Below are 221,294 nucleotides of genomic sequence, written 5' to 3'. Positions count from 1 at the left end.
CGTGGAAGTTCGAGTCTTCTCCTGGGCACCATCTTCAAGACAAACAGCCGAGCATCGCTCGGCTTTTTGTTGTCCGCGATTTTTCCCTTCGAGCCACGCCACCTCCCCCCGCTCGCCGCGGCGCCGACCCCGGAAATGAAAACGGGCCGCATGCGCAGCCCGTTCCGTCATCGCCCCGCTATCCGCCTCAGGCGAATGGATGGCGCAGGATGATGGTTTCGTTGCGGTCCGGACCGGTGGAGATGATATCGATCGGCGCACCCACCAGTTCTTCCACGCGCTTGATGTAGGCGCGGGCGTTGGCCGGCAACTCTTCCAGGGTCTTCGCACCCACGGTCGACTCGCTCCAGCCGGGCATTTCCTCGTAGACCGGCTGCAGGCCGATGTAGCTGTCGGCATCGGTCGGCGCTTCCAGCACATCGCCATCGGCATTCTTGTAGCCGACGCACAGGCGCACCACGTCCAGACCATCGAGCACGTCGAGCTTGGTCAGGCACAGGCCGGAGATGCTGTTGATCTCGATGGCGCGGCGCAGGATCACGGCATCGAACCAGCCGCAGCGACGAGCGCGACCGGTGGTGGCACCGAACTCGTGGCCGCGCTTGGCAAGGTAGGCGCCGACGTCGTCGAACAGCTCGGTCGGGAACGGACCGGAGCCGACGCGAGTGGTATAGGCCTTGGTGATACCCAGTACGTAGTCCAGGTACAGCGGGCCGAAGCCGGAACCGGTGGCGGTACCGCCAGCGGTGGTGTTGGAACTGGTCACGTAGGGATAGGTGCCATGGTCGATGTCCAGCAGCGATCCCTGGGCGCCTTCGAACATGATGTCCTTGCCGTGCTTGCGCAGGTCGTGCAGGGTCGCAGCGACATCGGCCATCATCGGCTTGAGCAGCTCGGCATACTCCATCGCCTCGTCCAGGGTCTTCTGGAAGTCGATGGCCGGCTCCTTGTAGTAGTGCTGCAGGACGAAGTTATGGTAGTCCAGCAGCTCGCCCAGCTTGGCGGCGAAGCGCTCGCGGTGGAACAGGTCGCCGACGCGCAGGCCGCGACGCGCCACCTTGTCCTCGTATGCCGGGCCGATGCCACGACCGGTGGTGCCGATCTTGGCTTCGCCGCGGGCCTTCTCGCGCGCCTGGTCGAGGGCGACGTGATAGGACAGGATCAGCGGACAGGAAGGACTGATGCGCAGGCGCTCGCGCACCGGCACGCCCTTCTCTTCCAGCTTGGTGATTTCGCGCAGCAGCGCATCCGGCGCCAGCACCACGCCATTGCCGATCAGGCACTGCACGCCTTCGCGCAGGATGCCCGATGGAATCAGGTGCAGGACGGTTTTCTCGCCATCGATCACCAGGGTGTGGCCAGCGTTGTGACCACCCTGGTAGCGAACTACGGCAGCCGCCTGCTCGGTGAGCAGGTCGACGATCTTGCCCTTGCCCTCATCACCCCATTGGGTGCCCAGGACTACGACATTCTTACCCATAACACTTGTCCCCATCGTGGAAGTTCGATGCCGGCCGCGGCCGGCGGAATCTCAGGACGCCAGCGGCGCCACCTGCCAATTGCCATCGCGCAGCGCCAGCTGCCGGTCGCAGCCCGCCTCGCGCGCAGAAGCCGCATCCTGCCCGGGCAGAGCCTGGACGACACGCTGCCCGTCGCGGCGCAGTCGTTGCACCGCCTGCCAGAGCCCGGCCCCTTCGGCCGGCGCCCAGATACCCGATACAGCCTGGTCCAACCGGGCCTGGCCGAGAGTGACCAGGCTTTTCAGATCGGTGGAGAAACCGGTGGCCGGGCGGGCGCGCCCGAAATCGGCACCGATATCATCATAGCGACCGCCCTGGGCGATGGACTGGCCAACGCCGGGCACGAAGGCCGCAAACACCACGCCGGTGTGATAGTGATAGCCACGCAGCTCGCCGAGGTCGAAATACAGCGGCAAGCCGGGGAAACGTCCAGCCAGCGAATCGGCGATCTCGATCAGCTCGTTCAGCGCCACCTGGACATCGGCCGGCGCCGCCGCCAGACGGGCACGGCCCTGCTCCAGCGCATCGCGGCCGCCGCATAGCTCGGCCAGCGCACGCAACATGCCGCGCAGCTCGGCAGGCAGGTCGGCAGTCAGCGCCTCGACCTCGTCCACCGCCTTGCGCTGCAAGGCATCGAACAACTGCTGCTCGACTTCGCCGGACAGCCCTGCCGCGCGCGCCAGGCCGCGGTAGATACCGACATGGCCGAGGTCCATGTGCACGTCCGGCACTTCCGCCATCTCGAGCATTTCCAGCATCAGGCTGATCACCTCGACATCGCTGGCAGGGCTCGGATCGCCGTACAGCTCGGCGCCCAGCTGGATCGGACTACGCGAAGTGGACAGCGCGCGCGGCTGCGCATGCAGCACACTGCCGGCATAGCACAGGCGGCTCGGTCCCTCGCGGCGCAGGCTGTGCGCATCCATCCGCGCCACTTGCGGCGTAATGTCGGCACGGAAACCCATGAGCCGGCCGGACGCCGGGTCGGTCACCTTGAAGGTGCGCAGGTCAAGATCCTGTCCCGCACCGGTGAGCAGCGACTCCAGGTATTCGATATGCGGGGTCACGACGAACTCGTAACCCCAGCGGTGGAACAGATCCAGCACCTGACGGCGGGCTGCTTCGATGCGCGCCGCCTCCGGGGGCAGCACCTCTTCGATCCCATCTGGCAGCAGCCAGCGGTCTACCGTTGCCATTTCGCCTCTCCCCTTTCAGCCGGGCGGCACATCATCAGTGAATCCAGTAAAGAAGCAGGGTGCCGAGCAGCATGCTGCCCAGCCCCACGAGACGCAGGTGACGGTCGCTCAGCCGGCCGATGCCGGTGACCGCCTCGCGCCATTGTCGCGGACACAGGAACGGCAGGATGCCTTCCAGCACCAGCACGAGACAAAAAGCGATGCCGAATTCCTGCCACATGATTCTCGCGGACGCAAAAAAGCCGGGATTTCCCGGCTGGCTCATCATAACACGATTTCTCCGGCGGGCGCTGCCGCCCGCCGGAGAGCCGAGTATTACTTGTTGGCCTTGTTCAGATAGCGGAAGAACTCGCTGCTCGGATCGAGCACCAGTACGTCGCGCTTCTCGGCGAAGCTTTCGCGATACGCCTTCAGGCTACGGTAGAAGGAATAGAACTCCGGATCCTGGTTGTAGGCCTTGGCGTAGATCGCGGCAGCCTTGGAGTCGCCGTCACCGCGGGTCTCTTCCGACTCGCGGTAGGCTTCGGCAACGATTACCCGGCGCTGGCGATCGGCGTCGGCACGAATGCCTTCGGCCAGTTCGCGACCCTTGGCGCGGTGCTCGCGGGCCTCGCGCTCACGCTCGGTGCTCATCCGCTCGAAGACGCTGCGGTTGACTTCCTTCGGCAGGTCGATGGCCTTGACCCGCACGTCGATCACCTCGATACCCAGCTCCTTCTGCGCCATGCGGTTCAGCGAAGCGGTGATGTCGCCCATCAGCGCGTCGCGCTCGCCCGATACCACTTCATGCAGGGTACGCTTGCCGAACTGGTCGCGCAGACCCGCTTCGAGACGCCGCGACAGGCGCTCGTCGGCGATCTGCTTGAGGCCCGAGGTAGCGGTATAGAAGCGCTCGGCATCCGCCACCCGCCACTTGGCATAGGCATCCACCATCACCGCTTTCTTTTCCAGGGTCAGGAAGCGCTGGGTCGGGGCATCCAGGGTCAGCAGGCGAGCGTCGAACTTGCGCACCTGGTTGACGTACGGGATCTTGAAGTGCAGGCCCGGCTTGACGTCGGACTCGACCACCCGGCCGAAGCGCAACATGACCGCGCGCTCGGTCTGCTGGACTACGTAGACGCTGTTCCACAGGACGATGGCGGCGACGACACCGACGATCAGAGCGATCAAAGACTTGTTGCCCATCAGCGGCTCTCCCTCGTACGCGCGTCTTGCTGGCGCAGGTCGTTGACGATCCGCGACCCCAGGTCGGAAGCGCTGGCGCTGCCACCACCGGCGGAAGCACCGGCACCCGTAGCGGGCGCGGCGTTACGACCATCGATCATCTTGTCCAGCGGCAGGTAGAGCAGGTTGTTCTGCCCCTGCTGACCGGTCACCAGCACCTTGCTGGTCTGGCTGAAGACTTCCTGCATGGTGTCCAGGTACAGACGCTCGCGCGTCACTTCCGGAGCCTTGCGATATTCCACCAGCAGCTTGGAGAAGCGATCCGCCTCACCCTGGGCGCGCGAAATCACCTCGTCGCGGTAACCGTTGGCTTCTTCGATGATGCGCTGGGCCTGGCCACGCGCCTCCGGCACCACGCCGTTGGCATAGGCTTCGGCCTGGTTCTTCTCGCGCTGCTCGTCCTCGCGGGCCCGGATCACGTCGTCGAACGCTTCCTGCACCTCACGCGGGGCCTGGGCGCTCTGGATGTTCACCTGGGTCACGGTGATACCGGTCCTGTAGGTATCCAGGAAGCGTTGCAGGCGCTCGCGCACCTCGGTCGCCATCTGCTCGCGGCCTTCGGTGAGGATCCGGTCCATGGTGGTGGAGCCGGCGACATGCCGCAGCGCGCTCTCGGTCGCCTGCTGCAGGCTGACCTCGGGCTGGTCGACGTTGAGCACGAAGTCCTGCAGGTTGCTGATCTTGTACTGCACGGTCAGCGGCACTTCGACGATGTTCTCGTCCTCGGTGAGCATCTGCCCCTGCTTGCTGTACGCACGCTCGCGGGTGACGTTCTCCTGGAAGCGCTTGTCGATCGGCGGGAAGTAGAAGTTCAGGCCGGGACCGACCGTCTCGTAATACTTGCCGAAGCGCAGGATGACCGCCTGCTCCTGCTCGTCCACCACATAGATGGCGTTGTACAGCCAGAGCACGGCGAGGATCGCCAGGCCGATGCCGAACAGGCCCAGGCCACCGCCCTTGCCGCCGGAACCGGAGCCGGAACCGTTGCCACTGCGTTTTTTTCCACCGAACAGCCCGTTCAGGCTGTCCTGAAGCTTGCGGAAAGCCTCATCCAGGTCGGGCGGCCCCTTGCGGTCACCACCGCCGCCACCACCACCGCGGCGGCCTCCCCACGGGTCTCGATCGTTGTTGTTCGAGTTGTCACCCGGCTCGTTCCAAGCCATAGCGCTCTCCATCTAGTAACGCGAAACGCGCCTGCGGCGCGGCCACCCATGCTACCGAATGCCCTGCCCGCTGCCAAAAGCAGCGATACGGGCTTTATTGCAAAGTGTGTTGCGCAACGAACTCCGCCGGCTGCCAGCCAGCGCGGCTCGCCAGGCGGTTCAACTCGGCCCGCGGCAGGCGCACCTGCAGCAGGGTACAACCTTCCTCATCGTGCGCCTCGGACTGCACCGCGCCCAGTTCGAACAACTGGGCGCGCAGGCGCCCGAGCCGCTGGGGCAGGCGCAAGGTCCCGACGAAGAGGTCCTCGCCGAGCAGCTCGGCGATGGCCTGGCGCAACAGGTCGAGGCCTTCGCCGGTCTGCGCCGACAGCCAGACGCGCACCGGCTTGCCGGAGTCGTCGCGCTGGATGTGCGGCTCGACCGAGGGTAGCAGGTCGACCTTGTTATAGACCTCGAGCATCGGCAATTCGTTGGCGCCGATCTCGCCGAGCACCGCCAGCACCTGCTCGACCTGCGCATCCCGTTCGGGCTCGTAGGCGTCGATCACGTGCAGCAGGAGGTCGGCGTTGCTCGACTCTTCCAGCGTAGCGCGGAAGGCCTCCACCAGCTTGTGCGGCAGGTGACGGATGAAGCCCACCGTGTCGGCCAGCACCACCGGCCCGAGATCGTCCAGTTGCAGGCGACGCAGGGTGGGGTCGAGGGTGGCGAACAACTGGTTGGCGGCATACACCTCGGAGGCGGTGAGCGCATTGAACAGGGTCGATTTGCCGGCGTTGGTATAGCCGACCAGGGAGACCGCCGGGATATCCGCGCGCTTGCGCCCGCGTCGAGCCTGCTCGCGCTGGCTGCGGACCTTCTCCAGGCGCTGCTTGATCTGGCGGATGCGCACGCGCAGCAGGCGTCGGTCGGTTTCCAGCTGGGTCTCGCCCGGACCGCGCAGGCCGATACCGCCTTTCTGCCGTTCGAGGTGGGTCCAGCCGCGTACCAGCCGCGTGCTCATGTGCTCCAGTTGCGCCAGTTCCACCTGCAACTTGCCTTCGTGGGTACGTGCGCGCTGGGCGAAGATGTCGAGGATCAGCCCGGTCCGGTCGAGTACGCGGCACTCGAACGCTCGCTCGAGGTTGCGCTCCTGGCTGGGCGTCAAGGTGTGGTTGAAAATCACCAGCTCGACGTTTTCGGCCTTGACCAGGTCGTGCAACTCCTCGACCTTGCCACTGCCGATAAGATATTTGGCGCTCGGCTGGTGGCGGGAGACGCTGACGAATGCCACCGTTTCCGCGCCGGCCGAACGCACCAGCTCCTGGAACTCCTGCGGGTCTTCACGCGCCTCGGGGTTCTGCCCTTCCAGATGCACCAGAACAGCCTGTTCCCCACCACCTGGGCGCTCAAAGAACAAAGCGGACTCCCGTCAAGCGTTGCCCGGCTCGGCCGGCTGGTCACCGCTCGGCAGACGCACCGGACGGCTCGGTACCACGGTGGAGATCGCGTGCTTGTAAACCATCTGGCTGACGGTGTTCTTCAGCAGGATGACAAACTGGTCGAAGGACTCGATCTGGCCTTGCAGCTTGATGCCGTTGACCAGATAGATGGAAACCGGGACGCGTTCTTTCCGCAGGGTATTGAGGTAAGGGTCTTGTAGCGAATGCCCTTTTGACATGTGCCGCACTCCTTTAAGGATCGTAGTTTGAAGTAGTCGAATAGGGTGACTTGGCGCCGTCCAAACTCCGGTCTCGCTCCGGAAACAGACGGACAAATTAAGGTCTCAGGCCAATATGGAGACCGTTTTCAGGTATTTCAAGGCACGCGGCAGATTGTCACCTGCTAGGCTGTCCATCCAGTGTAGATGGCTCCAGCTTCGCAGCCAGGTGAACTGGCGCTTGGCCAACTGGCGGGTAGCGATGATGCCGCGTTCGGTCATTTCAGCGTAGGACAGCTTGCCATCCAGGTAATCCCACACCTGACGGTAACCCACGGCTCTAATAGACGGTAATCCTGCATGCAAGTCACTTCTGGCATGCAGTGCTTCGACCTCGGCGATGAAACCCTGTTCCAGCATCTGGCGAAAACGCTGCGCAATCCGCGCGTGCAACACCTGGCGCTGCTCGGGAGCAATCGCCAGCTGAGCGACAGTATACGGCAATTGATTCCTGCCTGACGCGTCAAAATCCGCCTTTTCAGCGCTTTGCCGGCGACGCAGGTCGCTCATCGACACCCCGCCGAGGCGATACACCTCGAGCGCCCGCATCAGTCGCTGCGGGTCGTTGGGGTGGATGCGCGCAGCCGACTCCGGGTCGACCTCGGCGAGTTGCCGGTGCAGCGCCTCCCAACCTTCGGCCAGGGCCTCGGCCTCGATCGCCGCGCGCACCTCGGGATCGGCGCCGGGCATGTCGGCCAGGCCCTCGAGCAACGCCTTGTAATAGAGCATGGTGCCCCCCACCAGCAGGGGAATCCTGCCGCGCGCGGTGGCCTCGGCCATCGCCGCCAGGGCGTCGGCGCGGAATTCCGCGGCCGAATAGCTCTCCGCCGGGTCGCGGATATCGATCAGGCGGTGCGGATAGCGCGCCAGCAGCTCCCGGGAAGGCTTGGCCGTACCGATATCCATGCCGCGGTAGATCAGCGCCGAGTCGACGCTGATCAGCTCGCAGGGCAGCGCATCGGCCAGCGCCATCGCCAGGTCGGTCTTGCCGGCGGCGGTCGGCCCCATGAGAAAGATGGCGGGAGGCAGGGAAGACATCGGAAAGCTCTTGGACAAAGCGCATAGCTTCGGGCTTTGCGCCCGAAGCTGCAAGGCTCAGCGTCCGCGCAGGAAGAGCTTGTCCAGCTCGTCCAGGCCCAACTGGGTCCAGGTCGGACGCCCATGGTTGCACTGGCCGCTGCGTTCGGTGATTTCCATGTCGCGCAACAGGGCGTTCATTTCCGGCAGGGTCAGGCGCCGGTTGGCGCGCACCGCGCCATGGCAGGCCATGGTGCCGAGCAACTCGTTCAGGTGTGCCTGGATACGGTCGCTGGTGCCGTACTCCAGCAGGTCGGCGATGACATCGCGCACCAACTGGGTCGCCTCCGCCTGCTTGAGCAGCGCAGGGATCTGCCGGATCGCCAGGCTTTCCGGCCCCAGGCGCTGCAGCTCGAAGCCCAGGCGCTGGAACCAGCTGGAATGCTCTTCCGCGCAATCCGCCTCGCGCTCGCTGACCGCGATCGACTCCGGCACCAGCAACGGCTGCCCACGCAAGCCTTCGCTGGCCATCGCCACCTTGAGGCGCTCGTAGGTGATCCGTTCGTGGGCCGCGTGCATGTCCACCAGCACCAGGCCGTGGGCGTTCTCGGCGAGGATGTAGATGCCCTTGAGCTGCGCCAGGGCGTAACCCAGCGGCGGGATGTCCTGGGCGCTCTCGGGCAACGCGGCTGGCGCCTCGCCCGCGGGCAACGGCGCGAAGTAGGCCTTGTAGGCGCCACCGGCCTCGGCCAGAGAAGGCGGCGCCTCCGGCCGGGTGTAGGCGGAATAGCCGGAGGAGCCGCCGGAGACCGACGAGCCGCCACTCCAGCCCACCCGTGCCGCCGGACTCTCCAGCACGCTCTCGGCCAGGCGCATCTCGCCCTGCGGGCCGAACTCGCCGGCGGCAGCGCCGGTCGGTCGCGGCTCGGTCAAGCTGGTCGCCCCGGGCGGCGCGAGCTGGTCGTCGGGACGGACCTCGCCCAGCGCACGATGCAAGGTGCCATAGAGGAAGTCATGGACCATCCGGCTGTCACGGAAGCGAACTTCGTGCTTGGTCGGGTGCACGTTGACGTCCACCACCGCCGGATCGACTTCGAAGAACAGCACGAAGGTCGGATGCCGGCCGTTGTACAGCACGTCGCGATAAGCCTGGCGCACCGCGTGGGCGACCAGCTTGTCGCGCACCATGCGCCCGTTCACATAGAAGTACTGCAGGTCCGGCTGGCTGCGGGAGAAGGTCGGCAAGCCGACCCAGCCCCACAGGTGCAGGCCGTTGCGCTCGACCTCGATCGGCAGCGCCTGCTCGAGGAATGCCTGGCCGCACACCGCGCCGACCCGGCGCGCGCGGGCCAGCTCGTCTCGCGCCTCGTGCAGGGCGAAGATGGTCTTGCCGTTGTGGCGCAGGTGGAAAGCCACGTCGAAACGGGCCAGCGCCAGGCGCTTGATGACTTCCTGCAGATGGTCGAACTCGGTCTTCTCGGCGCGCAGGAACTTGCGCCGCGCCGGGGTGTTGAAGAACAGGTCGCGAACCTCGACGCTGGTCCCCACCGGGTGCGCCGCCGGCTGTACCCGCGGCTGCATGTCGCGGCCCTCGGTTTCCACCTGCCAGGCTTCGCCCGCGTCGGCGGTACGCGAGGTCATGGTCAGGCGCGCTACCGAGCTGATCGAGGCCAGCGCCTCGCCACGGAAGCCGAGGCTCATCACCCGCTCCAGGTCTTCCAGCTCGCGGATCTTGCTGGTGGCGTGGCGAGCCAGGGCCAGCGGCAGGTCGTCGGCGGGGATGCCGCGACCGTCGTCGCGCACTCGCAGCAACTTGATGCCGCCCTGCTCGACCTCCACGTCGATGCGCCGGGAACCGGCGTCAAGGCTGTTTTCCAGGAGTTCCTTGGCCACCGAGGCGGGACGTTCGACCACCTCACCGGCGGCGATCTGGTTCGCCAGCCGCGGACTCAGCAGCTGGATACGCGGTGTTTCACTCATCACTGGGCCGCCAGGGCGGTGCTCGGGATCGACAGGGCCTGGCCGACTTTCAGGTTGTCGCTGGACAGGCTGTTGCTGCTGCGCAGCGCGGCCATGCTCACTTCATAGCGCTGGGCGATCATCGCCAGGGTCTCTCCGGGCCGCACCACGTGCTCGCGCGGCCCCATGGAGAGCTTGCCCTGGGCGCGCAAAGAGGCGATGTAGGTGCCGGGCGGCGGGCTCTGCTGGAAATACTGGCGGATGCCGCTGGTGATCGAACGCGCCAAGGCCTGCTGATGGCTGGCGCTGGCCAGCTTGCGCGACTCGTTGACGTTCGAGATGAAGCCGGTTTCCACCAGGATCGACGGGATGTCCGGCGACTTCAACACCATGAACCCGGCCTGCTCGACACGACGCTTGTGCAGCGAAGTGATGCGGCCGACATTGGTCAGCACCTTGTGGCCGACGTCCAGGCTCGACGAGAGGGTGGCGGTCATCGACAGGTCGAGCAGCACGCCGGCGAGCATCTGGTCCTTGTCGCCGAGGCTGACGCTGCCATCGCCGCCGATCAGGTCGGAACGGTTCTCGCTGTCGGCCAGCCAGCGCGCGGTTTCCGAAGTGGCGCCGCGGTCGGACAGGGCGAACACCGAGGCACCGAAGGCGCTGCGGCTCGGCGCGGCGTCGGCATGGATCGAGACGAACAGGTCGGCGCCCTTCTTGCGGGCGATCTCGGTGCGCTTGCGCAGTGGGATGAAGTAGTCGCCGGTACGGGTCAGCTCGGCCCGGTAACCGCGCACCTGGTTGATCTGGCGTTGCAGCTCGCGAGCGATCGACAGGGTGATGTTCTTCTCGTGCAGCCCGCCCGGGCCAAGGGCGCCAGGGTCTTCACCGCCGTGGCCGGCGTCGATGGCGATGACGATATCGCGGGTACCGCCCTTGGTCGGCAGCGGCAGCTTGGCCACCGGCTGGGTCGGCGTCACCGGAGTGACCGGCACGCTCGGGGTCGGCGTCGCGGGTACGTCCGGGGTCAGGTCGGCGCCCTGGTCGTAGAGATCGACCACCAGGCGGTTGCCGTATTGCTGGTTGGGCGGCAGGACGAAACTTTTCGGGGTGACCTGCGCCGACAGGTCGAGGACCATGCGCAGGTCGTTGGGCGTGCGCTGGGCGGAGCGCACCGCGGTGATCGGGGTGTTGCCGAGCTTGAGACCGTTGAGCTGGGTCGCCAGCTGGGCGCCGCTGACGTCGATGACGATACGGTTGGGCGCGGCCAGGGTGAACAGGCTGTGCTGCACCGGACCGGAGAGATCGAAGACCAGACGGGTGTTGTCCGGAGCGCGCCAGATCCGCACGCTCTTGATTTGCGCGGCGGCCAGAACCTCGCCGACCTGGCAGGCCAGCAGAATCATCACCCCAGTCAACAACGTCCGCAGACGCAAGCCCCAACCCATCGTTTTTCTCATGCTCCCATGGTCAGGGTGGCACACCAGGCTTCGCCCCGCGCACCGTGCGGTACCAGGCGCAGTGTCCGTCCACCCGCTTGGGCAGTAATGGTAATGTCCAGATCGGCGGTTGGCAAAACGCCCGCACCGCGCTCGGGCCACTCGATCAGACAGAGTGCGCTGCCGTCGAAATAGTCGCGGATGCCGAAGAACTCCAATTCCTCCGCATCGGCGAGCCGGTACAGGTCGAAATGGTAGGCGCGCAGCTCGCCGATTTCGTAAGGCTCGACCAGGGTAAAGGTCGGGCTTTTCACCGAGCCGGCATGGCCGAGGCCGCGCAGGATGCCGCGCGAGAGGGTGGTCTTGCCGGCGCCAAGGTCGCCATGCAGGTAGATCACCCCCTGCCCCCCGCTGACCCGGGCGATGCGCCCGCCCAGTTCGAGCATCGCGTCTTCCCCTTCGGCGGACAGGATCACTTCAGACACGGACTGCACTCCTCGAGCAACTGACGAACGGTAGGTATGAGATCGGTCGCCGCCAGCCCGCGACCCTGGGCGCCGAGCCGCTCACCGGCGGCGGCATGCAGCCAGACCGCCAGGCAGGCCGCCTCGAACGCCTCCACGCGCTGGGCCAGCAAGGCACCGGTGATGCCCGACAGCACGTCACCCAGGCCGGCGCCGGCCATCGCCGGATGCCCCTGGGAACAGACGGCGAGTCGTCCGTCGGGCGCGGCGACCAGGCTGCCGGCGCCCTTCAGCACCACCACCGCCTGGTAGCGACGCGCCAGTTCCAGCGCCGCCGCCGGACGATCCGCCTGCACCTCGGCGATCGAGCGACCCAACAGGCGCGCGGCCTCGCCAGGATGCGGCGTCAGAATCCATGTCTGCGGCCCTGCTCCGACCGGTTCCAGGGCCAGCAGGTTCAACGCGTCGGCATCCCAGACCTGCGGCAACGGTCGCGACCGGACAGCGCTCAGCAGGCTGCGACCCCAGGCGCGCTGGCCAAGCCCGGGACCGAGCACCAGCACGCTGGCGCGTTCGGCAAGGGCCAGCAGTTGGTTCGCCGACGCCACGCCATGGGCCATGACCTCGGGACAACGGCCCAGCAACGCCGGCACATGTTCGACGCGGGTCGCCGCCGAGACCAGCCCGGCGCCGCAGCGCAGGGCGCTTTCCGCGGCCAGTAGCACGGCCCCGCCCATGCCGGTGTCGCCGCCGACCACCAGCAGGTGGCCGAACAGCCCCTTGTGTGCGGTCCGCGGCCGCGCTGCCAGCCTCGGCAGGGCATTTCGCGCCAGGCGGCGAGCCCGGGGCTGGAGCGCTTGCAGCACGACGGCGTCGCTACCGAGTTCGTCGAACACCAGCTCGCCGACCCGTGCCGGCGCCTCGCCAGTGAACAGCCCGATCTTCAGGCCGATGAAAGTCACTGTCAGATCCGCCCTGATCGCTTCCCCCAATACCGCGCCGGTGTCGGCGCTCAAGCCGGAAGGAATATCCACCGCCAGCACCGGCAGGTCGGCGGCGTTGGCCAGGCGGATGGCCTGCGCAAAGGGCTCGCGCACGGCACCTGCCAGGCCGGTGCCGAGCAATGCATCCACTACTACGCCCTCGAGCACGGCGCACTCGCTCCAGGGCTCCACCACGACCCCGGTCGCCAGCGCGGCGGCATGCGCCTGCGCCGCGTCGCCGGCAAGCCGCTGCGGCGCCGCGACCGCCAGCACCCGCACTCGCCAACCCGCACGTTGCGCCAGCGCCGCGATCAGGTAGCCGTCGCCGGCATTGTTGCCGTGTCCGGCGAGCACCGTCAGCGCCGCGGCCTCCGGCCAACGGCGGCGCAAGGCACGCCAGGCGGCGTGGGCGGCGCGCTGCATGAGTTCGAAGCCCGGCGTGCCGGCAGCGATCAGGCGCGCATCCAGGTCGCGCACCTGGGCGGCGGAATAGAGGGCGAGTGGCAGGTCGTCGTGCTGGAAGGTCATGGTCATCGGATCGATTCGGCGTCAGGCGCGCAGTCTGGCAGAATTATACCTATCCCATTTCGCTTTCCCTCGTCTTCGTTGCCTCCCATGACTCCCCAACCTCTGGCCGACAACCTTTCCCCGCCGGACCCCGCCCGCCTCGCCCAGTCCATCAAGGACTGGGGCCGCGAGCTGGGGTTCCAGCAGGTCGGTATCAGCGACGTCGAGCTGGGCGAGCACGAAGCGCACCTGCAGCGCTGGCTGGAGGCCGGCTACCACGGCGAGATGGACTACATGGCGGCGCACGGCAGCAAGCGCTCGCGACCTGCCGAGCTGGTTCCCGGCACGCTGCGGGTGATATCCCTGCGCATGGATTACCTGCCCGGCGACACGCGCATGGCGCAGGTCCTCGCGACACCGGAAAAAGCCTACGTCTCGCGCTACGCCCTCGGCCGCGACTACCACAAGCTGATCCGCAAGCGTCTGCAACAACTGGCCGAGCGCATCCAGGCCGAAGTCGGCCCGTTCGGTTTCCGCGCCTTCGTCGACAGCGCGCCGGTGCTGGAAAAGGCCATCGCCGAACAGGCCGGCCTCGGCTGGATCGGCAAGAACACGCTGGTGCTCAACCGCAAGGCCGGCAGCTACTTCTTCCTCGGCGAGCTGTTCGTCGACATGCCGCTACCCGTCGACCCGGCGATGGACAGCGAGCATTGCGGACGCTGCTCGGCCTGCCTGGACATCTGCCCGACCGCGGCCTTCGTCGGCCCCTACCGGCTGGACGCGCGACGCTGCATCTCCTACCTGACCATCGAGTACAAGGGCGCGATTCCGCTGGAGCTGCGGCCACTGATCGGCAACCGGGTATTCGGCTGCGACGACTGCCAGATCGTCTGCCCATGGAATCGCTTCGCCCGCCCCACCGGGCAGGGCGACTTCCAGCCGCGCCACAGCCTGGACAACGCCGAACTCGCCGAACTGTTCCTCTGGAGCGAGGAGGAGTTCCTCGGCCGCACCGAGGGTTCGCCGCTGCGCCGCGCCGGCTACGAACGTTGGTTGCGCAACCTGGCGGTGGGGCTGGGCAACGCGCCCTCGACCATCCCGGTGCTGGAGGCGCTGAAGGCGCGCCGCGGGTTCCCTTCGGAGCTGGTCCGCGAGCACGTGGAATGGGCCCTGCGGCGCCACGGGGAAACCTAGCCCAGCCGGCGCCTGCCGCCCGGCCCGGACGGATCAGAGCTTGATGAAGTGGTCGCGATAGTGGCGCAGCTCGGCGATCGACTCGCGGATATCGTCCAGCGCCAGGTGGGTGTTGCCCTTCTTGAAGCTCTCGCGGACCTGCGGCGCCCAGCGCGCAGCCAGCTCCTTGAGGGTGGAGACGTCGAGGTTGCGGTAGTGGAAGTAGCCTTCCAGCCTGGGCATGTGCCTATAGAGGAAGCGGCGGTCCTGGCAGATGCTGTTGCCGCAGATCGGCGAGCTGCGCTTGGGCACCCACTGCTCGAGGAAGGCCAGGGTCTGCGCCTCGGCCTCGGCCATGCTCACGGTACTTTCCCGAACCCTCTGCATCAGGCCGGATTGGCCGTGCTGGCGGGTATTCCACTCGTCCATGCCGGCGAGGATTTCCTCTGGCTGGTGGATGGCGATCACCGGTCCTTCGGCCAGAGTGTTGAGGTCACTGTCGGTGACGATGGTGGCCATCTCGATGATGACGTCCCGGTCCGGATCGAGGCCGGTCATCTCCAGGTCGATCCAGATAAGGTTCTGCGGGTTCTGCATGGGGAGTCGCTCCAGTCGCTATGCCGTGCATTCTAGCGTGGAACGCCGCCGCGCGAATGATGGCGGCGCGCCCATGTTAAACTCGCCGCCGATTTTTCATGCGGACGCATCATGGCCAAACGCCACTTGACCCGCCGGCAGAGCTGGCGCATCGAAAAGATCCAGGAAGAACGCGCGGCCCGGGCGGCCCGTCGCGAGTCGCGTGCCGTGGAAGAGCTGGAGGGCGGCGACCTGGGACCGGAGCAGACCGGCCAGGTGATCGCTCATTTCGGGGTTCAGGTAGAGGTCGAGTCCGCCGACGGCCAGGTTTCCCGCTGTCACCTGCGCGCCAACCTGCCGGCACTGGTGACCGGCGACCAGGTGGTCTGGCGTGCCGGCAACCAGGGCATCGGCGTGATCGTCGCGCAATTGCCACGTCGCTCCGAGCTGTGCCGCCCGGACATGCGCGGGCTGCTCAAGCCGGTAGCGGCCAACGTCGACCGCATCGTCATCGTCTTCGCCCCGCGTCCCGAACCGCACGCCAACCTGATCGACCGCTACCTGATCGCCGCCGAACATGCCGGCATCCAGCCGCTGCTGCTGCTGAACAAGGCCGACCTGGTCGACGAGAGCAATGCCGAAGGCATCGATGCGCTGCTGAATGTCTACCGCACCCTGGGTTATCCGCTGATCGAGGTATCGGCCTTCAATGGCCTGGCGATGGACGAACTGCGCGGCGCGCTGGACGCTCACGTGAGCGTCTTCGTCGGGCAGTCCGGGGTGGGCAAGTCGTCGCTGGTGAATGCCTTGTTGCCAGGTGTCGACACCCGTGTCGGCGACCTCTCCACGGTGACCGGCAAGGGCACCCATACCACCACCACCGCGCGACTGTTCCATTTTCCCGGCGGCGGCGACCTGATCGACTCGCCCGGCATCCGTGAGTTCGGCCTGGGGCACGTGTCGCGAGACGACGTCGAGGCCGGCTTCATCGAGTTCCGCGACCTGCTCGGGCATTGCCGCTTCCGCGACTGCAAGCACGACCGCGAACCAGGTTGCGCCCTGCTCCAGGCCTTGGAGGACGGGCGCATCATGCCGCAACGCATGGCCAGCTACCGGCACATTCTGGCAAGCATGCCGGAAACGGACTACTGAACCTCAGTCGCCCTTGATCTGCTCCAGCTTCAGGCTGCCGCCGTCGTCGAACAGGTTGAGCTTCTTCTGCACCTCGTCCGCCGGTAGCGAAGGTTGCGCGCCCGCCGCCGGTGCCTCGGCAGCCGGCTTCGGCTGCTCGCCCGGGGCAGCCGCGGGGGCGCCGGTCTCGCCTTCGATGGCCTTCTGCGCCTTGCGGGTCAGGACCACGATGTCGATCCGCCGGTTCACCGGGTTCAGCGGGTCCTTGTCGTCGAACAGGCGTGCCGAGGCATATCCGACAACCTGGGCGATCTGCCCTTCCGGATAGCCGCCGGCGACCAGCGCACGGCGCGCGGCGTTGGCGCGATTGGCCGATAGCTCCCAGTTGCCGAAGTCACCGTTGCCGGCATAGGGCTTGGCGTCGGTGTGGCCGCTGATGCTGATCTTGTTCGGCACCTGGCGGATGGTCTCGGCCATGGCCAGCAGGATGTCCTCGAAATACGGCTGCAGGCGCGCGCTGCCGAGGTCGAACATCGGCCGGTTGGCGGCGTCGACGATCTGGATGCGCAGGCCGTCGCGGGTGATCTCGAAGTGGATCTGGTCCTTGAAGTCCTTGAGCATCGGATTTTCGTCGACCTTGTTCTGCAACTCCTGCAGCAGCAGCGCCAGGCGCTCTCGCTCAACCTGCTCGGCGAGGTTCTCGGCCTGGTCGGCGTTGACCTGGTGGTCCTGCTCGGGGCTGATCCGGCTTTCGTTGGAGTCCGGCTGGGCCTGGACCTGCGGATTGAGGGTCTTGTCCGGCGCCGGCGTCGGCGTGCCGCCGAGGTCGATGACGTAGGGGCTGGCGCTTTCGCTGAAACCGATGGGGTCCTGGAAGTATCCGGAAATCGCCTTCTTCTGCTCCGGGGTGGCCGAAGACAGCAGCCAGAGCACCAGGAAGAACGCCATCATCGCCGTCGCGAAGTCGGCGAAGGCGATCTTCCACGAGCCGCCGTGGTGGCCGGCGGCATAGCGCTTGACGCGCTTGACGATGATCGGCTGGTTATTGTCCATCTATCGACAGTGCCTCCACTCAGCGGCCACGCACGGCCTGCTCGAGCTCGGCGAAGGTCGGCCGATGGGCGGGCAGCAGCACCTTGCGGCCGAACTCGACGGCCAGCGAAGGCGGCATGCCGGAAGCGGAAGCGACCAGGCAGGCCTTGATCGCTTCGAACATGTTCAACTCTTCCTTGGCATCGTGCTCCAGCGCGACGGCCAGCGGGCCGACGAAGCCGTAGGCGGCGAGAATCCCGAGGAAGGTACCCACCAGGGCGGCGGCGACGTGGTGGCCGATCTCCGCCTGGCTGCCTTCGCCAAGCAACGCCATGGTGATGACGATGCCGAGTACCGCGGCGACGATACCGAAGCCCGGCAGGGCGTCGGCGACCTTGGTCACCGCGTGGGACGGATGCTCCAGGTCCTCCTTGAGACTGGACAGCTCCATGTCGAACAGGCCTTCCAGCTCGTGCGGCGCCATGTTGCCGGAGGACATGATGCGCAGGTAGTCGCAGACATAGGCGGTCATCCGTTCGTCCTTCAGCACGCCGGGGTACTTGCTGAAGATGGGACTGGCCGCGGGGTCCTCGATGTCCGCCTCGATCGCCATCATCCCTTCGCGCCGGCTCTTGTTGAGGATCTCGTAGAGCATGCCCAGCACCTCGAGGTAGTAGGTCTGGGTAAAGCGGTTGCTGAACATCTTCGGCGCTTTCTTCAGCACCACCATGAACGTGCTGCCCGGGTTGGCCTGGAGGAACGCCCCCAGTGCCGCACCGCCGATGATCAGGACCTCGAAGGGCTGGATGATGGCGCCGATCTTGCCGCCGGAGAGCAGGAAGCCCCCGAGGACACTGGCGAAAACGACGATGATGCCGATGATTTTTGACATGAGGACCGGACGTGCGAAATGAACAGGATAAGGAGGGGGACTGCTAGGCTCCCTCTTGTTATCGGTTGCTAGCCGCAAGACTATAGTCCGAATACTCGAAAAGCCAGTTCGCCGCCTCGCCGACACCGAGCCCGACACCCATGACAGACCGCCTCGCCGCCTGGCTCGAAGAGCTCGACCGGCAACCCCTGCCGATCCCCGCCAGCCACTATGCCGGCCTGCACGCCGCGCTGAGCGACAGCCGCCGCTCGCTGCGCGAGATCGCCGACCAGTTGCAGGGCAGCCCGACGCTGGCGTTGTCCATCCTGCGCGAGGCCAATCGCGCCGAGAGCGCCCGCGACAACCCCGCGGAAAGCCTGGAGGTGGCCCTCAGCCGCCTCGGCCTGGCGCGCGCGAGCCAACTTCTGAAGACCCTGCCGAGTATCCAGGATGCGGAGATGCCCAGGGTCCTCGGGCAGATGCTGCTGATCAGCCAGCACGCCATGCAGCAGGCCAGCGGCCTGTTCGGCGCGCGCCTGGCCAGGCTCTGGCAGGAAATCCACTGGGGCAGCCTGCTGACCATGGCTCCGGTCTGGGCGCTGGCCAACGCCCGCCCGCAGCTGCTGGAGCAATGGCAGCAACGCGTGCTGGTACAGGGCGAACCGACCCTGCGAGTGGAGCGCGAACTGCTCGGCATGCGCCTGCTGCCGATCTGCCTGGCGCTGGCCGAACGCTGGCGGCTACCGCAGTGGGTCATCCAGGGCTATCGCCTGCTCGCCTGCGACCGTCGCCTGCTGGTTCGAGCCTTGCGTATCGCCCGCGACCATCAGTCGCCCCTGCTCCAGCAACAGCAACTCGATGCCCAGCCCGATCTCGCCCGCTGGCTGACCCAGCCGGCCAACTGCACTCTCCTCGCCAATGGCCTGGCCATCGCCGCGCACCAGAGCTGGGACGGGCCGCACATGCTGCGCTGGCAGCGCCTGACCGGCCTGTACCTGGGCCAGCCGCTGACCGAAGTCCAGCAGCAGGTGCACATGCTCGCCGCGCAAAGCGCGCGCCTGCACGCCCGGCCGCCGCTGTGGCATCCGGCGGTGGCCTTGATCTGGCCCTGGCAGGCCAGCCGCTGGCGTGCCGAAGCGGCGCCCCCGCCGCCGCCCTCGGCGGAAGCCCTGGCCGAGTGGCGGCAGCATTGCGCCGAGTTGCTCCGCGAGCCCAGCCCGTTCAGCAACGTCGTGCAGCTCACCGCCTGTGCCCGCGATGCGCTGCGCGCCTGCGGCCTGCAAAGGATGCTGCTGCTGGTGGCCGATCGCACCCAGGTACACGTGCTGGCGCAGCAGAGCGCCGGACTCGAACCGGGCCAGGAGAAATTGCAACTGGAGATTGCCAGCAGCCCGCTGCTGAAGAAACTGTTCCAGCAGCCTGCCCTGCTGCGCATCGGCCCGAACAACCAGGACCAGTTGCTGCCGGCCCTCGGCGAACCCTTGCGCCAACTGTTCCCCGGACCTCACCTGCTGCTGCGCTCGCTGGGCAACGGCTCGCGGGTGGTGATGCTGGTCCTGGCCGACCTCGGCGGCCAGCCGTTCAGCGACCTGCATGCCCAGGCCTTCGCCAAGACCGCCCAGTGCACCGAGCGCGCGATCCAGCAGTTCGGCCGCCAGCGCCGCACGGAATGAGGGACACGCCCGGCACACTGGTCGGGCGCGCTTTCCGTTAAACTGCTGCCCTTCTTCAACCCGGGGGTACTCGCATGTCCGTCTTCTCCGACCTGCCATTGGTGATCGAGCCCAGCGATCTCGCGCCGCGCCTGGGCGCGCCCGAGCTGATCCTGGTCGACCTGACCAGTGCCGCCCGCTACGCCGAAGGGCATATCCCCGGCGCGCGTTTCGTCGACCCCAAACGCACCCAGTGGGGACAACCCCCGGCACCCGGCCTGCTACCGGCCAAGGCCGACCTGGAAGCCCTGTTCGGCGAGCTGGGCCACCGCCCGGAGGCGACCTACGTGGTCTACGACGACGAAGGCGGCGGCTGGGCGGGCCGCTTCATCTGGCTGCTGGACGTGATCGGCCACCACCGCTACCACTATCTCAACGGCGGCCTGCCGGCCTGGATCGCCGACGCCCAGGTGCTCGACCGCGAGGTCCCGGCGCCTGTCGGCGGCCCGCTGCCGCTGACGTTGCACGACGAGCCCAGCGCGACCCGCGAATACCTGCAAAGCCGCCTCGGCGCCGCCGACCTGGCGGTATGGGATGCGCGCAACCCCAGCGAATACGCCGGTACCAAGGTGCTCGCCGCGAAGGCCGGGCATGTGCCCGGCGCGATCAATTTCGAATGGACCGCCGGCATGGACCCGGCTCGCGCCCTGCGCATCCGCGCGGATATCGCCGAAGTCCTGGAGGCCCTCGGCATTACGCCGGACAAGGAAGTGATCACCCACTGCCAGACCCACCATCGCTCCGGCTTCACCTACCTGGTGGCCAAGGCGCTGGGCTACCCGCGGGTCAAAGGCTACGCCGGCTCCTGGTCGGAATGGGGCAACCACCCCGATACCCCTGTAGAGGTTTGAGGAATGTCGTTCAAAGATCGTCTGTTCATCTGCAGCCAGTACCTGCTGCCGCACCACCTGCTGTCCCGGCTGATCGGCTTCGCCGCCGACTGCCGGGCGACCTGGTTCAAGGACCGCCTGATCGCCTGGTTCGCCCGGCGCTACCAGGTCGACATGCGCGAAGCGCAGGTCGAGGACCTGCAGGCCTATGAACATTTCAATGCCTTCTTCACCCGCGCCCTGAAGGATGGCGCCCGCCCGCTGGCCCAGGAGCCCGGCGCGGTGCTCTGCCCGGCCGATGGCGCGATCAGCCAGCTCGGCCCGATCGAGCACGGGCGGATCTTCCAGGCCAAAGGCCACAGCTACAGCCTGGCCGAACTGCTCGGCGGCGACGCCGAACTGGCCGCGCCCTTCATGGGTGGCGACTTCGCCACCGTCTACCTGTCCCCCCGGGACTACCACCGCGTGCACATGCCGCTGGCCGGCACCCTGCGCGAGATGGTCTACGTTCCCGGCCGGCTGTTCTCGGTGAACCAGACCACCGCGGAAAACGTTCCCGAGCTGTTCGCCCGCAACGAGCGGGTGGTCTGCCTGTTCGACACCGAGCGCGGTCCGATGGCCGTGGTGCTGGTGGGCGCGATGATCGTGGCCTCCATCGAAACCGTCTGGGCCGGCCTGGTTACGCCGCCGAAGCGCGAACTGAAGACCTTCCGCTACGACGAAGCCGCCCGTGCGCCGATCCGCCTGGAAAAAGGCGCCGAGCTCGGTCGCTTCAAGCTGGGCTCCACCGCCATCGTCCTGTTCGGCCCGCAGCAGGTCGCGTTCAACGACGGCCTCGGGGCAGCGAGCCCGGTGCGCATGGGCGAATGCCTGGCCCTGCCGAAACAGTCCTGACCTCGCCGGGACGGAGCGCCCCGAGCGTCTCCGTCCCATCTCTCCCCGCCGCCGGGACCTCCCGGCGGGATCGTGGCGTCCGAAGGCTGCGGGTCCATTTCGATGCTGCTAGAGTTCGGAAAGGTCCTATCGAGCCTGTGCCGACCCCCTCGGTCAGGAAAGCGGACTGCCGCACAGTTCCTGTCCTGGCCACGACGATGAACCCGCCTCCCGTGTTAAGAAAGAGGAGGCGCAGCCGCGGCGATCGGAAGTCCGGCACCTCTCCGGGGCTTCAACCCCCCGTAGAGCCTTTTCAGTAGCGGAGCCGTCTAACCCCCCATGGAAAACCAGAGCCCCCACCTCTCGTTGCGCGTCCCCACTCCGACGCAGCAGAACCTGAGCTTCTGCGACGCCACCCCGAAGGACATCAAGTACTGGCTGGCGCACCTGCCCAAGGCCAACCTCGGGGAAACCGCGCGCCAGCTCTACCAGGGCCTGATCGAACTCAACCAGTTGGTGCTGCCCGTCGAGGCCCGCCTGCAACTGCTCGAACTGTTCCGTCCAGAGGTGCATTTCGTCTGCGCCCACCTGGAACGGCACTTCCTCAACCAGGCCATCGTCCTCGACGAACGGCCGCGCAAGATCGCCAACCTCTGCCAGGCCCTGCAGAACCACCTGGCCATCGGCTACAAGCTGATCGTGGTCCAGGAAGCGCCGCGCAACAGCCGCGACCGCGCGCAGTTGCTCGCGGTCGGTATCCAGCGGGCGATCCGCAGCCTGTGCGGCCCGCTGATCCGTGCCAGCCAGTTGTACTGCCCGGTCCCCGAGGGGCTTTGGCTGGAACTCCACCAGCTGTACCAGTTGGCCAGCCAGCGCGGTGTGCATCGTCTCGCGGTGCGCGACGAACTGGCCAAGCACACCCCCGGCCTGAGCGTCGAGCAGGCCTACCTGATACCGCTGCTGCTCGGCTGCGCGCGCTGCAACCAGATGCGCCAGAACAACATTGCACGGCTCGCCGAGGTGCTCGAACCCTGGAGCCAATTGCTGTCGATACAGAGCGCGGCGCTGCCCGGCTCGCTGTTCATCGCCGTGCCGCAGATCGACGGCCCGCCGCGCTACCGCTCGCTGTACCCGGAGACCCAACTGGCCAATGCCCTGGGCATCGACACCCAGCCGCTGGTCGAACTGATCCGCGAATACCTGCTGCAGCCCGAGGCCGAGCGCGCGAAGGCGCGCCTGCCGCTGATCGAAGGGGTGACCCTGGACCTGCTGCAACATCTCTCCTCGGCCTGAGGTGACATCGCCGAACGTACCTTCCAGCGCACCCAGGGCCAGGGCCAGTTGACCCTGTGCATCGGCATGAGCGCCCTGCACTACTTCCTCGCCGGGCGCCGCCCGTTCAACGAGGTCCTGCAGATCCAGGAAGCGCCCGAGGCGCCTCGCTTCAAGGCCGACGTCCAGGACGCCTGGGCCGGCGCCTTCGATGCGCAGAAGGTCACCGACTGGCAGCCCGGCATGCCGCTGGAGGAAATCGAGTACCGGCCGCACCAGTCGCCCCGCGGTGGGCAGCCCGATCACCCGCAGGCCCACGCACAGACTGACGCCACCGAGGACTATCCGACCTACGCCCTGCCCATCGTCAACCACAGCCCCGGCGGTTATTGCCTGAGCTGGCCAAAGGAGGTGCCCGCCCAACTGCAGGCGGGCGAACTGGTCGGCCTGCAGGACCTTCCCGGCCAGGCGTGGAGCATCGCGGTGGTGCGCTGGATCCGCCAGGTGCGCAATGGCGGCACGCAGATGGGCATCGAGATGATCGCCCCGGCGGCGCAGCCCTGCGGCCTGCAACTGCTGCGCAAGACCGAGCAGAGCAGCCACTACCTGCGCGCCCTGCTGCTGCCGGAAATCGCCGCGATCTCGCGGCCGGCGACGGTGATCACCCCGCGCCTGCCGTTCCAGGAGGGCAGCCGGGTGCAGATCAACCTGCACGGCGAGGAGCGGCGCGCGGTGCTGAATCGCCGGCAGGCCTCGACCGGCAGCTTCAGCCAGTTCGAATACCGCTCGGCGGAACCGGTGAACACCCCGAGCGATAAGCCGGTCACAGCGCCAGTGGCCCGGCCGCCTGCGGGGGAGGAAGATTTTGACTCGCTCTGGAAGTCTCTGTAGATTGCCCCGACACCTCCATTCGCCGTCTTTTCGCGCCCGCCCGGACGCGGACTGAGCCCTTTCCATGGCCATCGAAAAGAAAACCATCCGCCTGCTGATTCTGGAAGACTCGCAGAACGAAGCCGAACGCCTGGTCAGTCTGTTCCGCAATGCCGGCCACGCGACCCGCGTACATCGACTGACCTCTCCCGAGGACCTCGCCGAGACCCTCCAGCAAAGCTGGGACCTGCTGATCGCCGCGCCGACCAGCGAGTGTCTCGAGCCCGGCGAGGCGCTCGCCACCTTGCGCCGCCAGTCGCGCGACATCCCGTTCATCCAGCTGGTGGCCGACAACAGCTCCGACGCCATCACCGACGCCTTGATGCTCGGCGCCCAGGACGCCCTGCCGCAAGGCGAGGACGAGCGCCTGGTGCTGGTCGCCAACCGCGAGCTGGCCGGCCTCGCCGAACGCCGCGCGCGCCGCGCCGCCGAACTGGCCCTGCGCGAGGCGGAAAAACGCTGCCAGTTGCTGCTCGACAGCTCGGTCGACGCCATCACCTACGTCCACGACGGCATGCACATCTACGCCAACCGCTCCTACATGGCGCTGTTCGGCTACGAGGACGCCGAGGAACTGGAAGGCCTGCCAGTCATCGACCTGATCGCCTCCTGCGACCAGGGCGCCTTCAAGGATTTCCTCAAGGGTTACCAGAACGACCAGCGCCAGACCGAACTGGTTTGCACCGGGGTCAAGCTCGACGGCCAGGAATTCAAGGCGCGCATCAGCCTCTCCGCCGCCACCTACGACGGCGAACCCTGCATCCAGGTGGTGATCCGCGGCGAGGTCGACAACGCCGAACTGGAAGAAAAGCTCCGCGAAGTCAGCAGCCAGGACCCGGTCACCGGACTCTACAACCGCAGCCACTTCCTCGACCTGATGGATGCCGCCGTGCAGCAGGCGGTGACCGCCCGCAAGCCGTCGACCCTGGCCTATATCCATCTCAACGGCTACCCCTCGCTCCAGGCCGACCACGGGCTTTCCGGGATCGACCTGCTGCTCGGCCAGTTGGCCGGACTGATGCGCGAACAGTTCGGCGAAGAAGCCGACCTGGCGCGTTTCGGCGATTCGATCTTCGCCGCCCTGTTCAAGGGCAAGACTCCCGAGCAGGCGCAAGCGGCACTGCAACGACTGCTGAAGAAGGTCGAGAACCACCTTTTCGAGCTGAACGGCCGCAGCGCTCAGGCCACCCTCAGCATCGGCGTCGCCGGTCTCGACGAGAAGACCGCCAAGGCCCAGGACGTGATGAACCGTGCGCATCGCTGCGCCGATGACGCGGCACGCAAGGGCGGGTCGCAGATCAAGCAGTACAACCCGGCGGAAGAGCTTGCCGCCGCCGCCCAGCGCGGCGACGTCATCGCGATCCTCCAGCAGGCGCTGGAGACCAACAGCTTCCGCCTGCTGTTCCAGCCAGTCATCAGCCTGCGCGGCGACAGCCACGAGAACTACGAGGTGCTCCTGCGCCTGCTCAATCCGCAGGGCCAGGAAGTGCCGCCGGCGGAGTTCCTGCATGCCGCCAAGGAAGCCGGGCTGGCGGAGAAGATCGACCGCTGGGTGATCCTCAACTCGATCAAGCTGCTCGCCGAGCATCGCGCCAAGGGGCACCAGACCAAGCTGTTCGTCCACCTGTCCAGCGCCAGTCTGCAAGACCCCGGCCTGCTGCCCTGGCTCGGGGTGGCGCTGAAGGCCGCGCGCCTGCCGCCGGAGTCGCTGGTGTTCCAGATCAGCGAAGCCGACGCCACCAGCTATCTGAAGCAGGCCAAGCAACTGACCCAGGGCCTGGCCACCCTGCATTGCCAGGCGGCGATCAGCCAGTTCGGCTGCTCGCTGAATCCGTTCAACGCGCTGAAGCACCTGACCGTGCAATTCATCAAGATCGATGGCTCCTTCGTCCAGGACCTCAACCAGGTGGAAAACCAGGAGATCCTCAAGGGCCTGATCGCCGAACTGCACGAACAGCAGAAGCTCAGCATCGTCCCCTTCGTCGAGAGCGCCAGCGTCCTCGCCACCCTGTGGCAAGCCGGCGCCACCTACATCCAGGGCTACTACCTGCAGGGGCCGAGCCAGGCGATGGACTACGACTTCTCCTCGGGAGACGAATGAAGAACGGGCGCCCTGGGCGCCCGTTGCTTTTCCGCTCTACCGACCTGGTTCGTGGCTGCCGGGCCGGCAAGAGGCGCCCGCCGGCCTCAGGCTCGCCCTTCGCGGTCGCGGTAGCCGAGCAGGTAGAGGATGCCGTCCAGGCCCAGGGTCGAGATCGCCTGCTTGGCCGACTGCTTGACCAGCGGCTTGGCGCGGAACGCCACGCCCAGGCCGGCCAGGCCGAGCATCGGCAGGTCGTTGGCGCCGTCGCCGACGGCGATGGTCTGCTCCAGGCTCAGACCTTCCTTCGCCGCCAGTTCGCGCAGCAGGTCGGCCTTGCGCTGGGCATCGACGATCGGCTCGACCGCCACCCCGGTGACCTTGCCGTCGACGATCTGCAACTCGTTGGCGAACACGTAGTCGATCCCCAGCTTCGCCTGCAATTGACGGGCGAAATAGGTGAAGCCGCCGGACAGGATGGCGGTCTTGTAACCCAGGCGCTTGAGTTCGGCGAACAGGGTTTCAGCACCCTCGGTCAGACGCAGCGAGGCGCCGATCTCCTCCAGTACGTCTTCCGACAGTCCCTGCAGCAGCGCCAGGCGCTCCTTGAAGCTGGCGCGGAAGTCCAGTTCACCGCGCATCGCCCGTTCGGTGATCGCGGCGACCTTCTCGCCGACGCCGGCGGCCTTGGCCAGTTCGTCGATGACTTCCGCCTCGATCAGCGTCGAATCCATGTCGAACACCGCCAGCCGGCGATTGCGGCGGAACACGCTGTCCTGCTGGAAAGCGATGTCGACGTTCAATTCCTGGGCGACGCTGAGGAATTCCGCACGCAGCGCCGCCGGATCGGCCGGTTCGCCGCGTACCGAGAACTCGATGCAGCCCTTGCCCTGGTCGGCGGGCATGTCCAGCGGCATGCGCCCGGAGAGACGGTCGATGTGGTCGATGTTCAGCGCGTACTTGGCGGTGATCGAGCTGACCCTCTGCAGTTGCTCGGCAGTCACCCGGCGGGTGAGCAGGGTCACGATGTGCCGCGCCTTGCCCTGGCCGTCGACCCATTGCCGGTAGTCCTCTTCCGAGACCGGGGTGAAGCGCACCTGCTGGTCCAGCTTGTAGGCGGTGAACAGCACGTCCTTGAGGACCGAGGAACCGGCTTCGGTATCCGGGATTTCCACCAGGATGCCGAACGACAGGGTGTCGTGGATCACCGCCTGGCCGATGTCGAGGATGTTCACCCCGCCCTGGGCCAGTACGCCGGTGATGGCCGCGGTGAGACCGGGGCGGTCTTCCCCGGTGATGTTGATCAGGACAATTTCGCGCAAGGCGTAAGCTCCGCCAGGTAAAAGACGCCATTCTACCCGCTTTCCCGCACACCCGAGAGACGCAGAGCCGGGCATTTGCCATCACCACCGGTCGGAACCGGCCGGGAAAACCCGCGAAACCGCCGCGCGGCGGCCTGGAAAGCGCGTCAACGGCCCTTTGCCCCTCGGGGGGCGCTGGTTATACTGCGCGATACCTCTATTTCAGAAGACCGAGCCCCCTGTGACCCGGCCCACGTCCGTCAAGCCCGACAATTTCTTCCTCCTGCTGTTTCGTGCCTTGCGCCAGCGCCGCGTCCCGATCGCCCTGCGGCTCGCCAGCCATAGCCTGATCCTGGTGGCCCTGGCCCTGCTGATCTACGCCTGGGTCATGGGCATGCAGTTTCGCCAGGCCATGCAGCAGCAGGCCGATGCCCTGGGCCAGAGCCTGATCACCCAGACCGCCGCGTCCGCCACCGAGTTGCTGGTGTCCAACGACATCCTCAGCCTCAACGTGCTGCTGAACAACCTGGTGAAGAACCCGCTGGTGGCCCATGCGGCGATCTACAGCGTCGACCAGCGCATCCTCGCCGAGGCCGGCAGCCGTCCGAAGCAGAGCCTGCTCGGCGCCACCGAAGGCCTGTACTCGACGCCGATCACCTTCCAGGAAGTGATCGCCGGGCACCTGCGCATCAGCCTGGACATGCAGCAGTTCCAGCAGCCGATGATGATCAGCCTGCAGAGCATGGGCCTGATCAGCCTGATCCTGCTGATCCTCGCCCTGTATTTCAGCCTGCGCCTGGGGCGGCAGATTTCCACACCCTTGTTGCAATTGCGTGTCTGGTTGCGCGATCCGGACAATCCGGCCCCCGGCGCCGAACTGCAGAACGAGCTGGGCGACCTGGCGCGCGACCTGGAAGAGCGCCTGGTGCCGGAGAAGCCGCCGGCGCCGGAGCCGGAAGAAGCACCGCTGCCGCAGAACTTCGACGACATCCTGCTGGAAGACGACGAAGCCGACCTGCGCAGCCGCAAGGTCGAGGCCTCGGCCTTCGAGGAAGACGACATTCCGCTGGGCGACGCCCTGCTGGACGAGACCAAGCCGGTGGAATTCACCTCCATCGACGAAGACCCGCTGGACCAGGACGCCTTCGACGAGAACGGAGCCGAAGCCGGGGACCAGCCCGCGGCGCCCGCCGCTGCGCGCGAACCGCAACACAGTGCGGTGCTGGCGATCCAGCTCGGCGCCCAGGAACAGTTGCGCCGGTTGCCGCGCAGCCGCCTGGTGGACCTCCTGCAACGCTATCGCGACTGCCTGGAACAGGCCGCCCGCCAGTACAAGGGCAGCCTGCACACGCTCAGCGACGGCGGCAGCCTGATTCTCTTCCACAGCCGCGACAACCGCGCCGACTACCTGACCAACGCGCTCTGCTGCGGTGAACTGATGCGCGCGCTCGGCCATGCCCTACAGATCGAGGTCGCCGACAGCGGCATCACCTTGCAGTTGCAACTGGGCCTGAGCCTCGGCGAAGACCTCAGCGAACAGACCCAGGCCGACCTGCTGCTCAACGAAACCGTGCAGAACGCCCTCGCCCTCAACCAGCACAGCCGCAACCTGCTGCTGGTCGAACGCAGCATCGCCGACGACGCGGTGGTCCGCGAGCGCGCCCGTATCCGCGCCATCGCCAGTCCGGAAGGAGCCTGCTGCGTCGAGCGTCTGCTGGAGCCGTATCCGTCGATGCTCGAGCGCCAACTGGCGCGCATGCACGACCGCGCCCGCCCGTGACCACCCTGATCACCCACCCGCTGCCGGTCCTGGCGGTGGGACTGGCCCTTGGCAGCCGGGTGATCCCGCCACGCCTGCTGCTGGCAGGCATGCTCGCCGCCTGCCTGCCGGACTTCGACGTAGTCGCCTTCAAGCTCGGCATCGCCTATCACGATGCCTTCGGCCATCGCGGCTTCAGCCATTCGCTATTGTTCGCCGCGATCCTCGGCGCGCTCGCCGCCCTCGCCTGCCGGCCGCTGCATAGCGGACCGCTGAAAGCCGGGCTGTGGGTGGCGCTGGCCACCGCCTCGCACAGCCTGCTGGACGCGATGACCAATGGCGGGCTGGGCGTCGCCTGGTTCTGGCCCTGGAGCGACGCCCGCTACTTCATGCCCTTCCATCCGATCGCCGTGTCGCCGATCGGTCTGTCGCGCTTCCTCAGCGAACGCGGATTGCTGGTGCTGCAATCGGAGGCGCGCTGGGTCTGGCTGCCCTGCCTGCTGCTGGCGCTCGCCGGCATGGCCCTGCGCTTCCTGTTGCGCCGCTCACGCTGACGCCGAAACGAAAAAGCCCCGCTTCGGCGGGGCTTGTTCCTGGTCGGCTCTCGACAATCAGAACCGATAGACCTCGGCATCGGTGCGAATCGGCACCACCAGCGGCATTTTCGGACCTTCCTCTTCCTTGGCCTTCGGCTTGGCCACCGGCTTGCGCGCGGTCGCCGGCGGCGGCGCCTCGGCCGCCACGGCGATCGGCTTGACGTCCTTGGCCAACTGCGCCGCCAGGCGCTTGAGCAGGTCGCTCTGGGCACGGATCTGGTCGCCGATGCTGCCCTGGTGCCGTTCTTCCTCGTGGAACACCCGGCTGTCCTTCAGGTCGCCCTTCTGGTCCAGCAGGCGCCAGCGCGCCTCGATCACCGCCGGCTGCTTGGGGCCGGAGTCGAGGCGACTGATGGTCAGCATCACCTGGACCTGGGGGGTGAAACCGGGTTTTTCCGGGAACAGCGCCAGGCGGCTGCTGCCCAGCTCGCTGGACATCTGCCGCAGCAGTTGCTGGCTGACATTGGTCTCCAGGTTACCGGCCCAGCGCGCGTCGGTGGACAGGCTGAGAATACCGTCGGCCTGCCGCTGCACCATCACATCGCGCTTGAGATAGTCGGCCAGTTGTACCGGGCCGAGCAGGACGGCCGCACCGCCATCCTTTTTCGGTACTGCGGCGGCACCGACGTCCAACTGGTAGAGCTGGGCCGGCGGATGGACCGCACAACCCGTCAGCCCGAGCAGGCTGACGAGGGAAAGACATGCGAAGACGCGCCACGCGCTCATCGAGAACCACCGTATTTCGCCGAAGATCGGCACTACTGATGCAAGACTTGAATTCTACTGGCCACCCGCCATCGGAAACGGCGGCCGAAGGGGCGTATCATCCCCTAACCAGCGCCATAGCTCCAGAGGCAGAGCGTATTCCGAAACCGGTTTCGGACCACCTGCGTCAGGGGAAAACCCGGCGGAACCCGCCAGGGAGACGACATTCCCCCGGAAAGCCGGCCTCGGAAGAGGCCGCTTTCGCCATTCCCTTGCGGATATGCGAGAGATCGGAGACCGGTAACGGCTCATTTCAATCCTGTGTCGGAATATCCACCAGCAGGCTGTCGACGCGCTGGAAACCGCGCGGCAGCTTGTTGCCTCGCCGGCCCCGCTCCCCCTTGTAGTGTTCCAGGTCGTCGCCCTTGAGCGACAGGGTACGCTTTCCAGCCTGCAGGACCAACGTCGCCCCGGCTGGCAGAACAGCCAGGTCGGTGAGGTACTCCTCGCGGCTGGCCACGCGTTCGCCGGGGATGCCGATGATCTTGTTGCCCTTGCCCTTGCCGAGCTGCGGCAGGTCGGAGACCTTGAACAATAGCAGACGGCCCTCGGTCGTCACGGCCGCCAGCCAATCCTGCTCCACATCGCGCACCGGGCGCGGCGCCACCACGGCGGAGCCGTTGGGCAGGCTGAGCAGGGCCTTGCCGGCCTTGTTCTTGGCTTGCAGGTCCTCGCCCTTGACCACGAAACCATAGCCGGCGTCGGAAGCGATCACGAACAGCGCATCGTCGTCCGGCAGCAGCACGCATTCGAAGCTGGCCCCCGGCGGAGGCGTCAGCCGGCCGCTGAGTGGCTCGCCCTGGCCTCGCGCGGACGGCAGGCTGTGGGCCGGCAGCGAGTAGCTGCGCCCGGTGGAGTCGATGAACACCGCATACTGGTTCGAGCGTCCCGGCGCGGCGGCCTTGAAGCCGTCGCCGGCCTTGTAGGAGAGGCCGGCGGCGTCGATGTCGTGGCCCTTGGCGCAACGCACCCAGCCTTTTTCCGAGAGCACCACGGTCACCGGTTCGGTGGGCATCAGCTCGGTTTCCGACAGCGCGCGGGCCTCGGCGCGGGCGACGATCGGCGAACGGCGGTCGTCGCCGTAGGTCTCGGCGTCCTTGATCAGCTCCTCGCGCACCAGCTTCTTCAGCTTGGCCTCGCTGCCGAGCAGGGTCTGCAGGCGCTTCTGCTCCTTCAGCAACTCTTCCTGCTCGCCGCGGATCTTCATCTCTTCCAGGCGTGCCAACTGGCGCAGGCGGGTGTCGAGGATGTAGTCGGCCTGCACCTCGCTGAGTTCGAAGCGCTCCATCAGCACCGCCTTGGGCTGATCCTCGGTGCGGATGATGTGGATCACCTCGTCGAGGTTGAGGAAGGCGATCAGCAAGCCATCCAGCAGATGCAGGCGGCGCTCGACCTTGTCCAGGCGGAACTGCAGGCGTCGACGCACGGTGCCGATGCGGAACTGCAGCCACTCCGAGAGCAACTGGCGCAGGTCCTTGACCTGCGGCTTGCCGTCGAGGCCGATGATGTTCAGGTTGACCCGGTAGCTGGTTTCCAGGTCGGTGGTGGCGAACAGATGGGTCATCAGCTCTTCGACATCGACCCGGTTCGAACGCGGGATGATGACGATGCGGGTCGGGTTCTCGTGGTCCGACTCGTCGCGCAGGTCGGCCACCATCGGCAGCTTCTTGGCCTGCATCTGCCCGGCGATCTGTTCCAGCACCTTGGAACCGGACACCTGGTGCGGCAGGGCGTGGATGACGATGTCGCCGTCCTCGACGCGGTACACCGCGCGCATGCGCACCGAACCGCGGCCGGTCTCGTAGACCTTCTGCAGGTCGGCGCGCGGGGTGATGATCTCGGCTTCGGTGGGGAAGTCCGGGCCCGGCACGTGTTCGCACAATTCGGCGACCGTCGCGCCCGGCTGGTCGAGCAGGCGCACGCAGGCCGACGCGACTTCCCGCAGGTTGTGCGGCGGCACGTCGGTGGCCATGCCCACCGCGATGCCGGTGGTGCCGTTGAGCAGCAGGTTGGGCAGGCGGGCCGGCAGCACGGCCGGCTCGTCGAGGGTGCCGTCGAAGTTCGGTACCCAGTCCACGGTACCCTGGCCCAGTTCGCTGAGCAGCACCTCGGAATAGCGCGACAGGCGCGCCTCGGTATAACGCATGGCGGCGAAGGACTTGGGATCGTCCGGCGCCCCCCAGTTGCCCTGGCCGTCCACCAGCGGATAGCGATAGGAGAACGGCTGCGCCATCAGCACCATGGCCTCGTAGCAGGCCAAGTCGCCGTGCGGGTGGAACTTGCCGAGCACGTCGCCGACGGTGCGCGCCGACTTCTTGTGCTTGGAATCGGCATCCAGCCCCAGTTCGCTCATGGCGTAGACGATGCGTCGCTGCACCGGCTTCAGGCCGTCGCCGATATGCGGCAGAGCGCGGTCCATGATCACGTACATGGAATAATTCAGATAGGCCTGCTCGGTGAACTCGGCCAACGACCGGCGTTCGACCCCTTCCAGGCTCAGATCGAGGGATTCGCTCATGCGTACCTCACGGAGAAGTGTTTTGGCGCAGCACCAGGGTGCCGTCGCGCTGGGTGAATTCGAGTTGTTTCAGGGCGCTCATGCCGAGTAGCACCTCATCGCCGTCCATGCCCGGCGCAATCAGCGCCGCGACCCCGGACAGGCGGATATCGCCGAGTTGCAGCTGGTCCAGCCGCGTGCGCCAGCCCGTGGCGCGGCCGTTGGCCGTGCTCAGGGTGATCGGCGCGCCGCGCTCCAGCGCGAGTCTTGCCGCCAGGGCTTCCGGCACCGCCACCTGGGTCGCCCCGGTATCGAGCAGGAAGGTCACGCCCTGGCCGTTGATCTGCCCGTTCAGCAGGTAATGGCCCTGCCGGCTGCTGGCCAGGCGCAACTCGACGTAGCCGTCGCCATGGATCGATTGCGGCGTCTGGTTCGGGTTGCGCTGTCGATCTTCCCAGACGCCGAAATAGCGCGTCGCCAGCGCCAGCCCGGCGATCCAGGCCAGCACCAGCATGATCCGTCCCAGCCGCTGACCGGGCGCCTGTTGCGTCACTTGTCCCCCAACCAGCCGCCGGCGGGCGCGGCGAAGCGCAGGACGAAGGGCCGCACGTCGCCATCGGCGCGCGCATGGTCGCCATTGTCGATGCCCAGCCAGGCGCCCTTGTCGTCCAGCGACAGGGCTTCCGCGACGCCATAAGGCAGCTCGTAGCGACGCTCCGGCGCCAGGACCGCCGAGGCGAACGACCAGCAGCGCTCGACCTTGGCCTGGGCCAGGTCGCGGCGGCAGATCTGATGCGCCAGGCGCTCCAGGGTGAACAGCTTGCCGCGGTAGAAGGCGAGGTCGGAGAAATCCTTCGGCAGCTTGCGCGCGCTGCCCAGTTCCGGCGGCGGCTCGATCTTGCCGCCCTCGGCGAGCAGTACGCAGCTGCCCTCGCAGCGCCAGGCACTGTTGTCGCGGTGGGCCACCAGCAGGCCGCGGCGCTCGCGCTCGGCAGCCAGCCAGAGGCGCTTGCCCTCGGGGTCGACGGCGATCCCTTCGAAGAGCGCGTTGAAATTCATCAGCATGCCGCTGGCCCGCGCTTGCGGCAGCAGGCCGGGCGGCAGGCGCAGCCAGTTCGGCGCGCCGCTCACCGGCAGTTGCAGGACCGCCGCGTGCGCCTCGCTGACCAGGTAGCGATTGCCGGCGGCATCGCAGGCGATGCCTTCGAAGTCGAGGTTGCCGCCGCGCACCAGGCCACTGAGCCAGACCCGCGTGCTCATGCCCCAGGGCAACCCGCTGTCCGGCGGGGTCGGAGTGATGAAACTCTCGGCCTCGGCCTGCCAGGGCTGGTCGGAGCCTTCGGCCGAGGGTTGCAGGCGATACAGGCGGTCGTCGTCGCGGTCGGAAACCGTCCACAGCGCGCCGCCACACCAGGCCAGCCCGGAGAGGTTGCCGCCGCGCATGCCCTCCACCGCATGTTCGGAGATGAAGCTCAAGGCTGCCGGAACCGGTGGCTCTGGCGGCGCCTCGGCCGCCTGGACCAGGCCCCCGAACAGGCCGAGGATGGCCAGCAGGCGGCGCATCAGACCAGCACCTCGGCCAGGTTGCCCTTGCTCTCCAGCCAGGACTTGCGGTCACCGGCGCGCTTCTTGGCCAGCAGCATGTCCATGATCTCCAGGGTACCGGTGGCGTCCTCCAGGGTGAGCTGGACCAGCCGCCGGGTATTCGGATCCATGGTGGTCTCGCGCAGTTGCAACGGATTCATTTCGCCAAGGCCCTTGAAGCGGGTGACCTGCGGCTTGCCGCGCTTCTTCTCGGCGGCCAGGCGCTCGAGGATGCCGTCGCGCTCGGCTTCGTCGAGGGCGTAGTAGATTTCCTTGCCGAGGTCGATGCGGTACAGCGGCGGCATCGCCACGTAGACGTGGCCGGCTTCCACCAGCGGGCGGAAATGGCGGACGAACAGCGCGCAGAGCAGCGTGGCGATGTGCAGCCCGTCGGAGTCGGCATCCGCGAGGATACAGATCTTGCCGTAGCGCAGCTGAGCCAGGTCGCTGGCGCCCGGATCGACGCCGATGGCTACCGCGATGTCGTGGACCTCCTGGCTGGCGAGCACCTCGCCGCCGTCCACTTCCCAGGTGTTCAGGATCTTTCCGCGCAGCGGCATGATCGCCTGGAATTCCTTGTCCCGCGCCTGCTTCGCCGAGCCGCCGGCGGAGTCGCCCTCGACCAGGAACAGTTCCGCGCGCATCGGTTCCTGTCCGGCGCAGTCGGCCAGTTTGCCGGGCAGCGCCGGCCCCTGGGTGATCTTCTTGCGCTCGACCTTCTTGCCCGCCTTGAGACGACGCCCGGCATTGCTGATCGCCAGTTCCGCCAACTGCAGGCCGATCTCGGCGTGCTCGTTGAGCCACAGGCTGAAGGCGTCCTTCACCACGCCCGAGACGAACGCCGCCGCCTCGCGGGACGACAGGCGCTCCTTGGTCTGCCCGGAGAACTGCGGCTCCTGCATCTTCATCGAGAGGACGAAGGCGATCCGCTCCCAGACGTCCTCGGGCGCCAGCTTGACGCCGCGCGGCAACAGGTTGCGGAACTCGCAGAATTCGCGCATGGCGTCGAGCAGGCCCTGGCGCAGGCCGTTCACATGGGTGCCGCCCTGGGCCGTGGGAATCAGGTTGACGTAGCTTTCCTGCACCGACTCACCGCCCTCGGGCAGCCACAGCAGGGCCCAGCTCACCGCTTCCTTGGAACCTTCGAGGTTGCCGCAGAAGGGTTCGTCGGGCAGGCGCGGCAGCTCGGCGACCGCGTCGGTCAGGTAGGAGCGCAGGCCGTCCTCGAAGTGCCACTCGACGCGCTCGCCGGTGTTCTTGTCCTCGAACACCACGCTCAGGCCCGGGCACAGCACCGCCTTGGCCTTGAGCACATGCTTGAGGCGGCTGACCGAGAACTTCGCCGAATCGAAATACTTCGGATCCGGCCAGAAATGCACGCTGGTACCGGTATTGCGCTTGCCGACCGTGCCGATGACTTCCAGGTCGCTGTCCTTGAAGCCGTCGGCGAAGGTCATCCGGTACTCGTTGGCGTCGCGCTTGACGCGTACCTCGACCCGGGTCGAGAGCGCGTTCACCACCGAGATGCCGACCCCGTGCAAGCCGCCGGAGAACTGGTAGTTCTTGTTCGAGAACTTGCCGCCGGCATGCAGCTTGGTAAGGATCAGCTCGACGCCCGGCACGCCCTCTTCCGGGTGGATGTCCACCGGCATGCCGCGGCCGTCGTCGATGACTTCCAGCGAGTTGTCCTGGTGCAGGATCACCTGCACGCTCTTCGCGTGGCCGGCCAGGGCTTCGTCGACGCTGTTGTCGATGACTTCCTGGGCCAGGTGGTTGGGGCGGGTGGTGTCGGTGTACATCCCCGGGCGCTTGCGCACCGGGTCGAGGCCGGAAAGGACTTCGATGGCGTCTGCGTTGTAAGTAGCCATGGGGTCTCTATTCAGTCAAAAGTCGAAAAATCGGTGTCGCGCCACAGCGCCGACGGGTAGCCGGCGAACGCCAGCAGCGCCGGCAGGTGCCGGGCGAAGCCCTGGAAGCCGTGGTCGCCGCCGGCCTGGATGCGTAGCGCGCAGGCTCGGTAGAAGGACTGCGCGGCGCGATAGTCGAGGGTTTCGTCGGCGGTCTGCAGCCATACCTGGTAGCGCTCGGGACGTTGCAGGCGCGTGACTTCCAGTTCGGCCAGCGCCGCCACGTGGTCCTCGGTGAGTTCCCAGGTCTCGCCGCTGTAGTGGTTGGTCTGCGCGCCCAGGTAGCCGTCGAAGGAGCGATGCGGGGCGACCGCCGGATTGACCAGGATCGCCGCCAGGCCATGGCGCTCCGCCAAATGGGTCGCATAGTAGCCACCCAGGGAGCTGCCGACCAGCACCGGTCGCCCGAGCTCGGCAATGGCCCGCTCCAACTGGGCGATGGCCTGCCGTGGGTGATGGTGCAGGGCCGGGACGCGCAGGCCTTCGGCCAGGCCCAAGTGGCCGAAAGCCGCCTGCAGCTGGCGCGCCTTGTGCGATTCGGGCGAACTGTTGAAGCCGTGGATATACAGCAGGGATGGGCTGGTCGCAGTCATCGGGAACGGGCTAATGGGCTTCAACTCGGTAGGGAAAGCCGAACGGTACCAGCTTCCAGGCTTCATCTTCCAGCCTGCGCGCCGATCGGCAACGACGCACGCGGCCGCGGCATCCCGCGACCGGGGGGCATGTCAGTATCCGGCGGTGTCGTAGTCCACTTCGAAGACGACGTCGTCGACCCGCGAGATCCCCGTCTCCAGGCGCCCGTCGTCGTGCAGGCGCAACCAGCGGTAGCCCGGCGCCAGGCGGTCGAGGGTGAAGTCGCTGCTGCCGGGGGCGAACTGTACGCAGGTGGACGGCGAGGCCAGCAGGCGCAGCGGGCCGCGCTGGCGGTCGAACTCCTGGTGAATGTGCCCCCACAGCAGGCAGCGCACCTGCGGATAGGGCGCCAGCAGGTCGAACAGCGCCTGCGGGTTGCGCAGGCCGATGGGGTCCATCCAGTCGCTGCCGATCGGCACCGGGTGGTGATGGAAGGAAACCAGCAGGAAGCGTTCGCCGGCGCTGTCGATGGCGCGCCGCAGCAGGTCGAGCTGGTCGTCCTCGAGATAGCCCGGCACCGCTCCGGGAATGCTCGAGTCGAGCAACACCACGCGCCAGTTGCCGACGTCGACGACCTGCTCCAGCAGGTCGCTGCCCTCGGACGCCCGCTGCATCGGCTCGCGTTCGTCGTGGTTACCGGCGAACCAGCGCAACGGCGCGGCCAGCGGCGCGCTCAACCTGCGGAAGCGTGTGTAGGAATCCAGGCTGCCGTCCTGGGAGACGTCGCCGGTGGCGAGGATCAGGTCGATCCGCGGTTGCTCCCGGGCGACCCGCTCGACCACCTTTTCCAGGCTATGGGCGGTATCCATGCCGAGCAGGCGCGCGCCGTCCTCGGCGAACAGGTGGCTGTCCGAAAGCTGCACCAGCAGTACGGAGGCGTCGGTGGCGGGAGTGTTCGAATGGCGTGACAAGGGGCCGTCTCCTGAAGGCGAGGCGTCCGCGGTGAATGGGGTGATTATGGTGACCGACGAAAGTGGCGGCAAACCCGGAAAGCGGAACAGATCACAGTTGCGAGGACTACTTTTGGCTTGATGCCATTCAACTGGCCTTTTGCCTGCAACCGCTCAGCGCTGGGCCACCGGCACCATATCGTGGCCGCAGGCCAGGCAGTGGGCGAGCCACTCGCCGAGGAACAGGTTGAGCTGGTTCTTCTCGTCGGGCTGGTGCATCGCCTGGTTCGGGTAGGGATAGATCGCCATCAGCCGCCGCGCCTGTTCGGCGCCGATCACCTCGGCCATCCGTGCATCGTGGTAGACCCGCACTTCCAGCCGCGGCGCCGGCAACCAGGGCAGGCCCAGTTCCTGGCGCACCTGCAGGGTGGTGGTGTACGGGCAGGCCTCGGTCACTTCCAGCGCCAGGACGCCGAGCAGCCGCTCCCCTTCGCTCAGCGCGACCCGGCGCGAGGCCTGCGTCTCGCGCATGTCCGGGAGCAGGCGCATGAGCCGCGCGTAGTTCGCTTCGCAGGTCGCCTGTAGGCTGGCCAGGTCGACCCGGTAGCGCTCGCGCAGCAGGTTCAGGCCCATAGCCCACGCACCTCGGCCCGGTTCAGGGCCAGCCACTGCAGGGCGATGATGCTCGCCGCGTTGTTGATCCGCCCGTCGCGCACGGCCTGCAGCGCATCTTCCAACGGCCAGACGTGGACGCGGATGTCCTCGCCCTCCTCCGGCAAGCCATGCACGCCGCCGACGCCTTCGCTGTCGCAACGGCCGACGAACAGGTGCACCACCTCGTCGGTGCCGCCCGGCGACGGCAGGTACTGGGTTATCGGCCAGAGCGCACCGAGGGTCAGCCCAGCCTCCTCCATCGCCTCGCGATGGGCCACTTCCTCCGGTTGCTCGTCCTTGTCGATCAGGCCGGCGACCAGCTCCAGCAGCCAGGGGTTGGCGAGCTTCTGCATCGCCCCGACGCGGAATTGCTCGATGAGCACCACGCAATCGCGCTGCGGGTCGTAGGGCAGCACGCAGACCGCGTCATGGCGGACGAACAGTTCCCGACTGATTTCCCGGCCCATGCTGCCGTCGAACTGGCGATGCCGCAGGCGCAGGCGATCGAGACGATAGAAGCCGCGGAAGCATTCCTCGCGCTGCACGAGCTCGACGTCACCGGGGGCGGGTTTGAAGGTTTCGGACATCCTCGACTCACTTCACTCGGGTATGTGGGTTTCGCGCCATCCTATCGCGGCCCGGCGCAGGGCGCAGCCACTTTCAGGACGGCTCGGGAAAACTTCGTGGCACTCGCCGCGCGGGCGTGTTTCCCGGCCACGGCTAAGCCATACTTGGGGTTTGCGCGGGCCGAACTCAAGCGCGGCGCCAGGGTCGAAACGGACTGGTCGACGCTTCGAGCCCGCCCATCCACCGCCGCAAAAGGAATCCCATGCGCCTTCTGAAATTCGCCGCCCTCGGCAGCCTGGTCGTTCTGCTGAGCGCCTGCCAGAGCTTCTTCAAGCCCGGCCTCGACGACCCGCTGCCCACCGAGCGCCTCGCCAGCGAGCACCTGAAGCCCGGCTGCCAGGGCGAACAGTGCCCCTTGGTAAACATCGACACCCTGAAGTTCCCCGACGAACCGCAGCTGGACCCGATCGTCGAGCGCGCCCTGCTGGAAATGACCCGGGAAAACAACGAAACGCCCCTGCCGGCATCGCTGGCGGCCTACGAGCGGCAGTTCCTGGACAGCGCCGAGCCGGGCTGGAGCAGCTACCTGCAAGCCAAGGTGCGCGAACAACATGACGGTCTGGTGATCATCGAGCTTTCCAGCTACCTGTTCACCGGCGGCGCCCACGGCATGCCCGGTCGCGGCTTCATCAACTACGACCGCAGGCAGCACAAGGTGCTGAGCCTGCAGGACATGCTGGTTCCCGGCCAGGAAGAAACCTTCTGGAAACAGGCCGAACTGGCGCACAAGGCCTGGCTGCTGGCCAACAAGCTCGACCAGGACGCCGATTTCCAGAAGACCTGGCCGTTCCAGCGCACCCCGCACGTGGCATTGACCTTCGGCGCGGTGACGCTGAAGTACGACGCCTACTCCATCGCGCCGTATTCCTATGCCCACCCCGAACTGAAGATCCCGTATCCGCGCCTGAACGGCATCGTCAAGCCGAACCTGTTCCCCGGCCGCGGCTGACGCTTCCGACACCCCGAATCCCCTCGCCGCGGCGAGGGGCCCGGTGGCGCGACCTACACCTGCCTGTAGATCACCGATCCTTCGTCCTTGAAGCGCGCCGCCTGCTCCTGGAAGCCGGCCTCGATGGCCTTGCTCTCGTCGGACAGGCCGTTCTCCTTGGCGTAGTCGCGGACTTCCTGGGTGATCTTCATCGAGCAGAACTTCGGTCCGCACATGGAGCAGAAGTGCGCGACCTTGGCCGAGTCCTTCGGCAGGGTCTCGTCATGGAACGCCCGCGCGGTATCCGGGTCCAGGCCAAGGTTGAACTGGTCCTCCCAACGGAACTCGAAGCGCGCCTTGGACAGCGCGTTGTCGCGGATCTGCGCGCCCGGGTGGCCCTTGGCGAGGTCGGCGGCATGGGCGGCGATCTTGTAGGTGATGATCCCGGTCTTCACGTCATCCTTGTTCGGCAGCCCCAGGTGCTCCTTGGGCGTGACGTAGCAGAGCATGGCGCAGCCGAACCAGCCGATCATCGCCGCGCCGATGCCGGAGGTGATGTGGTCGTAGCCGGGGGCGATGTCGGTGGTCAGCGGGCCGAGGGTATAGAACGGCGCCTCGTCGCAGCACTCCAGCTGCTTGTCCATGTTTTCCTTGATCAATTGCATCGGCACGTGGCCGGGGCCTTCGATCATCACCTGCACGTCGTGCTTCCAGGCGATCTTGGTCAGCTCGCCGAGGGTTTCCAGCTCGCCGAACTGGGCGGCGTCGTTGGCGTCGGCCACCGAGCCCGGACGCAGGCCATCGCCCAGCGAGAAGCTGACGTCGTAGGCCTTCATGATTTCGCAGATCTCTTCGAAATGCGTGTAGAGGAAGTTCTCCTGGTGGTGCGCCAGGCACCACTTGGCCATGATCGAGCCGCCGCGGGAAACGATACCGGTGACCCGCTTGGCGGTCAGCGGCACATAGCGCAGCAGCACGCCGGCGTGGATGGTGAAGTAGTCGACGCCCTGCTCGGCCTGTTCGATCAGGGTGTCGCGGAAGATTTCCCAGGTCAGGTCCTCGGCGACGCCGTTGACCTTCTCCAGCGCCTGGTAGATCGGTACGGTGCCGATCGGTACCGGGCTGTTGCGCAGGATCCACTCGCGGGTTTCATGGATGTGCTTGCCGGTGGACAGGTCCATCACCGTGTCGGCGCCCCAGCGGATGCCCCAGGTGAGCTTCTCCACTTCTTCCTCGATCGACGAGCCCAGCGCGCTGTTGCCGATGTTGCCGTTGATCTTCACCAGGAAATTGCGGCCGATGATCATCGGCTCAAGCTCGGTGTGGTTGATGTTCGCCGGAATGATCGCGCGGCCGCGGGCGACTTCCTCGCGGACGAACTCGGGGGTGATTTCCTTCGGGGTGTTGGCACCGAAGCTGTGCCCCGGGTGCTGCTGGTCGAGCAGGCCGGCGGCCCGGGCTTCCTGCAGCTTCATGTTCTCGCGGATGGCGATGTATTCCATCTCCGGGGTGATGATGCCCTTCTTCGCGTAGTGCATCTGCGAGACGTTGGCGCCCGGCTTGGCCCGGCGCGGCGTGCGCACGTGGGCGAAGCGCAGGGCGTCGAGGCTGGCGTCGGCCAGGCGGGCCTGGCCGAACTCGGAGGTCAGGCCGGGGAGGATCTCGGTGTCGCCGCGCTCGTCGATCCAACGCGAACGCACGTCAGGCAGGCCCTTGCGCAGATCGATGCGGACCTCGGGGTCGGTATACGGGCCGGAGGTGTCGTAGACGAACACCGGCGGGTTCTTTTCGCCGCCGAAGGCGGTGGGGGTGTCGGCGAGGGAGATTTCCCGCACCGGGACGCGGATGTCCGGGCGCGAGCCGGTCAGGTAGACCTTGCGCGAGTTCGGGAAAGGCTGCGTCGACTGGCGGTCGAGCTGCTCAAGGCGGGTGATGTTGTTCTTCTGCGTTGCGCTCATCGATGGCTCTCCTGGGTGATTGTCGGGAGAACCTGGCACGCGGGGCCACCGGGACTGGTGGCGAGAAGGACGCGCCGGCAAGGCAGGCATGGCGCGGACATCTTGTTCCCTACGCGGGTTGCTGCGGTCCGCGCGAGGCGGAACCGGACGCTAGCCCGATCAGGTTCAACGGGATCCGGAACTATCCGATCTCAGCCCCTCGTATAGGGCACCCCGACAAGAACCCCGGCAGTCTAATCAACACCGGCGGGATTCGCCAACGGGAAAACGCCCCACCCGACCGGCAGTCATGGTCCAGTCCGGCGCCCTCTCGCCAGGGAAGACGCAGATCCCCGCACGTTCGCCGGCACATCGATCCGGACTGGCTCTTCGATCAGTTGCCGCGCAGGTGCCTTGACCGCTACCGGTAGCGACCTTAGCCTTGCCCCACCTCGCATCTTTTCCAGGACGAACGAATGCTGCGCAGACTCTCCCTGGCGGCCGCCGTGGCCGCTGCTACCGGTGTCGCCTGGGCCGCCCAGCCGACCCCGCTGCCGACCAAGACCGACCTGATCAGCGTCTACAAGGAAGCCGTCGACAACAACGCCGACCTCGCCGCCGCCCAGGCCGACTACCTGGCGCGCAAGGAAGTGGTGCCCCAGGCCCGCGCCGGCCTGCTGCCGCAACTCGGCGCCGGCGGCCGTATCGGCGACTCACGGATCGCTCTCGACGAACCGGCCGCCACGGTCAAACGCAGCAGTCATGTGGTCCAGGCCAGCCTCAGCCAGCCGCTGTTCCGCGCCGACCGCTGGTTCCAGTGGCAGGCCGCCAAGGAAACCAGCGACCAGGCCAAGCTGGAATTCTCCGCGACCCAGCAGGACCTGATCCTGCGCAGCGCCGAGACCTACTTCACGGTGCTCCGCGCCCAGGACAACCTGGCCACCAGCAAGGCCGAGGAAGCCGCCTTCAAGCGTCAATTGGACCAGGCCAACGAGCGCTTCGACGTGGGCCTTTCCGACAAGACCGACGTACTCGAGGCCCAGGCCAGCTACGACACCGCCCGCGCCAACCGGCTGATCGCCGAACAGCGCGTGGACGATGCCTTCCAGGCCCTGGTGACCCTGACCAACCGCGACTACAGCGCCATCGAGGGCATGCGCCACACCCTGCCGGTGGTGCCGCCGGCGCCGAACGACGCCAAGGCCTGGGTCGACACCGCGGTGCAGCAGAACCTGCGCCTGCTGGCCAGCAACTACGCGGTCAACGCCGCCGAGGAAACCCTCCGCCAGCGCAAGGCCGGGCACCTGCCGACCCTCGATGCCGTGGCCCAGTACCAGAAGGGCGACAACGACGCCCTCGGCTTCGCCAACAGCGCCGCCAATCCGCTGGTGCACTACGGCAAGGATGTCGAGGAACGCACGATTGGCCTGGAACTGAACATCCCGATCTACAGCGGCGGCCTGACCTCCTCCCAGGTCCGCGAGTCCTACCAGCGCCTCAACCAGAGCGAGCAGTCCCGCGAAGGCCAGCGCCGCCAGGTGGTGCAGGACACCCGCAACCTGCACCGCGCGGTGAATACCGACGTCGAGCAGGTCCAGGCGCGGCGCCAGGCGATCATCTCCAACCAGAGTTCGCTGGAAGCCACCGAGATCGGCTACCAGGTCGGCACCCGCAACATCGTCGACGTGCTCAACGCCCAGCGCCAGTTGTACGCCGCCGTGCGCGACTACAACAACAGCCGCTACGACTACATCCTCGATACCCTGCGCCTGAAGCAGGCGGCCGGCACCCTCAGCCCGGCCGACCTGGAGGCGCTCAGCGCCTACCTGAAGCAGGACTACGATCCGGACAAGGACTTCCTCCCGCCGGACCTGGCCAAGGCCGCCGCCGAGCAGTTACAGAGCAAGCCGCGCCAGCAGTACTAGCACGAGCGAAGACGCCCCCGGTCGGGGGCGTCTTCGCTTGACTGGCCTGGCGCGCGTCGCCCGGGTCAGCGCGCCAGCGGCTGGAGCAGCGCGTCGAACTGCTCCAGCCGCGGGAACCGCAGGGGTACATCCTGCTCGAGATTTTCCAGCCGCGCCCGGTAGGCGCGCAGGAAGTTGTCGCGCGCTTCCTCGCTGATGTATGGCACGTGCCAGGCGACAAAGGGCTCCAGCACCTGCATGCCGACATAGGCCAGGGTGCCGCGCAGGATCGGCCGCAGCATGTCCTCCAGCGGTCCGTGGATGGCACCCTCGCCGAACATGTGCTGGCGCCCGCCCAGGGTCAGGCTGACCAGCGCCTTCTTGCCGGCCAGGCCACCCTGGTCGTAGAAGCGCTTGCCGCCATAGCAGACCCCGGACACCAGTACCCGGTCGAACCACCCCTTGAGGATCGCCGGCACCGAGAACCAGTAGATCGGAAAGTTGAGGATCAGCAGGTCGGCCCACAGCAGCTTGTCCAGCTCGGCCTGGATGTCGGCGGCCAGGCTCTGGCGCTTGACGCTCTCGCGCTGCTCCAGGGCGTAGACCAGGTAGTCGGGATCGGCGCGCTCGGCGAAGTCGGCGGCACTGGCCACCGGATTCCAGTTCATCGCGTAGAGATCCGAGACCTGCACCGCGTGGCCCTGGCCTGCCAGGGTCTCGCATGCCTGGTCACAGAGCGCGCGGGTGAAGGATTGCGGTTCGTTGTGGGCGTGGACGATCAGTACGTTCATCGTGGTTTCCGAATCGTGGTGACCGGCCGCATCGCTCGCGGCCGAGGGGTTCAGGCCTGGCCGAGCAACTCGGCGGCGCACAGCGCGATGCGCCGACAGGCTTCGCGCAGCGGTTCGGCGCCCAACACCAGGCCGAGGCGGATGTGACCGGCGGCGCTCGGGCCGAAGGCTTCGCCGGCGAGCACCGATACGCCATGGCGGTCCAGCAGGCGGTCGGCGAAGGCCTGGGCGGAAAGTCCGGTGGGACGGATGTCGACCATCACGAACATGCCGCCGTCCGGGCGCAGTGGACGCAGGCCGGGGCTGTCGGCCAGGCACTCGATTACCAGGTCGCGGCGGCGGCGGTAGGCCTCGCGCATCGCCTCCAACTCCGGCAGCGGCGCCTCCAGCGCGGTGCAGGCGGCATCCTGGATGAATTCCGGCGAGCCATAGAGCATGCACAGGGCGAGGTTCTCCAGGTGCGCGCAGAGCGCCGCGGGACCGACCACCCAGCCGACCCGCCAGCCGGTCATGGCGTGGGATTTCGACAGGCTGTTGAGGGTCGCGGTACGTTCGGCCATCCCCGGCAGGCTGGCCGGGCTGACGTGCTCGCCGTCGAACAGCAGTTCGCTGTAGACCTCGTCGGAGATCATCCACAGGTCATGGGCCGTGCACAGCTCGGCCAGGGCTTCCCAGGTGGCCCGCGGCAGGCTGGCGCCGGACGGGTTGTGCGGGCTGTTCAGCGCCATCGCGCGAGTGCGCGGGGTGATCAGTGCGGCGACCTCCTCGGCCTGCACGCGGAAGCCATTCTCGGAGCGCACCGGCACCGGCACCACCCGCGCGCCACAGGCGCCGAACACCGCTTCGTAGGTGACGTACATCGGCTCGGCGACTATCACCTCGTCGCCCGGATTCAGCAGGCACTGCACCACCGCGTACAGCGCGCACTGGGCGCCGGCCAGCACCACCACCTGCTCCGCGTCCACCGCCTGGCCGCTGCGCTGCCGGTGGCGTTCGGCGATGCGCTGGCGCAGGGCGCGCTTGCCGCGCACGTCGGCGTAGTGGGTGTTGCCGGCCAGCAGGCTGTCGATGGCCGACTGGACGATGGGCGCCGGGGTATCGAAGTCGGGGTCGCCGACCGACAGCAGGAGGATTTCCTCGCCCTGCTCGACCCGTGCCAGCGCGCGATAGTGGATGTCCCAGGCAGCGGCGCCGTCGCCGGCGATACGTTGGGTGAAGTCGGAATAGCGCATGGATGCTCTCCTTGTCCGGCGGTCAGCGCGCGCAGGCGTGCCGCAGTTCGATCAGGGTCACGCCGGGCTGCCCGAAGCCGGCGCGCAGGTCGCGCTCCAGTTCGTCCAGGTCCTGCGGCTGGCGCACCGCGCAACCGTAGGCGCGGCCCAGCAGTGCGAAGTCGGGGTTGCGCGGCAGCACGCCGACCGGCTCGATGTCCAGGCCGAGCATGTCGTCGCGGATCTGGCCGAGCGCGTCGTTGTTCCACAGTAGCACCACCAGCGGACTGTCCAGTTCCTCGCTGGCGGTGGCCAGTTCCTGCGCGGTGTAGAGGAAGCCGCCATCGCCGACCAGCACCAGGCCCGGGCGCTGCGGGGCGCCGAGCTTGGCGCCGATGCCGGCCGGCAGGCCGTAGCCGAGGGTGCCGTAGCCGGTGGGATGCAGCCAGCTGCGCGGCGCTCGACTGGCGAACGCGTAGTTGCCGGTATAGGCCAGCTGGGTCATGTCGGTGCTGACGAACGCATCGGCCGGCAGCGCAGCGGCGATCCGGTCGAGGATCGCCTGGTGCAGCGCCTGCAGCGGCGCGTGTGCCGCGCGGATCTCCGCGCGCAGGCGCGCCACCCTCGCGGCGGCCGGTGTGGCGTCGCGGGTCTCCTGCGGCAGGCGCGCCAGCAGCGCCTCCAGGGTCTGCCGGGCATCGCCCCTGAGCGCTACGGCAGAGGGATAGAAGTCGTTGAACTTGCGCGGGTCGATATCGACGCGGATCAGTTCGCCGGACAGCGGCAGGCGTTCGCGCCAGAAGTCGGTGTCGGCCATCTCGGTGCCCACCGCCAGCACCAGGTCGGCCTCGGCGATCATCTCCCAGCCCGGCGCTACGCACAGGCTGGCCCCGGCGTTGAGCGGCGCGTCCGGCGGCAGCAGACCCTTGCCGGCGACGCTGGTGAACAGCGGCGCGGCCAGGCGCTCGCTCAGCGCGGCAAGCGCCTCGCCGGCCGCCAGCGCGCCGCCGCCGGCGATGAGCATTGGTCGCCGGGCCGCAGCCAGGCGCTCCGCCGCCGCCCGCAATGCCTCGCTGCACGGCACACCACGACCAGGGCGGCGCGCCACGGCAGCGCTCCAGTCATGGGCCACCGGCGCGGCGAGCACGTCGAGCGGGATCGAGATATGCACCGGGCGCGGACGCTCGCTGTCGAACACCGCGTAGGCCCGGGCGATCAGTTCGGGCAGCTGTTCCGGGCTCAAGGCCAAGGCGGAGAAGGCAGTGATCGGCGCGGTCATGGCACGCTGGTCCTGGGTCTCGTGCAGGCAGCCCCAGCCCTTGCCCAGGCTGGCGCTGTGGTTGACGCTGGAAATCACCAGCAGCGGTACCGAGTCGGCGTAGGCCTGGCCGATGGCGGTGGCGACGTTGGTCACGCCCGGCCCAGTGATGACGAAGCACACTCCCGGCTTGCCGCTGACCCGCGCATAACCGTCGGCCATGAAGCCGGCGCCCTGCTCGTGGCGGGTCAGCACGTGGCGGATGCCGCTGCCCGGAAGTCCGCGGTACAGCTCGAGGGTGTGCACGCCGGGGATACCGAAAACGGTATCCACGCCGTAGTTGGCCAGCAAGCGGACCAGGGCCTGGCCGGCGGTGAGGGTCTTCTGTGGTTGCATGGGCAATATCCTCGTCCAGTTCGGCGACCATCGGAGTCGCCGCTCGCGCCGCAGCGCTCTTGCTCCCATTCCCACAAGCGGGAGGGGGAGCCGTCGTGTCCGCCCGGGCCTTCAGCCATTGGCCAGCCGGATCAACGCATCCACCGCCAGCGCTCCCTCGGCATCCGCCAGCAATGGGTTGACGTCCAGCTCCAGCAAGCGCTCGGCATGTTCGCAGGCGAATTCGGCGACCGCGCGGATCGCCGCCACCAGGGCCTCCATGGATACCGCCGGGCGACCGCGGAAGCCGCTGAGCAACGGCGCGCTGCGCAGGCTCAGCAGGGCATCGCGGATCGCCGCGTCGGTGGTCGGCAGGAGCAGGCTGCGACTGTCGCGCAGCAGCTCCACGAGTATCCCGCCGGCACCGATCACCAATGCCAGGCCGAAGCCCTCCTCGCGCTTGACCCCGACGATCAGCTCGGCCAGCGGCGCGCCTGCCATGCGCTCCAGCAACACACGCTCGAAGACCAGTTGCGGCGCGTGCCGGGCCAGGCTTTCGCGCATGTCGAACAATGCCGCCTCCAGCGCCGCCTCGTTGCGCAGGCCGAGCGCCACGCCGCCGGCCTCGGTCTTGTGCGGCAGCGCGGCGCTGACCGCCTTGAGCACCAGCGGGAAGCCGAGGTCGAGGGCCGCTTCGCGGGCCTGCCCGGGGGTGCTCAGCACCCCCGGGGGCAGTGGCAGGCCGAAGGATTTCAGCGCCTGCTTGGATTGCCACTCGTCGAGCAGGTAGCCGTCGCCCGCCAGCGGCCCTGGGCAGATCGGCACCAACGCCGCCTCGCCGCGCTCCAGCAGCGCCGCGCGGCGCTGGCGGTAGCGGGCGATCCGTCCCCAGGCGGCGAGACCATCCTCGACGCCTTGCAGCGCGGCGACGCCCTCGCCGTGCAACAGCTCGCGGGCCCGGGCCGGCAGCAGTTCCGGGAACGCCGAGGCGATGAAGCCGACTTTGCCGTGGCGCTTCAGCGCGGCGCAGTAGCGTTGCAGAAGCAGGTCGCACTGCGGCCGCTCGCCGGTTTCCTCGCCCGGATAGTCGAGCACCAGCAGGGCGGCGTCGGCAGGGCTGCGCAAAGCGCTGTCGAGCATTTCCTCCAGGGCCGCGGCATCGCCCCAGATGGCGGTGGTGAAGTCCAGCGGGTTGGCGATGTTGGCGTAGTCGGGCAGTACCCCGGCCAGTTCGTCGCGCTGTCCGGCGTCGAAAGACGGCAACCCCAGGCCGTTGCGCTCGGCGTAGTCAGCGATCAACCCGGCGTCGCCGCCGGAACAGGCCAGCGCGACCAGGCTCGGCCCGCCAGGCAGGTGGCCGCAGGCGGCGGCCTTGAGGGTTTCGACGAAGCTCACCGGGCCGCTCACACGGATTACCCCGAGGCGCTCGAACAGGCTGTCGTAGAGCGCGTCGGAACCGGCCAGGGAACTGGTGTGGCTGAGCGCGAGGGCCGCACCGATCTTCGACACTCCGGTCTTCAGGGCGATCACCGGCACGCCTTTCTGCAACGCCTTGTAGGCCGCGCGGGCGAACCCCGGGACGTTCTTCAGACCTTCCAGATGCAGGCCGATGGCAGTCACCCGCGGCTCGTCGAGCAGCACGTCCATCAGCTCGGCGATGCCCAGCTGCGCCTGGTTGCCCACCGATGCCATATAGGCCACCGGCAGCGAACGGTCGCTCATCGACAGGTTGTAGGCGAAGTTGCCGCTCTGCGTCAGCACCGCGACGCCCCGCTCCACCTGCCGACCGCCATGTGCCACCGGCCATAGCGCGGCGCCGTGCAGGTAGTCGAGCAAGCCGTAGCAGTTCGGGCCAAGCAGCGCCATTTCGCCGGCGGCGGCCAGCAGCCGGCGTTGCACGGCCAGGCCCTGTTCGCCGGTTTCGGCGAAGCCGGAGGCATAGCAGATCGCCCCGCCGGCGCCTTTGGCGGCGAGCGCGGCGACCGCGTCGAGGGTCAGTTCGCGGTTGGTGGCGACGAACGCCGCGTCCGGGCCGCACGGCAGGTCGGCGACGCTGGCCACGCAGGGTACGCCTTCGAGTTCGGCGTGCTGCGGATTGACCAGCCACAACTGGCCGGCGAAACCGCCTTCGGCACAGCGTTTCAGGGCACGCGCCATGCCACGGCCGCCAATGAAGGCGAGATGCCTGGGTGCCAGCAGACGCTTGAGGTTTTCACGATTCATGTCGGTTCTCGATTCGGAACATGGCAGCCTTCCCCTCTCCCCTGGAGGAAGAGGGGAGCCAGGACTCAACGCAGCAACGGCCGCAGCAGTTCGCGGGAAACGATGTGCCGCTGGATTTCCGAAGTGCCCTCCCAGATCCGTTCGATCCGCGCGTTGCGCCAGATGCGCTCGACCGGTCCTTCATCCATCAGGCCCATGCCGCCGAAGATCTGCACCGCTTCGTCGGCGACCTTGCCGAGGGTCTCGCTGGCGAACAGCTTGGCCATGCCGGCCTCGCCGTCGGTCATGGTGCCCTGGTCCATCTTCCAGGCGGTGTGCAGGGTCATCAGCTCGGCGGCGCGGATCTGCGTGGCCATGTCGGCGAGCTTGAAGGAAACGCCCTGGTAGCTGCCGATCGGCTGGCCGAACTGCTTGCGATCGGCCGCCCAGCGCAGCGACAGGTCGAGGGCGCGCTGGGCCTGGCCGACGCAGTTGGCGGCGACCATCACCCGTCCGGCGGTCAGCCAGGCGTTGGCCACTTCCCAGCCCTTGCCGACCTCGCCGAGTACCTTGGAGGCCGGCACCCGGCAATCGTCGAAGAAGATCTCGTAGGTGTGGTAGCCACGGTTGCTCACGCATTTCGGTCCGCGGCGCACGGTCATCCCGGGCGTGCCCTTGTCCACCAGGAAGGCGGTCACCGCGTTGCGCTTGCGGCCGTTGTGCTCGTAGCTGTCGGTGACGGCGAAGACGATGGCGAAGTCGGCGTGCCCGGCGTGGCTGATGAAGTGCTTGCTGCCGTTGATCACGAAGGCGTCGCCGTCGCGCACCGCGCGGGTCTTGATCGAATTGGCGTCGGAGCCGGCGCCCGGCTCGGTGAGGGCGAAGCAATCGGTCTTTTCGCCCTGCACGCAGGGCAACAGGTAGTCGCCGAGCTGTTCTCCGGTGCAGGCCATGAGGATCTTCGAGGGCCGCGCGACGAATACGTGGAGGGCCCAGGAGACCTTCGACAGCTCGCGTTCGACCAGCGCCTGGGACAGGTAGTCGAGGCCGCCGCCGCCCACTTCCTCGGGCATGTTGAAGGCATAGAAACCGGCGGCGAGGGCCTTGCCGCGAATCTGTGCGGCCAGCTCCGGCGACACCGCGTCGGCGCGGTCGACATCGTCCTCGTGGGGCAGCAGTTCCTTCTCGACGAAGCTGCGCACCGCCTCGACCAGCATGTCCTGTTCCTGGGTCAGCCTGAAATCCATGGGAATCACCTGCTCGGCGCCTAGCGCCCGCTGAATTGAGGGGAACGTTTCTCGGCCACGGCGCGCAGCGCCTCGGCGGCATCCTCGCTGCGCCCGCAGAGCAGCCCGGCGGCCTGCTCGGCCCGCAACTGCTCGGCCAGCGAGCGCCCGGCGCCGTCGCGCAGCAGGCGCTTGGTCTGGGCGAAGGCAAAGGTCGGACCGCTGGCGAGACGCGCAGCGAAGGCGCCGACCGCCTCAACCAGGCGCTCGTCGGCGACCACCTCGCCGACCAGTCCGGCGCCCAGGGCTCGCTCCGCGCTCCAGGCTTCGTCGAGGAACAGCAGGCGCTTGGCCGCCTCGCTGCCGAGCAGCCGTGGCAGATGCCAACTGGCGCCGGCGTCCGGGCAGTAGGCCATGCCGGTGTAGCCGGCCTTGAAGCGCGCCGAGGCGGCGGCGATGCGGAAATCGCAGCACAGCGCCAGGTCCATGCCAGCGCCCACGGCGCTGCCGTTGACGGCGGCGACTGTGGGTTTGTCGAGGGCGTGCAGGCGCCCCATCAGGGCGTGGGCGGCCTCGGTCCAGCCATAGCTTTCCAGCTCGCCACGGGCTTCAGCCGCCGCCCATTCGGCGAGATCGGCCCCGGCGCAGAAGCTGCGTCCGCTGCCGCCGAGCACCACAGCGCGCACTGCCGGGTCGCGCTCGCAGGCATCGAGTCGGACGTGCAGGGCCTCCAGGGTGGGGATATCCAGTGCATTGCGCTGTTGCGGACGATTCAGGACGAGCCAGGCGATCCCGGCTTCGACCCGCGTCTGCAATGGGGAAAGGTCAGTCATGCGGCCCTCGTTCTTATTGTTGGTTGATGGCGATCGCGGCTTTCAGGCAATACTAAACACTCGTTCAACAAGACCACAATCCACCCATTCGGGTGTATGTAACGGCCCTGCGGCAGGCGCAAAGCCACACGCCATGCGATCCGCCGAAAAGCGGCGGAGGCCCGCGCGAGCCGGCTGTTACAACTTCGAACAAACCAACCAGGCGAAAACGAAAACGCCCGCCGGATGCGGCGGGCGTCGGGTCCTGCGAATGGCCGTTCAGCCGGCCCGTCCCAGGGCGGGGTCGCCCAGTCCCTGCGGCTGCCGGCGACGAACCACGTAATAGGCCAGGTAGCAGGCGGCGATGAAGCCGAAGCCCCAGTACAAGGACGGCCGCTGGGTGGGATCGAGGGCGAGGAAGACGAACAGCGAGCAGCACACGGCGATGCAGGCCAGCGGCACCAGCGGGAACAGCGGCGCGGCATATTTCAGCTCGGCGACCGTGCCGCCGCTGGCCATGTGCTCGCGGCGGAAGCGGTATTGGGCGTAGGCGATGACGATCCAGGTGACGGTGCCGGACATCCCGCTCACCGCCATCAGCACCATGAACAGGGTGTCGGCTGCGACCACGCTGGTCAGCAACGAGAGCAGGGCGAAGCACAGGGTGATCAGCAACGCGTAGAGCGGCACGCCGCGCGCGCTGAGCTTCGACAGGCCGCGCGGGGCCATGCCGGTCCTGGACATCGCCCAGAGGATCCGCGTCGAGGCGTACAGGCCCGAGTTGCCTACCGAGAGGATGGCGGTGAGGATGACGAAGTTCATCAGGTCCGCCGCGTAGGGAATCCCGACCATGTCGAACACCTGCACGAACGGGCTTTCCACCAGCCCGGCCTGTTGCCAGGGAATGATGGCGGAAAGCACGACGATGGCCAGCACGTAGAAGATCAGTACGCGGAACACCACGTTGCGCACCGCCCGCGGGATGCTCTTCTCCGGTCGCTCGGTCTCGCCGGCGGCGACGCCCATGATCTCGCAACCCTGGAAGGCATAGACCACCGTCATCATCACCGCGAATACCGCCGACAGGCCGTTGGGGAACAGCCGCTCGCCGACCAGGTTGGAGAACATCGGCGCCGGCGCACCGCTCTTCAGTTCGATACCGCCGAAGATCACCAGCCCCCCGACCACGATGAACACCAGGATCGCCGCCACCTTGATCCCGGCGAACCAGTACTCGGCCTCGCCGAAGGCACGGGTCGCCAGGGCATTGAGGGAGAACAGCACGACCACGAAGAAACCCGACCATAGCCACACGGGCACCTCCGGGAACCAGCGGGTCATGAGCATCCCGGCCGCGGTGAATTCCAGGCCTACCGTGGAGGCCCAGCTCATCCAGTAGACCCAGCCGATCATGAAGCCAGTCGCCGGGCCGATGAAACGCGTCGCGTGGGCCTGGAACGAACCGGAGACCGGCATCTGCACCGACAGCTCGCCGAGGCAGACCATCACCAGGTACATCAGCACCCCGGCCACCAGGTAGGCCAGCACCGCGCCGGCCGGGCCGCCCTGGTTGATGGTCACGCCGGAGCCCATGAACAGCCCGGTGCCGATCACCCCGCCGAGGGACAGCATGAAGATGTGGCGGCTCGCCAGGGCCCGGGTGAGTTGCAGCCTTTCCTTGCCGTCAGCCATGGCGCACCTCCGGATGAGGGTACGCGCAGGGGTCTTCGAGATGGCTCATTATTCTTGTCTCCACTCTGTCAGAGGCCGTGTCTTGCGCACGGATGAGCGGATTATTGGCGGCGGATGTAAGACGCCGTTGAACGCGCGGATCGAAGATGTAAAAAGCTGTAAGGAAGTTGTTCGCCGCGCCGCTCAACCGGCCGCTGCGTCGGCTTCGCCGAGGAAGCCGGCGCGGCGCAGGGCTTCGGCGCCGTCGCGGCGCAGGCTACCCAGGCGTGCGCCCCAGGCTCGCGGGTCGACCCCGGCCGCGCCCAGGACCTCGCGCTCCAGCTCGCCCAGGCCGGCGCCGAGCGCCACCAGGCCCATGGAGTGGCAGCTTCCGGACAGGCGATGGGCGATGTTCGCCGCCTCGGCCAGGTCCGCCTGGTCCAGGGCTTCGGCCAGCAGCGGCAACTGCTCGTCCAGGCTTCCCAGCAGGTTGCCCAGCAGTCCGGCGAGCTTGTGCCGCCCCAGCAGGCGGCGGTGGGTCTCGAGCATCTGCCGGTCCAGCGCAGCGTCCGCCGCAAGCGCAGGCACGCTGGTGCCGACCTCGCCCAGCGCGCGACGCAGCTCGTCCATCCGCAGGGGCTTGCCGAGCACGCCCTGCATGCCCGCGGCGAAGTACCGACGCACCATGTCCGGCTGGATGCTGGCGGTGAAGGCGAAGATCGGCGTGGCGCGGTTCAGGCCGTCGAGCTGCCGGCGAATCCCGGCGCAAAGCTCGAGGCCAGCCATCCCCGGCAGGTGCATGTCCAGCAGGATCAGGTCGAAGCGCCGCTGCCGGCACAGCGCCAGGGCCGGCCCCGCGTCCTCGGCCAGCATCACCCGGTGGCCGTCCCGCTCGAGCAGGCCCTGGGCTACCTCGCGGTTGAGCGCCACGTCCTCCACCAGCAGCACCTCCAGCGCAGACACCGATGCCGCCGGCGGCGTCGCGCCGGACAAGCTCGCCAGCGCCAGCTCGATCTCGAACCAGAACGTACTGCCCTGGCCGACCCGGCTTTCCACGCCGATCCGCCCGCCCAGCGCTTCCACCAGCCGCTTGCTGATCGCCAGGCCCAGGCCGGTTCCGCCGTAACGGCGGGTCACGGCGTCGCCGCCCTGGGTGAAGCGTTCGAAGATGCGTTCGCGCATTTCCTCGGGAATGCCGATTCCATCGTCCGCGACGCTCAGCCGCAGGCGCTCGCTTCCTGCGCTGCGCGCCAGCCGCTCGACGCGAACGCGCACCTCGCCGGCCTCGGTGAACTTCACCGCGTTGCCCAGCAGGTTGGTCAACACCTGGCGCAGGAACTGCTCGGCGCCGCGATGGCCGTCATGAACCTGTGGGTCCAGCCACAGGTCCAGCCGTGTGGCGTTCTCCCGCGCCCGTGGTTCGAGCAGGGTGAGGACGTCCTCGAGCAGGCTCCGCAAGGAAAAGTCCACCGCTTCCGGCACATCCGCCGCTTCCTCCAGCCGGGCGAAGTGGAGGACCTCGTTGAGGATCGCCAGCAGTCCCTCCCCCGCTGTCGCCAGTGCCCGCAGGCGCTGGCGGTCACGCTCGCCGAGCGATGCCTCGCGCAGCAGCTCGGCCATGCCCAGGATGCCGTTCAGCGGGGTACGGATCTCATGGCTCATGGTCGCGAGAAAACGGCTCTTGGCGCGGTCGGCGGCTTCCGCCTGGTCCTTCGCCCGGCGCAGGCTGGCGGTGCGCCGCTCGACCTGCCGACGCAACTCGTCGCGGTCGGCGTCGCGCCGGCGGCGATCGGTGCGCAAGGCCTGGCGCATGTCCTCCAGGGCGGTGGCGACGGCGTCGATCTCGTCGCGTTCGCGGTCCGCCTTGTCCAGTCGCAGCGGCTGTTGCAGATCGCCTTCGGCGATATGCCCAGCGAACTCGGACATGCGCCACAGATGGCGAGTGACCAGGCTGTGGAACAGCCAACTGAGGGCCACCGCCAGGCCGCAAAGGAAACTGCCCATCCACAAGAGGCTGGCCAGGCCGCCGGAGGCCAGCCGGCGATAGACCGCCGCCAGGTCGATGGCGATCTCCAGCTCGCCCAGATGCCGACGCTCGCCCCCCGGCGGCTGGTAGCTCAAGGGAAAGCGCTCGACCCGCAGCAGGCCGCGTGGACGCTGGTCGCCCTGCAGCAGGTTGAAGTCGGCGCTTTGCAGACTGACACGGGCGATGTCGGGGAAATCCCCGAGGCCGCGCAACTGCACGTTCAACTGCTCCTGGTTGAGATCCCACAGGCTGCGCTCGAAGCTGGCCAGGTAGCCGCTGCGGATCAGTTCCAGGCGCGCCTCGATCTCACGCATTTCGCGGCGGTATTCGAAGAACAGCTGCACGGCGCCGGCGAGGACAGTGAAACACAGGCTGAACAGCAGCACCCGCCACAGCAGGCGCCGCGCCAACACTCCGCCGCGGCCGCTCACCAGGCGTCCGCGCGGTTGCCGGCGAGGCGCCGATAGTCGCGCACGCTGTCGTGCAGCCAACGCTGGATGCTGCCGTCGTCGCGATAGCCTCGCAGGGCCCGGTCGATCTCGTCCATCTTCGCTGCCAGCGGCGAGTGCCGCGAGACCGCCACCCGCAGGTAGTCCACCGTCAGCGGTTCGGGCAGCGCAAGGATGTTCTCGCCGCCGGCCAGGCGCTCGGCGAACAGCGTGCCGGTGCGGCGTTCGTGGGCAATGTAGTCGATGCGCTGGCGCACCAGCTTGCCGAAGTTCTGTCGGCTGTCGGAAACCCATTCGACGTTGCCGTGGCGGCCGACGAAGCGGTCGAAGTCCGCCCCGTAGCTTTCGCCGAACAACAGCCCGCCGCGATAGCCGGCGAGGTCGCCGAGGGATCGGATGCGCACCGGCCGCTGGCGGTTGTAGAAGATCGCCACCTCCTCGCGCAGCACCGGCTCGGCGGAAAACGCCAGGTCGCGATCGCGCGCGGGCGTGCGGTAGGCCAGTACCAGGTCGACCCGTCCGGCGGCGGCGTCCAGCAGGCAGCGCCGCCAGTTGCCCAGCACCACCACCTCGACCCGGTAGCCCAGCGCGCCGAACAGCCGCTTCACCAGCTCCGGCGCCAGCCCCCGGACCTGCTGGCCATCGCTCCAGGAGATCGGCGGGTATACCGGATAGTCGCAATAGCGGATGGTCTCCGCAGCCTGTGCCAGGCCGCCCAGCAGCCATCCGCAGAGCGCCAGCCAGCGGGCCTGCATGGCTCAGGCGTCGCTGGCCGCGGCGGTGAACAGGTAGCCGGCGCCGTGGATGGTGATGATCAGTTGCGGTTCGGCCGGGTCGTCGCGCAGCTTACGACGCAGGCGGCCGACCAGCACGTCGATGGAGCGATCGCTGGGCAGCCACTCGCGGTTGCGGATCTGGTCCATCAACTGGTCGCGGCTCAGGGTATGCCCGCTGTTGCGCAGGAAGGCGCCGAGCAATTGGAATTCGCCGTGGGTGAGCAGGGTCTCGTTGCCCGCGTGGTCGATCAGGCGGCGCCGGTCGGCGTCCAGCAGCCAGTCGCCGAACTGCCTGAGGGCCTGCCGGGCGGGGGCGGCGCTGGCCTGGGCATGGCGCACCCGGCGGATCAGGTTCTTCGCCCGCGACACCAGTTCGCGCGGGTTCAGCGGCTTGATCACGTAGTCGTCGGCGCCGCACTCCAGGCCGACGATGCGATCGATCTCGTCGTTGCGCCCGGTGATCAGGATGATCCCCACCTCGGAGCGCACCCGCAGCTCGCGGGTCAGGGTCAGGCCGTCCTTGCCGGGCAGGCGGATGTCCAGCAGCACCAGCTCGACCGGCTGGCCGAGATGGGCGCACTCGGCAAGGCAGGCTTCCGCCTGCTCGGCGTTGCCGGCGCAGAGGACGTCATAGCCCTCCTCGCCGAGATAGGCCTGGAGAAGCTCACGAATCACCGGGTCGTCGTCGACCACCAATACGCGCGGAACCATCGCCATCACCTTGCGCCTCCGGCGGGCCGGGGCGTTTCTTGTTCTGGGTTGTCGGACGGTGGGCGGAAGGGGCCGGGGCGCCTTCCGCTGCCAGCAGCAGCCTATCCACTACTGAACGGACGATCAACAAGCTTCCGTCGCACGCCGGAAGCGGCGATGGGCGCCCGCCTCCAGGCCATCCACCCAGGCCTCGCAGATCTGCACGCCCTGCCGCGGCGTGAAGGTCGCGGGATTCAGCCCAGACTCCAGCCACAGCCCGTCGAGCAGGGCGCTGAGGCTGATGGCCGCCAGTTCCGCGTCGAAGTCCGCCCAGCCGCCCTCCTCCGCCAGTTGCCGCAGCACGCCGACCAGCAGCGCCCGGTACTCGCCATAGGAATGGTCGTGGACCCGCCCGATCGCTTCGATGCTGCCCACCGCACCCCAGAACGCCAGCCAGGCGTCGAGCAATTGCGGATCGAGCAGCTCGGCGGAGAAGGATGCCTCGAAGAACGCCGAGAGCCGCGGGCGGGCGCCGCCCGGCGCGGTGTCGATGGCGCCGCGGAGCAGGCGCATGACGCGTCCGGTGACCGCCAGGTAGGCCTCGGCCACCAGCGCGTCCTTGCCATCGTAGTGGTGATTGATCAGGCCCACCGATACCCCGGCCTCGGCGCAGATCTTGCGCACCGAGGCGCCCTGGAAGCCATGCCGCTTCAGGCAGGCCAGGGTCGCCTCGATCAGCAGCGCCTTGCGCTGCTCTGGTTCCAGACGGGAAAAGCGCACTTCCTGGTTCATCCTTTCGCGGCTCCTGCTCGTCGCCCGCGACCACCGGCGGGCAGCCCCGATGATCGCAGGTTACGTGGCGCCCGTCTCACTGGCTGGCCCAGGCGTTGAAGCGCTCCTCCAGCTCCTCGCCATGCTCGACCCAGAATTCGTCGTCCATCGCCAGGCCCTGCTCCAGGTTCGCCGGCGCGGTCGGCACCCAGCTCGCCAGTTGCGCGGGCAGGCGCTGGGCGGCCTGGCGGTTGGTCGGCCCGTAGGGAATGTTCTCGACGTAGCGCACCTGGGCATCCGGGGCATTGGCGAAGGCGATGAAGCGACGCGCCTCGGCGCCGCGCTTCGAACCCTTGACCACCGCCCAGTAGTCCATGCCGTACAGGCTGCCCGGCCATACCAGGGCCAGGTTGCGCCCCGCGCGGTGGGCGTCGGCGATGCGCCCGGTGTAGGTGGACGTCATCACCACGTCGCCGGCGGCCAGCCACTGCGCCGGCTGCGCTCCCGCCTCCCACCACTGGATGTAGGGCTTGAGCTGGCCCAGCTTGGCGAAGGCACGGTCGGCACCGGCGCGGGTCGCCAGCAGCGGATAGACCTGCTCGCGTGGCACTCCGTCGGCGAGCAGGGCGAACTCCAGGTTGTAGATCGCCCGCTTGCGCAGGCCGCGCTTGCCGGGGAAGCGCTGGACGTCCCAGAAGTCGGCCCAGGACGCCGGCGGCTGTTGCAGCCGGTCGGCGTCGTAGCCGATCGCCACGCCCCAGACCAGCGCGGCGGAACCGCATTCCTGGGCGGCATTGGCGATCAACTGCTGCTTGCCGCCGATGGCCTGCCAGTCCAGACGCTCGAACAGGCCGTCGTCGCAACCGCGCGCCAGATCCGGCCCCTCGACCTGGACCAGGTCCCAGTCGGCGTGACCGGTGTCGGCCATCACCTTGATCCGGGCCATCTCGCCGTTGTACTCGCTCTGCACTACGGGAATCCCGGTCTGCTGCGTGAACGGCTGGAAGAACGCCACCTCCTGGGCCTTCTGTCCGGCGCCGCCGTAGCCGACCACCACCAGGCCATCATCGGCCTGGACCGGCGCGAGGCCGCCGAACGCCAGCAGGACGGCGCCGAGCAGGACGCGGCAAGGAAAAACCGGATGCGGACGGGCGCTGGCCGCGCGGCGCAATGGAAAGGAACGGTTCATGTGCGTCTCCTCTTGTTCTTGTTGTGGAGTGGATCGCAGCGAGCCGCCGGGAAGCGGCCACGGGACAGAAACTATCCAGTCGATTTTAAAAAAACAAGTTGATTTTTTACTGATGGTAAATTCATATCCTGTTTCTGAAGCGCGCCGCGAGAACAACAAGAAGGACGCCAACCGTGAATTTCCCGCACCTGTTCAGCCCCCTGGAAATCCGGGGCAAACGCCTGAAAAACCGCATCATGTCGAGCGGCCACGACACGTCGATGCCTACCGACAACCTGGTCAACGAGCCACTCGTCGCCTATCACCGCGCCCGGGCCCGCGGCGGCGCCGGACTGATCGTCATGCAGGTGGCGGGGGTCCACGACAGCGCGCGCTACACCTCGCACGTGCTGATGGCTACCGACGATGCCTGCATCCCCGGCTACCGGCGGGTCGCCGAGGCCTGCCACGCCGAAGGCTGCGTGGTGCTGTCGCAGATCTTCCATCCCGGGCGCGAGATCATGGAGTCCGCCGACGGCCTGCTGGCGGTGGCCTATTCCGCCTCGGCCTCGCCCAACGAACGGTTCCGGGTGATGCCGCGCGAACTCGACCAGCCGCTGATCGACGAGATCGTCGCCGGCTACGCCGCCGCCGCGCGCCGCCTGCACCAGGCAGGGCTGGACGGGGTGGAGGTGGTCGCCAGCCATGGCTACCTGCCGGCGCAATTCCTCAACCCGCGGGTGAACCGCCGCACGGATGGCTACAACGGCGACCTCGATGCCCGCCTGCGTTTCCTCCGCGAAGTGCTGGCGGCGGTGCGCGCGGCCACCTCCGAGGACTTCATCGTCGGCCTGCGCCTGTCCGCCGACGAGCGCGACCCCGAGGGTCTCAGCGAAAGCGAGTCGCTGCAGGCGGCCGAGGCGGTCCAGGGCGAGCTGGACTACCTGCACATCGTCGCCGGCACTTCGGCCTCCCTCGGCGGCGCCATCCATATCGTCCCGCCGATGGCCATCGAGCCGGCCTACCTGGCCCGCGAAGCCGGTACCTTCAAGGCGCGCCTGGCGATCCCGCTGTTCGTCACCGGGCGCATCAACCAGCCCCAGGAGGCCGAGGCCATCCTCGCCCGAGGCCAGGCCGACGTCTGCGGCATGACCCGCGCGCTGATCTGCGACCCGCAGATGCCGAACAAGGCCGAGGCCGGGCGCAGCGACGACGTGCGCGCCTGCATCGCCTGCAACCAGGCCTGCATCGGACATTTCCACCGAGGCTATCCGATCTCCTGCATCCAGCACCCGGAAACCGGCCGCGAGCTGACCTACGCAACGCCCAATCCGGCCTCGCGGCGCAAGCGCGTGCTGGTCGCCGGCGGCGGCCCGGCGGGGATGAAGGCGGCGGCGGTGGCGGCACAGCGCGGCCACGAGGTAGTGCTCTGCGAGGCCGGCGCCCAGCTCGGCGGCCAGGTCAACCTGGCGCAACTGCTGCCGCGCCGCGCCGAATTCGGCGGCGCCTCCACCAACCTGCAACGGGAGATGCAACTGGCCGGCGTCGAGGTACGCCGCAACACGCCGGTCGACCGCGCGCTGGTGGAGCGCGAGCGGCCGGACCTGGTGATCGTCGCTACCGGCGCCGAACCCTACTGGCCGCCTTTCGAGCGCGGCGGCGAGCTGCAGGTGGTGGATGCCTGGCAGGTGCTGCGCGGCGAGGTGCGGGTCGGTCGTTCGGTGCTGGTCACCGACTGGCGGGGCGACTGGATCGGCCCCGGTATCGCGGAAAATCTTGTACGCGAGGGCCACCAGGTGCGCCTGGCGGTGAACGGCACCCACTGCGGCGAGAGCCTGCCGCTGTACGTGCGCGACCAGTTGGCCGGCGAGCTGCACCGCCTGGGTATCCCGGTCACGCCCTACGCCCGCCTGTACGGCTGCGACGATACCACGGTGTACATGCAGCACAGCGCCAGCGGCGAGGCGATGCTGTTCGAGGAGGTCGATACCCTGGTGCTATGCCAGGGCCACCAGCCGGTGGACCGCCTGGCCGACAGCCTGCACGGCCTGGCGGAGGTGTTGCGGATCGGCGACTGCCTGGCCCCCCGCACCGCCGAGGAGGCGATCTACGAAGGGCTCAAGGCCGCCTGGAGCATCTGAGCGGCGCGGCCGCGGCTCCCTCGACGGGGCCCGGCCCAGCCCCTAGAATGCCGCAAACGCAGCCAGGACCCCGCCGCATGCCCCGCCCGTCACCGCCGGACGCCACCGACACGCCGCGCAGCGAAACGCACTTCCTCGGCACCCGCATCCGCGGCCTGCGCAAACGCCGCGGCCTGACCCTGGCCGAGCTGGCCGCACAGAGCGAACTCACCGCCGGCTACATCAGCCAACTGGAACGCAACCTGGCGTATCCGTCGATTCCGGCGCTGTTCAACATCGCCCGCAGCCTCGGCGTGACCATCCAGTGGTTCTTCGCCAGCGAGGCCGCGGTGGACCCGGCGGACGCCGGCTACGTGGTGCGGCGCAACACGCGCATGAGCGTGCATTACGAAGACGGCATCATCGACGAACTGCTCACCCCGCAGCCCAGCCGCCAGTTGGAGATCCTCCACTCGCGTTTCCCGCCGGGCACCTACAGCCAGCAGAGCTACAGCCATGAGGGCGAGGAAGCCGGCTACATCCTCAGCGGAATCTTCGAACTCTGGGTCGGCGACCGCCATTTCCAGCTCCGCGAGGGCGACAGCTTCAGCTACTCCAGCCAGGAACCGCATCGCTACGGCAACCCAGGCGACAGCGATACCCTGGTGCTCTGGGTGATCACCCCGCCGACGTTCTGAAACGCCCTGTCGCGATGCAGGGCCAGGGGAGCGCCGACGGGGCGGGCGCTACCCGCCGCGCTCGAGCAACCGCGCCAACCCCGCCAGCAGCCGCTCCAGGGCGCCCTGGTTGTTGCGCAGCACCTTCTCTCCGGCAGTGGCCATGGCCGTCGCGACCTCCGGCTGCGCCCACAGGCGCGTGAGGCCGTCGCACAGCTCGCCGGCATCCGTCACCTCGAGCAGCGCCCCGGCGTCGCGCAATTGCGCGGCGATGTCGAGGAAGTTGAACAGGTGCGGACCGGCGAACACAGGCTTGCCCAGGGCCGCCGGCTCCAGCAGGTTGTGCCCGCCGTTGGGCACCAGGCTGCCGCCGACGAAAGCGATGTCGGCCAGGGCATAGAGGAACAGCAGCTCGCCCATGGTATCGCCGAGCAGCACCTGGGTCGCGCGTGCCACCGGCTCGCCGCCGGAGCGCCGGACCGTGGCGAAGCCTTCGCGGCGGCATAGCTCGTGGACGCCGGCGAAGCGTTCCGGATGGCGCGGCACCAGGATCAGCAGCGCGTCGGGACGCGTTTCCAGCAGGCGCCGGTGGGCTGCCAGGACGATCTCGTCCTCGCCGGCATGGGTGCTGGCGGCGATCCACAGCGGTCGCGCCGTCGCGTTCCATTCCTCGCGCAGGGCGGCAGCGGCCAGCGGCAGCTGCGGGTCGATGCGCAGGTCGAACTTGATCGAGCCGGTCACGCTGACGCACTCAGGACGCGCGCCGAGACGACGGAAGCGCTCGGCCTCGGCCTCGGTCTGCACGGCGATCCAGGACAGCTCGGCGAGCATCGGCCGGGTCAGCCCGGCGAAGCGCGCGTAGCCACGCGCCGAGCGCTCGGACAGGCGCGCATTGGCCAGCGCCACCGGGATCCCGCGCGCGGCACAGGCATGGATATGGTTGGGCCACAGCTCGGTTTCCATGATCACCGCCAGGCGCGGCCGCACCCGGTCGAGGAAGCGCGCCGCCGCCCAGGGCAGGTCGTAGGGCAGATAGCAGTGCCGGACCTGCTCGCCGAACAATGCGCGGATGCGCTCCGAGCCGGTCGGGGTCATGCAGGTGACGGTGACCGGCAGCTGCGGATGGCGCTCCAGCAGCGCCCGCACCATCGGCGCGGCGGCGATGCTCTCGCCCACCGAGACGGCGTGCACCCAGATGCCGCCGGGCGGCACCTCGGGCAAGGACAGGGAAAAACGCTCGCCGATGCGTTTGGCGTAGGCCGGCGCCTGGCGCGCGCGCCACCACAGGCGCAACGCCACCAGCGGCAAGCCGAGGTGGAACAGCAGGGTATAGAGGGTACGGTTCATGGGCGCGCAGCTTAGCAAAACTCCCGCCGACCGGCTCAGCCGATGGCGCGCAGGTGGCGGGTGAAGGTTTCGCCGAGCCAGGCCGCCGCCGGGCCGAGCACCTCGTTGCGCCGCCAGACCAGTTCGACCACCAGCGACGGCGGCGTCCAGTCGCTGGTCAGCTCTACCATCAGCCGGTCGTAGGTGGGGTACTGCACCACGTGCCGCGGCAGCCAGGCCCAGCCGAGGTTGCGCATCAGCAACTCGGCCATGGAATAGAAGCTGTCCAGCCGCCACACCTGCGGGCTGATCTGCTCGCCGCCCGGATAGCCGCTCTGCTGGGGCACGATCAAAAGTTGCCGGTGCTGTGCCAGCTCGCGGCGACTGACCCGTTGCAGCCCGGCCAGCGGGTGGCCGGCGCCGCACACCGTGACCATCTCGACGCTGCCGAGGCGCCGCCGCTCCAGCGACTCAGGCATGCGCTCATGGTGGAACAGCAGGCCGAGGTCAGCCTGCTCCTCGAGCAAACGACGGGTCACGTCGCCCTGGCCGCCGCTGGACACCTGCACCTCCAGACTGGGAAAGCGCTGCGCCAGCGCTTCCAGGCTGTCCAGCACCGGCTGGTAAGGCATCGCCTCGTCCTGGGCCAGGCGCAGCCGCGGCTCCTCGCCGCGCGCCAGCCCCAGCGCGCGCCCCTGCAGGCGCTCGCACTGGCGCAGCACCTCGCGCGCCTCCGCCAGCAGCACCCGGCCCTCGTCGGTCAGGCGCGGCTGGCGTCCGCTGCTGCGTTCGAACAGGGTGACGCCGAGGTCCGCCTCCAGCAGCGCGATGCCGTTGCTCACCGCCGATTGCACCCGTTTCAGTTCGCGGGCGGCGGCAGAGAACGACTGGCGCTCGGCGACGCTGACGAACAGGCGGATCTGCTCCAGGTTCCACTGCATAACCTATCTCCAATACAGATAGGTAACGACTTTATCCCATCCGCCGGCTCCCTAGAATGGCCGCAGTTTCCGGAGGACGCCGCCATGACCAATTATCTCTACCTCGCCATCGCCATCGCCGCCGAAGTGGTCGCCACCACCTCGCTGAAAGCCGTCACCGGATTCAGCAAGCCACTGCCGCTGCTGCTGGTGGTGGGCGGCTACGTGCTCGCCTTCAGCATGCTCGTGCTGGTCATGCGCACCCTGCCGGTCGGCGTGGTCTACGCCATCTGGTCCGGGCTCGGCATCGTCCTGGTCAGCCTGGTGGCGATGTTCGTCTACGGCCAGCGCCTGGACCCCGCGGCCCTCCTCGGTATCGGCCTGATCATCGCCGGCGTGCTGGTGATCCAGTTGTTCTCCCGCGCTTCGGGGCACTGAACGACCGTCGCGGGCGCAGGTTGTATACTGCGCCCTTTCCGTTCCCGATAAGGCAGCCCCATGCCCCAAGCCCTTTCCACCGACATCCTCATCGTTGGCGGCGGTATCGCCGGCCTCTGGCTGAACGCCCGCTTGCGCCGGGCCGGCTACGCCACCGTGCTGGTGGAAAGCGCCAGCCTCGGCGGCGGACAGAGCGTGAAGTCGCAGGGGATCATCCACGGCGGCGCCAAGTACGCCCTGCATGGCGCCCTGACCGGCGCCTCCGAAGCCATCGCCGACATGCCGCGGCGCTGGCGCGCCTGTCTCGGCAGCGACGGCGAACTCGACCTGCGGGGCGTGCGCCTGCTTTCCGAGGCGCACTACCTGTGGTCTCCGGGCGGCCTGGCCGGCAGCCTTACCAGCTTCTTCGCCAGCAAGGCGGTGCGCAGCCGGGTCGAGCAGGCCAAGGGCGAGGATTTGCCTCCGGCGCTGCGCGACAAGGGGTTCAAGGGCAAGGCCTACCGCCTCACGGAAATCGTCTTCGACGTCCCCGACCTGATTCGTCGCCTGGCGGAACTGGCCGGCGACAGCCTGCTCGCCGGCGAGCGCATCGAACCGCTGCGCGAAGGCCGGGAACTGGCCGGCCTGTGCGTCGACGGCCGGGAGATCCGTGCACAGCGCGTGGTGCTCAGCGCCGGTGCCGGCAACGAGGCGCTGCTCCGCGAACTGGGCCTGGAACAACCGGCCATGCAGCGGCGGCCGCTGCACATGGTGATGGTCAAGGCGGCGACCCTGAAACCGCTGTACGCCCACTGCCTGGGGGCCGGGCCGAAGCCACGGATCACCGTGACCACCCATCCGACCCGCGACGGCCAGTCGGTCTGGTACCTCGGCGGCGACATCGCCGAAGCCGATGGCGTGGCCCGCGACGAAGCCGCGCAGATCGCCGAAGCACGCCGCGAACTGGCAAAGCTGCTGCCCTGGATCGACCTCGGCCAGGCGCAGTGGGCCACCTTGCGGGTGGATCGCGCCGAGCCGGCACAGTCCAACCTGTTGCGCCCGGACAACGCCTTCCTCGCCGAACAGGGACGCCTGCTGGTCGGCTGGCCGACCAAGCTGGCGCTGGCCCCTGACTTCGCCGACCGGGTCTGCGCCCGCCTGGAAGAAGACGGCATCCGCCCCAGCGAACATGCCGCGCTGCCGCAACTGCCGCGTCCGCCGCTCGCCGAACCGGCCTGGGAGGTAGCCTTCGCATGATCAGGGATACCCTCCACGACCTGCACCGCCCGCTGGGCGACACCGGCCTGGCCGTTTCGCCGCTGGGCCTGGGCACCGTCAAGTTCGGCCGCGACCAGGGAGTGAAGTACCCTTCCGGCTTCACCATCCCCGACGACCGCGAAGCCGCCGACCTGCTGGCCCTGGCCCGCGACCTCGGCATCAACCTGATCGACACCGCCCCGGCCTACGGCCGCAGCGAGGAACGCCTCGGCCCGCTGCTGCGCGGCCAGCGCGAGCATTGGGTGATCGTCAGCAAGGTCGGCGAAGAGTTCGTCGACGGCCAGTCAGTCTTCGACTTCTCCGCCACGCATACCCGGCGCTCCGTCGAACGCAGCCTGAAGCGCCTGGAGACCGAGCGGATCGAGCTGGTGCTGGTGCATTCCGATGGCAACGACCTGGATATCCTCGAGAACAGCGAGGTCTACCCGACTCTCGCCGCGCTCAAGCGCGAGGGCCTGATCGGCGCCTACGGACTCTCCGGCAAGACCGTCGAAGGTGGCCTGCGCGCCCTGCGCGAGGGCGATTGCGCGATGGTCACCTACAACCTGAACGAGCGCGCCGAGCGCCCGGTCATCGAGTACGCCGCGGCCCATGCCAAGGGCATCCTGGTGAAGAAGGCGCTGGCCAGCGGGCATGCCTGCCTGGGCGCCGGACAGGACCCGGTGCGCGCCAGCTTCGAACTGGTCTTCGACCAGCCGGGCGTCGCCGCCGCCATCGTCGGCACCATCAATCCGCTGCACCTGGCCCATAATGTCGCGATGGCCGCGCAAGCCCTGAAAAAGGCCTGAACCATACATCGGCTGCAACATCCGCGGGTTGACACCCGCGGTGCATTCCGCTGCCATGTTCCTCCCGAACGAGCCGTATCCTGCCTGCCGCCCTCGCCTCCGGTGGCCGGTGCATCGAACGTGAGCCTCCGTCCCGCCCCGGCGCGATGACCCGACAAGGAGCCCCGTATGCCCCGTATGCTCGCCCGCAAGGATCCGTCCGCCTTCAAGACCCTGCCGCTGCTGGTGGAGGCCTCCCCGGACGGGCTGGTCTACCAGGCCCTCGGCCTGCCGCTGAACTTCCAGCAGATGCTCGTACGCCGCCGCCGCATGGAGGTAGCCGACCCGCAGCGCTTCGTCGCCGAGCTGGCCAACCTGGGGGTCTCGGTGCGCTTGACCCTGAACTGGCAGGGCCGCGACTACTGGGTGCTGGTCCGTCAGCGCCGGCTGGACCGCGGCGATACCGTGCTCAAGCTGATCTCCGGCTACGTACCGGCCCACGAACTGAACCTGCCGCTGCTCACTGCGATCCAGGAAGTCGCCGAGGAATGCCTGGTGGAGACCGCCGGCGGCTGGCTCGGCGGGCGCTTCGGCGACACCTGGCTGCCGACGCCCTACCAGGGTTCGCTGCGCTACCGGGAGAACAGCCACTTCGTCCTCACCCCGCTGTCCGGCGCCGCCCGTCCGGTGCAAGCCGGCAGCCTGCGCTTGCTGGAGCGCCCACGCGCCTACGTACACCTGCCCACGGCCTCGCTGCAACTGGTCTACGACATGCGCCTGGAGCTGCCGCGCGATGCGCGCGAGCCGAGCCTCTACCATGTCGACGAGCGGCTCGAGAGCGGTCCGCTGGTGGCGCGTCTGGACCGTCGGCGCCCCGATCTCTACCTGCTGCCGCTGGACCAGGGGCGCCCCACCGGCGACCTGTTCACCCTGCGCAAGGGCCAGTTGCGCCCTGCGGCCACCCGCGGCCTGTGGTTGGCCGAGAGCTTTGCCGTACAGGACGGCTGGCTGGTGCATGAGGAACGCATCCGTTTCCGCGACTGGCTGGCACTGTGGCCATCCAGCAACGGCGACCAGGCCGGCGGTGGGCGCGACCGCGCCAGCGCCTGAACCGGGCGGGCTTTGCCGCCCTTTCTACTTCAACTGGCTGGAAGACTTGCCGAGCAGGCGGCGAGCGACGATGAGCAGCTGGATCTGCTGGGTGCCCTCGAAGATGTCGAGGATCTTCGAGTCCCGCGCCCACTTCTCCAACAGCTCATCCTCGGCGTAGCCGAGGGCGCCAGCCAGCTCCACGCACTTCAGGGTGATCTCGTTGGCCACCCGTCCAGCCTTGGCCTTGGCGATGGACGCTTCCTTCGAGTTGGGCAGCTTGTTGTCGGCCATCCATGCCGCCTTCAAGGTCAACAGGCGCGCTGCCTCCCACTCCGCCTCCAGGCGATAGAGAGTGGCCTCGGCGTGGCTGACGGTGAGCAGCGGTTTCCTGTAGTCGAACTTGCAGCCAGCCTTCTTCAGCAATTCGCGGGTCCGGTCCAGCGCCGCCTTGGCCACCCCGACGGCCATGCCGGCCACCAGCGGGCGGGTATTGTCGAAGGTCTCCATGACCCCGGCGAAACCCTTCTGCACGTCGACCTCGGCGTTGCCCAGCAGGTTCGCGGCCGGCACCCGGCAATCATTGAAACTGATCGAAGCGGTATCCGAAGCCTTGATCCCGAGCTTCTTCTCCAGGCGCGTCACGGTCATCCCCGGCGTGCCCTTCTCGACCACGAAGGACTTGATCGCCGCCCGCCCCAGGTTGCGGTTCAGGGTGGCCCAGACCACCACGGCATCGGCCCGCTCGCCGGAAGTGACGAAAATCTTCTCGCCGTTCAGTACATAGTGGTCGCCATCCTGGGTCGCGGTGGTGCGAATCGCCGCCGAGTCCGAGCCGCAGCCCGGCTCGGTGATCGCCATCGCCGCCCAGGTGCCGCCGAAGCGCTGCAACTGCTCCTCGTTGGCCACCGCGGCGATCGCCGCGTTGCCCAGCCCCTGGCGCGGCATGGCCAGGAGCAGGCCGACGTCGCCCCAGCACAGTTCCATCACGCCGAGCAATGCCGACAGGTTGCCGCCGTTCTTGATGCCCTCCTCTACCTGCTTGCCGGCGCGCTTGCTCGCCGAGGTCGCGCCGACAGCCTCGGGCGAGCCGCTGTTCATGCCGTCCAGCAAGGCCGCGAGCAGGTCCAGCTCCTTCGGATAGGCGTGTTCGGCCTTGTCGTACTTGCGCGAGATCGGCCGGAAATAGTTTTCCGCGACCTGATGCGCCTGGTTAGCCAGGCTGCGGAATTTCTTCGGGGTTTCCAGGTACATGTCGATTCCTCGTTCACTCGTCGCGGCGGACCGCGCACTCGCTCGGGTTCACAGGTGCAGGCCGCCGGCCATCAGCGCTACCGCGCGCAGGTCGCGGTACCAGCGCTCGGCCGGATGCTCCTTGGTGAAGCCGTGGCCGCCGAGCAGTTGCACGGCGTCGGTGCCGATCTTCATCGCCTTCTCGGCGCACAGCAGACGCGCCAGGTAAGCCTCGCGCTGGAACGGCTGGCCGCGCTCGGCCAGGGCGCAGGCGCGCCAGACCATCAGGCGCATGGCGTCCAGTTCGATGGCGATGTCGGCGACCATGAAGGCGACCCCCTGGCGATGGCTGATCGGCTCGCCGAAGGCCTCGCGCTCGTTGCAGTAGGCGATCACGTAGTCCAGCGCCGCCTGCCCGGTGCCCAGCGCCAGGGCACACCAGGCCAGGGCCGCGTGATCGAGGAAGGCCCGGTAGTCGAAATGCTCGGCGGCCAGGCGGTTGTCCGCCGGCACCTTGACGCTCTTCAGGCGCAACCGGGCGGTGCCGCCGGCCTTCAGTCCCATCGCCGGCTCGGCACGTCGCTCGACGCCCTTGGCGGAGGCTTCCACCAGGAACAGCGCAGGCCCCTCGTCGGTCTTCGCCGCGACGATCAGGCGGCTGGCCTCCAGGCCGCGCAGGACCAGGCATTTCTCTCCGGAAAGCAGGTAGTGACTGCCCTTGCGCCGGGCGCGGGTCGCCAGTTTCTGCGGGTCGAACAGCAGACTCGGCTCGTTGACCGCGATGGCGGTGAGCGGCGCCCCCTCTTCGCTGACGAACGCCGGCAGCCACTGCGCCTGCTGCGAGGGGCTGCCCCAGCGGCGGATGCAGTTGGCCGCCGACAACGGCACCAGCAGGGCCGCCGCCAGCGACAGATCGCCCTTGGCCAGGGCCTCGGCGATAAGGGCAGTGGTCACCGTGGTGCGCTCACCGGCCATGCCGCCGTGCACCTCGCCGACCCCATAGTGGGTCAGGCCCAGCTCCAGCGCCTGGTTGAGCAGTTCCGCCGGCAGGCTGGCCTCGGCATCCGCGTCATGAGCCAGCGGACGCAACACCTCCAGGGCGAAGCCTTCGAGCATGTCCACCAGCATCTGCTGGTCGTCGGAGAACGACAGGTCGAACAACCCGTCCGGATCGGCCTTGCGCGGTCCCTTCGCTTGCTTCGCCGAACGCTCGCTGGCCAGGCGGAAGCCGGTACGGCTGCCGCTGTAGAGCAGCTTCTCGAAGGGTTTGCGAAGATTGAAGCGATCCGGCCAGTCGGCCTGGGCGACACGGTTCAGTACAGCCAGGGCACGGCCCTGTACATCGGTGCTCATGGGCATCTTGCTCCACGCAGGATGGGATGCCCGGATCATGCGCCGCCGCATGGGCAGCGCCTATGACCGTCTCGCCGAAGGGAGTTGTCAGACCAGCCAGTCATCCGCCAGGGGCGACCGGCCGGGGAAAGGCTCAGCCTTTCTGGCGGATCTTCTCGACGATGGCGGTGGTGGAGCTGTTCTCCACCAGGCCGAGCACCCGTACCTCGCCGCCGTAAGCCTTGACGATCTGCGCGCCGACCACCTGCTCGACGCCGTAATCGCCGCCCTTGACCAGCACGTCCGGACGCACCTGCTCGAGCAGGCGCTCGGGAGTGTCTTCGGCGAAGCTCACCACCCAGTCCACCGCGCCGAGCCCGGCGAGTACCGCCATGCGCCGGTCCACCGAGTTGATCGGCCGGCCAACGCCCTTCAGGCGAGTGACCGAGGCGTCGTCGTTGACCCCGACGATCAGGCGGTCGCCCTGGGCGCGCGCCTGTTCGAGGTAGGTCACGTGGCCGGCGTGAAGGATGTCGAAGCAGCCATTGGTGAAGACGATCTTCTCGCCGTGGGCGCGGGCGTCTTCGATTGCCAGCAGCAGTTGCTCCAGGCCCAGCACGCCACGCTCGGAACCCTGCTCGCGCTGCACCGCGCGACGCAGTTCGGGCGCGCTGATCGCCGCGGTACCCAGCTTGCCGACCACGATGCCGGCGGCCAGGTTGGCCAGGCCCACCGCGGACGGCAGCTCCTCGCCGGCGGCAAGCGCCGCGGCCAGGGTGGAGATGACCGTATCGCCGGCACCGGTGACGTCGAACACTTCCCGCGCCCGCGCCGGCAGGTGCAGGGCCGGCTGGCCATGGCGGAGCAGGGTCATGCCATGCTCGCCGCGGGTCACCAGCAAGGCGCCGAGGTCGAGTTCGCTCATCAGCGCCTGGCCCTTGGCGACCAGTTCGGCTTCGTCGGCGCAACGGCCGACGATGGTCTCGAATTCGGACAGGTTCGGGGTGATCAGGCTGGCGCCGCGATAGATGGCGAAGTCCTTGCCCTTGGGATCGGCCAGTACCGGAATGTTGCGCGCCCGCGCCGCCTGGATCAGCACCTGGTGGTTCTGTAGCGCGCCCTTGCCGTAGTCGGACAGCACCAGCACCTTGACCTTGGCCAGCAGCGACTCGACGTCCACGGCCAGGGCCGCCGCGTCGGTGCGGAACGGTTCCTCGAAGTCGACCCGCAGCAGTTGCTGGTGACGACTCATGACCCGCAGCTTGACGATGGTCGGCTGGCTATCGATGCGCTGGAAGCGCGCGTCCACTCCAGCGGCCTTGAGGCTGTTGGCCAGGCTGTCGGCGGCCTCGTCGCGGCCGGTGACGCCGACCAGCAAGGCCTGTGCGCCCAGCGCGGCGATGTTCAGCGCGACGTTGGCGGCGCCGCCGGGGCGGTCCTCGTGCTGTTCGACGCGGACCACCGGCACCGGGGCCTCCGGCGAAATGCGCGAAGTCGCGCCATGCCAGTAGCGGTCAAGCATCACATCACCGACCACCAACACCGGGGCCTGGTCGAAACGGGGCATGGACAACTTCATGGGAACTCCAAACAACCTCTCGGGGCAGACGCCCAGTTTATCAGCCGACAGGCGCCGGCGCCTGCTCATCCAGTCCCATCGCGTGCAGCCGCGCATAGTGGCCGTTCTGCGCCAGCAGCTCGGCGTGGCTGCCGCGCTCGACGATCTGCCCCTGGTCCATCACCAGGATCAGGTCGGCCTTCTCGATGGTCGACAGGCGGTGGGCGATCACCAGGGTGGTGCGCCCTTTCATCACTTCGTCCAGCGCCGCCTGGATATGCCGCTCCGACTCGGTGTCCAGCGCCGAGGTCGCCTCGTCGAGGATCAGCAGGGGCGCGTCCTTGAGCAGCGCCCGGGCGATCGCCAGACGCTGGCGCTGGCCGCCGGAAAGCAGCACGCCATTCTCGCCGACCTCGGTGTCGAAGCCTTGCGGCAGGTTGTCGATGAATTCCTTGGCGTTGGCAGCCTTCGCCGCCCGCTCGATTTCCTCGCGCGGCGCGCCAGCCAGGTCGCCGTAGGCGATGTTGTTGGCCACGCTGTCGTTGAACAGCGTGACCTGCTGGGTCACCAGGGCGATGTGGCGGCGCAGGTTACGCAGGCGATAATCCTCGACCTCAACGCCATCAAGCATGATCTTGCCGTCATTGTGCTGATAAAAGCGCGGAACCAGGTTGGCCAGGGTCGACTTGCCGCTACCGGAACGGCCGACCAGGGCGATCATCTGCCCGGGTTCGGCGACGAAACTGATGTCATCCAGCACCTGCTTGTCGGTTCCGGGATAACGGAAGCTCAGGTTGCGCACTTCCAGGCGCCCGCTGACCCGCTCCTTCTCGACGCTCCCCTGGTCTTCCTCCGCCGCTTCGTCGAGCTGCTCGAAGATGCTCTCGGCGCCGGCGACGCCGCGCTGGACCGTGGAACTGACCTCGGAAAGCTGGCGGATCGGTTTGGGCAAAAGGCCCGCCGCGGTGATATAGGCCACCAGGTCGCCGGCCGAGGCGTCCCCGCGCAGCCACAGCACGAGGAACATCAGTATCGCCATGGCGACGTAGATCACCAATTGCAGCATCGGCGTGTAGACCGCGCCGGTCTTGGTCATCCGCAACTGCTTGTCGGTATTGCTCTGGCTGGCGTCGTGGAAGCGCTTCTCTTCATAGGCTTCGCCGCCGAAGCTGCGCACCACCCGGTAGCCCTGGATAGTTTCCGAGGCGACGTGGGTGACGTCGCCCATGGCCACCTGGATCTTCTTGCTCTGCTTGCGGAACTTGCGGCTGGCAGTAGTCACCATCACCGCGATGACCGGCAGGATCGCCAGCATCACCAGGGTCAGCTTCCAGTTCATCCACAGCAGGTAGAGGAACAGGAAGACCACGGTCAGGCCTTCACGGATCACCACCTTGATGGCATCCGTGGCCGCTCCGGTAACCATGGTCACGTTGAAGGTGATGCGCGAGATCAGGTGGCCGGAGCTGTGCGTGTCGAAATAGCGGTTCGGCAGCACCAGCAGCTTGTTGAACAGGGCGACCCGCAGGTCATGCACCAGCCCCAGGGAAACCTTGGCCAGGAAGAAGTTGCCGAGGAACGAGCCCAGCCCCTGCCAGGCAGCGATCAGGATGATCAGCAACGGCACCGCGTAGACCAGGTGCAGGTCGCGCAACCAGGGCCACTGCACATTCGGAAACAATGCCGCGTCAGGATTGGAGAGGCCGTCGACGAAATACTTGAGGATGCCCGCCAGCATCGGCTGGGTCGACGCGAAGATCAGGAAACCGACGATGCTGAGTAGGAACATTCCGATGTAGGGCTTCACGTAGCCCAACAGGCGGAAATAGATCTTGAGACTGGAAGGTCCGGGATTCTGAGGACTATCGCTCATGGTTTCTTACATGCTGAAAAGGTCCCGGAGTGTAGCACAGGACCTCCATCACTCTGCCTGGAAGGCGTGTTGGGGTAAGATGGCGGGCCGTTCGTTCAGGAGCTCGCATGCGAGTCATAGACTACCCCTCCTACTTGCAGTTGCGTGACAACGCAGAAGTGCTGGAAGCCGATGGTCATGGGGACAAGGTACTGCGTCTGCGCGACGGGTCCTTCCTCAAGCTGTTTCGCCGCAAGCGCCTGATTTCCTCCGCAGCCCTGTTCCCCTATGCGGAGCGCTTCGCCCGCAATGCCAGCGAACTGGCGCGGCGCGGCATCGTCTGCCCGAAGGTGCTGGACGTACTGCGGATCCCACATATCCAGCGCGACGCGGTGCACTACGAGCCGCTACCGGGGCAGACCCTCCGCCAACTCGACCGCAACGACCCGGAGTGCGGCGATACAGTCCGGACGCAACTGGGCGAGCTGATCGCCGCGCTGCACGCCAAGGGGGTGTACTTCCGCTCGCTGCACCTGGGCAACGTGGTGCGCACGCCGGAAGGCCGGATGGGCCTGATCGACATCGCCGACCTGCGGGTCCAGCGCTCGGCGCTCAGCGCCGCCCAACGCATTCGCAATTTCAAGCACCTGCTGCGCTACGAACAGGATCGAACCTGGTTCCTCGACGACAGCGAGCACCTGGTGCTCAAGGCCTATCTCCGCAGCAGCCAGGTCCACTGGACACTCGAGCAGCTCCTCAAGCAACTGCAACTGGATTGAGCAAGGAATGTTCGCAGCTACCCGACTGACCCGTCTTCGCCACGATACCAGCCGCATCCTCAGCCACTGGATCCTGCCGCTGGGCTGGCTGGCCCTGCTCACCGGAATGTTCTGGGTCGGCGACCGCTCCGACTACCATCGCCTTTTCTATATCCTCCTGGCGGCACCGACGCTACTGTACGTGATACTGCAACCGCGTCTGCTTCGCCCGCTAACGGGCTCGCCGCTGTTCATCGCCTTCCTCGCCTTCAGCAGCTACATGATGCTGAGCCTGTCCTGGTCGGCCCCCGAGAACTCCACCGGCTCGCTGCTCAAGCGCCCCCTGTACATCGCTCTCCTGTTCTTCTGCGCCGCCATCCTGGCGCTCGAAGCCCCCCTCCGCCTCAAGACCGCGACCTGGCTGGCAGCCCTTGGCGCGGTGATCTCCGCGGCAGCCACCTTGCTGCAATACTACTGGGACGCCAACCCGCTGCGCCTTACCGGTTATGGCGCTCTCTATAACCCATTACTGAGTGCCCATGTCTATGGCGCCTTCACGGCATTCTGGCTGGCTTATTGGATGCAGTCGCGCCCTATCCTGGCCCCCTTGCCACTGATTTCCCTGGCGCTGCTCGGTGGCCTTCTCATCGCGACCGGTTCGCGTACTCCCCTGGTAGGGCTCACAGCAGCCCTTATGTGGCTGGTCCTGGCCGGAGACAGGAAAAAGGCCCTCATCGCCCTGGCACTCGCCCTGGCTGGAGCGCTACTGGGCTACATCCTGTACCCGGAAGTGATCACCCAGAGAGGGGCATCGTTCCGCCCGGAAATCTGGGCCGACGCCCTACGCCAGATCAGCGAGCATCCATGGCTCGGACACGGCTACGATCATCCGATGCGAATCGTCCTGAGCAACGGCATGCTGCTCGCCGACCCGCACAACATCGAACTGGGTGTGCTTTTCGCTGGAGGGATCATCGGGCTCCTGCTGTGGGTGGCGATCTACGCCCTGGCCTTCGCCTTCTCCTGGAAAAACCGGAAGTCTCCAGCCGTTCTGCTAGCCTCGACCTGGCTGGTGTTCGGCCTGGCAGCCGGACTCACGGAGGGCAACGCCTTCCTGCCCCGTCCCAAGGAACACTGGTTCCTGATCTGGATTCCCATGGCGCTGCTGTATGCGCTGTGGATCCAGCAAAGGTTCGCCGCCAGCAGGCGCGGTGAAGATACCGCCGCGCCTTGAGCGCGGCGGTATCAGCGGTCAGGAGAAGAACAGCCGCGCAATGCCGCGGAAGGTCTTCTCGTTCCAGTACTTCAGCGGCAAGCCGGAGAGCAGCTCCCGGGCCAGCACCTTGTCCCGGTTCGAGCACTTGAGGAACATCGAATTGCGGAAGCGCATGATCACCTGCTCGTAATCGGGGTGATCGCTGAACTGGCTGTACGTCTTGAATACGTTGTCCACCATGAAACGGGCGTTCTTGTACGTATTGGTGGGATGCTTGCGGTACTGGGCGAGGACCTCGCCAAGAATGTCAATGACGTAGCCAGCCTTGGTCACCGCCAGTTCGATGTAGACATCTTCCAGGCGTATGTCCGGATCGAAACCGCCGACCTTCTCCAGGGCTTCCCGCCGGAACATCAGGGTGGGCGCCATCGGGCCCGGCTTGCGGTCCAGGAACAGGTCATCGAAGTCGAGACGGCGGAAAGGCAGGTCGCGTTTGCGCTGCTCCTTACCCGGCATGACCCGGCCATTGGAGTCGATGATCTCGATATTGCCCGCGCAGATACCTACCTCGGGCTTGTCCCACATGTGTGCCACCTGTTTCTCCAGGCGTTGCGGCAACATGATGTCGTCCGAACCGAAAGGCACGATGAGATTTCCCCTGGCCCTGGCGATCGCCTCGTTGAGCGTTTTCGACAGTCCCTGGTTCTGCTGGACCCTGAGGTCGAAGCCGTACTTCGCCTGGAGCCCGCGCAAAAGCTCGACGCTGCCATCGCTGGAACCATCGTCCACCACCAGCAGTTCCACGTTGCGGTATGTCTGCGCAGCCACGCTGGCGATGCTCGCTTCTATGTACTTTTCGTGGTTATAGGAAGCGATGATCACGGAAACCAATGGCTGCGAACCATCATCGACGAGCGCCATAACTACAACCTTACCTGTCCTTCACGTCCCCATTCAAAGCGCCAGACATGCATGAGCGATCCTGCGATCTTCATCGGTCCTACACCTCCCCCCAGCCCGGAAAAACAAGCTGAACAATAGCAAACACGCCTGAAGCCCCAGCTCTTTTCGGCTGCTACTCTCAGGTAAAAATACGTCGCCAGGTCTTCTCCAGCCATCCGGGACGCTCCGGCTCGCGCAACGCGGGCCGCATGGCCTCGACGATACTCTGACCGACAGCGGCGAAGCTGAATCGTTCGATGGCCAGCGCCTGGCCGCTTCGCGCGATCCGCTCGGCGAGGGCCGTATCGAGGCGCAGGATCGCGAGCTTTTCCTGGATGTCCGCCACCGAGCGATACAGCACGATATTCTCCATGTCCCGGAAACCCAAGGCCTCGTTTTCCCGCTCGCCCTGGTCGTAGGCCAGCAGTACGCAACCGCAGGCCATCGCCTCGAAATTCTTGATCATGTATTCGCCCATGCCGACATCCGCGCTGACGAAGAAACGGATGCGGTTGAGCGTGCGCAGGTACTCCTCGCCGGACTTGGTCTTGGTCACCAGCAGGTTCTCCACTCCGCCCAACTCGTCGAGCAGCGCCTTGCGTCCACTGTAGGCCACGCTGCCGGTACTGCCGACGAAGCCCAGCTCGATATCGCGCGCCAGGCCCAGGTCATGCAACAGGGTCTGGTCGTAGCCCTTGGGCACGAATACCGCGTCGAATCCCTCCTGGCGCAGGCGTTCGCTGACCGTATGGCCCGAACTGATCACCCGAGCCCAGGGCAGGCGCCGGTAATGGGCACTGAACTTGCCGGTGTACTTGCAGGGAATGTAGTTCTGGTAGGCATCGTGCTCGAGGATCACCAGGTTGGGCACGCTGCGAATGAAGCGGACCTGGCGCATTTCCTTCTTGAAGCGGAGGAAGAACAGGATGCGGTCGTAGCGCGAGACATCCACGTGCTTGCGGAAGTAGCCGCGCAGGTCGGCCTGCTCCTCGCTGCTCAGCCAGCGGGTATCGCACTCGCAATGGGCGGCGATGCCGTCGTACAGGCGATCCAGGATCGCTCGCTGCTCTTTCTGGACCAGAAACAGAACTTTCATCAGACCTTCATCCTCGCGGCTGCTCCGAAGCAGCATGGCGGCTCGAACCTTGCCGAACGCTCGACCCAAGCATCACGCCTCCCCATCCAGCGACTCCACCCAGAACAACTCGTGCCGACGCACCGCCTTGCGCATGAACTCGTCCTCGCCGTATGCCGGCCAGCGACGACCGGCGAGCCAGCCCTGCAGACGGCGGCGCAGACGGCGCTTGAACGGCGGCCTGGGTTGCAGGTCGTGCATCATGCCCAAGGCCATGGCCTTGTCCACCTGGCGCGTGCGCTCCAGCGCCAGCGTCCATGGCAGCAACGGCGAGCATTCTTCGGTCAGCGGCGGCAGGCTGACCCCCATGTGCGCATCGCCCATCGGCCAGCGATCGTTGTCGTGCAGGTGATTGGCATAGTGCAACAATGCCTGCGGCTGCCAGTCCAGACCCTGGAGCGCCTCGCGCACGGCCTCCTGGGCGCGGACATGGTCCGGGTGCGGATCGAAATGCGGATGAGGCAGGACGATAACCTCGGGACGTGCCAGCAGGATCAGCTCGCGGAGATCGGCCAGCAGATTGTTCCAGGTCGACAGGCCGTCGGTATCGCTGGCCAGGCGCAGACGGTTGAACTGGCGGAACGGACGGATATCGGCGAGATCGGCCTCACGGGACGGCACCACCTCGCCCGGGTTCGCCTGCATGGCAGGCAATTGCAGGCAGAAATAACCCAGTTGCACGCAGCGCTCGGCCGGCACCCCACCCCACGCCGGCACGGCCTGGCTATCCCAGGCGCGCAGGCGGCCCTTCAGGCGCGCCGCAGCTATTCCGTCGAGGCCCATGCGGCGGTAATGCTCGGTTTCGATCTCGCCGGCGGTCAGGGTCACGATCCAGGCCTCGCGTGCCTGGCTGTAGAGGCCGAAGGCGGCCAGCTCGGCGTCGTCGGCATGCGGAGCGATGACCATCACCCGCCGGTCACGGTAGTCGGGATGGCGCGCACGCCACAGGGTCGGTTCGCCGACCAGCCGGCAATGCCGGCCGCGCAGGCGAATCCGGCCCTCGCCCAGCGGCCCGGCCAGTCCCGTCAGGTTCAGGTAGCGCAAGCCGTTCACCCCACGTTCGAAAGCCTGGGCATCGGTCTCTGCGCCACCTTCCAGCAGCACCGAGGGTTCGAGGAAGCGCCCCAGCCAGCCAGCGCGCACGCCGATGCCAAGCACCAGCGTATCGCCTTCGCGCAGCTCGCCGTCGACTCGCAGACGGCCATCCGCCAGGCGTACCGGCAGCGACTCGACCCCTTCCGCGAAACGGTAGCGGTAGTCCTCGCCCGGCGAATAGAACAGGTGATCGGCGAACCAGGCTTCATGAGCGACCCACAGGGCCACGAGGAGGATCGGCAACAACCAGGGGCTGACCAGCAGACCGACGGCCAGCAATGCCAGCAGCGCAACCAGTAGGCCGATCCGCTTGTTGCGTCGATGACGCTTGAGCAACTGCTGCTTGCGTGCGCTCATGCTTCAGACCTGGAAGACCGGAGAAGGATGGCACCAGCGATCCTTGTATTCGCGGTCGGCGCGACCGAACGAATAGCGCAGGGGTTTGCCCAGCGCTCGCGCATCCTCCCAGGCGGCCTGGGTGTTCAGGTAACTGAGCACGCTGCCAGGGCTGAACTCGCGGGTCTGCGGATCGACGCCGCCGTTGATGTACTCGACGCTGAGCCAGCCCGGCGCTTCGGCGCGATACAGTACCTGGACCGCGATGGGCTGGTCGTTGAGCAGCAGGACCGAGCCGCGCAGCAATTCGCGCAGCCGCTCGAAGACCTCGGCCATGCGCTCCGCGCCGGTGGCCGGGAAACCCCAGCGACGCTGGAACAGTTCGAGATAGATGGCGGCGAACTCGGCCGGGGCGAAGCTGTCTGCCTGGCGCACCTGGCCACCGGCCTCCTCCACCAGGCGCACTTCGCGCCGCTGGTTGTAGCGGAACTTCTTGGAGAAATCCTCGGGGGCGCGAGCGAAAGCCAGTTGCTCGGCCTGCGGGCGCAGCGTGACGATGTTCCGCTCATGCAGCACCGACAGGTAGCGTCCCGCATGGCGGAGGGCGATGCGGGCATCGCCAGCCACCGGCAGGATCAGTTCGGCGTTGCCCAGGTCGTACAGGCCCTTCTTGCCGCGCCGCTTGAGCACGTCCTTGGACAACGCCAGGTGGCGGCCCCAGGTCGGGATCGCCGCAACCAGTTCGCCAGCGCTCTCCCAACCCAGGTAACGCACCGGGATTCCGGCCATTTCGGCGAGTTGCTCGACCACCAGCGGGTGGGTCGCGACGCTGCCGCCGAAACGCTGCCAGGCCTGGGCGTAGGTCAGCGCATCCACTTCGCGCCAACCGCGTTCGCGGAAGGCGCGCAACCTGTTCAGCATGCAGACTCCGAAGCGAAGCCGGCAATCGTCGGCAGGCGCCAGAATTCGCGGCGCACCGCGGCGTCGGAGAAGCGTGTCTCCAGGCGCTCGAGCATGAGTCGCGCACAGGCCTCGCGCTGGCGGCGGTCGAGCGCTGCCAGGTGGGTCAGACCCTCGGCCAGGGCCGTCTCGTCGCCCAGCGGGAAGAGGATGCCGACCCCCTCCACCACTTCGCGGGCGCCGCCACAGGCGGTGGCGATCAGCGGTACGCCGGCGACCATGGCCTCCAGCAGGACCATGCCGAACGGCTCGTGGTCGGAACTCAGGGCGAAGGCGTCGAACGCCTTGAAGTAGCGCCGTGCCTCTTCGACCTGGCCGAGGAACAGCACGCGCTCGCCGATGCCCAGTTCGCAGGCCAGGTCCTTGAGCTGCTCTTCCAGGCGGCCGCTGCCGAGGATCGCCAGCAGGCTGTTCTGTGGCAGGCGCGGCAGCGCGGCGGCGAAGCCGCGCAGCAGGGTAGCCTGGTCCTTGTCCGGATGCAGGCGGCCAACGTTGCCGACCACCCAGGCCTCGTCGGGCAGGCGCAGTTGCCGGCGCGCACTCAGGCGCTCGACCTGCTCGGCCTGCAGCGCAGCGACGTCGATGCGGTTGTAGAGCGTCTCGATCCGCTCCGCCGGCCACTTCGGCAGGCAACGGCGGATATCGTCGCGCACCGCGTCGGACACCGCCAGCAGGCTCAGGCGCTTGCTCATCAGGCCGGCGAAGACCTTGCGCGACAACCGCTGGTAATCGCCGAAGGCGTGGTGCACGCCAACGATCGGCAGACGAGTGGCCAGGCTGGCGATCCAGATCGGCTTGAAGCGGTGCGCGATGCAGAAGCGGAAGTCGCGCGAACGGGCGATCTCGCGCAAGTCGCGGATCGCCTTCAGCTTGAGGCCACGGATGTCCCTGGAGCCGTACTCGAGGAACAGTACCTCGTCGGAGGCGCAACGCGCCGCCACCTCAGGATCGGAACGCCCGGTGAGGAACACCGTGGTGACCTTGTACGGGGTTCCGGCGAACAGGCTGGCGTACTGACGGGCACAGTCGAGGAAAGGCCCGTCGTAGCCGTGACAGAACTGCAGGACGCGAGGTTCAGCCGACCGAGTCATACCAGTCCACGCCCTCCTTCACCACCAGGATGTCCTCCATGATCAGGTACTGCAGATCGGAGCCGAAGAACATGTTCAGGGCGTCGGTCGGCGAGCAGATCATCGGTTCGCCACGACGATTGAGCGAAGTGTTCAGGGCCACGCCGTTGCCGGTGAGGTTCTCCAGTTCCTTCATCAGGTCGTAGTAGCGCGGGTTGTACTCGCGCTTCAGCACCTGGGCGCGGGAGGTGCCGTCTTCGTGCACCACTTCCGGCACTCGCTCCTTCCACTCTTCGTTGACTTCGAAGGTGAAGGTCATGAACGGGGCCGGGTGGTCGATCTTGAACATCTGCGGGCCGACGGTATCCAGCATCGACGGGCAGAAGGGCCGCCAGCGCTCGCGGAACTTGATCTGCGCATTGATCCGGTCGGCCACGCCCGGCACGCTCGGGCAGCCGAGAATGGAGCGGCCACCGAGGGCACGCGGACCGAACTCCATGCGTCCCTGGAACCAGGCCACCGGGTTGCCGTCGGCAAGGATCCTGCCGATACGCCGGCTGCGGTTGTCGATCTTCTGCCACTGCGGCCTGGCCTCGTGACGGGCGCAGGCGGCGATGACGTCCTCGTTGGAATACTCCGGGCCGAGGTAGACGTGCTCCATCTTCTCCACCGGCACGCCGCGCTGGTGCGACACGTAGGCCGCCGCGCCGACCGCGGTGCCGGCATCGCTGGCCGCCGGCTGGACGAACAGCTCCTTCACTTCGGGGCGCGAGATGATCTTCTGGTTGAGCTTGACGTTCAGCGCGCAGCCGCCGGCGAAAGCGACCTTGCCGGTCTCGCGGATGATATCGCCGAGGTAGTAGTCCATCATCTCCAGCGCGAGCTTCTCGAACAGCGCCTGGATGCTCGCGGCGTAATGGATGTAGGGATCGTCGGCGATGTCGCCTTCGCGCTTGGGCCCCAGCCACTCGATCAGCTTGGGCGAGAAGTAGTAGCCCTTGCCTTTCTCCTTGTAGCGGCGGAAGCCGATGACGTTGGCATAGTCGGTGTTGATCACCAGTTCGCCGTTCTCGAACTTGGCGAGACGGGAGAAATCGTACTTGCTGGCGTCACCGTAGGGCGCCATGCCCATGACCTTGAACTCGCCGTCGAGCATGTCGAAGCCGAGGTACTCGGTGATCGCGCCGTACAGGCCGCCCAGCGAATCCGGATCGTAGAACTCCTTGATCTTGTGGATCCGACCGTTCTCGCCCCAGCCGAAGAAAGTGGTGGCGTACTCGCCCTTGCCGTCGATGCCGAGGATCGCGGTCTTTTCCTTGAACCCCGAGCAATGGTAGGCGCTGGAGGCATGGGCAAGGTGGTGCTCGACCGGCTGGATCTTGATTTTCTTCAGGTCGAAGCCGAGTTGCTGCAGGCACCACTCGATGCGCTTGTAGTAACGCTTGTAGCGGCGGTTGCCGAGCAGGATCGCATCCAGCGCGCGATCCGGCGCGTAGGCGTAGCGCTTGGCGTAGTGCCAGCGGGCCTTTTCCATGATGCTGATGGGAGCGAAGGGAATCGCCACCACGTCGACATCGGCCGGCTCGATCCCTGCCTGCTCCAGGCAGAACTTCGCCGATTCGTAGGGCATGCGGTTCTTCGCGTGCTTGTCGCGCACGAAGCGCTCTTCCTCGACGGCCGCGACCAGCTTGCCGTCGATGTACAGGGCGGCGGACGGGTCATGGCTTACGGCGCCAGACAGGCCTAGGACGGTCAATGCCACGGTAGAACCTCTTCAAAGCAGCTCGCGGTTGCGGAGTGGGACCGACAACCGCGGCTTTCGTTTAACTCGTCGACCGCCGCAGGCGGTGGTCGTCGCTTGTCGTTCAAGCCCCGGCGGCGTCGCCGAGGCGGGGAATCCGTTGCTCCAGCAGCCGGTAGAGGCCGCTGTCCTGCGGCCAGTTGCGCAGGAAGCGCGCGCGGTCGCGGGCGTAGGCGCGGGCAAAGGACGCCTGGCTGTGATGCTTGCGCATCGCGTCCAGGTCGATCAGCGCCCATTCGCCGCCTTGTTCATGGGCCTGCCAGAACAGGTTGTGTCCCTTCAGGTCGCCGTGGCTGATGCGTTCGCGGATCAGCGTCGAAAACAGCCGATCCAGTGCCGCCAACTCGGCTTCCGGTGGCGAAACGGCGCCATCGGGCATGTCCAGGCAAGGCTTAAAACGAGCGATTATATCCTGACCGCCGAGATAATCGGTAATCAGGTAGGCGCGCCCGCGCAGCCAGCACCAGCGCCGCTCCAGCATCGCCAGCGGACGGGCGGTGGCGATGCCGAGGAATTCCAGGCGGTTGCCTTCGCGCCAGGAGGCCCAGGCCCGGCTCGGCCGCCAGAAGCGCTTCAGCCAATGGACCCAGCCCTTGATGTTGTAGCGTTTGATGATCAGCGTGCGGCCATTCGCTTCGACCCGGGCGACGGTGGCCGCGCCGCCGTCCTTGTAGACGTGGCCGGCGGCGATCAGGCGGTCCGCGTCCGCCAGCAGCGGCGCCATCGTCTCGGCCTCGCTGCGGCGGGCGGCGAACAGGCGGAACGGACCGCGCACGACGCTGAACAGGCTACAGTCGCGACCGACCTTCCTCAGCAGGTCGCGCACCCGCCAACGGCGAACCTTGGCGATTTCCTTCTGCAAGGCTTCCAGCGGCAGCGCATGCTCGCCGTTGGCCAGCAGGTAATGCACCAGCAACTCTTCCAGGAAAGGATCGAGGACCGCCGGCAACTGGGCGAAGAACACCCCGAGGTTTTCCAGCACTTTCTGTCGCGACAGCGGCTGGCCGGGAGTTTCCGCACGCACGCCGCCACCGTCGATGAGATACAGGCGGCCGGCGTGGCGCAACAGGTTGTCCAGGTGCAGGTCGTCCTGCCAGAGGCCCTTGGCATGCAGCTCGCCAATGGCCGCCAGGGCTTCGCCGAGCACCGCTTGCTGGGCATCGCCCAGCGGCGCCTGGGCCTCCACCGCACGCCAGGCGTCACCGAGGCTCTGCGCCGCGTCGAGGTAGTCGAACAGCAGCCAGCCGCCCTCGCCCTCCTGCAGCCCGTCGGCCAGCAGCGCCGGGGTGGTCAGCCCCTGGGCCGCGAGCAGACGCGCCCCTTCCAGTTCGCGCTGGAAATGCCGTGCGGCCTTGCCGCCCACCAGCAGCTTGGCCAGCACCTTGCGCCCACGCCATTCGCCGGCACCGACGTAGCGCTGCCCGGGCAGCACCCGCAGCAGACTGTCCAGGCGCAATTCGGCAGCGCCAGCGCCATCCGCCAGGGTCACCCGCAATGGCAGTTGCGGGTGGCGGCCGGCGGCTTGCAGTTCGGCCAGTCTCATCGGCGCGACTCCTTGCGCCGGCGGCGCTGGTCGAGAAGGCGATACCACTGCTCGACCTCGGCCGAGTCGAGGGGTTCGTCGACATAGGCGGAGATGAATTCGTGCACGTCCGCTTCGCTCCAGTCCGGGGCACGGCGCAGCATCGGCTCCAGGTCCTTGACCTGGTCGCGGCGGCCGAACCAGATCGGCCGGGTCTTCTCCAGGTCAATCAGGCAGGCCTCGAAGACACCATCGGCCCCCTCGCGGAGGAATACATGCTTGGGATAGAAGCAACCATGCATCTGTCCGGCCGCGTGCAGCTGGCGCGCCAGCCTGCCAACCGCCCGGAGAATCGCCCGGCGCCGCTCTTCGGCCAGGTCGTGCCAGGACGCCAGCCAGGTGTCCAGGTCCTGCCAACCGTCCAGGGCACGGGTCAGGAGGATCGCCTGGCGCTCTCCGCCGACCGCCTGCTGGGCGAAGAACGCCGCCTGCAGGGCGGGAATGCCCAGCGCCCGGTAGCGCTCGATGTTGCGGAACTCGCGGGCGAAGGTCGGCTCGCCCAGCGGATGGCGCAGGCTGCGGGTCAGGTGGTTGCTCTGGCGCTTCAGGTAGTAGGCGGAGTCGCCCAGGTCGAGGCGGTAGACGCTGCTCCAGCCACCCCGTTCGGTATTCGGTTCGTCCACGGCGTCCAGCTGCAAGGCCCACAGGGCGTCGAAGCTGTCCAGACGGTTGCGCTGGAGCAGGTCGTGGTCCTGCGCGGCGATGAAAACGCTCATTCGCGCCCCTCGAAGAAAGCCACCACCTGGCGAATACGCTTCTTGTCGGATTCGTTCAGGTGCCGGCGACGGCGATATTGCAGGTAGAAGCGCAGGCGCTGGGTGCGCGACAGGTGGTACTTGGCCACCTTGTCCAGGCAGGCCAGGTCCTTGGTGATCCGGTAGCGCAGCATGAAGCTCCACCAGAACGCGCCGTTCGGGCAGTCGATGAAATACACCAGCGGCTGGCCGTCCACCAGCAGGTTGCGCCACTTCAGGTCGTTGTGGGTGAAATGCTGGTCGTGCATCAGGCGCGTAGCCTTGGCGATCTGCCGGCTGACGCCGTCCACCCAGCGCGGGTCCTTCAGGCGCGGATCCCGGTTGCAGGCGAGCACCGACAAGTCCTCGGTGCCCGGCAGCTCGCGGGTGATCATGGCGCCGCGCTGGAAGGCGCCGGCCTTGCGCTCCAGCCCCCAGGCGACCACTTCGGCGGTGGGAATGCCCCACTTCTCGAAGCGCTTGAGGTTCTGCCACTCAGCCTTGATCCGCGGTCGCGCCAGGTAGCGGCGCAGGCCCTTGCCGGCGCTGCGGTAGCGCTTGACGTAGTAACGCACGCCGTCGCGCTCGATGCGGATGACTTCGGACAACGGGTCGCGGGTCAGGCGCTCGCCCTCCAGGGCGAACACGCTATCGAGGCTACCGAAGTCGGCGGCCAGGTGACGGTAATCGGGTTCGAGGGTCCACCCCGCCATCAGAGCAGGTCTCCGTAACGCTGCTTGCGTTCGTAGAGTTTTTCCGCCTTGCGTTCCATCCAGGCCAGCAGGCCGGCCTCGTCGCGCAGTATCTCGCGCAACGGCCGGCGGAAATAGGTGCGCAGGAAGCGTAGCTTGTCGCGACGCGTCAGTCCGATGTCCAGCGCAGAGAAATACAATGCCGCCAGATCCTTGTTACGCCAGCGTTTCGGCGTGGCGTCGCGAGTCTGGGCACGGTGCAGGTCGATCACCGAGAGGCGGAAATCGTCCGCGCTCACCGGCTTGTCGGTGTGCAACAGGAAATGACAGATGTAGCAGTCGCGATGGTTGACTCCGGCACGGTGCATGTCGCCGACCATCCGCGCCACCGCCTCGACCAGCGCGCGCTTGAGCCGCGGCGGTGGAGGACGTTCGCGCCAGTCCTGGGAGAACACCTCGAGGTCCACGGTCGGCGCCAGTTCCTCGGTGACGATGAAGGAATGCTGCCGCGCCGGATCGCTGCCGCGCTCGCCGTAGGCGACCGCGGTCATGGTCGCTATGCCGGCCTCGTGCAGGCGCCGGATGGCCTGCCACTCCTGGCGCGCGCCGAGCACCGGGAGCTTGGCGGTGAGCAGGTTCTTGGCGATCTCGCCCCAGCCGATGCCACGGTGGATCTTGACGAAGTAGCCGCGCCCGTCGACCTCGGTGCGCAGGGTGCGGCGCCCCTCCAGTTCGCGGTAGACCTTGCCTTGCAGCGCCTCCACCGCCTCGAACGGGTCGCGCCCGCTCCACAGGCGCTTGAACGGCTCTTCCAGCACCAGCCTCATGAGGCCTCCCCGAGGATCAGGTCGGCGGCGCGCTGCGGCATGCTGTAGAGGTCGGCGTGATCGGCGTAGGCCAGGCCATTGCGCGACCAGGCGGCGCGCGCCGGAGCGTCCTCCAGCATTTCCGCGAGCAGGCGGTTGAGACTGTCCTGCTCGAAGGGACTCGGCAGCACCCGCCCGGCGTCGGCCTCGGCGATGTAGTGGGCATAGCCGCAGACATCGGTCACCAACACCGGCAGGCCGGAGACCAGCGCCTCCAGCAGCACCGTACCGGTGTTCTCGTTGTAGGCCGGGTGGATCAGCAGGTCGGCGCCGAGCAGGAAGCGCGGGATATCGCTGCGCCCCTTGAGGATCTGTACCTGGTCGTTGAGACCGAGGGCGGCGATCTGTAGCAGGAACGGCTTGGGATCGTCCTGGCCGATGGCGATCAGCCGGGTGCGCCTGCGCAACGCCTTGGGCAGCGCGGCCAGCGCCTTCAGGCTGCGATCCAGGCCCTTGGTCTTGAAGCCGGAACCGATCTGTACCAGCAGCAGGTCGTCCTCCTCCAGGCCGAACTCGCGGCGGAATTCCGCACGCACGTCCGCGGCGTTGGCCGGCGCCCGGCGATCCTGGCTGATCCCCGGCGGCAGCAGATGGAAACGCTCGGCCTGGGTGCCGTAGTGCTTGACGAAGAGCGGCTGCTGCACCTCGGAGATCATCAGGATCTCGGTCTTCGAGGCCGGGTCGAACACTGCCCGTTCGTAGCCGGCGAAGTGGCGGTAGCGGCCCCACTGGCGGTACAGCGGGTTGCGCAAGGTCTGGGCCTTTTCCTCGAAACAGGCGTCGGCGGCGTAGTAGACATCCAGTCCGGGCATCTTGTTGAAGCCGATCACCCGCTGCACCGGGCGCCTGGCCAGGTCGGCGCGGACCCACGCGGTGAACTTCTCGTTGCGCCGGTGGTTGAAGATCGAGCGCACCGGGGCCACCAGCACTTCGAAGCCGTCCGGCACGTCGCCCTCCCAGATCAGGGTATAGACGCGGATGTCGTGCCCGCGCCGCTGGCATTCCAGGGCGATGCGCATGAAGTCGCGCTGCAGGCCGCCGAAGGGGAAGTATTTGTAGAGGATGAACGCCAGGGTCATCGGAGGGTCTCCGGGGCCAGCAGCATGGCCTCCAGCTGGGTGGCCACGCGCTGGGGATTCAGCCGGGTGAAGCACAGCGGCTGCTCACGCTTGAGATCGAACAGTTTGCGGTCCTCTTCGGTCGGCTGGTAGGTACAGGTCTTCTTCAGGCACGGCGCACAGGGGAAGTCGCTGCCCAGGTGAACCTGGGAACGCCCGTAGGCGCCGGTGAAGCCAGGATTGGTCGGGCCGAACAGCGACAGCGTCGGCACGTCCAGCGCCGCCGCCAGGTGACCGAGGCCGGTATCCACCGCCACGCAGGCGCGCGCGCCGGCAAGCACCTTGGCCATGCCGGCCAGGGATAATCTGGGGAGTACCGCGGCATTTTCCAACCCCGCCGCCAGGCGCCCGGCCCGCTCCCGCTCGGCGGCGCTGCCCCAGGGCAGGCGCACCGACCAGCCGCGCTCGCACATGCGCTCGGCCAGTTCGCGCCAGTAGGCTTCCGGCCAATGCTTGGTGACCCAGGTAGTACCGTGCAGGAACACCAGGTACGGCGCGCCAGGGTCGGCGTCGGCCAACTGCTCGCGGTCCAGGCCATAGTCACCGACCGACTCGGGCAACGGGTAGTCCAGCGCCTGGGCGAACAACTGGCGCGTGCGCTCCACCGCATGCTGTCCCCAGGCGACCGGATAGGCACGGCGATAGAAGCGGCTGGCGAGCGGCTCGCGCGCCGAGTCACGATCGAGACCGGCGACCGGCGTCTTGCCCACGTAGCGGGTCAGCCAGGCACTCTTCAGCAGCCCCTGGGCGTCGATCACCAGGTCATAGTCGACTTCCTTCAGGCGCTGCTTGAAGCGCCGCCATTCGCCGTTGCGCAGGGTCTGCCAGAGATTCTTGCGCCAGCGCCGGATCGCCACCGGGATCACCCGCGCCACCGCCGGATGCCAGGCGGGAATCTCGGCGAAACCTTCCTCCACCACCCAGTCGAACTGGATGCCGGGAATCGCCCGGGCGGCGTCGGTAAGCGCCGGCAGGGTGTGGATCACGTCGCCGAGGGACGAGGTCTTGACCAGCAGCACCCTCATCCGGCGACCTCGGCAGGGTCGCCGACCAGCCGCTCCAGGGCTTGCAATACCAGGCCAGGCGGCAGCTCGCGGAGGCAATTGTAGTGGCCGAAGCGACAGGTGCGCTCGAAGCACGGGCTGCACTCGAGACCGAGGCGGACGATCTCCACCCGGTCCGCCAGCGGCGGGGTGAACTGCGGCGAGGTGGAGCCATAGACGCCCACCAGCGGGCGATCCAGCGCGGCCGCCACGTGCATCAGGCCGGAATCGTTGGACACCACCGCGCCAGCGCAGGACATCAGGTCGATGGCCTCGGCCAGCGAAGTCTCCCCGGCAAGATTGAAAGACTCCTCGCGCAACCCCGGAATCAGGCGCTGGCGAATCTCCTCTCCACCGGGATGGTCGTTCTTCGAGCCGAACAGCCAGACCTGCCAGCCGGCACGGATCTTCGCCTCGGCGACCGCGGCGTAGTGTTCCGCCGGCCAGCGCTTGGCCTCGCCGAACTCGGCGCCGGGACAGAGCGCCAGCACCGGGCGGTCCAGGCTCAGGGCGAACTTGTCGAGCGCCGCCTGGCGGCTGCCGTCGTCGATCCGCAGGCGCGGCTGCGGATAGGGCTTCGGCAACTCCACGCCCGGCTCGAAGGCCAGGGCCATGAAGCGTTCGATCATCAGCGGATAGCGCTGCTTGTCGAGCTTGCGGATGTCATTGAGCAGCCCGTAGCGCATCTCGCCGCGCCAGCCGGTGCGCTTCGGTATTCCGGCGAACCAGGGCACCAGCGCCGACTTCAGCGAGTTGGGCAGCAGGATCGCCTGCTCGTACTGACCGCGCAGGCCGCGTCCGATCCGGCGCCGGGTGGCGACGTCCATCACCCCGTGGCCGAGCGGGAAGCTCAGGGCCTGGCGCACCTCGGGCATGCGCTCGAGGATCGGTCGGCTCCACTCGGGCGCCAGCACGTCGATCACGCACTCGGGATGCCGCTGGCGCAGACACTGGAACAGGGTCTGCGCCATCACCATATCCCCCACCCAGGAGGGACCTACGATCAGAATTCTCATTCAGGCTCCGGAAATGATCAGGGAGGCTTTCGCCTCCCTGTCACACCCTTCTTCGGTGCTTACTTGACCAGGGTACGCCACTCGGCGTGGGCCTCGGTCTTGCCGCTGACCAGGTCGAAATAGGCTTTCTGCAGCTTTTCGGTGACCGGGCCACGGCGGCCGGCGCCGATCTTGCGACCGTCCACTTCGCGGATCGGCGTGACTTCCGCGGCAGTGCCGGTGAAGAAGGCCTCGTCGGCGATGTACACCTCGTCGCGGGTGATGCGCTTCTCGACCAGTTTAAAACCGTGTTCGGCGGCCAGGGTCAGGATAGTGTTACGAGTGATGCCGTTCAGGCAGGCGGTGACTTCCGGGGTGTAGATCACGCCATCCTTGATGATGAAGATGTTCTCGCCAGAGCCTTCGGCCACATAGCCTTCCGGATCGAGCATCATGGCCTCGTCGGCGCCGCCGGAGATCGCCTCCTGGAGGGCCAGCATCGAGTTGATGTAGGCACCGTTGGACTTGGCGCGGGTCATCGAGATGTTGACGTGGTGGCGGGTGAAGGAACTGGTGCGCACCTTGATGCCTTGCTGCAGGGCTTCCTCGCCCATGTAGGCGCCCCAGCTCCAGGCGGCGATGATCACATGGACCTTCAGGCCGCTGGCGCGCAGGCCCATGCCTTCGCTTCCGTAGAACACCATCGGGCGGATATAGGCGCTTTCCAGGTTGTTCTCGCGCACGGCGGCGCGGGTCGCCTCGTTGATCTCGTCGCGGCTGTACGGGATCTGCATGTTCATGATGTGCGCGGAGTCGAACAGCCGGTCAGTGTGCGCCTGCAGGCGGAAGATCGCCGTGCCCTGCGGGGTGTCGTAGGCGCGCACGCCCTCGAACACGCCCATTCCATAATGCAGGGTATGGGTCAGCACGTGCGTGGTCGCGTCGCGCCACTGCACCAGTTCACCGTCATACCAGATCACGCCATCACGATCGGCCATCGACATAGTTGCCAGCTCCTTCAGATATTCGTTACGTACTTGCGTTACGTGCCTGAGTGGATCAGCCGAGCCGCAGCTCGCGCCAGATCCTGATCACTTCTCGCCGCTCCGTCTGGAAGTGCTCGCCGCTCACGACCCCGGCCTCCTTCTGTAGTGCCAGGCGGTGTGCGGCTGCGCGATAGGCCTTGTAGGCCTCCTGCAGGAGACGGACGTCCTCGCTGGCGATCAGGCCAGCCCGTTCCAGTCCTTCCAGAATGCGGATGTTATCGGTGAATTCGAGCAGCGCCGGGTGTTCTCCGGACCAAGCTAGAACCGCATATTGCACCATAAATTCGATATCGACGATACCACCGGCATCGTGCTTGAGATCGAAGGCTGCCGTGGCCTCGAAGGCATTCGAGGCGGTGCCGGCGGCGGTCGCGCGGGTTCCCAGGTTGTCGCGCATCTTGGCGCGCATTTCGCTGACCTCGGTGCGCAACGCGTCGAGATCGCGCGGCCTCGCCAGCACCTCGGCACGTACCGCCTCGAAGCTCGCCTGCACCCGCCGGCAACCGGCCAGCACCCGGGCGCGGACCAACGCCTGGTGCTCCCAGGTCCAGGCCTCCTGCTCCTGGTAGCGCTGGAAGGCGCCCAGCGAACTCACCAGCAGGCCGGCCGCGCCGCTCGGACGCAGGCGCATGTCGACCTCGTAGAGGGTACCGGATGGCGTCTGCGCGGTGAGGAAATGGATGATCTTCTGCCCCAGGCGGGTAAAGAACTGCGCGCCATCGATGGATTTGCCGCCATCGGTCTCGCAGTGGGGGTCGCCGTCATGGATGAACACCAGGTCGAGGTCCGAGCCATGACCGAACTCCAGCCCGCCGACCTTGCCGTAGCCGACGATGACGAAGTCCGGATCGCACGGCGTGCCGTCGGCGCGCAACGGCCGGCCATGACGCTGCACCAACTGCCGCCAGGCCAGTTCGAGGACCTCGACGAGGATCGCCTCGGCCAGCCAGGTCAGGTAGTCGCTGACCTTCATCAACGGCAGCGTGCCGGCGATCTCCGAGGCCGCCACCCGCAGCCCGTGGGCCAGCTTGAAGTGACGAAGGGTCTCCATCTGCTGCTCGAGGTCGTCCTCGGGAATCCGCATCAGCCGTTCGCGCAGCTCGGCGGCCAGCTCGGCGGCCTGTGGAGGACGGAACAGGCGCCCCTCGTTGAGCAGTTCGTCGAGCAGGATCGGGAACCGCGCGATCTGCTCGGCAACCATCGGGCTGGCCGCGCAGAGGGTCAGCAGGCGCTCCAGCGCGCCGGGGTTCTCGGTCAGCAACACCAGGTAGGCGGAACGCCGCGCCACCGCTTCCACCAGCGGCAGAACCCGCTCCAGCACCAGGTCCGGCTGGGGGTTTTCCACGGTCATCGCCAGCAGGCGCGGAACGAAGGCATCCAGGCGTTCCCGGCCGAGACGCTGCATCGCTCGCACCTGGGGGCCGTGGCGCAGATCGCTGAGACGCTTCCAGGCCGCCTCGGCATCGACGAAGCCGGCGTCGGCCAGTTGCCGACTGGCCGACTCCTCGTCCAGCGCCTCCTCCCACAGCGGGATCCACTCGGCGCCGACGCTGCCGCAGGCCGCCTCGCCGCTTTCGTCCTCGTCCGGGTCGGCGATCACCTGGCGGAAGTGCCAGTCGATGCGCGCCCGCCAGTGGCTCAGGCGCTCGTGGAATGCGGCCCAACTGGCGAAGCCCATGATGAAGGCCACGCGGATGCGGTCGTATTCGTCACTGGGCAGCATTTGCGTCTGCCGGTCGGCCAGCGCCTGGATGGCATGCTCGGCGTAGCGCAGGAACTCGTAGCCGCCACGCAGCTCCTCGACCACCGCCGGCGGCAGGTAGCCCTGCCCCTCCAGGGTCGCCAGCACCTTCAGCAGCGGCCGTTGCTGCAAGCTCAGGTCGCGCCCGCCATGGATCAACTGGAAGGCCTGGGCGATGAACTCCACCTCGCGGATACCGCCTTCGCCCAGCTTGATGTTTTCCGACATCCCCTTGCGCCGGACCTCCTGCTGGATCAGCTGCTTCATGGTGCGCAGCGCCTCGATGGCGGAGAAGTCCAGGTAGCGCCGATAGACGAACGGCCGCAGCATGCCGAGCAGTTGCTCGCCTGCCTGCTGGTCGCCGCCGACCACCCGCGCCTTGATCATCGCGTAGCGCTCCCAGTCGCGCCCCTGGTCCTGGTAGTACTGCTCCAGCGCGGCGAAGCTGTAGACCAGCGGTCCGCTGGAGCCGTAGGGACGCAGGCGCATGTCGACGCGGAAGACGAAGCCGTCGACGGTGATCGCATCCAGCGCCTTGATCAGCTTCTGCCCCAGGCGGGTGAAGAACTCCTGGTTGTCCAGCGAACGCTTCGCCCCCTCGGTCTCGCCGCCCTCCGGGTAACCGAAGATCAGGTCGATGTCCGACGACAGGTTGAGCTCCACCGCGCCCAGCTTGCCCATGCCGAGGACCACCATCCGCTGCGGTTCGCCGGAGCGCCGGCCGATCGGCGTGCCGAACTGCTCGCACTGGCGCCGATGGAGCCACTCGCAAGCCAGGTCGATGCAGGCGTCGGCCAGGGCCGACAGGTCGCGACAGGTTTCCGCCAGCGCGGCGCGGCGGGTCAGGTCGCGCCAGATGATGCGCAGTTGCTGGCGTGTGCGGAAACGTCGCAGGCGCCGACCGAGTTCGTCCTCGTCGGCGCAATCCTCCAGCCGCGCCTGCAACTGGCTGCGCAATTCGCCGGGCGCGTGGGGGTTCTCCAGCTCGCCGCGTTCGGCCAGATCCAGCAGCATCGCCGGGTCGCGCACTGCCTGCTCGGCGACGAAATCGCTGGCCGCAGCGACCCGTCGGAAATCCTCCAGGCGCTCCTCGGGCCAGGCCTCCAGGCGGGCCAGGGCGGCGGCATCGAGGGCGGCGACAGCGGAGCGGAGGGCAGTCCCGGCGCGTTCGGCGGCGGGCAGCAGGGTGGCCGGCAGATTCGCCAGCGAAGGCAGGCTCATGGTCTATCCTGTTTGGGCTTCCGACCGAAGACCACAGGCTCGACGCACAACGTCGAAAAGGCTCTACATCGGGCCTTATAGCCTGACAGCAACAATCGAAATGTAGTTTTACTACTAAAAATTGTATCCAGAGGGCTGTTTCTCAGACTGATCTGTAGTAAAACTACAAGTCGCCGGGTACACCCCCGGAGAACATCCAAGAATTAGCTGCGGTCGCCCACGAGGCCGGCCGCTCACCTATGGCATCCGATTCTGGAAGCCTTTCCGCCCTGGAGCAAGCCATGCAAGACCTCGATCCCGTCGAAACCCAGGAATGGCTGGACGCCCTGGAGTCCGTACTCGACCGCGAAGGTGAAGACCGCGCTCATTACCTGATGACCCGCATGGGCGAGCTGGCCAGCCGTAGCGGCACCCAACTGCCCTACGCGATCACCACGCCCTACCGCAACACCATTCCGGTAACCCACGAAGCACGCATGCCCGGCGACCTGTTCATGGAACGCCGGATCCGCTCCCTGGTGCGCTGGAACGCCCTGGCGATGGTGATGCGGGCGAACAAGCACGACCCGGACCTGGGCGGCCACATCTCCACCTTCGCCTCCTCGGCGACCCTCTACGACATCGGCTTCAACTATTTCTTCCAGGCTCCCACCGACGAACATGGCGGCGACCTGGTGTTCTTCCAGGGCCACGCGTCCCCCGGCGTCTACGCCCGCGCCTTCCTCGAAGGCCGCATCAGCGAGGAACAACTGGAGAACTTCCGCCAGGAAGTGGACGGCAACGGCCTGTCCTCCTATCCGCACCCCTGGCTGATGCCGGACTTCTGGCAGTTCCCCACCGTATCCATGGGCCTTGGCCCGATCCAGGCGATCTACCAGGCACGCTTCATGAAGTACCTGGAAAGCCGCGGCTTCATCCCCGCCGGCAAGCAGAAGGTCTGGTGCTTCATGGGCGACGGCGAGTGCGACGAGCCGGAATCCCTCGGCGCGATCTCCCTGGCCGGCCGCGAGAAACTCGACAACCTGATCTTCGTCATCAACTGCAACCTGCAGCGCCTCGACGGCCCGGTCCGCGGCAACGCCAAGATCATCCAGGAACTGGAAGGCGTGTTCCGCGGCGCCGAGTGGAACGTCAACAAGGTCATCTGGGGTCGCTTCTGGGACCCGCTGTTCGCCAAGGACACCGCCGGCCTGCTGCAGCAGCGCATGGACGAGGTCATCGACGGCGAATACCAGAACTACAAGGCGAAAGACGGCGCCTACGTCCGCGAGCACTTCTTCGGCGCGCGTCCGGAACTGCTGGAAATGGTCAAGGACCTTTCCGACGAGGAAATCTGGAAGCTCAACCGCGGCGGCCACGACCCCTACAAGGTCTATGCGGCCTACCACCAGGCGGTCAACCACAAGGGCCAGCCGACCGTCATCCTGGCCAAGACCATCAAGGGCTACGGCACCGGCAGCGGCGAAGCGAAGAACATCGCGCACAACGTGAAGAAGGTCGACGTCGACAGCCTGCGCGCGTTCCGCGACAAGTTCGACATCCCGGTCAAGGACGCCGACCTGGAGAAGCTGCCGTTCTACAAGCCTGAAGAAGGCAGCGCCGAGGCCAAGTACCTGGCCGAGCGCCGCGCCGCGCTGGGCGGCTTCATGCCGGTGCGCCGGCAGAAGAGCATGAGCGTGCCGGTTCCGCCGCTGGAAACCCTGAAGGCCATGCTCGACGGCTCCGGCGATCGCGAGATCTCCACCACCATGGCCTTCGTGCGGATCATCTCGCAGCTGGTCAAGGACAAGGAACTCGGCCCGCGCATCGTCCCGATCGTCCCGGACGAGGCCCGTACCTTCGGCATGGAAGGCATGTTCCGCCAGCTCGGCATCTACTCCTCGGTCGGCCAGCTCTACGAGCCGGTGGACAAGGACCAGGTGATGTTCTACCGCGAGGACAAGAAGGGCCAGATCCTCGAGGAAGGCATCAACGAGGCCGGCGCCATGTCCAGCTGGATTGCCGCCGGTACCTCCTACAGCACCCACAACCAGCCGATGCTGCCGTTCTACATCTTCTATTCGATGTTCGGCTTCCAGCGCATCGGCGACCTGGCCTGGGCCGCCGGCGACAGCCGCGCGCACGGCTTCCTGATCGGCGGCACCGCCGGTCGCACCACGCTGAACGGCGAAGGCCTGCAGCACGAGGACGGCCACAGCCACCTGCTGGCCTCGACCATCCCGAACTGCCGCACCTACGATCCGACCTACGCCTACGAACTGGCGGTGATCATCCGCGAAGGCTCGCGGCAGATGATCGAAGAGCAGCAGGACATCTTCTACTACATCACCGTGATGAACGAGAACTACGTCCAGCCGGCCATGCCGAAGGGCGCAGAGGAAGGCATCATCAAGGGCATGTACCTCCTCGAGGAGGACAAGAAGGAAGCCGCTCACCACGTGCAACTGCTGGGCTCCGGCACCATCCTGCGCGAAGTCGAGGAAGCGGCCAAGCTGCTGCGCAACGACTTCGGTATCGGCGCCGACGTCTGGAGCGTGCCGAGCTTCAACGAGCTGCGTCGCGACGGCCTTGCCGTCGAGCGCTGGAACCGCCTGCATCCGGGCCAGAAGCCGAAGCAGAGCTACGTCGAGGAGTGCCTGGGCGGCCGTCGCGGCCCGGTGATCGCCTCCACCGACTACATGAAGCTCTACGCCGAGCAGATCCGCCAGTGGGTTCCCTCCAAGGAGTACAAGGTGCTCGGCACCGACGGCTTCGGCCGCAGCGACAGCCGCAAGAAGCTGCGCAACTTCTTCGAAGTGGATCGTCACTGGGTGGTGCTGGCCGCGCTCGAAGCGCTGGCCGATCGCGGCGATATCGAGCCGAAAGTGGTGGCCGAGGCCATCGCCAAGTACGGTATCGATCCGGAGAAGCGCAACCCGCTGGATTGCTAATTCGCTCCATACTCCCCTCGGCAGCGAGGGGTTTCGAGCACGCCGGCGCCGCCAACGGGCGGCGCCGGCTCACAACGAACCAAGGACCAAAAGTCTTTGTTTTGCGCGCCGCACAGCGGTGGTGGCACGTAAAAGGAGAGGAATGTGAGCGAACTCATTCGCGTACCCGACATCGGCAACGGTGAGGGTGAAGTCATCGAGCTGCTGGTCAAGCCCGGCGACAAGGTCGAGGCCGATCAGAGCCTGCTGACCCTGGAATCCGACAAGGCCAGCATGGAAATCCCCAGTCCCAAGGCCGGGGTAGTGAAAAGCATCAAGGCGAAGGTCGGCGACACCTTGAAAGAAGGTGACGAAATCCTCGAGCTGGAAGTGGAAGGCGGCGAACAGCCTGCCGAAGCCAAGGCCGAGGCAGCGCCCGCCCAACCGGAAGCGCCGAAAGCCGAAGCGCCTGCTCCCGCCCCGAGCGAGAGCAAGCCGGCCGCCCCCGCCGCAGCCAGTGTCCAGGACATCAAGGTCCCGGACATCGGCTCGGCCGGCAAGGCCAACGTCATCGAAGTGATGGTCAAGGCTGGCGACACGGTCGAGGCCGACCAGTCGCTGATCACCCTGGAATCCGACAAGGCCAGCATGGAGATCCCTTCGCCGGCCTCCGGCGTGGTGGAAAGCGTCTCGATCAAGGTCGGTGACGAAGTCGGCACCGGCGACCTGATCCTCAAGCTGAAGGTGGAAGGCGCCGCTCCGGCAGCCGAAGAGCAGCCGGCAGCCGCTCCGGCCCAGGCCGCGGCGCCCGCCGCCGAGCAGAAGCCCGCCGCGGCGGCCCCTGCGCCAGCCAAGGCCGATACCCCGGCTCCGGTCGGCGCACCCAGCCGCGACGGCGCCAAGGTCCACGCCGGCCCGGCGGTGCGCATGCTGGCGCGCGAGTTCGGCGTCGAGCTGAGCGAAGTGAAAGCCAGCGGTCCCAAGGGCCGCATCCTCAAGGAAGACGTCCAGGTCTTCGTCAAGGAGCAACTGCAGCGCGCCAAGTCCGGCGGTGCCGGCGCCACCGGCGGAGCCGGCATCCCGCCGATCCCGGAAGTCGACTTCAGCAAGTTCGGCGAAGTGGAAGAAGTGGCGATGACCCGCCTGATGCAGGTCGGCGCCGCCAACCTGCATCGCAGCTGGCTGAACGTGCCGCACGTGACCCAGTTCGACCAGTCGGACATCACCGACATGGAAGCCTTCCGCGTTGCCCAGAAGGCCGCGGCGGAGAAGGCCGGGGTCAAGCTGACCGTACTGCCGATCCTGCTCAAGGCCTGCGCCCACCTGCTCAAGGAACTGCCGGACTTCAACAGTTCGCTGGCCCCCAGCGGCAAGGCGCTGATTCGCAAGAAGTACGTACACATCGGCTTCGCCGTGGACACTCCGGACGGCCTGCTGGTCCCGGTGATCCGCGATGTCGACCGGAAGAGCCTCCTGCAACTGGCCGCCGAGGCCGCCGAGCTGGCCGACAAGGCCCGCAACAAGAAGCTCTCGGCCGATGCCATGCAGGGCGCCTGCTTCACCATCTCCAGTCTCGGCCACATCGGCGGCACCGGCTTCACGCCGATCGTCAACGCGCCGGAAGTGGCGATCCTCGGTGTGTCCAAGGCGACCATGCAGCCGGTATGGGACGGCAAGGCCTTCCAGCCGCGCCTGATGCTGCCGCTGTCGCTGTCCTACGACCATCGCGTGATCAACGGCGCCGCCGCGGCGCGCTTCACCAAGCGCCTGGGCGAACTGCTGGCGGACATCCGCACCCTGCTCCTGTAATACCTGCGCCGCTCCCCACGGAGCGGCCAGCCCCTCTCGCGAGCATGCCACGCTCGTCTCTCGGCCCCACCGGATGGTGGGGTTTTTTTTGCCCGCCTGACGGCTCGGCGAAACTGCGACCCGTCGTACCGCCAGCGCATGCCACAGGACCCGCAGGCGCGAGTTCGGCGCGCACGATGACAGGCGCTCGACGCCAACCCTCCCGGTGAAGCCAACCCTACGAAAAACAGGGCTTTTCCAGCGGCGCCGCAGACCTCCGACCGTCCAGCGGTTTTTTCCCGGATACGCTTAACTTGGGCCCTGCCGGGCCGATACAGAGTTACTTGTCAGACCAATCGGCATAATGCACCCTTTGCCTGCACCCCATCGAAACGGGTCGAGGCCTCCCCCTCGCTCAGTACCTGGAATCAGCCTCGCATGAAAAGTCATCCCGATGCCGCCAGCCGTTCGGCGGCCGAGGTTGTCACGCAGCTACCCGTGCCGTCGCGGCTCGGGCTGCTGCGTTTCGAGCGGCTGAACGAGCCGAGCTGGGCACTGCTGTTCCTCGATCCTGCCTGCGAGCGCCAGCTCGGGCTGCCGGCGACTACCCTCTGCGCACTGCTCGATGCGCCTTACGCCAGCCTGATGGAACCCGAGGCCCGCCACCGCCTGCACGAGCAGATCCAGCAGCAACTGGTGAAGCGCCCGCACTACCAGGTGAGCTACAAGCTGCACACACCCAACGGCGTGCTGACCATGCTGGAGTTCGGCGAAGCCTTCCAGCAGCATGGCCGCCAGTTGCTGCACGGCTACCTGATGGTCGAGGAGCGAGCGGAGAGCGCCGAGCGCAGCGAACAGTTGCTCGACCTGGAATCGCAGAACCTGCGCCTGAAGGCGTCCCTGGACCTCTACCAGCGCTCCCAGGACGACCACCTGCAACACCTGCTGCGCTCGCGCACCCAGCAGAACCTGATCGTCCGCCTGGCCCGCCATCGCTACCTGTCCAGCGACCCGCTGCTGGAAGCCGCGCAACTGATCACCCAGGCCGCCTGCGAAGCCTACGGCACCGCGCGCGCCGGCATCTGGCGCCTGCTCGACGACCAGCGCCTGGAAGCGGTGACCGTCTACCGCCGCGACCTCGACCAGTACGAGAAGCCCCAGAGCATCGACGCCAGCCGCTACCCCGCCTACCTCGAGGCGGTACACAGCGGGCGCGCCATCGACGCCCACAACGCCCAGCGCGACCCACGCACCCAGGAACTCTACAAGGACTACCTGAAGCCGCTGGGCGTCAACGCCCTGCTCGACGCCACCATCCGCATCGGCGGCGAGGTGGTCGGCGTGCTGTGCCTGGAACACGCCGGCGAGAACCGCATGTGGCAGAGCGACGAGATCGCCTTCGCCGGGGAACTCGCCGACCAGTACGCGCAGGTCCTGATGAACCACGAGCGACGCAATGTCTCCAGCGCCCTGCACTTGTTCCAGCGCGCGGTGGAACAGAGCGCCAGCGCCTTCCTGCTGATCGACCGCGACGGCGTGGTGGAATACGTCAATCCGAGCTTCACCTCGATCACCCAGTACAGCGCCGACGAAGTGCGTAACCGACGCCTGTCCGAGCTTCCGGCGCTGGAGAACCTCAGCGAGCTGCTGTTCGACGCGCGTTCCGCGCTGACCCAGCAGAACAGCTGGCAGGGCGAGTTCCGCAGCCGCCGCAAGAACCACGAGCCTTACTGGGGCCAGTTGTCGCTGTCGAAGGTCTACGACGATCTCGGCGAGCTGACCCACTACATCGGCATCTACGAAGACATCACGCAGAACAAGCTGGCCCAGCAGCACATCGAGAAACTCGCCTACCGCGACAACCTCACCGGCCTGGCCAACCGGCACTATTTCATCGGCGCCCTCGAGGAACGCCTGGAAAGCAGCGGCGACCGCCCGCTCAGCCTGCTGCTGGTGGACATCGACAACTTCAAGCGGATCAATGACAGCCTCGGCCACCAGACCGGCGACAAGCTGCTGGTCAGCCTGGCCCGGCGCTTGCGCAGTTGCCTCGGCGACGGCGCCACCCTGGCGCGCTTCGCCAGCAACGAGTTCGCCGTGCTGCTCGACGACACCGCGGTGGAAAAGGGCGAAAGCATTGCCGCGCAGGTCCTGCACATGCTCGACAAGCCGCTGTTCGTCGACAACCAGTTGATCAACATCACCGGCTCCATCGGCCTGGCCAGCGCCCCGCAGCACGGCTGCGACCCGCAGACCCTGATGAAGTACGCCGGCCTGGCGCTGCACAAGGCCAAGGCCAACGGCAAGCACCAGGTCCAGGTGTTCACCGAGGCGCTGACCGCCGAGGCCAGCTACAAGCTGTTCGTCGAGAGCAACCTGCGCCGCGCCCTGGCGCAGAACGAACTGGCGGTGCACTACCAGCCCAAGCTGTGCCTGCGCAGCGGCCAGTTGCTCGGCCTGGAAGCCCTGCTGCGCTGGCAGCATCCGGAAAAAGGCATGATCCGCCCGGACCGCTTCATCAGCGTGGCCGAGGAAACCGGGCTGATCGTGCCGATCGGCAAGTGGGTGATCCGCGAAGCCTGTCGCCAGGCCCGCGAGCTGGCCGAGGCCGGGCTGGGCGAGCTGCAGATCGCCATCAACCTGTCGCCCAAGCAGTTCACCGACCCGGACCTGGTCGGCTCGATCGCGGCGATCCTCCACGAAGAGAACATCCCGGCCAGCCAGCTGGAACTGGAGCTCACCGAAAGCCTGCTGCTGGACGCCACCGACGATACCCGCCAGCAACTCGAACGCCTGAAGAGCCTCGGCCTGACCCTGGCGATGGACGACTTCGGCACCGGCTACTCGTCACTGAGCTACCTGAAGAAATTCCCCATCGACGTGATCAAGATCGACCGCAGCTTCATCAAGGACATCCCGGACAGCCAGGACGACATGGAAATCACCTCGGCGGTGATCGCCATGGCCCACAACCTCAAGCTCAAGGTAGTCGCCGAAGGCGTGGAGAGCGCCGAGCAACTGGCCTTCCTCCGGCGCAACCGCTGCGACATCGGCCAGGGCTACCTGTTCGACCGGCCGATCCCCAGCGACCTGCTCAATACCAGCCTGCTGCGCTATCCCTGCCGCACCCTGCACTGATCGCCCAGGCCTCCCCCGCCGGCGCGGAAAGGCTGTACTCTCTGTGCTCATCCGCGAGTCATTCGCCTACCCCCTGAGCAGGAGACGAGAGCCATGGTTCTGCGTTCTGAAATCCTCACCAAGAAAAGCGAGCTGCCCACGCCGGACCAGGCCCTGCCGGGTCGCGAAAGCGCCATGCCGGTGCCCGAAGCGCACTTCGTCAACGGCCGACCGCTGACCGCGCCGTTCCCCGCCGGCCTGCAACAGGTGCTGTTCGGCATGGGCTGCTTCTGGGGCGCCGAGCGTCGCCTCTGGCAGCAACCGGGCGTCTGGGTGACCGCGGTGGGTTATGCCGGCGGCTACACGCCGAACCCGACCTACGACGAAGTCTGCTCCGGCCTGACCGGCCACAGCGAGGTCGTGCTGGTGGTCTACAACCCGCAGGAGACCAGCTTCGAACAGTTGCTCAAGGTATTCTGGGAAGCCCACGACCCGACCCAGGGCATGCGCCAGGGCGGCGACATCGGCACCCAGTACCGCTCGGTGATCTACACCTTCGACGCGGCCCAGAAGGCCGCGGCCATGGCCAGCCGGGAGAGCTTCCAGGCCGAACTGGCGAAAGCCGGCTACGATCGCATCACCACCGAGATCGCCGACGTCCCGCCCTTCTACTACGCCGAGGCCTACCACCAGCAGTACCTGGCGAAGAACCCCAACGGTTACTGCGGCCTGGGCGGCACCGGGGTGTGCCTGCCGGCCTGACGACTATTCCGCCACCATCCAGTCGAGACGCCAGCCGCCCTGGCTCTGGGCCATGACCTCGGCCAGCCAGGGCAGCAGGTCGCGCAGTTCGTCCTCCAGCGGCCACGGCGGATTGACGATGGCCAGCCCGGAGCCGTTGAAACGCTCGGCGTCGTCGATCGGATGCACGTGCAGCTCGGCACGCAGCAGCTTCGGCGCGACGCTACGTTCCAGGGCCTGGTAGAAACGCTTGAGCTGGCGCTCGTCCTTGATCGGATACCAGATCACCACCACCGTCTGGCGCATCCGCCCGATCGCCTCGTCGAGCGCAGCGACACAACGCTGCAATTCGTCGGCCTGCTCGAACGGCGGATCGATCAGCAGCACCGCGCGCTTTTCCGGCGCCGGCAGGAACGCCCGCGGCAGCAGCCAACCGTCGCCCTGGTGCACGGCGACCCGCCGTTCGCCAGCCATGTTGGCCTTGAGCAGGCGGCCGTCCTCGGGATGCAGTTCGTTGAGCAGCACGCGGTCCTGGGCGCGGGTCAGGCGCCGTGCCAGTTCCGGCGAGCCCGGGTAGTAGCGCAGGGAGCCGTCCGGGTTCAGGTGACGGATCACGTCCAGGTAATCGTCCAGTTGCTCAGGCAGGCCTTCGCGCTCCCACAGGCGGGCGATGCCCTGCTCCCACTCGCCGGTGCGGCTGGCCTCGTCACCCTGCAGGTCGTAGAGGCCGACCCCGGAATGGCTGTCCAGGTAGGCGTACGGCGTGTCCTTGCGCCCCAGCAGGGCGAAGATCCGCGCCAGCACCAGGTGCTTGAAGACATCGGCATGGTTGCCGGCGTGGTAAGCGTGACGATAGTTCATGATGACTGCTCCTTGGACAGCGCCAGGCAGCGCTGCTAGCCGGACCGCCCGGCCCCGGCGGATTCGCGCCGACCCCGCGTCGGCACAGGCCCTCGCCCATGGGCGAGGGGCGCGGATTCTACCAGCCTCCCGAGGCTTCGGCAGCGGTCTCGCCGTCGCAGGTTTGGCCCTTGTATCACGCATATCGATGTTGGTTGGCGACCTTCATTCACCAGCCTAGACTCGCTGGCACCCTGGCACCGCCTGCGACGGTCGATGCCTTCGCCGCGCCGCCCCACGATCCCCTTTCGCCGAGGTCGTCATGTCCGAAACCCTGCTCAGTTCCCGCAACCTGGCGTTCGAGCTGTACGAAGTCCTCGATGCCGAAGCCCTGACCCAGCGCCCGCGCTTCGCCGAACATAGCCGCGAAACCTTCGATGCCGCCCTCGGCACCGCGCGGAGCCTGGCGGAAAAGCTGTTCGCCCCGCACAACCGCAAGGGCGACGAACACGAGCCGCTCTATGAGAATGGCTCAGCCACGCTGATTCCGGAAGTGAAGCCGGCAGTGGATGCCTTCCTCGACGCCGGCTTCCTCAACGCCACCCGCAGCTTCGAGCAGGGCGGCATGCAGTTGCCGACCCTGCTGTCGCAGGCCTGCTTCGCCCACTTCCAGGCGGCCAACGTCGGTAGCTCGGCCTATCCGTTCCTGACCATGGGCGCCGCCAACCTGATCGAGAGCTTCGGCAGCGAGGAGCAGAAGCAGCGCTTCCTGCAACCGATGATCGAGGGCCGCTTCTTCGGCACCATGGCCCTCACCGAGCCGCACGCCGGCTCCTCCCTCTCCGACATCCGTACCCGTGCCGAACCGGCCGCCGACGGCAGCTATCGGATCAAGGGCAACAAGATCTTCATCTCCGGCGGCGACCACCCGCTCTCCGAGAACATCGTACACATGGTCCTGGCCAAACTGCCGGATGCCCCGCCGGGGGTGAAAGGCATCTCGCTGTTCATCGTGCCGAAGTTCCTGGTCAACGCCGACGGCAGCCTCGGGCCGCGCAACGACGTGATCCTCGCCGGCCTGTTCCACAAGATGGGTTATCGCGGCACCACCTCCACCGCGCTGAACTTCGGCGACAACGGCGCCTGCGTCGGCTACCTGGTGGGCAAGCCGCACCACGGCCTGGCCTACATGTTCCAGATGATGAACGAGGCGCGCATCGGCGTCGGCATGGGCGCGGTGATGCTTGGCTATGCCGGTTACCTCTATTCGCTGGAGTACGCCCGCGAACGCCCGCAGGGCCGCCTGCCGGACGGCAAGGACCCGAGCGCGCCACAGGTGGCGATCATCCGCCACGCCGACGTGCGGCGCATGCTGCTGACCCAGAAGGCCTATGTCGAAGGCGCCTTCGACCTGGGCCTGTACGCCGCGCGCCTGTTCGACGACAGCCAGACCCTGGAGGACGACGAACAGCGCCGCCAGGCCCACGAACTGCTCGACCTGCTGACCCCGATCGTCAAGTCCTGGCCCTCGGAGTTCTGCCTGAAGGCCAACGAGCTGGCGATCCAGATCCTCGGCGGCCACGGCTACACCCGCGAATACCCGGTGGAACAGTACTACCGCGACAATCGCCTGAACCCGATCCACGAAGGCACCCACGGCATCCAGTCCCTCGACCTGCTGGGACGCAAGGTCGGGCAGAACAACGGCGCCGGCCTGCGCCAGCTGACCCGCCTGATCCAGGACGCCTGCCGGCGCGCCGAAGCCCATCCATCCCTGGCCGCCCTGCGCCAGCCGCTGGAACGGCTGGTGGCGCGGCTGTCCGAGGTGACCCTGGCGCTGCTCGGCGACCTGATGCAGGGCCAGGTCAACCAGGGCCTGGCCAACTCGGCGCTGTACCTGAAGGTGTTCGGCCATGCGGTCATCGGCTGGCGCTGGCTGGAGCAGGCGATCCGCGCCGAGGAAGGGCTGGCTCGCGGCGACTGCGCCGACGCCGACTTCTATCGCGGCAAGTTGCAGGCCGCTCGCTACTTCCTGACCTGGGAAGTGCCTGGTTGCCACCACGAACTGGCGCTGCTGGAGGCCCGCGACGACGTGTGTTCGAGCATGCAGGAAGAATGGTTCTGATCCTGCCTGCCCTTTCCCGCCCCGGTCACGTCCGGGGCTTTTTTATGTCCGGGCATGAACGCCGGGTTGCCGTTGCCTGGCGGCCACGCCAGCGAGTTCGCGCGCACTCGCCCGGACAACGCGAAAGCCTCGGAATTCCTTCGAAAAAAACCGCCGACGCCCCTTTACAGTCCGCCAAATCCGCAGGTTAGAATCACTTGGCATGCGGCCTGCATCCTGTCTACGTAATTCCCCTACGTAAAACCGACCCGTAGCGTCGCCTTCCCCCTGTCCCGCCGCGAGGAGGCCGACCTTGGACGCCGTCACCGTCAATAATTTCTTCCTGATCGGGGCGGTGCTGGTCGGCATGAGCATCCTCGTCAGCTCGCTGTCCTCCCGCCTGGGCATCCCGATCCTGGTGATCTTCCTCGCCGTCGGCATGATCGCCGGCAACGATGGGGTCGGCGGCATCGTCTTCGACAACTATCCGGTGGCCTACCTGGTGGGCAACCTGGCGCTCGCCGTGATCCTCCTCGACGGCGGCCTGCGCACCCGCGTCTCCAGCTTCCGCGTGGCGCTCTGGCCGGCATTGTCGCTGGCCACCCTGGGCGTGCTGGTGACCACCGGCCTGACCGGCATCGCGGCGGCCTGGCTGTTCGACCTGCACTGGATGGAAGGCCTGCTGATCGGCGCCATCGTCGGCTCCACCGACGCCGCCGCGGTGTTCTCCCTGCTCGGCGGCAAAGGTCTCAACGAGCGGGTCACCGCGACCCTGGAGATCGAATCGGGCAGCAACGACCCGATGGCGGTATTCCTCACCGTGACCCTGATCGAGATGCTCGCCAGCGGCCAGACCGGCCTCAGCTGGGGCTTCGTCCTGCACCTGGTGCAGCAGTTCGGTCTCGGCGCCCTGCTCGGTCTCGGCGGCGGCTGGTTGCTGCTGCAACTGATCAACCGCATGCACCTGGCCGGCGGCCTCTACCCGCTGCTGGTGATCAGCGGCGGCCTGCTGGTGTTCGCCCTGGCCAACGCCGTCGGCGGCAGCGGCATCCTGGCCATCTACCTGTGCGGCCTGCTCCTCGGCAACCGGCCGATCCGCAGCCGCCACGGCATCCTGCACATGCTCGACGGCATGGCCTGGCTGGCGCAGATCGGCATGTTCCTGGTCCTCGGCCTGCTGGTCACCCCCCACGACCTGTGGCCGATCGCCCTGCCGGCGCTGGCCCTGGCGCTGTGGATGATCCTGGTGGCGCGGCCGCTGTCGGTGCTGATCGGATTGATCCCGTTCCGCGCCTTCCACGACCGCGAGAAAGCCTTCATCGCCTGGGTCGGCCTGCGCGGCGCGGTGCCGATCATCCTCGCGGTGTTCCCGCTGATGGCCGGCCTGCCGAACGCCCAGCTGTTCTTCAACGTGGCCTTCTTCATCGTCCTGGTCTCGCTGCTGGTGCAGGGCACCAGCCTGCCCTGGGCGGCCAGGCTGCTGCGGGTGGTGGTGCCGCCGGACCCGGCACCGATATCCCGCGCCGGCCTGGAGATCCACCCGACCAGCGAGTGGGAGCTGTTCGTCTACCACCTGAACAAGGAAAAGTGGTGCATCGGCGCCGCCCTGCGCGAGCTGAAGATGCCCGGCGGGACCCGGATCGCCGCGCTGTTCCGCGGCACCGAACTGCTCCACCCGTCGGGCAGCACCATCCTCGAGGCCGACGACATCCTCTGCGTGATCGGCCACGAACACGACCTGCCGGCCCTCGGCAAGCTGTTCAGCCAGGCGCCCGACCGCGGCCTCGGCGCGCGCTTCTTCGGCGACTTCGTGCTGGAAGGCGATGCCCAGCTGTCGGCGGTGGCCTCGCTCTACGGCCTGAAGCTCGACGGCATCGACGGCGAGCAAGCGCTGGGCCGCTTCATCGCCCACGAGATCGGCGGCGAAGCGGTGATCGGCGACCAGGTGGAGTGGAACGGCCTGACCTGGACCGTGGCCGCCCTGGAAGGCAACCGTATCCGCAAGGTCGGCGTGAAGTTTCCGGAAGGCCGCCCAGGGCCCGGACTTTTCCTCTGATTTCCTGTCGAATCCCCGTTCCGTGACGCCTTGCGGCGTCCCGGAGCCACCACTAACCTGCATTCACCCTTCTTCGAGTCTCTTCTCGACCATGCCTGCCCTCCGCTCCCTGATCGCTACTCTTTTCCTCGGCCTCTGCCTTGCCAGTCCGCCGCTCCTCGCCCAGTCCGAGCCGCCCTCGGCCGAAGCCGTCCAGCAAAGCCTCGACAAGCTGGCCGAACGCAAGCTCGCCGAAGCCGACCAGAAGGTCGTCAAGGCCAGACTCGAACAGACCCTCAAGTTCCTCGCCGCGCGCGACGAAGCGCTACAGAGCCTGGAAGACCTGAAAAAGCGCCTGAGCGACGCGCCCCGGCAGATCGAGGATAACCAGCGCGAACTGGAGCGCCTGAAGAAGACCCGCGAACGCCCGGTCAGCGAGCGCTACAGCGGCGAGAGCGTGGCCCGCCTGGAGATGCTGCTCAACGACCGCACCACCCAGCAGGCCGAGTGGCAGAAGGCCCTGGGCGAGGCCAACAGCCTGTCGATCACCGCCGAGACCCGCCCGGAACGAGCCCAGGCCGGCATCAGCAGCATGCAGGCACGAATCCTGGAGATCGGCTCGCTGCTCAAGGCCGGCAAGGAAAGCGGCAAGGCGATCAACGCCGACCGTCGCGGCGAGCTGCTCGCCGAGCAGGCCGCGCTGACCGTGCAGAGCCAGCTGTTGCGCCAGGAACTGGCCGGCAACAACCTGCTGCAGGACCTCGGCAAGAGCCAGCACGATCTGCTCACCGAGAAGATCTCGCGCCTGGAAAAGGAAACCCTCGACCTGCAGGCGTTGATCAGCGAGAAGCGCCGCGAGCAGTCGGAAAAGACCGTCGCCGAGCTGTCCAAGGAAGGCGCCCAGGGGGCCGGCACCGACAGCCTGCTGAGCCAGGAGAACGCCAAGAATCTGCGTCTCTCCGACTACCTGCTGCGCGCCACCGACCGCCTCAACGTGCTCACCCGGCGCAACCTCGAGACCAAGCAGCAACTGGACAACCTGACCCAGTCCAACCAGGCCCTCGAGGAACAGATCAACGTCCTGCGCGGCAGCCTGCTGCTGTCGCGCATCCTCTACAAGCAGAAACAGGCGCTGCCGAAGATCAAGACCGACCAGAGCCTGGCCGACGAGATCGCCGACCTGCGCCTCGGCCAGTTCGAACTGAACCAGGAACGCGACAAGCTGGCGACCCCGCAGCAATACCTGGACGACCTGCTCGCCCAGCAGCCCAGCGAGCAGGTCACGCCGGAACTGCGCAAGGATCTCGACACCCTGCTGGCAACCCGTTCCGAGCTGCTCGAACGGCTCAACCACGAACTCAACGCGCTGCTCAACGAAGCGATCACCTTGCAGTTGAACCAGAAGCAACTGCTTTCCACCAGCGAGAGCCTGCGCACCACCCTCGACGAGCAGATGTTCTGGATTCCCAGCAACCAGCCGCTCGACCTGTCCTGGTTCAAGATGACCCCGACCCTGCTGAAGAACCAGCTCACCGAGATCCCCTGGGGCTCCGGGGTGCGTGAACTGGGCGAAGGCCTGGTCGATCGGCCGCTGCTGTTCCTGCCGCTGTTCCTGCTGATCGCCGCTCTGCTGTGGAAACGCCGCTACCTGTACGACAAGCTGGCGGAGCTGAACGACGACATCGGCCACTTCAAGCGCGACAGCCAGCTGCATACCCCGCTGGCGATCCTGATCACCATCCTCCTCGCCCTGCCCGGCACCCTGACCTTCGCCGTCGCCGGCCTGGCCCTGCTGCTGGACGCCCGCGGCCAGAACGCCACCCTCGGCAGCGCCCTGCTGGAAATGGCCCAGGTCTGGCTGCTGTTCTACACCGCCCATCGCATCCTCACCCCGGGCGGCATCGCCGAGCGGCATTTCCACTGGAGCCGCGAACAGGTCGGCTTCCTCGACAGGCACCTGGTCCGCCTCGGCGTTGTGGTCCTGGCGCTGGTCGGCGTGGTGACGGTGGCCGAGCACCAGCCGGCGAGCCTGGCCGACGACGTGATCGGCATCGCCGTGGTCCTGCTCGGCTACGCGGCCATGGCCTGGCTGCTCAGCCGCCTGCTGTTCAGCAGCCCCGGCGACGAGCGTCCGTCGCTGATCAAGATGATCGTCGGCCTCCTCTTCACCGCGCTGCCGCTGGTGCTCTTCGTCGCGGTCTGCTTCGGCTACTACTACACCTCGCTGAAGCTCACCGACCGTCTCATCGATACCCTTTACCTGCTGCTGCTCTGGTTCGTCATCGAGGCCGCCTTCGTCCGCGGCCTGGGTGTGGCGGCCCGGCGCCTGGCCTACGCCCGGGCCCTGGCGAAACGGCAGAACGCGGCGAAGGAAGGCGTCGACGGCGAGACCAACGTCGAGGAGCCGACCCTCGGCATCGAGCAGATCAACCAGCAATCGCTGCGGCTGATCCGCCTGGCCCTGCTGATCGGCTTCATCGTCTGCCTGTACTGGGTCTGGGCCGACCTGATCAGCGTGATCTCCTACCTCGACAACGTCACCCTGTACCAGTACACCGCCGGCACCGGCGAAGCGGCCACCAGCGTGCCGATCAGCCTGCGCGACTTCCTCGCGGCGCTGGCCATCGCGGTGGTCACCGTGGCCCTGGCGCGCAACCTGCCCGGCCTGCTGGAGGTATTGGTGCTACAGCGCCTGACCCTGGCCCAGGGCAGCGCCTACGCCACCACCACCCTGCTTTCCTATGCCATCAGCGGCATCGGCATCGTCAGCGCCCTGTCCACCCTCGGGGTCAGCTGGGACAAGCTGCAATGGCTGGTGGCGGCGCTCTCGGTAGGCCTCGGTTTCGGCCTGCAGGCGATCTTCTCCAACTTCGTCTCCGGCCTGATCATCCTCTTCGAGCGTCCGGTACGAATCGGCGACGTGGTGACCATCGGCAACCTGTCCGGCACGGTCAGTCGGATCCGCATCCGCGCCACCACCATCACCGATTTCGACCGCAAGGAGATCATCGTCCCGAACCAGACCTTCATCACCGGGCAACTGGTGAACTGGTCGCTGAGCGATACCGTGACCCGGGTCACCATCAAGATCGGCCTGGCCTACGAGACCGACCTGCCGCTGGCGCGCAAGCTGATGATGCAGGCGGTCAAGGAAAACCCGCGGGTACTGCGCGACCCGGAGCCGCTGCTGTACTTCCTGACCATCAGCGCCAGCACCTTCGACTACGAGCTGCGCTTCCACGTCCGCGAACTGGGCGACCGCAACCCCTCTACCGACGAGATCCTGACGAAGATCGCTACCAGCTTCCGCGAACACAAGATCGACATGGCTTTCAACCAGGTCGATGTGTTCGTCAAGAACCTCCAGGGCCAGCAGGTCCAGCTGTTCGTCGGCGAGCCGCAGCACAGCGGCGTCGGCAATCCGCCCGCGCTCAAGGGCCAGGACGGTCCCGCCGAACCGACCCGCTGAACCTCCGGGCCTGGACGCCCTCCGGCAATTCCCAGCACAATGCTCGGGAATTGCTGGAGGCCTCTCTTGAAATCACTCGACGACCTCGACTTCGACAACCGCTTCGCCCGCCTGGGCGACGCCTTCTCCACCGAAGTCCTGCCCGCCCCCATCGCCGAGCCGCGCCTGGTGGTAGCCAGCCCCGCCGCCCTGGCGCTGCTCGACCTGCCAGCGGAAACCAGTGACGAAGCGCTGTTCGCCGAGCTGTTCGGCGGGCACAAGCTGTGGTCGGAGGCCGAGCCGCGGGCGATGGTGTATTCCGGCCACCAGTTCGGCTCCTATAACCCGCGCCTGGGCGACGGCCGCGGCCTGCTGCTCGGCGAGGTGATCAACCAGGCCGGCGAGCACTGGGACCTGCACCTCAAGGGCGCCGGCCAGACCCCCTACTCGCGGATGGGCGACGGGCGCGCCGTGCTGCGCTCGTCGATCCGCGAGTTCCTCGCCTCCGAAGCCCTTCCGGCACTGGGCATTCCCAGCAGCCGGGCGCTCTGCGTGATCGGTTCGAGCACGCCGGTCTGGCGCGAGAAGAAGGAAAGCGCGGCGACGCTGCTGCGCCTGGCGCCCAGCCACGTGCGCTTCGGTCACTTCGAATACTTCTACTACACCCGCCAGCACGACCAGTTGAAACAGTTGGCGGCGTTCGTCCTGGAACACCACTTCGCCGACTGCAACGCAGCCGAGCGGCCGTACGCGGCGATGTTCCGCCAGGTCGTCGAGCGCAACGCCGAACTCATCGCCCGCTGGCAGGCCTATGGCTTCTGCCACGGGGTGATGAACACCGACAACATGTCAATCCTCGGCATTACCTTCGACTACGGGCCCTACGCCTTCCTCGACGATTTCGACGCCAATCACATCTGCAATCACTCCGACGACGCCGGCCGCTACTCCTTCAGCAACCAGGTACCGATCGCCCATTGGAACCTGGCCGCCCTGGCCCAGGCGCTGACGCCACTGGTGGAAGTGGACGAACTGCGCGCCAGCCTCGACCTGTTCCTGCCCCTCTACCAGGCCCACTACCTCGACCTGATGCGCCGGCGCCTGGGTCTGGGCGTCGCCGCGGAGAACGACCAGGCCCTGGTCCAGGAACTGTTGCAGCGCATGCAGGGCAGCGCGGTGGATTACTCGCTGTTCTTCCGCCGACTCGGCGAAGAAACTCCGGAGCGGGCGCTGGCCAGCCTGCGCGACGACTTCGTCGACCGCGAGGCCTTCGACCGCTGGGCCGAAGCCTACCGTCGGCGCGTCGAGGAAGAAGGCGGAGACCAGGAGTCGCGGCGCCGGCGCATGCACGCGGTCAATCCGCTCTATGTGCTGCGCAACTACCTGGCACAGCAGGCTATCGAAGCGGCCGAGCAGGGCGACTACACGGAAGTCCGCTTGCTGCACCAGGTGCTGAGTCGCCCGTTCGAGGAACAGCCGGGCATGGAGCGCTTCACTCGGCGCCCACCGGACTGGGGGCGGCACCTGGAAATCAGTTGCTCCTCCTGACGGGATGCCCTGACAGAACGGCGGCCGATAATGCCGCAATGGAATAAATACCTTCGGAAAACTTCTTAGACGCACTAAGAAAAGCCGATTATCTTCGCCGCCACACTTATTCCAGCCTGTTCTACCACCTCCTGTCAGGCGCCTTGCCGCATGAAGATACGCGACCTCGATCTCAGCCAGAGTTCGATCAACACCGAACACCAGGCGCTAGGTCTGCCTCCTGTCGAAGATTTCGTCACCCATCCGGACGACCACCCGGTACTGCGCGCCGCCATGTGGGCGGCGGTGCTGATCCTGGTCGGCCTGCTCGCCTTCCTGGCCTGGCGCCTGTTCTTCGACAACGGCGGCAGCAACGGCTTCGAGATCATCGAGCAGGCCCTGACCAGCCGGGGTTTCTGGAGCGCGGTGGCGGTGGGCTTCTTCGCCCAGGTGATCGACGGTGCGCTGGGCATGGCCTATGGCATCACCGCGACTACCTTCCTGCTCAGCGCTGGTGCCACGCCGGCCGCTGCCAGCGCCAGCGTGCACATCGCCGAAGTGTTCACCACCGGCTTTTCCGGGATTTCCCACGTCAAGCTCGGCAACGTCAACAAGTCACTCTTCCTCCGCCTGCTGCTGCCGGGAATGATCGGCGCGGTGCTCGGCGCCGTGCTGATAACCCGCTTCGACGGCCACCAGCTCAAGCCCTTCATCTCCGCCTACCTGCTGCTGATGGGCCTGTACATCCTGAGCAAGGCCTACCGCCACGTGATCAAGCGCCGGGCACCGCGCCACGTGGCCAAGCTGGCACTCTTCGGCGGCTTCGTCGATGCTGCCGGCGGCGGCGGCTGGGGCCCGGTGGTCACCAGCAGCCTGATCGGCTCGGGTAGCGACCCGCGCACCACCATCGGCTCGGTGAACTTCGCCGAGTTCTTCCTGACCATCGCCAGCGCCACCTCCTTCATCCTCCTCGCTGGCCAGCCGGACACCTGGAAGATGGTCGCCGGACTGGTCTTCGGCGGCCTGTTCGCCGCGCCGTTCGCCGCCCTGCTGTGCAAGAAGCTTTCGCCGCGCACCCTGCTGGTCATCGTCGGCACCCTGATCACCCTGATCAGCGCCTACAACATCTACATCGGCCTGCGCTGACAGGCATAAGCGGCGAACACAACGGTCTAACCAGGCACGCTTTTCCTTGCCCGGGCGCATTGACCCGCTCGGCGCGCTTTCCCATGCTGCGTCCTTCCAATCTGCCCGAAGGAACGCTGCATGAAACTGGAAACCCTGGCCGTCCACGCCGGCTACAGCCCTGACCCGACCACCCGCGCGGTGGCGGTGCCGATCTACCAGACCACCTCCTACGCCTTCGACGACACCCAGCATGGCGCCGACCTGTTCGACCTGAAGGTACCGGGCAACATCTACACACGGATCATGAACCCCACCAACGACGTACTGGAACAGCGCGTCGCGGCGCTGGAAGGCGGGGTCGGGGCGCTGGCGGTGGCCTCGGGGATGGCGGCCATCACCTACGCGATCCAGACCGTCGCCGAGGCCGGCGACAACATCGTCTCGGTGGCCAAGCTCTACGGCGGCACCTACAACCTGCTGGCCCACACCCTGCCACGCATCGGCATCCAGGCGCGCTTCGCCGCCCACGACGACGTCGCCGCCCTGGAAGCGCTGATCGACGAGCGGACCAAGGCCGTGTTCTGCGAAACCATCGGCAACCCGGCGGGCAACATCATCGACCTGCAGGCACTGGCCGACGCCGCTCACCGCCACGGCGTGCCGCTGATCGTCGACAACACGGTAGCCACCCCGGTGCTCTGCCGGCCGTTCGAGCACGGCGCCGACATCGTCGTGCACTCGCTGACCAAGTACATGGGCGGCCACGGCACCAGCATCGGCGGGATCGTGGTCGACTCCGGCAGATTCGACTGGGCGGCGAACAAGTCGCGCTTCCCGCTGCTGAACACGCCCGATCCGTCCTACCACGGCGTCACCTACACCGAGGCCTTCGGACCCGCCGCCTTCATCGGCCGCTGCCGGGTGGTACCGCTGCGCAACATGGGCGCGGCGCTCTCGCCGTTCAACGCCTTCCTCATCCTCCAAGGCCTGGAGACCCTGGCGCTGCGCATGGAGCGCCACTGCGACAACGCCCTCGCCGTGGCCCGCTACCTGCAGCAGCATCCGCAGGTGGCCTGGGTGAAATACGCCGGCCTCGCCGACAACCCCGAGCACGCCCTGGCCCGGCGCTACCTGGGGGGCCGCCCGGCGGCGATCCTGTCTTTCGGCATCCAGGGCGGCAGCGCCGCCGGCGCGCGCTTCATCGACGCCTTGAAGCTGGTGGTGCGGCTGGTCAACATCGGCGACGCCAAGTCCCTGGCCTGCCACCCGGCGAGCACCACCCACCGCCAGTTGAACGCGGAGGAACTGGCCCGCGCCGGAGTCTCCGACGACATGGTGCGGCTGTCGATCGGCATCGAGCACATCGACGACATCCTCGCCGACCTCGACCAGGCCCTGGCCGCCGCCGCACGCTGAGCGGATCGGTCAGTCCGGGCGAGCGTTTCGGTCCTTGCCCGGCCTGGCCGGCCGGCTAGTCTGGCTGGGATCCCCGACATGGAGAGCGCCATGCCACTGCCCACCGAACTCGCCAGGCACCTGACCGAAGAAAAGATCGCCTTCGTCCAGCGCAGCGGACTCAGGGCGGAAGTCCTCGAACCCGGCTACGTGCGCCTGCGCATGCCGGGCGCCGGCAACGAGAACCACATCGGCAGCATGTACGCCGGGGCGCTCTTCACCCTCGCCGAACTTCCCGGTGGCGCGCTGTTCCTGACCAGCTTCGACAGCGCCCGCTTCTATCCCATCGTCAAGGAGATGACCTTGCGCTTCCGCCGTCCGGCCAAGGGCGACATACGCGTCGAGGCACGCCTGGATGCCGAGCGCATCCGCCAACTGGAAACCGAGGCCGGAGAGCGCGGCAAGGCCGAATACAGCCTCGAACTGCAACTCACCGACGAGCAGGGCGAGGTAGTGGCGGAAAGCGCCGCGCTGTACCAGCTACGCAGCCACGCGCGACCCTGACTGGCAGATTTCGCAGGGCCCGGCGAAGGTTTTTTCTGCCGTGGATCAAGGTCCGTAGCGAGCTGCGGCGCGACAGTGGGGAAGCCAGCGTAGCCATCCCACGGAGTCCGCCATGATCCGCCACCTCCTGGTCGCCCACGACCTCACCCCGGAAGCCGACGTCGCCCTCGCCCGCGCCGCCCAGTTGGCCCGCCAGCACGATGCGCGGGTCAGTCTGCTGCACGTGTACGACCCGGGGCTATCGGCGTCGGCGGTGAAGACCGTCAGCGCCATGCTGCAACTCAAGCGCAAGGAGGCCGGCCTCGACGAGGACAGCGCCATCCACCTGTTCAGGGGCCAGCCGATCGACGGCATCCTGCAGCAGACCCGGGCGCTCGAACCGGACCTGCTGCTGATGGGCGCACACCACCAGAAGACCTTCGAACGCTTCGGCAACACCACCCTCGACCAAGTGGTGCGGCGCAGCCGGGTGCCGGTGCTGCTCGCCGTGCGCGAGGCGGACGAACCCTACCGCCAGGCGCTCAGCGCCCTGGACTTTTCCCAGTGCGCCTGTACCGCGCTGCGCCAGGCCTACCGCCTGCTGCCGGTGGAAGCCGACCTGCACGCCCTGCACGTGTTCGAGTCCCCCGACGACGGCGTGCTCGGCCTGCCCCGGCAGAATGCCGCGCACCTGGCCACCCAGGCCGGGCTGATCGAACAATTGCTGAGCGACGAGCAGGAGCGCCTGCCGGGCGTCGGGCCGCAGCTGAGCCACGAAGTGGTTCCCGGCGTGCTGCCGTACAGCCTGGACGCCGCGTTGAAGCAGCGCCAGCCGGAGCTGCTCGCCCTCGGCCGGCACAGCCGCAACGCGCTGATGCAGGCGCTGCTCGGCAACCTGGCGCAACGTTACCTGCGCCAGCCGAGCTGCGACGTCCTGGTTACCTCGTAGAAGCGCTGCCGCAGAGGCTGCTCAGCTTTCGAGCAGCCCGTGCAACTCGACGAACTGCTGGGTCAACTTGTGCCGCGGTTCGAGGAAGATCAGCGGGGTGCAAGCCTGGTGCGACTCGCGCATCTTCACCGAGCTCATCAGGTACACCGGCAGCACCGGCAGTTCCTCCGCCACCAGCTCGTCGAGCAGTTGCTGCGGCAGGCTGGCGCGCGGCTGGAACTGGTTGACCACGATGCCCTCGACCTGCAGGTCTTCGTTGTGGTCGTCGCGCAGTTCCTCGATCTCCTGGAGAAGGCCATACAGCGCCTGGCGGGAGAAGCTGTCGCAATCGAAGGGAATCAGGCAGCGATCGGCAGCGATCAGCGCAGATACCGTGTAGAAATTCAGTGCCGGCGGGGTATCCAGGTAGATCCGGTCGTAGTCTTCGTCCAGTTCGTCCAGCAATTTGCGCAGCTTGTTGATCTTGTGCTTCGACTCCAGCTTCGGCTGCAGGTCGGCCAGTTCGGGGCTGGAGGTGACGATGTGCAGGTTGTCGAACGGCGTCTCGTAGATCTCGACCCTGCCCTTCTTGCTGAAGGGCCCGGAAGACAAGGTCTGCTTGAAGAAGTCGGCGATCCCCACCGGCAGGTCCTCGCCGGTCAGTCCGGTCAGGTAGTGCGTGGAGTTGGCCTGGGCGTCCAGGTCCACCAGCAGGGTGCGATAGCCCTCCGCCGCGCTGACCGCCGCCAGGTTGCAGGCGATGCTGGACTTGCCTACCCCGCCTTTCTGATTGAACACCACGCGCCGCATGGGAAATCTCCGTGAGCCGAGCCTGATCCCGGATGATAGGCAAAGCCGCGGGCAAGCGCGAGCGCCGTCTCGGTCCTGACATAGAGCGGTTCAGCGCCGGCGCAGGCTGGCCGCCTCGCGGGTCACCAGGTCGATGAAGGACAGCGCCAGCGGCGAGCCCTCGTTCTGCCGGCGGACCAGCCATACCGCAGTCGTCGCCTCGGGATCGCTCAGGGTGCGGTAGACCACGCCGTCGACCCGGGTGCGGCGGAACGACGCCGGCAGGATCGACACCCCCAGTCCGGCCGAGACCAGGCCGATGATGGTCATCGCCTCGCTGGCCTCCTGGGCGATGCGCGGGCTGAAGCCGGCCTGTCGGGTCAGGGCGATGACCTGGTCGTAGAGCCCGGTGCCGTAGCTGCGCGGGAAGAACACGAAGGGCTCCTCGGCCAGGGCGGCGATGGCCAGGCCATCCTCGCTGCCGGCCGCCAGCGGATGGTCGGCCCGCAGCACCGCCACCAGCGGTTCGCGGAACAACTCCACCCAATGCACCGCATCCGGCAGCGCCAGCGGGCGGATCACGCCCACCTGCAGGCTTTCCTCGAGCAGCGCCTTGAGTACCTGGCGGCTGCTCATTTCCTGCAGGTCGAGGTGTACGTCCGGATAGGCCTTGCGGAAGGCATGGATGCTGCTGGGTATGGTCGAGGTGAAGGGTGCCGAGGAAGTGAAACCGATCTTCAGCTCGCCCAGTTCCCCCAGGTGGGCGCGACGCGCCAGCAGCACCGCCTTGTCTACCTGGGCCAGCACCTGGCGGGACTCGTCGAGGAACAGCCGGCCGGCGTCGGTGAGTTCGACGCGGCGGTTGGTGCGCTCGAACAGGCGCGCACCGATTTCCTCCTCCAGCGCCTGGATCTGCTGGCTCAACGGCGGCTGGGAGATCCCCAGGCGCTCGGCGGCGCGGCCGAAGTGCAGCTCCTCGGCGACGGCGATGAAATAGCGCAGGTGCCTGAGTTCCACGCGGCCCCTCCAATTAGGTCTTTTTACATATCAATCGTGTCGATCAATATATTGGAAATCATATAAACCTATCTATATCCTTTGCCACATAACCTCCAACAACGACCCCTTGTCCCTGAAATCCAGGTGGCGCGGCCTCGTTGTGCCTGCTCGCCACCGTCCCCAGAGGTGCCCCGTGAGCAATCCGCAAGTCCGGCCACAGGCCGAAGAAGAACCCGCGTTAATCGAGGCGGCCCGCGAAGCAGCCAACGAGGTGCTGGAAGCCGCCACCGAAGTCGAACGCTATATCGAAAAAGGCACCCCGCAGTTCATGCGCACCTCCCTGGCGCTGTTCTCCGGCGGTTTCGCCACCTTTGCCCTGCTCTACTGCATCCAGCCGATGATGCCGGTGCTGTCCAAGGCGTTTTCCATCAGCGCCGCGGAAAGCAGCCTGGCATTGTCCGTCGCCACCGCCATGCTCGCCCTTGGCCTGCTGGTCACCGGCCCGATCTCCGACGCGATCGGCCGCAAGCCGGTGATGGTCGTCTCGCTGCTGGCCGCCGCGCTGTTCACCCTCGGCAGTGCGGTGATGCCCACCTGGCATGGCGTGCTGCTGATGCGCGCGCTGGTCGGGCTGTCCTTGAGCGGCCTGGCCGCGGTGGCGATGACCTATCTCAGCGAAGAGATCCATCCGCAGCACATCGGCTTGTCGATGGGCCTGTACATCGGCGGCAACGCCATCGGCGGGATGAGCGGACGCCTGATCAGCGGCGTCCTGGTCGATTTCATCTCCTGGCATGCCGCACTGGCGGTCCTCGGCAGCCTGGCCCTGGTCGCCGCGCTGGTGTTCTGGCGCGTGCTGCCCGAATCGAAACACTTCCGGCCAGCACCGCTGAAGCCGGCGACCCTGCTCAACGGCTACCGCTTGCACTTCCGCGACGCCGGACTGCCCTGGCTGTTCCTGATCGGCTTCCTGCTGATGGGCAGCTTCGTCACCCTGTTCAACTACATCGGCTACCGCCTGCTGGCCGAGCCCTACCACATGAGCCAGGCGGTGGTCGGCGTGCTCTCGGTGGTTTACCTCTCGGGCATCTACAGCTCGGCCTGGGTCGGTTCGCTGGCCGACAAGCTGGGGCGACGCAAGGTGCTCTGGGCGGTCATCCTGCTGATGCTCGGCGGCCTGCTGCTGACGCTGTTCGAGCCGATCCCGCTGATGCTCGCCGGCCTGCTGCTATTCACCTTCGGCTTCTTCGGCGCGCACTCGGTGGCGAGCAGCTGGATCGGGCGCCGCGCCCTGCGCGCCAAGGGCCAGGCCTCGTCGCTCTATCTGTTCAGCTACTACGTCGGCTCGAGCCTGGCCGGCACCCTCGGCGGGGTGTTCTGGCATTACTACGGCTGGAACGGCATCGGGCTGTTCATCGGCTCGCTGCTGGTGGTCGCGGTATTGGTCTCGCTGCACCTGGCGCGCCTGCCGGCCCTGCCTGGCAACACCCTGGCGCAGCCCGCCCACTGAGTTCGAGGCGCCGGTCTCCCGGCGCCTTCACTCCGACCAGAAGCGTACTCCGGTCAGTTCTTCCGATAGCGCCCACAGCCGCGCAGCCAGCCCCAGGTCGCGCGCATTCCGCGGAATCCGCGCCGCTGCCGGATAACCGCGGGTTTCCAGCCAGCGATCCGGGCCGACATAGGCGCCGCCATACCAGCGCTGTTCGGTCAGCGCGGAAAGTGCCGGCAACGCCCCCATCTCCGCCGATTGCGCGAACGCTCCGTTGGCCACCTTCATCGCCCAGCGTCCCAGGCGCGAACCGGACATCGCCGGTGCCACGTACTGCAGGTTGGTCGCCGCGTAGCCCGGATGCGCCGCCAGGCTCTGCAGAAGCACGCCCCGCTGGCCGGCGCGGCGCTGCAACTCCAGGCTGAACAGCAGATTGGCCTGCTTGCTGTGGCAATAGGCGAGATAGCGGTTGTAGCCGCGCTCGGCGTTGAGGTCGTCGAGCGGCAGCCGGCCGAACTGGTTGAAACCGCTGGTCATGCCCACCACCCTGGGCCGTGGAGCGGCCAGCAACGAGTCCAGCAGCAGTCCCGTAAGGGCGAAGTGGCCAAGGTGATTGGTGCCCATCTGCATCTCGAAACCGTCGCGGGTACGCCGCAGGGGCAGGAACATCACTCCGGCGTTGTTGAACAAGAGATCGAGGCGTGCGTGGCGCTGGCGGAAACCGGCGGCGCAGGCGCGGATCGAGGCGAGGTCGGCCAGGTCGAGATCGGCCAGCTCCAGGCGTGCCTGGGGATACTCGTCGAGGATCGCCCGCCGCGCCCGCTCCGCCTGTTCGCGATTGCGGCAGGCCATCACCACGGTTGCCCCTTTGCCGGCCAGCGTGCGCGCCGCCTGCCAACCCAGGCCGCTGTTGGCGCCGGTGACCAGCGCCAGGCGCCCGGCCAGTTGCGGAATGTTGCGTCGTGCCCAGGGATGCATCGCTCGTTCTCCGCTTGACTGCGTTGCCGGGCAGTATCGCGGCGCCAGCCAATGCAGCGGCAGACGCGCTCGCGCCAGACTGCCGATCATTTCGGGCCAGGACACGCCAGCATGAGCCGCCGCACGGACTCCGACGCACCGACCATCACCGCCGCCTATCCGCGCCTGCTGCTCGGCCTGCTGGAGGAACGCGGCCTGGACAGACGCGCGCTGCTGCGGGAAATCGGTCTGTCGACGCTGCGACTGGAAGAGCCGGAAGCACGCGTCACATCGCAGCAGTACCAGGCGATCGCCGCCGCGGCGCTCGCGCTGAGCGGCGACCCCGGCCTCGGCGCACAGCTCGCCTTGCGCACGCCTCCCACCGCCCATGGCAGCCTGGGCTACGCGATGATGGCCTCGGCGACGCTCGGCGATGCCTTGTGCCTGGCGCTGCGCTACATGCCGCTGCTGCAGGGCAACGTCGAAATCAGCCTGCTGCGCGAGGACGAGCAGGTGATCCTGCGCCTGCTGCCAGGCCCCGCGCTCCCGCCGGCGCTGCACCGGTACTTCAGCGAAGCCCTGCTGATCGGCCTGTATCGCTCCGGCGCCTGGCTGCTCGGCGAACCGGCCCTGGTCGGCAGGCTCGACTTCGACTATCCCGAACCTGCCGTGCCTGTGCCACTGCCGCAGTGCCGCTACGACCAGGCCCACGTCCAGCTGGTGTTCCCCGCCATCCTGCTCGCCCGCTCGCTACCGATGGCCGATCCGGCTGCATTGCGCCGCGCCCGCGAACACTGCGAACGCGAACTGGCGCTGCTCGATGCCGGCCGCCGGGACATCTGCGCCCGCGTGCGGCTGGAGCTGGAACGCCAGGAACAGCGTTTCCCCAACCTGGAGGAAGTAGCCGCGCGCCTGCACCTGTCCAGCCGCAGCCTCAAGCGGCATCTGCATGACGCCGGCACCAGCTTTCGCCAGTTGCTCGGCCAGGCTCGCCAGCGCCAGGCCTTGCGATTGCTGCGGCGTCCCGAGGTGTCGTTGCAGCGTATCGCCCTGTACCTGGGCTACAGCGATCCAACCAACTTCACCCGCGCCTTCAAGCGCTGGACCGGCGAGCCGCCGAGCGACACCCGCGCCCGCCTGCTGGGCGGGCAACCAGTTTCACGAACAAATGCCAAGCGCTCGACAAATCCCTCGCGTTTCCCTTGAGCGCGGCAAGCGCTGTCCTATGCTGCTGCGGCCGGCATCCGGCCGGCCTCGACAGCGATATGAAAGGGACTTTATGAAACCAGCGATCAAGCGCGCCTGCCTGCTCGGCACGGCACTGTTCTCCCTCTGCGCCAGCGCAGCCCAGGCGACCGGCGTTCTGGTAGGAACCTGGGACCTGCGGGGCAACGGCCAGCTCGCCGCGGTCTACCGCGACGGCGCCAACCTGCAGGTGGTGGAAGGCGGCAGCACCCGCAACTACAGCTTCGGCAACGTGGTCTGGTCGGTCTTCGGCGCCACCGATACCGACGGCCAGCCCGGCGCGGAAATCCTGGTCAAGGCCGGTCCCGACCTGGTGATCGTCTCCCACGCCAGCACCACCCAGCGCAAGTACCCGGTAGGCAACGTCTCCTGGGCGATCATGCGTGCCACCGACGTCGACAACGTCGCCGGCGACGAAGTCATCCTCAGCATCGGCAACGGCGTGCGCACCGTATTCGATCGCACCCGTACGCAACGCGACGCCACCTTCAGCTACAACGGCACCTGGGGCCTGTTCGACGTCGCCGACGTGGACGGCGCGCCGGGCAAGGAACTGGTGCTGAACATGGGCAACGGCGTCAAGGTCATCGACCCGCGCACCAGTGGCGCCAAGGACTTCACCTTCAGCGGCTACCACGCGCTCGCACAGATCGCCGACCTCGACGGCCAGCCCGGCGCGGAGATCATCGGCCGCACCAGCACCGGCATCTACGTGATCAGCAACGCCACTTCCCGCAAGGAATACAGCATCGGCGCCAGCGCCTGGGCACTCTATGGCGGCACCGCGGACACCGACGGCAAGCCGGGCAACGAGCTGATCGTGGTGATGCAGGGCAAGGTGCGGGTCATCCACCACGCCAGCGGCGCCAGCAGCGACTACCGCATCGGCGACGTCAACTACAGCATCGATTCGGTGGCCGACATGGATGGCCAGCCGGGCGCGGAAATCCTCGTGCGCGACGCCAACGGCAAGCTGTTCGTGATCAACGACCGCACCGGCAAGGTAAGCAGTTGAGCCGGGCGGGTTGCGTAGGGCGGGTACGCCACCGGCGCGACCCCGCCAACCAACGCGCCGGAGGGCCGTCGGCCCGCGCATGAAAAAGGGGAGCCTCGGCTCCCCTTCTTTCGTTCCGGCTCAGCCGTGGTACTGCGCCGACAGCTCGTGCACCGCCTCGAAGAAGGCGCCGGCATGGGCCGGGTCGACTTCCGGGGTGATGCCGTGGCCGAGATTGAACACATGCCCCGTACCCTCGCCGTAGGCCGCCAGGATCCGCGCGACTTCGGCGCGGATCGCCGCCGGATTGGCGTAGAGCACCGAGGGATCCATGTTGCCTTGCAGGGCTACACGCTCACCGACACGGGCCCGGGCGCTGCCGATGTCGCAGGTCCAGTCCAGGCCCAGCGCCTCGGCGCCGACCTCGGCCATCGACTCCAGCCACAGGCCGCCTCCCTTGGTGAAGAGGATCACCGGCACCCGGCGTCCGTCGTGCTCGCGGATCAATCCATCGACGATCTTGCGCATGTAGGCCAGGGAGAACTCCTGGTAGGCCGCCGCCGACAGGCTGCCGCCCCACGAGTCGAAGATCTGCACCGCCTGGGCGCCGGCGCGGATCTGCCCGTTGAGGTAGCTGGTCACCGATTGCGCCAGCTTGTCCAGCAGGGCGTGCATGGCCTTGGGGTTGTCGTAGAGCATCGCCTTGGATTTGCGGAAGTCCTTGCTCGAGCCGCCCTCGACCATGTAGGTGGCGAGGGTCCAGGGGCTGCCGGAGAAGCCGATCAGCGGTACGCGGCCGTTCAGCTCGCGGCGGATGGTGCGCACGGCGTCCATCACATAGCCCAGGTCCTGTTCCGGATCGGGAACCGGCAGTGCCTCGATGTCGGCCAGCGACGAGACCACCTTGCGGAAGCGCGGGCCTTCGCCGGTCTCGAAGTACAGGCCCTGGCCCATGGCATCGGGAATGGTCAGGATGTCGGAGAAGAGGATCGCGGCGTCCAGCTGCGGGTAACGGTCCAGCGGCTGCAGGGTCACTTCGCAGGCCAGCTCGGGGTTCATGCACAGGCTCATGAAATCGCCGGCCTTGGCACGGGTGGCACGGTATTCCGGCAGGTAACGACCGGCCTGGCGCATCATCCAGACGGGGGTGACATCGACGGGCTGCTTGAGCAGGGCGCGGAGGAAGCGGTCGTTCTTCAGGGCAGTCATAACGGCATCCGATCAAAGGCTGCTGGCTTCACGCGGGCGCGTGCGGAAGGGGGTTATCCACAGGCCGGCGGGCGAAAAGGGCCGCTATTGTCGCAAAGCACAAAACAAAAGGCACGGCGGGGGCCGTGCCTTTTGTCTATCGCGGTGATTTGTCGCAGCGCCGGTGGCGCCGCGGGTCAGACGCCAAGGTAGTCGAGAATGCCTTCGGCCGCGGTACGTCCTTCGAAGATCGCCGTCACCACCAGGTCGGAACCACGGACCATGTCGCCACCGGCGAAGATCTTCGGGTTGCTGGTCTGGTGCTTGAACTGCGCCTGCGCCGGAGCCACCACGCGGCCCTGGCTGTCGGTGGCGATCTCGAAGCGCTCGAACCACGGCGCCGGACTCGGCCGGAAGCCGAAGGCGATCAGCACGGCTTCCGCCGGGATGATCTCCTCGGAACCGGGGATCGGTTCGGGGCTGCGGCGTCCGCGGGCGTCCGGCTCGCCGAGACGGGTCTCGACCACCTTCACGCCTTCCACCCGGTCCTCGCCGACGATGGCGATGGGCTGGCGGTTGAAGAGGAACTTCACGCCCTCTTCCTTGGCGTTCTTCACTTCCTTGCGCGAGCCCGGCATGTTTTCTTCGTCACGGCGATAGGCACAGGTCACCGACTTGGCGCCCTGGCGGATCGAAGTGCGGTTGCAGTCCATCGCGGTGTCGCCGCCGCCCAGGACCACCACGCGCTTGCCCTTCATGTCGACGAAGTCCTCGGCCGACTTCTCGAAGCCGAGGTTGCGGTTCACGTTGGCGATCAGGAAGTCCAGGGCGTCGTGTACGCCCGGCAGGTCCTCGCCGGGGAAACCGCCCTTCATGTAGGTGTAGGTGCCCATCCCCATGAACACGGCATCGTACTCATCGAGCAACTGCTCCATGGTCACGTCCTTGCCGATCTCGGTGTTCAGGCGGAACTCGATGCCCATGCCGGTGAACACCTCGCGGCGACGGCTGAGGACGTGCTTCTCCAGCTTGAACTCGGGAATGCCGAAGGTCAGCAGGCCGCCGATCTCCGGGTTGCGGTCGAACACCACCGGGGTCACGCCGTTGCGCACCAGCACGTCGGCGCAGCCGAGGCCGGCCGGGCCGGCACCGATCACCGCGACGCGCCTGCCGGTCGGCTTGACCTTGGACAGGTCCGGGCGCCAGCCCATGGCGAAGGCCGTATCGGTGATGTATTTCTCCACCGAGCCGATGGTCACCGCGCCAAAGCCGTCGTTGAGGGTACAGGCACCCTCGCAGAGGCGGTCCTGCGGGCAGACCCGGCCGCAGACTTCCGGCAGGGTGTTGGTCTGGTGCGACAGTTCGGCGGCGGCCAGGATGTTGCCTTCGGAAACCAGCTTCAGCCAGTTCGGGATGAAGTTGTGCACCGGGCACTTCCACTCGCAGTAGGGGTTGCCGCAGCCCAGGCAGCGGTGGGCCTGGTCGGCGGCCTGCTGCGGCTTGAACAGGTCGTGGATCTCCACGAACTCGCGCTTGCGCTGGCGCAGCAGCTTCTTCTTCGGGTCCTTGCGCCCGACTTCGATGAACTGGAAGTCGTTGTTCAGGCGGTCGGAATTCAGACGTTCAGACATATCGAAACCTCATCACAACTTCGGGCGCTTATTGCGGGTTGGCACGGGTGCTGGTCAGCAGCGAACCGAGGCTGGCCGCCTTCGGTTTCACCAGCCAGAACCGACGCAGGTAGTCATCCAGGTTTTCCAGGATGTTCGCGCCCCACTCGCTTGCCGTTTCGTTCACGTACTCGACCAGGACCTTGCGCAGGTGGCTGCGATAGGCCTCCATCGCCTCGCCGCTGATCCGCTGGATTTCCACCAGCTCGTGGTTCACGCGGTCGACGAAAGTGTTGTCCATGTCGAGGACGTAGGCGAAGCCCCCGGTCATGCCGGAGCCGAAGTTGTAGCCGGTCTTGCCCAGCACGCAGACGAAACCGCCGGTCATGTATTCGCAGCAGTGGTCGCCGGTACCTTCCACCACCGCATGGGAACCGGAGTTGCGCACGGCGAAGCGCTCGCCGGCGGTTCCGGCGGCGAACAGCTTGCCGCCGGTGGCGCCGTACAGGCAGGTGTTGCCGACGATGGCCGATTCCTGGGTCTTGAACGGACTGCCCTTGGGCGGGGTGATCACCAGCTTGCCGCCGGTCATGCCCTTGCCTACGTAGTCGTTGGCGTCGCCTTCCAGGTACAGGTGCAGGCCACCGGCGTTCCACACGCCGAAGCTCTGTCCCGCGGTGCCCTTGAAACGGAACACCACCGGTGCCTTGGCCATGCCCTGGTTGCCGTGCAGGCGGGCGATCTCGCCGGATACCCGCGCGCCGATGGATCGGTCGCAGTTGCAGATGTCCAGCTCGTACTCGCCGCCGCTCAGGCCTTCGATGGCGGCCTTCGACAGCTCGACCATCTTCTCGGCCAGCAGGCCCTGGTCGAACGGCGGGTTTTTCTCCACCTCGCAGAACTGCGGCTTGTCGGCCGGGATCAGCTCACTGCCCAGCAACGGAGCGAGATCCAGGTTCTGCTGCTTGGCGGTCTCGCCGGGGAGGATCTCCAGCAGGTCGGTGCGGCCGATCAGCTCGCCCAGGCTGCGCACACCGAGGCGCGCCAGCCACTCGCGGGTTTCCGTGGCGATGAAGGTGAAGAAGTTGATCACCATCGCGGTGGTGCCGATGAAGTGGTCCTTGCGCAACTTGTCGTTCTGCGTCGCCACGCCGGTGGCGCAGTTGTTCAGGTGGCAGATGCGCAGGTACTTGCAGCCCAGGGCGATCATCGGCGCGGTGCCGAAGCCGAAGCTCTCGGCGCCGAGGATGGCCGCCTTGATCACGTCCAGGCCGGTCTTCAGGCCGCCATCGGTCTGCACCCGGACCTTGCCGCGCAGGTCGTTGCCGCGCAGGGTCTGGTGGGTTTCCGCCAGGCCCAGTTCCCAGGGCGAGCCGGCGTACTTGATCGAGGTGATCGGCGAGGCGCCGGTACCGCCGTCGTAGCCGGAGATGGTGATCAGGTCCGCATAGGCCTTGGCCACGCCGGCGGCGATGGTGCCGACGCCCGGCTCGGACACCAGCTTCACCGATACCAGCGCCTGCGGGTTGACCTGCTTGAGGTCGAAGATCAGCTGCGCCAGGTCTTCGATGGAGTAGATGTCGTGGTGCGGCGGCGGCGAGATCAGGGTCACGCCGGGCACCGCATAGCGCAGGCGGGCGATCAGGCCGTTGACCTTGCCGCCCGGCAACTGGCCGCCCTCGCCGGGCTTGGCGCCCTGGGCCACCTTGATCTGCAGGACCTCGGCGTTGACCAGGTATTCCGGGGTCACGCCGAAGCGGCCAGTAGCCACCTGCTTGATCTTCGAACTCTTCAGCGTGCCGTAGCGCGCCGGGTCCTCGCCGCCCTCGCCGGAGTTGGAGCGACCGCCCAGGGTGTTCATCGCCTCGGCCAGCGCCTCGTGGGCCTCCGGCGACAGCGCGCCGAGGGAAATCCCGGCGGCATCGAAGCGCTTGAAGATGGCTTCCAGCGGCTCCACCTCGTCGAGCGCCAGCGGCTGCGCGGCGGTCTTCACCTGCAACAGGTCGCGGATCATCGACACCGGGCGCTGGTCCACCAGCGCGGTGTATTCCTTGAACTTCTCGTAGTCGCCCTGCTGCACGGCAGCCTGCAGGGTATTCACCACATCCGGGTTGTAGGCGTGGTATTCGCCGCCATAGACGAACTTCAGCAAGCCGCCCTGCTGGATCGGCTTGCGGTTGCTCCAGGCCTCGGCGGCCAGGAGCTTCTGCTCGTTCTCGATATCGACGAAGCGCGCGCCCTGGATGCGGCTGGCGACTCCGGTGAAGCACAGGCCGGTGACCTCGTCGGACAGGCCCACCGCCTCGAACAGCTGCGCGCCACGGTAGGACGCGACGGTGGAGATGCCCATCTTCGAGAGAATCTTCATCAGGCCCTTGGAGATCCCCTTGCGGTAGTACTTGAACACCTCGTAGAGGTCGCCCAGCACTTCACCGGTGCGGATCAGGTCGGCCAGCACCTCGTAGGCGAGGAACGGATAGACCGCCGAGGCGCCGAAGCCGATCAGCACCGCGAAATGGTGCGGATCGCGGGCGGTGGCGGTCTCCACCAGGATGTTGGAGTCGCAGCGCAGCCCGGTCTGCACCAGGCGGTGGTGCACCGCGCCGACGGCCAGGGCAGCATGCACCGGCAGTTTGCCGGGAGCGATATGGCGGTCGCTGAGGATCAGCAGCACCTTGCCGCCGCGCACGGCTTCCTCGGCCTGGTCGGCGATGTTGCGCACCGCGGCCTCCAGGCCCATCGACTCGTCGTAGTTGAGGTCGATGAAGTGGCGGTCGAAGCCCGGGCGGTCCAGGGTCATGATGGTCCGCCACTTCGCCGGCGAGATCACCGGAGTGGTGAGGATCGCCTGGTTGGCATGGTGCGGGGCTTCCTCGAAGATGTTCTGCTCGACGCCCAGGCAGGTTTCCAGGGACATCACGATGGCTTCGCGCAGCGGGTCGATCGGCGGGTTGGTGACCTGGGCGAATTGCTGGCGGAAGTAATCGTACGGAGAGCGGATGCGCCGGGAGAGGATCGCCATCGGCGTATCGTCGCCCATGGAGCCCACCGCTTCCTGGCCCTGCTCGCCGAGCGGACGCAGCACCTGGTCACGCTCCTCGAAGGTGACCTGGAACATCTTCATGAATTGCTTGAGCTGGTCGGCGTCGTAGCTGGCCACGCCATGGTCGTCGTCCAGGGTCGCCTGGATGCGCAGGGCATTCTGCCGCAGCCATTGCTTGTAGGGATGGCGCGACTTCAGGCGGTTGTCGATGTCGTCGCTGTGCAGGACCTGGCCGGTCTCGGTGTCCACCGCGAGGATCTGCCCCGGACCGACGCGACCCTTGGCGATGACGTCCTCGGGCTTGTAGTCCCAGACGCCGATCTCCGAGGCCAGGGTGATGTAGCCGTTCTTCGTGGTGACCCAGCGCGACGGGCGCAGGCCATTGCGGTCGAGCAGGCAGACGGCATAGCGACCGTCGGTCAGCACGACGCCGGCGGGGCCATCCCAGGGCTCCATGTGCAGCGAGTTGTACTCGTAGAACGCGCGCAGGTCGGCGTCCATGGTCTCGACGTTCTGCCAGGCCGGCGGGATGATCATGCGCAGGCCGCGGAACAGGTCCATGCCGCCGGTGACCATCAGTTCGAGCATGTTGTCCATGCTCGACGAGTCGGAGCCGACGCGGTTCACCAGCGGGCCTAGCTCTTCCAGGTCGGGGATCAGTTCGTTGGTGAACTTGGTCCGCCGCGCCTGGGCCCAGTTGCGGTTGCCGGTGATGGTGTTGATCTCGCCGTTGTGGGCGAGGAAGCGGAAAGGCTGCGCCAGCGGCCATTTCGGCAGGGTGTTGGTGGAGAAGCGCTGGTGGAATACGCAGATCGCGGTCTGCAGGCGCTCGTCGCCAAGGTCCGGATAGAAGGCGGCCAGGTCGGCCGGCATCATCAGGCCCTTATAGATGATGGTCTTGTGCGAAAAGCTGCAGATGTAGTGGTCGCTGTCGGCGGCGTTGGCTACCGACGAGCGGCGCCGTGCGCTGAACAGCTTGATGGCGAAGTCCTGGTCGCTCAGGCCGGCGCCGCCGATGAACACCTGTTCGATCTGCGGCAGGCGCTCCAGCGCCAGGCGGCCGAGAACGCTGGTATCGATCGGCACCTTGCGCCAGCCGACCAGCTCCAGTCCGGCGGCGACGATCTCGCGATTCATGTTCTCGCGTGCCGCCTCGGCTTTCACCGGGTCCTGGTTGAAGAACACCATGCCCACCGCGTATTGCTCGGGCAGGTCGACAGAAAAGGCTTCCCTGGCGACGGCACGCAGGAACAGGTCGGGCTTCTGGATCAGCAGCCCGCAGCCGTCCCCGGTCTTGCCATCGGCATTGATCCCACCGCGGTGGGTCATGCAGGTCAGTGCTTCGATTGCGGTTTGCAGAAGTTGATGGCTCGGCTCGCCCTGCATATGGGCGATCAGGCCAAATCCGCAGTTATCCTTGAACGTTTCAGGATGGTACAGACCTGCTTTCATAAGGAACTCTCACCGGCAAAACTTTTTTAGTCATCTACTTCGCCTGTCACCCGCTCATGCGGCGAGTTTTCGACAGGCAAAGGGAGGCCATTGTACATAGGTGCACAAGGCCTCACAAATTTTGCGGCGAGAAAATGAAATTCAATGTCGCCAAAATGAAAGACGAAACCCGCCGGCCATGCTAACGACTAGCGAGTTTCGTCAAGAGGCGACGGCAGGTCGGATCAATGCGCCTGGCCGATCTCCTGCTGGATGCTGGCGAAGGTACGCGGCCACGGCTTGCCGGCCTGCACCTTGGACGGCAGTTTTTTCACTGCGGCCAGGGCGGCGGCACGATTCGGGAAGCTGCCATAGGTGACGACGTAGAACGGCTTGCCTTGCAGGGTTTTCTTGAAGTAGCGGAAATCGCCGCCGCCCTGCTGGCGAATGAACGCCTGGGCATTGGCTTCGGAGCCGGTACCGAGGATCTGCAGGGCGAAGTTACCACCAGACTGGTTGCGATACCACTGGCTTCCCGCACCGCCACCGCTGGCCGGCTTGGCGGCCGGAGCCGGGGCCGGCTTCGCCGCGGCGGTGGTGGCCGGCTTGCTCGCCGCCGGCTTGGCCGGAGCGGGGGCCGGGGCCGGCTTGCTGGCCGGGGCGCTGGCGACCGGCGCGGCCGGTGCCGGGGTCTGCGCCGGAGTCGGGGTCGCCGCAGGCGCGGTCGGTTCGGTCGGCGCCGGCGGCACCGGATGCATCGGCGTGACGCCGTTGTTGGCCAGCGGCGTCACCGGAGGAGCCGAGCTGGAAACGGTAGGCGGCACCGCGGCGGACGGCAGGCCGCCTTCGTCGTCGCCACCTTGCCCGGCGGCCTGGGCCAGCGGCTCGCGAATGACCGGCTGCGACTCGCCGACCAACGGTAGCGGCAACGGCTGGCTGGAGCCGTTGAACTCCACGGCCGGGCCGCTGCCCGGCTGCTGGGCCTGGGCCGGCGTAGCGCCATTCATGGACAATTCGGTAGAGGCGGTCTGCGGCGCCTCCGGCTTGCTCTTGCCTTGCATGAACCAGGCGGCGATCACGCCGATGGCCACGACCGCAAGAATCACCAGATGCTTCTTGGGCAAGTTGAAAGACCCTCCGGTTGCCTTGCGCGCTGCGCCACGATTGGCCAGCATCGCTTCGATCAGGGCATCGCGGGCGACCTGGTTGATCGCTCCCGGCCAGCCTTCCGACTGCTCGTGGATGTCCACCAGCAGGTCGTTGGAAATCAGCTCGATGCCCTGCCCGGCGCCCTCGAGACGCTGGGCCAGGTAGTCGCGGGTTTCCTCTTCGCTGTATGGCTGCAACTCGATGGCATGGAAGCGCTCCTCACCCTCGGAAAACACCTCCAGGCGCGGCAGCAACGACGGCTCACCGAACAGGAATACATGCAGGCGTCCCTCGTTGGTGCCGGAAGCCAGCAGCAACAGCACTTCCAGCGCGCTGTCCTGGAGCTGCTCGGCATCGTCCACCATCAGGTAGACGTCCTGCCCGGTGATCGCCAGCTGCGCCACCTTGGTCAGGATCGCCTCCAGGCTCGCCTGGTTGATGCTCAGGCCCTGCGCCACCTGGCGCAGCAACGAAGTCTCGTCGGCGGCGGTGCGCGCCGAGATCACCACGCTGAGGACCGCATCCTTGTTGGTGCTGGCCACCAGCGCCTGGCGCAGCAGGGTCTTGCCGCTGCCCAGGGGCCCGGTGACCAGCAGCAGGAGCTGGCTGTAGCGGGCCAGATGGTGCAACTGGCCGAGCACCGGCTTGCGCTGCGCCGGGAAGAACTTGAAACCCGGAACGCGCGGCGCGAACGGGTCGTGACTGAATTGGTAGTGGCCCAGGAAGGCCTCATCGGCATGCAAGCTGGTCATGGGACCTCATTCATCTCCAAGCTGGTCGGCCAAGGCCCGATAGTCGGTGCGCAGGGTCGCGTCCAAGATCTCACGGGGAAAATCGCCGGTGATCACGGCATTCCCCAGTCCTTGCAGCAAAACCAGACGCAGGCGGCCATCGAGCACTTTCTTGTCGACGGCCATGTGTTCCATAAAATCTTCCGCCGTCATCTCGGCCGGCGGTACCACGGGCAGGCCAGCCCGGCGCAGCAGGCGGATACCGCGATCGCGCTCGGCGGCGCTCAGCCAACCCAACCGATGCGACATCTCGAGTGCCATCACGGTTCCCGCCCCTACCGCTTCGCCGTGCAACCAGACGCCGTAACCTTGCTGGGTCTCGATCGCGTGACCGAAGGTATGGCCGAGATTCAGCGTGGCACGCACGCCCGACTCGCGCTCGTCGGCGCCCACCACGCGGGCCTTCGCCGCGCAAGAGCGCTCGATGGCCTCGGTGACAACGGTCGGCTCCAGTGCCAGCAAGGCATCCATGTGCGCTTCCAGCCAGGTGATGAACGGTTCGTCGCAAATGAAACCGTACTTGATCACCTCCGCCAGCCCGGCGGACAGCTCGCGGGACGGCAGCGTCTTCAGCGACGCGGTGTCGATGACCACCGCCTGGGGCTGGTAGAACGCACCGATCATGTTCTTGCCCAACGGATGGTTGATCCCGGTCTTGCCGCCCACCGAGGAGTCGACCTGGGACAACAGGGTGGTCGGCACCTGGATGAAGTTGACCCCACGCTGGTAGCAGGCCGCGGCGAAACCGGCCATGTCACCGATGACGCCGCCGCCCAGGGCGATCAGGGTAGTCTTGCGGTCATGCCGCTCCTTCAGCAGGGCATCGAAGATCAGTTGCAGGGTTTCCCACTGCTTGTAGGCCTCGCCGTCGGGCAGCACCACAGAGGTGACCTCGTGGCCTTGCAGTGCCTTGAGCAGGGTTTCCAGATAGAGAGGAGCGACCGTTTCGTTGCTGATCACCGCGACCCGGCGACCGACGATATGCGGCGCGAACCAGCGGGCGTCGCCCAGCAGGTTTTCACCGATGTAAATGGGATAGCTACGCTCGCCTAGATCGACGTGAAGTGTGCGCATGAGGCCCCCAGACAGGAAAGGGCAATAGGATAACGCAATTCGCCGCGCCTCAGCGGGGCGGCAACTTGCGCAGGCGTTCGAGAATTTCCTGGACGACCAGGCGCGGCGGCCTTTCGTCGGTCTCCACCACCACATCGGCGATTTCGCGGTAGAGCGGGTCGCGCAGCGCCATCAGGTCGCGGAGGATCTGTCCCGGGTTGGGCTTCTGCAACAAGGGGCGGTTGCGGTCCCGCGCCGTGCGCGCGATCTGGTGCTCGACCGAGGCATGCAGGTACACAACCCGGCCACCGGCGCGCAGCACCTGGCGGTTACCGTCGCGCATCACCGCCCCGCCGCCGGTGGCGATCACCATGCCGTCGGCGGCGCAGAGTTCGGTGAGCATGGCCTGCTCGCGCTCGCGGAAACCGACCTCGCCCTCGACATCGAAGATCCATGGGATATTCGCGCCGCACCGCTGTTCGATCTCCTTGTCGGAGTCCTTGAACGCGAGATGCAGCTCCTTGGCGAGCAGGCGCCCGATGGTGCTCTTTCCAGCACCCATCGGGCCGACGAGGATCAGGTTGACCACGTTGTTCGATATCAGCGACCGATTGCGATGGCCTGATTATTCATGATCCGCGGTGTCAGGAAAACCAGAAGTTCGTTTTTCACGTCCGAGACCGTATCGCGCCGGAACAGCCGCCCCAGGTAAGGCAGGTCGCCGAGGAACGGCACCTTGTCCACCGACTTGCTCTGGGTGTTGCTGAACACGCCGCCGATGACGATGGTCTCGCCGTCGTTGACCAGGATCTTGGCGTTGACCTCGTTCTTGTTGATCGGCGGTACGCCGTTCAGTGCGCGATCGAAGTCCGGCGCATCCTTGGTCACCTTCACTTCGACGATGATCCGGTTGTCCGGGGTGATCTGCGGGGTCACCTCGAGGGACAGCGCGGCCTCCTTGAACGAGGTGCTGGTAGCGCCGCTGGAGCTGGCCTCCTGGTAGGGTACTTCCTGGCCCTTGAGGATCTTCGCGGTTTCCTTGTCCGAGGTCACGACCTTGGGCTGGGAGACGATCTCGCCGTTGCCGGTCTTTTCCATCGCCGACAGTTGCAGGTCGAGGATGATGTTGTCGGTGATGAAGCCGATGCCGATCCCGGAGGTGGCATCCTTGGCGCCGATGTCGACGAACGGCGACGGCGACTTGCTGGTTCCCGTGGTGGGGAAAGTACAGTTGCCGGCGATCGGGCCGCAGTTCATGCCGTCCTCGTCCTTGATCCCGATATTGCCGTCCTTGCCGTAGCCGTTCCAGTTGCCCTTGTGATAAGCGCCACCCCAGCGCACACCGAGGCTCTTGTCGTAACCGACGTTGGCCTCGACGATGCGTGCCTCGATCATCACCTGGCGCACCGGAATATCCAGCTGCGAAACGATCCGCCGCAGTTCGTCCAGTCGCTCCTGGGGCTGATAGGCGATGATGCTGTTGGTGCGGTCGTCGACGGTGATCGAGCCGCGCCCGCCTTCCTTGCCTTCCTGGCCACCATCGCTGGTCACCGACTGGAACAGCTTGGCGATGTCCGCGGCCTTGGCGTAGTTCACCTGGATCAGTTCCCGACGCAGTGGCGCCAACTCGGCGATCTGCTTCTGCGCTTCCAGCTCCTGGCGCTCACGGGCGGCGATCTCGTCGGCCGGGGCCACCAGCAGCACGTTGCCGAGCTTGCGCTTGTCCAGGCCCTTGGTCTTCAGCACCAGGTCCAGCGCCTGGTCCCACGGCACGTTCTGCAGGCGCAAGGTGATATTGCCCTGCACGGTATCCGAGGCCACCAGGTTCAGGTCGGTGAAGTCGGCGATCAGCTGCAGTACCGAACGCACGTCGATGTCCTGGAAGTTCAGCGACAGTTTCTCGCCGGTATAGGCGAAATTGTCCTTCTTGCGCCGCTCGGCGTCTTCCGTGGTCATCGGCTTGATGCTGACGGTCAGGCGATTGTCGGTCTGGTAGACCAGGTAGTCGTAGAGCCCGCTCGGCTCGATGGTGATGCTGGTACGGTCGGATTGCGCGCTGGCGTTGACGAACTGCACCGGCGTGGCGAAGTCCTTGACGTCCAGGCGAACCCGCAGCGCATCCGGCAGCTGGGTCTTGGCGAAGTCCAGGCGGATCTTGCCGCCCTGTTCTTGAATATCCGGGCTCAAGGTCGGGTCGGACAGGTCGATGACCACGTTGCCCTCGCCCTTTTCGCCACGCTGGAAATCGATGTTGCGGATGGCACGACCCGCCGGCACGTACGGCTTGGGCTTGATCGGCTGGGCATAGCTGGCCGGAGCCGGGCTTGCCTTGACCGGAGCGGCGGAAGCGACGCTGGCGCCGGCCGGCGAATTGCCGACCACCACGAAGAGGTTGTTGCCTTCCACCCGGGTGGTGTAGGACGACAGCGCGGTCAGGTTGATGATCAACCGTGTGCGATCCTTCGCCTCGACCACCGTGACGCTGCGCGTATTGCCCACGCTCAGCTCGCGATTCTTGGTGCCGAGTTTGTTCTGCACCCCCGGCAGATCGAGGGCGATTCGCGCCGGCTGCTCGATGGTATAGCCACGCGGCGCGGCGACGGGCTCGTCGAACTGCAGCTTTAGCTCGACCCGGTCGCCAGGCAGTGCCGCCACGTCGAGTTTCTCCAGGTCCGCGGCGAGCAATGCCGGCGCGAACATGGCGGCCAGCAAAGCGATCCCGAGGCGCGAGAGGCCACTGTTCATCGTCCGACTCCGTTGTACAGACTGCTGTTGGTTATGCATGTTTTTCCCCGCCCTCAGGAGCGTTCCTTGAGAGTCAGGCTGCGCGGACGCTCCAGCCAGTTCCCCTCTCCGTCAGGAACGATTTCGATCACGTCTATTTTTCCTTCGCTGATGCCGACGACCTTGCCGTCGTTGCGCCCCAGGTAGTCCCCGACCCTCACCCGGTGCACGCCACCCGCGCCCTTCACCAGGGCGAAGGTGCCCTGGGCGTTGGACAGGGTGCCGACCATCTCGAAGGTCTCGATGTTGAAGCCTTCCAGGAACTGCTTGACCCGCGTCTCATCGGGCTTGATCACCTTGTTGCCCTTCTGCCGCACGGTCAGGTCGATCTTCACCGGCGGCTGGAACGGGCTGCGTAGCGACGCGGCGCTATAGGTGAAGGCCTCGTACGGCTGGAACTTCGGCAACGGCTCGATGGTACCCTTGGGTCGGGCGCGAACCTCGTCCATGTAGGACTGCAGGTCGGCGAAATCGGAACCGCCACCGCATCCGGCCAGGCTGGCGAGCAGCAGGCTGCTCAGAATCAGGCGGGCTCTCATTTCTTCAGCCCCTTGTCGTTGTAGCGATAGGTCTTGGCCAGGATGCTCATGCGCAGCTTGGACGTGCTGCCGGGCGCGACCGGCTTGATCTCGAAGTCATGCAGGGTGACGATCCGCGGCAGGCTGGACACGCCGCTGACGAAGGTCGCCAGGTCGTGGTAGCCGCCGACCACGCTGATCTGGATCGGCAGCTCGATGTAGAACTGCTGGGCAACCTCGGGGAGCAGCTTGATTTCCTCGAACTCCAGGCCGCTGCCCAGGCCGGTACGAGTGATGTCCTCGAGCAGCCCGGGTACCTCGGTGTCGCTGGGCAACTGCCGCAGCAAGGCGCCGAAGGACTCTTCCATCTCCTTCATCTGTGCCTTGTAGGCTTCCAGGTTCGCGGCCTGGAAGGCCTTGGTGGAGAACTGCTGCTTGAGCGTCTCCTCTTCCGCGGCCTGCTGTTCGAGCTGAGCCTGCATGTCACTCAGATGGAAGTTGTAGCCCAGCGCCAGGACCGCCGCGGTCAGCAGCACGCAGACGATGACCTTGACCGCCGCCGGCCAGGAACCGATGTTGTTCAGGTCGAGATCGTTGATATCGATCTTGCGCAGACTTTCCAGGGAACTGGCCAGACTCATTTCTTGGCTCCTTGCGCAACCCCATGCTTCGCCTTGGCGTCTTCCTCGCCGGGCTGCGTCTGCTGCACGGTCAGTTGGAACACGTTGGCCTGGTCCACCGCGCCCTGGGTCACCGCCTTGACCTCGTTCAGGGTCGGGGCGGTCAGCCACTCGGACGCGTCCATGTTGCGCATGAGATTGGAAACGCGGTTGTTGGACTCGGCCGCGCCGGCGATGGCGATGTTCTTGCCGGTCATCTTCAGGTCGGTGAAATACACGCCGTCGGGCAAGGTCCGCACGAGCTGGTCGAACACCCGTCCGATGATGGGACGGTTGCCCTGCAGGTCCTGGATGATCTTCATCCGCTCGAGCAATTGCTGGCGCCGCGACTTCAGTTCGCTGATTTCCTTGATCCGGGCGTCGAGTACGACGATTTCCTTGCGCAGGAAGTCGTTGCGGGCGTTCTGGTTCTCGATGGCCGCGGTGAAGTACTGGTCGCCAAGGAATACCAGCGCCGCCGATGCCACCAGGACGCCGCCAAGAATCACTAGGAACTGCTGCTTGCGCTGCTCGCGCAGCTCTTCGCGCCAGGGTAGAAGGTTGATCCGTGCCATCAGTCGAAACTCCTCAACGCCAGGCCGCAGGCGATCATCAACGCCGGAGCGTCGCTGGCCAGGGCGCCGGCATTCACCTTGCCGTTCAGCGCCATGTCGGCGAACGGGTTGGCGACCAGGGTCGGGGTGCCGATCTTCTGCTGGATCAACCGATCGAGATCCTGGATAGACGCCGTACCGCCCGCCAGGACGATGTAGTCGACGTCGTTGAACTGTCCGGCGGCGAAGAAGAACTGCAGCGAGCGGGAAACCTGCTGCACCACGGCGTCCTTGAACGGACGCAGAACTTCGCTGTCGTAGTCATCCGGAAGACCGCCCTGCTTCTTGGCGAGACCGGCTTCCTCCACCGAGAGTCCGTAACGCCGCTGGATCTCCTCGGTGAGCTGGCGACCGCCGAACAGCTGTTCGCGGGTATAGATGGTGCGTCCGTTGTGCAGGACGCTCAGGGTGGTCATGGTCGCGCCGATGTCCACTACCGCCACGGTCAACTGGTCGGTGTCGGCACCCAGCTGGCTGCTCAGCAGCGCATAGGAGCGCTCCAGCGCGTAGGCCTCGACATCGACCACCTTGGCGGTCAGGCCGGCCAGCGCCAGGGCCGCTTCGCGAACCTCGACGTTCTCTTTCCGACAGGCGGCCAGGAGTACGTCCACGCGCTCGGGATTGCGCGCGGAGAGCCCCTGGACCTCGAAGTCGATGGCGACTTCCTCCAGCGGATAGGGGATGTACTGGTCGGCCTCGATCTTCAGCTGGTTTTCCAGTTCATCCTCGGAAAGCCCGGCCTCCATCTCGATGGTCTTGGTGATCACCGCCGAACCGGCGACGGCGACCACGGCCGACTTCAGGTTGGTTTTCGCCTTGACCAGCACCCGTGACAACGCCTGGCCGACCCCTTCCAGCTCGACGATGTTCTTTTCCACGACTGCATTCGGCGGAAGCGGCTCGACGGCATAGGCCTCCACTTTGTAGCGGCCTCCGGAGCGGCTCAACTCAAGGAGCTTTACCGAGGTCGAGCTGATGTCGATCCCCAGCAAGGTGTTCGCTTTCTTCTTTATGAGCCCTAGCACGACCAATTCCCTATTAGCGTTCAATACTTACGAACGATTCTTCTTTTTTCACATTAGATACCAGAGCCGAAGGCCAGGCAAATGGCTAGGTCACAGAAAAATTGCTTATAATGTGAACAGCTTTTGCCTTTTTCCTGTCCTATTCGCTTAACTCTTTCTTTTTCCTGGAAATCCGAATCTACCCATGCGCCTGCTGAAGTTCCTGTGGTGGACTTGCGTCACCCTGATTTGTGGAGTGCTGCTCAGTTTCAGCGGCGCCTATCTCTATCTGAGTCCCAGCCTGCCCTCGGTGGAAGCTCTGCGTAACGTCCAGCTGCAGATCCCCCTCAAGGTCTACAGCGAGGACGGCAAGCTGATCTCCGAGTTCGGCGAGATGCGCCGGACGCCGATCCGCTTCGCCAACATCCCGCAGGACTTCATCCATGCCCTGCTGTCCGCCGAGGACGACAATTTCGCCAACCATTATGGCGTCGATGTGAAAAGCCTAATGCGCGCCGCCGCGCAATTATTGAAAAGCGGTCACATCCAGACTGGCGGCAGCACCATCACCATGCAGGTAGCGAAGAACTACTTCCTTACCAATGAAAGAAGCTTCTCGCGAAAGATCAATGAAATCCTCCTGGCCCTGCAGATCGAGCGACAGCTGACCAAGGACGAGATCCTCGAGCTCTACGTCAACAAGATCTACCTGGGCAACCGTGCCTATGGCATCGAGGCTGCCGCACAGGTCTATTACGGCAAGCCGATCAAAGACTTGAGCCTGGCCGAGATGGCGATGATCGCCGGCCTGCCGAAAGCGCCCTCGCGCTACAACCCGCTGGTCAACCCGACCCGCAGCACGGAACGGCGCAACTGGATCCTCGAGCGCATGCTCAAGCTCGGCTTCATCGACCAGCAACGCTACCAGGCCGCCGTCGAGGAGCCGATCAACGCCTCCTACCACGTGCAGACCCCCGAACTGAATGCGCCCTACATCGCCGAGATGGCCCGTGCCGAGATGGTCGGCCGCTACGGCAGCGAGGCCTATACCGAGGGCTACAAGGTCATCACCACGGTCCGCAGCGACCTGCAGAACGCCGCCAGCCAATCGGTCCGCGACGGCCTCATCGACTATGACCAGCGCCACGGCTACCGCGGCCCGGAGACCCGCCTACCGGGCCAGACCCGCGACGCCTGGCTCAAGCACCTGGGCCAGCAACGCAGCATCGGCGGCCTGGAGCCGGCGATCGTCACCCAGGTGGAAAAGAGCGGGATCATGGTGATGACCCGCGACGGCAAGGAAGAAGCCGTGACCTGGGATAGCATGAAATGGGCACGCCCCTTCCTCAGCAACAACAGCATGGGCCCGATGCCGCGCCAGCCCGCCGACGTGGCCCAGGCCGGCGACCAGATCCGCGTGCAGCGCCAGGAAGACGGCACCCTGCGCTTCGTACAGATTCCCGCCGCACAGAGCGCGCTGATCTCCCTGGACCCGAAGGACGGGGCGATCCGCTCGCTGGTCGGCGGCTTCTCCTTCGAGCAGAGCAACTACAACCGCGCGATCCAAGCCAAGCGCCAGCCGGGCTCCAGTTTCAAGCCGTTCATCTACAGCGCGGCCCTGGACAACGGTTTCACCGCCGCCAGCCTGGTCAACGATGCGCCGATCGTGTTCGTCGACGAGTACCTGGACAAGGTCTGGCGACCGAAGAACGACACCAACACCTTCCTCGGCCCGATCCCGCTGCGCGAAGCCCTGTACAAGTCCCGCAACATGGTCTCGATCCGCGTCCTGCAGGGCCTGGGCATCGAGCGGGCGATCAGCTACATCACCAAGTTCGGCTTCCAGCGCGACGAACTGCCGCGCAACTTCTCCCTGGCCCTGGGTACCGCGACAGTCACACCGATGGAAATCGCCGGCGCCTGGAGCGTATTCGCCAACGGCGGCTACAAGGTCAATCCGTACGTCATCGAACGCATCGAGAGCCGCGACGGACAGGTGCTGTACCAGGCCAATCCGCCCCGCGTACCGGTGGAAGAACAGGTCGCTGCGCCGGATGCGGAAGACGCCGGGAATCCTGGCGACCCCGAGCATCCGGAGAGCGCCGAAGGCGAAGGTTCGATCGAAGCCCAGCAAGTCGCCGCCAAGGCCCAGACCACCTTCGAGCCGACCCCGGCCGAACGGATCATCGATGCCCGTACCGCCTATATCATGACCAGCATGCTGCAGGACGTGATCAAGCGCGGTACCGGGCGCCGCGCCCTGGCGCTGAAGCGCACCGACCTGGCCGGCAAGACCGGCACCACCAACGATTCCAAGGATGGCTGGTTCTCCGGCTACAACTCCGACTACGTGACCAGCGTCTGGGTCGGCTTCGACCAGCCGGAGACCCTGGGTCGCCGCGAGTACGGCGGTACCGTCGCGCTGCCGATCTGGATCAGGTACATGGGCTTCGCCCTCAAGGACAAGCCGATGCACACCATGGCCGAGCCGCCAGGCATCGTCAGCCTGCGCATCGACCCGGTGACCGGCCGTTCGGCCGCGCCGGGCACTCCCGGCGCCTATTTCGAGATGTTCAAGAACGAGGACACCCCGCCCTCGGTCAACGAACTGCCGCCGGGCAGCTTCCCTGGCAGCCCGCTGCCGGATGACGAAGGCGCGCCGATCGACCTGTTCTGAACCGGCGCCTGCGCTTCGTTGACGACGACGGAACGCGAGGCGCAGGCAAAAAGAAACCCCGCCAAGGCGGGGTTTCTTTTTATCTTATCCGGCGGATCGATCAGCCGTTGAAGACTTCGTCCACCGATTTCAGCGGATAGTTCTTCGGATACGGCAGGGTAGCCACGCCGGTCTCGATGGCAGCCTTGGCCATGGCATCGGAGACCACGGTGATCAGGCGCTTGTCCATCGGCTTCGGAATGATGTACTCGCGGCCGAATTCCAGCTTGTCCACGCCATAGGCGGCGCAGACGTCCTCCGGGACCGGCTGCTTGGCCAGGTCGCGCAGGGCCAGGGCGGCGGCGATCTTCATCTCTTCGTTGATGCGCGTGGCACGTACGTCCAGGGCACCGCGGAAGATGAAGGGGAAACCGAGCACGTTGTTGACCTGGTTCGGATAGTCGGAACGTCCGGTAGCCATGATCACGTCGTTGCGGGTGGCATGGGCCAGTTCCGGCTTGATCTCCGGGTCCGGGTTCGAGCAGGCGAACACGATCGGGTTCGGCGCCATGCGCTTGAGGTCTTCCGGCTCCAGCAGGTTGGCGCCGGACAGGCCGACGAACACGTCGGCGCCCTCCAGGGCGTCGGCCAGGGTACGCTTGTCGGTCTCGGTGGCGAACACCGACTTGTACTGGTTCAGATCGTCGCGACCGGCGTGGATCACGCCCTTGCGGTCGATCATGTAGATGTTCTCGACCTTGGCGCCCATGCTCACCAGCAGCTTCATGCAGGAGATGGCGGCAGCGCCGGCGCCGAGGCAGACGATCTTCGCTTCTTCCAGCTTCTTGCCGGCCAGTTCCAGCGCGTTGAGCATGCCCGCCGCGGTCACGATGGCGGTGCCGTGCTGGTCATCGTGGAACACCGGGATGTCGCACTGTTCGATCAGCGCGCGCTCGATCTCGAAACACTCGGGAGCCTTGATGTCCTCGAGGTTGATACCGCCGAAGGTGATGGAAATACGCTTGACGGTATCGATGAAAGCCTGCGGGCTCTCGGCGTCGACCTCGATGTCGAACACGTCGATGCCGGCGAAGCGCTTGAACAGCACACCCTTGCCTTCCATCACCGGCTTGGAGGCCAGCGGGCCGAGGTTACCCAGGCCGAGAATCGCGGTGCCGTCGGAAATCACTGCCACCAGGTTGCCCTTGCCGGTGTACTGGTAGGCCAGCTCGGCATCGCGGGCGATTTCACGCACCGGCTCGGCGACACCCGGGCTGTAGGCCAGGGACAGGTCCCGGGCGGTAGCGGTGGGTTTGGTCAGCTCGACACTCAGTTTTCCCGGACGGGGTTGTGCGTGATATTCGAGGGCAGCGGTTTTAAGATCGGACATTTGGGCACTTCCGCTTTATTGCTTGTTGGACAGACGGGGCGACCGAGCATACGCAAGAAGACGACGCCCCACAAGATCGTCAGGACCCGGCTGTCAAGACCTCTAGCGTACGACTTTAAGCCAATCGCCCGGACGGGGTTCACCGCTCGGATAAAGGTCATTCAGCAGACGCAGACGAGCCACGGAGTCACTCAATGACCCCTCGCCGCCAGCCGCCAATTGCTCCAGCGTCTGCCCCGCCTTGACCTGCACCAGATGCAGGCGTCGCGGCTGCGCCAGGGCCCGCTCCTTGTCGCGCAGCGGACGGAAGCTGCGGATCACGCTGAGGAAGCGGTCGTCCTGGGTCTCCAGGGAACCGACCTTGACCACGCCGACGAACAGGTAGGCGCGGTCGCCCTGGTAGATCACAGCAACCCGTCGCGCTGGGTTGCCTGGCACCACCGCCGTGTAGCCGTTCAGCCCGGCCTGCTTCAGCGACTCTTCCTGGGCCAGCCGTTGCCCGGCGTTCTTGCGCAGGAACTCCGCGGGCGTCAGGCGGGAATCATGGGGCACCAGCTTCATGCCGATGAACGACTGCTCGTCCGCCGGATAGCCAAGCAGGGCGCTGGGCTGGTTGAGGATCTTCCAGCCCGCCGGATAGCTCAGGGTGAAGTCCAGCTCGGCATGGTAGAAGTTCTGCCCGCGACGCACACCGGCCGATGCCGAGTCGCCGAACGGCATGCCTTCCAGATGGCGAAGAAAGACCTCGCGCCCCACTTCCTGCTGTCCGTTGGCCAGCTGCCGGGCCGGGCCGACCACTTCCTGCAGGCGCCGGTCGTTGTCCGGATGGGTATCGAACAACCCGTGGTAGCCGCCGGCCTGTACCGCCTGGCCATTACGCGCGGCCTCTTCGCGAGCGAAGTCCTCCTGGTTCTTCAGCACCCGCACCACCTGGATCATCGCCGTCGGATCGTAGCCGGCGCGGGCCAGGTACTGGGCGCCGAGACCATCGGCCTCCAGTTCCATGTCACGCCCGTAGCCGCGGACGAAGGCCGTGCCGAGCACGTTGGCCAGGTCGCCGGCGGCGCCGACCCCGGTGCCGATCGCCACCGCCTGGCCAAGGATGTTCCAGGCGCTGGCCTGGCTCTGCTGGCGCACGCTGTGGCGCGCCGTGACATGGCCGACCTCATGACCGAGCACCGCGGCCAGTTCGGCCTCGGAGCCAAGGTAGGCGATCAGTCCGCGATGGATATAGATGTAGCCGCCCGGCAGGGCGAAGGCGTTGATGTCCGGCGAATCGATGACGGTGAAATGATATTGCAGGTTGCTGCGGTGGCTGCTGCGGGCGACCCGCTCGCCTACCCGTTGCACGTAGGCCTGGAGCTTTTCATCGTTGTAGCGGGGGAACTGCTTGAGGATTTCCTGGTTGTAGCGAGCGCCCATGCCGAGTTCCTGCTGCTCGCTCATCATCACGAAATCGCTCTTGCCGGTGGCCGGGTTCACCGCGCAGCCGCCCAGCGCGCCGACTCCCAGCAACAGCAGCAGGAGCCAGGCGGTCTTCATGGCAACCATTCCAGCATCGCCGGATCGGTCACCGACATCTGCCAGCGCGCCTTGCCGGCCGGCACAGCGCCACGGCGGGAACGATCGACCACCCAGCCACGCACTTCCAGCGAACGTCCCGCCATCTGCATCACCCGTTTCGCATCGAACGCCTTGAGCACCTTCGGCTCGATCCGCAGGACCAGCGGACCGTCCATCTCCAGCCAGATACCGCCCCGGTTGCGTTCGACCTCGAGCACTCGCCCGCGGACCACGGCGAAGCCGCTCTGCGCCAGTCGATCGAGCGAAAGCACCGGCGAACGCTTCCATACACCCAGATTAGCCGAACGCGCGGCACGTTCCGCCGCTTGCTGACAGGCCGTCAGCTCGGTGTTCGGCGCGACCGCCACCAGGTAGCCCAGGCCCTCGCCGAGCAGGCGCGCCTCGAGGTTGGCGCCGCTGGCATCGAACAGGTGCGCCAGGGTCCGCCCGTAGTGATCGCGGGGCTGGCGGCCCGGCTGCAGGGCGAGACGCCCGTCGCTGGCCGATACCAGCGCCTGCAGCCGCTGCTTCGCGGCTTCGGCGAAGGGCTCGGTGGTGCGGCCGTTGTGCGCCAGTTCAGGTGCATTGATACCGATCAGCCGCACGCTGCGGCCATCGCGCAGGCGCACGGTATCGCCGTCCACCACCCGCGCCACCTCGACGTTCTGCAAGGCACCGGTAGGCCGGCAGGCCTCCGCCGCACCGGCGAAGGCGGAAACCACGGACATGAAAAAGGCGCCCACCAGGGACGCCTTTCTCGGTACAGCGACAAGTAGCATTGCGCGCGTTCGCGGCAAGCGGCTTACTTGGTGGCGCCGAATACGCCGAAACGCTGCTTGAAGCGGTCGATACGGCCGCCGGTGTCCAGCACCTTCTGCTTGCCGGTGTAGAACGGGTGGCATTCGGAGCACACGTCCAGGTGGATCGGCTTGCACAGGGTGGAACGGGTCTTGATGACGTTACCGCAGCTGCAGGTAGCTTCGATAGCTTCGTAAGTCGGATGGATGTCCGCTTTCATGATTCAATCCTCGAGGCGTTGTGTGCCGCCACCCAGCGCGTTTACCAGGCACCGCACGTAATTAAGGGCGTGGATCATACCAGACCGATTCATCTATGCAAGCGACCCCGCCCGCCGGTCGTCTGCTAACATCGCCGGCCCAGTCCTCGTTTCCTTCATCCCCGGAAGCCGCTGAGTGTCAGACCTGATCCTACGCCTAGCCCTGCCTTCGCCACTCCGCCGCCTGTTCGACTACCGCGCGCCCCGCGGCATTCCGCGCAGCGCCCTACAGCCGGGGATTCGCCTGCTGCTGCCGTTCGGGCGCCGGGAGCTGGTTGGCGTTCTGATAGAGGTGACGGACCGTTCCGAAGTACCCGAAGACAAGCTCAAGCCTGCCCTCAGGGTACTCGACGCCAAGCCGCCGATGCCGGCGCACCTGCTCGAACTCTGTCGCTGGACCGCCCAGTACTACCAGCACAGCCTCGGCGACACCCTGTCCTGGGCGCTGCCCAACCTGTTGCGCCAGGGCGAGCCGGCCGAGGCGCGCCAGCAGCGCTTCTGGCATGCCACCGCGCAATCCAGCCTCGACGATCCGCGCCTGGCCCGAGCGCCGCGCCAGCGCCAGGCCCTGGCGATTCTCAAGCAGCATCCGCACGGGGTTTCCCATGAGTTGCTGAACCAATTGGAAATAAACAAGGACAGCCTCGACCTGCTCAAGGAAAAAGGCCTGGTCGAACTGGAGGTGCGGCGCCACAGCACCCCGCCGCGCGAAGGCGGCTGGCTGGCCCAGGCGGAGTTGCCGCTGAACCCCGAGCAGCGCGCCGCCTTCGAAGCGGTTCGCGCCAGCCACGGCGGTTTCCATTGCTTCCTGCTGGCCGGGGTCACCGGCAGCGGCAAGACCGAGGTCTACCTGCAACTGATCCGCGAAACCCTGGCCGCAGGCCGCCAGGCCCTGGTGCTGATTCCCGAGATCAACCTGGGCCCGCAGACCCTGGCGCGTTTCGAACGCCGCTTCAACGCGCGCATCGCCCTGCTGCATTCGGCCCTGACCGACCGCGAGCGCCTCGACGCCTGGCTCGCCGCCCGGGATGGCGAGGCCGACATCGTCATCGGCACCCGCTCGGCACTGTTCACGCCGCTGAAGCGGCCGGGACTGATCATCGTCGACGAGGAACACGACGCCTCCTATAAACAGCAGGACGGCCTGCGCTACCACGCCCGCGACCTGGCACTGGTACGCGCGCGCCTGGAGAACGTGCCGATCCTGCTCGGTTCGGCCACGCCCGCCCTGGAAAGCCTGCACAACGCCCAGGCCGGCCGCTACGGCCTACTGCGCCTGACCCAGCGCGCCGGTGGCGCGCACCCGCCGAAGTTCATCCGCCTCGACGTGAAGAGCATGCCGCTCGACGCCGGCCTTTCCCGTCCGCTGCAACAGGCCATCGGCGATACCCTGGCGGCCGGCCAGCAGGTCCTGGTGTTCCTCAACCGCCGCGGCTTCGCTCCGACCCTGCTTTGCCACGACTGCGGCTGGATCAGCCAATGCCCGCGCTGCGACGCGCGGATGACCGTGCACCAGGGCAGCGGCGAGTTGCGCTGCCACCACTGCGACCACCGCCAGCGGCCGCCGATGAACTGCCCGCAATGCGGCAAGCTCGACCTGCGTCCGCTAGGCGCCGGCACCGAGCGCGCCGAGGAACGCCTGCGGATTCTCTTCCCGAACCATCCGGTGCTGCGCATCGACCGCGACAGCACCTCGCGCAAGCACGCCATGCGCGACCTCTTCGCCACCATCAACAGCGGTGAGCCATGCATCCTGGTCGGCACCCAGATGCTCGCCAAGGGGCACCACTTCCCACGGGTCACCCTGGTGGCGATCCTCGATGCCGATGGCGGCCTGTTTTCCGCCGACTTCCGCGCCAGCGAACGCATGGCCCAGCAGATCGTCCAGGTCGCCGGCCGCGCAGGACGCGCCGAGGAGCCCGGGCGGGTACTGATCCAGACCCACCTGGCCGATCACCCGCTGCTGGTCCAGCTCACCGAGGACGGCTACTTCGCCTTTGCCGAACAGGCCCTCAGCGAACGCCGCGCCGCCGGCCTGCCGCCCTTCGCCCACCTCGCCCTGCTGCGCGCCGAAGCGCACAAGCCGGGCCAGGCGGAAGCCTTCCTCGACAGCGCCTGCAGTGCCGCCGAGCAATTGCTCGAGCAGATGGGCGGACCGGAGGTGGAACTGCTCGGGCCGGTGCCCGCGCCCATGGAGCGGCGTGCCGGCAAGCACCGCGCGCAACTGCTGCTGCAGTGCATGAGCCGGGCGCCGCTGCATCGCCTGCTGACGCCCTGGCTGCAGAGCCTCGAACAGTTGCCCGGCGGGCGCCAGGTGCGCTGGTCGCTCGATATCGATCCGATCGACCTGTTCTGAGCGCCTTCCAGGAAGACGCCCCGCTTGACTGGGGTCAGCCGGAATCCGCGATGTCCGGCGCAAACTGTCGGCTAATCGCCGCAACGGTTGGCAACGCCTGTCCGCCCACGGATAATGCGCGGTTCTGAGCCTCGACCGGCCACCCCGCGCACATCGCGGGGAGTGAACTTCGGAGCGCCGCATCCGCCGGCCCTTCCCCTGCCCGACCGTCGCGCGCCGCCCCTCTGCCCGCGAGCACGGAGAGAACGATGAAAGACACGATTCGCCAGCTGATCCAGCAAGCCCTCGACCAACTGACCGCGGACGGCACCCTGCCCGCCGGCCTGACCCCGGACATCCAGGTGGAGAACACCAAGGACCGTAGCCACGGCGATTTCGCCAGCAACATCGCCATGATGCTGGCCAAGCCGGCCGGGATGAAGCCGCGCGACCTGGCCGCCAGGCTGGTCGAGGCAATCCCCGCCCACGAGCAACTGGCCAAGGTGGAGATCGCCGGCCCCGGCTTCCTCAACTTCTTCCAGGATCACGTCTGGCTCGCCGCCAGCCTCGACCGCGCCCTCGCCGACGAACGTCTCGGCGTGCGCAAGGCAGGCCCGGCGCAGCGCGTGGTGATCGACCTGTCCTCGCCGAACCTGGCCAAGGAAATGCACGTCGGCCACCTGCGCTCGACCATCATCGGCGACGCCGTCGCGCGCGTCCTCGAGTTCCTCGGCGACACGGTGATCCGGCAGAACCACGTCGGCGACTGGGGCACCCAGTTCGGCATGCTGCTCGCCTACCTGGAAGAGCAACCGGTCGACGCCGAGGCCGAGCTGCACGACCTGGAGGTCTTCTACCGCGCGGCGAAGAAACGCTTCGACGAGTCTCCCGAATTCGCCGACCGCGCCCGCGAACTGGTGGTCAAGCTGCAGGCCGGCGACCCCGACTGCCTGCGCCTGTGGACCCGCTTCAACGAGATTTCCCTGTCGCACTGCCAGAAGGTCTACGACCGTCTCGGCGTGAAGCTGAGCATGGCCGACGTCATGGGCGAGAGCGCCTACAACGACGACCTCGCCCAGGTGGTCGCCGACCTGACCGCCAAGGGCCTGCTCACCGAAGACAACGGCGCGTTGTGCGTCTTCCTCGAAGAGTTCAGGAACGCCGAGGGCAATCCACTCCCGGTGATCGTGCAGAAGGCCGGCGGCGGCTACCTCTACGCCACCACCGACCTCGCCGCCATGCGTTATCGGCACAACGTGCTGCACGCCGACCGCGTGCTGTACTTCGTCGACCAGCGCCAGGCCCTGCACTTCCAGCAGGTCTTCGAAGTGGCGCGGCGCGCCGGTTTCGTTCCGGCCGGCATGGAGCTGGAGCACATGGGCTTCGGTACCATGAACGGCGCCGACGGCCGTCCGTTCAAGACCCGCGACGGCGGTACGGTGAAGCTGATCGACCTGCTGGAAGAGGCCGAGAGCCGCGCCTATGCGCTGGTCAAGGAACGCAACGAGCAGCGCGCCGAGCGTGGCGAGGAGCCGTTCGACGAGGTCCAGCTGCGCGAGATCGGCCGGGTGGTGGGGATCGACTCGGTGAAGTACGCCGACCTGTCCAAGCACCGCACCAGCGACTACAGCTTCAACTTCGAACTGATGCTCAGCTTCGAAGGCAACACCGCACCCTACCTGCTCTACGCCTGCACCCGCGTGGCCAGCGTCTTCCGCAAGCTCGGCCAGGGCCGCGAGCAACTGGGCGGGAAGATCGTCCTCGAGCAGCCCCAGGAGCTGGCCCTGGCCGCACAACTGGCGCAGTTCGGCGACCTGATCAACAACGTCGCGCTCAAGGGCGTGCCGCACCTGCTCTGCGCCTACCTGTACGAGTTGGCCGGGCTGTTCTCCAGTTTCTACGAGCACTGCCCGATCCTCACCGCCGAGGACCCGGCGCAGAAGGACAGCCGCCTGCGTCTCGCCGCGCTGACCGGCCGTACCCTGGAACAGGGCCTGGAGCTGCTCGGTCTGAAGACTCTGGAACGCATGTAATCGAACCCGCCCGAACAGGAGTCCGGGAACCCCCATGGCAAAGAAGAAACCCGCCCCCAAGCGCGGCGCCAGCCGCTACCAGGCGCCCGCCGCGAAGAACGGCGTTCCCGGCTGGGTCTGGCTGGTCGCCGGCCTGGCCATCGGCGGCTTCATCATGTTCCTGATGAAGCTCGAACCCGGGCGCAAGGACGTCCAGCGCGAACGCCCGGACGCCCAGCGCCCGGCCGCCGTGCAGGGCAAGCAGCCGCAGCAGAACGGCCAGGCCCAGCAGCCCGCGCAAACGCAGACGCCGGCCCAGGCCAAGCCGAAGTACGAGTTCTACACCCTGCTGCCGGAGTCCGAGGTCGTGGTGCCGCCGGAAGCGGTACCGGAGAAGGCCCCGCCGCCGCCCACCCCCGCCGAGCTGGCCAAGGCCGACGAAGCGCGGGCCAAGGCCGCACTCGCCGGGCAGGTGCCACCGCCGCTGCCGAAAGCGGTGGTCGCCGCCAGCACGCAGTTCTTCCTGCAGGCCGGCTCGTTCCGCAAGCAGTCCGACGCCGACCGCGTGCGCGCGCAGATCATCCTGCTCGGGCAGTCGGTGAACGTCGAGGCCGGCAACGTCCGCGACGAGACCTGGTACCGGGTGATGGTCGGCCCGTTCAACAGCCGCGACCAGTTGTCCCAGGCGCAGAAGACACTGTCCTCCAACGGCTTCAGCAACCTGCTGTTACAGCAACGCAAGGCCCGCTGAACGCGGGCCACGCCGTGCGTTCCGACGCACGGCGGTGCGTGCGGTTGAAAAGCCGCGGATCGCCCCTATATCTCCCAGCATTCCGGGCATTCGGCCCCGCAGTGTGGAGATTTCCCCCTTGACCACCATCGTATCTGTCCGCCGCAACGGCAAAGTCGTCATGGGCGGCGACGGCCAGGTTTCCCTGGGCAACACCGTGATGAAAGGCAACGCCAAGAAGGTCCGGCGCCTGTATCACGGTCAGGTACTGGCCGGTTTCGCCGGCGCCACCGCCGATGCCTTCACCCTGTTCGAGCGCTTCGAGCAGCAACTGGAGAAACACCAGGGGCACCTGGTCCGCGCCGCCGTCGAACTGGCCAAGGACTGGCGCACCGACCGCTCCCTGAGCCGCCTCGAAGCCATGCTCGCGGTCGCCAACAAGGATGCCTCGCTGATCATCACCGGCAACGGCGACGTGGTCGAACCCGAACACGGCCTGATCGCCATGGGCTCCGGCGGCGGCTTCGCCCAGGCCGCGGCCCTGGCCCTGCTGCAGCACAACGCCGAGCTGAGCGCTCGGGAAGTCGCCGAGACCGCGCTGAACATCGCCGGCTCGATCTGCGTCTTCACCAACCAGAACCTGACCATCGAGGAGCTGGACAGCGCCGTCTGAAGCGCTCGTCCCCCGCTGGAGTAAACGAATGTCCATGACGCCCCGCGAGATCGTCCACGAACTCAACCGCCACATCATCGGCCAGGACGACGCCAAGCGCGCCGTCGCCATCGCCCTGCGCAACCGCTGGCGACGCATGCAACTGCCGGCCGAGCTGCGCACCGAGGTCACGCCGAAGAACATCCTCATGATCGGCCCCACCGGCGTCGGCAAGACCGAGATCGCCCGCCGCCTGGCGCGCCTGGCGAACGCGCCGTTCATCAAGGTCGAGGCGACCAAGTTCACCGAGGTCGGCTATGTCGGACGCGACGTCGAGTCGATCATCCGCGATCTCGCCGACGCCGCGGTGAAGATGCTCCGCGAACAGGAGATCCAGAAGGTCAAGTATCGCGCCGAGGACGCCGCCGAAGAGCGCATCCTCGATGCCCTGCTGCCGGCCGCGCGTCCCGCCATGGGCTTCGGCGACGAGCCGGCACGCGAGGACAGCAACACCCGCCAGTTGTTCCGCAAGCGCCTGCGCGAAGGCCAGCTGGACGACAAGGAAATCGACATCGAGGTGGCCGACAACCCGGCCGGCGTGGAGATCATGGCCCCGCCCGGCATGGAGGAGATGACCAACCAGTTGCAGAACCTGTTCTCCGGCATGAGCAAGGGCAAGAAGAAGACCCGCAAGCTGAAGGTCGCCGAGGCCCTGAAGCTGATCCGCGACGAAGAGGCGGTGCGCCTGGTCAACGAGGAAGAGCTCAAGGCACGCGCCCTGGAGGCGGTCGAGCAGCACGGCATCGTCTTCATCGACGAGATCGACAAGATCGCCAAGCGCGCCAACGCCGGCGGCGCCGACGTCTCCCGCGAGGGCGTACAGCGCGACCTGCTGCCACTGATCGAGGGCTGCACGGTGAACACCAAGCTGGGCATGGTCAAGACCGACCACATCCTGTTCATCGCCTCCGGCGCCTTCCACCTGAGCAAGCCGAGCGACCTGGTTCCCGAGCTGCAGGGCCGCCTGCCGATCCGCGTGGAGCTCAAGGCCCTCAGCCCGAACGATTTCGAGCGCATCCTCACCGAGCCGCATGCCTCGCTCACCGAGCAGTACCGCGAGCTGCTGAAGACCGAGGGACTGGCCATCGAGTTCGCCGAGGACGGCATCAAGCGCCTTGCCGAGATCGCCTGGCAGGTCAACGAGAAGACCGAGAACATCGGTGCCCGCCGCCTGCATACGCTGCTTGAGCGGCTGCTGGAGGAGGTCTCGTTCAGCGCAGCCGACCTGGCCAGCGAGCATAGCGACAAGCCGATCCTGATCGATGCCGGCTACGTCAACAGCCACCTCGGCGAGCTGGCCGAGGACGAGGACCTGTCCCGCTACATCCTTTGACCACCGCCGCCGCCACGGCCAGCACCGTGGCGGCGGGCCGCGCGGTCCCGAACCGGGGTATCCTTGTACTCCGCCCTTCCGCGAGTCCGATGCGATGCGTATCCCTTCCGCCATCCAGCTGCACAAAGCCTCGAAGACCCTGACCCTGCGCTACGGCGAGGACAGCTACGACCTGCCCGCCGAGTTCCTCCGCGTGCATTCGCCCTCGGCCGAGGTCCAGGGCCACGGCAACCCGGTATTGCAGTACGGCAAGCTGAACGTCGGCCTGGTCGGCGTCGAACCCGCCGGCCAGTACGCACTGAAGCTGAGCTTCGACGACGGCCACGACAGCGGCCTGTTCACCTGGGACTACCTGTACGAGCTGGCGACCCGCAAGGAACAGCTGTGGGCCGACTACCTGACGGAGCTGGCCAGCGCCGGCAAGTCGCGCGACCCCGACGAGTCGGTCGTCAAGCTGATGCTCTGAAGCGCCGGGCCGAGTGCCCCTTCGCGGCACACGGCATCCAGGCGATTTTTCCCCGCTGCCCCGAACGAGGGCACGTCATTTGCAACATTCGCCCCGCAGACTGCCAGACCAGACATCCGGTCGGCGCGGTCGCCACGGCGAATGTCCTACCCTGCACGGCAGCAACGCTCTAGTCCGCAGGTCGGCCGCTCGCCGGGCCAGCCACGCCGGCCACCGATGCTTCTGCCAGCTTGCACGCCAGCGGAAACTCGCGTAACCAAGACGGTGCAGCCCCTTGTCCGGGTTCCCTTCCCTGACGTGCGTCCGCCCCGCCCTGAAACGTGCGGGTGGGCTGGTAGTCGAGCAGTAGCCGGCCGGACACCTGGTCCCCGGTTTCGTTGCGGTCCCCTGTTTCGCCTCGAACAATGGAGCGTTGCCGATGAGTCAAAAGAACAATAACGAGCTTCCCAAGCAAGCCGCAGAAAACACGCTGAACCTGAATCCGGTGATCGGCATCCGGGGCAAGGACCTGCTCACCTCCGCGCGCATGGTCCTGCTCCAGGCGGTGCGCCAGCCACTGCACAGCGCCAGGCACGTGGCGCATTTCAGCCTGGAGCTGAAGAACGTCCTGCTCGGCCAGTCGGAGCTGCGCCCAGGCGACGACGACCGGCGCTTTTCCGACCCGGCCTGGAGCCAGAATCCGCTGTACAAGCGCTACATGCAGACCTACCTGGCCTGGCGCAAGGAACTGCACAGCTGGATCAGCCACAGCGACCTGTCGCCGCAAGACATCAGTCGTGGCCAGTTCGTCATCAACCTGCTGACCGAGGCGATGTCGCCGACCAACAGCCTGAGCAACCCGGCGGCGGTCAAGCGCTTCTTCGAGACCGGCGGCAAGAGCCTGCTGGACGGCCTCGGCCACCTGGCCAAGGACCTGGTGAACAACGGCGGGATGCCGAGCCAGGTGGACATGGACGCCTTCGAGGTGGGCAAGAACCTGGCCACCACCGAGGGCGCCGTGGTGTTCCGCAACGACGTGCTGGAACTGATCCAGTACCGGCCGATCACCGAGTCGGTGCACGAACGCCCGCTGCTGGTGGTGCCGCCGCAGATCAACAAGTTCTACGTCTTCGACCTGTCGCCGGACAAGAGCCTGGCGCGCTTCTGCCTGCGCAACGGCGTGCAGACCTTCATCGTCAGCTGGCGCAACCCGACCAAGTCGCAGCGCGAATGGGGCCTGACCACCTATATCGAGGCGCTCAAGGAGGCCATCGAGGTAGTCCTGTCGATCACCGGCAGCAAGGACCTCAACCTCCTCGGCGCCTGCTCCGGCGGGATCACCACCGCGACCCTGGTCGGCCACTACGTCGCCAGCGGCGAGAAGAAGGTCAACGCCTTCACCCAGCTGGTCAGCGTGCTCGACTTCGAACTGAATACCCAGGTCGCGCTGTTCGCCGACGAGAAGACCCTGGAGGCCGCCAAGCGTCGCTCCTACCAGTCCGGCGTGCTGGAGGGCAAGGACATGGCCAAGGTGTTCGCCTGGATGCGCCCCAACGACCTGATCTGGAACTACTGGGTCAACAACTACCTGCTCGGCAGGCAGCCGCCGGCGTTCGACATCCTCTACTGGAACAACGACACCACACGCCTGCCCGCCGCGCTGCACGGCGAGTTCGTCGAACTGTTCAAGAGCAACCCGCTGAACCGCCCCGGCGCCCTGGAGGTCTCCGGCACGCCCATCGACCTGAAGCAGGTGACTTGCGACTTCTACTGTGTCGCCGGTCTGAACGACCACATCACCCCCTGGGAGTCGTGCTACAAGTCGGCCAGGCTGCTGGGCGGCAAGTGCGAGTTCATCCTCTCCAACAGCGGCCACATCCAGAGCATCCTCAACCCACCGGGCAACCCCAAGGCACGCTTCATGACCAATCCGGAACTGCCCGCCGAGCCCAAGGCCTGGCTGGAACAGGCCGGCAAGCACGCCGATTCGTGGTGGCTGCACTGGCAGCAATGGCTGGCCGAACGCTCCGGCAAGACCCGCAAGGCGCCCGCCAGCCTGGGCAACAAGACCTATCCGGCCGGCGAAGCCGCGCCCGGAACCTACGTGCATGAACGATGAAAAGCGACCAGCCTGAAGAACTGCCGCAGGAGCGATCCGCGGCCTCCGCCGACGAAACCCCGCCAGCGCCTCCGGTGCGGCCCCGCGCCGCGCGGAAGCCGGCCAGGCCCCGTATCGCCGAGCCCGCGGCTGCGCCGCCGAGGACCCCGAGCATGCCCCAGCCCTTCGTCTTCCGGACCATCGACCTCGACGGCCAGACCATCCGCACCGCAGTGCGGCCGGGCAAGGAAGGAAGCACTCCGCTGCTGATCTTCAACGGCATAGGCGCCAACCTGGAACTGGTATTTCCCTTCGTCCAGGCGCTCGACCCGGAACTGGAGGTGATCGCCTTCGACGTTCCCGGCGTCGGCGGTTCCTCGACGCCCAGCGTGCCCTACCGCTTTCCCGGCCTGGCCAAGCTGGCGGCGCGGATGCTCGACTACCTGGACTACGGCCAGGTCAACGCGATCGGCGTGTCCTGGGGCGGCGCGCTGGCCCAGCAGTTCGCCCACGACTATCCGGAACGCTGCAAGAAGCTGATCCTCGCCGCCACTTCGGCTGGCGCGGTGATGGTGCCGGGCAAGCCGAAGGTACTGATGCGCATGGCCAGCCCGCGGCGCTACATCCAGCCCTCCTATGGCGTACACATCGCCCCGGACATCTACGGCGGGGCCTTCCGCCGCGACCCCAAGCTGGCCATGGCGCATGCCAGCAAGGTGCGTTCGTCGGGCAAGCTGGGCTACTACTGGCAACTGTTCGCCGGGCTCGGCTGGACCAGCATCCACTGGCTGCATCGGATCCGCCAGCCGACCCTGGTGCTGGCCGGCGACGACGACCCGATCATCCCGCTGATCAACATGCGTGTGCTGGCCTGGCGCATTCCCAACGCCGAACTGCACGTGATCGACGACGGCCACCTGTTCCTGGTGACCCGCGCCGAATCGGTGGCGCCGATCATCATGAAGTTCCTCGCCGAGGAGCGCCGCCGCGCCGTCATGCACCCTCGTCCGTTCCTGCCCAAGACCGGCTGAACTGCTGCGCGGGCAACACCAGGGCAGCAGACACTGCTTCGTCATGGTGCAGGTGCATAGTCAATGTTCCGCAACGGCGCATGGCGCCTGGCTTCGCCGCGACAGCGCAAGCTCTGCGACGCCCCTCCCGGCGTTGTGGTACAGCGCTTGCTGCCCCACTGTCGGGCGGCATCCTCCCTGTTCAGGCAGGTGTGCGGTTCTGCCCCGGGTGAAACGGAATTCACAGGCTATAACTGAGTATTCCGAGCCAGGGGACTATCGCCCATGGCATCCAGACTGTGGTCCTACGACGGAGTGTGGTCCATGCGAGAAAAACAGGAATCGGGTAGCGTGCCGGTGCCCGCCGAGTTCATGAGTGCGCAGAGCGCCATCGTCGGCCTGCGCGGCAAGGACCTGCTGACGACGGTCCGCAGCCTGGCCGTCCACGGCCTGCGCCAGCCGCTGCACAGTGCGCGGCACCTGGTCGCCTTCGGAGGCCAGTTGGGCAAGGTGCTGCTGGGCGACACCCTGCACCAGCCGAACCCTCAGGACGCCCGTTTCCAGGATCCATCCTGGCGCCTCAATCCCTTCTACCGGCGCACCCTGCAGGCCTACCTGGCGTGGCAGAAGCAACTGCTCGCCTGGATCGACGAAAGCAACCTGGACTGCGACGATCGCGCCCGCGCCCGCTTCCTCGTCGCCTTGCTCTCCGACGCCGTGGCACCCAGCAACAGCCTGATCAATCCACTGGCGGTAAAGGAACTGTTCAATACCGGCGGGATCAGCCTGCTCAATGGCGTCCGCCACCTGCTCGAAGACCTGGTGCACAACGGCGGCATGCCCAGCCAAGTGAACAAGACCGCCTTCGAGATCGGCCGCAACCTCGCCACCACGCAAGGCGCGGTAGTGTTCCGCAACGAGGTGCTGGAACTGATCCAGTACAAGCCGCTGGGCGAGCGCCAGTACGCCAAGCCCCTGCTGATCGTGCCGCCGCAGATCAACAAGTACTACATCTTCGACCTGTCGCCGGAAAAGAGCTTCGTCCAGTACGCCCTGAAGAACAACCTGCAGGTCTTCGTCATCAGTTGGCGCAACCCCGACGCCCAGCACCGCGAATGGGGCCTGAGCACCTATGTCGAGGCCCTCGACCAAGCCATCGAGGTCAGCCGCGAGATCACCGGCAGCCGCAGCGTGAACCTGGCCGGCGCCTGCGCCGGCGGGCTCACCGTGGCCGCCTTGCTCGGCCACCTCCAGGTGCGCCGGCAACTGCGCAAGGTCAGTAGCGTCACCTACCTGGTCAGCCTGCTCGACAGCCAGATGGAAAGCCCGGCGATGCTCTTCGCCGACGAGCAGACCCTGGAGAGCAGCAAGCGCCGCTCCTACCAGCATGGCGTGCTGGACGGGCGCGACATGGCCAAGGTGTTCGCCTGGATGCGCCCCAACGACCTGATCTGGAACTACTGGGTCAACAACTACCTGCTCGGCAGGCAGCCGCCGGCGTTCGACATCCTCTACTGGAACAACGACAACACGCGGCTGCCCGCGGCGTTCCACGGCGAACTGCTCGACCTGTTCAAGCACAACCCGCTGACCCGCCCGGGCGCGCTGGAAGTCAGCGGGACCGCGGTGGACCTGGGCAAGGTGGCGATCGACAGCTTCCACGTCGCCGGCATCACCGACCACATCACGCCCTGGGACGCGGTCTATCGCTCGGCCCTCCTGCTGGGCGGCCAGCGCCGCTTCATCCTGTCCAACAGCGGGCACATCCAGAGCATCCTCAACCCTCCCGGAAACCCCAAGGCCTGCTACTTCGAGAACGACAAGCTGAGCAGCGATCCACGCGCCTGGTACTACGACGCCAAGCGCGAAGAGGGCAGTTGGTGGCCGGTCTGGCTGGGCTGGCTGCAGGAGCGCTCGGGCGAGCTGGGCGACCCTGACTTCAACCTTGGCAGCGCCACGCATCCGCCCCTCGAAGCAGCCCCGGGCACCTACGTGCATATACGCTGAAAGACCCGGCCCGGGCGCCTGGAGCCGGGCACCTCGATCCCCAGAAGAAGTCCGGATGAAGACACGCGACCGTATCCTCGAATGCTCGCTGTTGCTGTTCAACGAACAGGGCGAACCCAACGTCTCGACACTGGAAATCGCCAACGAACTGGGCATCAGCCCGGGCAATCTCTACTACCACTTCCATGGCAAGGAACCGCTGGTGATGGCGCTGTTCGAGCGGTTCCAGGCCGAGTTGGCGCCGCTGCTCGATCCGCCCGAGGAGGTGCGCCTGGGCGCGGAGGACTACTGGCTGTTCCTGCATCTGATCGTCGAGCGCCTCGCCCACTACCGCTTCCTGTTCCAGGACCTGTCCAACCTGACCGGGCGCCTGCCACGGCTGGCTCGCGGCATCCGTACCTGGCTCGGCGCGCTGAAGCGGACCCTGGCCACCCTGTTGGCCCGCCTAAAGACCGACCGGCAGTTGCGCAGCGATGCGCCGGCACTCGGGCAACTGGTCGAACAGATCACCCTGACCCTGCTGTTCTCCTTGGATTACCAGCGGGTACTGGGCAGCAAGGGCGAGGTGCGCACGGTGGTCTACCAGATCATGATGCTGGTCGCCCCGCATCTGCGCAGCGAGGCCCAACGCTCGGCGGAAAGCCTGGCGCAGCGCTACCTGGGACCGGAATGAAAAACGCCCGGCGAGTGCCGGGCGTGTGCGTTGCCGCCAGGACTCAGCCCTGGCTGCTCGGCGTCGCCGGAGCGTTCGCTGCCGGAGCGCTGGCAGCCGGTGTGGCGGCGGGGGCAGCGGGCGCGCTCGAAGACGCGGCGGGAGCGGCCGGTTTCGCCGCGGCGGGCTTGGCGGCCGGCTTCTTCGCCGCAGGCTTTTTCGCAGCCGGCTTGGCGGCAGGTTTCGCCGCGGGCTTGGCGGCGGTCGCAGCGGCCGGCTTGGTTGCCGGCTTCGCGGCGGGCTTGGCTGCGGCAGGTTTCGCAGCAGGCTTCGCCGCAGCCTTGGCTGCCGGCTTGGCCGCCGGTTTCGCGGCGGCCTTCGCAGCCGGTTTGGCGGCGGGCTTGGCTGCCGGCTTGGCGGCCGCGGTCTTCGCTGCAGGTTTTTTCGCCGCGGGTTTCGCCGCAGGCTTGGCGGCGGCCTTGGCTGCCGGTTTAGCTGCCGGCTTGGCCGCTGCGGTTTTCGCCGCGGGCTTGGCAGCCGGTTTCGCCGCAGGCTTGGCCGCTGCCTTCGCCGCCGGCTTGACGCTGACGCCGGTGAGTTTCTCGATCTGCCTGGTCAGCGTATCGACCTTGCCGTGCAGCTCCTTCACCTCGTTGCGGCTCGGCACGCCGAGACGCGAGATGGCGCTGTTCAGGCGCTTGTCGAAAGCTTCCTCGAGCTCGCTCCACTTGCCGAGCGCACGGTCCCGAACCTCGTCGACCTTGCTCTTCGCAGAGCGGGCGGAAGCCTTCGCCGCACCGACCTGCGCGTCCACATCGGACTTCGCTTCTTTTTCAGCCTTCTCGCCGTCTTTCACCAAGGTCTCGAACAGCTTGCTGCCGTCCTTGCTGACCTTCGAGTAGGCCCCCAGACCAGCCAGCCAGATCTGCCGCGAGTATTTCTCGATCTCGCCGATCCAACTGGACTCTTTTTCGCTCTTCTTCTTGCCAGCCATCCTGCTCTCCTTATTGGGTTCTCGCGACACGCTCGAGCACTGCGCTCAGCTCATCCAGCTTAGCAGAGAGTGCTTCGACATCGTTCCGGGAAGGTATGCCTATCCGGTTCAACGTGCTAGCGACACGGCTGTCGAATGCCTGCTCGATCCTGTCGAGCTGGTCTTCGACTTTTCCCTTCACCGAAGAGAGGCCGGTCTTGACACTGTCATTGGCCGAATCGACCTGACTTGTGACCAGCGATTTGCCTTTTTTCTCCAGGGCTTCGCCAGCTTTCACCAATTCCTTGAAGTAGTCGCTGCCTTCGGTGCCCAGGCGGGAATACGCACCCAGGCCGGCAAGCCAGATCTGGCGGGCATAGTGGCGGATCTCGGAGACCAGGGAAGTGGATTCGGAAACGGTCTTTTTCTTCAGGGCAATCTTGGCCATGGGGCACCTCACGCTCGTTGGGTTGAAGAAACCGCAGGCGCCGCCGGAACGCTGGCAGCGTGAGAGCAAGGTATCGGGGAAAATTAGAAACCGCATACTAAGCGGAAGATGGGCGCCGCCAGGACGGCGAACGCCCGGCGGGATCAGGCCAGCGCCTTGTCCAGCGCCTTCTCGATCTCGCCCTTGAGCAGGCCGCTCATGGCCGACAGCATCAGGCCGAGCTTGACGTCCACCGCGACCTTGTCCGCCCCCACCGCGATCCTGCCGTCGACGCCGCTGCGCTTGAAGGTCAGCTCGTCGCCCTGCCATTCGCACTGCACGCCGTGCTCCTTCGCCAGACGTTCGGCCAGTTTCTCCGCCTTGGCCCGTGCGGCGTCCAGCCCCAGGCTGTGCGGACGTTCGATGTGGATACGCGACATGGATCGACTCCTGATTGCAGATCGGAAAACTATACGCGGCCAGACAAAACACCGCACCCGCGCCGTCGGACGGCGGCACAGCACTTTCCCCACATCCTGTTAGAATGCCCGGCATTCTTTCCAGGTGAGAACGTCATGAACGATCCCCGCAAAGGCGCCGACGCCGAACCCACCACCCACTTCGGCTACCAGAACGTTCCGGAAAGCCAGAAGGCGAAGAAGGTCGCCGAGGTATTCCACTCGGTGGCAGCCAAGTACGACCTGATGAACGACCTGATGTCCGGTGGCATCCATCGCCTGTGGAAGCGCTTCACCATCGAGCTGTCCGGCGTGCGCAGCGGGAACCGCGTGCTCGACATCGCCGGCGGCACCGGCGACCTGACCCGGCAGTTCTCGCGCCTGGTCGGCCCGACCGGCGAGGTGGTGCTGGCCGACATCAACGCCTCGATGCTCAAGGTCGGCCGCGACAAGCTGCTCGACAAGGGCGTCTCCGGCAACGTCAGCTTCGTCCAGGCGGACGCCGAGAAGCTGCCCTTCCCGGACAACCACTTCGACTGCGTGACCATCGCCTTCGGCCTGCGCAACGTCACCCACAAGGACGAAGCGATCCGCTCCATGCTGCGCGTGCTCAAGCCCGGTGGCCGCCTGCTGGTGCTGGAGTTCTCCAAGCCGAGCAGCAACCTGCTGTCCAAGGCCTACGACGCCTATTCGTTCAGCCTGCTGCCGCTGATGGGCAAGCTGGTCACCAACGACTCCGAGAGCTATCGCTACCTGGCCGAGTCGATCCGCATGCACCCCGACCAGGAAACCCTGAAGGCGATGATGGTGGAAGCCGGCTTCGACCGCGTGACCTACCACAACATGACCGGCGGCATCGTCGCCCTGCACCGCGGTATCAAGCCTTAACCGAGGGCGCGCCGATGAGCTCGCTGCTGATCCAGGCCGTGCTGGCCGCCGCCGAAACCGGCATCAATCGCGTCCTGCGCCTCGACGGGACAGCGCTGCCGCGCCTGCGCAGGCTTTCCACCAAGGTCATCGAGGTCGACTGCCTGAGCCCGCCGCTGCGGGTCTTCATCCTGCCCGCCGGCGACGGCCTGCACTTCGCCGCGCAGCATGAGGCGGAGGTCGACTGCACCTTGCGTGCGCCGGCCGGCAACCTCCTGCACCTGGCCCTGGCGCGCGACAAGACCCGCGTCCTGCACAGCCCGGAAGTCAGCATGGACGGCGACAGCGCGGCCCTGCTGGAACTGGCCGGCATCCTGCAGAGCCTGGAGCTGGACTGGGAGTACGAACTGTCGCGCTGGCTCGGCCCGCTCGCCACCCAGGTGCTCGGCAGCGGCCTGCGCGACGCTTCGCGCTGGAGCGCGCAGAGCCTGCACAGCCTGCGCCTGAACCTGGCCGACTACCTTGCCGAGGAAAGCCGTACGCTGGTCGGCCAGCACGAAGCCGAAGCCCGCTTCGCCGAACTGGACCAGCTGAAGCTGGCCCTCGATCGTCTCGACGCGCGCGTCGGACGCCTCAGCCAAAAGACCAAGCCCGACGCATGAAGCTCCTCGCTGTCCGCCGCCTCCTGCGCATCCAGCGCGTCGTCATCCGCTACCGCCTGGACGACCTGATCCTCGAACTGCCGATGCTGCCCTGGTGGCTGCGCCTGCTCGGTGCCACCCTGCCCTGGCGCTGGCTGCCGCGGCGCAAGCTGGAACTGACCCGCGGCGCGCGCCTGCGCCTGGCGCTGCAGGACCTCGGACCGATCTTCATCAAGTTCGGCCAGATTCTCTCCACCCGCCGCGACCTGCTGCCCGACGACATCGCCAACGAACTGGCCTGGCTGCAGGACAAGGTGCCGCCCTTCCCGCCGGAGCTGGCGGTCAAGCGCATCGAGGAACAACTGGGCGCGAAGATCGAACAGGTCTTCGCCCGCTTCGAACGCGAACCGCTGGCCTCCGCCTCGGTGGCCCAGGTCCACGCCGCGCGCCTGAAGAGCGGCGAGGAAGTGGTGGTGAAGGTGATCCGGCCGAACCTGGAACCAGTGATCCGCTCCGACATCGCCTGGCTGTTCATCCTCGCCCGCCTCGCCGAGCGGGTCTCCAGCGAGGCGCGGCGCCTGCACCCGGTGGAAGTGGTCAGCGACTACGAGAAGACCATCGTCGACGAACTCGACCTGCTCCGCGAGGCAGCCAACGCCTCGCAGCTGCGGCGCAACTTCGAAGGCTCGCCGCTGCTCTACGTGCCACAGGTCTACTGGGACTGGTGCCGGCCCAAGGTGCTGGTGATGGAGCGCATCTACGGCATCCCGGTGACCGACCTGGAAACCCTGCGCGACCAGCGCACCGACTTCAAGGCACTGGCCGAGCGCGGCGTGGAGATCTTCTTCACCCAGGTGTTCCGCGACAGCTTCTTCCATGCCGACATGCACCCCGGCAACATCTTCGTCAGCACCCGCGCGCCCTGGAGCCCGCAATACATCGCGGTGGACTGCGGCATCGTCGGCAGCCTGACCGACGAGGACCAGGACTACCTGGCGCGCAACCTGATCGCCTTCTTCAAGCGCGACTACCGCAAGGTCGCCCAACTGCATATCGACTCCGGCTGGGTCCCGGCGGAAACCAAGGTCAACGACTTCGAGGCGGCGATCCGTACCGTCTGCGAACCGATCTTCGAGAAGCCGCTGAAGGACATCTCCTTCGGCCAGGTCCTGCTGCGCCTGTTCCAGACCGCGCGTCGTTTCAACATGGAGATCCAGCCGCAACTGGTGCTGCTGCAGAAGACCCTGCTGAACATCGAAGGCCTCGGCCGCCAGCTCTACCCGGAACTCGACCTGTGGGCCACCGCACAGCCGTTCCTGGAGCGCTGGATGCGCGAACGGGTCAGCCCGAAGCAGTTGCTGCGCAATTTCCAGCAACAGGTCGAGCAGGTGCCGCACCTGTCGCAAATGGCCCGCGATACCCTCGAACGCCTGTCACAACCGCACGCCCACAATGCGCCGCCGCCGGAGTGGAAAGGTTCCCGCCACGACTGGCTCGGGCGCCTGGTGGGCGCGGTGCTGCTGGTCGGCGCCGCCGAGGTCGGCCTGGGTCAGCAGCTGGAAGCCTGGCCGGCGTGGGTGATGCTGGCCGGCGGGGTGTTCCTGATCCTGCGCCGCTAGCGCCGCGCACGGCCACTAGGCCCGCGCCGATAGCCAGTCGCGCTCCCGGCTGGCACACTACTCCCATTTCCGCCGGAAACGCACGCAACGTACCGGCAACGAACGTGGAAAGACCATGAAAGACTGGCTGGATGAGATTCACTGGAACGCCGACGGCCTGGTCCCGGCGATCGCCCAGGATCACGAGACCGGGCGCGTGCTGATGATGGCCTGGATGAACCGCGAGGCGCTGGCCCTGACCGCCAGCGAGAACCGTGCAATCTATTGGTCGCGTTCGCGTGGCAAGCTGTGGCGCAAGGGCGAGGAGTCCGGGCATGTGCAGAAGCTGCACGAACTGCGCCTGGACTGCGACGCCGACGTGGTCATCCTGATGGTCGAGCAGGTCGGCGGGATCGCCTGCCATACCGGCCGGGAAAGCTGTTTCTACCGCGTCTTCGAGAACGGCGCCTGGAAGACCGTCGATCCGGTGCTGAAGGACCCGGACGCCATCTACGAACACGCAGGACACCACCATGAGTGACACCCTGACCCGTCTGGCGGCGGTGCTCGAGGAGCGCAAGAACGCCGCGCCCGACAGTTCCTACGTGGCCAGCCTGTACCACAAGGGCCTGAACAAGATCCTGGAGAAGGTCGGCGAGGAGTCGGTGGAAGCCATCATCGCCGCCAAGGATGCCGCGGCCAGCGGCGACTGCCAGGACCTGATCTACGAAACCGCCGACCTCTGGTTCCACTCGCTGGTGATGCTCTCGGCCCTCGGCCAGCATCCGCAAGCCGTGCTGGACGAACTGGAGCGCCGCTTCGGCCTTTCCGGCCACGCCGAGAAAGCCGCCCGCCAACCATCGGCCTGAACCTACACATTGCGAGGAATACGACATGGGCATTTTTGACTGGAAACACTGGATCGTCATCCTGATCGTCGTGGTACTGGTGTTCGGCACCAAGCGCCTGAAGAACCTCGGTTCCGACGTCGGCGAAGCGATCAAGGGCTTCCGCAAGGCGGTGAACACCGAGGAAGACGACAAGAAGGACCAGCCCGCCGCCCAGCCGGCCCAACCGCTGAACCAGCCGCACACCATCGACGCCCAGGCGCAGAAGGTCGAAGAGCCGGCGCGCAAGGACTGACGGGTAGCCATCGATGTTCGGAATCAGCTTCAGCGAACTGTTGCTGGTCGGGCTGGTCGCCCTGCTGGTGCTCGGCCCCGAGCGCCTGCCGGGCGCCGCACGTACCGCCGGCCTGTGGATCGGCCGCCTGAAGCGCAGTTTCAATACCATCAAGCAGGAAGTGGAACGGGAAATCGGTGCGGACGAGATCCGCCGGCAACTGCACAACGAGCACATCCTCTCGATGGAGCGCGAAGCGCAGAAGCTGCTGGCCCCGCTGACCGGCCAGAATCCCCCGCAGGAAACCCCGCCGCCGGCGGCCGAGAGCCCGGCGCCGAGCGTACCCACGCCGCCGCCGACCAGCACGCCTGCGGTTCCGCCCGCGGACGCCGCGGCACCGCCGGCAGTCGCTACCTCCACTCCCCCTTCGCCACCGTCCGAGACGCCGCGTAATCCATGAGCGCCGATAAACCCGAGCAGCCCGAGCACGACCAGGAAATGCCCCTGGTCTCGCACCTGACCGAACTGCGTACGCGCCTGCTGCGCAGCGTGGCGGCGATCTTTCTGATCTTCGCCGGCCTGTTCTACTTCTCGCAGAAGATCTACACCCTGGTCTCCGAGCCGTTGCGCCGCTTCCTTCCGGAAGGCACCAGCATGATCGCCACCGACGTCGCCTCACCGTTCCTCGCGCCGTTCAAGCTGACCATGGTGGTGGCGCTGTTCCTCGCCATGCCGGTGATCCTCGCGCAGGTCTGGGGCTTCATCGCGCCCGGCCTGTACAAGCACGAGAAGCGCGTGGCACTGCCGCTGCTGGTGTCCAGCATCATCCTGTTCTACGCCGGGATGGCCTTCGCCTACTTCCTGGTGTTCCCGATGATCTTCCACTTCTTCGCCAGCGTGACGCCCGAGGGCGTGGCGATGATGACGGACATCAACAGCTACCTGGACTTCGTCCTGACCCTGTTCTTCGCCTTCGGCGTCGCCTTCGAGATCCCGGTGGCCACGGTGCTGCTGATCTGGATCGGGGTGGTCGACGTCGAGTACCTGAAGAAGATCCGCCCGTACGTGATCATCGGCTGCTTCGTGGTCGGCATGGTCCTGACCCCGCCGGACATCTTCTCCCAGACCATGCTCGCGGTGCCAATGTGGCTGCTGTTCGAGATCGGCCTGCTGTTCGGCCGCCTGGTACGCAAGCGCGGCGAGCATCCAGACGATCAACCGGCCAGCGACGGCGACCAGCCTCCGGCCACCCGCCAGTGAACCTGCTGCTCCTCGACGACGCCGACTTCGTGTCGGCGGATCGTGCGGTCCTGCACGATCGCCGCCTCAAGCACCTGCACGAAGTGCACCGCGCCGAGAACGGCGACACCCTGCGGGTCGGCCGCCTCGGCGGCTGGATGGGCGAAGGCCGCCTGCTGAAGCTCGACGCCAGCGAGGCGACCCTGGAGGTGCGCTTCGACCAGCCGCCGCCGGCCAAGCTGCCGATCACCCTGCTGCTGGCCTTGCCGCGACCGAAGATGCTCCGCCGGGTGTTGCAGACCATCGCCGCGATGGGCGTACCGAAGCTGGTGCTGCTGAACAGCTACCGCGTGGAAAAGAGCTTCTGGCAGACCCCGTTCCTCGACCCGGCGGCGATCCGCGAGAACCTGGTCCTCGGCCTGGAGCAGGCCCGCGATACGGTGCTGCCGGAAATCATCGTCGAGAAGCGCTTCAAACCCTTCGTCGAAGACCGCCTGCCGGCCCTGGCCGCCGGCAGCCTCGGCCTGGTCGGCCATCCCGGCCCCTGGCCGGCCTGTCCGCGCGCGGTGGAGAAGCCGGTGACCCTGGCGATCGGCCCGGAAGGCGGCTGGATTCCCTACGAGGTCGACAAGCTGCGCGAAGCCGGACTGCATCCGGTGCAGCTCGGCGAACGTATCCTGCGCGTGGAAACCGCGGTCAGCGCCTTGCTTGCGCGGTTGTTCTGAAAAAACTCCGGTAAAAGACTGAAGGTTTTCCCCGCCCGGCCGACATCCTCTGTCGCGCAGGGCTCCGCACGACAACCATAAGACCTCGCCCGCCGGCCACGTACCGGCCCTCCGCGCCCGCACGCCGGACGCGACGACGCTGAGCCATTACCTGTTCCGCCACGCCATGGGGCTGCCAACCCAGGGTGTCGCACTGCCTGGAGTAATGACGATGTACGATTGGTGGGTTCTCCAACTGGCCAAGCTGAGCGTCAGCCGCAAGCTGATGGTCGGTTTCGGTGTCCTCCTCGCGCTGCTTCTGCTGGTGGTGATCAGCAGCAACCGCACCCTCACGCACCAGACCGCCCTCAGCGAGCAGCTCGCCGAAGTCGCCAGCCTGATGGAACAGGCCCAGCAAGCCGAACAAGGCCGCCTGGCATTCGAAGCCGGCAGCGACCCGCGCCAGGCCGAGCAGGTCCGCCAAACCCTGGCCGGGATGCTCCAGCGCCTGCAGGCGCTGCGCGACAGCGAGCTTGACCCGGCCGCCCTGGCCCACCAGGCCGAAGCCATCGAAGCCTACCGCAAGGCCTTCGACGACCTCGCCGCAGCCGATCAGCAACGCAGCGCCGCCCGCGGTGTGCTGGTGGGCACTGCACAGCAGGCGCTGGACAGCTTCGCCCGCCTCGAGGAACTGATGGACGCCAGCCTCGCGCAGCAGGCCGGCGACCCGCAGGCGTTGCAACGCAGCCGTGCGGTGGCCGACCTGCACCAACAGTTGCTCATGCTGCGTTACCAGGTGCGCGGCTACGTCTTCGAGCGCAGCGACAAGGCCGAGCAGGCCGCGTTCGCCGCGTTCGACGCCCTCCGCCAGGCCGGCACGACGCTACGAGGCCAATTGCCCGGCGAGGCCGATGCGGCGCTGGAACAGGCCATGCGCAGCCTCCAGGGCTATCGTGGCGGCATCGAGCAGTTCCGTGCCGGCGTCGTCCGCACGCGCCAGGCGCAGCAAGCGATGCAAAGCAGCACCCAGGATATGGCCCGGGCCGGCCGGACCCTCACCGAAGCCGGTCGCCAGTTGCGCGAGAGCACCGCCAGCCGCGACCGCGCCAGCCTCTGGCTGATCGCCGCGCTGGCCCTGGCCTTCGGCTGCGTCGCCGGCTGGGCGATCAACCGGCAGATCGTCCGGCCGCTGGACGAAGCCCTCGCGCAGGCCGAGGCCATCGCCGCCGGCGACCTCGGCAAGCGTCCGCAGAATCCCCTGACCCTCCAGCGCCGCGACGAACTGGGCCAGTTGCAGCGAGTCATGCAGCGCATGGGCGACAGCCTGCGCGAGCTGGTCGGGCGGATCGGCGACGGCGTCAGCCAGTTGGCCAGCTCCGCCGAGGAACTCTCGGCGGTCACCGAGCAGACCCGCGCCGGGGTCAACAGCCAGAAAGTGGAGACCGACCAGGTCGCCACCGCCATGCACGAGATGGCCGCCACCGTGCAGGACGTCGCGCGCAACGCCGAGCTGGCCTCCCAGGCCGCTCGCCAGGCCGATGAAGAGGCGCGCCAGGGCGACGCGGTGGTCGACCAGGCGGTGACCCGCATCGAGCGCCTGGCTACCGAAATGGACGTTTCCAGCGAAGCCATGGCGCGCCTGAAGAACGACAGCGAGCAGATCGGCAGCGTCCTCGACGTGATCAAGTCGGTGGCCGAGCAAACCAACCTGCTGGCGCTCAACGCCGCCATCGAAGCGGCACGCGCCGGCGACGCCGGACGCGGCTTCGCGGTGGTCGCCGACGAGGTCCGTGGCCTGGCCCAGCGCACCCAGCAGTCCACCGCCGAGATCGAGGGCCTGATCCAGCGTCTCCAGCAGGGCGCCGGTGAAGCCGCCGAACGCCTGGAGAACAGCCGCTCGCTGACCGCCAGCACGGTGGAACTGGCGCGCCGCGCCGGCGCCGCGCTGGACAGCATCACCCGCACCGTCTCCGACATCCAGAACATGAACCTGCAGATCGCCACTGCCGCGGAGCAACAGAGCACGGTGGCCGAGGAGATCAACCGCAGCGTCCTCAGCGTGCGCGACGTCGCCGAACAGTCGGCCGCCGCCAGCGAGCAGACCGCCGCCTCCAGCGGCGAACTGGCGCGCCTGGGCACGCAGTTGCAGGCGCAGGTGGGACGCTTCCGCCTGTAACATCCCGAGAGGATCCTCCTTGCATCGGCAGCCCCTCCCGTCCATCGAAAGCGGACAGGAGGGGCACCTTTGCGTAGGATCAGGCTTTCGCCTTTTGGGAGATGACGCCATGCGCCCGATGACCATCGATATCGACGAACTGGCCTTCGCCCTGGATACTCCGGGAATCGACCACTACCTCGACCTGCACAGCGGCAAGGTGCTGCTGATCTCCGCCGAGGCGCCCGATCCCGAACTGGACGCATTGCTGGAAAACGAGCCGGAACGCCTGCTGCTGATCGACCCGCTGAGCACCACCCAGTCGCTGGGACTGATGCAGGATTTCCTCCGCGAGGTGGAAGAGCCGCACGCCTATGCGACGCTCGCCAACGCGCTGCAGAGCCGCAAGCCGTTCAAGGCCTTCAAGCACTCTCTGATGGAGTACCCGGAACTGTTGCAGGACTGGTACCGCTACCAGAACGAGCGCCTGCGCGAATGGGCGCTGGACTGGCTGGAGGACAACGATATCCAGCCGGCCGCGCGGCAGAGTCCGACGTCGCTCCTGCCGCCGCCGGGCAAGCCGTTCGCCTAGCGCGATACTAGAGGACCTGGCGGAGGAAGGCCTGGGCCCGGGGGTCCTGCGGATTGTCGAAGAACTGCGCCGGCGGCGCGTCCTCCAGCAGCTTGCCGTGGTCGAAGAACAGCACGCGGTCGGCCACTTCGCGGGCAAAGCCCATCTCGTGGGTCACGCAGACCATGGTCATGCCTTCCACGGCCAGGGTCTTCATGACGTCGAGGACTTCGCCGACCATCTCCGGATCGAGCGCCGAGGTCGGTTCGTCGAACAGCATCACCTTGGGGTCCATGCACAACGCGCGAGCGATCGCCACGCGCTGCTGCTGGCCGCCGGACAGGCGCGAGGGATATTCGTCGGCCTTCTGCCCGATACCGACCTTGGCCAGCAACGCCCGCGCCTTGGCCTCGCGCTCGGCCTTGCCGCGTTTGCGCACCACGCGCTGGGCCAGGCAGAGGTTCTCGAGCACGGTCATGTGCGGGAACAGGTTGAAATGCTGGAACACCATGCCGACTTCGCGGCGGTAGGCATTGATGTCGGTCCTCGGGTCGGCCAGGTCGACGCCGTCGATGCTCACCGAGCCTTCGTCGAACTCCTCCAGGCCGTTCAGGCAGCGCAGGAAGGTCGACTTGCCGGAACCGGACGGACCGATCACCACCAGCACCTCGCCCCTGGCCACGCGGGTACTCACGTCGTCCACCGCGCGCACTACCTGGCCGCGGGTATCGAAGACCTTCAGCAGGTTGCGTACTTCAATCACTTTGTCCGAGCCTCCGCTCCAGTCGGGATGCCATGTGCGAAAGGGGCAGGTTCAACAGCAGGTACAGCGCGGCGACGCAGAACCAGATCTCGAAGGTGGAGAACGAGGTGGTGATCGCCTCGCGGCCGCTCTTGGTCAGTTCGGTGATGGCGATCACCGAGACCAGCGAGGTGTCCTTGACCAGGCTGATGAACTGCCCGGCCAGCGGCGGCAGCACGCGCTTGAAGGCCTGCGGCAGGATCACGTAGCGCATCGACTGGCCGGCGTTCAGGCCCAGGGAGCGGGCGGCCTCGTTCTGTCCGCGGGCGATGGACTGCACGCCGGCCCGGATGATCTCGGCCACGTAGGCGCCGGTGAACAGCGCCAGCGCCGCGACCCCGGCGAACTCGCGGGACAGGTTGAGCACGGTGCCGATGAAGAAGTAGAAGATGAATATCTGCACCAGCAACGGCGTGCCGCGCACCAGCTCGACGTAGATCGTCGACAGGTCGTGCAGGGTCGGGTTCTTCGACAGCCGGCAGAGGCCGGCAACCAGGCCGATCGCCAAGCCGATGGCACCGGACACCAGCGATAGCCAGAGGGTGGTCCACAGGCCCCAGAGCAGTGGGCCGGCGGCCCAGTGGCGGGTCACCCCGACCGCGTCGCCCTCGGCCACGTCGTCGCCTTCGGAGAATTGCAGGCTGTCCTGGGCGACGGTCACGACCTGCTTCTCGCCGCTCTCGCCAAGCAGCGTGACGCGCGCGTCCCTGCCCTGTTCCTCGATAGCCTCGACCCGGCCGATCTCGTTGGCCCGCAACGGCTCCTCGGCCTGGTAGGCGAAGTACTGCGGAACGCGGTTCCAGCGCCATTCATAGGAAATCAGCGAGGTGGAGAACCACAGCGCCCAGGCCAGGACCAGCAGGATCAGCCCGGTCAGCAGGTGCCAGGGCCAGACGGAACGTTTCTTCTTGGTCACGGAAACTCTCTCGAACGATGGAATGCGCAGGTACGACGGCCCCCTTCGCGGGGGCCGTCAGCGGTTCATTCCATTTCCTTCAGCCACTCGGTGTTCTTGAACCACTTGTCGTGGATGCGCTGATAGGTGCCGTCTTCGCGGATCTGATGGAGGAAGTTGTTGATGAAGTTGATGCTGTCGTAGTCGCCTTTCTTCAGGCCGAACGCCAGCGGCTCGTAGGAGAACGGCTGGTCGAGGTAGACCAGCTTGCCGGCGCCGAACTTGCTCACCGCCACCACGTTGTAGGGCGAGTCGTAGATGAAGGCGTCAGCCTTGCCGTTGACCACGTCCATCACCGCTTCCGGCTCGTTGTCGAAGCCGTGGTACTTGGCCTTGCTGATCAGCTTGCGGGCAACGATCTCACCGGTGGTGCCGATCTTCGAGGTGATGCTGTACTGCGGATCGTTCAGGTCCTTGTAGGACTTGATCTTGCCTTCCAGCTCCTTGCGCACCAGCAGGGTCTGGCCGACCACGATGAAGGGCTCGGAGAAGTTCAGGCGCAGGTTGCGCTCCTGGGTCAGGGTCATGCCCGAGCCGATCATGTCGAACTTGTCGGTCAGCAGCGCCGGGATGATGCCGTCGTAGCTGGTGGAGACCAGCTCCAGCTTGACGCCCATGGACTTGGCCATGGCCTTGAGCAGGTCGACTTCGAAGCCGATGATCTGGCCGCGCTTGTTGGTCATCTCGAACGGCATGTAGGTCGGGTCCATGCCGACCCGCAGGGTGCCGCGCTTGACCGCGTCCTCCACCGCGCCGGCCGCCTGGACCGAAGCCACGCCCACCAGGGCGCAGACGCCCAGAACCAATGAAGCAAGATACTTTTTCATTCCCCAATCCCCAGCAGTCTTAGAAACACAGTCGTCGAACGGATGCTCTCGTCGTGTCGCCGTCCCGGGCGGGCAGCAGGCCATGACCGGCTGCGCAAAAGGCGGCCGATAGTACCTCAGCTGGCGAACGATACGAGACTTTCTGGATTGCCGGCGCAGGGTAACAGCAGCGCCGCACGGGGAAAACAGGCAAGAAACAGACCATGCCCCCGGCGGCGTTCCGCCGGGGGCATGGGATCAGGACTGGGCGGCGGGCAGCAGGCCGGCGTCGCCGGGCACTACCTGGGCCAGCGGTACGCTGGCGGCGTGGGGGTCGTCCGCCTCGGCCTTGCGCCAGCGGCCGAGCCAGTCGTCGCGGTCCTCTTCCCAGACCCGCGTATGCAGGCGCGAAAGTGCTACCGGGTCACTCAACAGGGCCAGGCGCGTGGCGCCGTCGAGCTGTTCCGGGCCCTTCTCGATGGCCTTGCCGATACGCTCGCCGCGCACCGTCTCGATGGCTTGCGCACGGTTGTGGCGAGCCGTGCCCATGGCGCAGGCCAGGGCGTTGAGCAACGGATCGACGGCGGCCTTGAGGAAGCCATCCTTGAGCGCATGCCAGCGGTTCTCGTAGGTGTACTCGTCGGTGGCGCGCAGCTCGCGCGGCGTGTCGTACTCCTCCGGGATCAGGAACAGCTTTTCATCGCGGGCGCGCAGGCCCAGCTTCACCCGACTGGAGATCACCGATACCGGGATAGACAGGATCAGCGAACCGACGATCGGCGACAGCCACCACAGGAAGCGCGGGTTGAGCCAGGCCACCAGCAGGGTCCAGGCGATACCTAGCAGGGTCTGCATGCCGTGCCGGCGGATCGCCTCGCTCCAGGGCGTGGCGTCGTCGTCGCGCTGCGGCGAGTTCCACTGCACCGACCAGCCGAGGAAGGCGGCCAGCACGAAGCGGGTGTGGAAGAGCATGCGCACCGGCGCCAGCAGCACCGAGAAGAACATCTCCAGGAGCATGCTCAGGGTCACTCGGATCACCCCGCCGAAACCCTTGGCGCCCTTGGCCCAGATCAGCATTACGCTGAGCAGCTTGGGCAGGAACAACAGGGTCAGGGTGGTGGAGAACAACGCGATGGCCTTCTCCGGATGCCACTGCGGCCAGATCGGGAACAACTGCCGCGGTTCCAGGAAGTACTGCGGCTCCATCAGCTGGTGCACCGCCAGCAGCGCGGTGGAAAGCACCAGGAAGAAGAACCACAACGGCGCCGACAGGTAGGACATGACCCCGGTGAGGAACACCGCGCGGTGCACCGGGTGCATGCCCTTGACCAGGAACAGGCGGAAGTTCATCAGGTTGCCGTGGCACCAGCGGCGGTCGCGCTTGAGTTCGTCGAGCAGGTTCGGCGGCAGTTCTTCGTAGCTGCCGTCGAGGTCGTAGGCGATCCACACGCCCCAGCCGGCACGGCGCATCAGCGCAGCCTCGACGAAGTCGTGGGACAGGATCGCGCCGGCGAACGAGCCCTTGCCCGGCAACGGCGCCAGGGCGCAGTGGTCGATGAAGGGCTGCATGCGGATGATCGCGTTGTGGCCCCAGTAGTGCGACTCGCCGAGTTGCCAGAAGTGCAGGCCGGCGGTGAACAGCGGGCCGTAGACGCGGGTGGCGAACTGCTGCATGCGCGCATACAGGGTGTCCATGCCGGACGCCTTCGGCGCGGTCTGGATGATCCCCGCCTCAGGATTGGCCTCCATCAGGCGCACCAGCTTGGCCAGGCAGTCGCCGCTCATCACGCTGTCGGCGTCCATCACCACCATGTAGCGGTAGTCGCCGCCCCAGCGCCGGCAGAAGTCGTCGATGTTGCCGCTCTTGCGCTTCACCCGGCGCCGGCGGCGACGGTAGAAGATCTTGCCGAAGCCCTTGGTCTCGCGGCACAGCTCGAGCCAGGCCTGCTGCTCGGCGACGGCGATATCCGGGTCGTTGGTGTCGCTGAGGACGAAGAAGTCGAAGCGTTCCATCTCGCCGGTGGCGGCCATCGACTCGACGGTCGCCCGCAGGCCGGCGAATACCCGCGGCACGTCTTCGTTGCAGATCGGCATGACGATCGCCGTGCGGGCGTCGGCGGCGATCGGCTCGCTGCCGGCGCTGCTGCCGGAGATCCGGTAGCGGTCGCGCCCGGTGAGCAGCTCCCAGAAGCCCATCAGCGCGGTCCAGAAGCCGGCCGAGACCCAGCAGAAGAGGATCGCGAAGAGCGCCAGGATGCCGAACTGGATGACATAGGGCAGCACCTGCTGGACGGTATCCAGCAGGCTCTGCTGGGCCAGTTCCTCCAGGTCGACGAAGGCCCAGCCCTGGTAGGGCAGGATGCCTTTCATGTAGTAGGTGGCGACCGAGGTCTGCGCCAGCATCAACAACAGCAGGATGAACCGGCGCAGCGAGCCGACCCGCTGCCAGCGGGCCCGCGGCAGGGCACGCTTGGGCTTGGGCGGGTTGCTGCGTCCGGTCAGCCGACGCCAGCCGCGCACCAGGATGTTGGTGCGCCAGGGCTCGGGAATCACCTTGGTACGGCGGATCGGCGGGGAAATCTTGAGGAAGGTGCGACCCTGGGCGTCGACGCCGAACATCTCGGCGTCGTCCAGCTCAGGGGTGCCCAGCTGCAGGCGGGCGCGTACCGAGGCCAGGGCGGGATCGCCCCCGGCATCGGCAGCGGCGCCTTCCGCTCCCGCCAGGCGAGCGTGCAGCTCGGAGAAGGAAGCGGACTCGCCAAGTCGCTCCCGCTCCTCTTCCGCCAGGGGAAGATGAGCGAGGTAGTCGGCCAGCGGTGCTTTCGTAGTGGATGGGTTATTCATCGGCAGGCAGCTGATAGCTCCAGGTTTCGCTCAGTGGCTTCTGCGCCTCGTCGACCAGCGCCGCGCGCATTTCCACCGGCTTCTTCGGATCCTTGACCTTGATCCGCAGCGTCAGGCGCCAGCCTTTCAGGACCGGGTTGTAACGCAGGCTGTTCTCCACCACCTCGGCGTTGCTGTCGGTGCTGACCTGGGTGGTCACCGGCGCGTCCGGCGCCAGGTCCTTCAGGGCCGGCCCTTCGAAGTCGACGACCAGGGCGGTGCTGCCGTCCTGCTGGCGGATCAGGTTCTTCTGCTTCACGTCGCCGACCGAGCGCATGGTCTGCTTGACCCAGGAGGATTTCGGGTCGTGCAGCTCGTCTTCATCCATGGTCCAGTGCAGGCGGTAGGCGAAGTCCAGCGGCTTTCCGACCTCAGGCTGGGTCTCGGGGTTCCAGAACGCGACGATATTGTCGTTGGTTTCGTCCGGGGTCGGGATTTCCACCAGTTCCACGGTGCCCTTGCCCCAGTCGCCCTTCGGCTCGATCCAGGCACTCGGACGCAGGTCGTAGCGGTCGTCCAGGTCTTCGTAGCGGGAGAACTCGCGGCCGCGCTGGAGCAGGCCGAAGCCTTTCGGGTTCTCGACGCTGAAGGTGCTCACCGACAGGTGCTTCGGATTGTTCAGCGGACGCCACAGCCACTCGCCGTTGCCGGCATGGATCTGCAGACCGCTGGAGTCATGCAGCTCGGGCCGGAAGTTGTGCTGCTCGGACGGCTGGTTGGAGCCGAACAGGTACATGCTGGTCAGCGGCGCCAGGCCCAGTTTGCTGACCTTGTCGCGGAGGAACACGCGGGCCTGGACATCCATCACCGCATCCTTGCCCGGACGCAGCACGAAGCGGTAGGCGCCGGTGGCCCGCGGCGAGTCGAGCAGGGCGTAGATCACCAGTTGCTTGTCCTGCGCCTTCGGCCGCTCGATCCAGAATTCGCGGAAGCGCGGGAACTCTTCGCCCGAAGGCAGCGCGGTATCGATCGCCAGGCCGCGCGCCGACAGACCGTAGACCTGGCCCTTGCCGACCACGCGGAAGTAGCTCGCGCCAAGGAAGGTGGCGATCTCGTCCTGCTTGTCGGCCTTGTTGATCGGATAGAGCACGCGGAAACCGGCATAGCCGAGATCCTTGGTGGCATTCTCGTCGAACTTCAGGGATCCGAAATCGAATTTGGTGCGATCGTACTTGATCGGCTTGACCGTGGTAGCGGTCACCTCGTTGATCTTCACCGGCGTGTCGAAGTGCATGCCCTGGTGATAGAAGCTCAGCTTGAACGGCGTCTTCAGCTTGCCCCAGTAGGCGCGCTCGTTGATGAAACGGATCTGCTGGTAATCGGCGAATTTCATTTCGCTGAATTCCGATGGCAGGTTGCTGGTCGGCGCGGAATACTTGTCGCCGGCCAGGTCCTTGGCCTTGCTCGCCACGTCGTCGATGCTGAACGCCCATACCGGGGCGGCGACGAATGCCAGCGCGGTCGAGCCGGCAAGCAGCAGGGTGCGCACGCGGGCGCGGAAATCGGTGTTTGAAACGGAACGGAAAATCACGAGGCCCCCTCGTCCGTGAACATGAATTACTGAAGACGCCCTGACCGTTCAGGGGTCTCCGACGGCACCGGAGTGCCGGTCGAACATGGTTTCGCCACATTCGCTGCCAAACCCGATAGATAGCCAGATTTGGCGCGATCTGACAAAAAGAATGCCTGTTTCCAGTCATTCGCGTTACGTGCACCGGGCCTGGAAAACCAGGGGGCATGCCGCTCGTCGGCTAGCGACCCCAGAGGTTCCGACCCTGCCCGGGCGGAATGATTCCCGTCCATTGGGTTGCAGGACGCCCCGCCCGGCATCGGGATGCCGGCCGGCCTGTCCTGTACAGCATGAAATCGGCGTGCGGATGATGCACCGAGGTTGTGACAAAAGGCCATGTATCTGTCACAAAAATTCACCGTTCCGGCCCCGCCATCCCTCCCTGAAGCACCTTGGGGACAATCCCCTCGACGCCGATCAACTCTCCAGCAGGAAGGTCACCGGCCCGTCGTTGACCAGGTGCACCTGCATGTCGGCGCCGAAACGCCCGGTCGCCACCTGCGGATAGGCCTCCCGCGCCAGTTTCACCAGGTGCTCGAACACCGTCTCTCCTTGCGCCGGCGGCGCCGCGCTGGAGAAGCTCGGACGCAGTCCGCTGCGGGTGTTCGCCGCCAGGGTGAATTGCGAGACCAGCAGCAAGCCGCCCTGCACGTCCAGCAAGGACCGGTTCATCTTGCCCTCGTCGTCGCCGAACACCCTGTAGTTGAGCAGCTTGTGCAGCATCTTCGCCGCGCAACGCTCGCCATCCTCGGGCTCGACCCCGACCAGCACCAGCAGGCCGCGATCGATGGAGCCGACGATTTCGCCGCCAACCTCCACCCGCGCCGCGCCGACGCGCTGCAGCAATGCCTTCATTCGGCCTCCGGCGGCAGGTCGAGCAGTCGCCGGCCGATCTCGTTGGTGGCGCGCACCAGCGCATCGACTATCCCCGGCTCGCTGGCGGTGTGCCCGGCGTCGCGGATGATCTGCAGTTCGCTGTTCGGCCAGGCCTGGTGCAGGGCCCAGGCATTGTCCAGCGGACAGATGGCGTCGTAGCGGCCATGCACGATCACGCCAGGCAGATGGGCGATGCGGTGCATGTCCTCGAGCAACTGGTTGGGCCTGAGGAAGCCCTGGTTGACGAAGAAGTGGTTCTCGATGCGCGAGATCGACAGCGCCCTGCCCGGCTCGGTGAAGCGGTCCACCACCATGGGGTTGGGGCGCAGCGTGGCGGTGCGGCCCTCCCAGGTCGACCAGGCCTTGGCGGCGTGCATCTGGGCGATCTGGTCGCTACCGGTCAGGCGCTTGTGGAAGGCCGCCAGCAGGTCGCCGCGCTCTTCCGGCGGGATCGGCGCGACATAGTCTTCCCAATAGTCGGGGAACAGGCGGCTGGCGCCTTCCTGGTAGAACCAGTGGATGTCCTGCGGACGGCAGAGGAAGATGCCGCGCAGGATCAGCGCATGGACCCGCTCGGGATGGGTCTGCGCGTAGGCCAGCGACAGGGTCGAGCCCCAGGAACCGCCGAACAGCACCCACTTCTCGATACCCAGGTGCTCGCGCAGGCGCTCCATGTCCGCCACCAGCTCCCAGGTGCTGTTCTTCTCCAGGCTGGCGTGGGGCGTGGAACGGCCGCAACCGCGCTGGTCGAAGGTGACGATACGGTAGAGGTTGGGATCGAAGAAGCGACGCGACAGGGCATCGCAACCGGAGCCGGGGCCGCCGTGGACGAAAACGACCGGCAGTCCGTCCGGCGAACCGCTTTCGTCGGCATACAGCACATGCGGTTCGTCGACGGCCAGCTCGTGGCGAGCGTAGGGTTTAATTTCCGGATACAGAACTAGCATGATGCGCTCCCGAGGCGATGTGTTCGGCCCCCGGCGCAAACGTCGACAGCGGGGCCCGTCCTTTGCTCTGCCGCGCATGATACTTCGGCGCCGGGAAAAAAACCGAGCGGCTTTCATGTCCGCCCCGGTAGACAGGAAACCATCAATCCAAGCAACGGCGCCTGGCGCCGGGAGAGCGAGCATGGCCGAGGCCTTGCGACACCGTATCCGCGCCGCCGGCCTGCTGGTGGTGGAGCAACGCATCCTGCTGGTCCGCCACGAGGTCGGCGGCGACATCTACTGGATTCCGCCCGGCGGCGGCTTCGAGTCGGAATGCGACGAATCGACGAAGGATACCGTCCGGCGCGAGTTTTTCGAGGAGACCGGCCTGCGGGTGGACGTCGGCCCGCTGGTCTACGTGCGCGAATTCGCCGAACCCGCCGCCGGGCGCTTCCACATGGAGCTGTTCTACCGCATCGACGCCTGGCGTGGCGAGCCGACCTTGGCCAACCTGAAGGGCCTGGGCGGCGACGAGTTCGATATCCGCGAGGTCGGCTGGATCGCCCGCGACGAATTGCCTGGCCTGCCGTCTTTCTATCCGGCCGAACTGGCCGACGACGTCTGGTCGCGCCTGGACGCGCCGACGCCATCGATCCGCCACCTCGGCCTGCAGCGCTAGACGCTCACTGCACCGGATCGCTGGTGGGGTTCTCGAGGATCGCCTTCAGCTCCGCGGTCATGGGGAACTCCAGGTTCAACCCCTTGGGCGGGATCGGCTGCTGGAACCAGCGCTGGTAGATGCCCTGTATCTCGCCCGAGCGATACAGCCCGGCCAGGGTCTCGTTGACCAGGGCAAGGAACTGCGGGTCGTCCTTGCGCACCATGCAGCTGTAGATCTCCCGCGATTGCGGCTCGCCGACCACCACCCAGTCGTGCGGCTGGCGCGCCTTGGCGCGTTCGCCGTAGAGCAGCGCATCGTCCATGTAGAAGGCCACCGCGCGACCCGATTGCAGCATCTGGAAGGCTTCGCCGTGGTCCTTGGCGCTGACCACGTTCATCCCCAGCTTGTGTTCGGCGTTGTAGTTCTTCAGGTAGCGCTCGTTGGTGGTGCCGGCGGTGGTCACCACGTTCTTGCCCTTGAGGTCGTCGAAGTGGGCGATGCCGCTGTCCTTGCGGGTCAGCAACTGGCCCTTGACGTAGATGAAGCCGTAGGAGAACGCCACCTGTTTCTGCCGCTCGGCGGTGACCCCGGTGGAGCCGCACTCCAGGTCGACGGTGCCGTTCTGCACCAGCGGGATGCGAGTCTGCGAAGTGACCAGGTTGTACTTCACCTTGAGTTCCGGCTTGCCGAGGGTGCTTTTGAGCCGCTCCACCACCTTGCCGGCCAGTTCCACCGAATAGCCCATGGGCTGGCCGCTGTTATCGCCAAGGTAGGAGAAAGGCACCGAGGCATCGCGATAACCCAGGGTTATCGTGCCGTTGTCGGCAACCTTCTTCAGGGTGCCGCTGAGTTCCTCGGCCTGCGCGGCGCCGATGGCGAGCGACAGGGAGAGTGCGAGGGTGCTGGATACAAGGGTTTTCATCGGAGGTTCTGCCTCTTTTTTCTTATGGCTATGGAAAGTAAGTCAGCCCCTGGCCGCCACCACGGTGATCTCCACCAGCACCGACGGACGCGCCAGCTCCGCCTGGACGGTGGTCCGGCTGGGCGCCTGGCCGGTCGGCAACCACTGGGTCCAGACCTCGTTCAGGGCGGCGAAATCGCGGGCGATGTCCTTCAGGTAGATGGTCGCGCTGAGGATACGCTCCTTGCGCGACCCGGCCTCGGCCAGCAGCGCGTCGATCTTCGCCAGCACCTCGCGGGTCTGGCCATGGATATCCTCGGCCTGGCCCGGCACCTGGCCGGAAAGAAATACCAGGGCGTCGAAGCAGACCGCGGCGGACAGGCGGTCGTTGGTGGCGATACGGGTCGGTTCCATGGGAGTGCTCCAGTCGAGGGGGGATCAGCCAGCCAGCGCGCCGCGCGGCAGCAGGCCAGTGGTATCGATGCTCGGCGGGCGGCGGCCGATCTGCTCGGCCAGCAGGCGCGCGCTGCCGCAGGCCAGGGTGAAGCCGAGCGCGCCGTGGCCGAGGTTGAGCCAGAGGTTGCGGTAGCCGCCGTTGCCCACCAGCGGTACCCCGGTGGGCGTGGCCGGGCGCATGCCGGCCCATTCGACGGCGGCGTCGAAATCGCCGCCCTGCGGGAACGTGTCCCGCGCCTGCTGGCGCAGCAGTGCCAGGCGCGCGGGCTCGAGGCCGGGGTCGAAGCCGACGATGTCGACCATCGCGGCGATCCGCAGCCGCTCGCCGATCCGCGCGTAGACGATCTTGCGGTCGTAATCGGTGATGCTGGTATCCGGCGCACGGTGCTGCGCGCCGACCGGCAGGGTCAGGCTATAGCCCTTGAGCGGGTATAGCGGCAGGCGCAGGCCCGGCAGCATCAATTCGGCGCTGCGGTAGCCGGCAGCCAGCACCACATGATCGGCCTCGATGAGATCGCCGCCGACCTCGACGCCACGCACCGCCGCGCCGCCCTCGACGATCTTCGTCACCCTGCGGCCATGCAGTTGCCGGCAATGTCCGGAAGCCTGCAGGCGCTCGGCAAGTTGCACGCAGAAGGCATGGCAGTCGGCGACCTCCTCGTCCGGCGTGTGGATGCCGCCGACGAAGGGCGCGGCGGACAGGGCCGGCTCCAGCGCGAGGCACTCGGCGGCGGTCAGGACGAATTGCGCCGAAGGATCGGCCAGACCCTGGCGGGCCCGCGCAAAGCTGGCCGGTTGGCGAAACGCCACCAGCTTGCCGTTGCGCCGCCAGTCGAAGCCATCGAGGCCATCCTCCTCGCGCCAGGCCTGCAGGGTGCGCTGGCTGAGCAATGCCAGGCGCAGCAGGTGCGCGGCATTGCGGCGGTTCAGCGAGCCGCGGCAGGCCGCGAGGAAGCCCAGCAGCCAGCGCCACTGCGCCGGATCAAGGCGCGGCCGCAGGCGCAACGGCGCATCATTGCGCAGCAGCCAGCCGAGCGCCTGGGCCGGCACGCCGCTGTCGGCCAATGGCGCCACGTAGCGATAGGACAACTGCCCGCCATTGGCGTAGCTGGTTTCCAGCCCGCCCCGCTCGCGCGCTTCCACCAGGGTCACGTCGAACCCTTCGCGAACCAGGGCGTAGGCCGTGGCCAGGCCGACCACGCCGGCGCCGATGATGCAAACCCGCTGAGCCATGACAATCGTTATCCAGGTGTTTTCCAGGGCTTCGACGATAGGCGCGGATGACAGCGGTAGGACAATGAATAAAGATGGCCAGGGTATAAATCCAGGTTATGGGCTCGCGCCGATGAAGCTCCGCCATATCGAAGTGTTCCAGGCGATCCGCCAGGCTGGCTCGGTCAGCGGCGCCGCACAGTTGCTGCACGTGTCCCAACCGGCGGTGAGCAAGGTCCTGCAGCACGCCGAGCAGCAACTGGGCTTCCCGCTGTTCTTGCGAGTGCGCGGCAAGCTGCTGGCGACTCCGGAAGCGCTGGAACTGGAGCGAGAAGTGGCCAAGCTCAGCGATAGCCTGCAGGCCGTGCGGCGCCTGGCGCAGAACCTGCGGCGCCAGCCGGGCCACAGCCTGCGCATCGGCGCCACCCCGGCCCTGGCGCTGTCGCTGCTGCCGCGGGCGATCGGCGAATGGAGCGCGCGCTATCCGCAGAGCGGCTGCGAACTGGCCACCTTGCATTCGCGCGAGCTGGTGCAGGGCCTGCTGATGCGCGAACTGGACCTGGCCCTGAGCCTGAAGCAGCCGGAACACCCCGGCCTGCGCGGCGAAGCCATCGCCAGCGGCGTATTGGTGGCCCTGGCGCCGCGCGAACACTGGCCCGAAGCGGAACGCCGGCAGCCGCTGAGCCTGGCCGGGCTGGCCGGCGAAGCGCTGATCGGGCTGTCCACCGCCGACCCGCTGTTCGCCCGCCTGGAGGATTACCTCAGCGCCGTGGAGCCACCGCCACAGGTGAAGATCGCCGTGCAGACCTACGCCCTCGCCCGCGCCCTGGTGGAGGCTGGGGCCGGCCTGGCGCTGGTCGATCCCTTCACCGCCCTCGGCGCCGACCCGCACAGCACCGCGATCCGCCCATTGAGCCCGGCCTTCCCGGTCACCCTCTACGCCATCACCCGCGCCGACGAAACCCCGCCGCACACCCTCGCTCCGCTGCTGCGGATGCTCGCCCGCCAGGCCGAGGAGCGTTTGCGGGCCGTGCAGATGTAGCATTTGCCGCCTGGCCTGCCGCTGGAAACCTTGGACGTCGTTCTGGCCCACGCCTAGCGTACTTACCGCTCCGGCTTCCAGTCTGGGCGGTCCACGTCGTAGCCTTGGGTCGGGTGAGGAGGCAGAGGATAGTCCTCTATCAGATTGGGGAAACGTAAGTCGGGGTCAGCTTCAAGCTTTTTGTAGATTGAATAATACGCTTCTCGCAACTTTTCGTCGGGGGCGTACCACATTGCACTTGCAGGAGGAGTCTCACTTCCGAAGACTCGTGATAGGAAAAAAGCCGCGCTCTTGCCCCCCTGAGAGACTGACACCTGATAATAAACAAGTGCCTTTGGGAAATTGTGCTCTACTATCTTGTAATACGCCCCAGCTCATAACTAGCCGGCGCATAACCCTGACTAGCAGCACAGTGAGTATACGCCAACCCCAAATCCTTTTTTTTGGCCACATATATATAAAGCTTACCTAGTTCGGTTAGTGCCGGCGGATTTCCTAGGCTAGCAGCCTTATCAAGAAAAGTAAGTCCGTCAGTTGCAGGGTTTTTAACCCCTGCGCGATTTCCAATCATTGCTCCCATATCATAGAACCCCTGAGGCACATCCAGATCTATCATCTTTTGATAGAGATCCAATGCCTTCTGCGTATCTTTTTCTACTCCTCCGGGCCACCCTGTACGATAAAGATTCGCCAGGTTGTGCATGGCCTTCCAGTGGCCGCGCTCGGCCGCCTTGCTGTACAACCCGACGATACGAGGCCACGGACGCAAGGTATCGGGCTTGGCCAGGGTCGCCGCTTCGCGATACCAAGCATCGGCCTGCGGGTCCAGAGGGGGTAGATGGTCCTTTTCGTTAACGCAGACAAAAGGCTTGCTAACAGCCATGACAGGAAGCGCTGCGAAGCAGGATGCGACCAACGCACCAATAATCCACCGCACAGTTGTCACTCTGGCCTCCAGTCAGGCCGATCGGCATCATAGCCTTGCGTTGGATGTGGAGGCAGAGGATGGTCTTCTATCAGATGGGGGAAACGTAAGTCAGGGTCGGCCTCAAGCTTTTTGTAGATTGAATAATACGCTTCTCGCAACTTTTCGTCGGGGGCGTACCACATTGCACTTGCAGGAGGAGTCTCACTTCCGAAGACTCGTGATAGGAAAAAAGCCGCGCTCTTGCCCCCCTGAGAGACTGACGCCTGATAATAAACCAGTGCCTTTGGGAAATTGTGCTCCACTATCTTGTAATACGCTCCCAACTCATAATTAGCCGGCGCATAGCCCTGGCTAGCAGCACAGTGAGTATACGCCAACCCCAAATCCTTTTTTTTGGCCACATATATATAAAGCTTACCTAGTTCGGTTAGTGCCGGCGGATTTCCTAGGCTAGCAGCCTTATCAAGAAAAGTAAGCCCGTCAGTTGCAGGATTCTTGACCCCTGCACGATTGCCGATCATTGCTCCCATATCATAGAACCCTTGGGGCACCTCCAGATCGATCATTTTTTGATAGAGGTCCAGTGCCTTCTGCGTATCTTTTTCTACCCCTCCGGGCCACCCCGTGCGATAAAGATTCGCCAAATTATGCATCGCCTTCCAATGCCCACGCTCAACTGCCTTACTGTATAAGTCCACAATACGTCCCCAAGGACGCAAGGTGTCAGGCTTAGCTAGCGCAACTGCTTCCCGATACCAGGTATCGGCCTGGGGATCGAGAGGTGGTAAATGGTCTTTCTCATTAACACAGACGAACGGCTTACTGTCGGCCATAGCAGGAACTCCGAAACTCAACAGGAAAATGAATAGACCAATAGAGCTTCGCATTACTCAGTCCACCGTAAGATTGGGACTATAGGGCGTGGTGACATCCCAGAAACGCAGCAAGTGCGAGGTAAAAGGCTCATCTGCCACTTGGGCCTTCCAGTTATCATCCATCTTCTGACTCCACAGTTCGAAGTTGTCTTCGATCGTTTTGGCAACTTCATAAGCATGTGCCCCCCACAACTCCTCCCGCATCGCCCCCGCCAAATCCGGATTGGGCTGGGCAATCCCCAACTCGCTGTCGCTATGCATGCTGCGGACATTGATATTGGCCGAGCTGAGCAGGGTATAGAGGTCGTCCACCAGCAGCAGCTTGGAGTGCACGTAGATGTGCTTGTAGCGCGCCTTCAGCGGCGGTGCCCCGAGGGCGGCCTCGGCTTCGGCGGACAGGCGCCCTGGCGGCGGGCTGCCGGGGGCAGGGTCGCTGGTGGCCAGGGTGGCGACGACCACCTTGAGGCCGGGTACTTCGGCGAGTTGATAGGGCTTGTCGTCCTCGCCGGTGTTCTTCGCCAGTCCGGGAATCTCCTGCGCGCCAAGACCGCCGAGGCGTTGCTCGACTTCCGGCGTCACGCCTTTCTGTTCGAGCGCTTCGATCTTGCGCTCCAGCCGTTCGATGTTGTTTTCCTGGCCGCGCCGGACATAGGGATCGGGATGTAGGTTTTCCCTGACCTGCTTCAACTGCTCCCGCTTTTCCCGCAAGTCATGCGCCAGGTCGCGCTGTACCTGCGGCATCAGTTGCTCCTGGCCCAGGCCTTTCATCATGTCGTAGGTGGTCTTCGAGGCGTCGCTGGAGTCGGGGGTGTTGGTCACGACGAACAGGTACAGGTCGCCGGGCACGCCCCGGGCCTTGCGCACCTGCGCAGTCTTCCGCAGGCGCTCGGCGAAGCCGGCATAACGGAAGTACTGGTTTTCCATGTAGACGTAGTCGGTGGCATTGCCCAGGGCCTTGAGATAGTGCTCCAGGATCGAGCGCTCGCCGTCCTGTGGCTGGGTTCGGCAAATCTGCGCGACGCTGTTGCTGGCGGGCGTGGCGATCTTCGGCAGCGGCAAGGCGTCGCGCTCGGCGGTCAGCGATGGCGTCGAGAACCAGCGCTTGTACCACGGCGTCTCGAGGTCCCAGGCCTCGCTGAAGTTGCGGCTGAGGTCGGCCAGCACCGGTCCCTGGACTTGCATGGAGATATCCTGCCAGGGCCCGAACCCGGGATCGCGACCGGCGGCGCGGTCGTCGAACAGGTGGGCGCTGGTGTCCCAGTAGTTGCGGTGCATGTTGTGACCCATGACGAAGCCGATGGCCTGCGGGCTGCCATAGTCGACCAGGACCATCTTCTGGTGATGGCTGGCGAACTGGGTGAGTACCAGCAACTGGCCGATGCCCAGGTCGTCGATGCCATCGGAGCGCAACAGGTGGATCAGGCTTTGCAGCCGCCCATTGACGAGGCGCACTTGCTCGCCGTTCATCACCGGTCTGGCCGTCTGCTCGAAGTCGCGGGTACGGAACTCGACGTTCTGCAACCCACCGCCGCGTACCGCCTTGAACCAGTCGCGGGTGAATATCTGCCCCCAGGGATCCTGGCGGGTGCCGCCGGAACCGCGCTTGCCGCCGTAGCCCTGGGCCCCGCAGCTGTCGAGAGTGCGCTGGATCTCGGCGTTCTCCGCCTCCAGCTCGGCGATGCGCGTCCGCGCGTGGGCGGCGCCCCGCGGGTCGAAGCTCGGCAGCCTGCCTTCGCGGTGCAGCCGTTCCGAGCGCTCCAGGGCTTCCTGCTGCCGCGCGATGAGGTTGAGGTTATGCTGGCGCCGCTGCTCCAGTCGCAGCACCTCGTTGTCCACCGCGCTGCCGCTGGCGACGCCCGAGCCCGCCCAGGTGCCGCCGGAACCGCCGACGCCGGCCCCGGGGATGGTGTTTTCCTTGAGCCTGGCGAGCTGGTTGCTCCAGACCAGCACCCGCGCCTGCACCCCTTCGCGGCCCTTCGTCTGCAGCAATTCGCCGATTCGCGGTCCGTCGGGGCGTTTGAAACGCATGGCCGGGTCGAAGCCCCAGGTGATGATGTCGATGCTGTGCCGGGCCGCTTCCATCGCCGCATGCACCGCGTCGAAGGCCGCCTGGCCATTGATCAGCGGCTTGATGTGCACACCCGCGCGCGGCGGGTAGAAAGCCTTGTTGGCGAACCAGTCGAGGGTCAGCCGGACGCTGCCGGCCTGTTGCGCGTATAGCTTGAGGGTCTGCGGTTTGTACAGGTCGCTCATGGCGTGGGGTCATCCTTGTCGGCGGCGCCGGGCCGCGAGGCGTCGCGCCGGTAGGCGTCCGGGGCGGAACGCGGCTTGTGCTGGGGCATTTCCGCCCGGTAGTCGCGGAACCCCTGTTGGGCGAGCCGATCGTCGACCTGCAGTGCGTCCGGCCGGTCGACCATCTCCACTTCGTAGGCGTGGCCATTGGCCGTCTCGATACGATAGGTGCGTTCGCCCGGCAGCGGTTCGAAGCTGATGGCGCCGCCTTCGTCGGCGATGCCCTCCTCCTTGAGGGCACCGTTGGCGTAGAGCCGATACGGTTGCCTGGCCGCCGATGGCACGCCGGGCAACGGACTGAGTTCGAAACGCAGGAGTTTCTGCGGCGCTTCGCCGATCTTCTGGGCGATGGCTCCCAACAAGGCGCCTCCCGCCGCCGCGGCGTCGGCCGCGAGCGGTTGCAGCGGCGACAGCGCGCGAACGCCGCTACCGATGCCGGGGCTGCCGCCGCTGTTGATCATCACCTGGGCGCCGTCGAGGGTGACACCGCCCGGGTCGAGCCTGGCGAAGCTGCCACCGCCCTTTAGGGTCAGCTCCATGCCTGCCTCGATCACTACCTTGTCGCCGGCCTTGAAATGGATCTCGTCGCCCGCCTCGACGAACTGGCCGGTGCCGATCCTCAGGTGCAACGCGTCGGCGACGCTGAGGTGGTCGGCCGCCTTCAGTTCGACCTTGCGGTCGGCATGGACCGTGCGCTGTTCCTCGGCCCTGAACTCGCTGTAGCTATCGCCCTCGACCGTGTCGTGGCGCTCGTGGCCGACGCGGATCTTCTGGTCGTGCTCGATGTTCTCGTCCCAGTCGCGCTGGGCGTGGACGAAGATCTGTTCCTGGCCCTTGCGGTCCTCGATGCGCAGTTCGTTGAAACCGCCGCCGCCGGGGTAGCTGTCGGTCTTGAAAACGCTGCGGGTCTTGTTCTGCGGCAGCTCGTAGGGCACCCGGTTTTCGCCGTGGTAGAGGCAGCCGGTGACCAGCGGCTGATCCGGATCGCCCTCCAGGAAACCCACCAGGACTTCCATGCCCACCCGCGGGATGGCGACGCCGCCATAGCGCTTGCCCGCCCAGTTGGAGGCGACGCGCAACCAGCAACTGGTGTTGTCGTCGGCCTGGCCGAGGCGATCCCAGAAGAACTGCACCTTGACCCGGCCGTATTGGTCGCAGTGGATGGTCTCGCCAGCGGGGCCGGTCACGACCGCTGTCTGGCAGCCCAGCACGCGTGGCCTGGGATGCTCCAGCGGGGGGCGGAAATGCGCGCTCCAGGGAGTGGCGACGAAACGGTTGCGATAGCCCTGGCGGAAATCGCCCCGGCCCTGCGCGACGTCGCTGTCGATCGACTCTTCCAGTACCTGCGGCTGCCGCCCTTCGTGGAGAACCTCGGTAAGCAGCCAGAGATCGTTCCATTCGCCGCGGGGATGCGCGGACAGCGTCAGGAAGTGTCCGCTGAGCAGCGCCGGTTCGTCGCTTTCGCCCCTGGCCTGTAGGTAGTCGGCGCGATGCCGTTCCAGCGCGCGCCGGCTCAGGTGCTTGCCGCGCTCGCGGTGGGTGAAGCGGCCGGGATAGTCGTAGTCCTCCAGGTCCGGTTGCTGCGCCCCGGGCTGCGGGCCATGGGCGGCCTGCATCTGCAACGCGGGTTGCTCGAAGTCGTAGTCGCGCCGGGTAACCCGGCTGGCACGGGTGTCGAAGCGCACGCCGAAGCGCTTGACCACCGGCTGGTCGGCGACCAGCCCAGCGTCCTGCACGTAGGCGACGGGGCGTTGCAGCCGCGGAAAGGAGGTCTGGTCGTCGCCGAAGACCAGCATATGGCCCTGGGCAGAAAACTCATGGTGGTAATGGATGCCTTCCTCCTCGCAGAGCCTGCTGAGGAACGCCAGGTCGGTTTCGTCGTACTGCGTGCAGTATTCGCGGGCCGGGTACGGCGTCGGGCCCAGCTGGAAGCGGTAGGCGTCGGCGAGAATGCCGTGGCCCTCCAGCACCCGGCCGATGATTTCCGGCACGCTGAGGCGCTGGAAGATGCGTTGGTCGCTGCACAGCCCCAGGTAGGCCAGGCGCGGCTCCAGGGTCGCACGATAGCCGGTCAGGCGCTTGCCGGAGTCCCCCTGGGCGATGCTGGTGAGCTGTCCGTGGACCCCTTGCCCGCTCGGCGAGAGGATCAGGAAGGCCGGCTGGTGCAACAGCGCGTCGAGGTCCAGATCGGATCGCTCGCTGACCAGCTCCAGGTCGAAGCGAAAGGGCTGGCTGATGGCTTCGCGACCGCGGAAGGCGAGTACCTGGAAGTCGTGCCGGAGGTTTTCGATGCGAAGGCTGAAGTGCGTCTGGTTGGCGGGGGCGAACATTCACTGTCCTCTTGGAAACGCAGCCGTGCGTTCCTGGCGTATTCGGTTCCGGGCGCGACGCGCCTGCGCCCGCGCGATGGAAATGCTGGCCGAGAGGATAGAGGAGAACAGTTGTGCAACTCTTTGCGCACTCGGCCTCCCGGCCGCATCAACGCTGACCTCAATAAATTTGTAACAGAAAATTTCCAGAATGCCGACGCGGACGCCCCACCCCATCCGCGGCATTCACGTCCGCCAGGACGGGCCAGGCGTCCGCCGCCTCCGAGCGCCTCAGGCGTAGCGCTCGTGCCCCCAGGCGAGGAGGCTTTCCAGCAGTTCGCGGATGACCGCGCGGGTCGCTTCGGCGAGGTCCGCGCGGTAAGCGAACGGGGCCTGCTCGTCCATGTAGGTGCACTGCGCCAGCTCCAGCTGGACGGCATGGACGTGCTGCTCCGGCTGGCCGTAGTGGCGGGTGATGTGGCCGCCCTTGAAGCGCCCGTTGAGCACATGGCTGTAGCCTTCGGCGGCAGCGCAGACCGCCTCCAGGCGGGCCGCCAGCGCTGGATCGCAACTGGCGCCGGCGTTGGTGCCGAGATTGAAGTCGGGCAGTCGGCCGTCGAACAGGTGCGGCACGTGGGAACGGATCGAGTGGGCGTCCCAGAGCAGCGCGTAGCCGAACTCGGCCTTCAGCCGCGCCAGTTCCTCGGCGATGGTCCGGTGGTAGGGCGTCCACACTTCGGCCAGGTAGCGCATGCGTTCCTCGGCGGACGGCGCCATGCCTTCGCGGTAGAGCGGCCGGCCGTCGAACAGGGTGTCCGGATACAGGCCGGTAGTGGCGGTGCTGTACAGCGGCTTGTCGTCGGAAGGGCGGTTGAGATCGACCACATAGCGCGAATAGTGGGCAGCCAGGGTGCTGGCGCCCAGTTCCTCGGCGAAATCGTAGAGCCGGGGAATGTGCCAGTCGGTATCGGTCAGCGCCCGCGCCTCCTCCACCAGGCCGGCGTCCACCGCCGGGGTCAGGCGCGTGCCGGGGTGCGGCATGCTGATCAGTAGCGGCACGCGGCCGCGCTTGAAACTCAGGACTTCATCCACGGTATACCTCCTCGGCGTGGCGAATGACACGTTTCGGCAGATCGCCCAGCCAATAGGCCAGCTCCGCCGGACGCTCGATGTCCCAGGCGACGAAGTCGGCCAGCTTGCCGACCTCCAGGCTGCCGTGGCGGGCTTCCAGCCCCAGCGCCCGGGCGGCGTGCAGGGTGACGCCGGCCAGCGCCTCCTCCGGGGTCAGGCGGAACAGGGTACAGGCCATGTTCAGCATCAGGCGCAACGACAGCGCCGGCGAGGTGCCGGGATTGAGATCGCTGGCAATGGCCATGGCCACGCCGTGCCGGCGCAGGGCATCGATCGGCGGCAGCTGGGTCTCACGCAGCAGGTAGAAGGCGCCCGGCAGCAGCACCGCGACGGTGCCCGCCTCGCCCATGGCGCGGGCGTCGTCCTCGGTCATGTACTCCAGGTGGTCGGCCGACAAAGCCCGGTAGCGCGCCGCCAGGCTGGAACCGTGCAGCGAGGATAGCTGCTCGGCGTGCAGCTTCACCGGCAGGCCCAGCTCGCGGGCGGCGATGAATACCCGCTCGACCTGCGCCGGGGAAAACGCCAGGTGCTCGCAGAAGGCGTCCACCGCGTCCACCAGTCCCTCTCCGGCCAGCGCGGGGAGCATCGTCGAGCAGATATGCTCGATGTAGTCGTCGGCGCGCCCGGCGTATTCCGGCGGTAGCGCATGGGCAGCCAGGCAGGTGCTGCGCACGGTCGCCGGCAGGCGTTCGCCGAGGCGGCGGATGACCCGCAGCATCTTGCGTTCGCTGGCCAGGTCGAGACCGTAGCCGGACTTGATCTCCAGCGCCGTCACGCCGTCGCGCAGCAAGGGCTCCAGGCGCTTGCGCGCGCTGGCCAGCAATTCTTCCTCGCTGGCCTCGCGGGTGGCGCGTACGGTGCTGGCGATGCCGCCGCCGGCGGCGGCGATCTCGGCGTAGCTGACGCCCTCCAGGCGCTGCTCGAATTCGCCGCTGCGGTTGCCGCCGAACACCGCGTGGGTGTGGCAGTCGATCAACCCCGGGGTCAGCCAGGCGCCATCGAGGTCGATGCGTTCGGCGTAGTCGTCGGGCGGCAGTTCGGCGCGCGGGCCGATCCAGTGGATCAGCGGACCGTCGGTGACCAGGGCGGCGTCCTCGACGATCGAGTACTTGCCGCCCTTGAGGGTGGCGGCATGGCAATGCTGCCAGAGTCGTTTCATTGCAGGTCTCCTATGCTCGCGGCCAGCCGGGCGAGACTCTTCCGCTCGCCGAGGATGGCCGCCGCGCTGGCGATGTCGGGAGCCAGCCAGCGGTCGGTGTCGTACGCGGGCACGCGCTCGCGCAGGATGCCCCAGGCCGCCGCGGTGCCCTGGCCGAAGCGTTGCGGGGCGAGGAATTCGAAGGCCTGGGCGGCCAGCAGGTACTCGATGGCGAGGATCCGCCGGAGGTTCTCCAGGGCCCTGCCAAGCTTGAGCGCGGCACTGGTGCCGAGGCTCAGGTGGTCCTCCTGGAGCGCCGAGGTGACGAAGTTGTCGACCACCGCCGGCTGCGCCAGCTGGCGGTTCTCGCCGGCCAGGGAGGCGGCGACGTACTGGGTGATCATCATCCCCGAGTTGACTCCCGGCTTGCCCACCAGGAACGCCGGCAGGCCGCTGACCAGCGGGTTGACCAGGCGATCCAGGCGCCGCTCGGCGACCCCGCCCAGCTCGGCCACGGCGATCGCCAGCAGGTCGGCGGCCATCGCCACCGATTCGCCGTGGGGATTGGCCTGGGATACCACCCGGTAGGCTTCCGGCGTACCCAGCAGCAGCGGGTTGTCGGTGGCCGAGTTGAGTTCGGTCTCTATCTGCCGCGCCGCGTGGGCCAACTGGTCACGGCAGGCGCCATGGATCTGCGGTATCGAGCGGATGCTCAGGGCATCCTGGGTGCGGATGCCGCGGGCGTTCTCCAGTACCTGGCTGCCAGCCAGCAAGGCTCGCAGATTGGCGGCGACCCGCTGCATCCCGGGATGCGGCTTGAGCGCAACGATCTCGGCGTCGAACGCCGCCAGTTGGCCGCGCAGGGCCTCGAAGCTCATCGCCCCGATCACGTCGGCCCACTGCGCCAGGCGCTGCGCGTCGTCCAGGGCCAGGCAGGCGAGGCCGGTCATGCACGGCGTGCCGTTGACCAGGCAGAGCCCGTCCTTGGCTCCCAGGCGCACCGTCGCCAGGCCTTCTGCCGCCAACGCGGCGGCGGCCGGCACGACGCTGCCGCGGTAGCTGACCTCGCCGATGCCGAGCAGGGCGATGCCGACGTGCGCCATGTGGGTCAGGTAGCCCACCGAGCCCTGGGCCGGCACCTGCGGGGTAATCCCGTGGTTGAGCAGCGCCAGCAGCCCTTCCACCAGCGAACGGTCGAGCCCGGACTTGCCCTGGCTGTAGTTGGCGACGGCGGCACAGATGATCGCCCGAGTCTGTTCGTCGCGCAGCGGCTCGCCGACCCCGCAGGCATGGCTGAGCAAGGTGTTGCGCGACAGCTCGGCGAGCTGCTCGCCTTCCAGCAGGACGTCGCACAGCGCGCCGAGGCCGGTACTGATGCCGTAGGCACGCTCGCCATTGGCGACGATACGGCAGACGATGGCGCGGGCATTGTCGATCCGTGCCCAGGCCGCCGCCGACAGTTCCAGGCGCGCACCGTGCCGGGCCACCGCGACCAGTTCCTGCCAACGCAGCGGACCGTCGCCGAACACGACGCTCGGTAGGTCGCTCATAGGTTCGCCACCCGCCGCTGGACGAAGCGGTCGACGTAGTCGTCGGCCGGCTGGTGGAGGATTTCCCGTGGTGTGCCGACCTGGATCAGCTGGCCGTCCTTGAGGATCGCGATGCGGTTGCCGATGCGTACCGCCTCGTCGAGGTCGTGGGTGATGAAGACGATGGTCTTGTGCAGGGTTTTCTGCAGTTCCAGCAACTGGTCCTGCATGTCCGCGCGGATCAACGGGTCGAGGGCGCTGAAGGCCTCGTCCATGAGGATGATCTCAGTGTCGGCGGCCAGCGCGCGGGCCAGGCCGACACGCTGGCGCATGCCGCCGGAAAGCTGGTGCGGATAGGACTTCTCGTAGCCCTTCAGGCCCACCGTGGCGATCCAGTGCAGGGCCCGCTCGTGGCACTGCGCCCGGCTTTCGCCGCGAACCTTCAGGCCGTAGGCGACATTGTCGAGCACGCTCTTGTGCGGCAGCAGGCCGAAACTCTGGAACACCATGCTGATCTTGCGCCGGCGGAATTGCCGGAGGGCTTCCATGTCGTAGCGCAGGATGTCCTCGCCATCCACCAGGATCTCGCCGCTGGTGGGGTCGATCAGGCGGTTGAAATGGCGCACCAGGGTCGACTTGCCGGAACCCGACAGGCCCATGATCACGAAGATCTCGCCAGCACCGATGGTCAGCGACAGGTCGTTGACGCCGACCACGCAGCCGGTCTGCGCCAGCACTTCGGCCTTGCTGCGTCCCTGGCGGATCAGCGCCAGCGCGGCATCGGCGCGCGGGCCGAAGATCTTGAACACGTTCTTCACTTCGATCTTGTTCATCTGCGCACCGCTCATTTGCTCGTCTCGTGCCGGGAACGGCCGTAGGCCTGGGTGATGCGGTCGATCACCACCGCGAGGATGACGATCGCCAGGCCGGCTTCCAGGCCCTTGCCCACGTTCAGCGTCTGGATGCCCACCAGTACGTCTTCGCCGAGTCCGCGGGCGCCGATCATCGAAGCGATCACCACCATCGACAGGGCCATCATGGTGGTCTGGTTGATCCCCGCCATGATGCTCGGCAGGGCCAGCGGCAACTGCACGCCGAACAGCTGCTGCCAGCGATTGGCGCCGAAGGCGTTGACCGCCTCCATCACCTCGCTGTCGACCTGGCGGATGCCCAGGTCGGTGAGGCGGATCAGCGGCGGCGCGGCATAGATCACGGTGGCGAAGATCGCCGGCACCTTGCCCAGGCCGAACAGCATCAGCACCGGGATCAGGTACACGAAGCTGGGCATGGTCTGCATGATGTCCAGCAGCGGCATCAGTACCGCGCGCAGGCGGTTGCTGCGCGCGGCGAGGATGCCCAGGGGGATGCCGATCAGCACCGAGATGAAGGTCGCCACCAGCATCAGCGCGAGGGTCTGCATCAGCTTGTCCCAGAGGCCGACGGCGCCGACCAGGAACAGCAGGCCGGTGATCACCAGGGTCGGCAGCAGGCGCCGGGTGGCGTGCCAGGCGATCGCCGCGACGATCGCCAGCAACAGCCACCAGGGCGTGGCGCGGAGTAGCCCTTCGAGGTTGACGATGGCCCACAGCAGGGTGTCGGAGATCTTGCGGAACAGGTCGCCGTAGTTGGTCACCAGGGCGTCGACCCAAGCGTTGACCCAGTCGGCGATGGAAAATGTCAGGCGTTCGGGAAACATGGTCTGCTCTCGTCGGTCGTGGGTTCAGAGTGCCGCTTCGATCTTCTTCGCCGCGTCCTCGTCGACCCAGGCGTGCCAGACCTCGGGGTGCTCCTTGAGGAACTCGCGCGCCAGGCGCGCTGCATCGATCCTGTCCTTGGCCATCCGCGCCAGGTCGCTGTTCAGCAGCTCCGCCGGCAGGTTGACCTTCTCCAGCACCGCCACCAGCTCCGGCGCCTGGTCGTGGAAGGTCCGCGACAGGCCGACCTGGATCCTGATGCGCTTGTCGACGCCGGGCCTTTCCTCCAGGCGCACCAGGTCGGCGCGGCCCATCAGCGGCGTCGGCGACCAGTAGTAGAACAGGATAGGCTCGCCGCGCCGATAGCTCGACAGCACCGCCGCGTCCAGTGCCGGGCCGGTGCCCGGACGGAAATTGGTGAACGTCTCCTCCAGGCCGTAGCTTTTCAGCATCTCGCTGTTCTCCAGCTCGCAGGTCCAGCCGGCCGGGCAATTGTAGAAGCGCCCCTTGCCCGGTTCTTCCGGGTCGCGGAAGACCTCGGCGTACTGCGCCAGGTCGGCGATAGAGCGCAGCTTCGGCGCCTTCGCCTCGAGCTTGCGCTGCGGGTCGCCCTCGATCACGTAGCGCGGCACGTACCAGCCCTCCACCGCGCCGACGATGGGTTCGCCGACGCCGACCACCTTGCCGGCGGCGGCGGCCTTGTTCCAGGCGTCGCTGCGGCCGATCCACTCCTCGGCGAAGACCTGGATGTCATTGGTGCTCAGCGCCTGCTCCATGGTGATCGAGTTGCCCGGCAGGCTGTCGGTGGTACAGCCGTAGCCCTTGGCCAGGACGAACTGCATCAGCTCGGTGAGCAGGGTCCCGCTCTCCCAGTTCAGCCCGGCGAATTTCACCGCCTTGCCGGACTCGCACCAGCCTTCCGCCTGGGCGCCCGCCGCGGCGGCGAGCAGGCCGAGGGCACAGAGAACACTCAACATCGACTTCTTGTATCGCATGGTTCGACGCTCCAGATGCACGATTGGGAAAGGCAGTTGGAAAACCTGCGGGCCGCGCCCGGGGGAACGGCCTCGATCGTTGTTATTGGCCGGCGGCTCAGGCCGCCGTCGGTTCCGTCACAGCCCTCCCTGGGCCTGAAGCACGCCATGCGCGGCATCGCCCTTCGGCCTGACCCAGCGCCGGTAGGCGATCACCAGCACGGCGATCCAGATAGCCCCGACCCACAGGGCCGGGCGGGTGTCCGGGAAATAGCCGAGCACCACGAAGATGAACAACATGAAGACGATCGCCGCCGCCGGCGCGAATGGCCACAGCGGCACCGGGAACTTCAGCGCGGCGACCTGGCGCGGCCCCATGCGCCGGCGCATGCCGACCTGGGCCAGGAGGATCATCAGCCAGACCCACACGGTGGCGAAGGTAGCGATGGAAGCGATCAGCAGGAATACGCTCTGCGGGATCAGGTAGTTCAGCGCCACGCCGAGCAGCAGGGCCACCGCCATCAGCAACACGGTCATCCACGGCACGCCGTGCCGCGACACCCGCGAGAAGCCGACCGGCGCCTGGCCCTGGCGGGCCATGCCGTAGAGCATGCGACCGGCGCCGAAGATGTCGCTGTTGATCGCCGAGATCGCCGCGGTGATCACCACGACATTGAGGATCGCCGCGGCCGACTCGATCCCCAGGCCGTCGAAGATCTGCACGAAGGGACTGCCGTTGCTGCCGATCTGCTGCCAGGGGAAGATCGCCATCAGCACGAACAGGGTCAGCACGTAGAACAGCAGGATGCGCAGCGGCACCGCATTGATCGCCCGCGGGATCACCCGCTGCGGGTCCTGCGCCTCGCCGGCGGTGATGCCGATGATCTCGATGCCGCCGAAGGCGAACACCACCACCGACAGCGAGGCGACCAGCCCGGCCCAACCGTTGGGCAGGAAGCCGCCGTGCTGCCACAGGTTGTGCACGCCGGTGGCGGACGTCACCGCGCCGTCCAGGCTGAAGCCGAAGAACATGATGCCGAGCCCGGCGAGGATCATCGCGACGATGGCGCCGACCTTGACCAGCGACAGCCAGAACTCCAGCTCGCCGAAGACCTTGACATGGCAGAGGTTCAGCCCGCCGATGAACAGCACGATGGACAGTACCCAGATCCAGCGCGGCACGTCGGGAAACCAGAACCCCATGTAGATGCCGAACGCGGTGACATCGGCGAGGCAGACGATGATCATCTCGAAAGCGTAGGTCCAGCCGGTGACGAACCCGGCCAGGGGGCCGAGATAGCTGCTGGCGTAATGGCCGAACGAGCCGGACACCGGCTCGTGCACCGCCATCTCGCCGAGCGCGCGCATCACCATGTACACCGCCGCGCCGGCGACCAGGTAGGCCAGCAGCACCGCCGGCCCGGCCATCTGGATGGCCGATGCGGAACCGTAGAACAGGCCGGTGCCGATCGCCGACCCCAGTGCCATGAAACGAATATGACGGGCGTTCAGCCCGCGCCGAAGCCCCGTGTCGTGCGTCATCCCTCGGCTCTCCTGTTGTTGTTCTTGCTGGAGCGCCCCGGCCGAGCGGCCGGGGGCGGGTATCAAAGGCTCGGCAACAGCCGGGCCGGCAGCAGCGCGTTCAGGCAACCGCTGGCGAGCAACTGGCTGGCGGCCTCGATATCAGGGGCGAAGAAGCGATCCTCCTGGTAGTACGGCACCTTGTCGCGCAGCAGGCGGCGAGCCTGCTCCAGCTTCGGCGAACTCTTCAGGCCCTCGCGGAAGTCCAGGCCCTGGCAGGCGCCCAGCCATTCCACGGCGAGAATCCCGCGGACGTTCTCGGCCATCGCCCAGAGCCGTTTGCCGGCGTTCGGCGCCATCGACACGTGGTCTTCCTGGTTGGCCGAGGTCGGCAGGCTGTCGACGCTGGCCGGATGGGCCAGGGCCTTGTTGTCGCTGGCCAGCGCGGCGGCGGTGACCTGGGCGATCATGAAGCCGGAGTTGACCCCGCCGTTGGCCACCAGGAACGGCGGCAACTGCGACATGTGCATGTCCATCATCAGCGAGATGCGCCGCTCCGACAGCGAACCGATCTCGGCCAGCGCCAGGGCCAGGTTGTCGGCGGCCATCGCCACCGGTTCGGCGTGGAAGTTGCCGCCGGAGATCACGTCGCCCTCGGCGGCGAATACCAGCGGGTTGTCGGAGACCGCGTTGGCTTCGATCTCCAGCACCTCGGCGGCCTGGCGCATCTGGGTCAGGCAGGCGCCCATCACCTGCGGCTGGCAACGCAGCGAATAGGGGTCCTGGACCTTGTCGCACTTCTCATGGGAACGCGCCACCTCGCTGCTGGCGGTGAGCAGGTCGCGATAGGCCGCGGCCACGTCGATCTGCCCACGCTGGCCGCGCGCGGCGTGGATGCGCGCATCGAACGGCGCCCGCGAACCGAGCATGGCCTCGACGCTGAGCCCGCCGCAGACGGTGGCGGCGGCGAACAGGTCCTCGGCCTCGAACAACCCGCGCAGCGCGTAGGCGGTGGACACCTGGGTACCATTGAGCAGGGCCAGGCCTTCCTTCGCCGCCAGGGTCAGCGGCTCCAGCCCGGCCACCGCCAGCGCTTCGGCGGCCGGCAGCCACTCACCGCGATGGCGCGCCCGGCTTTCGCCGATCAGCACCAGCGACATGTGCGCCAGCGGCGCCAGGTCGCCGGACGCACCCACCGAGCCTTTCAGCGGGATGTGCGGATAGACCTCGGCGTTGATCAGCGCGATCAGCGCGTCGATCACCTTGCGGCGGATGCCGGAGAACCCGCGAGCCAGGCTGTTCACCTTGAGCAGCATGACCAGCCGCACCATGGCGTCGTCCAGCGCCTCGCCGACGCCGGCGGCATGGGACAGGACGATGGAGCGCTGGAGCTTCTCCAGGTCGGCCGGGGAGATCCGCGTCGAGGCCAGCAGGCCGAAACCGGTGTTGATGCCGTAGGCGGTGCGGCCCTCGGCGATGATGTTCTCGACACAGGCGACGCTGGCGGCGACCGGCGCGTCGGCGCTGGGATCCAGGCTCAGGCGCACGGGGGCCAGGTAGGCTTGGCGCAGGTCGGCCAGGGTCAGTTGGCCGGGTTTCAGATGCAGGCTCATCGAAGGCTCCTTGTTCGGTTCGGCGGGCTCGGCAGCGCCGTCCGCCGGCGGCGTTTCATGGGATTGAAGGCGGCCGCGCCGCCCTGGAAATTCGTCTCAGGCCCCGTGCGCGGGACGTTCGAAGGCGCCGGGATCGGCCGGCAGGATCATTCGCGCCGGGGCCTGGCGCGTGGCCTTGCGCCGCGCCACCAGGTAGTAGAGGACCGCCGGCACCAGCAAGCCGATGATCCAGGAGATATCCACGCCGCCGAGGTGCTCGACCATCGGTCCGGTGTACAGCGTGGTCGCCAGGAACGGCATCTGCACCAGCACGCCGAGGGTATAGACGGCGATTCCCGGCAGGTTCCAGCGACCGTAGCGGCCGTCGGGGTCGGCCAGCGCGGGCACGTCATAGCGCTCGCGGGTGATGAAGTAGTAGTCGACCAGGTTCACCGCGCTCCACGGGGTGAAGAAGGTCAGCAGGAACAGGATGAAGGACTTGAACGCAGCGAGGAACGAGTGCTGGCCGAGCAGCGCGATGAGCGTCGAGGCGCCGACGATCGCGAGGACGAAGAACAGGCGTTGCACGCGGGTGATCTCCAGTTGACCGCGTACGCTGCTGATGATGGTCGCGATGCACATGAAGCTTCCGTAGGAGTTCAGCGTGGAAATGGTCACCTTGCCGAAGGCGATGCTGAAGTAGAGCAGCGCGGCGACGGTCCCGCTGCTGCCCAGGCCGACGATGTAGGCCACCTCGCGGCCGGCGAACTGACCGTTGGCCAGGGCTGCGGAGAACACCCCGAGGACCATCGAGGCCTGGGCGCCGAGCACCGAGCCGAGGCCGACGGCGAGGAAGGTCTTCCACGACGAGGTGGACGCCGGCAGGTAGCGTGAATAGTCGGCCACGTAGGGGCCGAAGGCGATCTGCCAGGACGCCGCCAGGGACACCGCGAGGAGGAACGAGGCCCAGCTGAAGTGGCGGATGGCGAGCAGATCGCCGATGTCGCTGAGCAGCATCAGGCGGCTGAACAGGTAGACGAAGGCGATGATGCCGAGGACGCTGGCGATCCGCCCGATGATGTGGATGACGCGATAGCCGAGCACCGTCACCAGGACGATGAAGGCGGCGAAGATGAAGATCCCGGCGCTGTCGCTGAGCCCGGTGAGCTGGCCGATGGCCTGGCCGGAAAGCACCGTGCCGGTGGCGGTGAAGCCCAGGTACATCAGGCACACCAGGGCGATCGGGATGCAGGCGCCGTAGACGCCGAACTGCACCCGGCTGGAAATCATCTGCGGCAGCCCCAGGCGCGGCCCCTGCGCGGCGTGCAGGGCCATCACCGCACCGCCGAGGAGCTGGCCGATGAGCAGGCCGACCAGCGACCAGAACACGTCGCCGCCGAGGACCACGGCGAGGGCGCCGGTGACGATGGCGGTGATTTGTAGATTAGCCCCCAGCCAGAGGGTGAACTGGCTGTAGAGGCGACCGTGACGCTCGTTCGCCGGGATGTAGTCGATCGAGCGCCGTTCGATCAGTGGCTTGCTGTCGCTGCCCTGGGTCATGCTGCTGTACTCCGCTGCGGCTCGCGCGCCGCCATTCTTGTTGTGGCCTGGTCGGGACAGTGGGCGGCCGCCCCCACGCCCCGCCGGCGTGGAGGCGGTTTCCGAGGTCAGCGCTGGGCGGTGATCATCGGCAGGTTCAGGCCCTGCTCCTTCGCGCAATCGATGGCGACCTGGTAGCCGGCGTCGGCGTGCCGCATCACCCCGGTCCCCGGGTCGTTGGTCAGCACGCGGGCGATGCGTTCGGCGGCCTCGTCGCTACCGTCGCAGACGATCACCATCCCGGAGTGCTGGGAGAAGCCCATGCCCACGCCGCCGCCGTGGTGCAGCGAGACCCAGGTGGCGCCGCTGGCGGTATTCAGCAGGGCATTCAGCAGCGGCCAGTCGGACACCGCGTCGGAGCCGTCCTGCATGGCCTCGGTCTCGCGGTTGGGGCTGGCCACCGAGCCGGAGTCGAGGTGGTCGCGGCCGATGACGATCGGTGCGGACAGCTCGCCGCTGCGCACCATCTCGTTGAAGGCCAGGCCGAGCTTGGCGCGCAGCCCCAGGCCAACCCAGCAGATGCGCGCCGGCAGGCCCTGGAAGCTGATGCGCTCGCGGGCCATGTCCAGCCAACGGTGCAGGTGGGCATCGTCGGGGATCAGTTGCTTGACCTTGGCGTCGGTCTTGTAGATGTCCTGCGGGTCGCCCGACAGCGCGGCCCAGCGGAACGGACCGATGCCGCGACAGAACAGCGGGCGGATGTAGGCCGGGACGAAGCCGGGGAAATCGAAGGCATTGGCCACCCCCTCTTCCTTGGCCATCTGGCGGATGTTGTTGCCATAGTCGAAGGTCGGCACGCCCTGCTGCTGGAACGCCAGCATGGCCCGCACGTGTACCGCCATGGACTGCTTGGCGGCCTTGACCACGGCGGCCGGGTCGGTCTGCGCGCGGTCGCGGTACTCTTCCCAGCTCCAGCCGGCCGGCAGGTAGCCGTTGAGCGGATCATGGGCGCTGGTCTGGTCGGTGACCATGTCCGGGCGTACGCCGCGGCGAACCAGTTCCGGAAGGATCTCGGCGGCATTGCCCAGCAGGGCGATGGAGATGGCCTTGCCTTCGGCGGTGTAGCGCTGGATCCGCGCCAGGGCGTCGTCCAGGTCCTTGGCCTGCTCGTCGACGTAGCGACTGCGCAGGCGGAAGTCGATGCGGCTCTGCTGGCACTCGATGTTCAGCGAACAGGCGCCGGCCAGGGTCGCCGCCAGCGGCTGGGCGCCGCCCATGCCGCCAAGGCCGGCGGTAAGCACCCAGCGGCCCTTGAGGTTGCCGTCGTAATGCTGGCGGCCAGCCTCGACGAAGGTTTCGTAGGTGCCCTGGACGATGCCCTGGCTGCCGATGTAGATCCACGAACCGGCGGTCATCTGGCCATACATCGCCAGGCCCTTGGCGTCCAGTTCGTTGAAGTGTTCCCAGGTCGCCCAGTGCGGCACCAGGTTGGAGTTGGCGATCAGCACCCGCGGCGCGTTGGCGTGGGTCTTGAACACGCCGACCGGCTTGCCGGACTGTACCAGCAGGGTCTCGTCGTCGTTCAGTTGCTTGAGGGTCTCGACGATCCTGTCGTAGCACTCCCAGTTGCGCGCGGCGCGGCCGATGCCGCCGTAAACCACCAGTTCCCTGGGGTTCTCCGCGACCTCCGGGTCGAGGTTGTTCATCAGCATGCGCAACGGCGCTTCGGTCAGCCAGCTCTTGGCGGTCAGCGTAGTGCCGCGCGGGGCGCGGATTTCAATATCGCGGAATTTGCTCGGGGTGGTCACGGCAGGCTCCTGGGCGTGGCGTTCAACGGGCGGCGCCCCGCGAGGGTGCGCCTGAATTCGGGGACGAAGCAGAGGTCGGGCTGGGTCTACCGAACACATCTATGCTTGTACATACAAGTATAAGCAAAGGAAGGGCCAATTCTGCCGTCACGCCCTCCGGCGATATCTGCACACCCCCGTGAATCTCATTCAACACGTTGATTTTTCTGGAGTTAAGAATTAGCGAAGGTAGCCTCTCCCCCGGGAGAAGGAGCCTGCCGGAACGGCCCTGGATGCACGTGGTCGAAGCGTGCGCGCACCGGTTTGGGGCCTTCGGTAACACCGTTCAGCGCAATTGCGGGTAACCCCAGCCCTGCGCCTGACGCTCGTAGTCGAGGAGAATCCGGTAATGCTCCTCGCCGGCCGGGAGGAAGCTTTTCAGCGCCAGTGTCGCGGCCAGGTGCGGGCACTCGATCAGCGTCAGGTTCAGCGCTTCGAACAGCTCGCGGCGTTGCGCCGCACTCCAGTGCAGCGAGGTGATCAGCGGCAAGGCCGGGCTCGGCGCGCTGCGCCCGAGCACGCGCAGGCCGGCCAGGCGCTCCGGTGCGTGGCGTTGCAGGTAGCCGAAGGTCACTGCATCCACCGAGGTCAGCTCGACCTCACCCGCCGCCACCATCGCCAGGCTGCGCAGGTGGCCGCCGCTGATGCGCACTTCGGCGAAGAACGCCGAGTCTCGCCCCAGCGGCGCCAGCGCATGGCGCAGCAGGTTCATGCCGCTGTTGGAGTCGCGGTCGTTGAGCGCCAGGCGGGTATTGCGGAAGTCGCCGAGGCGCTGGCGCGCCTGTCCTTCGGCGGCGACGAACAGACTGCAATGCTCGCCGGGAGCGCAATCGGGCAAGTCGTAGCTGGGCACCGCGAGCACCGCCACCTGGCCGCGCAACTGGGTCATCAGCGGATAGCCGCAGGTCTGCGCGAACAGCAGGTTAGGCTGTCGCCACTGCACCGCCAGATCGGCGGCGGCCGGCGCGTAACGGCGCACGCCCAGGCGCCGGCAGACCTCGCCGATGAAGGTTGCGCCGGCCTGCCTGACGCAGTCCGGCTCGACATACATGTCCAGCGCCGCCACCACCGGGGTATCGATCATGCTCTCGTCCGCCTGCCTTCAATGCTCGGGATGCACCGGCGCATCCACCGGCCGCCAACCGTGGCGCCGCCATAGACGACCATAGCCGGGCAGGTGGAAATCGCCACTGCGTCGCCGGTAGGCACGGCGGCTTGCGTTATACACGCGCGGCAGCAGGTACCAGGGCAGGCCCGGCAGATCGTGGTGGACCAGATGCAGGTTGTTGTTGAGGAACAGCAGCCGCCACGGCCACCCCGCCTCGACCAGCACGCTGCGCTGCGCCGGCTCGCGGGCCGGACGGTGCTCGTAGAAAGAGCGCAGCATGCTCAGGCCGAGGGCCGGATAGGCCACCGCCGGCAGGTACAGCCAGGGCGGGATACCCGCCCAGCGCCAAAGCCCGGCCAGCAACCCGCCCAGCAGCACGGCATGCAGGCCCCACAGGCGCCAGGCGGCGCCCTCTCCCTGGCGCAACCGCGAACCTTCCAGGCGCGCCATCGCCGCCAGGGCCAGCAACGGGCCGAGGGTGGCGCGACCGAGCAGGGTCTTGTCCAGGCAGAGCCAGCGCCGCCGCCAGGAGCCCAGGCGCGGCCACTCGGACAGACTGACGTAGCGACTCTCGGGGTCCAGCCCCGGGTAGGTCAGTTGCTCGTCGAGGTGGTGCCGCAAGTGGCTGTCACGGTACAGCGGATAGGGATACCAGACGGCCAGCGGCAGATAGCCGAGCACGGCGTTGAACCTCGGCCAGCGGGTCGGGTGGCCATGGATCAGCTCATGCTGCAACGACATGTAGAGGGAGGCAAACGGCACCAGCCCCGCCAGCACCGGCCAGCCCCAATGCCGATACTGGCTGGCGAGCAGTGCCCAACCGCCGTACAGGCAGGCGACCAGCAGCCAGGTCGGCCATTCGCTGCGCGCCTGGAAGGTATCCTGGAGCCGCCGCACCAGGGTGCGCTGACGCCCGCTCAGGTAGTGCGCCATGAAGGCTGGCGAGGCTTACTTCAGGGAGGTATCGAGGCGCGTGGCGACTTCGGCCGGCACCCAGTGGCTCCAGATTTCGCGATGCTGGCGAAGGAACTGCGCACGCACCTCGCCGACCTCGCGATGATTCTGCGCCATGTCGGCGAGCAGCTCGTTGAACAGCGGCAAGGGGATCTCGACCTTGCGGAACAGCTCGACCAACGCCGGCGCCTTGTCATGGAAATCGCGGGAAACGCCAATGGTGATCTTCGCCGGCAACGAGCGGGAACCGATGGGGTCGGGGTTCTTCGGATCGGACAGGGTGGCCCAGGCCTTCTCGCTGAACGGCGGCTCTTCCAGTTGCACCAGCTTGAAACGGCCCATCAACGGAGTCGGCGACCAATAGTAGAAAAGCACCGGCTCACCGCGCCGGAAGGCCGCACTGATCGCCGCATCCAGCGCCGGGCCGGTGCCGGTGCGGAAGTTCGTGTAGCTGTCCTGCAACCTGTAGGCCTTGAGCTTCTGGCTGTTGACGATCTCGCAGGTCCAGCCGGTCGGGCAGTTGTAGAAACGCCCCTTGGCGGGCTCCTCGGGATCGCGGAACAGCGCCTTGTAGCGCGGCAGGTCGGCGACCGACCTCAACTCCGGCGCCTTCGCCTCGATGCCTCGTTGTGGGTCGCCCTTGACCAGGTACTCCGGCACCCACCAGCCCTCGGTGGCGCCCTTCACCGTCTCGCCGACGGAGAACACCTCGCCCGCCTCCTCCGCCGCGCGCCACACCGGGCTACGCCCGGCCCATTGCTCCCCGGTGACCTGGATATCGTTCTGGCGCAGGGCGTTTTCCATGGTCACGGTATTGCCCGGCAGCGCGTCGGTCTCGCAGCCGTAGCCTTTTTCCAGTACGTAGCGCAACAGGTCGGTGGTGAACATGCCGCTTTCCCAGTTCAGCCCGGCGAACACCACTTTGCCCGGGTACGGGCATTCCGCCGCGACGGCGGTCTGGCTGGCGAGGCTGGCGCCCAGGGCGAGGACGGCGAGGATCTGGCGAAGCGGGGGCATGCGGGTCTCCCGGTTGGAGTCGGACGGCATGCGGAACTATATAGGCATTAAAAATATTGGATTAATAACGTTTGGTTCTTTTGATAGACAAAAGCGCCTACCCTTTCGGTGTAGACGCTTTTTCCTGGCGGCGCCGGCAAATCACAGCGAATCGAGTTCCACCGCACAGACCCACGCCGGCTCGTGGGCCGTCAGGCGCCAATGCTGCAAGCCCTGCAGTCCCTCGGCGCACAGGCAGTCGTGGGCAGCCAGTTGCCCGCGAGGTTGCCCTTGCAAGGAAATCGCTACCCCGCCCTGCTGGGCGAACAGCAGCAGCGTGCTCGCCGTGCCGTGCCAGTCCAGCTCGCCCTCGACCCGCAGCCATTGCAGGCGCGCGCGATGGCGCCGGGGCGCATAGATCAGGTTGAAGTCGCGGATAGCTCCATCGAGCAGGGTGCAGTGCACCTCGCTGTCGCCGGAAAAGGCGAAGGCCTGCCGCGCGCGTAGCGGCGCGGATTCCGCGCTATCCACCCGCAGGCGCATGCCGCCGCCCTCCAGCACGCTGATGATCCGCTGGTAACCGGCGAAGCGGGAGAAGCCGCCGGACTCGCCGACATCGGCGATCGACAGGCGCCAGCCGAAGCCGTCCAGGCCGTCGCCGCCGTCGCGGGCGATCTCCTCGGTGGAGCCGGCGCCGTTCTTCCACGGCATTCTCGGGTAGTCGACGGCGCGCAGGATGCGGAATTCGCTCATGAGCTGAAGCGTCCTTCCAGACGGTGGCGGGAACCCGGGTGCAGCAGCCGCGCGGCGGTCACCGCGACACGCCCGGACCAGGTGCGGCGGCGGATCAGCAGGCACGGCTCGCCGCGTTCGATCTGCAACAGCTTGCACTCGGCCGGCTCGGCGAGGATCGCCTCGACCACATGCTCGCCCTCGGTGAGCGGCGCCACCTGGGTCAGGTAGGCATAGGGCGTTTGCCGGGTGAAATCCTGCTTGAGGTAGTCCGGCGCCACCGCGGCGTTCACGTAGCGGTCCTCGATCTGCACCGGGATATCGTTCTCGTAGTGCACGATCAGCGAGTGGAACACCCGCTGGCCTTCGCGCACGTCCAGTGCCAGGGCGCGCTCGGGGCCGGCGACCTCCTCGCCGAGGGTGATCACCTGGCAACGATGGCGATGCCCGCGGGCCGCGATCTCGTCGGCGATATTGTGCACCTCGAACAGTGCCGACTGGCCCTTGGGCTCGGCGACGAAGGTACCGACCCCCTGCATGCGCACCAGCAGGCCGTCGCTGGTCAGTTCGCGCAGGGCGCGATTGATGGTCATGCGACTGAAGCCGAGCTGGCTGACCAGTTCGCTCTCGGAGGGCACCCGGTGGTGCGGCGGCCAGGCGCCCGACTGGATCTGGCTGACGATCATCTGCTTGACCCGCGCGTAGAGCGGCGCCGGTACCTCGCCGAGTTGCGAGGCCAGCGGGGAACGATCGGAAGAAGAGGACGTCACGGAGAGACTCCTTGTCGAGGCGTCGATGAAGTGAGTTTACGCACCGCTTAATCGTCTGTATATGTATATACAAATAAAACAGACTGCGTGTGAGCTGATTATGTCCGCAATTTTCGCTGAACGTGCGTTGCTGCCGGAAGGCTGGGCGCGAAATGTCCGTTTCGAGATTTCCGCGGACGGAGTCCTCGCCGAGATTCGTCCCGACGCCAACGCCGACGGCGCCGAACGCCTCGGCGGCGCCGTGCTGCCGGGGATGCCCAACCTCCATTCGCACGCGTTCCAGCGCGCCATGGCCGGGCTCGCCGAAGTCGCCGGCAATCCCAACGACAGTTTCTGGACCTGGCGCGAGCTGATGTACCGGATGGTCGCTCGGCTGTCGCCGGAACAGATCGAGGTCATCGCCCGCCAGCTCTATATCGAGATGCTCAAGGCCGGCTACACGGCGGTGGCGGAATTCCACTACGTCCATCACGACCTCGACGGCCGCTCCTACGCCGACCCCGCCGAACTTTCCCTGCGCATCTCCCGCGCCGCCAGCGCCGCCGGCATCGGCCTGACCCTGCTTCCCGTGCTTTACAGCCACGCAGGCTTCGGCGGCCAGCCGGCCAGCGAGGGCCAGCGGCGCTTCATCAATGGCAGCGAGGCCTACCTGGAACTGCTCCAGCGCCTGCGCGCGCCGCTGGACGCGGCAGGCCACTCCCTGGGCCTGTGCTTCCACTCCCTGCGCGCGGTGACTCCGCAGCAGATCGCCACGGTCCTCGCCGCCGGCCACGGCGACCTGCCGGTCCACATCCATATCGCCGAACAGCAGAAGGAAGTCGACGACTGCCTGGCCTGGAGCGGACGCCGGCCGTTGCAATGGCTGTACGAGAACGTCGCGGTCGACCAGCGCTGGTGCCTGGTCCATGCGACCCACGCCGACCCCGCCGAGGTGGCGGCGATGGCGCGTAGCGGCGCGGTGGCCGGCCTGTGCCTGAGCACCGAGGCCAACCTCGGCGACGGCATCTTCCCGGCGACGGACTTCCTCGCCCAGGGCGGGCGCCTGGGCATCGGCTCGGACAGCCACGTCTCGCTCAGCGTGGTCGAGGAACTCCGCTGGCTGGAATACGGCCAGCGCCTGCGCGACCGGAAACGCAACCGGCTGTACCGCGACGACCAGCCGATGATCGGCCGCACGCTCTACGACGCTGCGCTGGCTGGCGGCGCCCAGGCCCTTGGGCAGCCGATCGGTAGCCTCGCCGTGGGCCGCCGCGCCGACCTGCTGGTGCTCGACGGCAACGACCCCTACCTGGCCAGCGCCGAGGGCGACGCCCTGCTCAACCGCTGGCTGTTCGCCGGCGGCGACCGCCAGGTGCGCGACGTGATGGTGGCCGGCAGATGGGTGGTGCGCGACGGCCGGCATGCCGGGGAAGAACGCAGCGCACGGGCATTCGTCCAGGTGCTGGGGGAACTGCTCGACTGACCCTGCACAGCGGCGGACAACCGCGTTGCGCTTATCCGCCCCACTCGTTCGAGCCGTCGGGCGCTAAAAGCCGATACTTCCCACGCCAGCCGCCAGGCGTGAACGGCGCTGGAAAGAAAAAACGCCCCGGCGGGGCGTTCCTTCACTGGCTCCGCTTCAACTGGCCGTCGGGTACCCGCCAGATCAGCTCGTCCACCGCATAACCGCGGCTGCGCGCTTCTTCCAGCAGACGTTCGCGGGTCTGCTGCGAAACCTGCGGGGTACGCGACAGCAGCCACAGGTATTCACGGTTCGGATTGCCCACCAGCGCGGTACGGTAGTCGTCGTCCACCGCTAGCACCCAATAGTCGCCGCGCGCCACGTTGGGGAAGAGATTGGCGAACCAGTTGTCGAAGCGCACCCACAACTTGTCGGTGCGACCCGGCTGCTGGGCGACCGCCCGCCCCTCCACCTGCTCCCAGTCGCCATCCAGGGTCAGGCAGCGATTGATCACCTGGATGCTCTGGTCTTCCTGCAAGCGGTAATGCGCCTCCGATTGCGCGCAGTTGCGCTGGAAGAACATCGGCAAGCGCGCCAGTTCGTACCAGGTGCCCTGGTAGCGCTGGAGGTCGACCTGCTCGGTGGCCGGCGGATTCTTCGGCGAGCCCGCGCAACCGACCAGCAACAAGCCCAGCCACAGGGTGCAGAGCACCCGGATCGGCAGACCGATCACTTGAGCCCCTGGCCGGAGAAGAGCAGCGCCTTGTCGGCCGCGTACTGCACGCTGATGAAAGCCTTCTCGTCGCCCCAGGTGCAGCTGGACATGCCCAGCGCGCCGGAGCACTCGGTGGGCTTGCCGAGGATCGCCTCGACCTCGGCCTTGCTCATGCCGGCCTTGAGCTTGGAATAGTTTTCCTGGTTGATCTTGCTGCAGGCAGCCAGGACGACGCAGAAAGCGACCACGGCCAGGGTACGGAACGACGCCATGAGGAACTCCTTGTTCGGGGGAAGCGCTGCCCTACAGCTTGGCATACGCGGGGGAAATCCGAAGCCTTGGAGTCAGAAACGCGAACCGGGTTCCCTGAGGAACGCCGTCTCCTCCTCGCTGGAAGGGCGGCCGAGAATGGCGTTGCGATGGGGGAAGCGGCCGAAACGGGCGACTACCGCATGATGCCGCTCGGCATAGTCGTAGAAGTCATCGAAGGGCTGGCGCGCACTGCCGCCGACCTGATCGCGCAGGTCGCGGAAGCAGGCTACCGCCCGCTCCTGGCTGGGCAGGTCCTCGGCGTGCTCCAGGACCAGGTAGGCGAACACCCGGCGCACCGGCGGCAACTGGCGGTCGAAGCCTTTCTCCAGGCCCTCGCGCACCACCCGTTGCGCCCGGGCGTCGCCGGCGTAGGCGCGCGGCGTGTCGCGGTAGATCATCCGCGGCAACTGGTCGAGCAACAGGATCAACGCCAGCCAGCCATCGGCCTCGGCCGTCCACTCCTGCAAGCCGCCGTCCAGCGCCTGGTTCACCAGGTCGCCGAAACGGCCGCCGGCATCGGCGTCCTGGCAGACGTTCTTGCCGAACCACAGGCCGTTGCGCTGGGCAACCACCTCGGCGGCATCGCTGGAGGTGCCGAACCACCAGTCGAGCAGGGTCTCCCAGGGCGCGCTCATCGGCCTACTCCGCGTGGTAGCCGGTGATGCGCTCGACTTCCTGCTTCGAGCCGAGGAACACCGCGACACGCTGGTGCAGGTTCTCCGGCTTGATGTCGAGGATGCGCTGGGTGCCGTTGGTGGCGGCGCCGCCGGCCTGCTCGATGATGAACGACATCGGGTTGGCTTCGTACATCAGGCGCAGCTTGCCGGGCTTCTCCGGCTCGCGGGCGTCGCGCGGGTACATGAAGACGCCCCCACGGGTCAGGATGCGGTGGACGTCGGCGACCATCGAAGCGATCCAGCGCATGTTGTAGTTCTTGCCCAGCGGGCCTTCCTTGCCGGCCAGCAGTTCTTCCACGTAGCGTTTCACCGGCGCTTCCCAGTGGCGCTGGTTGGACATGTTGATAGCGAACTCGGCGGTGCTTTCCGGCACGCTGATGTTGTCGTGGGTGAGGACGAAGCTGCCCAGCTCGCGATCCAGGGTGAAGCCCTTGACGCCGTTGCCGAGGGTCAGCATCAGCATGGTCTGCGGGCCGTAGATGGCGTAGCCGGCGGCGACCTGGGTGGTGCCCGGCTGGAGGAAGGCCTCCTCGCGCAGGGTATCGTTCTGGTTCAGGTACTCGCTGGGGCAGCGCAGCACCGAGAAGATGGTGCCGACCGAGACGTTGACGTCGATGTTGCTGGAGCCGTCCAGCGGGTCGAAGACCAGCAGGTAGGCGCCTTTCGGGTAGCGCCCCGGAATCTGGTAGGGGTGGTCCATCTCCTCGGAGGCCATGCCGGCCAGGTTGCCGGCCCATTCGTTGGCTTCCAGCAGGATCTCGTTGGACATCACGTCCAGCTTCTTCTGCACCTCGCCCTGCACGTTCTCGGTGCCCATGCTGCCGAGTACGCCGCCCAGCGCGCCCTTGGACACCGCATGGCTGATTTCCTTGCAGGCACGCGCCACGACCTCGATGAGGAAGCGCAGGTCGGCCGGGGTGTTGTGGCTGCGGGTCTGCTCGATCAGATAGCGGCTCAGGGTAACGCGGGACATGGATGGCTCCGGAGAGAGGAAAAAACCCGCGCAGTTTAACGCGGAATTGGCGGTCACGCTTGACTCCGCGCAACCGCCGGTTGGAGATCGGCGGCGGTGGCGCGGTTCATTTCCGCGGCGCGCAGCCGATCGACGGTCGTCAGCCGCGTCCCATCTCGCCGTTCAGGCTGGCCTGGACGATTTCCACCCAGTAGCCGTCGGGATCGCTGATGAAGGCCACGTTCTTCATGCCTCGGTCCAGCGGCTTGACGAAGTTCACGCCGAGCGTCTCGAAACGCTCGCAGGCCGCCACCAGGTCGGGCACCGAGAAGCAGATGTGGCCGAACCCGCGCGGGTCCTGGTTGCCGTTGTGGTACTGGCTGTCGTCGCTCTCGCTGCCCCAGTTGTGGGTCAGTTCGAGGACCGACTGGCGTCCGAAGGTGTAGCGCTGGCGTTCGTCGAGCGCGTCGGGCACCTCTTCGCCACGGGTCATGGCGAGGAAATACAGGGAGAAGCGGCCTTCCTCGAAATCCAGGCGACGCAGCAGGCGCATGCCGAGCACCCGCGAGTAGAAGTCGAGCGAGCGCTTCGGATCCTTGACCCGCAACATGGTGTGGTTGAACACGTATTCCTGGGTGATGGCGTCCGGCTCCATGCAGATGCCGGGCTGTACTTCGGTGTTGAAACTCATCGGGCGATTCCCTCGAACGAAACGGATCGGCAGTGTATGGCGGTCGACCGGGCAGCGAGTAACAGCGGGGTACTACTCTCTTGATGCCGGCGCGCGCCGATCGTTCCGTCGACGGGAAACGCGACCGGCGCCGCCCGGGCGCCGGCCACCGCTTCAGAAGTCCAGGCTCAGCGCCAGGCCGACGCTCTGCTGGGTATCGTCCTCGCCCTTGCGCCAGTTGTAGCCGCCGCGCAGCGACAGCTCCGGCGCCAGCTTCTGGCTGAAGCCGAGGGAGACGCGGTTGAGGTGGTCCTGCGGGGTGTAGCCTTCGAGGGTGAAGCGATTGCCCGGCAGGCTGTTGAGGGACATGGTCAGGTCCTGGGTGTCGTCCTCGTACTCGCGTTCGTGGGCGTACTCGGCGAACAGCTGGGTATCGCTGCCGAACGCGTACTTGCCTTGCAGGCCGGCGCCCAGGCGCTTCGAGCTGCGCTTCTGGTCGTCGTAGTCGAGCGCGGTGGCGCTGGCGCCCTTCTCGGAATAGCCGTCGACCTCGACCCGCGCGTAGTCGGCGCTGACGAACGGCGACAGGTGCCAGGGACTGTCGGCCTGCTGGGCGATGTCATAGCCCAGGCGCGCGCTGAACGCCCACAGGTGGCCGTTGGTGTCGCCTTTCTCGCTGCGCTCGCCGCCGCCCAGGGCGAACTTGCGCTTCAGGTCGTCGTAGTCGAGGTAGCCGCCGGTCAGCGCCGCGTCAGCCCACCAGCGGTTTTCCTGGTATTGCACGAAGGCGCTGGCCATGTAGCTGTTCATCCGGTAGTCGGAATCCTTGGCGCCGGCTTCCAGCTTCTGCCGGTAGAAGCCGGCGGCGACCCCGGCGCGCCAGGCCTCGTCGATGCGGTAGCTGCCACCAAGGGTCAGGTTGTAGCCATTGCCGTCGCCGCTGGCGGCGCTGTCCTGGGAGTCGAAGTCCAGGCGCTGGCCACCGCCGCCGACGAAGCCGCGCCACTGGCCGACGTTCTGCCAGTTCTCCCAGTCCGCCTGCCACTGGCTGCGCAGTTCGTCCTGGTAGGCACGCAGGGTGCCGTGGGCCATTTCCGGCAGCAGGGTCAACTCCCAGGGCGCCGACAGCAGCGAATAGGTGTAGTCGGCGATCAGGCGCTGGCCGGTGATGGTCGGGTGCACGCTGTCGTTGAACAGCAGTTTGCTCGGGTCGGGCGTGCTGCCGTTGATCCCGTAGGTCGGGTTCATGGTGCAGCCGTTGCCGCTGAAACAGGTGCCGATCAGGTTCTGGTCGGCGGCCAGGCCGAAGGAAGCCGGGTTGGCCATGCCTTCCTTGAGCAGCAGCGGGATGTTCAACGGAATGACGTTGGCGCCGGCCTGGCTCAACTGGGCGGTCAGCTCGGCGTTGAACGTGCCGCTGAGTTGGCTGGCGAAAGGCTGCAAGGGACCACCGAAGGTAGCCGGGGTCAGGCCCAGGTCGGGCAACAGCCAGACCACGATGTAGCGCGCGCCGGCCTGCTGCAGGGCCTGCACGCTATCCACCAGGCGACCGGCGGCCTGTTGGGCCTGGACGTCGTTGAGGATGCGCCCCTGGAGGAAGTCGTTGCCGCCGCCGGTGATGTAGTACAACGCGTTCGGATCGGCACCCAGGCCCTGGCGGGCACGGTCCACCAGGTAGCCATCGCGGCTGCGCAGGAGGGTATTGTCGCGCTCGATCAGCGAGCCGTTGGCCGCGGTGATCGAGTCGTAGATCTGATCGGTCCGGTAGCCGCCCACCGCCCAGTTGTTGCCGTCGGCGATGCCCTGCTGGGCGTTGACCGGCGAGGTCGAGGCAGCCAGGTCACCCGGGGCGATGCCGAGCTGATTGCCGAGCAGCATGGGCGCGGTCGGTCCGAAGATCTCGCCGCTGCCGTTCTGGTAGGTCGGGCCGACCCGGTTGGTGAAACGCGAGGTGCTTCCGGCGGGGCCGGCAGGATCGGGGAACTGCCCGGCATCGCTGAGGCTGTCGCCGAACACCACCAGCGTCGAATAGGGCGAAGGAGCAGCCTGCGGGGCGGTGGACAGCGAAGCCAGCAGGCAGGCCGCTACCAGTGGCTTGAGCGCCATTCTGATCATTCTCTTACTCCGTGATTTGTTTTTATTGTCGGGCCGCCGCGTCGTCGGCATGCGCCCCGGGGCCCGTCGTAAAGCCTCCTCAGCCGAACAGCATAGCGCGGAACCGGCTCATGGCTTGTTCGGCGAGGAACGCAGCAGGCTCATTGCCATTATTACCAGCAGAGCGACCCCCAGCAGAAGTACCGCCCACAGGCCGATCTTCTTCCAGTCGCTACCCGGTGCCGGCGCCGCGGCCGCCATGGCCACCTCCAGCGGTTCGCCCAGGCTGGCGCTACCCAGGGTGGCGCGCTTGCTCTCGGTATAGCCGGGAATCAGTACGCCGAGCGGCAGCGCCGCCGACTGCGCGCCGGGCTTGCCGAACGCCAGCCGGTACGGCGGGCTGCCGCGCACCAGGAACACCAGTTCGCTGGCCGGCAGGCCGACACTCAGGGACGGGACCTCCGGGCCCAGGCCAGTACCTCGTTGGTCCACCTGCAGACGCAGCTCGCGCACCGCCCAGCCCGGCAGTTCCAGCTCGTTCTGCTGTACGTTGCGGCCGTCGATCGGCAGCCGGTAGAGGACCCCGCGTGCCAGGCTGCTCCAGGCGGCCTCCCGGCGCGGCGAAGCGTTCTCCGTACGATCACGGCCGGACAGTTCCACCGGGACGATGGTGTGGGTCAGCGCCTGCTCCAGGGACACCCGCACCCGCTGCAACGGCAACGCCAGCGGCAACTGCCAGCGGTACTCGCCGTCCCCTGCCTGGCGCCCGGCCAGCGGCTCGGACCAGATCATCGGCGCCGGCTCGGTGCTCCGCGTGCTGCCTTGCAGGCGGGCGCCATGGAGGTCTGCCGCGGTTGCCCCGGCCGGCCAGGCCAGACGCAGGTAGCGGGCCTGGCGGCCGGGAAGCTTGACCTCGCTGACGTCGATGCGTTCGCCGTTGAAGGTCAAGCGGGCGATCTGTCCGTCACCCCAGGCCTGCCAATGCTCGAGGTCGTCGCTGGCTTCCACGGAGAAGCGCTGGAAGCCCTCCTCCGGGCTGCTCCAGTCCAGCCGCAGGCGCTCCAGGGGGAACGTCACCGCGCTCGCGTCGATCAGCCAGCCGCGCAGGGTCTCGGCAGCCGGCCCGGCGTTGCCCGGCAGCACCTCGACTATGGTGCCGCTGGTGTTGCGCTGCACCCGCAGGTTCGGCTGCGTCGCGTCGGCGGCGGACGTGCCTCGCAACGGGAACAGCCGCACCTCGGCCTCATGCGACGTGCTGGCCTGGCGCTCGCTGCCGGCCATCAGGGCGTAGGGCAAGGCCTCGCCCTCGGCATCGAAGACCCGCAGGTCGCGCAGGTCGGCATGGGCAGCCGACAACTGCACGCTCATCGGGATGCTCAGGCGATACCAGGGACCTTCGCCCTGCAGCGACAGCGCCACCTGGCGGCTGAAACCTTCGGCAGACTCCTTCGCCGACAGCGGCAGGGACAGGCAGGCGCCCAGCAGGAGCAGGCCGGCGGTTCTGAACGAAAAGGAGCGCGTCATGGCTGCTCGGCCTCCGATGCGACCTCGGCACGACGCGGAGGCAAGGGTGAGAAGTAGCCGACGACCAGCAACAGGACGCCGACCCCGATGAAGGAGATGATTCGCTCCAGGCTGCCGCTGTTGCCCAGCTCGACGAAGAACAGCTTGACCACCACGACGCCGACCAGCGCCGCGCCGACCATCCACAGGTCGCGCCGGCCGAGACGGGTACCGGCGATGGTCAGGCCCAGCGCGCAGAGCGTCCAGACCAGCGACAGCCCCGCCTGCACCAGCATCGACGCGGCCAGCGCCTCGGCCTGGAACGGCACGCCGGCCAGGTGGTGCGCGGCGCGGCACACCGCCAGGGTCAGCAGGGCGAACAGCGAGGCGCCGGCCAACGCCTGGCGCCCCAGGCGCGCGCTGGCATTGCCATCGACGAGCGAGGCCAGGCTGGCGTCGCTCCAGCGGTAGAGGGCGAACAGCACGATCAGCAGCCCCAGTTCCAGCGGGTTGGCCAGCGGCAGGTAAGGCAGCGGCTCGGCGGCGCCGTCGCTGAGCAGGTTGGCGCTCCAGAACCAGCCGAGCAGCAACAGCGCCACCGGCGCAGCGGCGAGCAGCCGATACTCCCGCGGGAAGTCGCGCAGCGGCCAGGGCAGGCTCCGCCCGCCAGCCACCAGCAGCAGATAGGCGCTCGGGACCAGCGCCCAGCCCAGCCAACGCCAGGCGTTGTACTGTTCGGCGAGCAGGGCGAACAGGTAGCGCAGCTCCAGCGCCAGCACCCCTAGCAACAGCCAGCAACCGAGCACATGGGCGACGCTCAGGGCCTTCGCCGGCAGCAACGGGGCAAGGCGTCGCAGCGACAGCAGGTGCGTGGCGAACAGCAGCGGCCAGGCCAGCCAGCCGAATTCGCCGAACGGCTGGTAATCGAAACGCCAGGCACTGGCCAGGGCCAACAGCGCCACCGGGACCAGCGCCAGGCACAGCAGGGCCAGTTCGCGCCAGCGCTCGCGCAGCGCCAGCAGCATCCACGACGCCACTGTCGCCGCGGCCACCAGCAGCAACGCATGCTCGCGCAGGCCATAAGGCACGAAGCGGACGGTTTCGCACAGCGCGGTCAGCGCCCACCAGCCGGCTCCCCAGAGCAGCAGCAGGTGCGACAGCTCGGCCAGGCCGAGGGTACCGATACCCAGCGCCCGCTCGCGCTCGCCGGCGCGGCGCAGCCGCCAGGCGCCGACCAGCGCCGCCAGGGCCAGCACTGCCGGCGTCCAGAACCCGGAATGGGCCAGGGGCCGCAGGCCTTCGCCGCTCAGCGAGCCGAACAGCGACGGCCCGGCGAGGAGGAACGCCAGGCCGCCCACTACCTGCAAGGCGAGGCCGAAGTAGAAGCTCAGGCGCTGGCGCAGCACCAGGCTCAGCCAGATGATCAGCAGCCCGCTACCGGCCCATACCGCGCTGGCGCTGCGCCAAGGCAGGACGAACAGCACTGCCAGGTTGACGAACGCCAGACCGGCCAGCAGCACCAGGCTCAAGCCCATGAGCAGCCGACTGTCGTCCTTCACCAGCGGGTCGCGCGCCGCCAGCAGCATGCCGCCGATCAGCGCCAGGCCAATCAGCGAGGCGGTCATCAAGCCACGCCAGCCCGAGTCGAATACCCCACCCTGGCCATCGCCGCCCTGCAAATGCAGGAGGAACAGCGCACCGCCCAGCAGTTGCACGGCGAAGGCGCAGAACAGGAAGGTACGCGAGCCCAGGCGCAAGCCGGCGAACAAGCTCGCCAGGCCGGCCACGGCCCAGGCGATGGCGGTGCCGTCGACGGCCAGGCAGAGCGGTGCGACCAGGTAGAGGAAGGCCAGGCCGGCGGCCGCCAGCAACGGCCGGCAGGCCGGCTCCCAGTCGGCCAGCGCTTTCGCCGGCGCGCGACGCAGCTGCCAGAAGCTGAACAGCGCCGCCGCACCGAGCATCAGCGCGCCCAGCGGCGAACCCTCCAGCAACGTCGTCTCACCCGGCCGCACGCCATTCAGGTAGGCCAACGCCGCACCGCCCTGCAACAGCAGGGCGAAGAGCCGCGCCAGGCGGCGTTGCTGGTGCAGGCCGAGCCAGTAGATGCCGGCGCCCTCGACGGCCCAGGCGGCCGAGGTCCAGCGCGCGTCCAGGCCGAGCGGAATGGCCAGGGTGCCGAAGACCACCCCCAGCGCCAGGCAGATTTCCACCAGCAGGCTGGTGCGTCCGGCCGAAGCATGGCCGCGCAGCACCCGCGCCAGAACCATGTAGAAGAGCCCCAGGGCCAGGGCGCTGAAGGCCATGCCGAAGTCGATGTGGCCGATCACCGCGCATTGCAGGCCGAACCCCACCAGTGGCGGGCCGAACAGCACGGTGGCGTCGATGTAGTCGGCCTGTCGCGCCGACCAACGCAGCAGTTCGCCGCGCTCGGCAGGCGCCTGCGCGGCCTCCAGCAGCTTGCGGCGGGCGAAGAGCAGGCCGATCCCGACGTACATCAGGAAGAACAGGGCCAGGAACGGCTCGGTGCTGGCGAACAGCTCCGGTGTATAGGAGCGCAGTCCCCAGGCGAAACCGATGCCGAAGGTGCCGACGAAGCCGACCAGGTTGAGCGGCCGCCAGGCGCGGAACCAGGCGATGGCGAAGATGCCGGCGTTGAGCAGGGCGAAGTAGCTGAACAGCGCTACATGGTTGCCGCTGCCGGTGGAGGTCAGGATCGGCGCGGCGAAGCCGCCAAGCGCCGCCACCACCGCCAGGCCCATGGCGTTCTGCAGCACGGCGAGGATCGCCGAGCAGATCGTCACCACCACCAGCAGGGTCAGCGCCGCGCCGGGAGAGATCAGCGGATGCAGGCGCATGGCGGCGAAGATGGTCAGGTACAGCACCGCGATACCGGTGCCTTGCAGGATCAGGCCATAGGCTGCGCGCCGCTCGCGCAGCCACCAGCCGACGCCGAGCAGCGCCATCGCTGCCAGCGCCACCCCGGCGTAGCGGTACTCCACCGGCACCGCCACCCGTTCCGAGGCATAGCGCAGGAGGAAGGCCAGGCCGATGAACAGCAGCACCACGCCGATGCGCAATACCGTGTTGCCGCCGAACAGCCAGCCCTTGGCCGCGGCGAAGCCACGCTCGACCAGCGAGGGTTCGCGTGGAGGCGCTGGAGGGGCGGCACGGCGCGGCGCTGGCTGGGCGTCAGGCTGGAACGCCGGCTGACGCTCGATGGGCTGGACGGGCTCGGGGGGACGAGGCGGAGGCGGCGCAGCCTCGACGGGCGGCAGCTCGATGTCCCAGTCCAGCGACGGGGCAACCTCGGCGGGAGGAGCGGGAGGCGTGTCTGCGAGCGGCTGGTCGATGCCGGCGGCCGGCTCGGGAACGCTTTCGGGAAGGTCCTGCGCCTGGCGTTCCACGCGCAGCAGGCGCTGGTGGATGACCTCGGTGCCGCGCTCGAAGCGTTCGGCGAATTCGCTCATCTGCTTGCGCAGGCGCTCGTTCTGTTGCGCCAGGTTCTGCAGCGAGACGGCCTGTCCCAGGGCCAGGCCGGAGAGGCCGCCGAGGAGTGCGCCGACCAGCGATTCCCCGGCGAAGCCGCCGAGGATCAGGCCCACCAGCATGAAAATCCATTGCATGCGTCGAATCCTTGATCAAGAGGTACCACGATCCACTGATACCTGCCCTGGCCATCCTGCCAGAGCGGAACCCGCGCCGGGAGTATACAGCCCGCATTCCCGAGATTCGACGCATTCCGACGCCCGCCCCGTGGCGAGCTACCTCTTCCTGGCGATGAACTGGACCACACAGGCCGCGCCGGTGTGGAAACGGCCCTCGACCACCTCGCGCTCGATTTCCCGCGCCAGCAGCACCTCGCACTCCGGCAGCTCCGCCTCCAGCGCCGCGCGGCTCACCAGCATGTCGACGTCCGCCGGGCCGCCGGTGCCGCGGCCGAGCTGTTCCGGCCGATAGGCCTCCAGCAGGAAGAGACCGCCCGGTCGCAGCGAACGCTCCAGCAGGCGGTTGAGTCTGCCGCGCACGCGACTGGGCAGGTGCGCGAAGATCGACACCACCGCGCCGAACGCCGCTGCCGGCGGTTCGTAGTCCGCCAGGTCGACCACCAGGGTGTCGATCGACACGCCTTTCGCCTCGGCCAGCCGGCGCGCCTTGGCCAGGCCGACGGCGGAGCCGTCCACGCCAAGCACCTCCAGCCCCAGCGAAGCGAGGAACACCGCGTTGCGCCCCTCGCCCTCGGCGACGCTCAGCACCGGCCCGGCCAGCCGCTGCGCATGCTCCTTCAGGAAAGCGTTGGGTTCGGTTCCGTAGACATACTCTTCGGCGGCATAGCGTTCGTCCCACATGAGGTTCACCTCGTCTGTATTTCGTCACGGCCCAGGTGCCGAAACGCTAGTCTTCCACTTCAAGTCGACTTGAGGTCAAGGGCATGCGGCAACTGGACATAGGCGAGGTCGCGCGACGATCCGGGGTACCGGCCTCGACCCTGCGCTACTACGAGGAAAAGGGACTGATTGCCTCCAGCGGCCGGCACGGCCTGCGCCGGCTGTTCGATGCAGGCGTGCTGGAGCGGCTGGCGCTGATCGGGCTGGGCCGCGCCGCCGGGTTGTCGCTGGACGAGATTGCCGGCATGGGCGCAGCCGACGGCGCGCTGCGGATCGACCGCGCGGCGCTGGCGGCCAAGGCCGACGAACTGGACCGGACGATCCGCCGCCTCGCCGCCATGCGCGACGGCCTGCGGCATGCCGCGGCCTGTCCGGCGCGCGAGCACATGGACTGCCCGACGTTCCGCCGCTTGCTGCGGGCCGCTGCCGCGGGGGCCATCAAGCCCCGCCGGAAAGCGCCCGGCGCATAGCAAAACGGCCGGCAGGCCGGGCACCCCTGCCCTGCCTGCCGGCCGCGAGGCACGCCGTTGCGGCGCGCCGGTACGGCAACGGTTTAGACCTTGCTGCGCTCGTAGCGCTTGCGGTCGTTCTCGTTGAGCATCTTCTTGCGCAGGCGGATCGACTTCGGCGTCACTTCCACCAGCTCGTCGTCGGCGATGAACTCCAGCGCCTGCTCGAGGGTGAAGCGGATCGGCGGAACCAGGGCGATGACTTCGTCCTTGCCGGAAGCGCGCATGTTGTCGAGCTTCTTGCCCTTGGTCGGGTTGATCACCAGGTCGTTGTCACGGCTGTTGATGCCGGCCAACTGGCCTTCGTAGATTTCGTCGCCCGGGCCGAGGAACAGCTTGCCGCGGCTCTGCAGGGTCTCCAGCGAGTAGGTCAGCGCGGTGCCGGTGGCCATGGAGACCAGTACGCCGTTCTGGCGGTTGCTGACTTCGCCGGCCTTGATCGGACCGTAGTGGCTGAAGGTCGAGGTCAGGATGCCGGTGCCCGAGGTCAGGGTCAGGAAGTTGTTGCGGAAGCCGATCAGGCCGCGCGCCGGAATGGTGTACTCCAGGCGCACGCGGCCCTTGCCGTCGGGAATCATGTTGCTCAGGTCGCCCTTGCGCAGGCCCATCTGCTCCATCACCGAGCCCTGGTGCTGCTCCTCGATGTCGATGGTGACGTTCTCGTAGGGCTCCTGCTTCTCGCCGTCCTTCTCGATGATCACCACTTCCGGGCGGCCCACGGCCAGCTCGAAGCCTTCGCGGCGCATGGTCTCGATCAGTACCGACAGGTGCAGTTCGCCACGGCCGGAAACCTTGAACTTCTCCGGGCTGTCGCCCGGCTCGACGCGCAGCGCCACGTTATGCAGCAGTTCCTTCTCCAGGCGCTCCTTGATGTTGCGGCTGGTGACGAACTTGCCTTCGCGGCCGGCGAACGGCGAATCGTTGACCTGGAAGGTCATGCTCACGGTCGGCTGGTCGACGGTCAGCGGCGGCAGCGCCTCGACGTTCTGCGGGTCGCACAGGGTATCGGAGATGAACAGCTCCTCCATGCCGCTGACGCAGACGATGTCGCCGGCTTCCGCCTCGGCCACCTCGACGCGCTGCAGGCCGTGGTGGCCCATGATCTTCAGGATGCGGCCGTTGCGCTTGCTGCCGTCGTCGCTGATGGCCACCACCGGGGTGTTGGACTTGACCTTGCCGCGGGTGATGCGGCCGATACCGATCACGCCGAGGAAGCTGTTGTAGTCCAGCTGCGAGATCTGCATCTGGAACGGACCCTCGGTGTCCACCACCGGGGCCGGGACGTGGTCGATGATCGCCTGGAACAGCGCGTCCATGTTGTCGTCCATCTTCTCGTGGTCGAGGCCGGCGATGCCGTTCAGGGCGCTGGCGTAGACGATCGGGAAGTCGAGTTGCTCGTCGGTGGCGCCGAGGTTGTCGAACAGGTCGAAGATCTGGTCGATGACCCAGTCCGGACGCGCGCCCGG

General features: G+C 66.9%; 179 protein-coding genes, 2 pseudogenes and 1 riboswitch (1 of these 182 running past the window's edge). Of the genes and pseudogenes, 61 read left to right on the top strand and 120 right to left on the bottom strand.

Going from position 1 to position 221,294, the window contains the following annotated elements; genetic code table 11:
* Positions 1–213: hypothetical protein (locus HMPREF2924_RS36140; protein ID WP_204372600.1), on the top strand; the 213-nt coding region annotated here is incomplete at its 5' end.
* Here HMPREF2924_RS36140 and HMPREF2924_RS01695 read toward each other — a convergent pair.
* From HMPREF2924_RS01695 to HMPREF2924_RS01640, 12 genes are all read right to left on the bottom strand, one after another.
* Positions 188–1,480 (bottom strand): adenylosuccinate synthase, encoded by a 1,293-nt coding sequence (locus HMPREF2924_RS01695; protein ID WP_003095642.1) that lies wholly within the window; start codon positions 1,478–1,480, stop codon positions 188–190. The genes HMPREF2924_RS36140 and HMPREF2924_RS01695 overlap by 26 nt on opposite strands.
* Positions 1,481–1,531: 51 nt before the next feature.
* On the bottom strand, positions 1,532–2,716 hold the full coding sequence (locus HMPREF2924_RS01690; protein ID WP_003095644.1) for an ATP phosphoribosyltransferase regulatory subunit: 1,185 nt from the start codon (positions 2,714–2,716) through the stop codon (positions 1,532–1,534).
* A 34-nt stretch (positions 2,717–2,750) separates the two neighbouring features.
* Positions 2,751–2,936, bottom strand: a complete 186-nt coding sequence (locus HMPREF2924_RS01685) for a DUF2065 domain-containing protein (RefSeq protein WP_003095647.1) — start codon at positions 2,934–2,936, stop codon at positions 2,751–2,753.
* 95 nt (positions 2,937–3,031) lie between these two features.
* Positions 3,032–3,901, bottom strand: a complete 870-nt coding sequence (hflC, locus tag HMPREF2924_RS01680; RefSeq protein ID WP_003106429.1) for a protease modulator HflC — start codon at positions 3,899–3,901, stop codon at positions 3,032–3,034.
* A complete protein-coding gene (gene hflK / locus HMPREF2924_RS01675) occupies positions 3,901–5,103 on the bottom strand; it encodes an FtsH protease activity modulator HflK (protein WP_003106427.1) in 1,203 nt (400 codons plus the stop codon). The genes hflC and hflK overlap by 1 nt, the downstream gene beginning before the upstream one ends.
* A 94-nt stretch (positions 5,104–5,197) precedes the next feature.
* Positions 5,198–6,499, bottom strand: a complete 1,302-nt coding sequence (gene hflX, locus HMPREF2924_RS01670; protein WP_003095652.1) for a ribosome rescue GTPase HflX — start codon at positions 6,497–6,499, stop codon at positions 5,198–5,200.
* Positions 6,500–6,511: 12 nt separating this feature from the next.
* The gene (gene hfq, locus HMPREF2924_RS01665) at positions 6,512–6,760 is read right to left on the bottom strand and encodes an RNA chaperone Hfq (RefSeq protein ID WP_003095657.1); all 249 of its coding nucleotides are present in this window, start codon (positions 6,758–6,760) and stop codon (positions 6,512–6,514) included.
* Positions 6,761–6,865: 105 nt separating this feature from the next.
* Entirely contained in the window at positions 6,866–7,837 is a 972-nt protein-coding gene (gene miaA / locus HMPREF2924_RS01660; protein ID WP_003135563.1) for a tRNA (adenosine(37)-N6)-dimethylallyltransferase MiaA, read from the bottom strand.
* A gap of 57 nt (positions 7,838–7,894) precedes the next feature.
* Positions 7,895–9,796, bottom strand: a complete 1,902-nt coding sequence (mutL, locus tag HMPREF2924_RS01655) for a DNA mismatch repair endonuclease MutL (RefSeq protein ID WP_003135566.1) — start codon at positions 9,794–9,796, stop codon at positions 7,895–7,897.
* Positions 9,796–11,223, bottom strand: coding sequence for an N-acetylmuramoyl-L-alanine amidase AmiB (amiB, locus tag HMPREF2924_RS01650; protein ID WP_003123571.1), 1,428 nt, complete (start codon positions 11,221–11,223; stop codon positions 9,796–9,798). The genes mutL and amiB overlap by 1 nt, the downstream gene beginning before the upstream one ends.
* 8 nt (positions 11,224–11,231) lie before the next feature.
* Positions 11,232–11,699 carry a tRNA (adenosine(37)-N6)-threonylcarbamoyltransferase complex ATPase subunit type 1 TsaE gene (tsaE, locus tag HMPREF2924_RS01645; protein ID WP_003095664.1) on the bottom strand — a complete coding sequence of 156 codons (468 nt, stop codon included), beginning with the start codon at positions 11,697–11,699 and terminating at the stop codon, positions 11,232–11,234.
* On the bottom strand, positions 11,687–13,195 hold the full coding sequence (locus HMPREF2924_RS01640; protein WP_003135568.1) for an NAD(P)H-hydrate dehydratase: 1,509 nt from the start codon (positions 13,193–13,195) through the stop codon (positions 11,687–11,689). The genes tsaE and HMPREF2924_RS01640 overlap by 13 nt, the downstream gene beginning before the upstream one ends.
* Before the next feature lie 81 nt (positions 13,196–13,276).
* On the opposite strand from HMPREF2924_RS01640, the gene queG reads away from it, so the two are divergent.
* Positions 13,277–14,362 carry a tRNA epoxyqueuosine(34) reductase QueG gene (gene queG, locus HMPREF2924_RS01635; RefSeq protein ID WP_003110324.1) on the top strand — a complete coding sequence of 362 codons (1,086 nt, stop codon included), beginning with the start codon at positions 13,277–13,279 and terminating at the stop codon, positions 14,360–14,362.
* 33 nt (positions 14,363–14,395) lie between these two features.
* On the opposite strand, the gene orn is transcribed toward queG, so the two are convergent.
* The gene (gene orn, locus HMPREF2924_RS01630; protein ID WP_003125488.1) at positions 14,396–14,938 is read right to left on the bottom strand and encodes an oligoribonuclease; all 543 of its coding nucleotides are present in this window, start codon (positions 14,936–14,938) and stop codon (positions 14,396–14,398) included.
* A 111-nt stretch (positions 14,939–15,049) separates the two neighbouring features.
* Here orn and rsgA point away from each other — a divergent pair, with 111 nt between their 5' ends.
* Complete coding sequence (gene rsgA / locus HMPREF2924_RS01625) at positions 15,050–16,069, top strand: small ribosomal subunit biogenesis GTPase RsgA (protein ID WP_003102042.1); 1,020 nt, start codon at positions 15,050–15,052, stop codon at positions 16,067–16,069.
* Positions 16,070–16,072: 3 nt separating this feature from the next.
* Here rsgA and motB read toward each other — a convergent pair whose 3' ends face one another.
* Both motB and motA read right to left on the bottom strand, forming a co-directional pair.
* Positions 16,073–17,101 carry a flagellar motor protein MotB gene (gene motB, locus HMPREF2924_RS01620; RefSeq protein ID WP_003135595.1) on the bottom strand — a complete coding sequence of 343 codons (1,029 nt, stop codon included), beginning with the start codon at positions 17,099–17,101 and terminating at the stop codon, positions 16,073–16,075.
* 19 nt (positions 17,102–17,120) lie between these two features.
* A complete protein-coding gene (motA, locus tag HMPREF2924_RS01615; protein ID WP_003095674.1) occupies positions 17,121–17,972 on the bottom strand; it encodes a flagellar motor stator protein MotA in 852 nt (283 codons plus the stop codon).
* A gap of 140 nt (positions 17,973–18,112) precedes the next feature.
* On the opposite strand from motA, the gene HMPREF2924_RS01610 reads away from it, so the two are divergent.
* The 5 genes and pseudogenes from HMPREF2924_RS01610 to fimX all read left to right on the top strand — a co-directional run bounded on the left by HMPREF2924_RS01610 (position 18,113) and on the right by fimX (position 25,669).
* Positions 18,113–19,624: an HDOD domain-containing protein gene (locus HMPREF2924_RS01610; protein WP_003102046.1), complete on the top strand. Its 1,512-nt coding sequence runs from the start codon at positions 18,113–18,115 to the stop codon at positions 19,622–19,624.
* A gap of 74 nt (positions 19,625–19,698) precedes the next feature.
* The gene (rhdA, locus tag HMPREF2924_RS01605) at positions 19,699–20,514 is read left to right on the top strand and encodes a thiosulfate sulfurtransferase (protein ID WP_003110321.1); all 816 of its coding nucleotides are present in this window, start codon (positions 19,699–19,701) and stop codon (positions 20,512–20,514) included.
* A gap of 3 nt (positions 20,515–20,517) precedes the next feature.
* Positions 20,518–21,387 carry an archaetidylserine decarboxylase gene (asd, locus tag HMPREF2924_RS01600; protein ID WP_003095677.1) on the top strand — a complete coding sequence of 290 codons (870 nt, stop codon included), beginning with the start codon at positions 20,518–20,520 and terminating at the stop codon, positions 21,385–21,387.
* Between the two features lie 318 nt (positions 21,388–21,705).
* A pseudogene (fimW, locus tag HMPREF2924_RS01595) lies at positions 21,706–23,529 on the top strand (cyclic-di-GMP receptor FimW).
* 64 nt (positions 23,530–23,593) lie between these two features.
* On the top strand, positions 23,594–25,669 hold the full coding sequence (gene fimX / locus HMPREF2924_RS01590; protein WP_003095680.1) for a cyclic di-GMP-binding protein FimX: 2,076 nt from the start codon (positions 23,594–23,596) through the stop codon (positions 25,667–25,669).
* 86 nt (positions 25,670–25,755) lie between these two features.
* Here the strand turns inward: fimX and serB are convergent, their stop codons facing one another.
* Entirely contained in the window at positions 25,756–26,970 is a 1,215-nt protein-coding gene (gene serB, locus HMPREF2924_RS01585) for a phosphoserine phosphatase SerB (RefSeq protein ID WP_003095681.1), read from the bottom strand.
* A 220-nt stretch (positions 26,971–27,190) separates the two neighbouring features.
* Here serB and HMPREF2924_RS01580 point away from each other — a divergent pair, with 220 nt between their 5' ends.
* Together HMPREF2924_RS01580 and HMPREF2924_RS01575 are read left to right on the top strand one after the other, a co-directional pair.
* The gene (locus tag HMPREF2924_RS01580) at positions 27,191–28,729 is read left to right on the top strand and encodes a YtjB family periplasmic protein (RefSeq protein ID WP_003095683.1); all 1,539 of its coding nucleotides are present in this window, start codon (positions 27,191–27,193) and stop codon (positions 28,727–28,729) included.
* Positions 28,726–29,262, top strand: a complete 537-nt coding sequence (locus HMPREF2924_RS01575) for a metal-dependent hydrolase (RefSeq protein ID WP_003095684.1) — start codon at positions 28,726–28,728, stop codon at positions 29,260–29,262. Before HMPREF2924_RS01580 ends, HMPREF2924_RS01575 begins: the two co-directional genes overlap by 4 nt.
* A 57-nt stretch (positions 29,263–29,319) precedes the next feature.
* On the opposite strand, the gene HMPREF2924_RS01570 is transcribed toward HMPREF2924_RS01575, so the two are convergent.
* From HMPREF2924_RS01570 to HMPREF2924_RS01530, 9 genes are all read right to left on the bottom strand, one after another.
* Complete coding sequence (locus tag HMPREF2924_RS01570; RefSeq protein WP_003110318.1) at positions 29,320–30,030, bottom strand: PqiC family protein; 711 nt, start codon at positions 30,028–30,030, stop codon at positions 29,320–29,322.
* 292 nt (positions 30,031–30,322) lie between these two features.
* Positions 30,323–32,587 carry a DNA topoisomerase IV subunit A gene (gene parC, locus HMPREF2924_RS01565; RefSeq protein WP_033940430.1) on the bottom strand — a complete coding sequence of 755 codons (2,265 nt, stop codon included), beginning with the start codon at positions 32,585–32,587 and terminating at the stop codon, positions 30,323–30,325.
* Between the two features lie 7 nt (positions 32,588–32,594).
* Positions 32,595–33,119 carry a retropepsin-like aspartic protease family protein gene (locus tag HMPREF2924_RS01560; RefSeq protein WP_003135604.1) on the bottom strand — a complete coding sequence of 175 codons (525 nt, stop codon included), beginning with the start codon at positions 33,117–33,119 and terminating at the stop codon, positions 32,595–32,597.
* Complete coding sequence (locus HMPREF2924_RS01555; protein WP_003135607.1) at positions 33,116–34,129, bottom strand: esterase-like activity of phytase family protein; 1,014 nt, start codon at positions 34,127–34,129, stop codon at positions 33,116–33,118. Before HMPREF2924_RS01555 ends, HMPREF2924_RS01560 begins: the two co-directional genes overlap by 4 nt.
* On the bottom strand, positions 34,129–36,018 hold the full coding sequence (parE, locus tag HMPREF2924_RS01550; RefSeq protein WP_003095690.1) for a DNA topoisomerase IV subunit B: 1,890 nt from the start codon (positions 36,016–36,018) through the stop codon (positions 34,129–34,131). The genes HMPREF2924_RS01555 and parE overlap by 1 nt, the downstream gene beginning before the upstream one ends.
* Positions 36,019–36,029: 11 nt before the next feature.
* Positions 36,030–36,650, bottom strand: a complete 621-nt coding sequence (locus HMPREF2924_RS01545) for a YqiA/YcfP family alpha/beta fold hydrolase (protein ID WP_003095691.1) — start codon at positions 36,648–36,650, stop codon at positions 36,030–36,032.
* A gap of 132 nt (positions 36,651–36,782) precedes the next feature.
* A complete protein-coding gene (cpdA, locus tag HMPREF2924_RS01540; RefSeq protein ID WP_003135609.1) occupies positions 36,783–37,601 on the bottom strand; it encodes a 3',5'-cyclic-AMP phosphodiesterase in 819 nt (272 codons plus the stop codon).
* Between the two features lie 153 nt (positions 37,602–37,754).
* Complete coding sequence (locus HMPREF2924_RS01535) at positions 37,755–38,213, bottom strand: DUF1249 domain-containing protein (RefSeq protein ID WP_003135611.1); 459 nt, start codon at positions 38,211–38,213, stop codon at positions 37,755–37,757.
* Complete coding sequence (locus tag HMPREF2924_RS01530; protein WP_003095694.1) at positions 38,204–38,821, bottom strand: NUDIX domain-containing protein; 618 nt, start codon at positions 38,819–38,821, stop codon at positions 38,204–38,206. The genes HMPREF2924_RS01535 and HMPREF2924_RS01530 overlap by 10 nt, the downstream gene beginning before the upstream one ends.
* Positions 38,822–39,063: 242 nt before the next feature.
* Between HMPREF2924_RS01530 and HMPREF2924_RS01525 the strand changes: the two genes are divergently transcribed.
* On the top strand, positions 39,064–39,810 hold the full coding sequence (locus HMPREF2924_RS01525) for an RsiV family protein (RefSeq protein ID WP_003135613.1): 747 nt from the start codon (positions 39,064–39,066) through the stop codon (positions 39,808–39,810).
* A gap of 53 nt (positions 39,811–39,863) precedes the next feature.
* On the opposite strand, the gene thiC is transcribed toward HMPREF2924_RS01525, so the two are convergent.
* Entirely contained in the window at positions 39,864–41,747 is a 1,884-nt protein-coding gene (thiC, locus tag HMPREF2924_RS01520; protein ID WP_003135615.1) for a phosphomethylpyrimidine synthase ThiC, read from the bottom strand.
* A gap of 89 nt (positions 41,748–41,836) precedes the next feature.
* Positions 41,837–41,973, bottom strand: a riboswitch (TPP riboswitch).
* Positions 41,974–42,202: 229 nt separating this feature from the next.
* Here thiC and opmH point away from each other — a divergent pair.
* Complete coding sequence (opmH, locus tag HMPREF2924_RS01515; protein WP_003123581.1) at positions 42,203–43,651, top strand: efflux transporter outer membrane subunit OpmH; 1,449 nt, start codon at positions 42,203–42,205, stop codon at positions 43,649–43,651.
* Between the two features lie 65 nt (positions 43,652–43,716).
* Here the strand turns inward: opmH and HMPREF2924_RS01510 are convergent, their stop codons facing one another.
* The 12 genes from HMPREF2924_RS01510 to HMPREF2924_RS01455 all read right to left on the bottom strand — a co-directional run bounded on the left by HMPREF2924_RS01510 (position 43,717) and on the right by HMPREF2924_RS01455 (position 59,077).
* A complete protein-coding gene (locus HMPREF2924_RS01510) occupies positions 43,717–44,421 on the bottom strand; it encodes an NAD(P)H-dependent oxidoreductase (RefSeq protein ID WP_003135627.1) in 705 nt (234 codons plus the stop codon).
* Between the two features lie 50 nt (positions 44,422–44,471).
* A complete protein-coding gene (aruH, locus tag HMPREF2924_RS01505) occupies positions 44,472–45,653 on the bottom strand; it encodes an arginine--pyruvate transaminase AruH (protein ID WP_003135629.1) in 1,182 nt (393 codons plus the stop codon).
* A 22-nt stretch (positions 45,654–45,675) separates the two neighbouring features.
* On the bottom strand, positions 45,676–47,355 hold the full coding sequence (locus tag HMPREF2924_RS01500; RefSeq protein WP_003135631.1) for a 5-guanidino-2-oxopentanoate decarboxylase: 1,680 nt from the start codon (positions 47,353–47,355) through the stop codon (positions 45,676–45,678).
* Positions 47,356–47,397: 42 nt separating this feature from the next.
* Positions 47,398–49,488, bottom strand: a complete 2,091-nt coding sequence (locus tag HMPREF2924_RS01495; RefSeq protein WP_003095707.1) for an acetate--CoA ligase family protein — start codon at positions 49,486–49,488, stop codon at positions 47,398–47,400.
* Between the two features lie 65 nt (positions 49,489–49,553).
* On the bottom strand, positions 49,554–50,714 hold the full coding sequence (locus HMPREF2924_RS01490; RefSeq protein WP_003095708.1) for an acyl-CoA dehydrogenase family protein: 1,161 nt from the start codon (positions 50,712–50,714) through the stop codon (positions 49,554–49,556).
* 20 nt (positions 50,715–50,734) lie between these two features.
* Positions 50,735–51,526 carry an enoyl-CoA hydratase/isomerase family protein gene (locus HMPREF2924_RS01485; protein ID WP_003095709.1) on the bottom strand — a complete coding sequence of 264 codons (792 nt, stop codon included), beginning with the start codon at positions 51,524–51,526 and terminating at the stop codon, positions 50,735–50,737.
* A gap of 258 nt (positions 51,527–51,784) precedes the next feature.
* A complete protein-coding gene (locus HMPREF2924_RS01480; protein WP_003135634.1) occupies positions 51,785–53,197 on the bottom strand; it encodes an amino acid permease in 1,413 nt (470 codons plus the stop codon).
* Positions 53,198–53,380: 183 nt separating this feature from the next.
* Positions 53,381–55,633: an ATP-binding protein gene (locus HMPREF2924_RS01475; RefSeq protein ID WP_009314372.1), complete on the bottom strand. Its 2,253-nt coding sequence runs from the start codon at positions 55,631–55,633 to the stop codon at positions 53,381–53,383.
* Entirely contained in the window at positions 55,630–56,406 is a 777-nt protein-coding gene (locus tag HMPREF2924_RS01470) for a substrate-binding periplasmic protein (RefSeq protein WP_009314374.1), read from the bottom strand. The genes HMPREF2924_RS01475 and HMPREF2924_RS01470 overlap by 4 nt, the downstream gene beginning before the upstream one ends.
* Positions 56,407–56,409: 3 nt before the next feature.
* Positions 56,410–57,144: a two-component system response regulator AruR gene (gene aruR, locus HMPREF2924_RS01465; RefSeq protein ID WP_003109882.1), complete on the bottom strand. Its 735-nt coding sequence runs from the start codon at positions 57,142–57,144 to the stop codon at positions 56,410–56,412.
* A gap of 117 nt (positions 57,145–57,261) precedes the next feature.
* Positions 57,262–57,909 (bottom strand): TetR family transcriptional regulator C-terminal domain-containing protein, encoded by a 648-nt coding sequence (locus HMPREF2924_RS01460; protein WP_003095720.1) that lies wholly within the window; start codon positions 57,907–57,909, stop codon positions 57,262–57,264.
* Between the two features lie 76 nt (positions 57,910–57,985).
* Entirely contained in the window at positions 57,986–59,077 is a 1,092-nt protein-coding gene (locus HMPREF2924_RS01455) for an ABC transporter substrate-binding protein (protein ID WP_003095722.1), read from the bottom strand.
* A 173-nt stretch (positions 59,078–59,250) separates the two neighbouring features.
* On the opposite strand from HMPREF2924_RS01455, the gene HMPREF2924_RS01450 reads away from it, so the two are divergent.
* Both HMPREF2924_RS01450 and HMPREF2924_RS01445 read left to right on the top strand, forming a co-directional pair.
* Positions 59,251–61,197, top strand: coding sequence for an oxidoreductase (locus HMPREF2924_RS01450; RefSeq protein ID WP_003135648.1), 1,947 nt, complete (start codon positions 59,251–59,253; stop codon positions 61,195–61,197).
* Between the two features lie 77 nt (positions 61,198–61,274).
* Positions 61,275–61,874 carry a helix-turn-helix domain-containing protein gene (locus tag HMPREF2924_RS01445; RefSeq protein WP_003095727.1) on the top strand — a complete coding sequence of 200 codons (600 nt, stop codon included), beginning with the start codon at positions 61,275–61,277 and terminating at the stop codon, positions 61,872–61,874.
* A 48-nt stretch (positions 61,875–61,922) separates the two neighbouring features.
* On the opposite strand, the gene waaA is transcribed toward HMPREF2924_RS01445, so the two are convergent.
* A complete protein-coding gene (gene waaA, locus HMPREF2924_RS01440; RefSeq protein ID WP_003135650.1) occupies positions 61,923–63,200 on the bottom strand; it encodes a lipid IV(A) 3-deoxy-D-manno-octulosonic acid transferase in 1,278 nt (425 codons plus the stop codon).
* Between the two features lie 35 nt (positions 63,201–63,235).
* Positions 63,236–64,120, bottom strand: coding sequence for a LysR family transcriptional regulator (locus HMPREF2924_RS01435; RefSeq protein ID WP_003109888.1), 885 nt, complete (start codon positions 64,118–64,120; stop codon positions 63,236–63,238).
* A gap of 84 nt (positions 64,121–64,204) precedes the next feature.
* Here HMPREF2924_RS01435 and HMPREF2924_RS01430 point away from each other — a divergent pair, with 84 nt between their 5' ends.
* The 4 genes from HMPREF2924_RS01430 to HMPREF2924_RS01415 all read left to right on the top strand — a co-directional run bounded on the left by HMPREF2924_RS01430 (position 64,205) and on the right by HMPREF2924_RS01415 (position 67,671).
* The gene (locus HMPREF2924_RS01430) at positions 64,205–64,537 is read left to right on the top strand and encodes a DMT family transporter (protein WP_003135652.1); all 333 of its coding nucleotides are present in this window, start codon (positions 64,205–64,207) and stop codon (positions 64,535–64,537) included.
* Between the two features lie 60 nt (positions 64,538–64,597).
* Entirely contained in the window at positions 64,598–65,773 is a 1,176-nt protein-coding gene (locus tag HMPREF2924_RS01425) for an NAD(P)/FAD-dependent oxidoreductase (RefSeq protein ID WP_003109889.1), read from the top strand.
* Entirely contained in the window at positions 65,770–66,582 is an 813-nt protein-coding gene (locus HMPREF2924_RS01420) for an aldo/keto reductase (RefSeq protein WP_003095738.1), read from the top strand. The genes HMPREF2924_RS01425 and HMPREF2924_RS01420 overlap by 4 nt, the downstream gene beginning before the upstream one ends.
* 168 nt (positions 66,583–66,750) lie before the next feature.
* A complete protein-coding gene (locus HMPREF2924_RS01415) occupies positions 66,751–67,671 on the top strand; it encodes a hypothetical protein (RefSeq protein ID WP_003114542.1) in 921 nt (306 codons plus the stop codon).
* A gap of 24 nt (positions 67,672–67,695) precedes the next feature.
* Here HMPREF2924_RS01415 and HMPREF2924_RS01410 read toward each other — a convergent pair whose 3' ends face one another.
* The 4 genes from HMPREF2924_RS01410 to msbA form a co-directional block, all read right to left on the bottom strand.
* Positions 67,696–68,904 carry an acyl-CoA dehydrogenase family protein gene (locus HMPREF2924_RS01410; RefSeq protein ID WP_003095742.1) on the bottom strand — a complete coding sequence of 403 codons (1,209 nt, stop codon included), beginning with the start codon at positions 68,902–68,904 and terminating at the stop codon, positions 67,696–67,698.
* Between the two features lie 48 nt (positions 68,905–68,952).
* Positions 68,953–70,242, bottom strand: coding sequence for an acyl-CoA dehydrogenase family protein (locus tag HMPREF2924_RS01405; RefSeq protein WP_003135655.1), 1,290 nt, complete (start codon positions 70,240–70,242; stop codon positions 68,953–68,955).
* 127 nt (positions 70,243–70,369) lie between these two features.
* Entirely contained in the window at positions 70,370–71,794 is a 1,425-nt protein-coding gene (hldE, locus tag HMPREF2924_RS01400; protein ID WP_003095747.1) for a bifunctional D-glycero-beta-D-manno-heptose-7-phosphate kinase/D-glycero-beta-D-manno-heptose 1-phosphate adenylyltransferase HldE, read from the bottom strand.
* A 40-nt stretch (positions 71,795–71,834) separates the two neighbouring features.
* On the bottom strand, positions 71,835–73,646 hold the full coding sequence (gene msbA / locus HMPREF2924_RS01395) for a lipid A export permease/ATP-binding protein MsbA (protein WP_003095749.1): 1,812 nt from the start codon (positions 73,644–73,646) through the stop codon (positions 71,835–71,837).
* Between the two features lie 107 nt (positions 73,647–73,753).
* On the opposite strand from msbA, the gene HMPREF2924_RS01390 reads away from it, so the two are divergent.
* Positions 73,754–74,404, top strand: a complete 651-nt coding sequence (locus HMPREF2924_RS01390; RefSeq protein WP_003109893.1) for a BUD32 family EKC/KEOPS complex subunit — start codon at positions 73,754–73,756, stop codon at positions 74,402–74,404.
* Between the two features lie 7 nt (positions 74,405–74,411).
* Positions 74,412–75,617 carry an O-antigen ligase WaaL gene (gene waaL / locus HMPREF2924_RS01385; protein WP_003135658.1) on the top strand — a complete coding sequence of 402 codons (1,206 nt, stop codon included), beginning with the start codon at positions 74,412–74,414 and terminating at the stop codon, positions 75,615–75,617.
* 18 nt (positions 75,618–75,635) lie between these two features.
* Here waaL and wapR read toward each other — a convergent pair whose 3' ends face one another.
* The 15 genes from wapR to glnE all read right to left on the bottom strand — a co-directional run bounded on the left by wapR (position 75,636) and on the right by glnE (position 93,976).
* On the bottom strand, positions 75,636–76,520 hold the full coding sequence (wapR, locus tag HMPREF2924_RS01380; RefSeq protein ID WP_003095756.1) for an alpha-1,3-rhamnosyltransferase: 885 nt from the start codon (positions 76,518–76,520) through the stop codon (positions 75,636–75,638).
* 160 nt (positions 76,521–76,680) lie between these two features.
* Complete coding sequence (locus HMPREF2924_RS01375; protein ID WP_003114548.1) at positions 76,681–77,637, bottom strand: glycosyltransferase family protein; 957 nt, start codon at positions 77,635–77,637, stop codon at positions 76,681–76,683.
* Between the two features lie 72 nt (positions 77,638–77,709).
* Positions 77,710–79,128, bottom strand: coding sequence for a PIG-L deacetylase family protein (locus tag HMPREF2924_RS01370; protein ID WP_003135660.1), 1,419 nt, complete (start codon positions 79,126–79,128; stop codon positions 77,710–77,712).
* 3 nt (positions 79,129–79,131) lie between these two features.
* Positions 79,132–80,028, bottom strand: coding sequence for an antimicrobial resistance protein Mig-14 (locus HMPREF2924_RS01365; RefSeq protein ID WP_003135661.1), 897 nt, complete (start codon positions 80,026–80,028; stop codon positions 79,132–79,134).
* Positions 80,022–81,158 (bottom strand): glycosyltransferase, encoded by a 1,137-nt coding sequence (locus tag HMPREF2924_RS01360; protein WP_003109898.1) that lies wholly within the window; start codon positions 81,156–81,158, stop codon positions 80,022–80,024. Before HMPREF2924_RS01360 ends, HMPREF2924_RS01365 begins: the two co-directional genes overlap by 7 nt.
* On the bottom strand, positions 81,142–82,899 hold the full coding sequence (locus HMPREF2924_RS01355; RefSeq protein WP_003095766.1) for a carbamoyltransferase family protein: 1,758 nt from the start codon (positions 82,897–82,899) through the stop codon (positions 81,142–81,144). Before HMPREF2924_RS01355 ends, HMPREF2924_RS01360 begins: the two co-directional genes overlap by 17 nt.
* Before the next feature lie 103 nt (positions 82,900–83,002).
* Positions 83,003–84,481: a lipopolysaccharide kinase InaA family protein gene (locus HMPREF2924_RS01350; RefSeq protein ID WP_003135663.1), complete on the bottom strand. Its 1,479-nt coding sequence runs from the start codon at positions 84,479–84,481 to the stop codon at positions 83,003–83,005.
* Positions 84,478–85,236 carry a lipopolysaccharide kinase InaA family protein gene (locus HMPREF2924_RS01345; RefSeq protein WP_003095770.1) on the bottom strand — a complete coding sequence of 253 codons (759 nt, stop codon included), beginning with the start codon at positions 85,234–85,236 and terminating at the stop codon, positions 84,478–84,480. Before HMPREF2924_RS01345 ends, HMPREF2924_RS01350 begins: the two co-directional genes overlap by 4 nt.
* Positions 85,233–85,967 (bottom strand): lipopolysaccharide kinase InaA family protein, encoded by a 735-nt coding sequence (locus tag HMPREF2924_RS01340; protein WP_003109902.1) that lies wholly within the window; start codon positions 85,965–85,967, stop codon positions 85,233–85,235. Before HMPREF2924_RS01340 ends, HMPREF2924_RS01345 begins: the two co-directional genes overlap by 4 nt.
* Positions 85,967–86,773: a lipopolysaccharide core heptose(I) kinase RfaP gene (gene rfaP / locus HMPREF2924_RS01335; RefSeq protein ID WP_003135665.1), complete on the bottom strand. Its 807-nt coding sequence runs from the start codon at positions 86,771–86,773 to the stop codon at positions 85,967–85,969. The genes HMPREF2924_RS01340 and rfaP overlap by 1 nt, the downstream gene beginning before the upstream one ends.
* A complete protein-coding gene (locus tag HMPREF2924_RS01330; RefSeq protein WP_003135667.1) occupies positions 86,770–87,891 on the bottom strand; it encodes a glycosyltransferase family 4 protein in 1,122 nt (373 codons plus the stop codon). Before HMPREF2924_RS01330 ends, rfaP begins: the two co-directional genes overlap by 4 nt.
* Positions 87,888–88,955, bottom strand: coding sequence for a lipopolysaccharide heptosyltransferase I (gene waaC / locus HMPREF2924_RS01325; RefSeq protein WP_003095779.1), 1,068 nt, complete (start codon positions 88,953–88,955; stop codon positions 87,888–87,890). The genes HMPREF2924_RS01330 and waaC overlap by 4 nt, the downstream gene beginning before the upstream one ends.
* On the bottom strand, positions 88,952–89,989 hold the full coding sequence (waaF, locus tag HMPREF2924_RS01320; RefSeq protein ID WP_003109905.1) for a lipopolysaccharide heptosyltransferase II: 1,038 nt from the start codon (positions 89,987–89,989) through the stop codon (positions 88,952–88,954). Before waaF ends, waaC begins: the two co-directional genes overlap by 4 nt.
* Positions 89,990–90,048: 59 nt before the next feature.
* Positions 90,049–90,972 carry a branched-chain-amino-acid transaminase gene (ilvE, locus tag HMPREF2924_RS01315; RefSeq protein WP_003095783.1) on the bottom strand — a complete coding sequence of 308 codons (924 nt, stop codon included), beginning with the start codon at positions 90,970–90,972 and terminating at the stop codon, positions 90,049–90,051.
* Positions 90,973–91,027: 55 nt separating this feature from the next.
* Positions 91,028–93,976, bottom strand: a complete 2,949-nt coding sequence (gene glnE, locus HMPREF2924_RS01310) for a bifunctional [glutamate--ammonia ligase]-adenylyl-L-tyrosine phosphorylase/[glutamate--ammonia-ligase] adenylyltransferase (RefSeq protein ID WP_003109906.1) — start codon at positions 93,974–93,976, stop codon at positions 91,028–91,030.
* A gap of 281 nt (positions 93,977–94,257) precedes the next feature.
* Here glnE and aceE point away from each other — a divergent pair, with 281 nt between their 5' ends.
* The 4 genes from aceE (at position 94,258) to msrA (ending at position 102,552) form a co-directional block, all read left to right on the top strand.
* Positions 94,258–96,906: a pyruvate dehydrogenase (acetyl-transferring), homodimeric type gene (gene aceE / locus HMPREF2924_RS01305; protein ID WP_003114556.1), complete on the top strand. Its 2,649-nt coding sequence runs from the start codon at positions 94,258–94,260 to the stop codon at positions 96,904–96,906.
* 144 nt (positions 96,907–97,050) lie between these two features.
* Positions 97,051–98,694: a dihydrolipoyllysine-residue acetyltransferase gene (gene aceF, locus HMPREF2924_RS01300; protein WP_003125595.1), complete on the top strand. Its 1,644-nt coding sequence runs from the start codon at positions 97,051–97,053 to the stop codon at positions 98,692–98,694.
* A gap of 417 nt (positions 98,695–99,111) precedes the next feature.
* On the top strand, positions 99,112–101,811 hold the full coding sequence (gene dipA / locus HMPREF2924_RS01295; protein WP_003106476.1) for a phosphodiesterase DipA: 2,700 nt from the start codon (positions 99,112–99,114) through the stop codon (positions 101,809–101,811).
* A gap of 93 nt (positions 101,812–101,904) precedes the next feature.
* Positions 101,905–102,552: a peptide-methionine (S)-S-oxide reductase MsrA gene (msrA, locus tag HMPREF2924_RS01290; protein ID WP_003095789.1), complete on the top strand. Its 648-nt coding sequence runs from the start codon at positions 101,905–101,907 to the stop codon at positions 102,550–102,552.
* 3 nt (positions 102,553–102,555) lie between these two features.
* On the opposite strand, the gene HMPREF2924_RS01285 is transcribed toward msrA, so the two are convergent.
* On the bottom strand, positions 102,556–103,392 hold the full coding sequence (locus tag HMPREF2924_RS01285) for a 23S rRNA (adenine(2030)-N(6))-methyltransferase RlmJ (protein ID WP_003135706.1): 837 nt from the start codon (positions 103,390–103,392) through the stop codon (positions 102,556–102,558).
* Positions 103,393–103,693: 301 nt separating this feature from the next.
* On the opposite strand from HMPREF2924_RS01285, the gene HMPREF2924_RS01280 reads away from it, so the two are divergent.
* The 8 genes from HMPREF2924_RS01280 (at position 103,694) to HMPREF2924_RS01245 (ending at position 116,500) form a co-directional block, all read left to right on the top strand.
* Entirely contained in the window at positions 103,694–105,496 is a 1,803-nt protein-coding gene (locus HMPREF2924_RS01280; protein ID WP_003095792.1) for an acyl-CoA dehydrogenase, read from the top strand.
* 292 nt (positions 105,497–105,788) lie between these two features.
* Entirely contained in the window at positions 105,789–107,531 is a 1,743-nt protein-coding gene (locus tag HMPREF2924_RS01275) for a potassium/proton antiporter (protein WP_003095795.1), read from the top strand.
* A gap of 91 nt (positions 107,532–107,622) precedes the next feature.
* A complete protein-coding gene (mscK, locus tag HMPREF2924_RS01270; RefSeq protein WP_003095799.1) occupies positions 107,623–110,979 on the top strand; it encodes a mechanosensitive channel MscK in 3,357 nt (1,118 codons plus the stop codon).
* 66 nt (positions 110,980–111,045) lie between these two features.
* Entirely contained in the window at positions 111,046–112,506 is a 1,461-nt protein-coding gene (selO, locus tag HMPREF2924_RS01265; RefSeq protein WP_003135708.1) for a protein adenylyltransferase SelO, read from the top strand.
* Between the two features lie 150 nt (positions 112,507–112,656).
* Positions 112,657–113,631 (top strand): sulfite exporter TauE/SafE family protein, encoded by a 975-nt coding sequence (locus HMPREF2924_RS01260; protein WP_003095804.1) that lies wholly within the window; start codon positions 112,657–112,659, stop codon positions 113,629–113,631.
* 120 nt (positions 113,632–113,751) lie between these two features.
* Positions 113,752–115,029, top strand: coding sequence for a bifunctional O-acetylhomoserine aminocarboxypropyltransferase/cysteine synthase (locus HMPREF2924_RS01255; RefSeq protein ID WP_023094927.1), 1,278 nt, complete (start codon positions 113,752–113,754; stop codon positions 115,027–115,029).
* Positions 115,030–115,119: 90 nt separating this feature from the next.
* A complete protein-coding gene (locus HMPREF2924_RS01250) occupies positions 115,120–115,572 on the top strand; it encodes a YiiD C-terminal domain-containing protein (protein WP_003114565.1) in 453 nt (150 codons plus the stop codon).
* A gap of 112 nt (positions 115,573–115,684) precedes the next feature.
* Positions 115,685–116,500, top strand: coding sequence for a universal stress protein (locus HMPREF2924_RS01245; protein WP_003095811.1), 816 nt, complete (start codon positions 115,685–115,687; stop codon positions 116,498–116,500).
* Between the two features lie 21 nt (positions 116,501–116,521).
* On the opposite strand, the gene HMPREF2924_RS01240 is transcribed toward HMPREF2924_RS01245, so the two are convergent.
* Together HMPREF2924_RS01240 and HMPREF2924_RS01235 are read right to left on the bottom strand one after the other, a co-directional pair.
* Complete coding sequence (locus HMPREF2924_RS01240) at positions 116,522–117,289, bottom strand: ParA family protein (protein ID WP_003103688.1); 768 nt, start codon at positions 117,287–117,289, stop codon at positions 116,522–116,524.
* 90 nt (positions 117,290–117,379) lie between these two features.
* Positions 117,380–118,285, bottom strand: coding sequence for a LysR family transcriptional regulator (locus tag HMPREF2924_RS01235; RefSeq protein ID WP_003095817.1), 906 nt, complete (start codon positions 118,283–118,285; stop codon positions 117,380–117,382).
* Positions 118,286–118,460: 175 nt separating this feature from the next.
* On the opposite strand from HMPREF2924_RS01235, the gene HMPREF2924_RS01230 reads away from it, so the two are divergent.
* Positions 118,461–119,777, top strand: a complete 1,317-nt coding sequence (locus HMPREF2924_RS01230; RefSeq protein WP_003135724.1) for an MFS transporter — start codon at positions 118,461–118,463, stop codon at positions 119,775–119,777.
* 27 nt (positions 119,778–119,804) lie between these two features.
* Here the strand turns inward: HMPREF2924_RS01230 and HMPREF2924_RS01225 are convergent, their stop codons facing one another.
* On the bottom strand, positions 119,805–120,734 hold the full coding sequence (locus HMPREF2924_RS01225) for an oxidoreductase (protein ID WP_003135726.1): 930 nt from the start codon (positions 120,732–120,734) through the stop codon (positions 119,805–119,807).
* Positions 120,735–120,845: 111 nt separating this feature from the next.
* On the opposite strand from HMPREF2924_RS01225, the gene HMPREF2924_RS01220 reads away from it, so the two are divergent.
* The gene (locus HMPREF2924_RS01220) at positions 120,846–121,919 is read left to right on the top strand and encodes an AraC family transcriptional regulator (protein ID WP_003135729.1); all 1,074 of its coding nucleotides are present in this window, start codon (positions 120,846–120,848) and stop codon (positions 121,917–121,919) included.
* A 73-nt stretch (positions 121,920–121,992) separates the two neighbouring features.
* Complete coding sequence (locus HMPREF2924_RS01215; protein WP_003135730.1) at positions 121,993–122,973, top strand: PA5033 family protein; 981 nt, start codon at positions 121,993–121,995, stop codon at positions 122,971–122,973.
* Between the two features lie 120 nt (positions 122,974–123,093).
* Here HMPREF2924_RS01215 and hemE read toward each other — a convergent pair whose 3' ends face one another.
* The 11 genes from hemE to pilM form a co-directional block, all read right to left on the bottom strand.
* Positions 123,094–124,161: a uroporphyrinogen decarboxylase gene (hemE, locus tag HMPREF2924_RS01210; protein ID WP_021263521.1), complete on the bottom strand. Its 1,068-nt coding sequence runs from the start codon at positions 124,159–124,161 to the stop codon at positions 123,094–123,096.
* A gap of 176 nt (positions 124,162–124,337) precedes the next feature.
* Entirely contained in the window at positions 124,338–125,771 is a 1,434-nt protein-coding gene (locus HMPREF2924_RS01205; protein ID WP_003095829.1) for an FAD-dependent oxidoreductase, read from the bottom strand.
* Positions 125,772–125,799: 28 nt separating this feature from the next.
* Positions 125,800–130,245 (bottom strand): glutamate synthase large subunit, encoded by a 4,446-nt coding sequence (gltB, locus tag HMPREF2924_RS01200; protein WP_003110182.1) that lies wholly within the window; start codon positions 130,243–130,245, stop codon positions 125,800–125,802.
* Positions 130,246–130,469: 224 nt separating this feature from the next.
* Positions 130,470–132,125, bottom strand: coding sequence for an AAA family ATPase (locus HMPREF2924_RS01195; protein WP_003141778.1), 1,656 nt, complete (start codon positions 132,123–132,125; stop codon positions 130,470–130,472).
* A 6-nt stretch (positions 132,126–132,131) separates the two neighbouring features.
* A complete protein-coding gene (gene aroB / locus HMPREF2924_RS01190) occupies positions 132,132–133,238 on the bottom strand; it encodes a 3-dehydroquinate synthase (RefSeq protein WP_003135765.1) in 1,107 nt (368 codons plus the stop codon).
* Positions 133,239–133,287: 49 nt separating this feature from the next.
* Positions 133,288–133,806 (bottom strand): shikimate kinase AroK, encoded by a 519-nt coding sequence (gene aroK / locus HMPREF2924_RS01185; RefSeq protein WP_003095833.1) that lies wholly within the window; start codon positions 133,804–133,806, stop codon positions 133,288–133,290.
* A gap of 11 nt (positions 133,807–133,817) precedes the next feature.
* Positions 133,818–135,962, bottom strand: a complete 2,145-nt coding sequence (pilQ, locus tag HMPREF2924_RS01180; protein ID WP_003135767.1) for a type 4a pilus secretin PilQ — start codon at positions 135,960–135,962, stop codon at positions 133,818–133,820.
* Between the two features lie 53 nt (positions 135,963–136,015).
* Positions 136,016–136,540, bottom strand: a complete 525-nt coding sequence (gene pilP, locus HMPREF2924_RS01175) for a type 4a pilus biogenesis lipoprotein PilP (RefSeq protein WP_003095836.1) — start codon at positions 136,538–136,540, stop codon at positions 136,016–136,018.
* On the bottom strand, positions 136,537–137,160 hold the full coding sequence (pilO, locus tag HMPREF2924_RS01170) for a type 4a pilus biogenesis protein PilO (RefSeq protein ID WP_003103268.1): 624 nt from the start codon (positions 137,158–137,160) through the stop codon (positions 136,537–136,539). Before pilO ends, pilP begins: the two co-directional genes overlap by 4 nt.
* The gene (gene pilN, locus HMPREF2924_RS01165) at positions 137,157–137,753 is read right to left on the bottom strand and encodes a type 4a pilus biogenesis protein PilN (RefSeq protein ID WP_003095839.1); all 597 of its coding nucleotides are present in this window, start codon (positions 137,751–137,753) and stop codon (positions 137,157–137,159) included. The genes pilO and pilN overlap by 4 nt, the downstream gene beginning before the upstream one ends.
* Positions 137,753–138,817 carry a type IV pilus assembly protein PilM gene (pilM, locus tag HMPREF2924_RS01160; RefSeq protein WP_003110888.1) on the bottom strand — a complete coding sequence of 355 codons (1,065 nt, stop codon included), beginning with the start codon at positions 138,815–138,817 and terminating at the stop codon, positions 137,753–137,755. The genes pilN and pilM overlap by 1 nt, the downstream gene beginning before the upstream one ends.
* 184 nt (positions 138,818–139,001) lie before the next feature.
* On the opposite strand from pilM, the gene HMPREF2924_RS01155 reads away from it, so the two are divergent.
* The gene (locus tag HMPREF2924_RS01155) at positions 139,002–141,473 is read left to right on the top strand and encodes a penicillin-binding protein 1A (RefSeq protein ID WP_003135771.1); all 2,472 of its coding nucleotides are present in this window, start codon (positions 139,002–139,004) and stop codon (positions 141,471–141,473) included.
* Positions 141,474–141,573: 100 nt separating this feature from the next.
* On the opposite strand, the gene HMPREF2924_RS01150 is transcribed toward HMPREF2924_RS01155, so the two are convergent.
* The 4 genes from HMPREF2924_RS01150 to rpmE form a co-directional block, all read right to left on the bottom strand.
* Positions 141,574–142,842, bottom strand: a complete 1,269-nt coding sequence (locus HMPREF2924_RS01150; RefSeq protein ID WP_070700317.1) for a malic enzyme-like NAD(P)-binding protein — start codon at positions 142,840–142,842, stop codon at positions 141,574–141,576.
* Positions 142,843–142,944: 102 nt separating this feature from the next.
* Positions 142,945–144,384, bottom strand: coding sequence for a M48 family metalloprotease (locus tag HMPREF2924_RS01145; protein WP_003095844.1), 1,440 nt, complete (start codon positions 144,382–144,384; stop codon positions 142,945–142,947).
* Entirely contained in the window at positions 144,381–145,148 is a 768-nt protein-coding gene (locus tag HMPREF2924_RS01140) for a thermonuclease family protein (protein WP_003110890.1), read from the bottom strand. Before HMPREF2924_RS01140 ends, HMPREF2924_RS01145 begins: the two co-directional genes overlap by 4 nt.
* A 59-nt stretch (positions 145,149–145,207) precedes the next feature.
* Positions 145,208–145,423 carry a 50S ribosomal protein L31 gene (rpmE, locus tag HMPREF2924_RS01135; protein WP_003095846.1) on the bottom strand — a complete coding sequence of 72 codons (216 nt, stop codon included), beginning with the start codon at positions 145,421–145,423 and terminating at the stop codon, positions 145,208–145,210.
* 175 nt (positions 145,424–145,598) lie between these two features.
* On the opposite strand from rpmE, the gene HMPREF2924_RS01130 reads away from it, so the two are divergent.
* The 10 genes from HMPREF2924_RS01130 to HMPREF2924_RS01085 all read left to right on the top strand — a co-directional run bounded on the left by HMPREF2924_RS01130 (position 145,599) and on the right by HMPREF2924_RS01085 (position 158,817).
* Positions 145,599–147,818 (top strand): primosomal protein N', encoded by a 2,220-nt coding sequence (locus tag HMPREF2924_RS01130; protein ID WP_003095847.1) that lies wholly within the window; start codon positions 145,599–145,601, stop codon positions 147,816–147,818.
* Positions 147,819–148,066: 248 nt separating this feature from the next.
* A complete protein-coding gene (gene argS, locus HMPREF2924_RS01125) occupies positions 148,067–149,830 on the top strand; it encodes an arginine--tRNA ligase (RefSeq protein WP_003135774.1) in 1,764 nt (587 codons plus the stop codon).
* 34 nt (positions 149,831–149,864) lie between these two features.
* Positions 149,865–150,560: an SPOR domain-containing protein gene (locus tag HMPREF2924_RS01120; protein WP_003095850.1), complete on the top strand. Its 696-nt coding sequence runs from the start codon at positions 149,865–149,867 to the stop codon at positions 150,558–150,560.
* 118 nt (positions 150,561–150,678) lie between these two features.
* Positions 150,679–151,212, top strand: coding sequence for an ATP-dependent protease subunit HslV (gene hslV, locus HMPREF2924_RS01115; protein ID WP_003095852.1), 534 nt, complete (start codon positions 150,679–150,681; stop codon positions 151,210–151,212).
* A gap of 28 nt (positions 151,213–151,240) precedes the next feature.
* Entirely contained in the window at positions 151,241–152,584 is a 1,344-nt protein-coding gene (gene hslU, locus HMPREF2924_RS01110; protein ID WP_003135777.1) for an ATP-dependent protease ATPase subunit HslU, read from the top strand.
* Between the two features lie 94 nt (positions 152,585–152,678).
* Positions 152,679–153,050, top strand: a complete 372-nt coding sequence (locus HMPREF2924_RS01105) for a gamma-butyrobetaine hydroxylase family protein (RefSeq protein WP_003135779.1) — start codon at positions 152,679–152,681, stop codon at positions 153,048–153,050.
* Between the two features lie 418 nt (positions 153,051–153,468).
* Complete coding sequence (phaC, locus tag HMPREF2924_RS01100) at positions 153,469–155,148, top strand: class II poly(R)-hydroxyalkanoic acid synthase (RefSeq protein ID WP_049330776.1); 1,680 nt, start codon at positions 153,469–153,471, stop codon at positions 155,146–155,148.
* Between the two features lie 152 nt (positions 155,149–155,300).
* Positions 155,301–156,158: a poly(3-hydroxyalkanoate) depolymerase gene (phaZ, locus tag HMPREF2924_RS01095; RefSeq protein WP_003095866.1), complete on the top strand. Its 858-nt coding sequence runs from the start codon at positions 155,301–155,303 to the stop codon at positions 156,156–156,158.
* 303 nt (positions 156,159–156,461) lie between these two features.
* Positions 156,462–158,144 (top strand): class II poly(R)-hydroxyalkanoic acid synthase, encoded by a 1,683-nt coding sequence (gene phaC / locus HMPREF2924_RS01090; protein ID WP_003095871.1) that lies wholly within the window; start codon positions 156,462–156,464, stop codon positions 158,142–158,144.
* Between the two features lie 55 nt (positions 158,145–158,199).
* Positions 158,200–158,817, top strand: a complete 618-nt coding sequence (locus HMPREF2924_RS01085) for a TetR/AcrR family transcriptional regulator (RefSeq protein WP_003112003.1) — start codon at positions 158,200–158,202, stop codon at positions 158,815–158,817.
* Positions 158,818–158,860: 43 nt separating this feature from the next.
* Here HMPREF2924_RS01085 and HMPREF2924_RS01080 read toward each other — a convergent pair whose 3' ends face one another.
* The 3 genes from HMPREF2924_RS01080 to HMPREF2924_RS01070 form a co-directional block, all read right to left on the bottom strand.
* On the bottom strand, positions 158,861–159,790 hold the full coding sequence (locus HMPREF2924_RS01080; RefSeq protein ID WP_023094928.1) for a phasin family protein: 930 nt from the start codon (positions 159,788–159,790) through the stop codon (positions 158,861–158,863).
* Positions 159,791–159,800: 10 nt separating this feature from the next.
* Positions 159,801–160,217 (bottom strand): phasin family protein, encoded by a 417-nt coding sequence (locus tag HMPREF2924_RS01075; RefSeq protein WP_003103463.1) that lies wholly within the window; start codon positions 160,215–160,217, stop codon positions 159,801–159,803.
* Positions 160,218–160,360: 143 nt separating this feature from the next.
* Positions 160,361–160,636 (bottom strand): polyhydroxyalkanoic acid system family protein, encoded by a 276-nt coding sequence (locus HMPREF2924_RS01070; protein WP_003095874.1) that lies wholly within the window; start codon positions 160,634–160,636, stop codon positions 160,361–160,363.
* Positions 160,637–160,771: 135 nt separating this feature from the next.
* Between HMPREF2924_RS01070 and ubiE the strand changes: the two genes are divergently transcribed.
* From ubiE to HMPREF2924_RS01015, 11 genes are all read left to right on the top strand, one after another.
* Complete coding sequence (ubiE, locus tag HMPREF2924_RS01065) at positions 160,772–161,542, top strand: bifunctional demethylmenaquinone methyltransferase/2-methoxy-6-polyprenyl-1,4-benzoquinol methylase UbiE (RefSeq protein ID WP_003103462.1); 771 nt, start codon at positions 160,772–160,774, stop codon at positions 161,540–161,542.
* Between the two features lie 14 nt (positions 161,543–161,556).
* Positions 161,557–162,183 (top strand): ubiquinone biosynthesis accessory factor UbiJ, encoded by a 627-nt coding sequence (locus tag HMPREF2924_RS01060; protein WP_003110866.1) that lies wholly within the window; start codon positions 161,557–161,559, stop codon positions 162,181–162,183.
* On the top strand, positions 162,180–163,781 hold the full coding sequence (gene ubiB / locus HMPREF2924_RS01055; RefSeq protein ID WP_003095885.1) for a ubiquinone biosynthesis regulatory protein kinase UbiB: 1,602 nt from the start codon (positions 162,180–162,182) through the stop codon (positions 163,779–163,781). The genes HMPREF2924_RS01060 and ubiB overlap by 4 nt, the downstream gene beginning before the upstream one ends.
* 115 nt (positions 163,782–163,896) lie before the next feature.
* Entirely contained in the window at positions 163,897–164,301 is a 405-nt protein-coding gene (hisI, locus tag HMPREF2924_RS01050) for a phosphoribosyl-AMP cyclohydrolase (RefSeq protein WP_003095888.1), read from the top strand.
* A complete protein-coding gene (locus tag HMPREF2924_RS01045) occupies positions 164,294–164,629 on the top strand; it encodes a phosphoribosyl-ATP diphosphatase (RefSeq protein ID WP_003095892.1) in 336 nt (111 codons plus the stop codon). Before hisI ends, HMPREF2924_RS01045 begins: the two co-directional genes overlap by 8 nt.
* A gap of 25 nt (positions 164,630–164,654) precedes the next feature.
* Positions 164,655–164,903: a twin-arginine translocase TatA/TatE family subunit gene (locus tag HMPREF2924_RS01040; protein ID WP_003095893.1), complete on the top strand. Its 249-nt coding sequence runs from the start codon at positions 164,655–164,657 to the stop codon at positions 164,901–164,903.
* A 13-nt stretch (positions 164,904–164,916) separates the two neighbouring features.
* A complete protein-coding gene (tatB, locus tag HMPREF2924_RS01035) occupies positions 164,917–165,342 on the top strand; it encodes a Sec-independent protein translocase protein TatB (RefSeq protein WP_003135795.1) in 426 nt (141 codons plus the stop codon).
* Entirely contained in the window at positions 165,339–166,142 is an 804-nt protein-coding gene (gene tatC / locus HMPREF2924_RS01030; protein ID WP_003095896.1) for a twin-arginine translocase subunit TatC, read from the top strand. Before tatB ends, tatC begins: the two co-directional genes overlap by 4 nt.
* Positions 166,139–166,846: a 16S rRNA (uracil(1498)-N(3))-methyltransferase gene (locus HMPREF2924_RS01025; protein ID WP_003095898.1), complete on the top strand. Its 708-nt coding sequence runs from the start codon at positions 166,139–166,141 to the stop codon at positions 166,844–166,846. The genes tatC and HMPREF2924_RS01025 overlap by 4 nt, the downstream gene beginning before the upstream one ends.
* A gap of 211 nt (positions 166,847–167,057) precedes the next feature.
* The gene (locus tag HMPREF2924_RS01020) at positions 167,058–169,001 is read left to right on the top strand and encodes a methyl-accepting chemotaxis protein McpK (protein WP_023124788.1); all 1,944 of its coding nucleotides are present in this window, start codon (positions 167,058–167,060) and stop codon (positions 168,999–169,001) included.
* A gap of 109 nt (positions 169,002–169,110) precedes the next feature.
* Entirely contained in the window at positions 169,111–169,572 is a 462-nt protein-coding gene (locus HMPREF2924_RS01015; protein ID WP_003135810.1) for a UPF0158 family protein, read from the top strand.
* A gap of 7 nt (positions 169,573–169,579) precedes the next feature.
* Here HMPREF2924_RS01015 and HMPREF2924_RS01010 read toward each other — a convergent pair whose 3' ends face one another.
* The 7 genes from HMPREF2924_RS01010 to pip form a co-directional block, all read right to left on the bottom strand.
* Positions 169,580–170,314: an amino acid ABC transporter ATP-binding protein gene (locus HMPREF2924_RS01010; protein WP_003095906.1), complete on the bottom strand. Its 735-nt coding sequence runs from the start codon at positions 170,312–170,314 to the stop codon at positions 169,580–169,582.
* Positions 170,307–171,269: an amino acid ABC transporter permease gene (locus HMPREF2924_RS01005; RefSeq protein WP_003103450.1), complete on the bottom strand. Its 963-nt coding sequence runs from the start codon at positions 171,267–171,269 to the stop codon at positions 170,307–170,309. The genes HMPREF2924_RS01010 and HMPREF2924_RS01005 overlap by 8 nt, the downstream gene beginning before the upstream one ends.
* A 65-nt stretch (positions 171,270–171,334) precedes the next feature.
* Positions 171,335–172,135: a transporter substrate-binding domain-containing protein gene (locus HMPREF2924_RS01000; RefSeq protein ID WP_003125684.1), complete on the bottom strand. Its 801-nt coding sequence runs from the start codon at positions 172,133–172,135 to the stop codon at positions 171,335–171,337.
* A 237-nt stretch (positions 172,136–172,372) separates the two neighbouring features.
* A complete protein-coding gene (mdoH, locus tag HMPREF2924_RS00995) occupies positions 172,373–174,958 on the bottom strand; it encodes a glucans biosynthesis glucosyltransferase MdoH (protein WP_003135824.1) in 2,586 nt (861 codons plus the stop codon).
* Positions 174,951–176,528, bottom strand: coding sequence for a glucan biosynthesis protein G (locus HMPREF2924_RS00990; protein WP_003095915.1), 1,578 nt, complete (start codon positions 176,526–176,528; stop codon positions 174,951–174,953). Before HMPREF2924_RS00990 ends, mdoH begins: the two co-directional genes overlap by 8 nt.
* Positions 176,529–176,984: 456 nt before the next feature.
* Positions 176,985–177,422 carry a D-aminoacyl-tRNA deacylase gene (gene dtd, locus HMPREF2924_RS00985; protein WP_003095916.1) on the bottom strand — a complete coding sequence of 146 codons (438 nt, stop codon included), beginning with the start codon at positions 177,420–177,422 and terminating at the stop codon, positions 176,985–176,987.
* Positions 177,419–178,390, bottom strand: coding sequence for a prolyl aminopeptidase (pip, locus tag HMPREF2924_RS00980; protein WP_003095918.1), 972 nt, complete (start codon positions 178,388–178,390; stop codon positions 177,419–177,421). The genes dtd and pip overlap by 4 nt, the downstream gene beginning before the upstream one ends.
* Positions 178,391–178,571: 181 nt before the next feature.
* On the opposite strand from pip, the gene HMPREF2924_RS00975 reads away from it, so the two are divergent.
* Complete coding sequence (locus HMPREF2924_RS00975; RefSeq protein ID WP_003095920.1) at positions 178,572–179,048, top strand: NUDIX domain-containing protein; 477 nt, start codon at positions 178,572–178,574, stop codon at positions 179,046–179,048.
* A 4-nt stretch (positions 179,049–179,052) separates the two neighbouring features.
* On the opposite strand, the gene HMPREF2924_RS00970 is transcribed toward HMPREF2924_RS00975, so the two are convergent.
* The 3 genes from HMPREF2924_RS00970 to HMPREF2924_RS00960 are packed head-to-tail and all read right to left on the bottom strand — an operon-like array spanning position 179,053 to position 181,620.
* A complete protein-coding gene (locus HMPREF2924_RS00970) occupies positions 179,053–179,952 on the bottom strand; it encodes a transporter substrate-binding domain-containing protein (RefSeq protein ID WP_003095923.1) in 900 nt (299 codons plus the stop codon).
* Positions 179,953–179,994: 42 nt separating this feature from the next.
* Positions 179,995–180,345 carry a RidA family protein gene (locus HMPREF2924_RS00965; protein WP_003095925.1) on the bottom strand — a complete coding sequence of 117 codons (351 nt, stop codon included), beginning with the start codon at positions 180,343–180,345 and terminating at the stop codon, positions 179,995–179,997.
* A 24-nt stretch (positions 180,346–180,369) separates the two neighbouring features.
* On the bottom strand, positions 180,370–181,620 hold the full coding sequence (locus HMPREF2924_RS00960; protein ID WP_003135827.1) for a D-amino acid dehydrogenase: 1,251 nt from the start codon (positions 181,618–181,620) through the stop codon (positions 180,370–180,372).
* Between the two features lie 64 nt (positions 181,621–181,684).
* Here HMPREF2924_RS00960 and HMPREF2924_RS00955 point away from each other — a divergent pair, with 64 nt between their 5' ends.
* Positions 181,685–182,641 (top strand): LysR family transcriptional regulator, encoded by a 957-nt coding sequence (locus HMPREF2924_RS00955; protein ID WP_003095930.1) that lies wholly within the window; start codon positions 181,685–181,687, stop codon positions 182,639–182,641.
* A gap of 62 nt (positions 182,642–182,703) precedes the next feature.
* Here the strand turns inward: HMPREF2924_RS00955 and HMPREF2924_RS00950 are convergent.
* The 19 genes and pseudogenes from HMPREF2924_RS00950 to hutC form a co-directional block, all read right to left on the bottom strand.
* Positions 182,704–183,524: pseudogene (locus HMPREF2924_RS00950) on the bottom strand (tetratricopeptide repeat protein).
* A gap of 59 nt (positions 183,525–183,583) precedes the next feature.
* The gene (locus HMPREF2924_RS00945) at positions 183,584–184,456 is read right to left on the bottom strand and encodes a tetratricopeptide repeat protein (RefSeq protein ID WP_070700306.1); all 873 of its coding nucleotides are present in this window, start codon (positions 184,454–184,456) and stop codon (positions 183,584–183,586) included.
* Between the two features lie 3 nt (positions 184,457–184,459).
* Positions 184,460–186,697, bottom strand: a complete 2,238-nt coding sequence (gene pldB, locus HMPREF2924_RS00940) for a type VI secrection system-dependent phospholipase D effector PldB (protein WP_003135834.1) — start codon at positions 186,695–186,697, stop codon at positions 184,460–184,462.
* Complete coding sequence (locus HMPREF2924_RS00935) at positions 186,694–189,066, bottom strand: type VI secretion system Vgr family protein (RefSeq protein ID WP_003135835.1); 2,373 nt, start codon at positions 189,064–189,066, stop codon at positions 186,694–186,696. The genes pldB and HMPREF2924_RS00935 overlap by 4 nt, the downstream gene beginning before the upstream one ends.
* Before the next feature lie 270 nt (positions 189,067–189,336).
* Positions 189,337–190,137 carry an N-formylglutamate deformylase gene (hutG, locus tag HMPREF2924_RS00930; RefSeq protein WP_003117997.1) on the bottom strand — a complete coding sequence of 267 codons (801 nt, stop codon included), beginning with the start codon at positions 190,135–190,137 and terminating at the stop codon, positions 189,337–189,339.
* Positions 190,130–191,335 carry an imidazolonepropionase gene (hutI, locus tag HMPREF2924_RS00925; protein ID WP_003135836.1) on the bottom strand — a complete coding sequence of 402 codons (1,206 nt, stop codon included), beginning with the start codon at positions 191,333–191,335 and terminating at the stop codon, positions 190,130–190,132. The genes hutG and hutI overlap by 8 nt, the downstream gene beginning before the upstream one ends.
* Positions 191,332–192,864 (bottom strand): HAL/PAL/TAL family ammonia-lyase, encoded by a 1,533-nt coding sequence (gene hutH / locus HMPREF2924_RS00920; protein WP_003101754.1) that lies wholly within the window; start codon positions 192,862–192,864, stop codon positions 191,332–191,334. Before hutH (HMPREF2924_RS00920) ends, hutI begins: the two co-directional genes overlap by 4 nt.
* Positions 192,861–193,691: a quaternary amine ABC transporter ATP-binding protein gene (locus HMPREF2924_RS00915; protein WP_003135837.1), complete on the bottom strand. Its 831-nt coding sequence runs from the start codon at positions 193,689–193,691 to the stop codon at positions 192,861–192,863. Before HMPREF2924_RS00915 ends, hutH (HMPREF2924_RS00920) begins: the two co-directional genes overlap by 4 nt.
* Positions 193,688–194,539, bottom strand: coding sequence for an ABC transporter permease (locus tag HMPREF2924_RS00910; protein ID WP_003095946.1), 852 nt, complete (start codon positions 194,537–194,539; stop codon positions 193,688–193,690). The genes HMPREF2924_RS00915 and HMPREF2924_RS00910 overlap by 4 nt, the downstream gene beginning before the upstream one ends.
* Positions 194,540–194,563: 24 nt before the next feature.
* Positions 194,564–195,532 carry an ABC transporter substrate-binding protein gene (locus tag HMPREF2924_RS00905; RefSeq protein WP_003095948.1) on the bottom strand — a complete coding sequence of 323 codons (969 nt, stop codon included), beginning with the start codon at positions 195,530–195,532 and terminating at the stop codon, positions 194,564–194,566.
* A 117-nt stretch (positions 195,533–195,649) separates the two neighbouring features.
* Positions 195,650–197,053: an amino acid permease gene (locus tag HMPREF2924_RS00900; protein ID WP_003135838.1), complete on the bottom strand. Its 1,404-nt coding sequence runs from the start codon at positions 197,051–197,053 to the stop codon at positions 195,650–195,652.
* Between the two features lie 62 nt (positions 197,054–197,115).
* A complete protein-coding gene (gene hutH / locus HMPREF2924_RS00895; RefSeq protein WP_003095952.1) occupies positions 197,116–198,645 on the bottom strand; it encodes a histidine ammonia-lyase in 1,530 nt (509 codons plus the stop codon).
* Between the two features lie 96 nt (positions 198,646–198,741).
* Positions 198,742–200,184, bottom strand: a complete 1,443-nt coding sequence (locus HMPREF2924_RS00890) for a purine-cytosine permease family protein (RefSeq protein ID WP_003095954.1) — start codon at positions 200,182–200,184, stop codon at positions 198,742–198,744.
* 107 nt (positions 200,185–200,291) lie between these two features.
* Positions 200,292–201,971 carry a urocanate hydratase gene (hutU, locus tag HMPREF2924_RS00885; protein ID WP_003095958.1) on the bottom strand — a complete coding sequence of 560 codons (1,680 nt, stop codon included), beginning with the start codon at positions 201,969–201,971 and terminating at the stop codon, positions 200,292–200,294.
* A 325-nt stretch (positions 201,972–202,296) separates the two neighbouring features.
* A complete protein-coding gene (locus HMPREF2924_RS00880; RefSeq protein WP_003095961.1) occupies positions 202,297–203,094 on the bottom strand; it encodes a phosphate/phosphite/phosphonate ABC transporter substrate-binding protein in 798 nt (265 codons plus the stop codon).
* Between the two features lie 18 nt (positions 203,095–203,112).
* On the bottom strand, positions 203,113–204,051 hold the full coding sequence (locus HMPREF2924_RS00875; RefSeq protein WP_003095963.1) for a fatty acid desaturase: 939 nt from the start codon (positions 204,049–204,051) through the stop codon (positions 203,113–203,115).
* A gap of 15 nt (positions 204,052–204,066) precedes the next feature.
* The gene (locus tag HMPREF2924_RS00870) at positions 204,067–205,089 is read right to left on the bottom strand and encodes an ABC transporter substrate-binding protein (RefSeq protein WP_003095966.1); all 1,023 of its coding nucleotides are present in this window, start codon (positions 205,087–205,089) and stop codon (positions 204,067–204,069) included.
* A 141-nt stretch (positions 205,090–205,230) separates the two neighbouring features.
* A complete protein-coding gene (locus tag HMPREF2924_RS00865; protein WP_003135865.1) occupies positions 205,231–205,821 on the bottom strand; it encodes a HutD/Ves family protein in 591 nt (196 codons plus the stop codon).
* Positions 205,818–206,570 carry a histidine utilization repressor gene (gene hutC / locus HMPREF2924_RS00860; protein ID WP_003095970.1) on the bottom strand — a complete coding sequence of 251 codons (753 nt, stop codon included), beginning with the start codon at positions 206,568–206,570 and terminating at the stop codon, positions 205,818–205,820. Before hutC ends, HMPREF2924_RS00865 begins: the two co-directional genes overlap by 4 nt.
* A 100-nt stretch (positions 206,571–206,670) precedes the next feature.
* On the opposite strand from hutC, the gene HMPREF2924_RS00855 reads away from it, so the two are divergent.
* Positions 206,671–208,032 carry a formimidoylglutamate deiminase gene (locus tag HMPREF2924_RS00855; protein WP_023094932.1) on the top strand — a complete coding sequence of 454 codons (1,362 nt, stop codon included), beginning with the start codon at positions 206,671–206,673 and terminating at the stop codon, positions 208,030–208,032.
* Positions 208,033–208,174: 142 nt separating this feature from the next.
* Here the strand turns inward: HMPREF2924_RS00855 and HMPREF2924_RS00850 are convergent, their stop codons facing one another.
* The 9 genes from HMPREF2924_RS00850 to HMPREF2924_RS00810 form a co-directional block, all read right to left on the bottom strand.
* A complete protein-coding gene (locus HMPREF2924_RS00850) occupies positions 208,175–208,744 on the bottom strand; it encodes a lipocalin family protein (RefSeq protein ID WP_003095980.1) in 570 nt (189 codons plus the stop codon).
* Positions 208,741–208,998 carry an outer membrane protein assembly factor BamE domain-containing protein gene (bamE, locus tag HMPREF2924_RS00845; protein ID WP_003095983.1) on the bottom strand — a complete coding sequence of 86 codons (258 nt, stop codon included), beginning with the start codon at positions 208,996–208,998 and terminating at the stop codon, positions 208,741–208,743. The genes HMPREF2924_RS00850 and bamE overlap by 4 nt, the downstream gene beginning before the upstream one ends.
* Positions 208,999–209,070: 72 nt before the next feature.
* On the bottom strand, positions 209,071–209,673 hold the full coding sequence (locus tag HMPREF2924_RS00840; protein WP_003095987.1) for a DUF924 family protein: 603 nt from the start codon (positions 209,671–209,673) through the stop codon (positions 209,071–209,073).
* 4 nt (positions 209,674–209,677) lie between these two features.
* Positions 209,678–210,688, bottom strand: a complete 1,011-nt coding sequence (locus HMPREF2924_RS00835; RefSeq protein ID WP_003110175.1) for a class 1 fructose-bisphosphatase — start codon at positions 210,686–210,688, stop codon at positions 209,678–209,680.
* A 139-nt stretch (positions 210,689–210,827) separates the two neighbouring features.
* The gene (gene gloA / locus HMPREF2924_RS00830) at positions 210,828–211,358 is read right to left on the bottom strand and encodes a lactoylglutathione lyase (protein WP_003141835.1); all 531 of its coding nucleotides are present in this window, start codon (positions 211,356–211,358) and stop codon (positions 210,828–210,830) included.
* A 153-nt stretch (positions 211,359–211,511) separates the two neighbouring features.
* Complete coding sequence (gene estA / locus HMPREF2924_RS00825; protein WP_004364536.1) at positions 211,512–213,452, bottom strand: esterase EstA; 1,941 nt, start codon at positions 213,450–213,452, stop codon at positions 211,512–211,514.
* A gap of 108 nt (positions 213,453–213,560) precedes the next feature.
* Positions 213,561–214,955: a DUF3999 domain-containing protein gene (locus HMPREF2924_RS00820; RefSeq protein ID WP_023094933.1), complete on the bottom strand. Its 1,395-nt coding sequence runs from the start codon at positions 214,953–214,955 to the stop codon at positions 213,561–213,563.
* Positions 214,952–218,557 (bottom strand): DUF2339 domain-containing protein, encoded by a 3,606-nt coding sequence (locus HMPREF2924_RS00815; protein ID WP_003135877.1) that lies wholly within the window; start codon positions 218,555–218,557, stop codon positions 214,952–214,954. The genes HMPREF2924_RS00820 and HMPREF2924_RS00815 overlap by 4 nt, the downstream gene beginning before the upstream one ends.
* Before the next feature lie 138 nt (positions 218,558–218,695).
* Positions 218,696–219,280, bottom strand: coding sequence for an SAM-dependent methyltransferase (locus tag HMPREF2924_RS00810; RefSeq protein ID WP_003110179.1), 585 nt, complete (start codon positions 219,278–219,280; stop codon positions 218,696–218,698).
* A gap of 83 nt (positions 219,281–219,363) precedes the next feature.
* Here HMPREF2924_RS00810 and HMPREF2924_RS00805 point away from each other — a divergent pair, with 83 nt between their 5' ends.
* Positions 219,364–219,789: a helix-turn-helix domain-containing protein gene (locus HMPREF2924_RS00805; RefSeq protein ID WP_003114472.1), complete on the top strand. Its 426-nt coding sequence runs from the start codon at positions 219,364–219,366 to the stop codon at positions 219,787–219,789.
* 83 nt (positions 219,790–219,872) lie between these two features.
* Here HMPREF2924_RS00805 and typA read toward each other — a convergent pair whose 3' ends face one another.
* Positions 219,873–221,294, bottom strand: partial view of a translational GTPase TypA gene (typA, locus tag HMPREF2924_RS00800; protein ID WP_003096009.1) — the 3' portion only. The gene runs 396 nt beyond the window's last position; only the last 1,422 of its 1,818 coding nucleotides appear in the window; its start codon lies off the right edge, out of view — the gene reads right to left on this strand; its stop codon occupies positions 219,873–219,875.

Source organism: Pseudomonas sp. HMSC063H08, from assembly GCF_001813645.1.
GTDB classification, from domain to species: domain Bacteria; phylum Pseudomonadota; class Gammaproteobacteria; order Pseudomonadales; family Pseudomonadaceae; genus Pseudomonas; species Pseudomonas aeruginosa.
This window is presented reverse-complemented; position numbering and strand designations above follow the sequence as displayed.

Bases quoted from the DNA above. Each gene is read 5' to 3' on its own strand.
- HMPREF2924_RS01695 (WP_003095642.1), bottom strand. From the start codon at position 1,480: ATGGGTAAGAATGTCGTAGTCCTGGGCACCCAATGGGGTGATGAGGGC.
- HMPREF2924_RS01690 (WP_003095644.1), bottom strand. From the start codon at position 2,716: ATGGCAACGGTAGACCGCTGGCTGCTGCCAGATGGGATCGAAGAGGTG.
- HMPREF2924_RS01685 (WP_003095647.1), bottom strand. From the start codon at position 2,936: ATGTGGCAGGAATTCGGCATCGCTTTTTGTCTCGTGCTGGTGCTGGAA.
- hflC (WP_003106429.1), bottom strand. From the start codon at position 3,901: ATGGGCAACAAGTCTTTGATCGCTCTGATCGTCGGTGTCGTCGCCGCC.
- hflK (WP_003106427.1), bottom strand. From the start codon at position 5,103: ATGGCTTGGAACGAGCCGGGTGACAACTCGAACAACAACGATCGAGAC.
- hfq (WP_003095657.1), bottom strand. From the start codon at position 6,760: ATGTCAAAAGGGCATTCGCTACAAGACCCTTACCTCAATACCCTGCGG.
- miaA (WP_003135563.1), bottom strand. From the start codon at position 7,837: ATGTCTTCCCTGCCTCCCGCCATCTTTCTCATGGGGCCGACCGCCGCC.
- mutL (WP_003135566.1), bottom strand. From the start codon at position 9,796: ATGAGTGAAACACCGCGTATCCAGCTGCTGAGTCCGCGGCTGGCGAAC.
- amiB (WP_003123571.1), bottom strand. From the start codon at position 11,223: ATGGGTTGGGGCTTGCGTCTGCGGACGTTGTTGACTGGGGTGATGATT.
- HMPREF2924_RS01640 (WP_003135568.1), bottom strand. From the start codon at position 13,195: ATGACCATGACCTTCCAGCACGACGACCTGCCACTCGCCCTCTATTCC.
- queG (WP_003110324.1), top strand. From the start codon at position 13,277: ATGACTCCCCAACCTCTGGCCGACAACCTTTCCCCGCCGGACCCCGCC.
- orn (WP_003125488.1), bottom strand. From the start codon at position 14,938: ATGCAGAACCCGCAGAACCTTATCTGGATCGACCTGGAGATGACCGGC.
- rsgA (WP_003102042.1), top strand. From the start codon at position 15,050: ATGGCCAAACGCCACTTGACCCGCCGGCAGAGCTGGCGCATCGAAAAG.
- motB (WP_003135595.1), bottom strand. From the start codon at position 17,101: ATGGACAATAACCAGCCGATCATCGTCAAGCGCGTCAAGCGCTATGCC.
- motA (WP_003095674.1), bottom strand. From the start codon at position 17,972: ATGTCAAAAATCATCGGCATCATCGTCGTTTTCGCCAGTGTCCTCGGG.
- HMPREF2924_RS01610 (WP_003102046.1), top strand. From the start codon at position 18,113: ATGACAGACCGCCTCGCCGCCTGGCTCGAAGAGCTCGACCGGCAACCC.
- rhdA (WP_003110321.1), top strand. From the start codon at position 19,699: ATGTCCGTCTTCTCCGACCTGCCATTGGTGATCGAGCCCAGCGATCTC.
- asd (WP_003095677.1), top strand. From the start codon at position 20,518: ATGTCGTTCAAAGATCGTCTGTTCATCTGCAGCCAGTACCTGCTGCCG.
- fimX (WP_003095680.1), top strand. From the start codon at position 23,594: ATGGCCATCGAAAAGAAAACCATCCGCCTGCTGATTCTGGAAGACTCG.
- HMPREF2924_RS01570 (WP_003110318.1), bottom strand. From the start codon at position 30,030: ATGAGCGCGTGGCGCGTCTTCGCATGTCTTTCCCTCGTCAGCCTGCTC.
- parC (WP_033940430.1), bottom strand. From the start codon at position 32,587: ATGAGCGAATCCCTCGATCTGAGCCTGGAAGGGGTCGAACGCCGGTCG.
- HMPREF2924_RS01555 (WP_003135607.1), bottom strand. From the start codon at position 34,129: ATGCGCCGCCTGCTGGCCATCCTCGGCCTGTTCGGGGGCCTGGTCCAG.
- parE (WP_003095690.1), bottom strand. From the start codon at position 36,018: ATGGCTACTTACAACGCAGACGCCATCGAAGTCCTTTCCGGCCTCGAC.
- HMPREF2924_RS01545 (WP_003095691.1), bottom strand. From the start codon at position 36,650: ATGACTGCGACCAGCCCATCCCTGCTGTATATCCACGGCTTCAACAGT.
- HMPREF2924_RS01535 (WP_003135611.1), bottom strand. From the start codon at position 38,213: ATGGGCCTGAACCTGCTGCGCGAGCGCTACCGGGTCGACCTGGCCAGC.
- HMPREF2924_RS01530 (WP_003095694.1), bottom strand. From the start codon at position 38,821: ATGTCCGAAACCTTCAAACCCGCCCCCGGTGACGTCGAGCTCGTGCAG.
- HMPREF2924_RS01525 (WP_003135613.1), top strand. From the start codon at position 39,064: ATGCGCCTTCTGAAATTCGCCGCCCTCGGCAGCCTGGTCGTTCTGCTG.
- thiC (WP_003135615.1), bottom strand. From the start codon at position 41,747: ATGAGCGCAACGCAGAAGAACAACATCACCCGCCTTGAGCAGCTCGAC.
- opmH (WP_003123581.1), top strand. From the start codon at position 42,203: ATGCTGCGCAGACTCTCCCTGGCGGCCGCCGTGGCCGCTGCTACCGGT.
- HMPREF2924_RS01510 (WP_003135627.1), bottom strand. From the start codon at position 44,421: ATGAACGTACTGATCGTCCACGCCCACAACGAACCGCAATCCTTCACC.
- aruH (WP_003135629.1), bottom strand. From the start codon at position 45,653: ATGCGCTATTCCGACTTCACCCAACGTATCGCCGGCGACGGCGCCGCT.
- HMPREF2924_RS01500 (WP_003135631.1), bottom strand. From the start codon at position 47,355: ATGGGAGCAAGAGCGCTGCGGCGCGAGCGGCGACTCCGATGGTCGCCG.
- HMPREF2924_RS01495 (WP_003095707.1), bottom strand. From the start codon at position 49,488: ATGAATCGTGAAAACCTCAAGCGTCTGCTGGCACCCAGGCATCTCGCC.
- HMPREF2924_RS01490 (WP_003095708.1), bottom strand. From the start codon at position 50,714: ATGGATTTCAGGCTGACCCAGGAACAGGACATGCTGGTCGAGGCGGTG.
- HMPREF2924_RS01485 (WP_003095709.1), bottom strand. From the start codon at position 51,526: ATGACTGACCTTTCCCCATTGCAGACGCGGGTCGAAGCCGGGATCGCC.
- HMPREF2924_RS01480 (WP_003135634.1), bottom strand. From the start codon at position 53,197: ATGGCTGACGGCAAGGAAAGGCTGCAACTCACCCGGGCCCTGGCGAGC.
- HMPREF2924_RS01470 (WP_009314374.1), bottom strand. From the start codon at position 56,406: ATGCAGGCCCGCTGGCTGGCGCTCTGCGGATGGCTGCTGGGCGGCCTG.
- aruR (WP_003109882.1), bottom strand. From the start codon at position 57,144: ATGGCGATGGTTCCGCGCGTATTGGTGGTCGACGACGACCCGGTGATT.
- HMPREF2924_RS01460 (WP_003095720.1), bottom strand. From the start codon at position 57,909: ATGAACCAGGAAGTGCGCTTTTCCCGTCTGGAACCAGAGCAGCGCAAG.
- HMPREF2924_RS01455 (WP_003095722.1), bottom strand. From the start codon at position 59,077: ATGAACCGTTCCTTTCCATTGCGCCGCGCGGCCAGCGCCCGTCCGCAT.
- HMPREF2924_RS01445 (WP_003095727.1), top strand. From the start codon at position 61,275: ATGCCCCGCCCGTCACCGCCGGACGCCACCGACACGCCGCGCAGCGAA.
- waaA (WP_003135650.1), bottom strand. From the start codon at position 63,200: ATGAACCGTACCCTCTATACCCTGCTGTTCCACCTCGGCTTGCCGCTG.
- HMPREF2924_RS01435 (WP_003109888.1), bottom strand. From the start codon at position 64,120: ATGCAGTGGAACCTGGAGCAGATCCGCCTGTTCGTCAGCGTCGCCGAG.
- HMPREF2924_RS01430 (WP_003135652.1), top strand. From the start codon at position 64,205: ATGACCAATTATCTCTACCTCGCCATCGCCATCGCCGCCGAAGTGGTC.
- HMPREF2924_RS01425 (WP_003109889.1), top strand. From the start codon at position 64,598: ATGCCCCAAGCCCTTTCCACCGACATCCTCATCGTTGGCGGCGGTATC.
- HMPREF2924_RS01420 (WP_003095738.1), top strand. From the start codon at position 65,770: ATGATCAGGGATACCCTCCACGACCTGCACCGCCCGCTGGGCGACACC.
- HMPREF2924_RS01415 (WP_003114542.1), top strand. From the start codon at position 66,751: ATGCCCCGTATGCTCGCCCGCAAGGATCCGTCCGCCTTCAAGACCCTG.
- HMPREF2924_RS01410 (WP_003095742.1), bottom strand. From the start codon at position 68,904: ATGTACCTGGAAACCCCGAAGAAATTCCGCAGCCTGGCTAACCAGGCG.
- HMPREF2924_RS01405 (WP_003135655.1), bottom strand. From the start codon at position 70,242: ATGCCCATGAGCACCGATGTACAGGGCCGTGCCCTGGCTGTACTGAAC.
- hldE (WP_003095747.1), bottom strand. From the start codon at position 71,794: ATGAAGTTGTCCATGCCCCGTTTCGACCAGGCCCCGGTGTTGGTGGTC.
- msbA (WP_003095749.1), bottom strand. From the start codon at position 73,646: ATGAGCGATAGTCCTCAGAATCCCGGACCTTCCAGTCTCAAGATCTAT.
- HMPREF2924_RS01390 (WP_003109893.1), top strand. From the start codon at position 73,754: ATGCGAGTCATAGACTACCCCTCCTACTTGCAGTTGCGTGACAACGCA.
- waaL (WP_003135658.1), top strand. From the start codon at position 74,412: ATGTTCGCAGCTACCCGACTGACCCGTCTTCGCCACGATACCAGCCGC.
- wapR (WP_003095756.1), bottom strand. From the start codon at position 76,520: ATGGCGCTCGTCGATGATGGTTCGCAGCCATTGGTTTCCGTGATCATC.
- HMPREF2924_RS01375 (WP_003114548.1), bottom strand. From the start codon at position 77,637: ATGAAAGTTCTGTTTCTGGTCCAGAAAGAGCAGCGAGCGATCCTGGAT.
- HMPREF2924_RS01370 (WP_003135660.1), bottom strand. From the start codon at position 79,128: ATGAGCGCACGCAAGCAGCAGTTGCTCAAGCGTCATCGACGCAACAAG.
- HMPREF2924_RS01365 (WP_003135661.1), bottom strand. From the start codon at position 80,028: ATGCTGAACAGGTTGCGCGCCTTCCGCGAACGCGGTTGGCGCGAAGTG.
- HMPREF2924_RS01360 (WP_003109898.1), bottom strand. From the start codon at position 81,158: ATGACTCGGTCGGCTGAACCTCGCGTCCTGCAGTTCTGTCACGGCTAC.
- HMPREF2924_RS01350 (WP_003135663.1), bottom strand. From the start codon at position 84,481: ATGAGACTGGCCGAACTGCAAGCCGCCGGCCGCCACCCGCAACTGCCA.
- HMPREF2924_RS01345 (WP_003095770.1), bottom strand. From the start codon at position 85,236: ATGAGCGTTTTCATCGCCGCGCAGGACCACGACCTGCTCCAGCGCAAC.
- HMPREF2924_RS01340 (WP_003109902.1), bottom strand. From the start codon at position 85,967: ATGGCGGGGTGGACCCTCGAACCCGATTACCGTCACCTGGCCGCCGAC.
- rfaP (WP_003135665.1), bottom strand. From the start codon at position 86,773: ATGAGGCTGGTGCTGGAAGAGCCGTTCAAGCGCCTGTGGAGCGGGCGC.
- HMPREF2924_RS01330 (WP_003135667.1), bottom strand. From the start codon at position 87,891: ATGACCCTGGCGTTCATCCTCTACAAATACTTCCCCTTCGGCGGCCTG.
- waaC (WP_003095779.1), bottom strand. From the start codon at position 88,955: ATGAGGGTGCTGCTGGTCAAGACCTCGTCCCTCGGCGACGTGATCCAC.
- waaF (WP_003109905.1), bottom strand. From the start codon at position 89,989: ATGAGAATTCTGATCGTAGGTCCCTCCTGGGTGGGGGATATGGTGATG.
- ilvE (WP_003095783.1), bottom strand. From the start codon at position 90,972: ATGTCGATGGCCGATCGTGATGGCGTGATCTGGTATGACGGTGAACTG.
- glnE (WP_003109906.1), bottom strand. From the start codon at position 93,976: ATGAGCCTGCCTTCGCTGGCGAATCTGCCGGCCACCCTGCTGCCCGCC.
- aceE (WP_003114556.1), top strand. From the start codon at position 94,258: ATGCAAGACCTCGATCCCGTCGAAACCCAGGAATGGCTGGACGCCCTG.
- dipA (WP_003106476.1), top strand. From the start codon at position 99,112: ATGAAAAGTCATCCCGATGCCGCCAGCCGTTCGGCGGCCGAGGTTGTC.
- msrA (WP_003095789.1), top strand. From the start codon at position 101,905: ATGGTTCTGCGTTCTGAAATCCTCACCAAGAAAAGCGAGCTGCCCACG.
- HMPREF2924_RS01285 (WP_003135706.1), bottom strand. From the start codon at position 103,392: ATGAACTATCGTCACGCTTACCACGCCGGCAACCATGCCGATGTCTTC.
- HMPREF2924_RS01280 (WP_003095792.1), top strand. From the start codon at position 103,694: ATGTCCGAAACCCTGCTCAGTTCCCGCAACCTGGCGTTCGAGCTGTAC.
- mscK (WP_003095799.1), top strand. From the start codon at position 107,623: ATGCCTGCCCTCCGCTCCCTGATCGCTACTCTTTTCCTCGGCCTCTGC.
- HMPREF2924_RS01260 (WP_003095804.1), top strand. From the start codon at position 112,657: ATGAAGATACGCGACCTCGATCTCAGCCAGAGTTCGATCAACACCGAA.
- HMPREF2924_RS01255 (WP_023094927.1), top strand. From the start codon at position 113,752: ATGAAACTGGAAACCCTGGCCGTCCACGCCGGCTACAGCCCTGACCCG.
- HMPREF2924_RS01250 (WP_003114565.1), top strand. From the start codon at position 115,120: ATGCCACTGCCCACCGAACTCGCCAGGCACCTGACCGAAGAAAAGATC.
- HMPREF2924_RS01245 (WP_003095811.1), top strand. From the start codon at position 115,685: ATGATCCGCCACCTCCTGGTCGCCCACGACCTCACCCCGGAAGCCGAC.
- HMPREF2924_RS01240 (WP_003103688.1), bottom strand. From the start codon at position 117,289: ATGCGGCGCGTGGTGTTCAATCAGAAAGGCGGGGTAGGCAAGTCCAGC.
- HMPREF2924_RS01225 (WP_003135726.1), bottom strand. From the start codon at position 120,734: ATGCATCCCTGGGCACGACGCAACATTCCGCAACTGGCCGGGCGCCTG.
- HMPREF2924_RS01220 (WP_003135729.1), top strand. From the start codon at position 120,846: ATGAGCCGCCGCACGGACTCCGACGCACCGACCATCACCGCCGCCTAT.
- HMPREF2924_RS01215 (WP_003135730.1), top strand. From the start codon at position 121,993: ATGAAACCAGCGATCAAGCGCGCCTGCCTGCTCGGCACGGCACTGTTC.
- hemE (WP_021263521.1), bottom strand. From the start codon at position 124,161: ATGACTGCCCTGAAGAACGACCGCTTCCTCCGCGCCCTGCTCAAGCAG.
- HMPREF2924_RS01205 (WP_003095829.1), bottom strand. From the start codon at position 125,771: ATGTCTGAACGTCTGAATTCCGACCGCCTGAACAACGACTTCCAGTTC.
- gltB (WP_003110182.1), bottom strand. From the start codon at position 130,245: ATGAAAGCAGGTCTGTACCATCCTGAAACGTTCAAGGATAACTGCGGA.
- HMPREF2924_RS01195 (WP_003141778.1), bottom strand. From the start codon at position 132,125: ATGACCAGCTTGCATGCCGATGAGGCCTTCCTGGGCCACTACCAATTC.
- aroB (WP_003135765.1), bottom strand. From the start codon at position 133,238: ATGCGCACACTTCACGTCGATCTAGGCGAGCGTAGCTATCCCATTTAC.
- pilQ (WP_003135767.1), bottom strand. From the start codon at position 135,962: ATGAACAGTGGCCTCTCGCGCCTCGGGATCGCTTTGCTGGCCGCCATG.
- pilP (WP_003095836.1), bottom strand. From the start codon at position 136,540: ATGAGAGCCCGCCTGATTCTGAGCAGCCTGCTGCTCGCCAGCCTGGCC.
- pilO (WP_003103268.1), bottom strand. From the start codon at position 137,160: ATGAGTCTGGCCAGTTCCCTGGAAAGTCTGCGCAAGATCGATATCAAC.
- pilN (WP_003095839.1), bottom strand. From the start codon at position 137,753: ATGGCACGGATCAACCTTCTACCCTGGCGCGAAGAGCTGCGCGAGCAG.
- HMPREF2924_RS01155 (WP_003135771.1), top strand. From the start codon at position 139,002: ATGCGCCTGCTGAAGTTCCTGTGGTGGACTTGCGTCACCCTGATTTGT.
- HMPREF2924_RS01150 (WP_070700317.1), bottom strand. From the start codon at position 142,842: ATGTCCGATCTTAAAACCGCTGCCCTCGAATATCACGCACAACCCCGT.
- HMPREF2924_RS01145 (WP_003095844.1), bottom strand. From the start codon at position 144,384: ATGAAGACCGCCTGGCTCCTGCTGCTGTTGCTGGGAGTCGGCGCGCTG.
- rpmE (WP_003095846.1), bottom strand. From the start codon at position 145,423: ATGAAAGCGGACATCCATCCGACTTACGAAGCTATCGAAGCTACCTGC.
- argS (WP_003135774.1), top strand. From the start codon at position 148,067: ATGAAAGACACGATTCGCCAGCTGATCCAGCAAGCCCTCGACCAACTG.
- HMPREF2924_RS01120 (WP_003095850.1), top strand. From the start codon at position 149,865: ATGGCAAAGAAGAAACCCGCCCCCAAGCGCGGCGCCAGCCGCTACCAG.
- hslU (WP_003135777.1), top strand. From the start codon at position 151,241: ATGTCCATGACGCCCCGCGAGATCGTCCACGAACTCAACCGCCACATC.
- HMPREF2924_RS01105 (WP_003135779.1), top strand. From the start codon at position 152,679: ATGCGTATCCCTTCCGCCATCCAGCTGCACAAAGCCTCGAAGACCCTG.
- phaC (WP_049330776.1), top strand. From the start codon at position 153,469: ATGAGTCAAAAGAACAATAACGAGCTTCCCAAGCAAGCCGCAGAAAAC.
- phaZ (WP_003095866.1), top strand. From the start codon at position 155,301: ATGCCCCAGCCCTTCGTCTTCCGGACCATCGACCTCGACGGCCAGACC.
- phaC (WP_003095871.1), top strand. From the start codon at position 156,462: ATGCGAGAAAAACAGGAATCGGGTAGCGTGCCGGTGCCCGCCGAGTTC.
- HMPREF2924_RS01085 (WP_003112003.1), top strand. From the start codon at position 158,200: ATGAAGACACGCGACCGTATCCTCGAATGCTCGCTGTTGCTGTTCAAC.
- HMPREF2924_RS01080 (WP_023094928.1), bottom strand. From the start codon at position 159,790: ATGGCTGGCAAGAAGAAGAGCGAAAAAGAGTCCAGTTGGATCGGCGAG.
- HMPREF2924_RS01075 (WP_003103463.1), bottom strand. From the start codon at position 160,217: ATGGCCAAGATTGCCCTGAAGAAAAAGACCGTTTCCGAATCCACTTCC.
- HMPREF2924_RS01070 (WP_003095874.1), bottom strand. From the start codon at position 160,636: ATGTCGCGTATCCACATCGAACGTCCGCACAGCCTGGGGCTGGACGCC.
- ubiE (WP_003103462.1), top strand. From the start codon at position 160,772: ATGAACGATCCCCGCAAAGGCGCCGACGCCGAACCCACCACCCACTTC.
- HMPREF2924_RS01060 (WP_003110866.1), top strand. From the start codon at position 161,557: ATGAGCTCGCTGCTGATCCAGGCCGTGCTGGCCGCCGCCGAAACCGGC.
- ubiB (WP_003095885.1), top strand. From the start codon at position 162,180: ATGAAGCTCCTCGCTGTCCGCCGCCTCCTGCGCATCCAGCGCGTCGTC.
- hisI (WP_003095888.1), top strand. From the start codon at position 163,897: ATGAAAGACTGGCTGGATGAGATTCACTGGAACGCCGACGGCCTGGTC.
- HMPREF2924_RS01045 (WP_003095892.1), top strand. From the start codon at position 164,294: ATGAGTGACACCCTGACCCGTCTGGCGGCGGTGCTCGAGGAGCGCAAG.
- HMPREF2924_RS01040 (WP_003095893.1), top strand. From the start codon at position 164,655: ATGGGCATTTTTGACTGGAAACACTGGATCGTCATCCTGATCGTCGTG.
- tatB (WP_003135795.1), top strand. From the start codon at position 164,917: ATGTTCGGAATCAGCTTCAGCGAACTGTTGCTGGTCGGGCTGGTCGCC.
- tatC (WP_003095896.1), top strand. From the start codon at position 165,339: ATGAGCGCCGATAAACCCGAGCAGCCCGAGCACGACCAGGAAATGCCC.
- HMPREF2924_RS01020 (WP_023124788.1), top strand. From the start codon at position 167,058: ATGTACGATTGGTGGGTTCTCCAACTGGCCAAGCTGAGCGTCAGCCGC.
- HMPREF2924_RS01015 (WP_003135810.1), top strand. From the start codon at position 169,111: ATGCGCCCGATGACCATCGATATCGACGAACTGGCCTTCGCCCTGGAT.
- HMPREF2924_RS01000 (WP_003125684.1), bottom strand. From the start codon at position 172,135: ATGAAAAAGTATCTTGCTTCATTGGTTCTGGGCGTCTGCGCCCTGGTG.
- mdoH (WP_003135824.1), bottom strand. From the start codon at position 174,958: ATGAATAACCCATCCACTACGAAAGCACCGCTGGCCGACTACCTCGCT.
- dtd (WP_003095916.1), bottom strand. From the start codon at position 177,422: ATGAAGGCATTGCTGCAGCGCGTCGGCGCGGCGCGGGTGGAGGTTGGC.
- pip (WP_003095918.1), bottom strand. From the start codon at position 178,390: ATGCTAGTTCTGTATCCGGAAATTAAACCCTACGCTCGCCACGAGCTG.
- HMPREF2924_RS00975 (WP_003095920.1), top strand. From the start codon at position 178,572: ATGGCCGAGGCCTTGCGACACCGTATCCGCGCCGCCGGCCTGCTGGTG.
- HMPREF2924_RS00970 (WP_003095923.1), bottom strand. From the start codon at position 179,952: ATGAAAACCCTTGTATCCAGCACCCTCGCACTCTCCCTGTCGCTCGCC.
- HMPREF2924_RS00965 (WP_003095925.1), bottom strand. From the start codon at position 180,345: ATGGAACCGACCCGTATCGCCACCAACGACCGCCTGTCCGCCGCGGTC.
- HMPREF2924_RS00960 (WP_003135827.1), bottom strand. From the start codon at position 181,620: ATGGCTCAGCGGGTTTGCATCATCGGCGCCGGCGTGGTCGGCCTGGCC.
- HMPREF2924_RS00955 (WP_003095930.1), top strand. From the start codon at position 181,685: ATGAATAAAGATGGCCAGGGTATAAATCCAGGTTATGGGCTCGCGCCG.
- HMPREF2924_RS00945 (WP_070700306.1), bottom strand. From the start codon at position 184,456: ATGCGAAGCTCTATTGGTCTATTCATTTTCCTGTTGAGTTTCGGAGTT.
- pldB (WP_003135834.1), bottom strand. From the start codon at position 186,697: ATGAGCGACCTGTACAAACCGCAGACCCTCAAGCTATACGCGCAACAG.
- HMPREF2924_RS00935 (WP_003135835.1), bottom strand. From the start codon at position 189,066: ATGTTCGCCCCCGCCAACCAGACGCACTTCAGCCTTCGCATCGAAAAC.
- hutI (WP_003135836.1), bottom strand. From the start codon at position 191,335: ATGAAACGACTCTGGCAGCATTGCCATGCCGCCACCCTCAAGGGCGGC.
- hutH (WP_003101754.1), bottom strand. From the start codon at position 192,864: ATGAGCGACCTACCGAGCGTCGTGTTCGGCGACGGTCCGCTGCGTTGG.
- HMPREF2924_RS00915 (WP_003135837.1), bottom strand. From the start codon at position 193,691: ATGAGCGGTGCGCAGATGAACAAGATCGAAGTGAAGAACGTGTTCAAG.
- HMPREF2924_RS00910 (WP_003095946.1), bottom strand. From the start codon at position 194,539: ATGTTTCCCGAACGCCTGACATTTTCCATCGCCGACTGGGTCAACGCT.
- HMPREF2924_RS00905 (WP_003095948.1), bottom strand. From the start codon at position 195,532: ATGCGATACAAGAAGTCGATGTTGAGTGTTCTCTGTGCCCTCGGCCTG.
- HMPREF2924_RS00900 (WP_003135838.1), bottom strand. From the start codon at position 197,053: ATGACGCACGACACGGGGCTTCGGCGCGGGCTGAACGCCCGTCATATT.
- hutH (WP_003095952.1), bottom strand. From the start codon at position 198,645: ATGAGCCTGCATCTGAAACCCGGCCAACTGACCCTGGCCGACCTGCGC.
- HMPREF2924_RS00890 (WP_003095954.1), bottom strand. From the start codon at position 200,184: ATGACCCAGGGCAGCGACAGCAAGCCACTGATCGAACGGCGCTCGATC.
- HMPREF2924_RS00880 (WP_003095961.1), bottom strand. From the start codon at position 203,094: ATGATCGATACCCCGGTGGTGGCGGCGCTGGACATGTATGTCGAGCCG.
- HMPREF2924_RS00875 (WP_003095963.1), bottom strand. From the start codon at position 204,051: ATGGCGCACTACCTGAGCGGGCGTCAGCGCACCCTGGTGCGGCGGCTC.
- HMPREF2924_RS00870 (WP_003095966.1), bottom strand. From the start codon at position 205,089: ATGCCCCCGCTTCGCCAGATCCTCGCCGTCCTCGCCCTGGGCGCCAGC.
- HMPREF2924_RS00865 (WP_003135865.1), bottom strand. From the start codon at position 205,821: ATGAGCGAATTCCGCATCCTGCGCGCCGTCGACTACCCGAGAATGCCG.
- HMPREF2924_RS00855 (WP_023094932.1), top strand. From the start codon at position 206,671: ATGTCCGCAATTTTCGCTGAACGTGCGTTGCTGCCGGAAGGCTGGGCG.
- bamE (WP_003095983.1), bottom strand. From the start codon at position 208,998: ATGGCGTCGTTCCGTACCCTGGCCGTGGTCGCTTTCTGCGTCGTCCTG.
- HMPREF2924_RS00840 (WP_003095987.1), bottom strand. From the start codon at position 209,673: ATGAGCGCGCCCTGGGAGACCCTGCTCGACTGGTGGTTCGGCACCTCC.
- HMPREF2924_RS00835 (WP_003110175.1), bottom strand. From the start codon at position 210,688: ATGTCCCGCGTTACCCTGAGCCGCTATCTGATCGAGCAGACCCGCAGC.
- gloA (WP_003141835.1), bottom strand. From the start codon at position 211,358: ATGAGTTTCAACACCGAAGTACAGCCCGGCATCTGCATGGAGCCGGAC.
- estA (WP_004364536.1), bottom strand. From the start codon at position 213,452: ATGATCAGAATGGCGCTCAAGCCACTGGTAGCGGCCTGCCTGCTGGCT.
- HMPREF2924_RS00820 (WP_023094933.1), bottom strand. From the start codon at position 214,955: ATGACGCGCTCCTTTTCGTTCAGAACCGCCGGCCTGCTCCTGCTGGGC.
- HMPREF2924_RS00815 (WP_003135877.1), bottom strand. From the start codon at position 218,557: ATGCAATGGATTTTCATGCTGGTGGGCCTGATCCTCGGCGGCTTCGCC.
- HMPREF2924_RS00810 (WP_003110179.1), bottom strand. From the start codon at position 219,280: ATGTGGGACGAACGCTATGCCGCCGAAGAGTATGTCTACGGAACCGAA.
- HMPREF2924_RS00805 (WP_003114472.1), top strand. From the start codon at position 219,364: ATGCGGCAACTGGACATAGGCGAGGTCGCGCGACGATCCGGGGTACCG.